We start from the raw sequence: 230,686 nt of genomic DNA, 5'->3' as shown, positions 1-230,686 counted from the left end.
TCTAGAAAAAAGTCTTGCTCAACTAACTTCTTGTTGGATAAATTGGCTAGAGTAAAGATCTGCATAGAAACCATGTAGAGCCATTAACTCGTCATGAGTTCCCATTTCAATTACGTCTCCATGATCCATCACAACAATATTATCTGCTTCACGGATAGTGGAGAGTCGGTGAGCCACGACAAAACTAGTTCTATTTTTCAGCAGTTTCCCCATGGCTTTTTGGATCAATACTTCAGTTCTCGTATCAACATTCGATGTTGCTTCATCTAAGATCAGAATTTCTGGATCAGCCAAAAAAGCCCGAGCAATCGTAATCAATTGCCTTTGACCAGATGAGATATTGCTTGCTTCTTCATTAAGAATGGTTTCATATCCATCTGGCAGTTTATGCACAAAATCATCCACATGAGCTGCCTTAGCTGAATTATAAATACGTTCCTCATTTTGACCATATTCAGCACTGCCGTAACGAATATTATCAAGAATGGTGCCATTAAATAACCATGTATCTTGCAGAACCATCGCAAAATGGGACCGCACTTCTTCTCTCGTAAAATCTCGTATATCAACTCCATCAATTTTAATACTTCCTCCGCTCACATCATAGAAGCGTTCCAACAAATTGATCAAAGTAGATTTCCCAGCCCCAGTCGGGCCAACAATAGCAACTATTTGACCTTCTTCAACGTTTAAATTAAGGTCTTTAATTACCAGCGACCCATCTTTCCCCTCATAGCCAAATTGAACATGTTCAAATTGGATTTTGTAAGGTGACTGTTTCACAGGTTGAATAGTAGAGGGTTCATTAGTCATTTCCACTTCGTCTAACACTTCAAAAACGCGTTCGGCTGAAGCAATCGTTGCTTGAATCATATTGATCAGATTTGCCATCTCGCGAATCGGCTGATTAAATTGATTTGTGTATTGCAGCATAGCTTGAACATTTCCCAATGTCACTATGCCATTGGCGACAAAAATCCCACCAACTGTAGCGACACCTAGATAGCCTAAGTTCCGAATAAAAATCATCAATGGCATAATAATCCCCGATAGGAATTGAGCTTTTCGTGAAGCTTGATAGAGTTGATCGTTTTTCTCCTCAAACTTTAAAATTTCCGTTTCTTCTTGATTGTAAGTTTTCACAACAATGTGTCCGGCATAGGTCTCTTCAACTTGATTATTTAATAGCCCTAACCTTTTTTGTTGAGCTGCAAATAATTTTTGCGATTTAGGAGCAATTAACGCAATTGCTAAAGCACTTATTGGAACAGTGATCAATGTAACTAAGGTCAGTATTGCATTTATGGTAATCATCATGTACAAGACAGCAAAGAAGGTCACTACACTGTTGATAAATTGCGTGAGTGTTTGCTGTAAGGAGTTAGCAATTTGATCCATGTCATTTACCGCGCGAGACATGACATCTCCGTTGGAATGCGTGTCATAATAATGCATCGGAACACGATTCATTTTATCTTTCAAATCATTTCGCAAATCATACACCGTTCTTTGGGCCACACGAGTCATCGTAAATTGTTGAAGGTAACTGAAAATGGCTGAAAGAATATAGAAGATTGCAACAGTGATTAAAATACTCGTGATCATCTCAAAATCAATTGGAAGCACCTCAACCTCTTGGCCAGCTTGTCGCAATTGCGCACCTTCCGTTACCCCTCTGAAAATTTCAGTTGTTGCCTCACCTAAGATTTTTGGTGTTTGAGTTTGCAAAACAATTGCAATAATAGCTAGTATGAAGACCATTATGATTGCCAATGAACGAGTAGCTATATAGCTAAGCAATCTGATTAGCGTCTTCAAGAAATTTTTAGGTTTGATTTCACGAATAGGTTTAGTTGAATCAGAACTATTTTTACTCATGACATCTCCTCCTCACTCATTTGAGATCTCATTATTTCTTGATACGTTTCATTAGTCTGTTTTAATTCCTCATGCGTTCCTTTGCCAACCAATTTCCCTTCTTCCAAGACAAGGATGGTATCAGCCTGTGTGACCGAACTAATTCTTTGGGCAATAATTAAAACAACTGAATTTCTCGTTTCTGGAAGCAATGCTTTCCTTAAAGCTGCATCCGTTTTAAAATCAAGTGCTGAGAAAGAATCGTCAAAGATCAATATCTCTGCTTTTGCAACCAATGCCCTTGCAATATTTAACCGTTGCTTTTGCCCACCAGAGAAATTCCCTCCACCTTGTTCGACGACTGCATCTAAGCCTTTAGGCAATTCAGATACAAAATTTGCTGCTTGAGCAATCTTTAATGCCTGCCACATTTCTTCATCTGTTGCAGTTGACTTTCCATACTGCAGATTTTCGCGAATCGTACCAGTGAATAATTGGGCTTTTTGCGGAGCATATCCTATAAAATTGCGTAAGTCTTTTTGCTTTATTTTTCGTATATCGATACCGTTAATTTTGATACTCCCTGCTTCAATGTCATAAAAGCGCGTGATCAGATTTGCAATCGTTGTTTTACCAGAACCTGTCCCTCCAATAATGGCAATCACATCACCTTTTCCACCTTCAAAATCGATTTCTTCTAATGCTAATTTTTCAGCTCCCGAATACCGGTAATTAACTTTTTCAAATGAGAGCAATTTTGTACCACGCTTTTGAACAGCACTTGGACTTTCAGGATCTTTTATCTTACTTTCCATCGTTAAAACTTCATTGATCCGTGCGGCTGAAACTTGTCCTCGTGGAACATAAATAAAAACCATTGCCAACATTATGACGCTTATCAAGATTTGCATTGCGTAGGCCATAAAAGTAACTAAATTCCCAATTTCCATGTCCCCAGTACTAATATATCCTCCACCAAACCAGATAATAGCAATATTTGTTGCACTGATAATTAAAGTCATCATTGGAAATAGCAAACTCAATATTGTTTGTACTTTAATAGACGTTTCAGCAAACGCTTTGTTGGCCTCATCAAAACGTTTTATTTCTGAATCGTTCCGGTTAAATGCGCGAATGACCCGAATCCCTGTTAGCCCTTCACGAAAAATAAGATTTAAGTGGTCTGTTTTTTTTTGCAGTGATTTGAAATAAGGAATTGAAAAATACATAATGAAGCCGATAAAAACAGCTAACACTGGAATAACATAAACGAAAATCCGAGCCAATTTTGGTTCACGACTATAGGCTAGCACACCTGCCCCGACCAACATGATGGGAGCCATGATCATAATTCTTAACATGATCATAGCAACCAATTGAATTTGTTCTACGTCATTCGTTGTCCTAGTTAGCAAGGAAGACGTTCCTAATTTATCTATTTCATCATTTGAAAAATAGGAAACTTTTCGGTAAAGCTCGCTTCGAAGTTTTTTTCCTAATAGTTGCGATTGTTGAGCAGCCAAATAGACATTTAAAATAGCAGCAAGAATACTGAGTAATGAAAAACCCAGCATTTTAATTCCTACTGAAATAATGTAATCGATATTTCCAGTGGATACACCATTATCAATAATATCTGCGGTTAAAGTTGGAAGATACAGGTCTCCAACAACTTGAATAATCATAAATACGACTGCTCCAAATACAGCCCAATTATTTAATTTATTTATTAATCTAAACATGTCTTTTCCTCCTTAATCTGTTGGCCGTTCTGAATTTTACTCGTTCATCTTTTCGCCAATTTTCAATTATTCACTTTTTATTTTCCCGTCCTTTTGGTTATCTTAACGATTAAAGTATAGCGGTCAACATATCTTTTGATAAGCTCTAAACGTTTCTCTCATTATATTCTCTTCCTTTTTAAAAATCAGCTCATTGCATTTCAATCACCACTTTTTATTTGATTTTGCTTCTTGCTGTTTAAGATCAACTTTAGTAAGATACTAAAGAGATGATAAAGAGAAGGTTCTCAAAAAAAGGTGAAAGAAGGATCTTATTATGACAAATTTATTAGTTATTCGTGCTCATCCGTTAGATAGCAAGGTCTCTCGTTCAATGCAAGTAACCGATGCTTTCGTAAAATCATATATTGAAAACCATCCTAAAGATTCCGTTGAAGATATCAATTTATATGATTTAGCTGTCCCCGATATTGATCGTGATTTATTACAAGCCTGGTCAGAACTTAGCAACGGAACTATCTTTACTGAATTATCTGAAGTTAAACAACAAAAAGTAACGTTATTTGAAGGATACACAAATGGCTTTTTGAATGCTGATAAGATTATTATTGCTAATCCTTTATGGAACTTAAACGTCCCTACTCGGTTAAAAGCGTGGGTCGATACAATCACTGTTACTGGAAAAACATTTAAATACAATGAAAAAGGTGAAGTTATCGGACTTGCCGGAGACAAAAAAGTCCTGCACATTCAAGCAAACGGAGGACTTTATGGCGGAAAAGACCCCGCTAATCAATATTTAAAAACTATTTCAACTTATATTGGTGTCACTGATTTCCAAGAACTATTTGTTGAAGGTTTGGATTATGACCCTGCTAAAACAGCAGCTATTATGGCTGAAGGAATAGCCAAAGCGACTGCTCTAGGGAAAGACTTTTAATTAGTTCATTTATTTTGTAAACCTAAAACAAATGATTTATGTCAGTCTTTCTTAAGAATTTTTTAGCAAAAACAATCATTTAAAAACAAAAAATCCAACACCGAATTTAGATCCGGTGCTGGATTTTTTAGTATCAAATCACTTTTTATTTTTTTTATTTACTACTAAAACGGGCGTAGGAGCCGGATTTTCATCACTAGCGTATAGTCCAGTATAGGCTTGATACCATCTGAAAAAATGGACAACAATAACTTTTAAGATGGCATATCCAGGAATCCCAAGAATAACACCTGGAACACCAAATATTTTTCCAGCAGATAGCAAGACGATAATGATCGTTAACGGATGAACTTCTAAATTATTCCCTAAAATTTGTGGTTGGATCACTCTTCCTTCAATTGTTTGCTCGATAGCAAATACGATCAGTACTTTGATCAACATACTTGGGGAATCTACCAAAGCAATCACAACAGCTGGAACTGTCGCAAGAAATGAACCTAGATAAGGAACCAAATTTAAAACTCCCGCTAGCACCCCTAATGTTACAGCATACTCTAACCCAATAATTGCAAATCCTGTCCAAAACATCAGCCCAACAAAAAAGGCTACCAATAATTGACCACGTATATATTGACTAATTTGTGTATTGATCTCTATCAACAATTGATACGTACCTTTTCTCATTTTTGAAGGAACCATTTTCATTACATGATAAGGCAAATTTTTCCCATCTTTTAATAAGTAAAAAAGAATAAATGGCATCGTAATGATTGCAATTACAACATTTGTCACTGCACCGACCACACTTCCAATACTAGCAAAAGTTGTATCTAACACGCCATTAGCTTGTTCTGAAACATTGGATAATAAATTATCATTGAAATTAGATAATTGTGATTGGAATTGAGAGAGCACGTCACTTCTTAATAAGCTATCTATTTGAGCAACAATATTTTCCCAATAAATAGGCCAATTTTCAATAATGCTAATTGTTTGCTCTTGAATAATCGGGATCACTGTTGTGATACCCCAAACTATTAGTGCTCCGATAACGATAAAAATCCAAGCTATTCCCAATACACGGGGAACTCTTTTTCGTTCCATCCAGTCTATCAATGGATTAACCAGGTAATAGAGAATCCCTGCAAGAATAACCGGCAAACCGATAACACTTAAAAAATCTCCTATTGGTGAAAATAGATAAGCAACTTTTGAAAATACAAATAGATTCAAGAAGATCAAAAGAGAAATGATTAAAATAGAGACAACCTTGTTGTTCAAAATCCATTTCCAAAACCAGGTTACTGTCTCTCTAGTTTTTCCTTTTAGTTTTTCTTCACCCATACCTACACCCCTCTAATCCTATTGAATTTGGCTATATAACAAATAGTGTTGCTACTTCAAAATGAAATGTTTTCTGGATTAAAGAAGCTATCATTACTAAAAATTATAGATTATAAAACTTACTCATGATCGTCGTAGTTTATTTTAGTCCCGACCACTACTTCTGGTAATTCGTATGGTGATAAGTAAATACTGCTCTCAATTTGATCTTCTTTTACCACTTCCGAAAAAGACAGTGTAACATGACCAATTGTATTTAAATTTTCATTCGCTAAACTTCCAACTGTTTGAATAGTGTATACTTTATCATCAAAAGAAATCGTGTGTCCTGGTTCTAATTTTATGGTTTCTGTTTCTTTTTTAAAAGATTGAATAATAGCTACAGTCCGAATATCTTTCGTAGCTTTTTCTCCAAATAAAATAATCATAGGATCTTTTTTACTAATAGCACTTTCTCCAATTGCCGTTACTGTTCCAATTAACATATTACTCATTCCTTTCTTATTTCAAATTCCTTTGCTCTTAGTTATTTTACCATATTCTTTCTTTTAAAGGGTATTAAATGCTAACCTGCTTTCGCTAACGATCAAAACTAAAAAAAGGCTGACTATTCCTTAAAAAAATACTTATACTATTTGCTACCTGTTGGATAGACTGGTATGATAAATTGAGGTAATTCATCCAATAATGGAGGTAGATTTTATGCATTCTACTAGTAATGAGCAAACTTTAAAAAAAGACCAAATTGAACAACAAATTGAAAAAATTCAGCATCCTTCATTTACGCTAAATAAACAAGATGATACTCTACTTATCACTGTAACTTTAACAAAAGATTTTTCAATTAAATTCAAAGAATTTTTTATTTTACATAGAGAAACTGGGAAAAAGTATCCATTTAAGGCAACTAAAGCCAATGGAGAGTATTCTTTTTCAATTAATATACGTTCCTTTATTAAAAAATATGCCCCAGCAGACCCTAAAGAACATTTCGAGTTTTATTTTACGCTCCGTTATTTAATAGATGGTCAAGAAATTAAAAGAGATGAACCCTTGTCACTTAACCGCTTCAATCATTATGAATCATACGGGTTGACAGAAGTTGAGGATAGCAGTTATCACTTATACCCTTACTTTAGCAGAAAGACTCAAGGGTTTTGTTTTACAATCAATATTCCCGTACGAAACGTCCGCTATATCCAAGATTCAAAGATAGATTCAGTTCAATTGAAAAAAAATAAGTTAACACTTAAAGGCACCATTATTACAAAAGCAAATCCAATAAATCGAATCGATACTATAATGGTCGGAAGAAAATTTGGCCATCGCCAAATCATTCATTCAGATCATCAATTAACCGCTTCAGAAGATGGAACTCATCTCAATTATTATGATTATCAAGTTAATTTAGATTTAGCCGAATATGCTCAGGAACTTTTTTCCAGTAATTCCAACGATGAAGATTTTGATTTATACTTTGAATTGTACTTAAATGGATTTTTTGAACCGACTATTATTCATGTTTCTAATCCAAATGATGCAAATGCCAAAAATAATTACCATTATTTTTCTTACTCATACGGAAAACGAACGATGCTGTTGGCTCCTAATTTTACGGATCAATCAAATAATTTTATTCTTTCAGTAACAAATTTTGAAAAAGAAAATTTTGAATATATGAAAGAGCTTTTTCATTTCGCTCCAATTTTACGTCCTTTTTATAGCAAACGAAATATTTGGATCATGGGCGAAACGCCTACGGAAGCTAAAAATAATAGTTGGGCCTTTTTCCGCTACATGAGACAACACCATCCGGAAAAAGAAATCTACTATGTTATTGATAGCAAATCACCAGATTATGCTAAAGCTGCTGCTTTAGACAAAGATTATCTGTTAATTTACAAATCAAAAAAATACATTTTGCTATTATTAATGGCTCAACTACTGCTCACAACGGAAGAACCTTATGCTATTATGCCTACACGCAACCCGCTATGGTTGGCTGAATTAGCTGCTAAAAAAGTTCTTTTGCCACGAAACGTTCTAGGATCACAAAATGTAAAAACAGCATTAGAGTATAATACCAAGCTTTTCAAAGCTGATTTATTTTTAATCAGTTCTAAAACAGAAAAGCGGTATGCCATTGAAACCTTAAACTTTCCAGAGGCTAAACTTTCTATTACAGGCTTGCCGCGTTTTGATGAACTTTTAAAAGATGAACCTGATTCAGCTATAAAGCAGCAATTGCTGCTTTTCCCAATGAATCACGATTCTGGATTACACTACCAATCTGATGTAATCGAACATATGGCGGCGTCTTTTATTTCATTGCTGAAGAATTCAGTTTTTTTAAACTTTGTCCATCAATATAACCTTGAAGTCATAACTGCTCTACCGGCATCAATGCTTCATTATATTGACGCATTTGCTGATACCGCTTGTACCTTAGTTCTCCAAAGTCAAGAAAACGTCCAACAACTAATAAAAGATAGTAAACTTTTGATAACAGACGCTGATCCAATTGCCTTTGATTTTAGTTTTCTTTTAAAACCGGTTTTGTTTTATCAACCAGACATTAAAGCACTTCCTTTAGAAGAACTTTTTCATTCCAATTTTACTTATCTAAATGAATTGCCAGGTGAACTAACAACTTCTGAAGAAGATTTGCTTCACTTGTTGCAACAAATAGGGATAAATCAATTTAAAATTACTCGTAAGAATAAACAAAAAGCAGACGCGCTACTTTATCATCATGATACACAATCCAATCAACGAATTTATGAAGCTATTTCAAGCCTTTTCCATTAATGCTAATACTAAAAAAAGACACTTTTTGGATAAAAAGTGTCTTTTACTTTAATTTTCCAATTGGTGAGTGCTATACTTTACAATGAAACCTGTTACAACATACTAAGGAGGCTTTACAATGAAAGAAACCCTGTATTTAGGAACATATACTAAAAAAAATAGCGAAGGTATTTATGAAATCGAATTAAATACTGAAACTAAGCGTTTAGAAGAAGCCAAGCTAGTAGCAAAAATTGGCAACCCTACTTATCTTGCATTATCCAACGGAAAAGATATTCTTTATGCTGTAAGCAAAACAGCAACTGGCGGCGGAATTGCTGCTTTTAAGAAAAAACCGGCTACAACTTATAAAAATACAACAACATTTTTTGAAAAAACAAGTGAACTAATTGTAGAAAATGCTGCACCTCCTTGTTATGTTGCCTATGATGCAGTCCGCTCTCTTGTCTACACGACCAGCTATCATGATGGATTTGTCTCTGTGTATAAAACAGACAGCAAAGGAAACTTAACTTTAACAGATGTTAAACAGCATGAAGGTTCAAGTGTTCATGAAAATCAGACAAAACCTCATGCGCATTACTTGGATCTAACACCAGATCATAATTACGTGGTTGCTTGTGATTTAGGAACAGACAGCATTTACACTTATAAAGTTTCCGAAGATGGAAAATTAGATTTGGCTACAACTTATAAAGCAAGTCCTGGTACTGGCCCTCGTCATTTAGTTTTCCATCCAAATGGTAAAATTGCCTACCTTGTTGGAGAATTATCTAGTGAGATCGTTGTGCTAGCTTACAATGCTACTGAGGGTTCATTTGAAACGATCCATACGGTTTCTTCTATTCCAGAGAATCATAAAACTTTTAATAGCGGTTCAGCTGTGCGTATTACTGACGATGGAAGGTTTTTATACTCTTCTAATCGTGGCCACAATTCGATTGCTGTATATGCTATTAATGAGTCAGGAGATTCAATTGAACGCATTCAGCTGATTGCGTCACAAGGAAATACTCCACGTGACTTTGCACTAGATCCGACTGAACAATTTATCGTAGTCGGTCATCAAGATTCCGATAAACTGACTTTATTTGAAAGGGACGCTAAAACGGGTCTTTTATCTTTACTTCAAAAAGATGTTTATGCTCCCGAATGTGTTTGCGTTACTTTTTAAAAAACGATTAGCAAAACTAATATGGCCTTGATATCAGGTTCGTATTAGTTTTTTTATTTTATTTCAAATTAAGTTATCTCTAATTAAACTTATTTATTGTAAGCTTTTTAAGGATGTGTTATAGTTGTTTTATAGCTTCTTATCTAGCAAAATTGGATTATCGAAAGGAGGATCGCTAAAGTGATCAAAGGTGTCCATCATATTTCGGCTTTCACCAAATCTGCTAAAAATAATGATTACTTCTATACAACTATTCTTGGTTTGCGTTTGGTTAAAAATTCAGTCAATCAAGAAAATACAGCTGTTCGTCATTTGTTTTATGGCGATTATCAAGGAAATCCCGGAACTCTGCTGACCTTTTTTGAATTAAAAGCTGCCGGTAGTGCTTATAATGAAAATAATTACTTTTCAACGGTCACACTAAAAATCCCTAAAGGCACTTTATTGTATTGGAAAACGCGTTTAGCGAGCTTTTCAATACAAACTACATTGGCTAAAGACCAGCGCCGTTTGGCATTTAAAGATCCGGATCATTTTGAACTTTCCTTGATAGAAGTTGATGATGTGATCCTTGCTGCAAATGCGACTAAGCATTCAGACATTTCAGCTGCGAACCAGATTATTGGTATCTTTGACAGTTTACTTAAAGTTGAAAGACCGAATGAAACACTCTCTTTTATGACTGATTTTTTAGGACTGAACTTAACCAGTAAACCGTTTCAAGTTCAAGACACTCAGCAAGGTATTTTTACAACAATTGATTTCAGCCAGAAGACAGAACCTTCTCGGATGGGCAGAGGGTCCATTGACCACATTGCCTACACTGTCGATTCGACTGAAGAGCTTGAGAAACTGTATCAAAAAGCTTTACATCAACAGCTGCCCGTTGAGCAATACGTTGAACGAGGCTATTTTAAAAGTTTGTACGTAAGAGAACCAAATGGATTAAGAATTGAAATAGCCACAGCAACACCTGGCTTGACTTTAGATGAATCGATTGAAGATTTAGGAAATACACTTGCACTACCCGATTTTTTAGAAACTAAACGAGCAGAAATTGAAGCTCAACTGGAGGATTTTTAACATGAACGGATTAAAAGGGATTCACCACGTAACAGCTATTACAAGTAGCGCAGAAAAAATTTATGACTTCTTTACAACGATTTTAAGTCTTCGCTTAGTTAAGAAAACAGTGAACCAAGATGATATTCAAACGTATCACCTCTTCTTTTCAGATGATAAAGGCAGTGCTGGGACAGATATGACGTTCTTTGATTTTCCCGGTATTCCAAAAGGATCAAAAGGCACAAATGATATTTCTAAAACATCTTTGCGTGTACCAAGCGATGCTGCTTTAGACTATTGGGTAAAACGTTTTGATAAATACAAGGTATCCCACAAAGGCATTTCAAAACAATTTGGTGTTAAAGTTCTAACATTCCATGATTTTGACGACCAACAGTATCAACTGATTTCGGATGAACACAATACTGGGATCGCTTCTGGTACTCCTTGGCATAAAGGACCAGTTCCAGATGAATTCGCCATTACTGGTCTAGGTCCTATCTTTTTACGTGTAAAAAACTTTGACGCTATGAAAGAAATATTAGAAAAAGTTCTCTTATTTAAAGAAATCGATAAAGAAAATCAGGTTCATCAATTTGAAGTTGGCGAAGGCGGAAATGGTGCGCAAGTGATTGTTGAACATAGTGAACTGCTTCCTGATGCTCAACAAGGATATGGAAATGTCCATCATGTTGCCTTTCGTGTAGAAAATCGTGCTGTTCTAGACGAATGGATCCAACGAATCAGTCAATTTGGCTTACCGAACTCTGGTTATGTAGATCGTTTTTATTTTGAATCCCTTTACGCTCGTGTAGCTCCAGGAATCTTATTTGAATTTGCTACCGACGGACCTGGTTTCATTGATGACGAAGAAAACTACGAAATATTAGGAGAAACATTAGCTTTGCCACCAAAATTTAGAAATCAACGTGCCGAAATCGAAAAATTGGTTCGTCCGATCGATACCGTTCGTAGCACAAAAGTAATGGAAAAAGAGTATTTAGACTAAACTAAAGCTACCGATTGTTTTATGATTTATTTTTAAAATTGATTTTTAGGAAGTGACTAATAATGTTTCACTACAAAGCAGAACAATTAAATAAAAAACAACAATACAAATTTGTCAGTGGGAGTGTGATCCCTCGTCCAATTGCTTGGGTCACCTCTTTATCAAAAGATGGTTCAGTTGTAAATGCAGCGCCATTCAGTTTTTTCAGCGCTGCTTCAAATGAACTGCCTTTACTGACGGTGGCAATTTTGAGAAAAGATGGCGTGATCAAAGACACCGCTCGCAATATCCTTGACCGAAAAGAAGCGGTCATTCATATTGTCGATCAAACTGTAGTGGAAGAAATGAATGAAACTTCTGCTCCTCTACCTTCTGATCAAAGCGAACTTGAGCAAACACAGTTGACGCTGATAGACAGTTCTAGCGTAAAAGTTCCTTCTATTGCAGAAGCTAAGATTCGTTTTGAAGGAGTCTTACATCAATATGTACCTATTAAAGATGAGCACGACGCTATTGTGACGGATTTCTTTTTTATCCGAGTAACAGATTTCTTTTTTGATGAAGCAGTTTTTGATCAAGAAAAAGAATATATTTTAACGGACAAATTAAATCCTGTCGCACGACTTGCTGGTAATCGATACGCTACATTAGCTGAAGAATTTACAATTGTTCGTCCTACTTAAACTAAAAGAGCGATTCAAGAATATTTCTTGAATCGCTCTTTTAGTTATTGTTTAATTGGACGATTGCATTCATGTAAATACAACAAAATGGTAAACATTAAAATGAATGCATTTACACTAAACGTCATTATGTTGATTGTTAGTGAAAAAACACCACTAATTGCTATTACCCCAGACACTAGAATAACAACCATCCCGCCTAACATTCCTATTAGACTCATCAAACTTTGCTTAACGAGTTGAGTCTCATCTCGCCAATCATAATAAGCCATCCGATTGCCAATAAAAATACCAGCTACTGCAGTAAATAATGAAAAGCTAATTGGCGTGACTATTAGCATGCTTGTTTCAATCCAATTCGTTTCCAAAGAGATACTAAACAATATTGAACAGATGATCGATGTTGGAATAGTAAAGGTAAGATTGGTCAATAAATAGCTATCATACAAGATTTTTGGAGAAATCGGCAGTGACTTGATCAACCAGACATTCTTGCCTTCTAATGCTAACGAGATAGCAGCCGTATTAGTCATAGAAACCATGGCTGCGACAACATAACCCGCAGCATTTTTTATGATTGGAAGATAGTCTACTAAATCAAGACTCTGTATTATTTTTTCTGGCCCAACAATTATCGTACTAATAGCTAATAGAATAGCGAGAACACAACCAACCAATAAATTCGTAGCACATACTGTGGACTTTAAGATTCGCATCATTGTTTTTTTATACAAAGCCATAAGCATCTCACTCTGGTGAAGCACACCAATTTTATAATTTTTTTTGCTCACATGTGACGTCAAAGCTGTATTAATTTGTTTGTATTTGGGAAATAAAAGCAGTAAAAAAATACTATATAAACCAATAGAAATCACGAAAAAAAATAGAAAAGAAAGAACATTCTCATCGACTATTGCTTCCTTGAAAAGTTTTGTTGGTAGATATAACTGGTTTAATTTATCAGAAATAAAAGGGACTAAAGTTGAAAATGCATCAACATTTATCGTTCCTGTTTGAGTATTCATTAATTCTCCAAGACCAATAGTTGACGTTGAAGCAGTCATGAAAAATAGCATAAGGATTACTAGTGATACTATGGAAAGAATGGTAGTTACTGCACTTGTGTATCTAAATTTAGATGAGATTCCGGTAACTACCGCTCCAAAAATTGCCGCAACAGTAGTGGGAATCAAGCTGACTAAAAAAATGCTTACAAGCCACATAAAATACGATGCAAAATCAGGTCTTTCAACGAAAAGGTAGATTATTCCCATTGGAAGCATAACAAGGAGAGCAATAAAGGTATTCCAAATGTACATATTCAAAAAGCGGCTATTAATAATAGTCCTAACCGGCAGTGGCAAAGACATAAGTAAATCATAATCACTAAAATCAAAAAATTCTCCATTTGATTTGAATAATGAGAACGATAAGGTAAATAAACTGCTGATGAAAAGAGCCATGCTCGGGATCAAATCTGTCATTCCTAGTTGAACGTACCCATAAGCAATTCCACCACAATAAAGCAGAATCATGATCAAAACAATACTAATAGCCGCCGTTACTGCAATTCTACTATTTCTTTTGTGTCTGTTTTTTTCATATCGAAAAGTATTGATACCAAGTTGTTCAATCAATCTATTTTTCGCAAGGAGCCAGCATAAATTTTTCCGCTTTATTGTTACTTCTTTCATATGCATAATTTAAAGCGCTCTCCTCTTTTTTGATTATTTTTGATCCAACATATCTATAAAAATTTCTTCTAAAGAACTGCCCTTTTTCTCTTGCAACATCTCTTCCATGGTTCCTGAAAAAATAAGTTTTCCCTGATTGATCATAGCTACTTTATTACAAAGTTTTTCTGCAGTATCTAGTACATGCGTTGAGAAAAAAACAGAACTGCCTTGTGTACAAAGCTCATGCATGATTTCTTTCAGTACAACTGCAGCTTTAGGATCTAGACCAACAAAAGGTTCATCTAAAACAAGCAATTTCGGATCATGGATAATAGCAGAAATAATGGCAAGTTTTTGTTTCATACCATGCGAATACGAAGAAATAAGATCTCCAAGATTTCCCGTAATTTCAAATAAAGCTGCATAATTTCTTATCTTTTCTTCTCGAACAGTTGAGGGGATAGCAAAAATATCAGCAATGAAATTCAAATACTGAATGCCCGACATATGTTCATACAAATCTGGATTATCTGGTATGTATGCCATAATTTGCTTGCATTTAAGCGGCTCTGTTTTCATTGAGTGACCGTTGATCAAAATTTCCCCATCTTCATAGTCAAGAATGCCAACTATCGATTTGATTGTTGTACTTTTACCTGCTCCATTATGACCAATGAAACCAAAAATATCACCTATCTCCACTTTCAGACTTATGTGGTCTACGGCTTTTTTGTCTCCTTTATAGGTCTTACTAAAACCATTGATTGTTAACATTGCATACTTCCTCTCTCATTTTAAGAGTCTGCGGTCCCTCATTCATTTAGACTTCTTGTGCTTCATTCTAGTTTTCATTTATTTTCAAATCATTTTCAGATCATTTTAAACCAATGTATCTATTAGTTATACTCATACTACGCTATTTAAGCCATACAAATACACCCCAAAAGCTAGATTTAATCTAACTTTCGGAGTGTAGGTCAAAAGCAGTTTCAATTTTCAAATCTTTATTACAATATAATTTATGGTTTTGCTGTAAGAGTTCCAATTTCTGCTGAAGCAGAGGCCTGTCCTTTAACGCTTAAAGAGAACTCTGCTACTTTATCCATATTTGTAAACACGACTACCATAGCATTATTTTTTCCAGCAGCTTCAAGAGCAGCTAGGTCAACGGTAGAAACAAGTGTTTCAGGCGTTACTTGATCTCCTTCGGCTACAGTAGTAGTGAAAGGGCCACCATTTAATTCAACTGTATCTAGACCCATGTGCAATAAAACTTCTACTCCATTTGAAAGTTCAATTCCGATTGCATGTTTAGTAGGGAAAACGCTGACAACTTTACCCGTTACTGGAGAATAAATTTTTCCATCTGTTGGAATGACTGCATATCCGTCTCCCATCATTTTTTGTGAAAAAACTGGATCTGCTACTTCTTCAATCGAAATAACGGTTCCATTTGCAGGTGAAGACAACTTTACTTCCATACTTTCTTCCTTCTTTGTTTCTTTTTTTAAAAAATCAAACATTCCCATTATAATTCCTACCTCCTATAATTTACAAACAGCTTCTTTCAAACGAATCATGAGAAGCTTACACTTAATGATACCATAAACAACCTTTTAATGAGAACTTAAAGGTTAATTTCTTAGTCATTTTTTGCATTTTTATTCACTTCTTTTAAAAGCTAAATAGACTGTATTTGTTTCCACTTCTTCACTATTTGGTCCGATCATTAACTCAAATTCGCCTGACTCAACGGATACAGAGAAGTCTTGATGTACGTATTCGAAGTCTTGCTCACTTAAACTAAAGGAAATAACAATTGATTCGCTAGGCTCTAGCGAAACTTTTTTAAATCTTTTCAGTTCTTTGATTGGACGGACTACTTTGCCCACCTTATCTCTAATATACAATTGGACCACTTCAGTACCTGCAAATTTCCCGCTGTTAGTAATCTTTAGTTTGATTTGAACTTCATCCGTTTGATTTTTTTTTGATTTGGTCAAAGTAACTTGCATTGGACTGTACTTAAAATACGTATAACTTAATCCATAACCAAAAGGAAAAAGCGGACTATTGTCAACATCCAGATACCTTGAGAGATACTTATCATCTTGATTTAAAGCTGTTAGTGGGCGCCCGGTGTTGTCTTGATTGTAGTAGAGAGGAACTTGCCCAACTGCTTTTGGAAAAGACATGGTCAATTTACCACTTGGATTTTTTTTACCATACAACACATTTGCCACTGCCGAGCCAGCTTCAGTTCCTGGAAACCAAGCTTCCAACATACTGTCTACATCTTGAACAATATCGGTTAGATCTAATGGCCTGCCATTGAAAAGCGTCACTACTAGCGGTTTATTTAAAGTACGCAGTTCTTTGATCAGTTGGATCTGTTCGGATGGCAACTTAATGTTGCTTCTGCTTGCACCTTCACCGCTCATATAAGAAGATTCGCCAATAGCAGCCACAATAACATCAACATCGGTCAGCCAGTCCTCATCAAGTTCTGTTTGCCCATTGACGAATGTTTTCAATACGATCGCTTCTTTTGGGATATGCTGCAATAGCCCTTCATATAGCGAAACACTTTCCTCTTGTTGACCTTTCCAAGACCACGCACCTAACACATCTTTTGCTTGCCCTTCATGTACGATCAAGGCGACTTTCTGATGGACAGTTAACGGTAGGACCTGTTCCTTATTTTTCAAAAGAACTATTGACTCTTCAGCTATTTCTCTAGCTTTTTCTCGATGCTCTGAGCTGAATACTATTGTCTTTTCCTCTGTACTATTTGCTCCACGATAGGGATTTTCAAATAAACCCAACTCATTTTTCAATGTTAGAATTCGGAATACAGCTTCATCAATCATTGATTCGGCGACTTTCCCTTCATCGACTAGCTCGCTTAAATAATTTAAATAAGCGCCTGTCATCATCTCAATGTCTACTCCAGCTTCAATCGCTAATTCACCGGCTTCTTTTAAATTCTCAGCAATGCCATGAGGGATCATTTCTCCAACTGATGCCCAATCAGAAATGAGCACACCTTCAAAGCCAAGTTCTTTTCGAAGCATCTCACGCATCAACGATTTATTTGCCGTAGCAGGTACACCGTCTAGTGAGTTAAAGGCCGTCATAACTAATTTACTGCCTTCATCGATCCCAGCTTGGTAGGCTGGCAGATACATGTCTCGTAACGTTCTTTCAGACAATTCTACGGTATTGTATTCTCGCCCAGCTACTGGTGCACCGTATCCAGCAAAATGTTTGATGCAAGCTGCAATGCGCAACGTATCGATTGCCAAATTTTTCCCTTGGTATCCTCTAACGAAAGCACGGGCATAAAGTTGATTCAGATAAGGGTCCTCACCTGTAGCTTCCATAACTCTTCCCCAACGAGCATCACGCACTAGATCAACCATTGGTGCAAAGGTTACATGTAAACCTGAAACGGCTGCTTCTTTTGCCGCAATTACAGCACTCTCTTCAATCAAATCAGGATTCCAAGTGCATGCCATGCCTAACGAGATTGGAAAAATAGTGCGGTATCCATGTATTACATCCGCCATAAATAATAGCGGTATACCTAAGCGACTTTTTGCCAAATGTTCTTTTTGGATTGTTATCAGTGTTTGGGCACCAGAGATTCCAAGTACTGATCCTATCGTCGTCATTTTTTCAGCTGACATGTTCATTTCATGCATTGGACCAGTATTTTCACTATCCTCTTCTTTATAAAACTCACCTGCTAATTGAACCATTTGACCAATTTTTTCTTCCCTTGTCATGTTGTTGAGCAATTGTTTAAGTTGAATTGAATTCAATATAATCCTCCTCATCGTATTTTTATTTTTTTGAACCATTTAACCGCTTTCTCAATTTAACTGTAGCATCATTTTTTTTGTTTCTCAAATGATACAAATGAAGAAATATGCTATAGTGGACAAATGTTACATAGAAAGGACGAAAAAACAAATGAAGAAAATTAGTAAGGGTCTATTTCTTTCCATTACCATCGCTCTAATTGCTACCTTTTTAGGAAACTTTTTCCCAATTATTGGCAGTGCTGTATTTGCTATTATTTTAGGATTAACCATAAACAACACTCTAAGGATTCCAGCTGATTTCCAGCCTGGTATTAAATTTTCTTCAAAGAAAATTTTACAAGCTTCAATTGTCTTGCTGGGATTTAGTTTATCCATTCAAGATATTAAATCAACTGGACTATCCTCATTAAGCGTCACGATCGTCACGATTGCGGTTGCTTTTATTAGTGCTCTTTTAATTGGAAAATGGTTAAAGATCCCAACCAATACGAAAGTCTTGGTTGGTGTAGGAACGGCTATTTGTGGCGGGTCAGCAATTGCCGCTGTTTCACCAATCATTGAAGCAGATGATGATGAAATTGCCTTATCGATTTCAACGATTTTTTTATTTAATATTGTCGCTGTCTTTCTCTTCCCCTTTTTGGGTCACTTGATGAATTTGTCTGATGCTGGATTTGGATTATGGGCTGGAACAGCAATCAATGATACTTCTTCTGTTGTTGCAGCTGGTTACAGTTACAGCGAAGCGGCTGGTGATTATGCAACTATTGTAAAATTGACAAGAGCAACTCTGATCATTCCAATTTCATTGATCATAGCCGGCATTCAAGTTTATAAAAAAAGGCGTCTTGCTGAGAAAGTTTCTTTGAAACAAATTTTCCCCTGGTTTATTTTATGGTTTTTGGTAGCTTCTTTAATCAGCAGCTCAGGCATTCTTCCTGAAACCTTTATAGCAATAGCTAAATGGCTCTCGCGTTTTATGATTGCAATGGCATTAGGCTCGATTGGCTTATCAGCTAACTTAAGAGCCTTATTAAAGACTGGAAAAAAACCAGTGCTGCTTGGTTTAGCTACTTGGTTCTTTGTTGCCGTTAGTAGTTTACTCGTCCAGTTTTTCCAGGGACAACTTTAATTTGCTATTAACAAGAATACATCGCTATTTTTAGCACAATCTAAAGAAACCCTTAATTTTCCCTAAATAGTGTAGGATAACCAGTATAATTTAGGTATACTTAGTTTTGTGCTTTTTAATATTTGCGTTTTTATTTGAGAGGAGAATAACATGATTTTTATTGAATTATTAAAAGCTGTATTTTTAGGCGTCGTTGAAGGAATTACTGAATGGCTGCCTATCAGTAGTACCGGACACATGATTTTAGTAGAGGAATTTATTCAATTAAATGCTTCTGCTGAATTTAAAGAAATGTTCTTTGTGGTTATCCAATTAGGTGCTATTTTGGCTGTTGTCTTACTTTATTTCAACAAATTAAATCCATTTTCACCAAAGAAATCCACTCAAGAAAAGAAAGATACCATGTCTATCTGGTACAAAGTAATCGTTGGGGTTCTTCCTGCAGCAGTACTAGGATTTCTTTTTGATGACTGGTTAAATGATCATTTATATAATTATTGGACAGTTGCTATTATGTTGATTGTTTATGGGATTTTATTTATTATTATTGAAAATCGCAACAAAGGAAAAGAAAGTTCTATCAATTCATTTAAAGATTTGACTTATAATACAGCCTTTTTAATCGGTATGTTCCAAGTTCTTTCATTGATTCCTGGTACGTCTCGTTCAGGAGCAACGATTTTGGGTGCTATTCTAATTGGTACATCTCGATTCGTTGCTACAGAGTATTCGTTCTTCTTGTCTATCCCAATCATGTTTGGCGCAAGTTTCCTTAAACTGGTTAAATTCGGTTTGGACTTTACAGGCATGGAAGTTGCGATTCTCTTAACCGGTATGCTGGTTGCGTTCGTTGTTTCCGTTATCGCAATCAAATTCTTGATGGGCTACCTTAAACATAATGACTTTAAAGTCTTTGGTTGGTACAGAATCATTTTAGGTATCCTTGTTATCGGTTATTTTATTCTTTTTGGTTAAAGCCATTAAATAAGATAGCTCAATTGTACAACTAGAAAACTCATTCCTATTTTGATGATTCAGTTCATCAAAAATGGGGATGAGTTTTTTAATTACTTAGTTTATTAGCTGATTACTTTAACTTGGTGTCACTCTTCCATGAAATGCTCTTTCACGAGAGCGTAGCACAATAAAAAACCTCACTCTTCCGCTGAATGGAAAAGTGAGGTTAAGGTTAATATGAGGCTAGACTTTATTCCAGCCTTTTTTTTGTCAAATAACTATATTCAACAAACCTTTTTTATTTCACAAAAAAAGCTTCATACAAGGCTTTTACCGCCAAGTCTTCGTATTTCGCTTGGATCCCAAATATGACACTAACTTCAGAGGCCCCTTGGTTGATCATATCAATATTGATATTATTTTCAGAAAGAGCGGTTGCTGCTTTAGACATCGTAAATATCTTTTCACTCATGCCTTCCCCAACAATCATGATCAAAGCAATATCGTGTTTAACTGTCACACTATCTGCACATAACTCTTCTTTTAATTGAACTAGCAAGGATTTTTCTTCTTCAGTTGTCATTTGATCCGTCTCTAAAAGAATCGTTAAATTATCGATTCCTGATGGCATATGTTCATAACTAATTCCTCTTGCTTCAAGTATTTCTAATACTTTACGTCCAAAACCAATTTCACGGTTCATTAAATACTTGTCAATGTAAATACTGCTAAAACCGCTTGAACTGGCAATTCCAATTACACCTTGATCCGTTATTTGACGTTCTTTCATAATACGCGTCCCCGGAGCAGATGGATTATTTGTATTTTTGATTTGAACTGGAATACCTAATTTAAATGCCGGTTGTAAAGCCTCATCATGTAGAACAGAAAAGCCGCCGTATGAAAGCTCGCGTATTTCACGGTAAGTCAGTTCCTTGATACCTATAGGATTTTCAACTACGTGAGGATTAGCAGCAAATATAGCATCTACGTCCGTAAAATTCTCATATAAATCTGCTTGGGTCCCATTCGCTAAAATAGATCCTGTAATATCTGAACCGCCTCTTGAAAAAGTACAAACTTTCCCGTCTTTTGTGTATCCAAAAAATCCAGGAAAAATAATAATTTCTTTACTATCACGTAATTTATATAATTGTTCATAACTTTCAGGCAGAACTTGAGTGTTTCCCGGTTCATTGGTTACCACTAATCCAGCCTCCTTAGGATCCATATACCGAGCTGGTATCCCCTCTTGGTTAAAGTATGCAGCAACCAATTTTGCGTTATTATCTTCACCGCTTGCTTTAAATGCATCTAAATAATAATCGGGTTCATCTTTGTTGCCTTTAACTAAGACAGCTAAATTACTTCTGATTTCATCAATAATTTCTGTACCCATTCCCAATTCCTCAGCAATACTTTGGTATCGATCAATGATTTTTTCTTGCACGGCACTAAAATCATGGCCAACAAGAGCTTTCATACCAAATCCAATCAACAGGTCTGTCACCTTCTCGTCCTCTGCTGAACGCTTACCAGGGGCTGATACAACTACAATTTTCCGTGCTGCATCTTCTTTTACAATTTGTACGACCTTTTTTAACTGATTTCCTGAAGCTAATGAGCTTCCACCAAATTTAATCACGTTCATCAAAGTAACACCCTTTATCATTTTTATTTAATTTCATAACTATACTAGAGAAAGTGACATATGTTTATATTTTGAACTGTTTCCCATTGATAATCAAGTCTTTCTATTCATTTAAAAAGAAAATATCGTACTATTTCATTTGTTTTGTCTAATATTGTTTTAGTAATCTATTTAACATCAATTTGACATCAAAATAAAACTTTAGTCCCTATTTAATTCAATAAATTAGGCATATAATATAGATGTTGTTAATTTTACAATTGTTAATTGGTATCGCACTTATTTTATTACTTATTATGGGAGAAATCAAATATGAAAACAAACAAATTGATCAATTTTCTTTTAGGATTTTCTATTATTGTTAGGTTACTTAAAAAAACTTTTTCCAAGAAAAAAATAGCACCTTCTAGAGTTTCCTCTCTGCAACAATCCTTATCTCCATTTGTTGGGACTTGGAGCAGTCAAGAAAATAAAACACACTGGCTCTTAAGAATAACTCAAGAAGGTGATTTTCATATTAATAATCATCTTCTTGTCGGAAGTCTCACATCTATCTCAAATCAGCAGTTGGTCTTCACTGATCACTATGGCTATAAATTGATTGCTGACCGTCATGAAAATGATACCTTATCTTTTTATGACGAAGCCGACGAAAAGAAGTATTTATTTGTTTTATCAGAGTAAAAGCGACCCATGATCTCAACTTCATGGATTGGTTTTGCTTTTTTTATTCACTTGGTGTTTCTATTGAAAAAAATGTAGTAGATATTATGGTACAATGAACTTTTAAATTATTCTCTACTGCTTAGAAAGGAGTGCTGTACTTGTTTCAATACCTTCTACTTGGATTGATTATCTTTTATGTGATGGGTAACTTATTGGCTTTACGTCATTTTGGCGCTTATGATTTTGAAAGTCAATTTGTCCGTATTTTTCTTGTAAACGATCGAAGGATCATAAAAAGAATCAAGGAAAAACCGACTGTTCCATTAATAAAAAAATTAAAAAAGATTTTCAGTCTTCAATTGATTGCAAAAATTGTTATTTATTCGCTGTTTGTCCATTTTTATCTTGGAAATAATACCTCGGTGAGTGTTTTTATTTTAGCCTCTTTATTCGTCTGCAATATCCTTTTTGATCTTCAAACAAATAAAATTGTTAATCAAGCAAGCCAGCATTAATAGGACTACTAATACAATAAAAAAGGAGCTCTAAATCAAAGATTATAAGAATCTTCGTTTAGAGCTCTTTTTATTTAATCTTCACCAAAATTCTTAGTGAGCTTCAATGTAAGCATCTTTGTAGCTGTACTTAGCTCCAACTTGGTAATTGTAAACATCTTTAACATAATCTTTTTGCAATGTTGCTGCTGCTCTTTGGAAAAGAGGAGCTACTCCAGCTTCTTCTAATAAGATTTTTTCTGCATCAAGTAAGTTTGTCCAACGTGCATCGACGTCTGTTGCATTTTCACCCTTAGACAAAGCTACTAATTCATCAAATTCTGCATTGCTGTAGCTTGAACGGTTGTATGGACTTTCTGATGTCATTAAATCAATAAAGTTTACTGGATCAGCAAAATCTGCTCCCCATCCGCCTAAAGCTAAATCGTAGTCTTGTTGTGTTTGTAATTCTAAACGAGCTTTAAATGGAACATTTTTCAATGTGATCTCCACACCGGGTAAATTAGTTTCAATTTGGTCTTTCATGTAAGCTCCGACTTTTTTATTTGTTTCATCATCGTCCCCAAGCAATTCTAATGTTACTGTATCTGTACCAAGTTCTTCTTTAGCCGATTCCCAATATTCATTAGCTGCATCTGCATCAAAAGCTAGGTAGTCTCCAGATTCTGAACGGAAATCATCTCCAGTTGTTGGATTTGCTGCTAATTCAGCAGGAACTAGACCACCTACTGTTTGTGAACCATTAGCTAAGATTTCACTGACCAACAATTCATGATTATAAGAAGAAGCAATAGCTTTACGTAAGTTTTCATTAGCTAATGGAGTTTCTTCGCCATTTTTTTCTTGGTTTAATTGAAGGTAAGACGTTCTTGCTTCTGTTTCAACAGTGTAATCTGCATTATCTTGATATTGTTTAGCAAATTCACCTGTTAAATTAACTCGGTCAATTTGACCAGAATCGTATAGATTTAAAGCAGTTGATGTTTCTTTAATAACTTCAACATTGATCTCTTCTAAAGCAACATTTTCAGCATCCCAATACTCTTCATTCTTTTCATATGTCCAATTTAAGTTTGTTCCATCCCAATTGCTAAATGTGAACGGTCCATTAAAGACCATTGTCTCTGCTGAAGTTCCATATTCAGCTCCTTGTTCTTCCACAAATGCTTGATTTTGAGGGAAGAATGTAGGGAACGCCATTAGAGAGATAAAGTAAGGTACGGGAGTTTCCATCGTAACTTTCAATTCATAATCACTTACAGCTTCTACACCCAATGTTTCAGGATCAGCTTCTCCAGATATGATAGCTTTGGCATTTTCAATTCCTTCAAATAAGTACGAATAAGAAGCGGCTGTTTCAGGATTAACGACTCTTTTCCAAGCATATACAAAATCGTTAGCTGTTACTGGATCACCATTTGACCAAGTTGTATCTTCACGCAATTTAAATGTATATTCTAACCCATCTTCGCTAACCGTTACTTCTTCTTCAGCCAAAGCAGGAATTGGCTGGCTGTCTTTGTCAAGACGGTATAAACCTTCATTTATGTTATTAAAAACGGTAAAACTCACGGTATCTGTAGCTAAGGCTGTATCCCCAGTAGGAAGTTCAGCAATTTCAATTAAGTTTAGTACTTGCTCTTCCGCTAGATCTCCTTCGCCAGAACTTGAACTATTTGTTTCGCTTCCCGCGTCATTTCCACAAGCTACTAATAAACCTGCCGTTAATAATACTGCACCTGATTTCCACCATTTCGTCTTTTCCATAATTAAATCCCCCTGTTTACTTACCTAATTTTAATCTAATTCCAATGAAATTAGAACTTGATAATAAATATACACATTTTTAATATTATTTGCAAGTTTTTTCTAAAGTTTTTTTCTTACTAACCACCTTTGATTGACAACTAACTATCTTTACCATTATGCTTATCATTAGTAAGCATAAATAAGGAGTGTTAAAAGATGAAAATAGCAGTATGGTCAGATTTTGTTTGTCCTTTTTGTTACATTGGCAAACGACATTTAGAAGCAGCCATTAAGGATCGCACAGATGTAGAAATTGAGTTTCATAGTTATGAATTAGATCCCACAGCTCCTGAGAAAGTTGACGGTAAAATGGAAGTTTATTTCGCCGAGCATAAAGGAATGAGCGTCGAACAAGCTCATTCTATGATTCAACAAGTTACTCAAATGGCTAACAATGTTGATTTAGCTTATAATTACGATGCTATTCAACATGGAAATACATTAAAACCGCATCGTTTGTTTCAATTTGCCAAAGAGCAAGGTAAAGGCAATGAATTTATGGAACTAGCCAAAAAGGCCTACTTCATTGAAGGTAAATGGCTAAATGACGACGACTTTTTAGTTCATTTGGCTACTTCCGTTGGTTTGGAAGAGAACCGTGTTAGAGATATTTTGACTTCTGAGGCTTATTTAGACGCTGTACGTTTGGACCAAGCCCAAGCAGCTGAAATTGGTATTCAAGGCGTTCCTTTCTTTGTTATTGATGGTCAATATGGTCTTAGCGGAGCTCAGCCTATTGAAATATTTGAACAGGTATTAGCAGATATCGACGCTAAGAAAATATAATCGTGTGAAAAAAATGGAGTTGGGAATCTTTTCCAACTCTTTTTTGTTCCAATATAAGGCTAAGTATTTCTTTTTAATCATTTAGAAAGATAGAATAGAATAAACCAGATAGGGGGAGCATTATGTACATATGGCTCAGTTTTTTCTGTGTATTAGGATTTGCATTGATTCACTTTTTTTCTAAATCAATCCACTTTGCGCACAAAGCGTCACGAAATAAATTTTTATCTTTTACAGCTGGAGTTGCCGTCTCTTATGTTTTTGTATTATTATTACCAGAATTAAATGATTATCAACAAAATTTATTGCTTAAACTAGAATATAGTCCTTGGAGATACTTAGAAAATCATATTTATATCATTGCTTTAGTAGGTTTGGTTTTATTTTACACCTTAGAGAATTTAGTCAAACTTTCTAAAGAAAGTCCTCGTTTTAAACACCCTGAAGATGCTAGTTCGGGTATATTTTGGATTCATATCTGTTCCTTTTTTGTTTATAATGCCATTATTGGTTATTTATTAATCCAGGAAGAATTTAAAAGTCCTTTAGGTTTGTTATTTTATTTTATCGCTCTGGGTGTTCATTTTGTGACCAATGACTGGAGTTTGCGCAGAGACCATAAAAAAATTTATGATCAATATGGCAGAATCCTTTTAACTCTAGCAATCTTTTTAGGGTGGCTTATTGGAGCATTGACTGAATTAAATGAATTGGTTATCTCAGTTTTACAAGCGTTCATAGCTGGCGGTGTGATTCTGAATGTTTTAAAAGAAGAACTGCCTCAAGAAAAAGAAAGCAGTATAACCAGTTTTTTACTAGGGGCTTTTGGCTACACGTTTCTTTTATCCTTTATTTAAAGATTTTATTTTAGGAAAAGAAAAACCCTCAAAAGTAGAATGAACTCTACTTTTGAGGGTTTGTTTATTACGCAGTATTCAAGTAAAAGAACTTTCTTCCTTTATTAAATGATTGCAATAGCAATCATTGTAAGCAAGAAAAGAAATGAGACTACATGCATGGCTTTTTTCACTTTAAAAAATTCGCCTTTTGCTAATTTAAAAATAGGGTAGGCTATAAAACCAAAGGCTAACCCATCAACGATACTTGACGTTAAAGGAATCATCACTATAATCAAAAAGGCCGGAAACCATTCGCTAAAATCATCAAAAGGAATGTGTTTTAAATTCTCCATCATGATTGCACCAGTAATAACAATAACAGGTGCTAATGCTGCATTAGGAATATAAGTTAACAGTGGTGTGAATAGTAATGAAAGTAAAAATAATACCCCCGCTGTCACAGCAGTAAGTCCTGTCTTCCCTCCAGCTTTTATACCAGATGCACTTTCAGCTGCTGCTACGGTTGGACTTGTTCCCAACAAACCAGATACCAAAGTCATTATCCCGCTAACTTTAAACGCACTTGTAAAACGAGTCTTATCTTCCAACATACCTTCAAAAAGACCAATTGCTTCAAAAATCAAAATCATCGTCAATGAGAACACCGCTAGTAAAAAAGGTATGCTAAAGAGCATTGAAAAATCAAAAGCCCCTATAAGTGCTGGAAATTCAGAAAGATTACTCAATGAGAATGAAGAAGCACTGGCTTTATGAATACCAGTTATCAATGAAATAATCGTAATAACTACAATTCCAATAAAAAAACTGCCAGGTATATTTCTTAAATAAAGCACACCCGATAGTAAAATCCCAATAACTGCTAATAATACAAGCGGCTGAGTTAAATCTCCTAACATGATAAATGAACTTGCTCCTCCATCAACAATAATGCCACCATTTTCTAGCCCAATCACAACTAAAAAAAGACCAATTCCGGCTGTTATTCCATGTTTCAAAGAATCTGGAATAGCCGCTGCTAATAATTTACTGATAGAAGTATAGGCAACACCAGTAAAAATCAATCCTGAGACAAAGATCACTGCTAATGCTTGCTGCCATGAAAGTCCTAATGAATCAACGATTGTATACGTAAAGAATGCGTTTATTCCCATACCTGGCACTAGAACTATAGGCGCTTTCCCCCACAATCCCATCACTATACTTCCGATAGCTGAAACAATAATCGTACTAAAAACACTTAGTTCGGCAGGAATGCCTGCATCTGCTAATATTAAAGGATTAACGACGATGATATAAGACAACGCGAAAAATGATGTAGCACCCGCTATCATCTCTTGTTTAACGCTTGTTTGTTTTTCTTTCAATTTAAAATAATTCAAATTATCTTCTCCTTTTCGATGTGTTTTTTAGACACAAGTAATCTGGAGACATGGGCTTGCACTCTTTATAAAGCTTGCATAGCAAAAAAGAAAGTTTTTTTCTTTACACGCCCCAACATTTAATTATACCATCTATGGTATCAAAAGTCATGGATTTCATACTCTCCTTGGTAGAATTAAAAGCAACACTTTTTATCAGGATTTTTGGGCTAAACGTTAAAGGTAGGGATAATAAAAAGACTATCGAACAAAAAAACGACCTAATGAATAAAATGATCCTCCATTTTGAAATCACTCTAATTAAGGCTCGTTGCAGCTACTCGAATGGAAAATCAACTTTGAGCTACTCGAACTAGCGCTTGTTGTGGCTACTCGAACTAGCGCTCGTTGTGGCTACTCGAATGAAAAATCAACTTTGAGCTACTCGAACTAGCGCTTGTTGTTGCTACTCGAATGAAAAATCAACTTTGAGTTACTCGAACTAGCGCTTGTTGCAGCTACTCGAACGGAAAATCAACTTTGAGTTACTCGAACTAACGCTCGTTGTGACTACTCGACTCTTAATTTCTGGCGGAATAGACTTGCTTATAGTCATGCATTGGATTCAAGCTCCAGGTGTTCTCATAGCTCTCCACAAGCAAAACCGTTATTCCAGAAGAAATTGTTTAGGATAATAAAACTTTTTGCTAAGCAACTTTATTTTCTTATGTACAACTTTTCTACTATTAAATAAAGTAAAATTAAAAAAAGCCAGAATGATAAATTCTGACTTTTTTGCTTTTTTGACACATTATAAATCGCTATTTTAATGTTGCTAGATTCGTTGCATTATTTATCTGATATCTGAAATTTCTTGAAGAATAACGTTTCTTGTAGCTTGAAAGAACTCATTGTAATCACTTAAAGTCCAAGTTACTCTATTTGAAACATCACATCATTTGATGTAGAACTAATTTTTCTAAATAGTACTGATTGTTATTTCTTGATTCGGCTCTTTTTTTAAAATAACAATGCCATCCCCTTCTATTTGAATATGATTTAGTTGATTTTCATTTAAAAAAGAGAAAACATCAAAATCATACTGTTCTGGAATAGCTGAAGTTTCTAACCGAGTTTTCTTATTAGCAGTATTGAAAAGAATTACTACAAAGTCTTCCTTACTTATCAATCTAATAATCCCCATTAGTTCACCTTGTGAAAAAGGGTAAAAATCACCCTCTTTTAAGCTAGCTTCTTTATTTCGGATAGCACTTATCTTTTTTACAAATAGTTGAATTTCCTTATTTTCTCTTCCCCATGGATACATCCTACGATTATCAGGATCTTCATTTCCTTCTACACCCACTTCATCGCCATAATAAAGACTCGGGACTCCAGGTAGGACAAATAATAAGGCCATCGCTTGTTTTAATTTTGATGTATTACGATCCAATTCCGTTAAAATCCGTTTGGTATCGTGTGTTCCTATATTATTGAAATTACTTTTGAATACTTCTGTCGGATAATTTTCTTTTAAATTCATCCATTGTTCAGCCGCTTCTTTTGGAGTGGTTTTGTTTTTGAGCAGACCTAAAATAATTTCACGAAAAGGGTAATTCATCGCTCCATGCAACATGCCGCCTTCACTATAATGTCGACGCTTATTGTACGCAATTTTATTCGAGACATCTTCCCATACTTCTCCAATTAATACAGAATTTGGCGCAGTTTCATCTAATACTGATCGGATGCCTTTTAATACCTTATCCGATAACTCATCTGCTACATCTAGACGCCATCCACCTATTCCTAACGTTGACCACTTTCGTATAACACTATTTTTACCTTCATAAATAAACGATTGGACCTCCGGGTGTTGAGTATCTAGCTTTGGCAAATCTTTGACGCCCCACCATGACTCAAAATGATCTGGAAACTTCTTAAATGTGTACCAATTAGCATAGACACTATCCCTAGATTGATAGGCACCTTTTCCCTCATACGTTTCAAATAAATTAAAATAACGGCTATCTGCACCAGAATGGTTAAATACGCCATCCAAAAGAATGTGCATACCAAGTTCCTTTGATTTTTGAATCAGTTCTTTAAATATCTCTTCATCCCCAAACATGAGATCGATTTTCATAAAATCACCTGTATCGTACTTGTGATTGCTGCGCGCTTCAAATATGGGACTCAGGTATAGAATGGTTATGCCCAGTGTATTTAGATAAGGCAACTTTTGAATGATTCCTTTTAAGTTTCCTCCATAGAATTCCCAACGAACGATTTCCCCATCTTTATTCTTGATATACATCGGCAAATCTTCTTGACTGCCATAAAGAAACGAATTCTTTTTAGGATTCGATACCGTTCCATCTGCATTCCCGTTATTAAAACGATCAACAAAAATATGATAAGCTATTCCTTCACGATACCATTTAGGTGAAGGGTCTTCATACAAATAACTGGTTAATTGATAAGACTTTACCTGATGTTCATTTTCGTAAACTTGCCCTTCTCCACCTTTAAATCGTTTATTATTTCCATAATAAACGATTTTAGTTTGATCTTCTTTTTTAAGTGCTAGCTTAAAATAATAATAATACAATCCTTGCCCTTCTGTTAATTGAATCGTTACTTGGTATTGATGATTTCCATCTGAGCGCATCTTGACTTCAAATGTATCTCCAAAATCTTTTTGTACGAACAAGCAAACTGGTTCAACAACCGGACATTCGCAAGTAAGGGTAAAGGTTACTTCTTCATTAACCGGTACTGCTCCAAACGGTTTTTTGTATTTTGTTAGCCAAGAATTATAATAAATTGCTTCAGTCATTTTGTTTCCTCAATTCTATTATAGTTACAACTTCTCTTTTAACTTTATAATGGTTGGTTTCCTTTTAAAAAAACTTTTTTATTAATTGTTCTTTCTTTAACATTCCATATTTCATCGGCATAGCGCATGATTGTAAAGTCGGCTGAAAATGGACCTGAACTTGCAATGTTGATTAATGCCTTTTGGTTCCATAATTCTTGATTTTGATACAACGTATCTGCTCTTTCTTGTGCTGCAACAAAACTTTCAAAATCTTGTAAGACATAGTATTCATCGTTGTACTGGACTAATGAATCATAGATCACTCTGCCTTCTTCGACAATATCTGGGACAGTCCCATCTACCAAACACTCCAACACCTTATTCAAACGCGGATTATTTTCTAAAACTGCTTTAGAAGAATAATGACCTTCTCTATTCATGCGGTTTACTTCATCATTCGTCAACCCAAATAAGAAAATATTGTCTTCTCCCACTAGATCCTTAATTTCAATATTGGCACCGTCTAAAGTTGCCATAGTTAAAGCACCATTCAGCATCAATTTCATATTGCTTGTTCCAGAAGCTTCTTTACCTGCTAATGATATCTGTTCACTGATATCTGCAGCTGGGATGATCAACTCTGCCAATGAAACACCGTAATTTTCGATAAAAACAACTTTCATTTTATCTCCTACATCTGGATCATTATTTACTAATTTAGCCAGTGCATTGATAAATTTTATGATTTGTTTTGCATAAATATAACTAGGTGCTGCTTTTGCGCCAAAAATAAAGACTCTTGGTTGCAAATCGAGTTTAGGATCATTTTTAATTTTCAAATACCGGTCCAAGATATGCAAGGCATTTAGCAATTGACGCTTATAAGCATGCAATCTTTTGATTTGTACATCAAACAAAGCTGTCGGATCAAGTTCAATAGAATGTTTTTCTTTCACATATGCTGCGAATCTTTTTTTATTTTCCAACTTGATGTCGGATAATTGTTTTAATGTTTTTTTGTCTTTTGAGTAAGCTTTAAACTGTCTAAGTTCTGCTGGATTTGTTTTCCATTCTTTTCCGATTTTATCGTCGATCAACTGTGTCAGCTTTTCATTAGCTAAATGCAACCAGCGTCGTTGGGTAATTCCATTTGTTTTATTATTGAATTTAGATGGATACATTTCATAAAAATCACGCAGGATTTCCTCTTTTAAGATATCTGTATGCAACTGAGCAACGCCATTTACACTGTGGCTCCCGATAATAGCTAAGTTAGCCATTTTAATATTACCGTCTGAAATAATAGTTGTTCTATAGGTTAATTCTTCTCCATACAAAGGAATTTTTTTATCTATATGCCTTTGATTGATGGCTTCAATAATTTGATAAATACGTGGAATTAATTCTTGCACCATATGAACCGGCCATTTTTCCATCGCTTCTTGCATAATGGTGTGATTAGTATAACTAATCGATTTCTTCGTTATGTCCCAAGCTTTTTCCCAACTCATTCCTTCTTCATCTAGTAAAATACGCATCAATTCAGGAACACATAAAGCCGGGTGTGTATCATTTACATGAATTGCAATTTTATTTGGAAACTCACTCCACGGCAGTTGTTGCCTTTTGAAAAAGCGGATAATACTTTGAATCCCTGCAGATGTAAAGAAATACTCTTGTCGCAATCGAAGAAGCTGTCCTTCATAATTAGAATCATCTGGATAAAGTACTTCCGTAATTTGGTTAACGACTGCTCGTTCAGCACTTGTTTTGAAGTTTATTTCTTCTTCAGGAGGAATTTCTGCTGACCATAAGCGCAAAGTATTGACAACGTCATTCTCGTAACCAATCATTCCTGTATCATAAGGTACAGCAAGTATATTTTGAGTATTCGAATAAATAGGACGCAGCTTATTTCCTCCGTCTTCTTTTAAGTAAACTTCACCGCCAAAGCGGACCATAACGGCTTTATTTTCTTTTCTAACTTCCCAAATATTGCCGTTACGCAACCAGTTATCCGGCAATTCAACTTGGTATCCGTCTACAAATTTTTGCTGAAATAATCCATAACGGTAGCGTATGCCATTTCCGTTTCCAGGAATACCAAGAGATGCTATTGAATCCATAAAACAAGAAGCTAACCGGCCTAAACCACCGTTTCCTAAAGCAGGATCTACTTCTGATTTTACGATTGCCTCAAAATCTAAACCCATTTCAGCGATTCCTGCTCGAACAATATCCAAAATACCTAGATTCAATAAATTGCTTTTCAGCATACGCCCGGGTAAAAATTCCATTGAAAAATAGTATACTTGCTTAAATTGCTCGTCTTTATACAACTGATTTGTTTGGTTCCAATTATCAGAAGAATAGACTTTTATAAAATTCGCTAAAGCAGTATATTGCTGCGCTGAAGAAGATTCTTTTATATTTGAAGCATGTAGTCCTTCAAAGGTCTTCTCGAATTCTTGTTTAAATAGTTTAGTTGTTAATGTCATGTTTTTCTCCCCGTCTTCTTTGATTTAGATTAAAAGCATTTACATCAATAAGATTAAAGAAACTCCAACAAACAAAATAAGAATAGTTGCCTATTATTATGTGCCCGTTGAAGTTCTCCATTACGCCTTAAGTACTGCTGTATAGATTTGTCTATATTCCTTAGTTGACTTCTTCCAGCTAAAATCTTGTGCCATAGCTTGCTTTATCAATGAACCCCATATTTTGGGTTCATCATAGTAAACAGTCAAAGCACGATCAATCGTCTCAACCATAACAGCTGAACGAAAATCATAAAAACTGAATCCTGTCCCTTTACCTGTAAGAGGATTGAACGGTTGTACTGTATCTTTTAATCCGCCTGTTTCATGAACGATTGGTAATGTACCATAGCGAAGCGAGTTCAATTGAGAAAGTCCGCAAGGTTCAAACACTGAAGGCATGATGAATAAATCACTTCCAGCATAAATGTGTTGCGCCAAAGCTACATCAAAATCAACAATTATTTTAAATTTTTCTGGGTATTTCCAATTAAAGTAATTGAAACTATCTTCGTATTCTTTTTCTCCTGTACCTAAAATCAGAATTTGAATGTTTCGGTGCATTAATTCTTCTAGTTGCTCTCTTAATAAATCGCAGCCCTTTTGAGTAGTTAAACGACTAACCATAGACATTAAAGCTATATCTTTATTTACAGGCAAGCCCACACGTTCTTGCAAAGCTATTTTGTTAAGTGTTTTTCCTGCTAATTTTTCAGCAGAAAAATGTGCTGGAATGACATCATCTGTTTCAGGATCAAAGACCTCATAATCGATTCCATTTAAAATACCTTTTAATTTATAGTTGTTGTATCGTAATACACCATCTAGATTTTCACCAAATTGAGGCGTCTGTATTTCTTGCGCATACGTTGGACTGACCGTAGTGATTTGATCTGCGTAAAAGATACCACCTTTCAAACAGTTGATCTGATCATAATATTTCAACCCATGTTCATGAAAGGTATTGTACCCAATGCCATATAAATCAGACAATACGACTTGATCATAGATTCCTTGAAATTGTAGATTATGGATCGTTAAAATTGTTTTGATTGATTGATAATTTTTTATCCATTGGTATTTATCTTTTAGCAAGACTGGAATAATGGAAGTATGCCAATCATTTACATGCAATACATCTGGAATAAAGGCTATTTTTTCTAGCATTTCACAAATGGCTTGTGAGAAAAAGGCAAACCGTTCGCCATCATCTTCAAAACCATAAATACTTGGACGATCAAAGTAATAAAGGTTATCAACAAAATAATAGACAACCTCATCTTTTTCCAATTTTTTAATGCCGCAATATTGGCTTCTCCAACCAACTTTTACTTCAAACTGAACGACATCTTCTAATTGATCTTTGTATTTTTGAGGCATCGTGCTATATAAAGGCAATACCACACGTACATCTATGCCTTGATTTTTCAGCTCTTTTGGCAACGCACCTGCGACATCACCTAATCCGCCGGTCTTAAAGAAAGGGGCACATTCCGCCGCAGCAAATAATACTTTCATTTTTCAAATCCCCTTTTCAACAGTGATTTCACGATTTTTTTCAACGACTAATGGATTTTCTTTAGTCCCCTTTAATTTAACTCCTGGACCAATTTTAACACCCTTATCTAAAATAACGTAATCTAATTCTGCTCCCTCAGCAATTTTACTGCCTTGCATAATCAAGGAATGTCTGACGATTGCTGTTTTCTCAATTGTAACTTTACGGAAAACAATGGAATCCTCAACTATGCCATCTATTACACAATCGCTGGCAAACTGTGAATTAGTAATGTCTGCTTCTTTTGAATAATACGTTGGTGCGCCATTTTTCACTTTTGTAATAACCGGCTGGCTACGATAAAATAATGCATTGTAATTATCTTCATCAAGTAGATCCATATTTGCTTCATAATAACTTGAAATGGTTTCAATATGTTTCAAATAGCCCGTATACTCATAGCCATGTACAATATTTTTTTTCAAACTGTGTTTAATTAAAACGTTAATATCCCCTTTTATTCTGTTATTTGCTGCTTCAGTTGTTAATTCGATAAATTTATCCTTTTTCATAATCGCAATGCCCATTCCGATAGCCACTTTTGTCGCTTCTTTTGGAAGTTCGCTTGCAGGAAGTAAATCAACTAATTTACTTTCTCCTTCTATTTCAAAGGATAAACAATTATCAATTGAATTCGGTAAGCAAAATTCTCTTGAAACATTTTTATAGACCACAGTAATATCCGCTTTGTTTGCGATATGGCTTCTTAAAACAGCCTTTATATCTACATTACAAAGCATTTTACTGCCCATAACAATGACATATCCTTTTTTAGACTGTTGAACAAAATCAATTTGATCTTGATAATAACTACTGATTTGGTCTGATTCTAATTTTTCTAAAGCTTCTTTGAATTCAGCTCCTGAGTGAATGAATAAACCACCACCAACAGTCGACTCCATTCCCCAAGGGTATCCGCTTCTTACATGATCCAGTAATGCTCTGGCACTACCTCTTACGAATAATGCAACTGAATTGACTTCTGCACTATACAAACTGGAAAGAGGAAAATCAATCAGCCTATACCGTGAGCCAAATGGCAATGCTGCAACTGCTCTTCTTTTTGTTAAGGGCATTAATTTTGATTCTGATTCATCTAGATTCACAACTGCGCATAACTGTTCATTAGTCTTCATCTTTTAACCCTCCTACCTCTTCTGCATAGCCGACAACCGTAATATTTTTTTCGTCTCCATTGAGTTGTGCTCCATCATGGATTCGTGCATTTTCGCCGATAATGGCACAATTGATAGTTACATTCTCTCCTATTATTACATTAGCCATAATCAAACTATCTTTGACCGTAGAATTTTTCCCGATTTTAACATTAGGTGATAAAATTGAATGGTTGACTTCACCTGCAATATAACAACCATCTGCAACCATCGAATCTGCAACTTTTGATGTTTTAGTCAAAAATTGTGGTGGAGCAGAAGAATTTCGTGTATAAATCCTCCATGAAGAGTCTCTTATATTCAAGGCATGATTTGGATCTAAAAATTCCATATTCGCTTCCCAAAGACTTTCAATCGTTCCAACGTCTTTCCAATAGTCTTTGAATGCATAAGCAAATACATTTTCACTATTTCGCAAATAAGCTGGAATAACATCTTTTCCGAAATCTTCCATTGTCCGATTTTTAGCATGGTTGTCAATAAGATAATTTTTCAGCATAGGCCAATCAAAAATGTAAATACCCATTGAAGCTAAATTACTTTTAGGTTCAGTTGGCTTTTCTTCAAATTCAATGATTCGATCTGTCTGATCTGTATTCATGATTCCAAAACGTGGAGCTTCTTCGATAGGAACTGGAATAACACCTACTGTTAAAGCCGCCTTTTTTTCTTTATGAAATTCAATCATATCTTGATAGTCCATTTTATAAATATGGTCTCCAGAAAGCACTAAAAGATACTCAGGATTATAACGACTAATAAAATCAATATTTTGATAAATCGCATGTGCTGTCCCATTAAACCATTTTTCACCATCGACGCTTGAATAAGGTTGGAGAATAGTCGCACCACCATCATGCGTATTTAACCCCCAGCTCTCTCCATTACCGACATGCGTATTTAATTCAAGTGGCTGATACTGAGTCACCACACCAACATTTTTGATACCAGAATTCGCACAATTACTTAAAGCAAAATCAATGATTCGATACTTTCCACCAAAGGGGACAGCTGGTTTAGCTATATCTCTGGTCAACTTTCCAAGCCTTGTTCCTTGTCCTCCTGCTAAAATCATAGCTAATGTCTCTGTTTTTTTCATTGTACTATCGGAAAGATATTCTTGCCATCCTTCCTCTACCCTCCTTTTTATCATTTAATTTTTTGGTACTCCAAAAATTCTTTTTGGCCTTAAAATCAAAACGCTCATTGCTGGTATAATTAACTCAATCGTGTGGTCTTGTTGGTCAGTGGTTTCTTTCACTGTCTTTAACGGACCTTGATCTTTCGTCCAGACCCCACCGTACTCACTCATCTCAGTGTTTAAACATTCTTCATATAGACCTTCAAAGGGCACTCCGACTTTATAATTTTTACGTTCAACTGGAACAAAATTACAAATGACGATCACAAAGTCACGCGGTTTTTTCCCCTTACGAATGAACGATAAAATGGTCTCATCATTATCAACAGCAAAAATTTGAATGCCCTCTGCTTGATGATCTATTTCCCATAAAGCTCGCTCCATTTTATATAATTGATTTAAAGACTCCATAAAGTGTAAGTGCTTGGCATTCATTTCATCATCCAAATTTTGCCATTCTAAGCCTTCATGGATACGCCATTCTAGAAATTGACCAAAATCGTTGCCCATGAAATTCAACTTCTTACCCGGATGAACCATCATGTAAGCTTCTAATGTCCGTAAACTTGCAAATTGGTTGTAGCGATCACCTGGCATTTTATGCATCAATGATTTCTTTCCATGAACAACTTCATCATGAGAAAAGGGCAAAATAAAATTTTCATTGAAGGTATACATAAATGAAAAGGTGATTAAGTTAAAATTATCTTTACGGAATAAGGGGTCCATTTCAAAAAATTTCAATGTGTCATTCATCCAACCCATATTCCATTTATAATTAAAGCCTAATCCGCCCATGTGAACAGGCTTTGTGACTTTTGACCATGCTGTACTTTCCTCAGCAATCATTAATAAGTTCGGATGCCGTTCAAATACCTTTTGGTTCAATTTTTTTATAAATTCAACGCCTACTTTGTTGTGATTACTTCCATCTTCATTAGGTATCCACTCACCAATATCATAATCTAGATATAGCATGCTTGATACAGCATCGACTCTTAAACCATCTAAATGGAATTGTTCGATCCAATAAAAAGCGTTAGAAATCAAAAAGCTTTGAACCTGATTTTTTCCTAAATCAAAGTTCATTGTGCCCCATCGATTATTTTCAGCTTTGTTCTTATCTAGATATTCATATTGTGGTGTTCCATCAAAATAAACCATACCATAATCATTGCGATTAAAATGACCTGGAACCCAGTCCATCAGCACTCCAATATTTGCAAGATGAGCAGCTTCTACAAAATTTTGAAACTCTTCCATCGTGCCAAATTTTGAAGATAACGCATAATAGCCTGTCAGTTGATATCCCCAAGACGCATCTAAGGGGTGTTCCATCAGGGGCATAAATTCAATATGTGTATAACCCATCTTTTTTACATAAGGAATCAATTCATTTTGTAGTTCAGGAATGGTGTACCATGTATCATCTTCATGATGTTTCCATGAACTGAGGTGTACTTCATAAATATTTAACGGTCGTTCATAGATAGAGAACCGTTTTTTATTTGCTGTCCATAAACCATCTTTCCATTTCTTTTCAGGCAGTTTTTTTACAATTGAAGCATCCTTTGGCCTCACTTCGAATTCAAGCGCATAAGGATCGATTTTCAATTTTACCGTCCCATCAGGTTGTTCTATCCGGTACTTATAGCATTGTCTTTCCATAGCCAGCTCACTAAAGACTGTCCAGCAACCTGTCTCACCTATTCTTTCCATTTCAATGCCTACATGCCAATCTGAAAAATCTCCTACTAAGCTAACACTTTTTGCATTAGGAGCCCACACAGTAAATCGAAAACCAACTTTTCCTTCATAATTCTCTTGTTTGCATCCCATAGTCAGGTAACTATCAAAATGTTCTCCTGTATTAAATAAATACAACTCTTTTTCAAGATTATTTTTTATTTCTTCGTCTACCGAATTATTCGTCACTTGAGTCACTCCCAACTAAAGTTATTCTTTTAAAAAAAAACTGTTATTTTATCATCTTATTCTCATTTTACATCGTAATCGTTTAATAATCGACCTAAATTTTTAGTTTTTTGAAATTTTTTACGTTAAGCTATTATATTTTCAGTATACCATCAAAGTGCGAAAACGTTTACTTGTATGCAGTGATATAGTCATAAAAATAAAAAATCCCAGATAAAAGTCATAGAATATTTACTTGGATTAAACTAAAAGATTGCCTATTTTTCATCAATTAAATTTCTTTGTTAGCTATTTCAATGCACTAAGCAATCAATATCACATTTGCTAAATCAAACTAAAACCAGCATAAATTGTTCGCTAGCTAAATTTCAGGACAACATTACTAGTAGGTTGACAAAAAAATTAGTACTTGCCTAATTGCTGACCAAATACTGTTCAATTCACAAAAAATTAGATAGATTCAGAACAATCAGTTTAAATTTATTTTTTTATGCATTCTAAATTTTTTGTTAAATTACTAAAAAAGCTAGTAATTTTCGACTTAGATGTGCGTATTGGTCTCATAAATGGTAAAATAGAGGTAGCTAAGATAAACTTATCCTTAGTTTATATAAACAAAGAAACTTATATTAAGGAGGTGAATATATTGGAAATTCTATTATTAACGGTTGGTTTTATTGGCATAGTGATAGCCGCACTAACGCCTCAATCTACTATTGGAGGACTTTTGGCATTAGCAAGTTTTGGAGGTTATTTTTATATGAACAGTCTCGAGAATTGGGTTCCAATTATTATTTTTGTTATAGGAATTTGTTTGCTCATTTTCGAAGTTTTTATACCAGACTTTGGCGTAGCAGGCATCATCGGTTTTTTCTTAATTATTGGTGGCGTTTATTTAACCAACAATGATTTTGCGTCAACATTGCGTGATCTAAGCATCGCCGTGGTGGCTTCTTCATTTTTGGTCATCATGTTAGTACGAAGAGGCTACTCGCTAGCTCATTTAGAAAAAATTGTCTTAAAAAATAATTTGGACAAAAAAAGTGGTTTTTCAAGCAACACTGATGCTTCTAGTTATTTAGGAAAAACTGGATCAACGACCACACCTCTTAGACCGTCTGGAAAAGTACGGTTTGAAGATTCAGAACTAGATGTTCTCAGCACTGGTGAACATATAGATACTAATGTTTTAGTGGTAGTAACAAAAGTAGAAGGATATAAAATTATTGTTAGGAGAGTGGATTAAATATGTTCCCAAATACTGAAAACACAACAGACTGGATAGGATTTCTATTCATAGCCATTATCGTTATCATTGTCATTAGCTTATTTTTCCGTTTTGTACCCGTTGGATTATGGGTAACAGCTTATTTCTCAGGTGTTAAAGTCAGCATAGGGACACTTGTTGGAATGCGACTAAGACGTGTAGCTCCACAAGATATCATCCGCCCGCTGATCAAAGCAACAAAAGCTGGTTTAGATATTGATATCAACGAATTAGAAGCCCATTATTTAGCCGGTGGTGACATCAATCAAGTTATTAATGCTTTGATTGCCGCACAACGTGCAAATATTGATTTAATTTTCAAACAAGCTGCTGCAATTGATTTAGCAGGAAGAAACGTTTTTGAAGCTGTTCAAGTCAGTGTTAACCCTAAAGTGATTGAAACACCTGTCATTGCTGCTATGGCAATGAATGGTATCGAAGTTAAAGCGCGTGCTAAAGTAACCGTTCGTGCAAATATCGAACGCTTAGTTGGTGGAGCTGGTGAAGAAACGATTATTGCTCGTGTTGGTGAAGGAATCGTAACAACTGTTGGTAGTGCAGCAAAACATACAGATGTGTTAGAAAATCCGGATTCTATCTCAAAAACGGTTTTAAGAAAAGGACTAGATTCTGGTACTGCATTTGAAATTCTTTCAATTGATATCGCTGATATCGATGTTGGCCGTAATATTGGTGCCAGCTTACAAATGGAGCAAGCTCAAGCAGACAAAAATATTGCACAAGCAAAAGCTGAAGAAAGACGCTCAATGGCGATTGCACAAGAACAAGAAATGATAGCTGAAGTTCAAAAAATGCGTGCTCGCGTTGTTGAAGCTGAAGCTGAAGTACCTTTAGCCTTAGCTGAAGCATTCAGATCTGGTAATATAGGTGTTATGGATTATTACAACATGAAAAATATTAATGCCGATACTAAAATGAGAAACTCTATTTCCGGTTCTACAGAGAGAGAAAGTGATCAATAATGGATTCAATATTAGGCCTTATTACTTTGTTCGCTGTAGGGACTACATTCTTTTCTATTGTCGCAGCTATTTATCGCTTCTTCCTTTCATTAGTTGTTAGTCCGTCTCCTTCAGTCAATAATCAAAGCCGATTTTCTCGAAGTTCGGATTCAAAAAGTGAAGATCCGGTTTCTTTAAAAGATGCTTTTTACGCTAATGAAAATACTAGACAAAGATCAGGAAAGAACTCAACTGTTGGTGCTTCACAAAAAAGAAATCAACAGACACGTTCAACTCAAACGTCCAGTCGTGTACAGCAAGAAGCTACAAATAAAAGAGCTGTAGAATTGCAGCAAGATCTAAAAAAACGATCAGATACTGCTCGCTCTTCTTCTTCAAGATCAACAAATTTTCGTGAAAATAATTTCAAACAGGATACCAGTCAAACATCCTTTGGACGAACCGATTTAACTACTTTAGTTCCAATTGAAAAAGTTACGTCTAAAAACAAAATGGCTGATCAGTCTAGGTCTAAAAAAAATCAAAACCAAAGAGATTTTGTAAAAGGGATGATTTACAAACAGATTTTAGATGAACCTCGTAGTTTGAAAAAATTTAGATAAACCAAAAAACCATCAAGAAAGTTCCTTAACTGGAACTTTCTTGATGGTTTTTATATACATATAAACTTTTTATTTTTTCTTCTCCTCTTCGTATTCTAGTGCCTCAAATCCTTGAACCCCAGAACTGACTCGAACAACATCTTCAACATTGTAAACAAAAATCTTTCCATCCCCAACTTTTCCAGTATACAAGGCTTTTCTAGCTGTTTCGATAACTAAAGAGACTGGAATTTTACTCACAACTATTTCTAATCGTATTTTTGGCAATAGATCGGCTTCTATTTCCACTCCTCTATAATAAGCGGTATGTCCCTTTTGCACGCCGTACCCTTGTACTTTTGTCACTGTCATGCCTGTGACGCCAATCGTATTTAAAGCTTTTTTCAAATCTTCAAATTTAGTCTCATTCGTTATAATATCTACTTTCATTAATGTGGTATCTTCTTTTCCTTTAATTGAATCAGATGACTTAGCATAAGCCGGTTGCTGTTGCACTTCAACCGTTTGATCGTTAATAGGAATAGCATCTATACCAGCAAAAGCTAAACTAGGTTCTTGATTGCCAAATTTAACCCCTTGGAATACAGGTTTTTGACCAAAAGGAACGGTAACAAAATCACCATAACTTGATTCTAAACCATGTTCGGAAATATCCATACCAACAATTTCTTCTTCTGGAGTTACCCGTAATCCAATCGTTTTATCAACCAGTTTAAAAGTAATAATCATAGTTACAGCTACCCAAGCGGCTACCGAACCCACGCCTAAAGCTTGAATTCCTAAGAGATTAAACCCACCACCATAAAGTAACCCTCCGTCAGTTGCAAAGACTCCGACTAAAATGGTTCCCAAAGCTCCAGAGATTCCATGAACCCCAAAGGCTCCAACAGGATCATCAATTTTAGCTTTCTTTTCAACAAATTCGATTCCATAAACTAAAGCAACAGCAGAAAGAGCTCCAATAGCTACGGCTCCAAATGGTGAAACAATTGCACAACCTGCAGTAATTCCAACTAAGCCAGCTAATGAGCCGTTTAGTGTCATCGAAATATCTGGTTTGCCATATTTCACCCACGTTATTATCATCGCCACCAATGTAGCCGTCGCTGCTGATAAATTCGTATTTAAAAGAATCGTTCCAATAAGAGTCAATGATTCATCTCCTGTTGCTGAAATCGTTGAGGCTCCATTAAATCCAAACCAAGCAAACCAAAGAATGAAAACCCCTAGTGCTCCTAAAGTTAAACTATGACCTGGGATTGCTTTTACTTTTCCTTCTTCATCGTATTTTCCAATTCTTGCTCCAACAATCTTCGCTCCAATTAGTGCCGTTACTCCTCCAACCATATGGACAGCTGTTGAACCAGCAAAATCGATAAAGCCTAATTGAGCTAACCATCCTCCGCCCCAAATCCAATGTCCAGAAATAGGATAAACGACAGTAGATATAATCAAGGTATAAACTAAGTACGCACTAAATTTTGTTCTTTCCGCCATTGCCCCAGAGACAATCGTTGCTGCCGTTGCTGCAAAAACCGTTTGGAACATCAAGAATACATATCCTGGAATAGTTGTATCGTAATTCCCTTGTACAAACAAATCAGGCGTTCCAATCAAACCTGCTATACTTGGACCAAACATGACCCCAAATCCAATGATCCAATACATTAAAGAACCGAGTACAAAGTCCATTAAATTCTTCATAATGATATTGCCTGCATTTTTTGCTCTAGTGAATCCTGTCTCGACCATTGCAAAACCAGCTTGCATAAAAAAGACTAAAACAGTTCCAACGATTACCCATAATGTATCTACTGATGAAAACATATTGTTGCCCCCTTTTTTTATTATGTTATAAAATCTAACATTAAAAAAAGAGTCAAACAAGTAATTTACTCAAAAAAGCAAAAATAAAACAAAAAACCTATCAATCCATGTTACATTTTCTGACATTGATTGGCAGGGCTTCTGTTTTATTCTTCATTTAGTTTGTAATTATACAATGCTCCAATGATATTTCCGTTGTTTCCAAATTTACTTTCCATAATAGTTGGTATTACAAAAACCCCTTCTCCTAATTCTTCTTCATATACTTTTTTTACATTCTCTTTGATTAGTTGAACCAATAATGGATTTCCGCTGATTCCACCACTAATAATCACTCTTTCTGAATCTAAAATCGTTTGCAGATTAAACAATTGAATGGCTAATGTGTAGCAATAATCATTTAAACAATTTGCAGCTTTTTTATTGCCTGCTTCAATTAATTCGTACATTTTGTACCCATCGACAGACTCTACCGGAATTTCACATTGAATAGCTAGTTTTTGAAACAACCTTTTTATTCCATTTTGAAATCCAAACATATAATCAGTATCCTTACTTTTAGCAACATTTGTTTTAATAAAAGAAAATTCTCCTGCTGAATAATGTTGTCCTTTAAGTAATTCTCCATTTACAACTATTCCTCCGCCAATGCCGGTTCCTAGATTGAGCATGATGCCATGTTGGATATTTCTTAAATTCCCTTTCCATAATTCGCCAAGCGTAGCAGCCTTTCCATCATTTTCTACATGAATAGTTGTTTGACATCTTGTTTCCAACATTTCGACCATATTCATTTTTTTAATGTACTTTAAAGATCCACCGTGGACCGCATAGCCTGTTTTGGAATGAATAATGCCAGGCATACTGATAGCCATCCCTTCTATCTGATGAGCATATTCATCATAGATATCTCCCATCATATCTAGAAAACATGTTAAAGACTCCATTGGTGTTTTTCTAGTTTTTATGGTCCCTAACTCGCCTTGATCATTAATCAATCCATAATTTGTTTCTGTTCCTCCAATATCAATACCTAAGTAAACCATTATTCTTCCCTCCCTCATATATAAAACCGTTTATTCATTAGACTTAGTTTACCACTATTGCTTAGTGAATAGAACGTTTACATTAACAGTTATCTAACAAAAAGTATTGCTCTAAAAAAACAGACTCGAAGTAAAAGTATGTGAGCCACCTGATTTAACCACACTAAAATACTAGACTGTCATTGACTCATTTGTTTCATCAAACAAAGGTTATGTAATACAAATCTTTCTTTTTGTCACACAACTAACATTATAAATGCTTCTTAACTATGATATACTTTTCAGGTAAGCAAAAAGCAAGGTAATTTTATGGGGGTAAACAATTGAAAAAGAAAATATTGACAGGAATTATGGCTACGATGATATTTGCTAGTCCGTTTTTACCAACTATCGCTCAAGCTGATACTTTGGAAGAAATGGAACAACAAAAAAACGAACTCGACTCACAGTCATCAGAGCTTAATAATAAAATTGAAGAACAAGATAGCACTTTAACTAATTTAGAATCAGAAAAAGAATCTCTAGAGGCCGATATTACTAGCCTACAATCGCAAATTGATGAAACAGTATTAAAATTACATGATCAAGAACAAAAATTAGAAGCGTCTAAAGCAAAAGTTGATCAATTAAAAAAAGAAATTGAAGATTTAAAAAAATTAATTGATCTACGAACAGGTAAGCTTGAAAATCAAGCTCGTTCTGTACAAACTGATGGCAGCACTTCTAATATGATAGGTCTTCTTATAGCTGCTGAAAGTTTTACAGACTTAGTAGGCCGCATAGGTATCGTCAACCAATTGGTTACTGCCAACAAAGATATTGTTACTGCACAAGCAGCTGATCAGGCTACGTTAAAAACTAATGAAGTAAAAGCGAACGCTGAAAAAGTTGCTATTGAAGAAACAAAAAATGCTATTGAACTATCAAAAAATAATTTAGTTGCTCAAAAAGCTGAAATGGATGATAAAATCGTTCAAGTTGCTATTCAATATGATATGACCGAAGATGAAAAAAATACATTTGTTAAAGAACAACAAGTAATTGCTACTCAAACAAGTACACTATCAGAAGATATGCAAATAGAACGTCAACGTATCATTGAAGAAGAACAAGCTAGACAATTAGCCATTCAACAAGCAGCCGAAGCTGCGGCTGAAGAAGCGGCTAAAGCTGCTGCAGCTGAAGAGGCTAGATTGGCTGCTATAGAATCTCAAGAAAAAGCTGAGCAAGAAGAACTCACTAAACAAGCAGCTGCTCAAGCAGCGACTGCTAAAAAATCAGCTGAAGAAGCGGCTGAACAAAAAGCGGCAATTGCCAGCGCCAGCTCTTCTGCTAAGAAATCAACCAGCTCTAACAAGTCTACTAGTTCATCAAGTAATTCTACAAGCTCTGCTAAACCAAGCAGTTCTGTTCCGGCAAAACAACCGGCAGCTACACCAAAACCAGAAGCTGCTCCATCATCTAGTTCTAATTTTATTCGACCTAGTGGTGGTTACATGACTTCAGAATACGGTTATCGTGTACATCCTATAACGGGCGTTTATAAACTACATGGCGGTACTGATTTTGGTGGCGGCGGACCAATCGTTGCTTCTAAGGGTGGCACAGTTGTCATTGCTGGATACCATTCATCATGGGGTTATTATGTGAAAATCGACCATGGCAATGGTATGCAAACACTTTATGCTCATATGGTTTCCGGAAGCTTACTTGTTTCTCCGGGACAACAAGTTTCTCAAGGACAACAAATCGGTACAATGGGAACAACTGGTTCTTCTACTGGCGTACACTTACACTTTGAAATGTACAAAAACGGAAGTCGCGTTAACCCTGCATCTTATTTATAAAATATAAAACGTAATCAAAAAAAACAGCTCATTCATTTAAAAGTGAATGAGCTGTTTTTTTAGGTTTATTCATAAATCTTTTGACAGATGAAATTAGGATGTGATTAAAATCAGAATCGAACAACGAGTGCAACCTAATGAATCAAATAAAATAGTCCACTATTTTGAGTTACTCAAATGCAAATTGGCATCTCAGTTGCTCGAACTAACCTTCGTTCCCACTACTCATATACACATCGAAGGCTCAGTTACTCGAACTAGCCCTCGTTCCCACTACTCATATGCAAATCGGGGTCTCAGTTACTTGAACTAGCCCTCGTTCGCGCTACTCATATGCAAATCGAAGGCTCAGTTGCTCGAACTAGTCTTCGTTCCCACTACTCATATGCAAATCGAAGGCTCAGTTACTCGAACTAGTCTTCGTTCGCGCTACTCATATTCAAATTGGGTTTTCATTTACTCGAACTAGCCCTCGTTCGCGCTACTCACATGCATATCGAAGTCTCAGTTGCTCGAACTAACCTTCGTTCCCACTACTCATATGCACATCGAAGTCTCAGTTACTCGAACTAGCCCTCGTTCAATTAATTTATCAAAACTAAAAATTATAGCTCCCATTTATCATAATACCTACTAATGAACTTTCTTAACAGAGGAAATAAAATTGGCGCTAATATCAGATAAAAACCAACATTTCCTGCTGCATGTAGTGTATCAAAAGGAATTCCCGAAGCATAATAAACCCAGAAATTGGCAATCCCAAAAAACGGAGCTTGGATCAGAGAAATTAAAAAGCCGTATAAATATCCTGTGAATCCAGCATATAAAAGCATAAAGCCAAAGGGAATTTTATTAAACAAGGGTTTGATGATCAATCCCGTAATTAAAATGACTCCCCAGAACGAAACAATTTGAGCAATCGTCCATACACCCATTCCGAGCGTTACATTAGACAGAATAATCGACAAGGTAGCTACAATCAACCCATCCATCATACCAAGGGTTAGCGTTAAGATAATTAAAATAACGGTCACAGGTTGGATGTTCGGTAAAAATTGCAGCAATTGACGACTGACTTGGCAAAGTGCTGTCATAAAGGCGAGCAAAGTTATTCTTTGGATGGATAATTTTCCAATCATTTTATTGCAAAGCATTTAGAAACCAGTTTACTTGATCTCCATCTTTCAATTCATAGTCAGCTGCGCCTACCGCTGCTTCTTCATTGTTTACTTCATACATCCAATATTTCCCTAGTTTTTCATCAATCTCCATCTCTTCAATAGAAACGACATAACCATCGTTTTCTATAACTTCATATTGTTCTTTTAACGAATCTAACACCGTAGTACCTTCTTCTACTTCTAGCTCTTTTGTTGTGTCCTCAACTTTCTCCCCATCTTGTTCTAACGAAATCACAATAGAGAGTGTTTCTTTTGTTTGACTTTCAACTGAGCTGCTGCTTATTGCTGAAGATGCTTCTTCTTGTGTACCTATATTTCCACAAGCTGCCAAGCTAAAAGTTGTAAATAAAATCAGTCCAAATTTAAAAATTTTCATTTTGTTTATTCCTCCATCTATTAATCTTTTTATGATCTTTGCTATTTCTATGTAAATAAAAATTGCACAAACATAATTTTCTAACTAAAAACTCTTATTCCTTAAACCACTATATACCAGTTCGTTTTGTTTTTCAACCACAACATGTTGTAGTGAAAATAAAAAAATTGAGTCAATTGACTCAATTCTATTTTTTGCTTATTCGACTATTTGGTCTACATCTTGCTCATGAGCTTGTTTATAATGGTGTGCCAAACATCTGGACGATATAAAGATTTTCCCCATTATAATGAACGCCAATACCCACTTCTTCAAAATCCTTATTCACCATATTTTCATAATGACCTGGACTCTCTTTTAATCCCTTAAACAACCATTCAGCCATTTCTTTTTCAGCTAGATAGTTAGTTCCCATGGCTAGGTTCTCTCCTACTAATTGATAGGAATACTCCACACCAGATTCTTCTAAAACTGTAAAAGTAGCTCTGCCATCCGGGCGAGTATGAGAAAAAGATTCTTCAGTTTCAATTGCTCGAATATTAGCTGCATTTCTTAATTGATCATTAGTAGTTACAGGTGAAACACCTACTTCTACTCTCAAATTATTTAATAGCTCTAAAACTCGATTTTCTACAACTGCAACATCAATTTCATATGTGTCCGTTGGATTATTCGCACTGGTACTTGCTGAGTTTGCACTTGTTGATTGTTCTTGTTCACTACTATTCGGAACTTCATTTACCATTACTATTTGGTTGCTTGGCAATTTATCCACGACTTGAGAAATCGTATCTCCGATTTTTGTTCCTTCTAGAATAGTTGAACTTCCAAGCCAGTAGCCAAAACCAATCAATATCAGCAACAGCAGACTATATGAGAAAAATTTTCTCATCCCATCAAACCTTTCTTGTATACTATCTGTCTTACTAAAGGTAGTATACCAAAAATTAGTGACCACACATATAAGCCAAGAAGAAAACAATTGTTCTATTTTTAATTTTCAGCTTGCTATTCCTTGTTTATTAGGTATAGTTAAGAAATTATTATTTTTTCTATAAAATAAGTCTTTAGAATCAAAACTGGTCAATTATCGTGTATAGTAATATCAGATACTATAAAAAAATTATAAGGAGACTTTTATGGAAGCTTGGATTCAAGGCATCATGGAACAATTTGGATATATAGGTGTATTCTTACTTATTATGGTAGAAAATCTATTTCCTCCTATTCCTTCAGAAATTATTTTAACCTTTGGTGGTTTTATGACGACCAGTACGAATTTAACTATTTGGGGTGTTATTTTAGCTTCAACCCTTGGTTCTATGATTGGGGCAATGATTCTTTACGGAATCGGTTTATTGTTAGATGTGAAACGTTTAGAAAAAATCGTTGATCGTTGGGGCCACATCTTAAGATTAACACGTGATGATATTCATAAAGCAGATAAATGGTTTGATAAATATGGCATATGGACTGTGTTCTTTTGTCGTTTTGTTCCTTTGATCAGAAGTTTGATTTCGCTGCCAGCGGGGATGTCAAATATGAATTTTGGCCTTTTCCTATTCTTTACAACCATTGGGTCTCTTATTTGGAACACCGTACTCATTTACCTAGGGGCTGCTGTTGGTTCGCAATGGGAAGTTATTGTTCATTACATGGATATATACTCTAATATTGCTTATGCTTTAATGGCTATTGCAATTGTTGTATTCATCTTTTGGTTTATTAAAAAAAGAAAAAAAAATAAAGCATAATTTTAACAAATCGATAAAAACCAAAAAAGACCTTTTCTTGATGAAAAGATCTTTTTTTGCTTTTGGATACTTATTTAAATTCTTCTATTATTTTGTCTAACGTTTTCTCCATTGATTTTCCTACCCACAACCAGTCAACTTTGATTATTCCGGCCGAGATGCCTGAAATGATTGTTGTCAGCCTTACTTGTTCATTTTCTAAAGGATAGATATGTAGAGTCAAACTTGTTATACTCTCATTTCTGTAAAAAATTTTTTCAAAAACGGTTAAATAGCCTGTTCCATACTCAACCTCAAATCCAAAAGTAGTCGATTGTTCATAATTTTCAAGGATTAACCTTTTTTTGATATGCTCTAGAATAGCAGAACTATTTCCGTTTAAAATAACTTGTTTTTCAATCACCTTTTCTCCCCCTATAATTCTATTCCACTTCACTTCATTGTGTTAAAACTTCTGTTTCAAAATAATGTATGAGACAGAAGCTTTTTCACTCTATCTCTTTTTCATACTTAACAATCAATTGTCTTGCAGCTTTCACTTCATCCAAGCGTCTTACCGTAGTTTTATATGGAGCGTTTAAAACCATTTCAGGTGTCTCTTCTACTTCCCTTGCTATCTGGATCAATGCATCAGCGAATGCGTCTAGCGTTTCTTTGGTCTCAGTTTCTGTTGGCTCGATCATGATTGCTTCATCAACGATCAACGGAAAATAAACCGTTGGAGCATAATAACCGAAATCTAGGATTCGTTTTGCAATAGCGGTTGTTGGGACACCTAATTTCTTCTGTCTTGAACCAGATAAAACAAACTCATGCTTACTGTATTGGGTATAAGGGGCAGTATAATACGGTTCTAATTTCTTACGTAGATAGTTGGCATGCAGTACCGCACTTTGGGATACTTGACGTAATCCTTTTGGACCCATCGTTCGTAAGTAAGTGTATGCCCGGACATTGACACCAAAGTTGCCATAATACCCTTTTACTCGGCCAATAGAATCAGGGTAGTCCGTATTTAAAACGTACTGATCTCCTTGTTTTTCAATTCGTGGAATGGGCAAATAAGGAATCAAAAATTCTTTAACACCTACTGGACCAGAACCGGGTCCTCCCCCACCGTGTGGGGTACTAAACGATTTGTGTAAATTTAAATGAACAATGTCAAAGCCCATCATTCCTGGTGTTGTTTGACCTAAAATAGCATTCAAATTTGCACCATCGTAATAAACGAGTCCGCCTGCTTGGTGAACGATCTCTGCTATTTCAATGATATCTTTTTCAAAAATACCTAGTGTATTCGGATTGGTCAACATCAATCCGGCAGTATCAGAGCCGACTCGTTTTTTCAATTCGACTAAGTCTACAGTCCCATTCGTATTAGAAGGTATCTCGACCACATCAAATCCAGCAGCATGAGCACTAGCTGGATTGGTTCCATGAGCAGAATCTGGCACTAAAACTTTTGTCCTAACCGCTTCATGACCATTTTTAGTGTGATAGGCTTTCATCATCATCAATCCTGTCCATTCTCCTTGAGCACCGGCAGCCGGCTGTAAGGTAATGGCATCCATTCCTGATATGACTTGCAGATTTTCTTGTAATTCATATAATAATTCAAAAGCTCCTTGAACTGTCTCGAGTGGTTGGAATGGATGAATCGCTGCAAATCCAGCATAACGAGCTACATCCTCGTTGATTTTCGGATTGTATTTCATCGTACATGACCCCAATGGATAAAAGCCATTGTCCACACCAAAATTCTTAGTTGATAGAGACGTATAATGACGCATCAACTGTGGTTCGGATACTTCTGGCAATTCAGTTGGTTCTTCACGAATCAACTGCTTTGGAAACTTAGTTGTTAATTCAATTGTAGGAACATCACTTTCAGGCAGACTAAAAGCTGTACGTCCGGGTTGACTTATTTCAAAAATCAATTCATTGTACTCCGTCATTTGTACATTTCCTCCAGTACGTCAATAAAGTCATCTATTTCTGCTTTTGTCCGTTGTTCTGTAACGGCTATTAGCATAGTGTTTTCCATGCCATAATCGGGCTCCATATCGAATCCCCCAATAAAGTTTTTTTGAAGCAGGTATTGATTGATGTCTTTTATCGGTCTATTAAGTTGCACAACAAATTCATTGAAAAACGGGGCTTTATTTTTTACTGAGAAACCCTTATTTTCCAATTGTCTCGCCATATAATCGGCTTTTTCAATATTGAGTTGCGCCATCTTTTTTATGCCTTCTTTACCTAAAGCAGACATGAAAACTGAGGAAGCTAATGCATTTAAAGCCTGATTAGAACTCATATAAGAAGTCGCTTTTTCGCGACGGATATGTTGTTCTCTGGCTTGAAGAGTCAAGACAAAACCTCGCTTACCTTCTGTATCCGTTGTCTGTCCAACGATACGCCCTGGAATTTTGCGCATGTATTTCTTCTTGACTGCAAAATAACCACAGTGCGGTCCGCCAAAGTTCATTGCCAATCCCATCGGTTGCATATCACCTACTACGATATCCGCTCCTAATTTTCCAGGTGCCTCTAGTAAAGCTAAAGCTAAAGGATTAGCCATCACAATCAGTAAAGCTTTATGAGTTGCAGCACGTTCTTTAATGGCTGTTAGATCCTCAACTGAACCCAAAAAATTAGGGTACTGGATAATAACAGCCGCTGTTTCATGATCTATCTGCTCTGCTAATAAGGTTAGATCCGTGATGTCATTTTTTAAATCCACCTCTTGAACTAGGTAGTCATGACCGTTCGCAACCGTTTGAAGTACTTGTCTTCCTTGGGGATGGACGGCTTTAGAAATCAGGATTTTAGCGCGTTTCGTTGCTCTAACAGCTAAAGTTGCTGCTTCTCCAAGCGAAGTAAAACCATCATATAGAGAAGAATTTGCTGCATCCATACCAGTCAGTTCACATACCATCGTTTGAAACTCGAATAATGCTTGAAGCTCTCCTTGACTAGCTTCAGCCTGATAAGGCGTGTAAGCTGTGTAAAATTCGGAACGCGAAATAACATGGTCAACCACGCTTGGAATATAATGGTCATACGTTCCTGCTCCTAAAAACAACGGATAGTTATGAGCTGTAGCATTTTTAGCTGCTAATCGTCTCATTTTTTTGGTTAAAGTTGATTCATCCATTGCTTGCGGGATCGACAACTCTTCTGTTAACCTGATTTCTGCTGGAATATCTGAAAATAATTTATCAATTGATCCAATCTCCAAAGTATCCAGCATCTCTTTTTGGTCTTGTTCAGTATCCGGAAGGTAGCTAAATTCGTTCAATCGCTTATTCCTCCTCTTCAGCTGCTAATTCAGCAATATAAGTGTTGTACTGCTCTTCCGTTAACAATCCTTGTAATTCAATCGGATTTTCTAATTGAATTTCAGTGAACCAGCCTTCTTCAAAAGGAGAGGCATTAACGAGTTCTGGCCCGTCTTCTAATTCTTCATTAACAGCTATAATAATTCCAGTAACAGGTGAAAAAACTTCCGAAGCTGATTTAATGGATTCAACAGTCCCCATTTCACTGCCGACAGAAACCTCTGTGTCTACTTCTGGTACTTCTACATATACAACATCTCCAAGTTGTTTAACGGCGTATTCAGTGATCCCTACACGAACTATGTTTTCCCCTAATGGCAATATCCATTCATGGTCTTTACTATATAATCTATCTTCTGTCATCGTCAAAACACTCCTCATCTTTAAGTATCTATTCTAGTTTTTTGTCATTTTTATTTTTTATAAAAGGGGGTTTGCACAACTAAAGCGTCTACTAACTTATTGCGTATCTCAATTTTTACTTTTGTGCCGACTTCGCTTTTGTTTGCAGTCAAAAGAGCTAATGCAATACTTTTACCTACTGTGGGCCCTTTTGTTCCTGAAGTGATCAAACCGATTTCTAAACCGGCTTCATCAAAAACTTTGTATCCGTGTCGCGCAATCCCTTTTCCAACTAGTTCAAGACCTTTTATTCTCTTATCTACTCCTTTTTCTAATTGAGCTGTTAAGGCAGCTTTCCCAATAAAATCAGCTTCTTTTTTAATTTTAACAGCAAAGCCAATACCTCCTTGAAGAGGTGAAATCTCATCTGAAAGCTCATTTCCGTATAACGAAAGACTCGCTTCCAAGCGCAATGTGTCACGTGCACCCAGTCCGCAAGGCTGTAAACCCTCATCTAAGCCTACCTCAAGCAGTAAATACCATAATTTTTCGGTTTCTTCCGCTTTCAGATACAATTCAAAACCATCTTCTCCAGTATATCCCGTACGAGAGATAAGTACCGGAGCAAGGCCTTTCAATTCAACATGTTGGATGAAATGAAAGGGTTTAAGTTTATTCAGGTCAACATTTGTTAACTTTTGTAAAATTTTTTCAGCATGAGGGCCTTGCAAAGCTAACAAGCCAATGTCTTCTGATCTATTTTCTAGCACAACATCTTCAGTTAAGTGTTTTCCCATCCATTGAAAGACTTTATCGCTATTTGAAGCGTTCGGTGTAACCAAATATTCCTTTTCATCTAGCTTAAAAATAATCAAATCATCAATTGTACCACCTTTTTCATTAACAAGGGCATTGTATTGCGCCTGACCAACTGTTATCTTTGAAACGTCATTTGTTAATATATAATCCAAAAACACTTCAGAATTTTTTCCTTTTACAAGAATCTCTCCCATGTGGGAAACATCAAATAGTCCAGCACATATACGGACACTTTTATGTTCATCTATAATACTCGAAAACTGAACGGGCAAAGCCCAGCCTCCAAAGTCCATTAACTTCACGTTGTTTTCTTTATAATACTTAAACAACGGCGTTTGTTTCAATTCTTTTGCCATTTTGTATCCCCCATTTATTCATGATATGGAACAACTAACTATTCAACTAGAAATTTTATCGGTTGTTTTAATGAGTTCAATTTAACATTTTTGTAAACTCTTTCATAGGCCAAAAGTTATTTTTGCTGAAAAAAGTATCGTTTGTTTGGCGCTTTTCTCCGATAAGCATTATAATTGCTTTTTAGAGTTGTTTCTTTTAAAATTTTCAATGAAAACGTTTGCTATCACTAGTGGATTATACTCTATTTAATGGCCTTGAAAAGGAGGGTTTCTCATGATTACGTTATATTCATCTGCGAGTTGTACTTCTTGTCGCAAAGCCAAAAGCTGGTTAGAAGAACATGACATCCCATTTACTGAAAAAAACGTATTTACTGAAAAAATATCCGATCAAGAACTGAAATCTATTTTGCAACTAACAGAAAACGGCACAAATGAAATTATCTCACAGCGCTCACAGGCTTTCAGAGACCTAAAAATCAATATAGACGATATGCCTTTAGGAAGAGTATTGAAACTGATTCAGCAGCATCCTGGAATCATCCGTCGTCCTATTCTTGTTGATGATAAAAGGTTATTGGTTGGTTATAATGAAGAAGATATTCGTTGCTTCTTACCAAGGGATATCCGCAAACTAGAGTTTTCAAAATTACACGATCAATTGCCAGTCAACTTCTAATGGTAACTCGATGTATAGTTAGATCCCATATATAAATAAAGACCCTTGTTTGCTTAACTAGCAAATAAAGGTCTTTTTTAGTGTTACATATCAAATAATGCATTAAAAATTTCCGACATAACAGGATGAGTCACGACTTGATCTCTAAGATAAGTGTAAGGAATTTGATTGTCCATGGCCATCTTGACTTGATTGACTAGTTCATGAGCTTGATCGCCGAAAAGGGTAACTCCTAAAATCTCATTTGTTTCCTTGTTGACAACCGCTTTATATAATCCTCTTGTATCATTGATAACATCTGAACGCGTTGTGCCACTTACAGGTGCAGTATTGGTTAGTACCTGATACCCTTGTTGTTTGGCTTCTGCTTCGGTTAATCCGACTCGAGCAAATGAAGGTTCAATATAAATAGCATAAGGGACATGTTGGCGCTCAGAAAGTTTGCGTTCTCTTTTTCCTAATACATGGTCCGCAATTAATTTAGCATCATTAATGGTGATATAGGTGAATTGGTAACCTCCTCTAATATCCCCTAAGGCGAAAACATGTTCAGCTGCCGTTTCAAAAAAATCATTGACTTTGATTCCGCCTTTTTCATCCAATACAATATCTGTATCATCTAAATTTAAATAAGCAGTATTTGGTTTGCGGCCAGTAGCTACCAAAACGGCATCAAATATAAACTCTTTTTCGTCCTCTGTTTCAAGTCTTACTTGTTCTTTTTCATTTGAAAATTTAGTTGTTCTTGCATTCAACTGAATCGTGATTCCTTTATCTTCAAAAACTTTTTGAACGGCTTCTGCTACTTCGCGTTCTTCTTTTGGCATAAACTGATTGCCCGTTTCAAAAAGGGTGACTTTTGATCCAAACATCGTATAGATCGAAGCAAATTCTAACCCAATATTTCCTGCACCAACAATACCTAAATTTTTAGGTATTTCAGGTATTGATTGGAGTTCTGTACTGTTATAGATTCCTTTCGTTTCTTTTAATCCTTCAATTGGTGGGTAGCTACTTTCTGAACCGGTATCAATAAAGATATACTCTGCTTCAAGTTCTTCCATTTTATCACCTAAATCGACCGTTATCACATGATTGGATTTAAATGAACCTGTTCCGGTATACAAGTCGACCCGTTCATTTTTTTGCATACTGGTAAACTCTGTATTTCGATTTCTTTGGGTAACGTCATTTTTGCGTCCCAATGCCTCAGCATAGCTTTTTTGTTCACGAGCATCGTGTTCTAAAATTTTGGTAGGGATACAACCGATATTTACGCAAGACCCGCCATACATCAACTCATTTTTTTCAATCAACGCCACTTTCCATTCTTCTGCTGTTAACTTAGTTGCCAAAGTTCGAGCACCTTGACCAAATCCAATAATAATCGCATCATACTTTTTCAAAATAACACCGTTCCCTTCTGAATTTAGTTAAACACGTTTCCCGAATATGGTTTTAGTATACCATTTAGATAATCTAAGCAGGTATAATCTGCTTGTACCCTTTTTCATATAATTTATTCTGTCAAAATAGCTTAGTTCACTAAAAAACCATTCAAAATTTCCCCTGATTTTATCAATTTGCCTTTTGTAAACTATTGTTATAAATGGTATCCTTTAAAAAAAGACTTAGAGGCAGGTTATATTACTTATGGCAAAAAATCTTGATCTTTCTAATCGCATCAATCAAAATTATTCACTCCTATCAAAAAAAGAAAAACAAGTGGCTACATTTATACTCGAACACAAACATGATATTGCGTCTTGGAATATTAAAGATCTTTCTCGCTTAACAGCAACCTCAAATGCTACTATTTCACGTTTTTGTGCAAAATTAAATTACCGGAACTTCAGTGAATTTAAATCGTTTGTCATTCAAGAACTAGGAGGCACTCCTGCTCCACTGCAAGTACCCGTAAAAATTGCGAGTTACTACACACAGTTGATTCATTCAGCATCTCAATTGATTGAAACAAAACAGATCAATGATTTTGTGGAGGCTATTCATCTTTCCAACAAAATTTTGATTTGCGGTGTTGGCAATTCGGGATTGAGCGCTATGGAACTGAAATATAGATTAGTCAGAATGGGATTAATCGTTGACGTAGTGACCGATCCACATATGATGTTAATGGATGCTATATTGTTAAAAAAATATGATTTGATGATTGCTATTTCAAATTATGGTAAAACACAAGCTATTATTGACGCCTGTACTATCGCAAAAAAAGAACAAGCTACCGTTTTTGTGATTACTAATCAAAATCATACTCCTCTTACAAACATTGCTGATCAAGTACTATTCGCTTCGGGTAGGACAGCCATTCCAGATGATCAATTTATTAACAGTCAATTGCCGATTCACTTTATTTTAGATGTATTGTGTTATGAATTATTAGAAAACAAATCATATAAACAAAACCGCAAAAAGACGTTATCTGCTTTAGATTCACATTTAAAATAATGTGACCATCTAAGAAAATGATTGAATGGATTTATTTCTATTTCAAATAAAAAAGTTAGTAAGGAGAGAAGTTAACCCCTCTTCTTTACTAACTTTTTTACAATTTTACTTTACTTCTTTCATTTTCCCAACAAATCCAGCTGTAATCAATTGAGGACGCGTGATTGCACTCCCTACTACGATTGAATGAACTCCAAGCTCCATACATCTTTTAGCCTTCTCGGGTGTATCAATATGACCTTCAGCAATAACAGGAACAGCAATGGATGCTAAAATTGTTTTTAACCTTTCAAAATCATTATCTGCAATATTTTCTCCTTTTGATTCTTTCGTATATCCCATCAAAGTAGTAGACACACAGTCAAAACCTAATCTTTCTGCTTCGATAGCTTCGTCAATTGTTGCTGTGTCCGCCATTAGTAAAATCGCAGGATATTTTGTACGAATGCTTTTTACAAATGACTCTAGCGTTTCTCCATTCGGTCTGACCCGATCAGTAGCATCTAGTGCTATCATTTCACATTTAGATTCAGCTAATTCATCAATTTCTTTCATCGTTGCTGTAATAAAAATTTCTGAATCGTCGTAGTCTCTTTTTACAATTCCAATAACCGGTAAATCAGTATTTTTCTTGATTTCAATGATATCTTCTTTTGAATTCGATCGGATTCCTTTTGCTCCACCTTCTTCAGCAGCCACAGCCATTTTTCCCATAATATAAGAACTATGCAATGGTTCGTTGTCTAACGCTTGGCAAGAAACAATTAATTCTGATTTCACTTTATCTAACATATTCATTTTATTCGTCTCCTAACATTTCTTCAATCTCGTTTTTTATAACAGATACTTGTGGACCATAAACAACTTGAATGCCATTTCCTCTTTTGATCAATCCTTGACTCCCTGTCTCTTTTAATAGAGCTTCATTTACTAAGGCTTCATCCTTTACAGTAACGCGTAATCTTGTTGCACAGTTGTCAACATCCACTAGATTTTCTTCGCCACCAAGACCATTAATAATATCTAGTGCACGGCCTTCTACTTTAGTTTTAATTCCGGCTACTTCTATTTTATCTGTTCTACCAGGTGTTTGGAAGTTGAATTTCTTAATCAGGAATGTGAATGTAAAGTAGTATAAGAAGAACCAAACTATTCCAATAACCAAAACCATAATCCAGTTTGTTCGTTCATTTCCTTGCAACACGCCGAATAAGATAAAGTCAATAAATCCCCCAGAAAACGTCTGACCAATCGTTATTTCAAAGATATGCGCTAACATGAATGCAAGACCGTCGAATACCGCATGTACCACATATAATGCAGGTGCTATAAATAAAAATGAAAATTCAAGCGGTTCTGTGATACCTGTTAAAAAGGAGGTCAATGCAGCTGATAACATCAGCCCTCCGACTACTTTTTTATTTTCTGGTTTTGCTGTTTTATAAATAGCAAGTGCAGCCCCGACTAATCCGAACATCATTGTGATAAAACGTCCTGACATAAAACGTGCTGTTCCACTAAAGAATTCTTGTGTTGCTGGATCAGCTAATTGTGCAAAGAAAATATTTTGTGTTCCTTGAACAAGTTCTCCGCCAATTTCCATTGTTCCTCCAACAGCTGTCTGCCAAAAAGGAAGATAAAATATATGATGCAATCCAACAGGTCCAAGCATGCGCAGGATAAATCCATATAAAAACGTTCCTAAGTAACCAGTAGCGTTAACCACATCTCCTACATTTGTAATTAGCCCTTGGAATAGAGGCCATACAAAGTACATAAACGCTCCTAAAATAATTGCCGAAAATGACGTAATGATTGGAACAAAACGCGAACCACCAAAGAATCCAAGATAGGTTGGCAATTCAATTTTATTAAAGCGATTGTGTAAATAACTGGCTAAGATTCCAACAATAATCCCACCAAATACTCCTGTTTCAAGAGTTTGAATACCTAATGTACTTCCTTGACCAACAGCGGCAAGATTATCTACAGCTAATGATCCATTAATAGTTAAAATAGCATTTATTGTCGAATGCATCACTAAGTAGCCTATCAACGCTGCTAATGCAGCTGTCCCTTTATCTGATTTTGCTAACCCAATCGCTACCCCTACCGCAAATATAACCGGTAAGTTACTAAAAACAATATTTCCAGCACTACTCATAATAGTAAAGATTGCTTGTAACCAAGCTACATCTAAAACAGGATAAGCACTAACCGTATTCGGATTAGATAGTGATCCTCCAATTCCTAAAAGTAATCCTGCAGCAGGTAGAATCGCGATTGGTAGCATAAATGATTTTCCGAATTGCTGTGCTTTTTCAAAAAACGTTTTCATTTTTTCATTCTCCTTTTTTCTTTTTGATTTACAGTTAGTGTATACTATGAAAACATTTCCGTCAATAACAAAATAAAGGAAATGTTTCCAAGATTAAGTAAAATATAATTGTCCTAAAAATTGAACACAAAAAAGTTGAACACTTTTTATTATTCCTATCAGCGTCCAACCTTGACCATTCTTATTCAATTTCTTTACTAAAGTTGATCTTCTTTTCTTCCTATCCTTGGTTATTATTTTTCGTGCAATCTTCTTCATTCGTATTCGTTATCTTCTTCTGATTCTTCAAGTTCATTTGCTTCTTGTTTTTTCTTTTCCGCTAATTTTAAATCATCATAAATAAAAACATTGTGAAAAAACTTTAAAATTGGCCGGGCAGTTAGAAAGAATGCACCTATTAAATAAAGGTAGGTACCATAAACATCTGGAATGGGCGTTAATGTTGCTAAACTTCCAATCATATAAAAGACACCTGTCAGGATATCATTGGTTAGCGAGATAAGGGCATAGCGATTTTGAAAATACAATCGAAACCTTCCAGTCTTGATTTCTATATCCTCTTCCTTGTCAGGAATAACGTCATGTTTTTTCCGTTCAATTTTTGGCATATTGATTTACCTCCACTTTTTAATGCCCATATAATAAATAGTATACAAAATCCCCTATTTACATTCAAAAAAAAGGTATCAGAGTGCTCTTTCATTAAAAAATAACTACTTTATTATTAGAATTTGCATGTTTTGTATTCTAGTATTAAAATTGATAAGCTGAGATGAGAAATCAATCACATAGAAAAAGTTAAGGGGAATTAGCATGTATAAAAAAAGAAAACTATTTAGTCTGGTATGTTTTGGTTTGGTGTTTCTATTAAGTTCTTGCGGATCAGAAGAAGCAGTAACAACCGAAAAGAACGAGACAACAGAAGGTGTTCTTGCTTCTGAACAAGTCATGCATTTAATTGTAGAAGGTGAGTTAGCAACAACTGATAGCGTTCTAGTAGCTGAAAACATTACATTTGCTAGTATCAATCAATTTATCGAAGGTCTCTATCGTTTAGACGAGAATAATGAGCCTGTTCCTGCTTTAGCTGAAAGTAAAACTATTTCAGAAGACGGGCTGACTTACACCTTTCATTTAAGAGACGACGCTACGTGGTCAAACGGCGATCCGGTTACCGCACATGATTTTGTATTTTCATGGCGTAAAAATGTTGATCCCACTTCTGGAGCAGCTTATGCCTATTTATTTGAAAATATAAAAAATGCTGCTGACATTATGGCAAAAGAGCTGCCAATTGAGGAACTCGGTGTCAGCGCTTTGGATGATACAACTTTAGAAGTTACACTTGAAACACCGATTGCTTACTTCCCTGCTCTTATGTCATTTGTTTCATTCTTTCCACAAAATGAGGCTTTTGTAACTGAGGCTGGTGATCAATATGGAACTAGCGTTGAAACGACTCTTTCAAATGGTCCTTTCGTATTGACTGATTGGAGTAGTGGAGTAGATGAAAAGTGGAATTACGAAAAAAATCCTACTTATTGGGATGCTGAAAACGTTCAGTTAACCAAGATTACGAATCAAGTCATCAAAGAAGTTGCGACTGGCGTAAACTTATTCGAGAAAGGCACTATAGACAATGCCTTATTATCTGGTGAATACGCCAAACAATTCCAAGATGATCCTAGTTACACAGTAGAATATTTTTCAAGAACTAATTACTTAGAGGTAAACCAAACAGATAATCCTTATTTGAAAAATGAATCGTTTAGAAAAGCTCTTGCCTTAGCTATTAATCGTGAAGAATTAACTTCTGTCATTTTGAATAATGGTTCTTTACCAATCACTGGATTGGTTCCAGATCACTTTGTTAAAAATCCTGAATCTGATACAGAATTTGCTGAAGAAGCTGGCGAATTTTATACGTATGATTTGCCAGAATCCAAGAAATTATTAGCAGAAGCTAAAGCTGAACTTGGGGTAGATACGATTGAACTTGAATTGCTTGGTGATGACGATGAAACAAGTAAACGCGTAATGGAATATCTACAAGGAGAAATACAAAATAATCTAACCGGTGTGAAAATCAACTTGTTGAATGTCCCATTCAGTGCACGTTTAAGTAAAGCTGCACTAGGTGATTTTGATTTGATTTCTTCTGGTTGGAGCGGATATGTATCGGACCCAATCATCATGCTAGATGTTCTGTACAGTACCTCTTCTTATAATAATGGAGGCTATTCTAATAGTGAAGTAGATCAATTAATTGATGATGCAAAAGGAATTCACGCAAATGATGCTCCCTTGCGTTGGAACGATATGTTAGCAGCTCATCAAATTGCAGTCGAAGAAGCTGCCATTATTCCGTTGTACCAAAAAGGAGAAGCCATGTTGCGCAATCCAAAAATTAAGAATATCAGCATCAATTCAGTTGGAGCTAGATACAGTTATAAAGATGCTTATATTCTTGAATAACGAGGCTTGAACAGCCATTTGAGAATAGCGAAAAGGGTCTGCTCATCATTTTCTTGATGAGCAGACCCTTTTTGTTCTATATCTATTAATTGTTTACTAAAGTTTTTCAAAAGAAACTTCCTTCTGGAAAAGCTACTTTTAGAAATACCTTTAGAATCTGTAGGTGGATAAGCAAAAATGGCTTGGACTTGTGTACCAGTTTCTTTTATTGTGGCAAATGATTCATGAAATTTTGAAAAGCAAAGCCTTCAACTTCTTTTACGGTAAATTTCTCGAGTAAAGCTTGGATAAAATTTTGCGTTTCTCCAGTATGTGACAACCCTTCAATATGTGTACTGATCCCATCAAAATCAGATCCAAATCCAATTGTTCGCACAGCATTCAACTCAACTAACCGTTCAACATGAGGAATCAAATCAGTTATAGTCACCTTTTTATCCTGTCCTTCTTCAACTGTAAATGTTGGGTTAAAGATGACATGGATCATAGCATCACGTTCAATCATCGCCTTGATCTGCTTGTCATTTAAATTTCGAACATGGCTACAAAGAGAAAGAACATTTGAATGAGTAGCAATGGGGTAGCTCGCGCATTTCATGACATCCCAAAAACCTTGAACACTTAAGTGAGAAACATCTGTAAAAACTTTGCGTTCATTTAATCGTTTGACAATTTCAAATCCAAAATCCGTTAATCCCCCACCTCTTGGTTCTCCAATTCCATCTGCTGCAAGGTTGGCTGGATTCCACGTTAGACCTACTGACAATACGCCTGCATCTAATAAGTACTCTAACTTGTTTAGATCATTCCCAATAGAAGAGACGCCTTCTAACGTTAAGAATGATCCTATCTCGCCTTCTTTTAAATCTTTGATCTCTGTCCATTTTTTTATTTGTTTCATTTCAGGATTTTTACCAAGAACATCCTTTTGATAATAGTCGATTTGTTCTAGAACAGCTGCAAATTGTTTGTCAGAAAGAAGCTCTGGCTCGATAAAAATAGCAAAAGCTTGGACTTTTACTTTTCCTTGCTTCAATCGTTCAAGATTTACATCTAGCTGGTCAGAATCTTTAAAATTCAACGTTCCTTGGCTTTTTTGCATCTTATAAAGGACATCACAATGCATATCAATACTATTCATATTCGTTCCTGCTTTCCGCTTCTACACACTTAATAGCTATTTTTCTCATCATACTGCAATCATTGTAGGAGTGCAACAGTAAAAAAAGAAACATATCCAGCTGCTTTAGCTGTCCATGTCCCTATGGTTTAATTCAATTTGTTTTCAAGAGTTGGTTCTTCAACAAAATACAGGACCGATCCACCTATAATAAAGAGGATAATCAAAGCAAATACGCCATTTAAAGAATTCCCGGTTATTTGAGAAATAATCCCGACTAAGAGAGGTCCAATAACAGCTGCAAATTTCCCGAAAATATTATAGAAACCAAAAAATTCATTTGCATGTTTCTTCGGGATCAATTGTCCAAATAGCGAACGGCTAAGCGCTTGTACTCCGCCTTGGGCTGTTCCAACAAGAACAGCCAATATAATGAAGGTCAGCAATGAATCTAACGTGAGTGCATAGATACAAATAAAGGTATACGTAACGATTCCAACATAAATCATTTTTTTGTTGCCAAATCGGCCAGCTAAAATCCCATATAAAATTGAGAAGGGAAAAGCTACAAACTGGCTCACCATCATCACTACGATTAAATCGTTAGCAACAAGTCCAATATCTGATCCAATAGCGGTCGCCATTTGAAAAATGGTACCTACGCCATCAATGTAAAAGAAATAGGCAATCAAAAATAAAAAGACATTACGGTATTGACGAACATTCTTAATTGTTTCCCATAACCTGGAAAAACTACGTTTAACAACATGCGATTGTCTTTCAATATACGTTTTTTGTTCGACATTTTTCCAGTATGGAATGCTAAAAACCAACCACCATAAAGCCGTTGCTACAAATCCACCTTTAATTAAGGCACTTTGCGAAATAGGAAGAATACCGGTTAATTGAAAAAAAATAAAAATAACAAACGGAATTGAACTGCCTATATATCCCCAGCCATAACCGGCACTGGATATACGATCCATTCGATCTAAGGTGGTAGAATCGACTAGTGAAGCATCATAAAAGATATTTGCTGCGCCGTAGCCAATTGAAGAGACTGCGTAAATAATCAACAGTAATAACCAATTTTCATCTGGAATAAATGCAAAACTAAGTGTGGCAATGATTCCAAGTCCCGTTGCTAAAGTAAACATTGGGTTGCGGTAGCCTTTATAATCAGCAACCGCTCCTAAAATAGGAGCCAATAATGAAACAACCAATGTTCCAATTGCATTCGCATACCCTAAATAAGCTGTTGAGTTTACGGCACTAACACCTGCACCTTCAGAAACTGCCTTGAAAAATAAAGGAAAAACAGCTGTCGTTATCATGATCGAGTAGGCTGAGTTAGCCCAATCTTGTAAAATCCAACTTTTTTCAGGTAATGTATACTTAAATTGTTCCTTTTGTATAGCCACTATTGACACCCCTTTACTTAAATAAAGTATTTAAAACTTTTCCATCAACCACATCGGGAAATTTTAGCCCAATCGCATGTAAGAATGTTGGCCCTTCATCGATCAATCGAGCAGCCGGTAAAACGGCAGCTGAATCGATCCCAGGACCTGAAATAAAGAGAGTCGTTTCATAATGATCTTTTTTAGGACTATAACCATGTGTACCTTTATGAAATGCGGTCTTGCCGTCCAAATTAATTTTTTCTAAAAAGGGGCCATCGCTGCCACTGATAAAGTAATAGCCTCGCTTAGCTTCCACTAAAAAACTACAGGTATCATTTGCACCTAGTTCAGCTGCTTCTGCTTGCGTGTAAATAGTCTCAATTTGTTCTGGATGCTTTTCTAAAAGCTTTTGTACATCAGCCAAGTTTATTCCGGATTTTGTATAGATGTAGCATGAACCATCTGCTCCTTTAGCCAATACATCCCATTCTTGGATCAGTCCGTCTTTGCCTTCTTTTAACCAGCCTTGCATTTTAAATAGTTGATTCAACCTCACAACTGTGTGGGCATCTAGTTGATAATGATCCCCAAATACTGCTAGTACGGTCTCTTCAAAGATTCCTTTTTCTTTCATAGCAGTGATAATTTGCTTTAAGTGTTCATCCATTCGTTCAATGGCTACCCTTGACTCTTTAGTATCTACACCAAATTGATGTCTCGTGCTGTCTAGATCAACTAAATGGATTGCCATTAAATCAGGATTTTTAGTATGGATCGTATCAACAATTCCAGCAGTTAAGAAATGGTCTAGTTCCGGTTGGTTGATTCCTTTACGGATTTTGCCGAATTTACGTTCTAAATCAAACACAAATTTTGGTGAGGAGGCCCATAATGAAATGAGTGCCTGTGATTGCCAAGGTCGATTAGCAAAAATCTCCGTAAAATTGTAAGTGATTGCTTTGTTTCGACCCATCACAGGCCACAGGAAAGAAGCAATCGTGTATCCTGCTTCATGAGCGACATCAAAAAGAGTGGGAACTTGGATATCTTTTGCATACCAGTGCCAATCAGGTGATTTTCTTTCGGGTTGTAGATATGTATTATTCGTAATACCGTGTTTCTTAGGGTGTACTCCCGTTACAATAGAAGTATGAGCTATATAGGTCAAAGATGGATAGACCGTTTCCACTTTTTCTACTAAAGCACTGCGATCCAACAAATATTTAAATGTTGGTAAGGTACGAGCATACGCCAAATCTTTTGCTCCAAAAGCATCTAAAGAAATCATATATAAGCGCTTTTTCTTCATTCATTTTTCTCCTTTTCTATTTATTATCTCATAAGTTTACTTTTGAAAAAGAGTATTTCTGTCATTTCAGGTAACTGATTTTATTGGCTCTAAGTCAAATAGTGTGGATGCTTTAAAATAAAATCCCTTCTGGAATAGGCGTGTTTGCTTGTGAAGCTTGAAAGTCGGTAAGCCTTTAGACTTACCGACTTTCAAGCTTCAAATAAACTGTAAACGCTGAAGCGTTAACGGTTTATAATTCTCATTGAATCCTGTGTATAGCTACAAGTAACTCTATTCCTCCAAAAATTTTGGGTGAGTCATTTAACTCATTTATTTATCCACACTAAAAATTATATAGCCCTTTTATTTATTTTTTTGTAAAAAAAAAACACTGATAAAATCAGTGTTTTTTCCGACAATATTTATTTACATAAATAGGTCCCATGAATTCCACAAAACAGAGGGGTCCAAACACCTGCATCTTGCAGTCGTACCTAAGTACAGTCGTGTCTTGTCTAAAGTTCCAACCACTTGTCGCCGCAGCGAAATGACCGAAGTCACCTGGTTGGAGGTCAACTCATCGCATGTATATACTTTAACATGTATATTCGTTAAACACAAGAAGATTCCTTTTCTTTTTTGTCATTATGCATAAACCATTTTTTATTTTCCATGCTTATCATTGGTACTAACTATTTAGCTGTTCTATAATGGGGTTGATTCAATAGAGGAGTTTCTTCTCTATATTAGGCAAGACTTTATTTTAAGGAGGCCTTTTTATGAAAGAGGAAGTTATTGTAAATTATTTAGATCGCCATGGATTAGAAGCAAAAACAGGCGCTACTATTTTAGTTGAAAGAAAAACACGTAATCGAAAATGGTATGCTACATTGTTTGGAAAAAACGAAACTGAAAAGATCTACTTAAATTTTGCTGAAAGAGAATTCGTTATTTTGCCAATTGTCCAAGATTCTCTAGCCCTTGTCGAAGGTGACTATGCTCAAGTCCCGTTACTAGAAGTTAAATCAATTTATTTCAAAAAACAACTTAATCATTATTCCTTAATGATCCAATACAAAAATGCTACCGCTGACGATGACCGTCTTAAAAAATACAAAGTACCTAAAGAAGTCGCTGATTTACCTTGGCATAAAGAAAATCTATACAATCTAATTGAACGCTTTGGTTTAAAAGAATAAAAGTAAAAAATAGATTAAAAAACGGTTTTTAGACAATATTGTCTGAAAACCGTTTTTTAATCTAAAGTTTTTGGTGTTACCAGACTAACTGCATGCAATTTATTTAAGACTGGCCGGATTTTCAAGAAACCATGTACCGCCTAAAACCTAAAGTAAAAAAGTTATCTTAATTTTGAATAACTTCGATTTTATAACCATCTGGATCAGTTACAAAAAAATAAGTAGCTGCACCATTTGGAAGAACTTTTACATCTGTAACTTCATAGCCACTAGCTTTATACTCTTTTTGAGTTGCATTTAAATCATCTACACCAATAGCAACATGACCATAACCATTACCAAGTGTATAGGCTTCTTCTTGATCATAATTATATGTTAATTCTAATTCGTAGTCGTCATTATCTAAAGCAAGATAAACTAGGGTGAATTTAAACTCCGGAAAGTCTAAACGACGAGCTTCTTTAAAACCTAGTATCGTTGTATAAAATTCCATTGATTTTTCTAAATCTTTCACTCGAACACAAGTATGCAACATTTTTTTTGCCATGTTTCAATCATCCTTTCATTTCATCACTTCATACTTCTCTATTCTAATACAATTCTATTTAGACTTCAAAGGTTAATCATTCATGTATTTCTAACGGCAAATCATCAGGATCTGTAAAAAAGGTGAATTTTCCACCTGTGTATTCGTCTATGCGCACTGGCTCAGTTTCAATTCCTTTTTGATTCAATAGCTGAATGGCTTCATCAAAATCCTCCACATAAAAACACAAGTGTCTTAGCCCTGCTGCTTCAGGTTGTGTAGGTCGTTTTGTTGGATTTGGGAAAGAAAATAATTCAATTTCACTCTCTCCCAATTTTAAATCCAGTTTGTAGGAATCTCGTTCTGATCGATAGTTTTCGCGTACGATTTCTAAACCTAAAATTTCAGTGTAAAATTCTTTTGATTTTTGATAGTCAGATGCAATAATTGCAACATGATGAATTTTTTTTATGTTTAACATACTTTTCCCCCAATTAGTTTAGATGTCGCGGATCATTTCAATACTTGTAAAATCCGAGTTTTCATTATCGACGATATCGTGAATAGTTTTAAATCCAAGGGCTTCATAAAACAAAAGATCCTCTTTATTCGATTTCAAGAAGCTGACCAATTGAGTGTTATTTCCTAATAACTGCTGCATTTGTGTTAAGTGATCAACTAAACGTTTTCCAATCCCTTTTCTTAAGTAATTGGAATCAACATATAAAACGAAAATTTTACCTACTTTTGAATCAACGGTGCCTCCACCGATTACGCCAATAATTCGTTCATCTAATCGAGCAACGATCCATCCGCTCCATTTAGCAGATACCTCTTCAATTTCTTTTAAGATTCTTTCAGGATGATAATACTCTTCAACCTTTTCTTGCACTTTTTCCTTATCTTTTACAATTGCTGCTGCATAAGCATATCCTTCGGTACAAATAGCAATGATTTGATCAATATCTTCTTTGGTAGCTAATTCAATACGAACCTTTTCAACATTCAGACTTTCTTTTACATTAACCTGTTTCATATTTTTCTCCTCTTATTAAATTGCTCAATAAAGCATTTAATTGTTTTCCATTTGCTTAACCATAATTATTTGGTTTCTTTAAATTAGCATTAAATGATCTATTTGTCACTAGCTTATCATTTAAGAGTAGAAATATTTTTTTGCAGTACTCACTTGATTTAAGCTATACTTCTTATAGTCTACTTTTATAAGGAAGGATGAACAAGATGAATATCAGTACAATCATTTTGCAACAGTTAAGCAGTATGTTCATCCTCATACTTTTCGGATACATACTTGTTAAAAATAATGTTTTAAATGCTTCTGGTACCAAGCAGATTGCTAAAATGTTAGCAAATTTCATCACCCCTGTGCTTTTATTTATGTCTTTCCAACAAGTTTTTGATTCCAATCAATTCAAATGGTTTCTTGCAACAATTGGAATTTCAATTTTATTGTTGGCGGTTCGCATTTTAGTGAACTATTTTTTCTTGCACAATGCCTCTCGAACAGATCGTTATGCCACAACCTTTACAAATGCAGGATTTATTGGGATTCCGTTAGTTTTAGCAGTCCTTGGTTACGAAGGTGTTTTTTTTGTAGCTGCTTATATTACTGTAACAAATATCCTACAACGAACTTATGGCATTTACATCATTTCAGGGGATAAAGCTATGATTACTCCTAAGAATGCCTTATTAAACCCGGCATCTCTAGGAGCTCTTATTGGATTGATTTTTTATTTACTGCGCATACAGCTACCGACTCTTTTCAGTGATTCACTTTACACAATTGCTGATTTAAATACACCACTAGCCATGATTTTACTAGGTAGTTATGTAGCAGAGTCTAAATTAATCGATCTTTTTAATCATCCTCGAGCTTACTGGACTATCTTTATATCTTTGATTTTATCTCCACTTGTCAGCATTGCTCTACTATGGCTATTGCCTTTAGATAATTACTTAGTCTTTTTTGTCTTAATCATTACAACTGCTGCTCCAATCGCTGTAAATACAGCTTTGTTTTCACAACTTTATGGTGGAGACTACGAATACGGTGCTCGCTTAGTTGTGTTATCGACATTGCTTTCTATCATCAGTATGCCTTTAATGATAGGAATCGCTGAATTTGCCTTCTCAATGAATTGATTTTCTACATTAAAATTCCAAAAAAATTTTTTGATGAATAGTAGTAGTGCTTCAAAGAAATTTCTTCTGGGATAAACGGGCTAGCTTGTAAAAACCGTGGTACCGACTTAAGCCTATTGTCTTAAGTCTTTCAAGCTTCAAACAGAGCATAATCGCTGAAGCGTTAACGCTCTGTAATTCTCATTGAATCCTTGGCACGGTTACAAGCACCCCTATCCCTCCAGAAATTTTATGTAACTTGCTTAACTAACTTACCAAAAGTAAAAAAATATTGATAGAAAAGAAGTTAGGCTTATGAGTGAACTCTAAGCCAGACTTCTTTTAAATTGAAAATATTATTAAAAATGTACAACGTAGAATAATTAATTCTTCAAGAAAAATTCAATTTGTTGGTACTTTAGTTGCCATCATTATAGCTAGAGCATCTGGAGCTATGGTAAAAAGGATACTGTTAAAAAAATAATATTTCTTGAAATGAGAAACTTTTAAAACAGCCTTCAATAATTGAAATCAGATAAAATTATAAATTATTTAAAATTATAAAGATCTAAAATAATCCAGACTATTAGTCACCTGGATTAAGCCTTACTATACTATTTTGCATTAGTTATTAAAATAAGTTGCAGTTTTTTCGATATACTCTGAAGTTTCTACTAAATCTCCTGTTATAACAATACGTTTGCTACCGGCTTGTGTACATGTATATAGGGTAATCATTTGACGACCATCAACATCATCTAAAATATCTACTCTTTCTGGTTCAACAGTTTCTATTGCTGTTACATTATAAACATACACATTTTCTTCATCTGTAACATACATTTTATCATCATAATCAACGTTAAATAGTGGTGAAAATAATAATGTTGGGTCTTTCATAGCATGACTTGATAAAACATAATTTCGTAAACCCATTTCTTGACCCTCTTTATTAGTAGCAGCACCTTTTTCCATAGGGTCACCATTTTCTTGACCTACACCTTTAATAATTGAAAGTTTTAAACTGACAGATGGTATAGCTAATTTACCAATAACAATTTGACGGCTATCCATATCGTAGTAGGTATCTACTGGCTTATTTAAGTCTGTTTGTTCTAAATCTTGTGCAATAACCTCATTTAATGGTTTAACCTCTTCTACAAGTGTTTTTTCAACAGAATACTCTATATATAAATTCATTAAAGGTTCATATGCTAAAACTAAAAGACCTAAAATGAAGACAACCATAGCAATTCTTTGTTTCAGTTTTCTTCTTCTAAATATTTTCAATTGTTTATGTTGATTTCTCATAGGTTTAACCCCTTTTTAAGTAAATGAAAAGGAATATCTTTAAAGATACTCCTTTTTCATTTTAGCATCAAATTAGGTTAATTTAATGTATTTTATAGCTTATTTTTTCTTTTTACGTGAAAGGAAAGAATAGATACCTGCTAACACTGTAGATGCTCCAACTCCTGCTGTACCTAAAGTGCTAAGGGTTGAAATATCTGTTTGTAATAGTTTTGTCGGTTTGTTATTTTTATCAACGTCTATAGCTTCTTTTGAAGTTTCAGTTGCAGTTGCTTCTTCAACGGCTGTAGCTTCTTTTGAAGCTTCAGTTGCAGTTGCTTCTTCTACGTTTGTAGCTTCTTCTGAAGTTTCAATTGCAGTTACTTCTTCTACGTTTGCAGCTTCTTCTGAAGTTTCAGTTGCAACTACAACTAAATTTTGCCCATTAGTCAATTGTTCTGAGCTTAAGTTGTTCCAGGCCATTAAGTTAGCAACTGTTACATCAAAGTCTTCAGCAATTTCGGATAATGTGTCGTCCAATACTACTGTGTAAATACCATTTACAGCTAAACGATTTGCTGATTCAGGAGTTTCAGTTTCTTCCTCTGTATCTTCTTCTACTGGTGTTTCAGTTTCTTCTGTTGTATCTTCTTCCCATTCTGGGTCATCTACTACTGGTGTTTCAGAGTCATCTTCTTCTACAGGAGCTTCTTCTTCTACTGGTGTTTCTTCTTCTACTGGTGTTTCTTCTTCTACTGGTGTTTCTTCTTCTACTGGTGTTTCTTCTTCTACAGGCACTTCTTCTTCAGGGATTTCTTCTTCAGGGATTTCTTCTTCCCATTCTGGGTCTTCTTCTTCTACTGGTGTTTCTTCTTCTACTGGTGTTTCTTCCTCAACAGGAGTTTCTTCTTCTACAGGAATTTCTTCCTCAGTTGTGTCTGGTGTAAGAGTAATATTTACTGTGTAATAACTTCCGTTTGCATCAACATCTGTAAGTTGGTATGTTCCTGACTCAGTAACGAATATTGAAGTTTCAGCAAGTGAACCATCTGGTGCGGCAAATGCTATAACAATAGTTAGTTCATTCATATCTGATTGGTAGTAAGCATAAACTGTACCTGAACCATCTGATGTTTTACTTACTTTAGCATTATCTTGACCTCGATAAAGGTCTTTAGATGCTTGTGATAAGTCCATTGTAACGTTAACAGAACCTTTTTGAGCGTTTGCTGCATGTACTTCTTGAATTCCTAATATGTTATTTGATAGTGGTAAAACTGTTGTTCCAGCTATTAACCCTAATAATGCTGTTGATACCAATAAACCTTTAACCGTCTTTTTCAAAAAATTACCCCCAATTTTTTATGTACGCTTTCTAAATGATTATAGACGTTATTTAAATCGATTACAATCTTATTTTGCAAGAATATGCAAATAAAATATATATGTTATTTCTAATTGGTCTACTTTTTTGAAATTATTTTTTTAGTAAAGGAACTATATAAATAGTTTGGATAAATCTTTTGTTTTTGCTGATTGTTTTTTTAGTCGTTGCTCCAAATTTGGGCATAGTTTTTAGTTACTTCAAGCGTGGAATGCCCTAAAAACCTGGACAAACTAAATACTTCCATTACTGGTAAAAAGAGTTCTTAGCACATGTTCTTCGGTACGTATATGGACTTATACGTTTCTCAAGTCCACAATTTTTACCTGCTGTGCTAAATACCTATTGATAAGTCTTTATTTTTAAAGGTTCATTATCAACATTTATAAAAAGAATATCCGTTTGAAGGTCTGTTCCTCTTATTTTAATATATTCATTTAAAAGTACTATGTAATTTAAAAACGGATACACAAGTCTTTCTTTACCATTTTTACTTAGCCGAATCAAAATACCATCCTCTTTTATATCCTTTATTTGTATATTTAAGCACTCTCCTATACGTATTCCTACATCTAAAATTAAGCTGAAAGTAACTAAATTACGATAACCTACAAAAGTTTTATTGTATTTAAAGCAGTTTATTAGTTCTTTTATTTCATTATCGTCATGTACATCTTTTATAATTTCTCTTTCCTTTAATTTTTTTATGTTGATTATTGGATTTACAATTAGATAATTGCGCTTATCAAGTTCTTTAAAAAAAGTTTTAAAACACGCAATCGTCCATTTATAGTTGCAATTGCAACCTCATTTTTCCAGAATAAAATTAAATTTTCAATACCTTTTTAGTTAAATTTACTAATTCCGTTTCCATTTCTAAAACTTTAAGGTCACGAGAAATTACATTAAAAACTTCTAAGTATTTCCCAATCGTTCTTTCGCTTACATTTTCTAATTGTTTAACTCTCAAAAATATTTGTATATCTTCTTCAGTACTCTTTTTGTTATCCATATTATAAAGTTCATTCTGATTATCCTTGTCTAACGTTTTTTTCTTCTTGACAAAATATTTACATTCCCTTCTTTTTTAAAACATGCTTTAAAAGAACGTATAAGCACGCAATATAACATCTTTTAAAATAGCTAAATTAAAACTTTCAAGTTACGTATTTTTTAAATTGAGATAGATTTTTAAAACTTATCTTTTTGCTAAAATTGGGAAATACACCAACCTCTCACGCCAGCCCACTTGCAAAAAAACAGCCATTTTCCTCATGCTCAAAAGAGCAAAGAAAATAGCTGTAACCATTGATATGAATGTATTATGCGGCCGAGAAGACTCGAACTTCCACGGGAGAACCTCCCACCAGCCCCTCAAGCTGACGCGTCTACCATTCCGCCACGGCCGCTTATTAACAACAACTATTATTATATCAATGCTGCAATCAATTGTAAAGGTTTGGTAGAATCTATTATTTTTAGTTAAAATCGTCAATATTTTAACTAAAAAATATATTGTCTGACAGGGTCAAATACATAAAAAAAACAGATTGTCCCTTTTGATTCTATTTGTGAAGCTGAGCATCTTGCTCATGGCTTAATTAATGTAAGTATATCTTCTACGCTTACTTTTTAAGCATTATTGTAATGATATACTAAATTTGTGAAATATTACTCACTAGAACAAAAACCATATATAAAAAGGAGAAAAAATGAAAAAGTTAAGTATGACTATAACTATGCTTACAGTATTATTCATTTTAACCAGTTGTGGTACTAGCAATGAAAAGGAAGAAGTGTCTTCACAATTTTCTATTGCAGAAAGCACCTCAAGTTCTATCGATTCTGTTGAACAGAATGATTCTTCAAGTTCGATTAGCTCTGAAGTGCCAGCAGAAAGTACTCCGAGGATATCAGAAAATGTCATCCATTCTGAAGAAGAAGCTTTTACTTTCATCAAGGAACAAACTGGCGTTGAAGCTGCTAACACCGATATTGTTTATGAAGTTTTAGAATCCAATGAAGATTCTTACGTTCTGAAATTAATAAGTAAATCCCTATTTGATCAAGGTGGTTCTGGAACTGTAGGTCTATATACAATTTATACAGATGGTACTTACGAAACAGGACAGAAATAATTTCATTTGTCAGTAAAAGGTATGAAAAAATAACCCTACCTCCATTAAGAGATAGGGTTTTATTAGGTTTATTTAGAACTCAAATCTTGTAAAATAGTCCATCCCTCATTTGATTCATCTTTTGTACTACAACTAATCATAATAATTCATTTCCACTTACACCATTATCTGAAATTAGTTTCGACAAGTTCTTGTTCTTCTTCCGCCGTCAATAACCTTTCAGCTTTACCAATGAATCCGCCCTGGTCTTTCCATATCTTATTATGTACTTCGACGCTATCAGAAAAGTCGCCTTCTTTCCATAAATTAAAAACTTCACGGTAGTAGTCTTCATCTGCGAAATTCGTTTCGTCTAAAATTGATAATAACGCGTTTATGTTTTGTTCGTTTAGTTCTACGGAACCCCATTTGTCTTCCGCATATACCTTTTGGTGGGTCATATCGTGAATATCTTGCATGAATTCTTCTTCGCCTTCTTCGAATGGTAGATAGTTCCCACGTACCGGGTGACTTAAACGTGATTCTTTTTCTACGATTACACTTTCTACGCTTTCAGAACTTTTGACCGCTTTGGTTTTTCCTATCTGATTTCGTGCTGTTTCTTCGATTAAATTAATCCTCGCTTTTTCAATATACGGAAATGTTATGAAGACCACCCCACCAATTGCGACTATACTTCCTAAAACTATCAAAAATTTTTTCACTCTTTATATCCCCTTTTTACCCATTTGATTCCTTGTTTTATGTTAATTCAAAAATATGCATTAAACAACCCGTGTTCGTTAATCTACATTCACCTAATTTTTGGACTCGCCTTTTAGCATATTAAAATTAGCTTTTCCTCGAATAATTCACAAATATTTTCTTCAGCTTTATCTAGTATTGCAATTATTTTTTGTCGATATTTTCAATTGCTTTCCCTTCAATTGCAGCACAATCTTTCATAAGATAGTCGAACATGGCTTTCAATTCGGTTTTTGGTGAGCATTTGTGGTCTGATATCGTGAAGGGTTTTGGCATTACTTCCGTGATAAGAATTTAGACTTTATTAAACAACAGTAAAACTTTCCCATATTTTAATTTTCCCACAAAATTTATTTGCCAAAACAGGTTTATCCTCCGAAAGTATTCTATTGCTTTATGCTTTATGGTATGATTAAAGACACCTACTATCCCCTTTTTAGAATACGATAAAGGGTTGAAGAAATTAAATTTAGTAATTGATTTTATAACTAACTTCTTTGATTTATTGACAGTACGAGGTATACAGGTTTAAAAAACGAGTTATAGAAAGGTGATAAATTTGAATTTTAAAGAGTTTGAAGAATATTTAAACGCTAATTTAGGAAGTAAAAGTATCTTTTTTGAAAAAGCTATGGAAGATCAAATCAGAAGAAACGCCAGAAGAGCTCCTGCAAAAAGATGGAACGAAGCAAAATTAGAACGAGCTGTTAATAAAATGTGGACGGATATGGCTACAAGCATTTACAATAAATTTAAAATATCAATCAAAACTACGTCAGCTGATCCATATCAAGATTGGATTGACTTTATTGAAAAGAATGAAGCTTTAGAAAACTTAGATGAAATGATGACGGAATTAGAATTTGGATAACCGTTCATAGTAGAATAACCACTTCTACGCAAAAAGAGTTCAGACAAATGTCTGAACTCTTTTTGTGTCATACTATTTGTTTTAAGTTGATGGACTTACATCATGCCGCCCATACCAGGATCCATTCCCATTCCGCCCATTGGAGCGTCAGGTTTTGGTTGGTTTGCAACAACAGCTTCAGTTGTTAGCAATAAGGCTGCAACACTTGCTGCATTTTGTAAAGCCGAACGTGTTACTTTAGTTGGATCAATAATACCAGCATCAATCATATTTACCCATTCATCGGTAGCTGCATTGTATCCTACGCCTAAATCAACACTTTTTAGTTTTTCAACAATTACTGAACCTTCAAGACCAGCATTTGTAACGATTTGACGAACCGGTTCTTCAAGAGCACGTAAAACAATTTTCACACCCGTTGCTTCATCGCCTGTTGCTTCAATTTCTGAAACTTTACGTTGAACATTGATCAAAGCAGTTCCACCACCTGAAACAATTCCTTCTTCAACCGCTGCACGAGCTGCATTTAGCGCATCTTCAATACGTAATTTACGTTCTTTCAATTCTGTTTCAGTAGCTGCTCCAACTTTAATAACAGCTACCCCACCAGAAAGTTTAGCTAAACGTTCTTGTAATTTTTCTTTGTCAAATTCTGAAGTGGTTTCAGCTGCTTGAGCTTTCAATAAAGCTACACGTTGTGCAATGGTTTCAGTTGAACCGGCACCTTCAACAATTGTAGTCGCATCTTTTGTCACAACTACTTTACTTGCATGGCCTAGTTGGTCAATAGATGTATCTTTCAATTCTAGACCTAGGTCTTCTGTGATAACTGTTCCGCCAGTTACAATCGCAATGTCTTCAAGCATCGCTTTACGACGATCTCCAAAACCTGGAGCTTTAACAGCTACAACATTAAATGTTCCACGTAATTTGTTTAAAACTAACGTAGGAAGAGCTTCTCCGTCAACATCATCCGCAATAACCAATAATGGACGTCCTTGTTGCAAAATTTGTTCTAATAGTGGAAGGATCTCTTGAATATTCGAGATTTTTTTATCCGTGATCAAAATGTAAGGATTTTCTAAGTTTGCTTCCATCTTATCGTTATCGGTTACCATGTATTGCGATAAGTATCCACGATCGAATTGCATTCCTTCAACCACACTTAGTTCTGTTTCGATCCCTTTAGATTCTTCAATTGTAATAACGCCATCTGTTCCAACGCGTTCCATTGCTTCTGCAACCAATTCTCCTGTTTCATTGCTTCCTGAAGAAATAGACGCAATTTGAGCAATTGATTCTTTTGAGTCTACTTGTTGAGAAATAGCAAGTAATTCTTCTACTGCAACTTTTGTCGCTCTTTCGATCCCACGACGAATCCCAACAGGATTTGCTCCAGCTGTCACATTTTTCAAACCTTCACGAACAATTGCTTGAGTTAAAACAGTAGCTGTTGTTGTTCCATCTCCCGCAATATCATTTGTTTTAGAAGCCACTTCTGAAACAAGTTGTGCTCCCATATTTTCAAAATGATCTTCTAGTTCGATTTCTTTTGCGATTGTAACGCCATCATTTGTGATCAATGGTGAACCAAATGATTTTTCTAAAACAACGTTTCTTCCTTTAGGTCCTAATGTTACTTTAACAATGTCTGCTAAAATATCTACGCCTCGTAACATTGATGCACGAGCGTCTTCAGAAAATTTAATGTCTTTTGCCATTCTTCCTTCACCTCATTAAGTTAGTTTGTTCAAGTTTTTGTTTATTGGTTTTAATCTATGACTGCCACGATATCGTGTTCTTTTACCACTAAATATTCTTTACCATCGTATTTCACTTCTGCTCCAGCATATTTTTCAAATAGGACAGTATCGCCTACTTTTACTGCTACTGCTACTGTTGAGCCGTTTTCTAAAACACGACCTCCACCAACAGCTATGACTGAACCTGTTTGAGGTTTTTCTTTAGCTGAACCCGGTAAAACAATCCCACTGATTGTTTTTTCCTCTTCCTTAGCAACTTCAATGATGACACGATCTCCTAATGGTTTTAACACGTAAATCCCTCCGTCTAAATTATTTCTTCCGTTTTAGCACTCAGACAACTCAAGTGCTAAACTACTTCTTTATAATAACAAATACAGAACAGAATGCAAGAATTTTAATCTCGACTCCGATTCCTTTTTAGCTAGACCCCTCTTTATTTCAAAAAATCTTTGTCTTCTATAGTGTTGTATTCTTTTTTTGTTCTTTTATGGTATACTAGAAAGCGAAGTTATTTTCAGTTTGTATAAAATTTTTGTTGGTTCTTGTTACTTTATCAGGGAGCTTTTCTCCTAAAGTTATTTTATAGCTCTATAAAATAAGAATCATTAATCTTGAAAAGAAGGGTTTGATTACAGTGAAAAAACTCGCTAGTCACACATCGATTTTAATTATACTCTTTTATCTACTTGCTCAATTTTTACCGGTAGTTATTCTTCTTGCAGCTCCGAAAGATTTCCAAACGGAAGCTTCGATTTATGGAACGATAGTTAGCTTTTCTATAGGAGCCATTGCTATGCTTCTACTTAATCGGAAGTCGACCATCCGAAATTCTCTAACCTTAAGTCCATCCGTACCTTTAAAAAGAGTCCTTTATTGGGGAATCATTGTTGGGATACCTCTAGTTCTTTTAACGCAATATATCGCAAATATTATTGAAATTCTACTATTGGGACTTCCAGTTGACTCTGCTAATACACAAAATATTCTTGTGATCGTAGAAAGTTATCCTATTTATATGATCATTGTTTCCATTATGGGACCAATCATGGAAGAATTCGTTTTTAGAAAAGTGATTTTTGGCTTCTTGTATGACCTTACAGGTGGTATAGGTGCAGCAGTGATTAGTTCGCTTATCTTTGCTTTTATGCATTTTGATGGACATATCTTACTTTACTCTGCTATGTCTTTTGTTTTTTGTTTCCTCTATAGTAAGACAAAAAATATTGCTACCCCAATTATTACCCACATTGCTATGAACACGTTAGTTATGTTAGTGGCCCTTTTATGGTGAATCACTGAATGTTAGAAAGGAATTTTCATTTGATAAAAAATCGTAATTTTATAATACAAATCATCCTTAGCTACTTGATGTCGGGAGTATTTATCTGGTTTGCTATTGATTCTGTAAACAACTCCGGTTGGACATTCTTTTCCATACTTTATGTCCTATTCTCTACAAGTTATTTTATTAGGGCTTCAAAAGTACTTGAAGTTTACTACAAACTAAAAAAAGGAAACAAACCTTAAACAGTTTGTTTCCTTTTTTATTCAATTATTCTTCTGTTGGTTTGTAATGATCAATGAAGTAAATCAATGTTTGTAGTTCATTTGTTAAATCAACATTTTGAACTCTGACACTGTCTGGTACAGAGATTCTAAAAGGCGTAAAGTTCAAGATCCCTCTTACATTCGCTTCAACTAATCGATCAGCTATCTCTTGCGCTACAGTTGAGGGGATAGTGATAATAACAATTTCAATTTGTTGAACCTTTAATTGTTCAATCATATCGTCCATATGGTAAATAGGGACCCCACTTAAAATAGTGCCTACGATTTCTTCTTTCACATCAAAAGCTGCACTGATCCGCATATTATTGCTTTGATGGAAATTGTAGTTTAGTAAAGCACGGCCTAAGTTCCCTACCCCAATCAATGCGACATTTGTTAACTGATCTTGCTTAAGTGTTTTGCTAAAGAAATTCATTAAATCTTCAACATCGTATCCGTATCCTCTTTTTCCTAGAGCACCAAAATAAGAGAAATCTCTTCGAATCGTTGCACTATCCACTTTGATAGCTTCACTCAATTCAGTTGAAGAGACACGCACTTTTCCGGAATCATGTAAGAATCGCAAATAGCGATAATAAATCGGCAGTCGCCTAGCCGTTGCATTGGGTATTTTCTTTTCTACCATTCTTTTTTTCCTCCATCAGCCATACAGCCATAAATTTAAATTTCTTCAATTGATCTGCTGTTTTTTTTCACAAACAAATCATCATAAATTTTATTTCACAATCTTTCCATAGTGAACGTTTTTATTATATCATTTTCCTATTATAATACTAGTATTTTTTTTAAAATCTCATATTTTCATGTATACTTACAATTAGTATATTACCAAAATTCACAAGAAGCTTTGTGAATCCGCTTCTTAAAAGTTAGCTTTTAGCGGATTATAATTTCCCTAGACCTAAATCTATGCTAAACTATTACTGAGAATGATGAAATGAGGACCAAGACTATGATTCTATTACAAGCACAACACGTCGCCCGTTATTTCGGAGCAGATGTATTGTTTGAAAATATTTATTTAGAAATCCAAGAAAGCTCCCGTATTGCTTTAGTTGGAAGAAATGGCACAGGAAAATCAACGCTTTTAAAAATGATTGCTAATATAGAGCAGCCTGATGCAGGAAAAATCGTTAAAGGAAAACAAGTTAGTATTGGCTATTTAGCTCAAAATACTGGTTTGGCTTCTGAAAGAACTATTTGGGATGAAATGTTAACGGTTTTTGAATCGGTCATTCAACTTGAACAAGACATGCACACAATTGAGAAGCAGCTTGGAGATCCCGATCTGCTGTCAAATGAAGAACTTTATCACGCAACTCTAAACCGCTATGATCATATTCAAAATCGCTTTCGCGAAGAAAATGGCTTCGGATATCAAGCTGAGGTCCGTTCTGTTTTACATGGTTTTCGTTTTTTCGAAGAAGATTATACTAAACTTATCAGTCAACTTTCAGGTGGTCAAAAAACGCGTTTAGCTTTAGCAAAACTACTACTCGAAAAGAAAGACTTATTGATTCTTGATGAGCCTACGAATCATTTGGATATCGAAACGTTAAGCTGGCTGGAGAACTATTTGCAGTCTTATGATGGAGCATTATTGATTGTTTCTCATGACCGTTACTTCCTAGACAAGGTTGTAAATGAGGTTTATGAAATCAGTCGTAAAAAAATCACTCATTATAAAGGAAACTATTCAAGATATTTGGATTTGAAAGCTACACAATTGGAACAAGAATGGAAAGAATTCGAAAAACAACAAGGCGAAATTGCTAAGTTAGAAGATTTCGTTAGCCGAAATTTAGTCCGTGCATCAACCACAAAACGTGCTCAAAGTAGACGCAAGCAGTTAGAAAAAATAGACCGAATCGGTAGGCCTCAAGGAGACGAAAAATCAGCCCGCTTCTCTTTTGAAGCAGAAAAAGAAAGTGGCAATGCCGTTTTAAACTTGTCTAACGGTGCGATTGGATATGACGACACTATTTTATCTAGTCCTGTTAATATAGATGTTCGAAAATATGATTCGATTGCATTAGTCGGACCTAACGGAATTGGAAAATCAACTTTATTGAAGTCACTTATTGGACAACTTCCATTGATTCAAGGTGAAAAACAAAGCGGTACGAATGTTTTATTGGGATACTATGACCAAGAACAATCAGATTTGAATTCGACTAAATCGGTTTTAGCAGAACTTTGGGACGCGCATCAAACGACTCCTGAAAAAGACATTCGTTCTATTTTAGGCAGTTTCTTGTTCTCTGGCGAAGATGTAGAAAAAGCTGTTTCTTCACTGAGTGGTGGCGAAAAAGCACGTTTGGCTTTAGCTAAGTTAGCAATGAATAAAGATAATTTTCTGATGCTAGATGAGCCTACGAATCATTTGGATATCGATAGTAAAGAAGTTTTAGAAAATGCCTTAATTGATTTTGACGGGACACTGTTGTTTGTTTCCCATGACCGCTACTTTATTAACCGGATCGCGACAACCGTTATTGAGCTCTCTGAGAATGGCAGTACCCTTTATTTAGGGGATTACGACTATTATATTGAAAAAAAGGCTGAACAAGAAGAGTTGCGCTTACTAGCTGAGGCTGAAACTACTAAGAAAACTAAAATTGAATCTGTTCCAACAGTCAAAGCGAATCGAGAAAACAATAAAGCTGAACAAAAAATACTTCGTCAACTTACACGTCGCATTGAAACGATTGAAATAGAAATGGATAATCTTGAAACGGTTATTACCAATTGTGAAAAACAATTGATTGATCCAGAGGTATTTGGGGATCACCTACGTGTACAAGAACTGAACGAAGAAATGACTGCTGCTCAAGAGAAACTAGATACTCTAGTGAGTGAGTGGGAAGAGAAAAGTTTGAAACTTGAAGAATTAAACCAATAAATAGAAAAAGGAAATTGGATGATTAATCCAATTTCCTTTTTGTTTTTAATTAAAGGTTAAGCCAGGTCTAGCATTCAATGCATAATTTGAGAATTGATTTTTTTGATACTGAACGAATGCGGCTGCTCCAATCATAGCTGCATTATCCCCGCACAGCGACAATGGTGGAATAACTAATGCTACATCTGGCAATTCTTCAGCCATAACTTTCGTAAGGGCATCACGTAAGCCTTTGTTTGCAGCTACCCCACCTGCTAAAAGTAACTGTTTCACTTCAAATTCTTTAGTCGCTCTCAGTGTTTTAGAAACTAAGACGTCGATAACGCTTGCTTGAAAACTAGTTGCTAAATTGATGTCATTTAATGGTTCGCCTTTTTGATTGGCATTATGAACGGTGTTGATAAAAGAACTTTTTAAGCCACTGAAACTAAAATCATAATTAGGTTCTTTCATCATAGCTCTTGGAAAATGATATGTATCTTCTCCAAGCTGAGCCATCTCATCAATTTTCTTTCCACCTGGATAAGCTAATCCTAATACTCGTCCAACTTTATCGTATGCTTCTCCTGCCGCGTCGTCTCTTGTTTCTCCAATAATCGTATAGTCGCCATCTTCTTTCATGTAAACCAACTCAGTATGTCCTCCACTAACAACCAATGCTAGAAGCGGAAAAACAAGCGGTTTAACCAATCGATTAGCATAAATATGACCCGCCATGTGATCAACAGCAATCAAGGGTAACTGATGGGCATAGGCAACAGCTTTAGCTGCATTGACCCCAATCAAAAGGGCACCTACTAATCCAGGTCCTTGAGTAACAGCTACTGCTGAAAGGTCTTGATAGGCAACTTCAGCTTCCAGTAGAGCTTCTTCAATACATTGGGTGATCTGTTCAACATGATGCCGACTGGCGATTTCAGGTACTACGCCCCCAAAACGCATATGGCTTTTTATTTGTGATGCAATGATATTTGAATGAACAATAGTACCATCTTCAACCACAGCTACACTGGTTTCATCACAACTAGATTCAACCGCTAAAATTAAATTTCTTTTTATAGACATGGTTTCACTCTTTCTTTAATAGACTCTTTTTACATATTCAATTGCATCATCAAGGCATGTTCTATCGGATCATGGTAATAGTTTTTGCGAACAGCAATCGTTTTAAAACCTAATTTTTCATATATGGCAATAGCCGATTTATTCTGCTCTCGAACTTCTAAAAACACTACTTTTATTTCTTCACCTTCTAAAAACGCTAGAAGTGATTGTAAAAATAATTGACCGATTCCTTGATTATTAAATGGTTTTAAAATGCCAAATGTTGTTATTTCTGCTTCATCAAAAAGCTGTGTGTATCCAATAAAGCCAACTTTTTTCCCTTGTTTCAGAGCAATTCCATATTCATTATACGTTCCGGTCAATTCACTTTTATACGCTTTAATAGACCAAGGGCTTCCATTCGGATAACTACCTTCAGCCAAATGGAATAATTCATGTTCAGTTAAATTTGTGCTTTGATTGAACAAAAAAACAATTTCTTCATTTGTAGGATCGTTATCCACCAGTTGATTCCTCATAAAAACTTACTCATTTCCAGCGCATCTTCGCGATCACCAGTATAGTAGTCCTTTTTTATTTTCCCATTTTGAAACCCTAGTCTGTTATATAGTCGTTGAGCCTTTCCATTTGAAACACGAACTTCTAAACTAATCTTATTCATACCTTCATACTGCGAAATTTTTTGTAATTCAGTAATCAAGAACGTAGCAATACCTCGCTTTTGGTAGTTTGGAATGACTGCTACGTTTGTAATATGAGTTTCCTCTTCTACTAACCAAGCACTAACGAATCCAACTGCTTTATTCGACTCTCGAACAATCAGGTAAATAGCGTTAGTATTATGCTTGATTTCTTGTTCTAACGCTTTTTTATTCCACGGAGCTTTACCATTGTAGCAAAGAGTTTCTATTTCTAGAATATCGGGAATATCTAGTACGGATCCAATTGATACTTTTAAGAAAGAACCATCACTCAACTGAACGGTTTCTTTTGCTAGTCTTGAGCGCTTAGCCAAATTCTTACTATGGATTATTTGACTAAATTCATCTATTTCTTCATTACTAAACCATTGCTTAAATTTTTTCAACATAAACTTCCTCCAGTTGATCTGGGTGTTCTTTGCGCCAATTTTCCTCCGCTTCTGCCAATTTCAAGTAATCAGGCGTAAACGTGTGAGCATCAACAGGCTCTCCTGTTAAACCTAATAACCCTAATACACTCGCTTTAGGAAGATGGTCTTTTAGTGGCGCTTCATACACCCGGTTCGTTAGATAACGTTCAAATATGTCTTTGTATAAGAAACGGTCTTCTCCAATCAATTCGAATGTTCCTTCTTTTCCACTTAAATATTTAGCCCATTGTTCTGCTGCAATATGCTTATCTGCTTCGATTTGAATCAATTTCCCATTCTGCCATTGATATAAACCTGTATAAATATTGCTTCGACGAGCATCAAATAAAGGGACAAGATAGTGTGATGAAGCTTCACAATTTCCAGCTAACATTTCCAGACTCGAAATTCCTACTAACTCGATTCCTAGAGTCCACGCTAACGTTTTGGCAATCGTTACACCAATTCGTAATCCTGTATAGGAACCAGGTCCTTTAGCTACTACTATTCGGTCTAGTTCACTAGGTTGCCATTGTACATCTTTCATCAAGTCATCAATAGCTGGCATTAAGCGTTCGCTATGATTGCGTTTGATATTTGTTGTGATTTCTCCGATAACTTTTTGATCCTCTAATACTGCAATACTCATTGCTTGATTAGAAGTGTCTATTGCCAATAACTTCATGAAAAGCTCCTTTTTTTATACGACTAGTCCATTATGATAATTTTATTTTAGCACATATCTCGTGAAAACTTAACTGTCTAATTTCGAATGTTCTTTTGAAAGCGTATCAGTTGATTTTTAATTTCCAACAAGTTATGCTTTATTTGTAAGACGATTCCTATTTCATTTCCAGATAGTTATTGTAATGATGTACTATTTGGACAGGAAAATGACCACTGTAAAAAAATTTAGTTTCATAGGAGGAAATACACATGGACAAAGATAACGGAATGAAAGATAAAGCTAAAGGTATTAAAGATAAGATTGTTGGCGAAGCTAAAGATTCTTATGGTGATGCTACAAACGATCATAGCAAACAAGCCGAAGGTAAAGCTCAAAAAGCTAAAGGCGAAGTTGAAAAAACAGTCGGTAAAACAAAAGAGAAATTAAACGACAAAGACGACAAATAATCATTAACTTTGTTTTCCCCTTAAGAGTACTGCTAACGTGGTACTCTTTTTTCACTTAACTGACTTTAATTTGAAGTAGCAACACTATTTATTATACATTCACTTTACTAAGGAGGACATAATATGGCTAGAATTTTGATTACTGGAGCGAAAGGAAGAATTGGCAAAGTACTAACGACTCATTTAAAAAAGAAACATCATTTGACATTAGTTGATGTTGCATTTTCTGATTCTGATAAAGAATTTGTAAAAGATACCCAAACAAAAGAATTAGATCTATCTGTTTTAGATAATTGGCATGGTTTATTGGATGGGATTGAATATGTCATTCAATTAGCTGGAGATCCTAGCCCAGAAGCAGAATTTTATGCTAGTCTTTTACCGTTAAATTATCAACTTCCACATAATCTTTACCTTGAGGCTTCAAAAACTGATTCCGTCAAGCGGATCATTTTTGCCAGTTCGATTCATGCTGTTGACGCTTATCCTCAAAATGTACAGATTGCTACAAATGATCCCGTTCGGCCTGCTGATCTATATGGTGTATCCAAAGTATATTTAGAAGGATTAGCTAGTCATTATGCTTTTACAACTGGGTTAGAATCCATTGGTCTTCGAATTGGTGACTTTAAAAATGACGATTTGCCTGCGATGAATACACCCGAAGCAATGGCGAATTACTTATCAGGGAGAGATATGTGCCATCTTATTGACTGTTGTTTATCCGCGACTTTAAAAGAACCTTTCTTACTAGTCAATGGACTTTCAAATAACACTTTTCCGCGTTTAGATATCGATCAAGCTAGAGTAGATATTGGCTATCAACCTAAAGATGATGGCTTTAAGCTGCATGGTTATTTTAATGAAGACTAATATTTATTGGTAAAAAGTCTTCTGGGATGAATGGATTTTATTTTTGGTATAAAAAATTGGTGTGACTGAATTTCTTCATCCACACCAAATATTGTACAGTTAGAGAAACAATGTCATCTTTTTGATGATCCTATTCATTCAGATCACTTTCTCGAATCATTTTCACTTCATAAACAGCCTTTATAACAATTGCTGCCGCTGCTCCTACTAATGCTCCTAGGGGTCCAAAAATAAGCATGCATACAGCCGTTACAATAAATGTATAAAGAGGCCTTACCCCAATTTCTCTTCCAGTAACAAACGGCTCAGCGATTTGGCGAATCACAGTGATCACGATATACACTAGGCCTATTTGCCAAGCAATAGTTGTATTCCCCATCAAAAAGTGGATAAGTGCCCACGGAATCATGATAATACCACTTCCTACTATCGGGATAATGTCCACTATAGCAATGCCTAATGCTTTGATTCCCCAATAATCGATTCCTATAATATAAAATCCGATACATAGCAGAACAAAAGTCAGTGTAGCCAATTTTAATTCTGCTTTAAAATAACCTTTGATTCCTTTGATTGATTTATCTAATATCTCTTTTAAATCATCCATTTCTATTCCCTACTTTCCGTTCATTTTATTTATTGTACAAGAAGTTTCAAATTTTGCAATCCAACTTGAGAAGTATTTTCTAAATCATAAAGAATAGGCTGTATAATTTCTGGTATGGCTAAATAAATGAATTAAATAACTCGTTCCAAAATTACTGGAGGAATAGGGGTTGCTTGTAGCCGTGAACTGGATTCAATAAGAATTACAAAACGTTTGCGCTTTAGCGCGATTACGATTTGTTTGAAGAGAGTGTGACTAAAAGCGTTCAGACCCGAAATCTTCTAACTCATACCTTATCTCTAATGTGGCTAAAGCCACAAGAGCTAGGGCAACTGGAACGAATAAGCGCAGGATGGTCACCGACCACCTTGCGAAAGCATGTAGGCTACGCCTAAGTGTATCATGCCTGTACGTAGCTGAAGCAACTACAGTCATGACAAAGTGCACGTTGGGTCTGCTTGGAACACGTTTTAGAATGACACTTACAGACGTTCCCATGGCTTTCCACAAGCAAACCCGTACATTCCAGAAAAATTTTATCTTGAAGCAGCCACATCATTTGACTCGTAGTCTTTATAAATCAACAAAAAAACACCTTGACCAATTCAGGTTCCCCTACTTAGATCAAGATGATTTTTACATAGCTGACTATTTAGTTTATACTGTATTCCAAAAGCAGATCTAAATCTTTTTCTGTCATACTTCTTTTAAATGAAAGCCATGATTATGAAATTAAGAACAAACAATCCTGTTGATACCCATAAAACGGGGTGAATATCTTTTATTTTTCCTTTAGCTACCTTAACGATCACATAGAAGATAAATCCAGCAGCAATACCATATGAAATGCTATATGATAGCCCCATAAAAATTGAAGCAAAAAATGCTGGGATAGCTTCTTCAAGATTTTCCCAATTGATTTCTAAAAACGATGACATCATCATCACACCTACTAAGATTAAAGAAGCAGAGGTTGCTTGAGTTGGCACAAGAGCTACAAATGGTGAGAATAGGCTTGTCAATAAAAACAATACAGCTACCACTACACTTGTTAAACCTGTTCTTCCACCAGCAGCGATACCAGCTGCACTTTCAACATAAGTCGTTGTATTAGATGTTCCAAAAAGAGCTCCTGCAGAAGTTGCGATTGCATCTGCAAATAATGCTTTGTCCATTTTTGTTTTGAATCCAGTACTGTTATCTAGCGCAAGTTCATCTTCTGCACTAAAGATACCTGTTTTTCGACCAGTTCCAATGAAAGTTCCAATCGTGTCAAATATATCAGATAAACTAAAAGCAAAAACCGTCATGATGACTAATGGTAAGCGTGCTACATCTGTAAATAATGAAATCATTCCTTCATTACCGAATGCAGCACCAAAAGTTGTTCCTAACTCAGAAAAAGCGTTTCCTAATGAATTAGCCGGATTAGATACGACCGATACGTCAACAACGCCCATTGGAATTCCAATAATGGTTGTAACGATGATCCCAATCAAAATAGCTCCTTTAACATTTCTTATTAGTAAAATCGTAGTAATGATTAAACCTATCAAGGCTAATAAAGCTCCTGGACTTGTAAAACTAACTAGTGCAGGAACAATTCCTCCACCCGTTATAACACTTGAAATACCTTCAGCGTAAGAACCTGTTGCATCAAAAGGTGCATTATTGATGGCTTGGATATTTCCAGGTTCAGAAGTAAACTGAAGAAAACCAGCATTTTTGATTCCAATATAAGCAACAAAAACACCGATTCCAGCACTAATAGCATGTTGTAGACTTTCTGGAATGGAATGAATAATTGATTTACGTATTTTTGTTACTGTAATTAGAACATTAACTATTCCACAGATAAAGACCATTGCTAAAGCTTCTTGCCATGAAAAACCTAATGCAAAAACAACTGTATACGTGAAGAATGCATTTAATCCCATACCTGGAGCTTGCGCATAAGGTACATTTGCAAATAACCCCATTACTAACGTACCAACAGTAGCCGCTATGATAGTAGATAAGAAAACGGCTTGCGTAGGCATACCTGTTAAAGAAAGAATTGCTGGGTTAACAAAAATAATATAAGACATTGCGAAGAAAGTTGTCAGCCCTGCCATGATTTCAGTAGTTACTGTCGTTCCATTTTCTTTCAGTTTGAAAAAATTTTCCATTTTATTAGTTCCCCACTTTTTTATATTACAAAGTGAACCGTTATACTTAAATCAATCGAGTTTCAGTTTTTCTACCTAACTGCTTATTGAGCTATGATTGCAAAAAAATCAATATAAAAAATCACAGTTATTCTAAATGCTTCTAATGTATCTCTAAATAAACCAAAAACAAGTTTATTTAAAACCAATAGTCTGAACATTTACGGTGTCCGGTAGAAACTTAAAGCCCATATCGCTTAATTATATTCGGTTCTAAACATTGCTAGTTTATTATAAAAGATATTTTTCTGAAAAACAACAAAAAAATGATATTACAACAATTTATTCGTTAGATAGTTCGTGTTTTCTATTGAGAAAGCAGATATATCTAGCATTATCGAGTAATTTAGCTGTATATTCTCTTATTTGTTTTTAATTGTTAAACGCTCTCTTTTTATACAAGTACTCTCTTACTCATTACAGCAGTCATGAAAAATGGGGTTACGCGTAATTTTTGTGAAGCTACCTTATCAATATCGTATTAGTGAAAACAAAGGATCTTGAGTCACTTTTTTTTATTTTATTTTTGATTGATAGTATAATTAGGAAATAAGAGATACGTCATTAGGAGGGATTGTTATGTTATCACAATTAACTCAAGTCAAAGGCTATTCCGATTTAGATGAAGAACAATTACAGGTTCTTAGTTTAGTTTACGCTCGTCACATGGAAACATTACAGAATCCACCTGAGTATGCGGTCGATAATATTATTGAGATCGATGACGATTCTAAACAAAATTTTGTTTCTATCACTTTCAAAAATGGGACGATCTTTCACTATACACCTGATGGTTCTTGGTACTGATTTGTTTCAGTGCTTTAAAACTTACTTTCTTAAAAAATGCTATTAGATAAATGCTCTTTAGAAAACGCACGCTGATTTGATGAGGTAAATCATCATAATCAGAGTGCGTTTTCTTTGTTTTGACTAATTTTCCTGGCTTTTTTGATTACTTGAGGTGCCACTCTTCCATGAAACGACTTTTGACGAACAAGTAGAACCAAAAGAGAGACTCACTTCACCGTCAAATCAACTTTGACGAACAAGCGAAGCAAAAAAAACTTACTCTTCCATGATGGAAAAGTAAGTTTCAAAAAAGGAATTATTTCTAACTTAATTAAGTCATTGTAACGAATTCTTCAGCTCCAGTAGGATGGATAGCTACCGTGTTATCAAAATCAGCTTTAGTCGCGCCCATTTTAATGGCTACAGCGAAACCTTGAAGCATTTCATCCATTCCTGCTCCCATTCCGTGGAGGCCAACAACTTTTTCTTCTGGTCCATAACAAACTAATTTCATATAAGTCTTTTGTCTATTTTCTGTAATAGAACTGTGCATAGCAGTAAATCTTGACTCATATGTTTTTATGTGCAATTTACCAAACTTATCAACGGCTTGTTCTTCAGTCATACCTACTGTCCCAATTGGTGGGTGAGTAAAAACAACTGTTGGTATATTATCATAATCTAAATGCTCTAATGGTTTACAATTGAATAAACGCTCTGAAAGGCGTCTTCCTGCTGCAATCGCAACTGGTGTTAATTCAATACGGCCGGTTACATCTCCGATGGCATATATACCTGTTGCTGTTGTATTTTGTAATTCATCAACAACAATATATCCGCCATCATTAACTTTAACATCCGTCACTTCTAAATTTAAATTTTCTGTGTTTGGCTTACGGCCGATTGCCCAAATGAGTGTATCTGTTTCGTGAGTTGTTCCATCTTCTAAATAAAGAGTCAGGCTACCATCATCATTCTTTTCTACTTTTTTAGGAGTCGCATACGTATGAAGAGTAGCTCCTTCTCGTTCCATTGTTTCGAGTATTCCCTCAACGATGATCGAATCAAAATTTCTTAATGGTGCATGTTGGCGAACAAATAGATGCGTATCGGATCCTAATCCATGTAATACGCCTGCTAATTCTACTGCAATGTAACCTGCTCCTACGATAGCTGTTCGTTTTGGCAATTCTGTTAGTTCAAAAAAGCCATCCGAATCTATGCCGTATTCAGCTCCTGGAATGGTTGGAAATTCAGGTCGTCCACCTGTTGCAATTAAAATGTGATCTGCCGTATATTGTTCCCCATTTACTTCAACAGTATTATTATCAATAAACTTCGCATAGCCGTCTATTAAATCAACGGCATTACTAGCTAAACCATTCTTGTAACTACCGTGTAATCGTTCAATAAAAGTTTCTCTGTTTTTAACTAACTTGGAAAAGTTCAAATTTTTAGAAGGTATGTCAATTCCATAACCAGGAGCATATAAGTTCATTTCTTCCATCATTTGTGCACCGTGCCACATGATTTTTTTAGGTACACAGCCTACATTGACACATGTTCCACCGATAACATTGCTTTCTATTAACGCGCCTTTAGCCCCGTGCTTTCCTGCACGATTGATAGAAGCTATTCCACCACTTCCGCCACCGATAGCAATATAATCATATTTCTCGACCATTTTATCTCCTACTTTCTTTCATATGCTTACTTAAGTATAGCAATTTATTAGTTACAAAGAAAGAAGAAGGTTTTGCAAGTTTCTTTTGTTAGTGTACTTATTCTTTAAGGTACTTAACTTATTTTTTAAAATGTATTTAATAGTTAGTTAAGTATTTAAATGTCAGCCTTTGCTACGGGTTCAGCTGGCATAATAATATTCAAAACCAAAGCCACTAAACAAGCTATCACAATAGCTGACTCTCCAAATAAAATTGCTACCAAATCTGGTAAACCAGCCATAGCTTCAGGAACTTGGGTCAATCCTAATCCAAATACTAAAGAAAGACCAATAATCACTTTTGAGCGATCCGTTAAAGGCTCTGCAGTTAGTATACTAATTCCTGTTAGTGTAATTTGGGAAAAGATGACAATGGAAGCCCCACCGATAACAGCTTGAGGTAAAGTAGAAATCATTGCCCCAAATTTAGGCACCAACCCAGCAGCTATTAAAAAGACAGATCCAACTGCTACAATATACCGACTCATCATCTTAGTAAAAGAAATCATCCCTACATTTTGACTGAAAGAGGTGTTCGGTAAAGAATTAAACATAGATGCTAAAGTAGAAGTCACTCCGTTCGCTATGATAGATCCAGATAGTTCTTTATCTGTTGGCTCTCTATCTGATCCACCCATCGTTATTGCGGTAACATCTCCAACTGTTTCTACTGCTGTAACGACAAACATAATTAACATAGGTGCGATTGCTCCCCAGTGAAACGTCAACGGGAAATAAAAAGGTTGAGGCAATGAAAACCACGAAGCTTCTCTAATAGGGCCAAACTCTACCATGTTAAGAGCAACTGCCACGATATAACCTATCACGATAGCAATTAAAATTGATGATGTTTTAGCCATACCTTTACCAAATTGATTTAAAAGTAAAACTACAAACATAACAAACAAAGATACTGACCAATTTTTCATTGAACCAAATGTTTCAGACCCATTTCCACCAGCCATAGCCTGAATACCAGTTGGAAGTAAGGATAAACCAATCGTCAACACGACTGTTCCCGTAACCACTTTTGGAAAAAAACGTCTCAAGGGTTTTAAAATAAATCCTAATCCAGCACAAAAGAGCCCTCCGACGAATGTAGCTCCTAATAAACCAGAGATTCCGTATCCACTAGCGATTGAAATATTCGTTGGTAAGAAACCAAAACTGGTTCCCATTACAACAGGAAGTTTAGCTCCCACTCTCCAGATGGGATAACACTGTATTAACGTTGCTACTCCAGCCATAACCATTGCACTTTGGACTAGCACGGTTAAGTCATTACCAGAAATCCCAACTACTTTTGCTACAATTATCGGAACAGCTATATTGCCTAAAAACATGGCGAAAATGTGTTGCAACCCTAGTGGAACAGCTTCTCTCAAGGGGGGAATACCATCTACATCAAACTTGCTTCTATTAACGGGTTCATTTCTTTTCATCGAAGAAAGAAAATTCATTCTAATCAGCTCCTAATTTATAATCATAGCGCACGCTTACCGCTTAGTTTTGTCAGATCACTCCAACATTTTATCCATTTAAATGTTTTTTATTAATTGTTTAACTGCAAAATCTGGTCCTCTATCTTGAGAAATTTTGCTCCAGTACGCTATTTCTTTATTATCTTGATTGTTTATTTTTAAAAGAGCTTCCAGTAATTCTTCTTCTGTGAACGTGTTCGGATCAAGTATTTCAGCTAACTGTCTTTTTTCACAATCATAGGCAATATTAAATTGATCGCTTGAAAAGGGTAAAATAATCATTGGTTTGCCATAATACAGTGCCTCTGTAAAGGTATTGCAACCTCCGTGGAAAATAACATTATTCATATAAGGCATTAGAGCTTTTTGTGGAATAAATTCTTCAATGATAACAGAATCAGAGCGGTATTCGCTTAATTTTTCAGCATTGCTTCCTGCTGAAACAATCAAAAGTGAATCTGGATAAGCTTTCATTGAGCCGCTTATTAATTTTTCAAGTACATCTACTCGATTGGATAAGAATGTTCCTAAAGTGATTAATATTTTATTCTGTTTACCATTTATCTTGTTTAGCCATTCATTATTTAATGACTCTTCTTCAAAACAATTGCCCATAAAGATTTTATTGGGTAGCTGGTTAGTATCCTCAATCGAATCAAAATCAAAATAATTGTAAAGGATTGCTTTATCTGAAACTAAACTAAACGCATTTTCAATTTGTTTACGATCACTCGAACTTTCTTCTATCATGGTATTAAAAATTGTTGTAAATTCGTTTTGAGTGTCTTTCGAAACTTGTTTTAACTCCGCTAATTTTTTTTGATCCACGGGTATAGCAGTAGGCCAATTCTTAGGCACACCATAGTTCTCATTCTTTAATGGAATCGTTCGTGGATGCGGTGGGCAAAATGTTACAAAAGGAAGGTCTAAAGTATACAATCCTAAAGTGACTCCATAAGATAAAATATCCACCACATATAAATCGACCTCTAAAGAATCAGCTATTTTCTTGATTTTCGAAACAAGTTCTTCTGGCTTATACAGCATATCTTTTTTCCTATGCTTAGACTGTGTAATGAGCGTTTCAATAGCTCCTTTTCTTGTTGATTCAAAAAATTCATCTAATCTATCTTTTTCTGAATCAGGCTGTTTCGTGATTTCAGCTTTGCCAACATTTTTATTTTTACTGATATCAATCTCATAAAAAGATAAATTTGCTTGTTCGACTTGCTCCCTGAACTCACTGCTACATCCAAATGTCACTTCTTTTCCAAGTTTTTTAAAACTCTTTGCAAGAACTAAAAGAGGAGTGAAATGAGAATAAAACGGAGGACTTATAAAAAACAGATGTTTAGTACTCATTTACTTCTTTCCTTTCTAAAGATACATAAAATAATAAAAACTCTTTAGCTATTTCTTTCATAGAAAAACGGTCTTTAACTGTTTTCTCTCCAGCATTTTGTATCTTTTCAAAAGCTATCGGATTATTTTTAAATTGCTGAATAATTATTTCTGTTTCTTCAGCAATAGTTTGCCAATTAGAGGTATCAATTAGAAATCCATTGATATCATTTTCCAAATAACTTTTTACGCCGCCTCTTTCTGGTCCCAATACTAAGAACTTTTGTGATAGGGCTTCTAAAATAGCTATCCCAAACTCTTCTTTTTTACTTGAACAAAGATAAATTTGTGGGTAATTTCCTTGATGCTTCATGATTTCCTTTTCAATGATTCTTATTTTTTCATTTGATAAAGCACCCACATGCTGAAATCTATCTCTTAGATGTGGCTGTTCAGTAAGGTATTCTTCAAACGAATGAATCATCTTCATTTCGTCTTTACTAGGATTTTCTAAATCGCCACCAATCAACAGTAAATTGTACACATCTGAAATACTCGAATTCCCCCATGCCTTTAACAACTCATCTTGCGATTTCAATTGTTCTAATCTACCCACATTTAGAATGATAGGTCTGTCAAAGAATTTCTTTTTTAAATTGATTCCTTTTAATTCTTTGTAGCGATCTAATTGCTCATCCACCTTTTCTAAATTTTCATCTGCCTTTATTCCTTCACTAATCATCCACAGTGTTTCTTTTTTATCTTCTTTAAGTAATTGTGGGAAATAAGATTCTAATTCTTTTCCCACTGCATGATTCCCTATTCCAACTATTTGATCACTTTCAGAAATTAATTCGTCACCTATTTTTATTTTATTTAGCTTTTGAAAAAATTCATTAGCATCAAAAATTTTTAACGTTCCATCAGCGTTGGTCATATTCCGATGTGGATCCGGTGTTAAAGTAAAAACTAATTTTTTATCTAATTGCTTACTTAAAAGCGCTACTGCTTTAGACGCATTATCTAAATAGCGCACATGAAAAATGTCCGGTTCAATCTCTAATTTTTTTAGGAATCTACCAATAGCTCGTTTAATAAGTTGTTCTTTTTTCAAAAAAGGATCTTTATTTGTTGCATCGATATAAATAGGAGCTCTCAAAAACAAATGATCATCAGAGTAATAATTCATAAGGGATTGATTCGGTGCCCATTCATTTGTGATCGTTAATGTTACGACTAGCGAGACTTCATCTGCATTAGATAATTCATTGCCTAGCGACTTCAAAAATACCGCCATTCCTCCATTGTTGCCTTTTCCACTGTTTTCAAAATCACCATAAAACATTGATTGTAAAATCGTCAGCCCATTATGTTTAACGAGCTGTTCCTTGTTGAGAATAGCCATATAGTCACTAAATAATTTTTTGTTTGCTTGAAAAGGAAGTAAATTTTCAATATTTTCCTGCTTTAGTTTTTCGAATGAATAAAGTTCTACCAATAAATCTATCAGTTGTATCTTAATATTAATTGGAAATTCTTCTTTCAGCCACTCGTATATAGCTGACTCGAATCCTGCTACTTTAAAATGATACAGATAGTCTATTATTATCGAGAAAACATCCAACTGCTTTATGTGGTATTTCAATAAATTATCCAACATTTCTTTAGTCAATATATCCCTATCGCATTCAATGCAACTATCCACTAAAGCGTAAACGATGGCTTCACCTGTTTTTTCTTTAGACAAATGCTCAATCACTGCTTTATCAAAACCTTCTTTGGTAAGAAGAAGATGGTTCTCCACAACTAACTTTACTATATACCGATCCAAGTAATCATTTTGGCCTAAATAAGCAAGACTTTTAACAATTTCGCTCTCTGTTATCTCTTTTTTTGTAGCGAATTGCATAATTTCTTTAAACTGATTTAAAACTGTTTCTGATTTTAACATATCCACAAGATTCTCTTTTTGATATTTTTTCAAAAAATATAAAGGGAATGAAGAATCCTGTTCTTTGGCAAAATAATTATTTCTTAATTCAATAAACTTATTCATGGTTTACCACCTTTCTAAAAGAAATCGCACTCATTTTATTCATTCAAATATTTATATTTTTCGATGTTATGTTTCAAAAAATAGTTTAAAACAAACTCGTAGACAATATTTTAGCACATAGCAAGTGTTAAAAAACTGTCATTTTTTATTCAGTTAGTGTTTGCTTAACTCTAGCCTAATGAATCTAACAAAAAAACTTAAGAAACGACAATAAATTAATATCGCAATTCCCTTAAGTTTTTGAAATCTGCTCTATTACTCACTCGATTTTTTTTCTGTCCATATCTCCATTGGACTTTCTTGACCTTGCTCTAAAGGCATTTGCTTTAAATAAAGTTTACGTGCGGCTTTATCTTTTTTCAAATCTTCGTAAATAACTTTAGAATCACCTAATCCAATTTCTGCTGCTACATCAACTGATTCACAATAGTAGCCTTGTTTTATTCCAGATAAGTACATAACAGACAAGCACATCGGACAAGGTTCACCACTGGCGTACATGGTGTAATCCGATAAATCAAGCGTCTTAAGTTTTGCTTGAGCTTTACGTATCGCCAACATTTCTGCATGCCCACTACTATCAAATATGTGGTGCAATTCGTTGACTCCTTCAGAAATTATTTCTTTATTTTTAACAAGCACTGCTCCAAAAGGTGTTCCACCGTCACGAACATTTTCTATCGCAAGTTTAACTGCTCTTTGCATAAACTGATCCATTTAGTCCTTCCTTTCTTTTCTTACTGAATTGACTGATTTACTTACTTCAGAACTCATTTAACTATAGCAATTTAACTTGGTTTATCCAAAAGATACGTTCCCATTTGCACTGACTGTTCTCTATTTAGTTGATAGCTTTCTTCTTAAATTTCATTATTTCTTCTAAATTAGCTGCTGCAGTAACTGAACCCCCTACAATGATCAGTGCATAAATAATGCTTCTCAGCGATACTTCTTCGTTCAAGATAATTGCTCCAAAAACGATTGACCAAGCAGAATACGTTATGTTTAAAGCCATGGCTTTAGAAGCGCCAATTTTATTAATAGCTTTATAATAAAATAAATACGAAGCAGTCCCGAATAGTGCAGCCAACAAAATAATAGCTGCTGTTTTTGTTGGTAGCATAGCTATAGTGAATGACCAACCTCCAACAAATGGTATGATAATTGCTCCATAAAAGACTGTTGATGTTAATTGTCTTATCTGAAGAGCTAGCCGATCACTAATTTCTTGCGTCCTTAGTCCATAAGCGATAATAACTGCTTCGGACGCCCATCCAATAACACACATAAGGGCAAATAAGAAACCTAAAAGCATATTCGTTGATTCATTACCGCCTGGTGAATAGCCTAAAGCAATAACGCCCAAAATACTAACCGTTAAGCCAACTAGTTGATAACCTTTCATTTTTTCCTTTAAAAAGATGTAAGATAAAAGTGCACCAACTCCTGGAAATAAAGCAGATATAATGGCTGTGTACGCTGCTCCAATATAACTGATTGATAAAACGTAACCCGTCATCCCAATTGGACCGCCCATTACAGCTGCCAGAACAATTACTTTTCCACTTCTGGTTTTTAAAGCAGCAACTATTTTTTTTGATTCCTTTTTGATACCCATATAACCTAACATCCATAGGGACGAGCAAAAATCGTGGATAAAAGTACTAATAAATGGGGCTAATAAAATTGCCTGCTCAGTTGATAAAAATGGTGACATAACTAAAGCAATTCCCAATATAACTGTGTCTAGCCCCCAAAAGAAACCTGCTAATAAGCCATATGCCATATCTCATTCTCCTAGTTATCTTTTTCAAGATTTGTGTATTAATAACTCTTTTGTTTCATAAAAATAGGAATAATTAGCATCTTTTATAAAACAATCAAAACCAATCGTTTCGCCATTCCCTATTATCGAAGAGAGACGTGTAATATCACTTTCGTTACAATTCAACTGCTCGCAAATAGATTGTAAAATTATGGAGCCTGTAGAATCAATATAATGAGGATCAAATGCTCGCAACTCATCCAATGTATCAAATTCAAAGATGATTTCTTTAGAGTATTCACGAATATATAGCTCTAACTCGTCAATATGATTTGCATAAATACTTTCCCATAAAAGATTCTTTGTTTCAGGATTTTCATAGACATCTTCTAAAATTCCTACAAATTTCTTTGAAAAATCACGAGAGAAAAATACATGTCCCAACATAACCCACTTATCTTTTCCACCTATTTTTAAATCCGTTATTAGACCCGTTTCATCCGTTTCGATGCACCACTCATTTGTTTCTCCTTCTTCATAAACAGATGAATAGTAAGCTTTATTAACATAAGTCTCAAATACGTTTTGGGTAAAGTAGTTATCTGCTGAACAAATATACGTATTTCCAAGTTTTTCTCTTACAACATAGATCGATGAATGATTGTTGCGGCTAACATAATCGGGGTTTTCAACTAACTTCACCTGAAATTGATCTATTAGATAGTAAAATAGTTCTTTTTTATACCCCACAACGATTGTAATATCATCGATACCAGCTTCTTTTAATTGCAGAATCTGTCTTTCTATTAAAATTTGTCCTTTGACTTTTACTAAAGACTTTGGATATTCGTAAGAAATTGGCGCGAATCGAGAAGAAAATCCTGCAGCCATAATAATCGCATTCTCGACTTTAAGTAATGGTTCTTCTTTTACATTCATTTCGTTTATCCCTCATTTTTCTAGCTTATCTTATTTTATTGTTTTAAATCACTATTTGCCTTTGGTAAAAATTCGTCTACAACAATAGCGTAATACTCTTTAGCAAATTCATATTGTTTTAAAGCATATTCCCCAAAATCTACACCTAAAGAACTCTTGTACTCACACCAGTTGCTCCAAAGCAATCCCCCTACTGCCATATAACTATAAATTTTCATACTTGTTTCAATCGTACAGCTGCCAGAAAAATAACAATCAATCAAAAAATCAGTTTGTTCTCTGTTGTAAAGTGAGTAAATAGCAAACATTGCTACATCGAAGTGAGGATCTTGCATCGCAGCGTATTCCCAATCGATGATGAATACCTCATCAGCTACAAATAAAAAATTATCTGAAACAGAATCTACATGAGCTAAGACAAGTTCTTTAGGGAATTGATCGATTAGTTTTTCTAAAGACATAATGCGTTTTTTCACTTTGACATAGTCTTCAAAGACTGATGGCTTGCCCTTCCATAAACTTTCGTAAAATTCAATTTCTGCAAAAGGATCAAAAGAATGCGAAACTTTTAAGTCGCTAGTATGAAATTCTTTTAATTTGTTCATACATCGCACTACATCCTCTTTATTAAAAGGATCGCTCACTCTTGCCGTTTCCCAAAATTCCGTTATTTTGATACCGCTGTCATTTGAGATGTAAACAATGTGGTCACTTATATTCTTCCCCTTTAATACGCCATATACATTGTATTCATTTGACCTATTGATCAGTTGGTCCGTACCTGCACCTGGAAAGCGAATAATATAGCTCTTGTCTTTAACATCAAATTTAAAAGAATTATTTGTCATTCCTTTTTTTAAGTACGTGATATTCTTTACCTCGTCAGGTTCAATGGCCATTGCTTTAGTGATGACTGCTACAATTTCTGGATTTAAAACTTTCTCTTTTAATGCTTCATCTTGATTTCCCATAGTTTTCTTCCCTTCTTGTTGTGCGATAAAGCTCGCACAACTTTTTTATTCTTTTGTATTGAAATTAATTTCAATAACTCCGTGATGAGGCTCTTGTTCTTTTAAAGGTGGCATTTTCATATAGTTGCCATAATTTTTTGTTAAAATTTCATCATATGCTCGTGGCACAGGAAATTTGTGTCCTTCAAAATCCCACTCAATCGAATCATAAAAGAACTCTTTTTTTAAAACAAATGATTCATATGTCTGTTTACCTGTTGAAACACTCAATTCCCCTACATATTTTTCCTCTTTATGGTTAAATGTACAGACAAGCTTTGTAATCAAACGATCTATTTTATTTTTTGGAATTACTTTTAATAAATAATAAGTAGCTTTTTTAGCCGTTCTTAAACTTTTCTTCTTTTCAGTATCATTTACCCTCATAACTCTACAGTAATTGATTATTTTTAATTGGTCTATCGCAATTCGTTGAGCTCTACCTTTGAACGTCTGAGGCCTTACATGATCATAGGGAAATACATCTATAAAAATCCCTTGGTGCATGTCTACATCTTGAACGAGATCTTCAACATAGCGTGTATTATTTTTTTTGATTTTTGAATACTGAGATTGAAATTTTTTATCTGTGTGGTAATTTTGTACGAAATAATTTTCACTTAACTCTTTTTTACTAGCTTCCAAAAATTGATCGTACTCTTCTCTTAACATACAAACATCAATATCATCGTCCCAAGGGATAAAACCGTTATGTCTGATTGCTCCAATCAGTGTTCCTGAGAACAGTTGATATTGGATGTTATTTTTTTTACATAATCGATCAAACTCTAATAGAATTTCTAACTGTACATTTTGTGCCTCTTTAATACGGACATTTAATCCTGGGAATGTGAATTCATTTTTTTGCATCAATATACCGCCTTAACCGTTGATTTTAATTTTATCGTCTTTTTTACTATTTAAGTGACTCAAGCTAGAGGTTGTTTCTTATTATTCAGTATTCTCAATTTTTTTGCAAATTTATTTCAAATTGGATAAGATATAATAAGGATAACTAATTTTTTAGGAGGGATTTATTGGAAAAAGATGCAACATTTTATCGAACTTTATTTTTATCGACGTTTACTTTGAGTACCTTTACTTTCGGAGGAGGATACGTGATTGTTCCTCTAATGCAAAAACGTTTTGTGAACGAACTGAAATGGATCGATGAAGAAGAAATGCTTGATTTGGTAGCCATTGCTCAATCAGCTCCAGGGCCTATTGCTGTCAATGCTTCAATTATCATAGGATACCGGATGGCTGGTATTCGAGGAGCTCTTTTATCTGTGCTCGGCACTTCTTTACCCCCATTGATTATTATTACTATTGTGTCCTATTTTTATTTAACGTTTCGCGATAATCCAGTTATAAACGCTGTGTTATTCGGCATGCAAGCTGGTGTCGCTGCTGTAATCGTAAATGTTGTCATCAATATGGTAAGTGGCATAACAAAAGACAAAAAGATTTTACCTATTATCGTTATGGTACTTTCTTTCCTTGCAGCTGCTTTTACTTCAATCAATATTGTCGTCATTTTGTTTATTTGTGGAGCAATAGGGGCTTATACGACCTATAAAGAAGCACAAAAAATGAAAGGAGGACTAAAGTAAATGATTTATTTGCAATTATTTTGGAGTTTTTTCCAAGTCGGCGCTTTAAGCTTTGGTGGCGGTTATGCTGCATTGCCATTGATCCAGGAGCAAGTGATTGAGAAAAACAATTGGTTGACGAGTACTGAATACATTGACGTTTTGACGATCTCACAGATGACACCTGGCCCAATTGCTTTGAATGCTTCTACCTTTGTTGGTACGAAAGTAGCTGGAATACCCGGCTCGATTTTTGCTACCCTGGGATGTATCACGCCTTCTGTTATTATTGTTTTAATATTAGCCGTTTTTTATTACAAATACAAAGGTTTATCTTTAGTACAAGGGGTTATTAAAGGTTTACGTCCTGCTGTTGTGGCTTTGATTGCTTCTGCTGGGTTATCCATTTTGCTGACTGCTTTATTTAATAAAGATGCTCTTCCAATTGAGTGGGCTGAATTGGATCTCGTTTCTTTGGGTTTGTTCGTTATTGGTTTAATTATACTAAGAAAAACAAAAATAGGTCCTATCATTGTTATGCTAGCAGCTGGAATAGTTCGAGTGATTCTTTACGGAGTTACAATACTTTGATTTGCCCAGCTATTTTTTCTAACAGACTTGATTTATTCAGAGATGGATGAGTTGTGAATCTTTTTATTTTCTTTATACTGAGAAAGAAGATTTTATTTTACATCGTTCTTCCAGAAAGTAGGGGTTACATGTTTGAATTGGCATATAGTGAGATTATTCTTCGCTTAATCCTAGCTGTTTTGTTTGGAAGTGCAATTGGATACGAGCGTGAAATTAAAGGCCATGATGCGGGTTTACGGACACATATATTAGTATGTGTCGGTGCTTGTATTATTACTCTAGTTCAACTGCAAGTAACCTATAGCACGATTGAAATGGCATTAAGTGAGCCAGATCTAACTCAAGTTTTAAATACCGATATGACACGAATACCAGCTCAAATCATTAGTGGTATTGGCTTTTTAGGAGCAGGTACGATTATTGTAACTAAAAAAAGTGTCACCGGATTAACTACAGCAGCTTCTATTTGGGCAATTGCTGGTCTAGGGATCGCCGTTGGAATGGGAAGTTACTTTTTAGCTTTGATAGGTTGTTTGATTATTCTTCTTGTTTTACGTGTTATTAAAAAACTATTTCGTGTTCAAAGTTCCAAAAGAATTGAAATTTATTATATTAATCACGAAGAAACTAAACAGTTTTTGAACTCTTACTTTACTAAAATGAAAATCAATATCCTTGGATTGGATTACAGTGTTGATACAAAGAGCGCGGAAAAAAATAGTTACATCAATCTTTATACACTTAGTTTACCAGATACGAAATCTATCGCTTCTGTAGTGGAAGATCTTTCTGAATTTAAAAACATTCAGCGTATCCAAACGTTAAGAGAAAACTAAAAGAACAAAAGTGAAAACTACTCACTTTTGTTCTTTTTTTGTTCTACGTAAAATAGTGACGCTTTTAGTCACACTCCCTTCAAATATAACGTAATCGCTGAAGCGCCAACGTTTTGTAATTCTCATTGGATCTTGCACATGGCTACAAGCAACTCTATTCCTCCAGAACTTTCAGAAAAGTAGTTAACTTAAATTTATCGACACTAAAAATTATAGAGCCCTTTTTCAGTCTCTTTTAATGTCTATTCCAAAATACGTAATTTAATGCTAATGCGGCTAGTCCTGCAAAAGAAAGCCAAGCTCCCATGATCAAAAATGGTGGTTGATACATAAACGTGACTGCTGAAGTTCCAGCTTCTAATGGAAGTCCTATAAATCCTTCATTAACCAGAATCGTTTCAACCTCTTCCCCATTCACTTCTGCTTTCCATCCCTGGGTATAGGGAATTGTGGTGGATAAGATAGCAGATTCAGTCATTGTGATTGAGCCGCTAACTATTTTATTAGTAAATTGTTCTATATTTAATTGATTGGTTCTTTTTTCTGCCACTCTAGTTGAATAATCTTCATCTAGCGGAACGACAAATACCGTAATGTCTTCCAATGCATATTCTCCTACTTCAGAAAATTGAAGCGAAATTGTTTCTTCTTCGCTATTTTCATCTTGGTAACCCATGTTAAACAACATTTCTGAACGTTTGATATAAGAACTGAAACTTAAAATGTCTGATTGGCGAATGGCTTTTTTTCGTTCCCCTAATGCAACTTGAGCAGTAAAACTAGTCGGTGTTCTTGTCAAAGGATCACTGACACTTGGCGTGAAATCTAATCCTTCTAAATAAACGTAGACCTCAGCATTTTGTAGAGCAGTTGAGTCATCTAGTACCAGTTCAACTTTCCCATTAGGCTCGTTGATTATTATACCCTCTTCTTCAACGCTAGCTTTACTTGAATCGTTTGAAACCAATTGATAGTCTTCACTTTTGACCTCTAATGCTTGATCAAATAACGTTAAGTCCGTCGTGTCTACTTCTTCTGATGATACAACGACTCCATATGATAAGAACTGTTCTTTCTCAATGGGATTCAGTTGTCTAAATGATTCATATGTTAAATAAGTCGTGTTAGCATAAGCAAAAGGAAAGTAATTTTTTGTTTCCGCTACAACAAAGGAAGAACTCTTATCAGAAAGATCATCCATTACTTCGTACCCGTATGGAAGATAAGCTTCATTTTCTTTTTCTGTCAGAATGTAACGAATGCCTAAGAAATTATTGGCGATTTGGCGGTCGTCAAAACCGTTCCTTAAAGGCTGAATAAGTTGAAATTGCCCTGATTCTAATTGTTTGGCAAAATTTGAGATATATCCATTTGAAACCGATAAATATGAATTCAAGCCCATTTTTTCTAAGGTAATCATCTGATTTTTCACTTGATTATCTTTACTCGTTACCCCAATGCGAGAAATATCTTGATTTTGTGGCAGTTCTTGCTCTAGCCCGTCAAAGGTTGATAAGTAATTTTCATCTACCGTTCCATAATCTAATGATAATTCTATACTATTTTGTCCCCATGGGTAATAGTAATCCATCGCACTAAAACCTAAATCCACCATAATGATCACCAGTAAAGCGGCCGAATAGATCCACTTAGAACGCCTGGTTAACGGCTTTTTAGTTTGCTGTTTATTTGCTAAGACTAACAACAGCCACATCACAGCTGCAAAAATCAAGGGAGTGACATACGCTGCTTTAAAGCCGACAACTTGCATGATCAAAATAATTGCTCCACTGTACAGTAAAAGCACCCAACCCATTGCAGAATACTCTTTTTTCGTTAAGTTGAATCGACTGTTGAAAAGCAATGCGGCTCCCAATGAAATAAATAAAGGAATAGCAAAGGTCCAACGGTTATACGGACCTGCAAAGCCATTCATTATGGAACCAAAAGCTGGCAATAACAATATTACTGCAAACAACCCTAGGCTAATAGAAATATAACCAAATTTTTTGCGTTTCATCCATAGCAGCGGCAGCAAAAACAACGCAAAAGAAGAAAAGCCAAATACTGTCCATAAATACCGCTCAGAAACAAAAATATTTAAAATTAAAGACCAATAATACTTAACAGGGTAAACAAGCAGTCCGCTGGCAAATTTTCCAGGCTCTCTTGACGATTGTAAGAATCCCCCAACGATTGGGACGAATAATACGCTTGAGAGCAATAATCCAATCAAGTAAGAATAAATGGATACCCAAACATACGTCAGAAAATGTCTAATGGTTTTTTTGCCGTAAAGATGAAAATACCGTATAACAGCATAAATGAAAATCAATACACTCAGCATATAAAAAAAGTAAAAATTGCTGCACGCACTAAGAAAAATAATGATTATAAATACTGTATTTGATTCATTGTGTAAGATTTTTTCGATCCCAATACACAATAATGGGAAAAATAGCATTGGCATAAGAAAAAAAGGATGGCGCGTAACATTTAAAATGACATAAAAAGTAAAGGTGTACATCATTGAACCCGCTAAAGCACCCGAACTGCCAACTTGCATCTCGCGACAATAAAATAAAAAGGCGATACCTATAAAGTAAAGACGTAATATTATCAAAATATGAAAAGCAAGTTCAGTCATACTCGCAGGAAATAGTAATCCAAGATAGACAAACGGATCACCGATAACATAATACCCATAGGCACTTAGCAGGTCTGCTCCCATCCCATTTGTCCAGTCCCAAAAGGGTAACCCCACAGAAGGATCTGCAAAATAGTCTTTGATTGAAGTAAGATAATCTTTAAAAATTAGATAATGCTGTGAAAAACCGTCTCCTTCCCAGATAAACGATTTTTGCACCACTACAAAGTAGCTATAGATTCCAAGAATCATAATTAAGAACAACCCGGTGAAGAGAGCAAATGTTTGTTTGGTGATTTTTTTTTCTTCAAATAAATTTTCGCCAAGGTCTTTTAACAACTGATTCACTCTCCTTGTTTAAAAATAAAGAATTTACTGAATGCATAATTCAGTACCACGACAATAAATTGTGTGATGATTTTTGCCCAGTTTGCATCAAAATCCAATCCATCAACTAACAGCCACATACTTCCCATGTCAAAGACAGCTGATAGTAAACGAAAAGAGACAAACAAACTAAATTCTTTCAGCCACAATTGAAAAGTCGGGGTTGATGATTTAAATACATATTTTTTATTAGTAAAAAAAGCAAATAAAATTGAAACAATAATAGCCAGCGCATTTGCAACTAAGTAATGCACCCCAAGAATAGAATCAAATAAATAAAAAACAATAATATTTACAACGGTTGTTAAACCGCCAAAAATCAAATACCCAATTACCTCATCGTATTTACTAATGAGCTCTTTTATCTTTGTCATTTCTTACATCCATCTCTTTCTCTTCTTCTTTTCGTTCACGAGGAGTTACTTCGTCTTTTTCAGTTTTTCCTTCTGAATATTCTTGAATGAAGTAAACTGGTCGTTCCTTTGTTTCGATAAACACGCGACCCAAATACTCGCCAATAATGCCAAGTGAAATGAGTTGGATGCCACCTAAAAATAAAATACCGGCAATTAAAGAAGGGTATCCGTCCACATTTGTTCCAAATAATGTTGTTCGAATAATTTCAACAGCCAGATAGATAAAAGAAAATATTGAGATGCTGATGCCAATAATTGACCAAATCTTTAAAGGTATCGTGCTATAAGAGGTGATACCATTTAATGCTAAATTCATCAAATCTGAGATATTCCATTTGGTTTCTCCACCAGCCCTAGCTTCAGCTATATAAGCAATCTCTTTCTTTTTAAAACCTATCCAGCCATACATTCCTTTTGTGTAACGCTCATGTTCTCTAAGTTGAGTTAAGGCTGTCACACATTTTTTATCCAATAATCTAAAATCACCTGCTTGAGGGTAAACTTTTACTTTAGCAACTTTTTGTAATACTCTGTAATACATGTCAGAGGTCCATTTCTTTAACCATGTTTCCCCTTCGCGTTCTTTGCGAACAGCATAGACATCATCGTAACCTTCTTCCCACCAATGGATCATTTCAGAAAATATTTCTGGCGGTTGCTGCAGATCGGCATCTATAATAATCAATGCATCGCCCTTAGCATAATCAAATCCAGCTAACATTGCTGGCTCTTTTCCAAAATTACGAGATAAATCCACATACTGCACACGTGGATCATTTTGTTTAAAAGCTTTTATCTGTTCAAGGGTTCTATCTGTACTTCCATCATTCACAAATAGAAATTCAAACGCATACTGAGATAAACCTCCACAGACGCTATCTAATTTTTCGTACATTTTGTCAATTACGTCTTCTTCATTATAAGCAGGGATCAATATGGTAATAGTCTTCATTTTTTTATCTTACCTTTCATTTAATGCATCGTACTCATTGTTATACGAGTTCGTTTCTTAACTAGTATATCCTACCGAAAAATTGCCGTCTATTTTTGTTGCTTTTAAATGAGAAAATTCTCTTAAATTGATTCGAGTATCCGATTTCATTGTATGAAAACAAAAAACGGAGTAGATAACCTACTCCGAATAAAGTTGATTCATTTTTATAAACACCTTATTTCTAAGTGTTTTTTCTTATCCTTCTCCTTTTTCAAATGAAGGATATAAAGTCATTCCACCATCAACGAATAGCGTAATACCAGTTACGTAACTCGATTCATCCGAAGCTAGCCAAGCCGCTGCCGCTGCGACTTCTTCTGGCTTACCAATATAATCCAATGGAATCATTTTTAAAGTTGCTGCTTTTTGTTCTTCATCTTCAAATTTTTCAGCATTGATAGGGGTATTGATTGCTCCAGGAGCAATGCTATTTACTCGAATCCCTTTATGAGCATATTCTAGTGCAATTGTTTCATTAAATAGTTTCACTCCGCCTTTACTCGCTGAATAATGAGCAAATGTCGGCCAAGGGATTCGTTCATGGACAGAAGACATATTGATAATGTTTCCTTTTTTATTCTTTTCTAGGAAATGATTCAATGCTGCTTTGGATCCTAGGAAGACACCTGTTAAGTTTACATTGATGACCTTATCCCAGTCCTCTAACGTTAACTCATGAGTTGGGACTTTATTTTCCATTCCAGCATTATTGATCCATAAATCTAAATCACCAAAATTTGAAATAGCCGCATCTAACAAAGCCTTTACACCGGCTTCGCTGCTTACATCAGCTTGCACTGCAATTGCTTCGCCACCAATTTGTTTCAAATCTTCTACTGTTTTTTCAGCGCCTTCTTTGTCGCTATGGTAATTGATCACGACTTTCATTTTTTCTTCAGACAACCGTCTAGCAATCGCATTTCCGATACCTTTAGAACCACCTGTAACGACCGCAACTTTTCCTTCTAACTCTTTGTACATCTAATCCCTCCAAATATCTTTTCTAGCGAATAGCCACTTATATTCAGTATAGCTCAATAAAAAAAAAGCGTCTATTTTCAAACCTCGACACTTCATCTTTTATTTTCCAAGAGGTATCTTATTAATAGCTTTTACAAAAAACAAGAGTAAAATTATGGTAAAGCTTGCGTTCGATTACAAAAAAGGTGGTGGATGAATTGAAATTAATTTTTGTGCGACATGGTTTAAGCGAATGGAATAAATTAAATCAATTTACCGGGTGGATGGATGCTGATTTAAGTGAACAAGGGTATGACGAAGCACATAAAGCTGGACAAAAAATTAAAAATGCCGGAATTAATTTTGATTTCGCTTTTACATCTGTCTTAAAAAGAGCCATCAAGACTTGCCATATTATTTTAGAAGAATCAGATCAATTATGGGTTCCGGAAACCAAATCTTGGCGCTTAAATGAACGTCATTATGGAGCCTTGCAAGGGTTGAATAAACAAGCGACTATTGAAGAATTTGGGCCCGAACAAGTTCAAATCTGGCGTCGTTCGTATGACACTTTGCCACCACTATTAAAACCAAACGATTTAAATTCTGCGTTGAATGATCGTCGTTATGCCAATCTTCAAAAAAGGACCATCCCAATGGGTGAAAGTCTAAAAGTAACTTTAGAACGAGTGATACCTTTTTGGGAAGATCATATTGCACCAGCAATTCTAGATAATAAAACTGTATTGATTGCTGCACATGGGAATTCGATTCGGGCATTGATCAAATACCTAGAAGAACTATCGGATGAAGAAATCATGGCTATCGATATTCCGACTGGTCAGCCACTTGTTTATGAATTAAATGAAGAATTGATGGTGACTAAAAAATATTATTTAGAATAGTCAAAAAATCCTTAGCGCTTTTAGTTTCATTTCATTAAGTGTTCTCTTCTTTCTACCCTAAAGAAACAGAACATGTTAAACTCTTATTAAGGGTATTTCTAGGAGGATGATTAGCAATGACAGAAAAAACACTTGTATTGATTAAGCCAGATGCGGTAGAACGAAACTTAATTGGAAGTATTTTAGTTGAATACGAAAGAAATGGTTTGAAAGTTATTGAACTGAAATTAATCAATGCTTCTACAGAAATGGCAGAACAACATTATGCAGAACATAATGGAAAACCTTTCTTTAACCGATTAGTTACTTATCTTACAAGAAGTCCATTAGTTGCTCTTGTTTTAGAAGGTGAAGATGTAGTCAGTCGCGTTCGAACATTGAATGGGACTACAGATCCTGAAGATTCCCAAGACAATACGATTCGTGCCTTGTATGGTCTTAGCATGGCTGAAAATACTGTTCACGCTTCTGATTCACTAGAAAGTGCAATCAGAGAACGTTCCATTTGGTTTAACTAAAAGTTAATCTCCATTAAAAATACCTACCAAAATTAGCTTGGTAGGTATTTTTAAGTTATGTGGCAAATAGTGTTGATTTTTAAAATAAAATTTCTTCTAGAACATTTCAAGTTCTAGTTCAAACGATGTGGATGATTCAAAATAAGATTTCTGCTGGAATGGACGGGTTTGCTTGTGAAACCATGGCACCGCTTGAAGCCTAAAAGAAGTCTTCCAGCTTTCAAGCTTCAAACACAGCGTAATCGCTAAAGCGCCAACGTTGTGTAATTCTCATTGAATACTTAACATGGTTACAAGCCACCCTATTCCGCCAGAAATTTAGGATGAGTGCATGGATTAAATCTATTCGTACTAAAAATTATAAACCTATTCTTGGTGTTGAAAAAAAATACGAATTTTTTTCTATAAGGAGTTAAAAAATGAAAAAGTTTATCTTAGTTTTGATGAGTTTTATATTTTTGAGTGCCTGTACGGCAACTAATACATTACATACATTTTCAATCGACGCTAGAACAAAAGATGTTGCTCTCGAAAACTTAGTAATTGTATCAAATGAGGACGAATTATATATTCAACCAACCTATCAATTATTCGCTATTGAACACACAGACAGCGATATTGAAGATTTAGTTCAACAAGCTAATATGAATTTTTATGATAAAAATAATACTCTTTTTTACTCAGTCAGCACTGGTGCAAATCAAGAAGGAATTCTTGATACGCGTACAACTCTATTAGAAGGCGACCTGGTTGGCTTTATTATACCCACTAAGAATATTGATTTTGAAGAAAATTTATTTATCGAATTTATTTATGAAAAAAATGATCAAGAAGTGATTGAAAAAGTAAAAGTAGTTCTTCAAGAAAACAACTAATTCTTACTTGTTTATTTGCTATATTCATATGACTCATAGGGAGAAAAAAGCAAGTCGACATTCTTTTATCTATTTAGCCATAAAAAATGACCCCCAAACGTTAGATTTTGATCTAACATTTGGGGGTCATTATATTTTTTGTTGGTTTTTTAGCCTTTAGTTCTAACAGTGTGGGTGATTCAAAATAAAATTTCTGCTGGAATGGACCGGTTTGCCTAGATTAAATCTAGCACCATTAAAAATTATAAGGTGCATTTACATTTCAACAAATCCAGTATAGTCCTGACTGGTAATCTGAACATCTTTTCCATTTTTTTGATCATTATTGATTCGTTCTTCTCCCCAAACAGACATGGCGATCAAAACTTCTCTTAATGACTTTCCCTCTTTTGTTAAAGAATAAATAACTTTAGGAGGTACTTGATTAAACACTTCTCTAGCTATAATGCTGTCTTCTTCAAGTTCTCTTAATTGTTGCGTCAACATTTTTTGTGTAATTGCTGGAATTCTTCTTCTCATTTCTCCTGTTCGTAACGCTCCATGACCTAATTGGCACAAGATAATGGGTTTCCATTTTCCACCAATCACTTCAAGTGTAGCTTCCACACCAAGATTATAAATTTTTCCCAACTTATTTTCCCCCTTATTTTTCTGATAGGCACTTTTAAGTACCTATAGCACTTTAAAGTGCGTACTTATCTTTTTCGTTTATAGTAAGTATACTAACATATATAAGAAATGATTTAAAGACATCGTCTTCTTAAATAACTAGTTGGAGGAACACTAATGACTAAATATGATTTTTTAGATAGTTTTGAATTTAAAAATGGACAAAAATTAAAAAACAAAATCGTGATGGCGCCAATGACAACTATGTCTAGCTTTCATAACGGAATGATTACTACAGATGAAATAAATTACTATGGAGCGCGAGCTGGAGGTCCCGGAATGATCATCACTGGAGTTGCTTACGTAAGCGACAATGGTAAGGGATTTGAAGGTGAATTATCTGTTGCAGATGACTCAATGATTCCAGGTCTTGAAAAATTAGCTACGGCCATTAAACAAAAAGGCACAAAAGCTGTTCTGCAAATTTTCCATGTTGGTAGAAAAACTTACTCAAGGATATTAAAAGGCGATCAACCTGTAAGTGCGAGTGCTATTGCAGCTCCTTACCCAACAGATTCTGAAATGCCAAAAGAATTAACGAATGATGAAATCGAACAAATCATCGTTGATTTCGGAGAAGCTACACGTAGAGCAATAGTCGCTGGTTTTGACGGCGTTGAATTGCATGGTGCTAACACCTACCTTCTACAACAATTTTACTCAGAACATTCAAATAGAAGAACAGACAAATGGGGCGGATCAAGAGACAAGAGACTTACTTTCCCTCTAGCAGTTATTGACCACGCTGCTGATATTATTAAACAATACGCTGATCGCCCATTTATTTTAGGCTATAGAATGTCTCCAGAAGAAATTGAAACTCCTGGAATTCGTTTAGCAGATTCTCTTTATTTTGCAGATGCAATTAAAGGAAAAATTGATTATCTTCATTTATCGATTGCAAGTTATAAACGTACATCATTAAATGATAAAACTGATATCACTCCGATCTTAAACCAATTTGTTAAAGTAACAGAAAATAATGTTCCTTTAATCGGAGTCGGTTCAGCTGAAAATCCTAAAGATGCAGATGACATTTTAGCGAATGGCGCTAACTTGGTTGCATTAGGAAGAGAATTGATTCGTGAACCTCAATGGGTACAAAAAGTAGCTTCAAATGATGAAAGTAGTATCCGGAAAGAAATTAGCCTACTGGATATGGATGAATTAGCTATCCCTCCTGTAATGCAAGTTTATCTAGTTGAATCGTTTAGTTCTGTTATGCACTTCTCAACAGATTCAGCTAATGTGAACGATGATTACTCAGGACAATTTGCTCCAATGGAAGGCTACGAGAAAAAACTTTAAAAATAAGTTTAATTGGATTAATTATTTCATATTGAAGGCTAGTTGACAGACAGTATTGATACTTCATAATAAATTTTTTCTGGAATAGACAGGTTTACTTGTGGAGCCAATGGACCGTCTTAAGCCTAAAAGAAGTTTTCCGGCATTCAAGCTTCAAAAATTATGGATAAGGAATTGGATTAAACCAATCAACACTAAAAAATAGCGACCAAAAAGGACATTCTTTTAGATAAGAATGTCCTTTTTTTGGTTTTATTCTGTTCTATTCTTGCACGAATCTCGTTCAATAATCTTATGCGACAAGATAACTTTCATCGGTATTGTTTGTCTGCCTTCAATAAATTCAACCAACTTCTCAACTACCTGACTGCTCAAGTAATTAATGTGGATATCAATTGAAGTTAACGCTGGTTGGGTCATTTTAGCAAAAATCGAATTATTGAAACTGATAATTGAAACATCATTTGGCACAGATAAGCCAATATCCTTTAACAAATTGCTCAAACTCATAGCTACTATATCATCACTCGCCACTACTGCTGTGGGGTGTTTATCAGCAAGAAATAATGCTATTAATCGTTGCTTATACTCTGCTCCTTTAAAGTCTTCTGCTACAACATAAGTTGGATCAATGGCAATATTCGCTGTAGCCATGGCCTGTTGGTAACCTGATAAACGTTCAGCTGTAACCATTTCGTCCATATCGTTGCATATATAAGCAATCTTTTGATGGTTTAAACCAATCATATAATTTGTTGCATCTTTTCCGGCTAATTGGTTATCGTTATCGACATATAAGATTTCATTTTCATGCTGATAAGGTTTTCCAATAATGGCATAATTCAACTTCTCTTGATGCAAATAATCAATCACTTGATCTTCTTTTTTAGAATACAAGACGATAAAACCGTCTGCTCGACCACCCTTTGCCATCATTTGAATACTTTCCAGTAATTCTTCTTCCGTTGTCCCTGAAGCAATTGCCACCATGTATTTTTTCTCATTACAAGTCTTACTGATGCCGCGAATCATTTCTAAGAAGAAAGGATTTTGAAAGACTCCCCCGTCCGATACAGGCAAAATGATTCCAATCGTCCGAGTATTTTGATTTACTAATCCTCGCGCCGCCAAGTTAGGTTGATAACCGAGTTCTTTCATTATCAAACGGACTTTTTTCTTCGTTTTTTCGCTGATACTGGAATGATCTTGAATCGTTCGAGAAACAGTTGAGGTCGCCACACCTGCTTTTTTTGCAACATCTTTAATCGTGATCGCCATCTGTTCACTCCCTCAACCTGTATTATTTTTGTTTCTTTCCCTTATCATAAGTTAGAAACTAACGATTAGCAAGATTTGTCAAGCAGAAAAACGATAGGTTGTTTGTGAAAAATACTTCTCTCCCGGTTTTAAAATGATGGATTGGAAATGGGGATGATGGACAGCATCTGGCAGCTCTTGCGTTTCTAGAGCAATCCCTAGGTGACTGCACATTTTTTTGCCCATCACTACATACTCTTCATCCATTCCGGTCGTCGAAAAAACGACGACTGCTTCTCGAGTCGTACGAATCGCTAATTGCCGACCACTTTCTGGTTCACTAAGCAACACGTTTCCAGTAGTTAATTTAAAAGGTGTGTCATAGCCAGCAGGCTGTTTTGCCAATGCTTCGCTCATAAAAATAGGCGTTCGAAAATCATAAGGTGTTCCATCAACTGGGCATAACCTTCCCGTTGGACATTTATCAGCTCCAACTTCAGCATAAGCAGCGCTGGCAATTTGCAATTTATGGTTTAGAATGGTCCGTTTGACCGATCCGCTCAAATTGAAATACGTATGGTTCGTCGGATTGAACAAGGTTGTTGCATCCGTCTCTGCTCGAATATCCATAGTCCAAACAGCCTTTTCGGTCCATCGATAAACCACTTTTACCGTTAAGTTTCCTGGATATCCGTTGTCTCCAGCTGGACTTATATGCGTGAAGATAATATCGATAAAATCAACAGCTTTATTCACTTCAGTGTCCCATACGATTTGACTGAAATTAGCTTGTCCGCCATGGATGTGGTGTAACCCTTCATTTTGAGTCAATTTATGCGTATCCCATATTCCATTTTTGATCCGTCCAGCTACTCGTCCAACTACCGCACCAAAATAAGGCGAATCCTCAATGTACTCTTCAAGAGTATCAAAACCCAACACCACATTTTCACAGTCCCCATTTTTATCAGGTACTTCAATACTGGACACGATCGCTCCGTAATTTAAGCACTTAAAAACAGCACCTTGTTTAGTGGTCAGTTGGTATTCTATTATCTCTTGATCGGCTATCCAACCGAATCGTCGTTTAGTGAACTCCAACAGACTCTGCCCAAACAGCGGTCAATAAATCTGCAGTCAACTCATTGGTCGAGGCAACAACTTTAGCAGCTGCTCTCAATGTGGTCTCGTCTCCAACGGCTACTGCTGCCATGCCGGCGCTATTGATCGATTGAACTCCTGCTGCTGCATCTTCGATCCCGATGCACTCTTGAACAGACACGTTCAATTGCTTAGCTCCTGTTTCAAAAATTTCTGGGTGAGGTTTTCCTGCAGCTAATTTAGCTGGGTCGACGATCGTATCAAAGAAGTCTTCCAAGCCTAATTTTCCTAAAATATTGGGTCCGTTTTGACTTGCTGAAGCCAGTCCCAATAGAATACCTTTTGCTTTTAGGTCGATCAATAAGGTTTTGATTCCAGGCAATATATCCTCAGCAGACATTTGCTCAATCATTTTTTTGTAGACATCATTTTTCTTAGTTGCTAAGGCCTCTTTTTCTACAATTGTAAACTTTTCTTCTAAGCCGTCTTTAGCTAAGATCAAAGCTAAAGAATCCGTTCGGCTGACGCCTTTCAATTGTTCATTGAATGCCTCGTCTATTTCAACTCCTAATTCCGCACCTAACGCCTTCCATGCTTGATAATGGTAATTAGCTGTGTCTGTCAGAATTCCGTCTAAATCAAATAATACAGCTTTCATTTTGTCTCCACCTTCCTATTTTACTACTGCTGTTGCAGCATTTGTTGCACAAGTATATTGATTTTCTAATATAATAACTTTTTCGTAGACTTTCATTTCTAACGGTTCACCGGACACTAATTCAATCGTTGTAGCCGTTTGAGATACAGTGATTTTCAATAAGCGTCCGCGATAATTGATATGGAATTCATAATGAGTCCAGTTTGTCGGTAATAATGGCGCAAAAGCCAATATTTCATTTGCTGTACGCATACCAGCAAAACCTTCTACGATCGTTAACCAGCTACCCGTCATCGATGTAATATGCAGCCCATCTTGTGTATCGTTATTGTAATTGTCTAGATCTAATCGAGCTGAACGGCCATATAATTCAACTGCCTTATCCATTCGGTGTAGATCTGCTGCCAAAATTGCATGAATACTTGGTGAAAGACTTGATTCATGAACAGTCATTGGTTCATAGAAATCAAAATTACGCTGTTTCTCTTCTTTCGTAAACTCTTCTTTAAAGAAATAAATACCTTGCAAGACATCCGCTTGCTTAATGAAAGGCGAACGCAAAATTTTATCCCATGACCAATTCTGACTCAACGGCAAATCACTTGGGGCTAATTCAGTAACCGGACGCAAATCTTTATCCATAAAGGTATCGTGTTGGATGAATACGCCTTTTTCAGTATCATATGGGTAATACATTTTTGAACTAATCGCTTTCCATTCATTTAATTCCGTTTCCGTTACGGTCAACGCCGTTTTTTTGTTTGGAGCTTTTTCTAAAGCCGCCAACGTATAGTTCAATGTCCAAACTGCCATCGTATTTGTATACCAATTGTTGTTAACATTATTTTCATATTCATTCGGACCTGTGACACCATGCATCATATATTGATCTTTTCCTTGGTTATAGTGAATACGGTCTGCCCAGAAACGGCTGATTCCCACTAAAACATCCAATCCTTTATCTACTAAGTAACTTTCATCACCGGTATAATTCGTATAATTGTAAATAGCATACGCCATTGCCCCATTACGGTGAATTTCTTCAAATGTGATTTCCCATTCATTGTGGCATTCAACCCCAGTGAACGTTACCATTGGGTAAAGTGCTCCTTTTAATCCTTGTTGACGCGCATTGTGTTCAGCTTGCGGCAATTGATTGTGTCGATAAGTCAGTAAATTTTTTGCCACTTTTTGATCAGCCAAAGCTAAGTACAATGGAACGGCATACGCTTCTGTGTCCCAGTATGTTGCTCCACCGTATTTTTCACCCGTAAAGCCTTTTGGTCCAATATTTAAACGCTCATCTTCACCATAATAAGTTGAGAATAGTTGAAATAAATTGTAGCGGATCCCTTGTTGTGCAGCACTATCGCCTCCGATGACCACATCCGCTTTCGCCCAACGCTCTTCCCATAACTCAGCGTGTTGTTTTCTTAATTCTGCAAAAGAGACAGGTATTAAGTCCGCACTCAATGCTTGACTGCGTGTCCCTACTTCTTCTTTTGAACTGTCTCGCGAAGTTGTTAAAATAACTAACTTTTCAATAGATGCTTGTTCACCTGCTGCTAGTTTCCCAACAAACTCCTCATTGACGCACATATCTGATACGGTATCACAGATTTTCTCAACGCCGAACGTGCGGTTCAACATCGTAGCAGCTACTGTAAATTGTTCGATTCCAAAATCATTTGGTTTCGTTTCGACAATCAATGTGTCTTTAGCCGCCATAACCGGAAGCCAGAATTTTTCTTCATAATTTGAATCTTCATTCGTGACATTACTGTCTAAACCTGGAACAAAACGGATATCAACGGCTTCATTCAAGCTGGTCACGTTCATTCGAATCGCACACAATTCTTTTTGAGCTAGGCTAACAAATCGTTCAACTTCTACTAGTACTTGCTTATTCTTCTTCTCAACGATATAGCGGCGCGATAAAATCCCCGTCTGCATATCCAACTCCATTTCAAATTCACGGATGGTATCGGTATATAGATCTACTGGCTCTCCATCTATAAACAAGTCTAATTGGATAAAATTCATCGAATTGATCACTTTACCAAAGTAATCGGGGTAACCATTTTTCCACCAGCCGACACGCGTTTTATCCGGATACCACACACCTGCTAAATAACTTCCTTGATGATGATCGCCTGAATAGCGTTCTTCAAAATTTCCACGCATGCCCATATACCCATTTCCAATACTGGTCAAGCTTTCTTGTAATCGTCTTTGTTTTTTATCTAATGTTTGCGTTGCGATTTTCCATTCATCTAATTCAAATAATCGTTTATTTCCCATTTTTCTTCCTCCTCTACCTGCTTCATTTATGTATCTTAAACTATACAGCAGACTTTTTAATGTTCTACCGCAATCATAAACGCAAACGATTGCGTTGTCAATTTCATTTCTTCATAAACTCTATCACTATTCATTATAATGTACTATAGATAAGAATTTCTAAAATGGCGGTTTAATGAAATATTCTGTTACCGTTAACAACATCTCATTTTCGTTTACTTATCTAGAAATCGCTTGCAAGTTAAATTTTTAATAGGTATAATCAAAGCAATCGTTTGCATTGATTATACCTATTTGAGGAGATGAACAAAAATGAAAAAAATGTTTTCATTTGATTTTTGGCAAAAACTTGGGAAGGCTCTAATGGTCGTTATTGCTGTTATGCCTGCTGCAGGTTTAATGATTAGTATCGGAAAAATGATCGTCATGTTTGGAGGCGATGTTCAATTACTAGCCGTCATAGGAAATGTGATGGAAAGCTTAGGTTGGGGTGTCATTGGGAATTTACATATTCTTTTTGCTGCTGCTATTGGGGGCTCATGGGCTAAAGAACGAGCTGGTGGAGCTTTTGCTGCATTGTTAGCCTTTATTTTAATGAATGTTACTACCGGTGCTATTTTTGGTGTATCAGCTGACATGTTGGTTACTGAAGGTGCTACAACAAAAACCTTATTTGGTTCAGAAATTTTAGTTAACGGATACTTCACATCTGTCCTTGGTGCTCCTGCCTTAAACATGGGTGTTTTCATTGGAATCATTTCAGGTTTTGTTGGAGCAATCGTTTTTAACAAATATTACAACTACCGGAAATTACCAGAGGCTCTTTCCTTCTTTAACGGAAAACGCTTTGTTCCTTTCGTAGTCATCTTATGGTCTGTGATTGTTTCTGTCGGCTTGGCAATTTTTTGGCCAATCGTTCAAACGGGAATCAACAATTTTGGTCAATGGATCGCAACATCTGGTGATACGGCTCCTGTTCTAGCACCATTCATTTACGGAACACTAGAACGTCTCTTATTGCCTTTTGGATTGCATCATATGTTGACCATCCCAGTAAACTACACAGCACTTGGCGGAACTTACACGGTCTTGACGGGTGCAAATGTAGGCACTCAAGTGTTTGGTCAAGACCCATTGTGGTTAGCTTGGGTAAGCGATCTAGTAAACTTGAAAAATAGCGGCGATACGGCAGCTTATAATGATTTATTAACATCTATCACTCCTGCTCGTTTCAAAGTTGGTCAAATGATTGGAGCTACCGGAACCTTATTGGGTGTAGCTTTAGCGATGTATCGTCGAACAGATGCTGATAAACGCAAAAAATATAAATCTATCTTTTTCTCAGCAGCTATTGCGGTCTTCTTAACAGGAGTTACCGAACCACTTGAATTTATGTTTATGTTTGCAGCACCTTTCTTATATGTTATTTATGCAGTACTTCAAGGACTCTCATTTGCTTTAGCTGATCTTATTCCATTACGCGTTCATTCTTTTGGAAACTTAGAATTTCTAACGCGGATTCCAATGTCCGTAAATGCCGGTTTAATGTGGGATGTCATTAACTTTGTCCTTAGTAGCATCGTTTTCTTTGGACTTGCCTATTTTATTTCTTATTACTTGATCGGTCGTTTCAACATTGCAACACCTGGTCGTTTAGGCAACTATATTGATGAAGCTTCTATTGAAGACACCGATTCAGTTACTGCCTCAACAGGAGAAACTGTTTCAGCAGCAAGCGCACAAGTTCAAAATATTATCGCACTTTTAGGTGGCCCAACAAATATCGCTGATGTTGATGCTTGTATGACTCGTTTACGAGTTACTGTAAAAGATCCCGCAATCGTCGGCGATGAACCTGCCTGGAAAAAACTAGGCGCTTTAGGATTGATTAAAAAAAATAATGGCATCCAAGCTGTCTATGGTCCAAAAGCAGACGTCTTAAAGTCAGATATCCTGGATGCTTTAGGAGAATAATAGTTGAAGTTATTAACATTAAATACTCACAGTTGGTTAGAAGAACAGCCGTATGATAAATTGGATACGCTTATCGAAACCATTTTGGTAAATCAGTTCGATGTGATTGCTTTCCAAGAAATAAACCAATCCATCGATGAATCTGTTCTCGATCTGTCAAATCACTTCGCTTATCAAGCGGCTGACCCTACTGTCCAAATCAAGCGAAATAATTTTGCTTTTCTTGTACAGCAAAAATTAGAACAAGCTGGTCTACGATATATTTGGACTTGGCAGCCAGCCCACATTGGCTATGATATTTATGATGAAGGTTTAGCATTTTTGAGCCTTCATCCGATCCAGGAAATCAAAACCTTTTATGCTTCTAAAAGCAGAGCGTTTGATAATTATAAAACGCGTCCTGTATTAGGCGTTCAAATCGAAGACAGCTGGTACTTTAATCTTCATTTAGGTTGGTGGAATGATGAAGACGATTCTTTTAAAGAGCAATGGGCAGTGTGTTCAGCTTTTTTCAAAACGTTGATCGGACCAATTTACTTGATGGGTGATTTTAATAATCCAGCACAAAAAATCAATGAAGGTTATGAATTAGTGACCAGAGACTGGTTTGATACTTTCCATCTGGCAGATAAACGGGATAAAGGGTATACCGTAGAAAAAAACATTGACGGTTGGGCTGAAAATAATGAAAAGTTAAGAATCGATTTCATTTTTACAAATCACCCCTTTGAAGTTGATGCCTCAAAAGTCTTTTTCAATGGCAGAAATAATCCAATTGTTTCGGACCATTATGGTGTCAGCATCAACCTTGCAACTGCAGAAGAACAAACCACCGTTTGATTCAACAAAAAATTCTCGACTCACAATCTTTTTGGATTGTAGGTCGGGAGCTTTTTTTGTCTTTCTTTTTGATCTAATACTCCATCTTCATATATTATTTTTCAAATTAGTTTTAGAGTCTAATTCAAAAACAAAACAAGATTCTATCTAATTTCATGTATCCATAGATACTTCCACCTACAGTCTCTATAATCAGACGAAAAGAGAAATAGTAGAAAAAAAGGGCTATCATGCTAGAAACACTTCCGTTTAGACGTTTTTATTTCATTTGCTCATTTTTCAATTGGTATTATTCCATTTAGATTTAGTATTATTGTACAGATAACTGAATTCTTTATTTTAGCTTGAGACAAATAGAAGTTTGACATATTAAAACACATGTTGTATTATGGTATGTTTAGGTTATTTAATACATAAAAACCTGCATAAAATAAAAAAGGTGATGAATTATAATGGCAAAAAACATATCAGAATCAGGGGTATATGAAATAATAGTTAATAATTTAAAGAAAGAAGTTCAAATTCTTGTTGAAGGATCAATGATGCCTACTCAAGCGGAAGAATTTATTGCAGAATATAAGAAGACTGTTGGTCCACTAGAAGCAAAGGATTTAATTTTACGTCTTGACTGTCGAGATTTGAAATTAGTAACTCCAGAATTGGAACCATCGTTATCATTTTGTTACGATATGTACAAATCATCTGGTTTTAAACAAGTTATTTTTGAGATTATTGAAGCACCCTACTTGAAAATGCAATTAGGACGTTTAGCGCGTAAGGCTAAACTGACAAATGCGGAAGTAGTAATAGTAGACTAACAAGAAGTAAATCGAGCTGAAATCTGTGATATAACCGACTAATAATAATGGAAAAGGTTCTATTTATCGTTTTTCTGATAAATGGAACCTTTCGTTTTGCTAAAGTATGTGAACGAGTAAAAAGGAGAGTTTCAATAAATGACAAGCATTAGAATTAAGAGTATTGCTATTCATCATCCAGCAAACAAAGTTGAAAATGATTTTTATATCGACCATTTTAAAAATCTTACCGGTAAGGACCATACAAAATTTTTAAAAGATGTTTTAGGTCGAGATTCGCGACACATTATCGACAATGATGATGAAAATACAGTAACAATGGCTATTGAAGCTTCTAATAAAGTATTAAAAAAGTCAGGCGTTTTAGCTAAAGACTTAGATATGATTATGTTTACAACACAAGTCCCTGAATATATTTTCCCTACTAATGCTTCTATGCTGCACCGTGGACTTCAAGCAAGTTCAAACACCGGTATTTTAGATTTAAATGCTAATTGTTCAGGTATGACTGTTGCTTTAGACCAAGCGTCTAGATATTTAATGTCTAATCCTAGAATGAACAAATTGTTACTTGTAGGTTCAGACCATGCATCCTTAATTATGAACCCAACAGATAGTCTTACATATCCAGCATTCGGTGATATAGCTGTTGCACTTATTTTAGAACGTGTAGAAGAAGAAAATACTGGTTTAATTGATTCTATTTATCATACAACTTCAAGTCATTCTGATATGGTTACTTTCCCAAAAAATGGTTTATCTAAAGCACTTAAAAGTCAAGAGGGTGTCAAATACGTACAATGGTTACCTTTTGACGGCGGAATTGCTATGCCTCCTGCATACAAGATCATCGACGAACTGCTAGAACGTAATAATTTAACACCTAATGAAATAAAAGCTTACTGTTTATCACAATTTTCAATTGCAAATGTTAATAGAATGCAAGAACACTATGGTTTAGAAAAAGAAAAAATGATTTATATAGGTGACAAATATGGGTATTCCGGAACTTCAAGTCCCTTATTGGCTTTCTACGAAGGAATTGAACAAGGCACAATTAAACGTGGAGATAAAGTATTATTATGGACTGTTGGTGTAGGTTATAACTTAATTGCTGTTCTTTACCAGTATTAAAAAAACAATTAAGGTATAGTAACACTACTTTACAAGTTTTATGTCCTATAGAACTTAAACACTTGTAAAGTGGCTGGGACAGAAGTATTAAAAACAAAAAAGCGCATAAAATCAAACTGAGAAACGTTGATTTTATGCGCTTTTTTTCTATTTGGCTAATTCACAAAAAAATTCACTGTTTTATCCCCACCTTGGAGATATGATTCTATCCAATATCATATATATATTTGTTAATTCACAGAATTTATTTTAAAAACTGACTGGTTCATTTTCATGCTGCAACAGCTTTACATTATCGAGCCAAATTTTTCAAAATATTTTGCCACCCTTGGCGTTGAAGGTCCAAAGTATTTTGCTGTTCTACCTCAAAGCGTTCTTCTATCAAGCAACCATAAGGTTTCTCAAAGATGTTGATACGCACATTGCGCCCATCACCCAACACAAAACACAATCTTTTAGCAGGTTCAATTTCCGTATAGGTACCCCAAAAATCAAAAGACGAACTGCCATCCTTAGCAGCCATTTCGTAGTGAAATTCGCCTCCAATCTCTAAATTACTTTTAGCGCTTGGACAATACCAATCATCGCTAGCATAATTCCAAGACATTACTTTTTCAGGCGTGACAAGCTTTTCCCAAATCACCTCAGGACGATTGTGTGATCTTTCGCGAAGGGTTATCACCTTCCCAACGTTTGCACTAGTTTCAAGTAGAATCGCCATACGGTCAAAAGATTTTTCCCAGTTAACCTTAAACTCTTCGGCTTGTTCCTCTGGCAAATCTTGCTCTACTGCAAAGATACACCTACCATCTTCCTTCGGGATAAATCTATAATTCTCGAAGGCTGGTGCCCATTCATGAGCCAAAGGGGATTCATAGTCATTGACACCATTTACCACCAAGCCTAGATGCCTGATTGATATAAACTCTGGCCATTGACTTTCTACAATTTCCGATACCATGCCACTCTCTATTCCATGTTCATCTTCAGCCACAAAACGAATAGTACTACCCTTAGTCCAATCTCCATCAAAGTCTGAGCCTTCAGAGAAAGTTTCTGTCCAAAAATGATAATGATCCGGATCAACCACAAGTTCCCAAAGCAGTTCTGGACCGACATTAAAAGCCCTTTCAATTTGAATTCTAATCATAATTTTCTCCTTTCTTTTTCGTAATGATTGCACTCGTGAACATTGCCATCTAGCTGTTTTTATACTTGAATATAGGTTTATTCTTTATAAGCTCATGATAATATAGAAGTTATCAAAAATCAAAATATCTCTACTGTTTGTTTTATGTAACCAATTTAAAACAAGAATCTATTGCTTTTTAAGCATTAAATTCTTGTTCTAGTTCAACACATGATTCTATTCAAGCTCATAAATTAGTAAAAGTTTCTATCTAATTTTTAATTTCGTATTAAAAAACTTTGAGTTTATTAATTAAACTAATCATGCAGATATAAAGTTACCATTACCATATCTCCACCACTTTTTCCTATTGCATCTCTAATTTCCTTATTAATTGAGATGATTTTGTCTTCATTTTTTCTTGGAGCTAAAAAAATGTTATTTACTTCAAAATCATCAATTGTACCAGAAACTTTTAGGTGTCCCCATCTTCCTTTAATACAAGCTGTTCCTGGGAGTCTAAGATGGTGTGTCCATGTTCCAAATCCTTCTTTGTATTGTAACTCGAGTTCCTGATTGTCAATTATTTTGATCATTTTAAATACCCCACCCTCACTTAGTCTAATCATTATTTATTAAGTGAATAATATTATTTCTATTTTTATAACCAACTAGTTGACTAAAAATACTTGGCTTTAATTCCTTTATGATTTCTAAAGGTTCCCAAGCAATGTTCTGATTATTTTTATCTACGCCATAATAATTTCGCTGTACTTTTATTTTCCCTTTGTACACAAAAAGAAATTCATGATAATCTTTTTTAGATTGTTTTTCAAAGAAAAAATTTTCAATTATTGAAAATAATTCTATTTCGTAAAAAACTTCTCCTGTTTCTTCAAAAACTTCACGTTTTATTGCCTCTATGGTAGTCTCAGAAAATTTCACTCTGCCACCAGGTAAAGAAATTATTCCTCCAGGAAATTTTGAAACTAATATCCTGTTCTGACTTTCTAACCATGCCGCTACTCTGATGTTTAGCTTTCCCAAATTTGTATCTAAAGTTAAATCCATATTGAATTACTCCTCAATGCTTATTTAAAAGAATGACTGTAAGTTGAAAATATGACTTGTCTTGAAAAGGTTCTTTATACACAACTTTATCTAATTTCGTGTATTCATTAAGTATTATAAAATGCGTGTTATATTATATTAATTTTTCTTTAACATTAGGCTTTTGGTAACGATTACTATTGTAATAAATATGATTTATTGGTTCAATATAATTGTAAGAAAAAAATAGAAAAGGTGGTTTTTAATAATGGCTCATTTCTTTAGTTCTTATTGGTGGATGTTTTCAGGAATATTTATTATGGCTAGTATTTTAATTACTTTGAATTTAATAAAAGTAATTAGTTTTAAGAAAGACCTCTCTTTTAATTTAAAACTAGTTGATTTAGTAATATCCTTAGGAATATTATTTTTATTAGTTTCTGCTAATTTATTTTCAGGAGTACTGTATGATCAATTTAACTTAGCAACAGATAACCTGTTACTTATACTAACATTTTATTCAGGAATTTTGTTTTTAATACAAATTTTTTATACCTTTAAGAAAACTAAAAAAGTAATTATTCATTATTAAAAAAAACTCAAATTGGTTTATTTCCTTCTTAATTTTTTCTTGAGAAATAAAAAAAGTCCCGATAAAAAGGAACTTTTTTATTTTTGTACTTATTCTTGGCGGACGTTAATTATTATAGATTTTAAATACATAAAAAGTTGAATTATTGGTTCAGTGATAATCATATAAAAAATGAAATGGAGAGCTTATATTTGATTAAAAAACAAAAACGTTTTTCAACATTAAGCACCACCTTTATATCAATTTATATTATCCTATTTTTATCAACTGGTTTAGATAAGATAGGGACATATAACATATGGTTTGCATTTTCATTATCTGTTTTTCTATCTGTTGGAGGATTTATTCTATCAATTTTGTCCATTAGTGGAAAAGGAAAACGAGAAGTTCCTTACTTACTAATACTATTCTCTTTTTTATTAATTCTCTTTACAGTTCTTATATTTCTTTTACCTGAAGCCGGAATACCACCTTATATACAACTATTTTCAAATTAATTAATAGCTATTTTGTAGAAAGACTACGCTGTACTTCTGCAGATACAGCAGATTTTTGGATTCGCAAACTGCTTATATAGTGGTTAATAGATAAGAATCAACATGCTCCAATAAAATTATTTACACACACTTTTATGGAAAATTACAAATAGCCCCATATATGTCTAAGTATGGCAAAAATAATTAGCGCCCAAATAGTCCATTTTCTATTTGTATAATTAGTTTTCATTCTTATCTTTAATTTGTTTAATTTAGATTTCATTAACTAAACTCCTTATCAAACCTATAATAAATACAATGTTAATTATATTCCCTTAAGAAAATTTTTAGCAGTGTTAAAATAATTATGTAGTGAAGTGTTTTCTAAATTTGACAATAAGGAGAAATGTCCAATGTTAAATTATATAGTCATTAGCGGAATTGCTATTAGTATTCTGTTCATTTTATCAGAAGTTGGGATCAACGTACTTGGAAATATGATAAAAACTAAGAGAGCAGTAGGAATTCCAATAAAAATTCAATTAGTTCATGCATTGAAAAATAAATTCTTCTCAAAATAGTCTTATAAATTAACGTTTTCTCCCTACCATTCTTTTCAAAGGTTGTGTATTTTAATAGCACTTATGTACTTATTTTCTTACGCATAAATATATTTTACTGATACTAGTTACTGTTTTTCTTTAAGGAAAGCTAGTATTTCACAAGAATACCTCGTATTAATAAGCTTCTTAGTACGCATCTTTAGACAATTTCATTTACTCTTATTAGCTAAATTTTTTAGCCGATAACTATTAAAAAAAAGAAACTACCAATAATTATGATGAACCCCAAAATAAGCAGAGTCATATATATTGCAAATGTAAGTGACGTTAAAGACGCGCTAAGATTCATTATAGGCCCAAAAGCAAGTAGAGAATAATAAAGGATATAGCCCGACTTCGTCGACGTGATCTCAACTGTATCGCCATCTTTGACGTTTATTTCATTACTTTTAGAACCAAAGTGAGTTGCCTGCAAATATGATTCATCATTTTGAATAGTAAGTTCTATTTTTTGAGAATCTGCAATCTTTAATACTTTTTCTCCATTCATTTTCAGTGAGATTTTTGAACCCATACCCAACCAACCAGTATTTCGTTTTATTGTAACTGCCATCTCTTCATTCCTTTCCTGAAAACACTTTGATCTTATTCTCTAAACATAATATTGAAAACTAACTACTTATATTCTGCAGTTTTCACTTGTAGAATAGCGGAAATTTCATCTATAAATCGCTCTTTTATTAGAAAAGAAATCTTGAATAGCATCTTTATGTTGTTTATTAGCAATTTCCGGAAGATTTTTTTGAGAAAAAAATTTCAACTCTAAAGTCTCTTCTATATCTCCAGCAACTAATTCTCCTCTAATTACTTTGAAGATAAACATTGTTGTGATAGTCTGTGCTTTATCTCCGTTAGGATAAGTATCAAAGTAAGCTGAATAAATGCCTAATAGAGAATCAACTTCGACCTGTAATCCAGTTTCTTCAGTTACCTCTCTTTTAGCTGCTTGCTCCACACTTTCCCCTTTTTCAACTGCTCCACCAGGTAAACCCCATAACTGCTTATCAGCTCTTAATTGCAATAGAACTTCATTTTTTTCATTGGTAACTATGCCACCTGAAAAATTTAAAATTATTTCTTTATGCCCCACATAATTTCTAATCCATTTAATATAATTCATTATTTCAATCCTCTTCAAACTTACTTAATTCTATAATACTAAATTTTACTTAACGATAAACTCTAGACAATTTACAGATTCATATAGAAAGAATATTAATTAAGTAGGAGCAATTGAGCAATTATTTCAGAACTACCCGGTAGTAGCATAATTAACGAGATGACAATAAACAAAACCCCTATAATAAGCGACATACTTACAATTTTAACTGAACGTGAAACGTCTTTGTTTAGCATACCTGCTACAAGAAGAGCAACACCTATAAAGAGGATTAAAAAATACCAAAAACCCATTCTATCTCCTACTTTCTTTTATCTTTATTTCTGAATGAAGTATACCTTTTAATCTTATATAATTATTGTTATGTTTATATTAAGATTTAAATGACACTATTTATTAGGTTGATATGTAAGACATTTATTTTCTATATTCATTTCTATTTTTCTTGTGATTTTTTTGCAAATTCTTTTCAAAAAGTATCCAGCACCTCTTTTGACAAGGTGTTGGATACGTGGCTTAAGTAACTTCTGTATTACTCTATTTGATTGTTGCTTTTCACATTTTCATATAAATGAACACATTGATTTTTCTTTACTGGCATTTCTAAATAATCAAATAATATGATTATTTGTTCAATAGTTTGAGCGTCGCTTTTTTTTGTATCAATTATACCTATTAATTCTTTAAAGAAAGACAGCATAACTTTTTCATACATTTTATTGTTAGTTTCAGACATACTTTTCTTTAATTCCTTGTAAAAATAAGTGCTTTTTTCAATATCATTTTTAGTTATAAAGACCACTAAAATATTTGTAAGTAATGAAAATACCTCATTGCTATATCTTCTTAATTGAGAAAAGTACTCTAACTTTTCTTTTGCTTTTTTATGCAACAATAAAAGCAACTCTTCTGGAAAAAAATCTAACGAATTAGTAAATAATACTAGCTCATAGTATGTCCATTCGTCGCATTCAAGAAGATAATCTTTTAATATTTTTAAACTTTCTATATTATTTTTTTCTTTCAAAATATAACTAATTGTAAGGTCCGTTAGCGAGGAATAGTGTAAATGTTTTATTTTATTAGTACTTTTATATGCTTCAATAGCAGTGTTTCTTAGTAATTTTAGACTTTCTAAATCATTTAAATAAAAAGAATGAGTATACTCATTATAGAAATTGTAGTCATTATCCATATTATTCTTTTTATTATAAATATAATAGAATTCATCTAAAGACACATTTAAATTACTTATTATTTTGAATAATTTTACAGTTGTAGTATCGCTCAAACCTTTTTCAAATCTAGATATTGCTGGCCGACTTAAAATACCAGTATAGACATTTCCTGATTTTATTTTTTTAGATAGCCGAATGTATTTAACCACTTCTCCAGTTTTTATATTATCACCTTCTCTTGTTACTTATTGTTAACATTTTACCATGTAAATCAATTGAAATGGTATTATTAAGAATGGTATTACTACTTTTAAAATACACAAAGGCTAAATTGAACATAGTATGTATGGCATGGCCGCTCCAATTCTTTGCTTGCAGAGCTAGTTCATTTAAGAAAAACCATTAAGTAAGCATATCTTACTTAATAAACTAGGAGGATGAATCATGGAGTTAGCTGAAAGATTAAAACATGAACGTGAAGAAAGAAAAATGTCCCAGTCTTTTGTTGCGAAAGAACTAAATATTCCTATACAATTATTATCTAGCTGGGAGTTAGGTAAAAGTAATCCTGATTTGGAGATGATTCAACTACTGAGTGAATTTTATAATTTTTCTATAGACGAATTACTTAATAACACTCCACCAAAAAAAGCAACTGCACTTTTTTTAGACTCTATTTCTAAAATGGCTTCAGAAGATATAATTGAACTGCTTATTTTAGGAATTGGTCTACCAATTATTATTTTTGCTATCTTCTTCTAACCCAGTAGTAAATAAGATAAAATGATTTTTATATAATTGAATTTTTACAGGAATAATTTATGAGAAGTACCGATAAGAACAAGAGACTATCTTTTTTTAGCAATACGTAATTTCATATATACTTTTCTGTTTTAAATCTAATTCCTTTGTTCCCTTGGAAAATAATCCATTTAAAAAATGTGAATCATTTAAGATCCCTCATTAAATTTAGCAAAAAAAAAAACTGTATGACCTAGTATAAAAGGCAGACAGTTTAGTTTAGATTAATTAGTCATTTTCAACAGATAAAAGTTCGCCAGTTTCAGCATTTAAATGAACATCTACTTCGTTCATTCCTTCTTTAAATTCTCCTGTGAACAAAGGTGTATTTGTGTCTTCATCTGCTTCTAAATTCCATGAAGTAAGTACCGCATTTGGAGCTTCTTCCTCAGATTTCGTAATCAATTCATCAATAGTCATTAAAGCATCTACCATTAATTCTTGCTCATCATTGTCTGAATCTTTCATTTCCGTTTTGTTTTTTGTTTCTTCTCCGTTTTCAGCATTTATTTCCCATTCAATTTCTTGAGTATCATCGAATCCACTAATTTCAAAAGTATATTCGCCAAAATCTTTGTCAAAATCAATTGAAGAAATAACTGCTGTTGGATATGCTTCTTGAAAATCAGCAATAGCTTGTTCATATGTAACTGAAAAGCTCTTCCCTTCAAAGTTTTCTGACACAGAACTAGAAGAATCTGTTCCTGTCGTAGTTGAACTTGTTGAATTATTAGTAGGGGCTTCTGTGCTGCCACATGCTGCTAAAAGTATTAGCGCACTCCCGCTGACCAATCCTATTTTTACTGTCGATAACATCGTATCATCTCCTCTTATTGAACTTCTATCATACCAAATTAATTAAAAACTTACTACCTTTTAATTAATTTGGTATGATAGAAGTATTTTAAGTACTGTTATTTGGAAACAACAAAAAATTTCGATTTATTCATAAAAGAGAATAGGAACAGGAAGAACAAATAAAACCTTATTAAAAAACGGCAGCTCCTCCAAGATAACGATAAACTAAAATTTTTAATGAATTGGCGGCAGCTCTAGAAACGGCCATAAAGACACCTAATATGGCGTTAGCGCCCAGTCGTTGTTTATTAGGTCGTTCCATCTACTGTTGTTAATATTACTTATCCTTTTAGTCTGTCCCCACCATCCTAAATTCAACTGCTCCTTTTTCCCCAGTAGAGGAACCTGAAGAGACAACTGCTTTAATCAATTGGATAGTTGCTGACATACTGTTTTCTCCTTTAATTTTAACAACAAAAATGACATCTACCTAAATAAACGCAGGAAATTACGTTTATTTAGGCAAGTGTCATTAATCCTATCTACTATTTATGATAGTTAAAAGGGGTTTATAATTTTTAGTGTTGATAGATTTAATCTAATCACATACTTGAAAATTCTGGAGGAATAGGATTTGCTTGTAGCCGTGCATTGGATTCAATGCGAATAACAGAGCGTTAATGCTTCAGCGATTACGATCTGTTGAGGCTTGAAAGCCTTAAGACTATGGTTTTCAGGCTTAAGGTGGTCCCATGGCTATACAAGCAAAAACGTCTATTCCATAAGAAATTTCTTTTTGAAGTATAAACATTATTTATCCTAAACCCACTTTTGGTAAAACTCATCCACACCATTTGACCTAGAGCCGTTAAAGGCGAACAGTAAATAAGTTTAAATCAATCAATAAGCCTTTGCACGCATTTAAGTTCATTTATTTTAAAAGATAGACTTTTGTCCTTTATAAATCGAATGATTGCCATTAAAAACATAAGAAATACAAACAGTTAAAAGAAAATAAGGCAAATAATTGAAGCCAAAAACTTCTGCTCCGATTAGTGCGGGTGCAATAAGCGTATTTGTAGCAGAAGAAAATACACTTGCATACCCGAGTGCAGCTACAAACTCTATAGGCAAACCGAATAAGGGAGCAATCCAAACGCCTAAACTAGCACCAATTGAAAAGATAGGTGTTACTTCTCCACCTTGAAAACCTGCTGCCAATGTTAGGATCGTTAAAAGAAGTTTTATGACCCAATCATATCCATAAATACTTTCTCCACTAAAACTAGCCTCAATTAAATTAGTTCCTAGACCTGAATATCTGCCCAAATGGAAAATTAAAAGCAACAAACTAGTTAAAATCCCGACAAAGAAAATCCGCTTACTTAGATCAGGGATTTTTCTTCCTATAAATTGTTTTGTGTGACCCAAAATATAAGCAAAAAACCCACCCACGACGCCAAATATTATACCTAAGAGGATCATTTTAAAAATGGTTTGACCATCCATATCTACAGCAACATCTAAATTGATTGCAAATTTCTCTAAGCCTAAAAAGTGAGATACATAACTGGCCACAAAAGCTGCAATTAGAGCAGGAAACAAAGCTAAATACTCTAATTTACCGACCACTAATACCTCTAATGCAAAAAATGTAGCAGCAAATGGTGTTTCAAATAATCCACCAAATCCTGCTGCCATTCCTGTGATCAACATTATTTTTGAAGCATTTTTATAAGGTAATTTCCGACCGATCGCATGTGAAAAGGTTGCACCAATTTGAACTGCAACGCCTTCACGACCGGCGCTACCGCCAAATAAGTGCGTTATCCATGTGCCGATAATCGTTAAAGGAATCATTCGTTTAGGGATTTCTTGCAATTCTTCGTTACCTGCTGCAAAAATTAAACTCATGCCTTTATTCGTATTTTTCCCTACTCTTTTGTACATATATACGATAATCAAACCTGCTAAAGGAAGAAGAGGAATCAAGTACTCAGAATAACTATCTCTAAAACTACCGATAAGAATAAGAACTTCCCCAAATAAAGCATCTAGCATTCCAACAACCAATCCAATAAATACCGCAATTGCTGCGTATAGTCCAATTTCTTTATACTCTACTATATATTTGCTCATGCCTTTGTTCCCTTCTTAGATAATAAGAACTCATTATACTTTCCCTATATTCACTTATCATTTAGTGAGAGACCGTTTATGACCTTACTTTTCTAACAGTTTTCTGTAGGAAAGGTCTATAAATGTTGCCCCTAGTGGAGCTGTTATGATGATAGCGAGGACGGCGACAGTTAGAATAAGACTACCTGCTGGCACTCCCATTGCAAGCGGAAGAGAACCAATTGCAGCTTGCACTGTGGCTTTTGGCGTATATGCGCCTGCTGTAAATAATTTTTCTTTGAAGGTTAACTTTGTCCCAGCTACACTTATAAATACTGCTATCATACGGAAAATCAAAGAAATCAAGATTAAGAAAACAACAGCCACTCCTGCTTCACTAAGCGCGGTTATATCCGTTACTGATCCTACCAAAACAAATAAAAACACTTCTGCGCCTAACCAGACCTTTGAAAACTTAGTATTTATCCGTTTAGCTAAAATGGGGTACAGCTTCAATATGATTCCTCCTAAAGCCATAACACCTAATAAGCCTGAGATAGGAAAAGATCCTTTTAAGCTTTCTTCTAAAGCAACCATTAAGAAACAAATACTTAATATTAAGAACACTTTTACGGTATCACGAATATGGAGATATTTGAATAGTTTAACCATGATATAGCCTACTAGCACTCCTAACAAAAGACCAAAGAAAATTGCTACAGGTACAGAGAGCAATGAAAAGAAATCAAACCCACTGCCTTGAAACATCCCTAAAAATGACGTGAATAAAACGATGACAAAAACATCATCTACAGAAGCTCCTGCTAAAATCATCTGGGGAATCCCTTTAGCTTTTCCATAACCATTTTCAATAAGTCCTATCATTCGTGGAACCACAATTGCTGGCGAAACAGCGCCTAAAACAGCCCCTAGAATAGCAGCTTCTAAAATACTAATGCCAAATAATAACGGGGCTAGTATCGTTACGGTTATGATTTCAAATGTAGCCGGCAAGAAAGTCATTAAAATAGCCGGACGACCATTCTTTTTCAAATCGCTAATATTCATCGTCAATCCTGCTCTAAATAAAATAACAATCAATGCAATTTGACGGATATCAGCTGATATAGCCAATATCTTCGGATCTAGAAGATCTAAACCATAGGGACCTAGAATAATCCCTGTTAAAATGAGACCCAGTAAACCTGGTAAACGTAACCGACTAAAAATTGAACTAAATATAAAACCAACAATCAATATTAAAGCTATACTTAAAAGCATTCTTTTTCCTACCTCCAGTTTAATAAAAAAACACTTAATTATTTACCACAAAAAAAGCTGAAGACAGACTGCGGCCTATGCGCAGAAGTCATCAGCTTTAACAAGCGGTTCAAGCAATTTGCTTAGGGAGACACTCATTCCCAAATATATTACAATGATACTATATATTTTTTTATCATACAAGTCAAAAAAACACATAGTCATTTACTGTTGTGGATACATGATTCCAAGGAATTTTATGTATTCATAATCCCACTACATGCTACTGGTAATAGCGGTTATTATTACAAATGATATTACTAAAACAATAGAGACAATAGCTAAGATAAATATTCCAAATATTACTAACCTACTTTTTTTATCCATTGGAATATTTGACATTGAAAAGGCAACGATGAACAAACCAATACAACTCATGAGCAACCAGACTGCTCCTGTTAGCTTATTATAATCAGTCGGTCTGATTATAAAATACCCAATCATACAAATTTGGACAACTAAAAAACTTATTTTTGTAGTTTTTAAATGTTTCAATAAAAAGATTCCTCCTTGATCTATTTTTCATGTGCTTTCTCAAAAATTCCATGTGAAAACGGCTTGCTGTCTTTTTAATTTCCCTAGATGACCTTATCTAACTGCTTGGTCCTTAATCATTTTTATCTTTTTTCAGAGTAGATTTGTTTCGAGTTAGTACACCTAGAGAAATACCGATTGCGGCAATACTTGTCATCGTTACAATTTGTTCTAGATCGATACTTTGGTAACTTATATATTGGACAATGATCATTATGAGCAAAACTAGTATGACTAATCCTACTATTTTCTTAATTTTTGCACCCATTTGGAACACCTCACTTTGTGTTTAGCATATGTTATTAGGAGGGATTTGGTAACCCTATTTTTCATTGAAGAGAGTAAAAAGATTAAGAATACTTGGTTTTAACTATTTTTCTGCTCCACGATTCTACGGAGTTTCAGATAATCATAAGTGAATGAATCATGATTTATTTTTTATAAAGTATGTTAGAAAAAATAATACCAAACCAATCATCAGTATGATAAATTCAGTTCCTAAAGTACCCGTTTTAATGTATTGGTAGATTGATAAAATCAGTAACGAAGCTATGTAAAACAGGTTAGACCATTTTGCAGATAATTCTCCTGTTGATTTATCTATTTTATTTTCTTTTTTCATAGTTGCTAACCCCTCTATTATTTTTAGTATTTCAAAGATGAACAGACTTAGTTGTTTTAAAGAAACTAGCAACAGCATCAAAAAAAGAACCTTGCTCTATCAAGGTTCTGGATACATGTCAAGAAATTCAATGTATTTCAGTCTGATAAATATCTTTGAGTCTTTTTTCCATTTCTAGCTGGCCGTTTTCTCTAAGCTTATCGTATCGGTTTACTTCATTATTAAAAAGCACCACATCGGCGTTGAACATATTTTCATCATTGGTAATCTCTTCACTGACTATCTCTTCATTTTTTTCTACCTCAAACACGTCAGCGTAAAAATCGGCTACCTCATAAACGTTTACATCAATACTCATACCTGTTTCGATGGACATTTTCATCACTCCCTTAACGGTATCATTTATTACTATTCTTCGTAATATAAGTCTATTTTAGACTCATCATTTGCAGTTGAGAAAACATATAATAAAGAATACTTTTTTCCGTCAACTTTTATTTCATCTTTTTGATTCATTTTATCAGCTTTATTTTCGGTTGCTTTGTAAAAGCCTGTTCCATAAATAAAGGTATCTTCATCAACATAAATTTTTTGACCTTCTGGAACGATCTTAACGACTGTCCCATCTTCTGCTATAGTAGTGTTGCTCTCTTCTGAAGAGCTATTCGCTTCATTTTGACATCCCAAAAGTAATAAGCTTGAACATATTAAAAGTATAGAGATATTTATTTTCATAAAAACTCCCCCTCTTTTTATACTCATTAAACCGCTATCACTTATAGTATACACCTTTATTTGTTGTAATAAACAAAAGAAAGGGTCGATATGAAAAATTGAAATAGAAGCTTTACCTAAAAATGTAAAAGCTCCTAAATCAATTTGCCAACGCTAGCCGTTATGGATAGCTTGACAGCATCTAGCTTGCTTACAAAGACTATTCCATCTCTACTCTAACGAAGCCATCTTTTTTCAATTCATACACATAATCGCAAACTTCTTTTAAAAACATCCGATCATGTGAAATAGTAATGATTGAACCTGCGAAATTTTTAAATAATGTTCTAAGTTCTGGTTGAGATAGCGGTGAAAAATTCCGTGTAGGCTCATCTAGCAGCAACACGTTCTGTCCTGCTAAATCTATTTTTAACAACAACAATTTGGCTTGTTGCCCTCCTGATAAGGATTGGATTGCGTGATGCATTTCATCTGTGGTAAACCGCATGCTGCCTAAATAAGTCATCACTTGCGTTCGTTCCTCACTGTCGCCAGTCACACTAAGGAATTCAACCGGTGTTTCGTCCATTCGCAAATAATCCGCATAGTTTTGTGGCATATAGCCAGCCACAATATCTGTCCGTTGGCTTAATTCTGCCCACATTTTTTTTAATAGGGTACTTTTGCCTACCCCATTTTGTCCGATGATTCCTATTTTTTGTGGAGTTCTAACCAACAAATTCAGTGAGTGCGCTAGAATTTCATCTCCCAGTTTCACACGCTCATCTTCCAAATGGAGAATCACTTTGTTTGCAGGAAGGGGTTTAGTGTTTGAGAATTTCACTAAGATCGCATCTGCTTTTAGTGGAATCTCTTCGAAATTTTCTTTTTCGCGCTCAAAACGTCTCCCCATCGATTTTACTGCATGCATTTTCTTTTTGAGTAAGCGTGCTCCCGCTGGATCTTGTCTTGAAATAGCCCCTTGTGCATGGTGGACACTGCTCTCAACTTGTCGGTATTTTTCCATTTGCTTTTGGTGCTCTTCACGCTGTTTGTTGCCGACTTGAGATTGGTGTTCATATCTAGCTTCTTTTTGCTCGATATATGCTTTATACGGTAAATTAGATACTGTAGCGACTGGTAGCGTCTTATGTTGTAACAGCTCTATCTGAATGACCTTAGTCGCTGTCGCTGTAAGCAACGCTTCGTCATGCGAGATAAAAATGATGGTTAGTGGCGTCGTTTTGATGAAGTGCTCTAGCCATTTGACCGTATCGAGATCCAAGTCGTTGGAAGGCTCATCAAGCAATAGCAAATCAGGATCTGTCGAAAGTGCTTTTAAAAGTTGAACTTTGATTTTTTCACCACCAGATAGACTGCCTACCTGTTGTGAGCTTGTTAACCGGTCTGCATCAAATCCCAATTGCCCCACTAATTGATAAAGCTTTTGGTAATCAATATCCATAACATCTTCTTGACCGAAGAAATACTGATCAACCGTGCACTCCAGATATTTTTGCGGCAAGGATTGCGGCAAATAAACGGTGCGGCTAAACTGATTGATTAATTCTCCTTCCGCTTGAATATAAGATTCAATACTTTTATCTCTTAGGATCCATTTCAATAATGTTGACTTACCATTTCCCTCTTCACCGATGATGGCTACTTTTTCTCCAGGATTAATTGTAAAACTCAAATCCTTAATGATTTCTTTCAAATCCCCTAAATGATGCAAGGTTAAATTTTTCACTTGTAACATACTGATTCCTCCTGTCTACTCCATAAAAAATGACCGCCAGCAAGTTTCTGCAGACGGTCCGTTAGTTTCAATTAAACAGATAGAACGATGATGGTCTATTTCTAACAATAGCGCCATTTCCGATTCGAAAGTTGTTTAAATGATTTATCTAAAAAACCGTTACAAAGAAACCCACCTTAATAGCAGAAAAAAATTTCTTCTTCAATTCCGATTTGTTTAGATAGTGTCCATTTAGGCACAACCTTTCGATTTGTTAGGTACAGTGTAGCAAATATTGTTAGCAGACGCAATGAAATAGAGTATCAAATTAGTAGCGAAATATTGGCTCAATATGGTGAATAACTTATATGCAGTAAATTATCTTTTAACTTTTCGCTATACTTTTTAACTTTTAAAACCACTATCCGCCAGCTTCAGTATAACCTAATCTAAGTACTCGACGCCTTCTTGAACGTCCAATTTAATGAACTCGTTGACTTCAGCAAGATCAGTTTTAGAAATTTCACCAGCTTCGTATAAAAATTGGTAAAGTTTTTTCAAAGATGAGCCACATTGCTTAAGTGAAGCACTTGAACTTGCTAAATTTTTCTCTACAAAAAAATTACTAAGAAAATTCCCTGCCGACTCAGTAGAGTTTATAGGAGTTGCTTGTTCATACTCTATTAAATAAATGTTTAAATAATAATCTAGGTTTTCAATATGGCGTTCTATCGTTTTTTCACTTAAACCTTTTACAGCTATCGTATACTCTTTAAAAGCTGCTAACAATTTTTCATTATTTTTAATTGACGCTTCTATATGTGTCTCCCATTGCTACGAAGAAAATTTTGAAGTATCTACTTGAGAAAACTTGCTGTAATCCCAGGTCTTTTCAATCAAATACGGCTCCGTTTCAACACTTTCTAACACTTCAAGCGATTTATTTAACGCCTCTCGCAACGCTTCTGCACTACTAAAGTACCCTTGTTTAGTCAATTTACTATGAATATAATTGCTGAAATAGGTCATCACTTCTCTATTTATCGTCTGATTGATATTTAATCTAAAATCACTTAATTCTTCTGCCACTAAATTGACGCTTCCTAATACTGAACGATTAGAGGTAATGGTCACTTGGATATCTCCAGCAAGTTTTAAATATTCGTCAGTTTTTTTAGATGAGATTCCTGCAATCTCAAATGCAATCCGAATAGCTTCAGGTATTAACTTTGACAACTGCTTTTTCTTTTGTGCATTAATATCTTGCAGGATAATCGGCGTTAACGTCTGATCATTGAGCAGAATGATTACTTTTTTTCGGTTTACATTAATGTAATTTGCGTGCCATGAAAATAACGGATTAATTTGTGCAAACTGTTGTCCATATTCTTTATCCTCTATACTTGGTAAGGCTGAAAATAAAGGTTGTGCTTTTTTAGTAGCTCCGATGATCATTAGTATCCCCCTTTGACTCGTTTATTTATTGAGTATAACAATAATTTTATCATCCTACTATTTTTTGTGGTTCTACAGCAAATGGTGTGGATGCTTCCAAAAAAATTTCTTCTGGAATGGACGGGTTTGCTTGTGGAGAGCCAAGGGAACGCCTGAAGCCTAAAAGAAAGTCTTCCGGCTTTCAAGCTTCAAACACACCGTAATCGCTGAAGCGCCAACGTTATGTAATTCTCATTGAATCCTCTACATGGCTACAAGCAATCCTATTCCTCCATAAATTTTGGGTAAGTAATGTAATTAAGTCTATCAACACCAAAAATTATACAGCCTTTTTTGTTCGTCATAATGTATTTCATTTTATCGTAGTGCTATAATCTTGGTAACGATAAAGCCAGATGGGAGAAACCTATGAACTCTAAACTGATAATCATAAGAGGTAATTCTGGAAGTGGAAAAACGACGATTGCGCAATTGCTGCGAAATCATTTTGAACGTGGACAAGTTATGCTTATCGCACAAGACACCCTTAGATTAGAAATTTTAAATACGAAAGACCGCATGGGTAATCCAACTGTTGATCTAGTAAAAATGATTGCTACATTTGGCAAAGACAAATATGACTATATCATTATTGAAGGTATTTTTAATTCAAAAATATATAAAGAACTTTTTTTCGAATTAGCCGATAGTTTTGACTATCATATTCATACTTATTACTACGATATTCCATTTGAAGAAACCGTCTTACGTCATTCTACCAGGGACAAGGCAAATGATTTCGGCCCTGATAAAATGAAAGAGTGGTGGCTAGAGAAAGACTACCTCCATCTTGAAAACGAGAAAATACTTGATAAAACACTAAGCCAAGAAAATGTACTGAATAGGATACTAAATGATCTATCTATCTAATTTGTTTAAACATCTTTATAAGCATATTTAATTTGGGAGTTAGATCCTTGCCTGACCCTCTCTTGTTGTTCTTATTAATAATAAACCGCTAGTTATTAAATAATGATAGCGTTATTTTTTTAAAAGTATATAATTAAATTAATCGTTATTGGTTATTGATATCGATTAATAACTGTAACATTAAATAAAAAAGTCCTGGCTACTTAGGGTAAAAGTAACTAGAAGTAGTAATATTAGTATAATTATATTATATCATGCTGAAATTTATCGTGAAGTGGACTCGCGATAATAATTTCATAAAATGGAGGAGTATATATGTTTAATAAAATTTTAGCTACTATGCGATCCTTGTTTTTTAATAAAAAATCACACCAATTTGAAGAACAGGATAAAGATATTACCGCCAAGAATAACTTGGAATACAATTCAGAAAAAATAAAGAAAAATACAATAAAAGACCAGATAAAATATAGTGTATCAATTGAAGCGCCAAATTTCCAGAAAAAAGTTAGTCAGAAAAAGAAACTTAAGAAATATGATTACACTAAAGCAAGAAAACTAAGTGATAATGTAACAGTTATTGATTTTGAAACTACGGGATTCGATCCAATAAAAAACGAAATTATCCAAGTTGGGGCAATTAAATACATAAACGGAATTGAATCTGAACGGTTTATTAAATATGTCAAACCTAGCGAATCTATTTCATCAAGAATATCAAAGTTAACAGGAATCTCAGATGAAACTGTTAAAACCGCTCCTCCTATAGTAAAAACCCTAAAAGAATTTGTTCTCTTTTTAGAAAAAGAAACAATTGTCGCCCATAATGCTTCTTTTGATATGAAATTTCTTCTAGAAAACTTAAATAAATTTGATATCCTTCATGAGAAATATAGGGTCATTGATACACTAAGTCTAGCTAGAAGACATATTACAGAAATAGAAAATCATAAACTACCTACTCTTAAAAAATATTTAGAAATAGAAGCTAATTCTCATGATGCAATAGAAGATTGTTTTGTAACTGGAAAATTATATTATCACTGTAAAGCACTTGAAGAGAATACTATTTAAATAAAAGCAGTGACAAAATGAAATTTGGTATGAGGAAACCTAGTATAAAAAAATCTTTTTCAGCACGAACTACTGGTAAAGCTAAAAGAGCAGTTAAAAAAGCTGTAGTTCCTGGTTACGGTAAAAAAGGGATGGAATATGTAAAGAATCCTAAAAGAGCTATTTATAATAAAGTTTACAAAAAAACTTCTTTTTCAATATTTAATTGGTTTAAAAAATAAAAAAGAACATCCATACCCTTACCAAAATAAGCAAAAGAGATGGCAGATAAAAATAGATTTATTAAACAAACGGAATTAAAACATAAAAAAAAGCCTGTAAGTATTGTTTCCAATACTTACAGGCTTTTCGTTTGTTATTCCCACTCAATCAAGTAAATGTTTCTTCTATTATATTACGTTGATTTTAAAGCGTTTTGCTATTCTTATTATACACATTATTTATTAAAAATAAGCTTTCTTGAAATTATCTGTACGGAAAATGTACGTTTATTTCAATTTCATTCCAATATATTCATAGAATTTTTTAGGACTAATATGATAAGAATAGCGACCAATCATCTTTACAGCATAACCAAACTCAAACACTCCTTGCTGTAAGCCGACTCTTATGAATTGTTTAGATTTACCCATTAATTTAGCAGCTGTCTCTATGGGCACATTTCCATACTCATAGGGCATTGATTCGGATTCTTCTAAAAAATCTGCTTCTACCTCCAGTGCATTCATCAATATTTTTTTATTTCTTTCAGATGGTTCATTTTTACCTGAAATGTACTGACTAATTGAGGACTTACCTAGTCCAGTCAAATCAGCTAATTGTTTTTGAGTAATTTCTTTACGATCCATTAATTTTTTGAGTTCTTGATTATAGCTCATTTTTTATCCCCTAGCACCATTCTATATTTGTAACTAGTATAACTACTAAACATCAAAAAAAGAAGCCTCAAGGGCTTCTTTTTAGCTGTACCGATATTATTTCACTTGAAGGCCATTAGTCATGCACCCCTTCCGCTGATTTCATCATAGCATCTTGTAAACCACCAACAATATAATCTACGACACCATCTAAATCTTGTTCTTTACTTACTGTATTATTTACTCCACCTAAATTAACATTATATTCTTGGTTAACAGTATTGCGATTAACGATATTTCTTGCGGCTAAATCTCTTAAATATTTTAGATCTTCTTGAGACATATCAAGTGCATCTTTCATATCACCTGTATTATCTGCTATTTCATCTAACGCATCCCCAGCAGAGTCGCTACCACTTCCAGCTCCACCAGTTTTATCAGCCGCGGAACCACCTAAATCTCCAGCTCCACCACCATCTTCTGCTCCAGGTATCCCTCCCATTTCTTCTAAAGTTGGGATATTGCCAGAACCTAGTTGCTCCAATACATCAGCGTAATCGGCTTCAGTTGGAATGTCAGGCATATCGAAACCGAGCATATCCATCAAGTCAAAGTCTTTTGCACTGTCAACTAGATTTTCACCCCAGTCATAACCGGCATCAAATGCATCTGTCATGTCTGCATATTCGAATTTGTCATATTTCGTTACTTCAGGCATTTTAGGAAGTTCAATACTAGAAACAAGGTCTTTTGTAAGACTTGGTGTATCAAACATAACTGATTCTGGTACTTTTGGAATATTAATCGTATCCAAGAAACCACTCACCATACTTGAACGATCAAACGAAACTGTTTCTGGTCTGGAAGGTGTTTGTACTGAGTTTGAATATTGTCCTGCTAAATTTGACCGTTGAAGTGATACGTTTTGTGCCCTAGTTGGTCCGGAAAGTCCTGAACCGATATTATCAACGAAACTCTGGACACCTGAACCAACACTTAAATCGACTGTACCAACAGTTCCAATATTAACTCCTGGAATGTTATTGGCCATACCAATTAATTTATTCAATCCATTTGCTGCGCCATTAATCAAAGCAGAAATCCCACTCAAAATGGAATTTACAACTCCAATGGCCCCTTGACCTAATGTCTGCATAACTTTTGCACCAAATACTTGCATTTGATAAAAAGCCGTTTGTACTCCAAAAACTCCAGAATTCCAAGCGTTAGCAAATGATTCAGCTGTACTTATACCACCGTTTAAAATGGCATCCAAAATGGTCAAAACAAAGGTGTTAAATAATATGAATCCCATCTGAATGGCCCAAATACTCAAGTTCCAAGCATTCGCGAAAAATTCAGCGGTTGAAATCCCCATATTCAAAATGGCATCAAGAATGAGCAATACTAAAGTTGCTAAAATGATGAATGCCATTTGAATCAACCAAACACCCAAATTCCATGCATTCACAAAGAAAGCAGCAACTGATATTCCGATTGACAAAATGACATCCATCACTACTGCCACAATGACGGCCAATCCAATAAATACTAATTGTAAAGCCCAAATACCAAAGTTCCATGCATTAACGATCCATTCAATTACGGCAATCCCGATATTCGCAACTAAAATAAGGATGTTCCAAATCAGAACACCTAACCATGCAAATGCTCCAGCTATCAATCCAGTGGCACTTATTGACGTACCCGCAAAATGATTGATTGCTCCAACTACCGCATAGAGTACAGCGATAATTGCGATAATTCCTAAAATCACCCAAGTAATTGGGCTTGCCAATAGTGCAGCATTCAATCCATATTGTGCAGCGGTCGCCGCCCATGTATTCCCCGCTTGCAAGAAACTTGCTGCTGCATGAACTCCTTTAATTGCCGCCGATACAGCTTCGATTCCGGTGGTAATAGCCAAAGCGGTTCGATATACTGCTAATACTCCTAAGTAAAATCCAAGTGCTGCGGCTATACCGTAAATAATTGGCGAAATTGTACCCCAATTATCCGCTACAAATTGACCGACATTTACCATTCCTTGAAATGCTGCCATTACGACAGATGCGAGTACTGCAACAGCTTGAATTCCATTGTTAACGAAATTTTGAAAAGCGGGTGTATTTGCCAATTGATTCAATTGTTGCAAAACGGGTTGAAAAGCCATCAATGCATGATTTTTAAAACTTTGCCAAATCTGACCGAAAGTCATAGGCATTTTTTCAAGATTAGCATTAATGGCATCCGTTGCCGAAAGCATTGCATTTTTTACAATTTCAGCAGTGATTTGTCCTTCACTAGCCATTTCTCGAATCTTTCCAATAGGAACATCAATGTAGTCTGCAATGGTCTGAATAATATTTGGTGCAGCGTCAAATACCGCATTTAATTCTTCACCGCGTAATACTCCAGCTCCTAAGCCTTGCGTAAGCTGTAAAGTAGCAGAACCCACCTCTTCTGCATTTGCCCCTGCAACTACAAAAGCTTTATTTAAGTTCTCTGCAAAAGCAATAGTTTCATCATTATTTGAAAATATATCACCGGCGCGTTGTCCCAATGATGCAACCGTTCCAATCATATCAAGATAAGATCCTCGTGAACGTTCTGCAGCTGCAAAAATCTTATTTTGTAATTCTTCAGTTGTTTGAAGATTATCATTCATTAAGTTTAATCTCGCGGTTGATTGAGTTAATTCATCTGACAAGTTGATGATACTGCCCATAGATTGAATAGAGACATAGGTCGCTGCAACTCGTCCTAGTGTCCTACCTAAATTACTAGCTTCACTGGTCCCTGCTCTTATCTCTTTATTGAATTGGTCTTGTGTATCGATATTATCTCTTAAGTAGCGTTCTGTACCACTTATAGTAGTATTCAACTTCTTGTAAGCCGAATTAGCATTTATCACATCCATTCGTTGCATTGCTTCATTCAATTCATTCTGTTGCATTTCAGCTTGTTGCAATGAACGTCTTAATGTTTCCAATTGATTATTTACCGAATCTACGTCTAAATCTACAGGATTTTGTTCTAACTGTTGGATTTGAGTTCTTATATCACCTATTCTATTACTCATCATGCCTAAGTCGTTCACTGCATTGTATGGAAGGATATCCATTGTTGCTGCTCGACTAGCTATATCTGACTGCGTATTTGCTAACTTCCCTAACATTGAATTGGCTGATCCAACTTCTTGTTGAAATCGATCAATACCGCTCGTTTTAAACACATCTATTTCATCCACTTGCCAATTTATCGGTATGATAACTGGTTCTGGTTCTGGAAGTTTTAATTTATCAATTGGTTCCAATTCTGTTGGAATCGTAATTGGTGGTATATCATTTGAAAGATCTCCACGCATTTTTGCAAATGTTTTAGATACATTATCCAATTCACTTCTAAGATTGTCGTAACTGGAAGTATCAAATTGTGTATTTGCTGAATTTTGCATCTCTTCAAAAGCACTAACCGCCGTATATAGTGAACCTGTGATACTTTGAAGTGGTCCGGTCATTTGGTCATATAATTCTAGTGTTGTTCCTATGTGGGCCATGTTTTTCACCTACCTTTTTTGTAATTTATTATTTTGGTAATTCTTTACTAATCTTCTTCTTTTTAATTCAAAAGTGCATAAATGATTAAAAACACATTCCGCAACTTGATGGTTATTTTCAATAATGAGTTCCTTCCAGAAAGAAGGATATTTAATATTTTCGTGTTCTGGATAATAGTTCTTTAAAAAAATGTGAAACATATATTTATTATCAAAAGCCTGTTTTGGTTGTAGCATCAAATGTTTCATAATACTTACACTTCCAACAAAGCTTTTATCTTTATTATTAATAAATACCGTTCCATTCGATTCCAAATAATAAAAAGTTTCTTTCTTTTCTTCAGGTATAGTATCTAATTCGTCAAAATTAGCCACATAAAGCTGTTTCAATATCTTTTGCAAGTTATACTTCACCCTTTCCTATTGAAAAGCTTTCTAACGAATGATTTTGGACTGTTTTTATACTCTTTTTTTACTTTTCGTCTAGTTTGCTCAAGCACGGAAATTTCATTGAACATTTTTAATGCTGCTTCTAAATGATGGTAACCAATATAGGTATCCATTAGTTTTTCATCCCAGTTTGCTATTTTAGGATTACTTTCGGCTAAAAATGATTTAAAAGCTTGGTTTTCCTTTAAACGTTTATCATCAAGGTTCATCACGTAACTGAAAATTGGAACTAGTTCAGAACCTTCTTTGTAGCCCTTGTCTAATATCAAGGTTCCTTCTTTGGTAATGATTTTATAATCAGTGTGATTTCTACTTACATCTTTCAACTCAGGAATATATCCTTGATCAATATAGTGAAAATTAACCAACCATAGATTTTCATTTATCACTTCAATATTTTGATTCACATTAATTACCTTCTTTTTCTTGACGTAATATTTTCCCGAATTCTATCAACGCATGTTCTTCTTTTCTCGACATTTGTTTTCCACTTAATCCCACAATGCGACCAATTTCATCCCAAGATTTATTCATACTGTATCTACCTCTCAAAATGATTCTATCAATGGGATATTTCACTTTAGATAGACATTCTACACACTCAGTTAAAACTTCGATTCTATCTCGTGTTGTATCTCCGCCCAAAATAATTTTATTAAGGGGAGATTTTACCGTCCACGGATATTTTTCCAATTCAGTTAGCACTTTAATTCTGTCTTGTAAAGTAGCAGCTCTCAAAATTTGAAATCTAAGTAAGTAGAATTTAGCTTCACTCATTAACTCTTCAGTTAATATTCTTTCTTTCTCTTCTTTGTCTTTAATAGCTTTTGTCATTTTATCCAAAATAGCTGTATGTTTTTTTCTAAATTCCGTAAGAGAAATAGAATGATTTTTAGTTAAGTCTTCATGCGTTGTTCTTTCTAAATAATAAATATTCCATACTAAATCTCTTTCATTTTTAGCTAAAGTTTTTAATCCAGCAAAAAGTATTTTTAAATTTTCTTCGTCCTCATCATCCATTCGTTCAGAATACAGCTTCCAATTTCCAAGCAAGTTAATCGCATACGAGTATTTTTTATTCAACACTGATCAACTCCATCATCTTTTTAAAATACTCTTGTGGATCTTCATCTAGTATGTTTGAATCCACTTTTTCCTCTTCAATAGTTGATTCAAATCGAAAGTGAACCGCTGTTTCAATTTCAGATACTTCATCCATAATTTCATTATCTAACTCATCATTGATAACATTTTCATTGTATTTATATCGTTGAACTAAGTAGTATCTTTTATTACTGGATAACTTGTCCAGGTAACGCATAAAGTGTTCATACTTGAATTTCAATAACAAAAGATGTTCTTCTGCACTCACTACTGTGGAAAGGTAACTGATTACTTGATTTTCAATATCGAATGCGTTTGTTATCAATTTCCCGTCTCTTTCCTGAATAGATGTATAAAGATTTTTACTCCAAAAATTATTTTCATACCACTGCATTCTTTTCTTGGTTGTTTCAATTCTTTTGTGTAAATAAAAGTATTGTGAAATCAAATCTTCGTCTGAGATCAACTAATCACCACCTTCAATAAAATCAATATAATAAGTTTAGTTATCTTCATGCACTAGATTCTCTACAATTTCAGCCAAATTCAACAAGTTTATTGGACCCGCAAGATCTTCATATCCTCCCATATATTTGGAAATAAATTCTTGGCCACTTAGGATAGATGAATTTTGTTTTGTTAATGGACGAATGAATAAATTTTTAGCGGTTGACTCCATTTGTTCAAAAGTATTTAAAAGTGCTTCTTTTTCAGGTTCTTCACCAAATGTTTTCTTGAAGCTAGTAATCCGGTATGCATTCATTGGCTTAAGTTGTTTTTCGATGACATTTTTAAATAAATGAATTGTCTCATCATCACCCATGAAATCTTTCAGAATTAAGAAAGCTTTTTCATCAGTAATAGTTTCACCTTCTATTTCTAAAAACTTCAATGCATTGCTAACTTGCATAGTATAGTCAGTGGTCTTTGTTTTCTTCTGTTCGAAATATTTGCTTTTTTCATTTTTAATGGTTTCTTTTACTTTAAAATTCAATGATTCTACGTGTGTTTGAAACTCACTTTTCAAGCCATCTACTTGACCCCTTAAAACTTGAACAAAACCTTCATCCGTATAAATACTTCCTGTTTCAACCATGTTATTGATTGCTGCATTTGAATCAGCATTTAGTTTTTCAAGAAAAGCTTGATACACCTCAATATTTTTCTTTAAAGTTTCTACAAATTCACCCATTTTATTACTCTCCTTTTTTATAAGTCTGTAATCCATTTGATTCCAGATCTTTATTTAAATCCTTATAGATTGTTTTGGCTGCTTCATCATAATTTCGATTAATAGCAGTAACTGCTTCTTGTATTTCTTCTTGCGTTTTTAATCGCCGAAAAGTTAACCATGGTTTGATAGGATATACAGCTTCTTTTAATTCCTTATTACGATATTTCTGAATCAAAGCCAACTTTTTAAAATTTTCATTGATGGAATCATCCATATTATTTAGCCAATAAGATACTTAAGGCATTTCTTTCATCAATACTCAACACTGAATCCTTATAAACATTTCTTAATCCTAAAGCATTATCAAACCCTGTAAATAAACTTTTTTGTTCCTTCAATAATCTATCTCCTTCATTCTTTATTGGAAGAACATCATGTAATTTTTCATCAAATTCATTTCGAGTAGTATTAATTTTTTCAGCATAATATATTCTTACTAGTCTACTTAGTTCATCAAAACGTTCGCGATCAATAACTACCAGTGTTTCATTATTTGCCAATAGACGTTCCATTACTTTATCCAAAATACTAATTTCATTTTCCAAAGCTTTAATCTCATTACCTTTTGTAATAGCTATTTCAGTATTTGCATCATCTAAAGCATCATTTGATTCTTGTATTAGCGTTGCAACAGATTTTCCTAAATAATTCTTTTGATTTTTCAATCCATTCAATTTAAGCTTTAAATTTTGATTTATTGCTTTATTTCTTTCCGTTCCAATATAATTTTTAAATTCTTTTTCTCCTAAAGCTAAAATCTCTTCATTTGTCATTTTATATTTCCTTCTTTCTATTGGTATTTTTACTCTAATCTCCATATTACTCTGCATCACTTTGCGTTGCGTTTTGTTGCATTCATTCTTTTACAAACTACTGATAAGATACTCTTTCAGTCGTTTGATCTCTTCTCTAACCTTATCATTTGCAAGCAATCTACTACCACGTTTAGCAAGGGTTTATAGCTATTTCAAATACCATGATTTACCATAAGCACATGAGCATTTGATTTCGGCTCTAAGGTTAGGTTTTGTTAGGCTCTTAGCATTTCTATTCTTCAATTTCATCATCTCCAGTAATAAATACTACTTCACCAAAGATATCAACTTTATCGGTCCACATTCCGTAACGCTTACCTAATAGTTCTGCTGCTTTGATGCGGTCTTTTGCTCCTACTTCAATATCAATGAGTTGTTGGTATCCCTCACCCATACCGCGTAAAATTTGTTCTGTTTGTTCACCGCGCATAATTGATGTTAGATATTGCAAAATCTCTTCTTGTTTGGCGATTTTCTCATCTCCGAGTTCCTTCAATCGTTCATCTATATAGGTTTTGATTTTAGTATTTTTTAGTAATTTATCTGCATTCTGACCAGCATATTTTTTACTATATCCGGCAACAATAGCCGAGTCCGTTGCGTTTCCTGTAATAAGATATTCATCTACAAAACGTTGCTGCTTTAAAGTCAATTTAACCATGGTTTCACCTCTCTTTCTCGTTCAATCATTAATATTTCATACCTTAATTATATCAATAACCTCACTTTAAATGTTGATTTAACAAGGTTCCTCGGATTTTATAAACATTTTCCGACTAAAAAAAGAACCCTCATTTCAAGGATTCTTTTTTTGTTTTCGTACACTCTTTTATGATTCTAATAACCGTATCTCGTTGTAAACCTACCTCATTTGCAATGAATTCGTACCCTCTTCCACTCATAAAGGCCTTAAATATCCATTCATTACGTTCATTAGTAGTGTTGAATGGATTCCTTTTCTTTGGGAAATAGAGAGTATGACCAGCGTATTTCTCACATAGTTCGTTAAATTTATCTTCACCAATAACTTCAATAACATAGTCGTGAGCAATAGAAACCAAATTCATTCACCTCGTTTTTCTCTTAAAAGGTGGCGAGCATAATTGATTGTTGATGAAATAGTACTTCCAGCTGTCACACCATTACCGTGTATGCTCATCATTAGCGAGTCATGACCTGTCAACTGACGAATACACCTATTCACCAACATAACAATGGCTACGTAATTCATTTCCCGTTTTTCAAATGGAAGTGTTGGGTTCGGATAATCTAATGTGAGTTGTTTGTCATCAATCGTAAATATAACACTCATCCCATTTTCACCTTTACTTAAATCGTATTCATCTGTAACTAGCCATTCAATATTTTTAATCTCTTCAATTTGATCATAAAATTCTAAGAATTCTTTTCCGTTCATTTCATTCACTCCTTATTTGTTTTTATATATCAAGTGCACTGCTTAATCGAAATACATCACTCGAACTTTGGTAGGAGAGAGTGGTGTATTTTTTTTGTCGTTTATAAACTATTGAAAAAATTAAGCTGTCACACCCTGAAAACTCACTCATATCAATGATTCAAAGTACTTTTATTTATTAAGTGTTACAGCTGAGCCGGCTTTTCCCTATTCTTATATTATTTAGTATATATAAGTAATAAATAGGATATTTATCTTATCTTTTAATTAAGAACTCATATTGAGCCGTGTCAGTCGTTTCACCATCTTGAACACTTGATATAGTAATGTTTGAAGAGTGAAACAGCTTCTTAATTAAGTCGTTTCAGTTGTATCAATCGGTATGAAAATCCGTTTTTGTTTGCCGCCGTAATCAGCCATTCGCTTCTGGATTGTCGTTATATTCAAATGTTTTTGAATTTGTTTTGAGAATTCATTTCTTGATAGTGTTCCATAATTCCCATCACTGCAATAAATCGTGTACCTGAGGTAAACATCATCCAGTACTTCATGAATGATATTCATTTCTTCATCTTCACAATGTTGTATGAATCCTAATAACGGGTCATTACTCAACTCATATTCTCGCACTTCTTTATTAATTCGCTTTGAGGTCGTAAATTTATTATTATCTAGGACCCGTTTTAATCCTTCGATTGCAATTTTGATTAAGTATTCCATTGCTCGTTGTGTAATTAACTTATCCTTGATGTAAGGGTCAAAATCGGAATCATCAGAACTGAATTTTGCATCAAATGGAATAATAACTAATCTTCTTGCGATTGCTGCAGTGTCTTTACCACCACCAAGCCTGGGAATGTTATTAGCACTGAAAATCATTTTAGAATAATTGTTAAAATCGAATGGATCTTGTCCTTTTCTTTCTGCATTCAATCGCTCACCTGTCACTAGTTTCTTAAATATGCCCGTGTTCTTTATAAATTCTGATTCAATATCATCACCAATGTTAGCAAGTTTTCCGTAAAGTTCAGCCGTTTTGAACCGCTCACCTAATTCATTCAAGTCCAATGAAACAGTATTTTTTTCACCAAGCATATTTTTCAAAACATCAATAAAAGTTGATTTCCCATTTGATTTTTCACCAGTTAAAATGAAGGCTTTACCCAATTCATTTCTTCTATATAAAGTATATCCTGCTAACTCCTCTAATAAGTAGCGAATAGCCGGATCGTTACAGGCCATTTTATTCAATGTCTGATCTGTTATTTCGTCATAAGCATTTGGGTTGTAATCCCATGGTACTTGATTCGTTATGATATATTCTGGGCTAAAAGCAGTCAGTTCACTCGTTTGAATATTCAAAACACCATTTCTGAATAGAATATATTCGGGTGAACTTACCTTTTCATTTTCTGGATTGATAATTTCTAAGTAGCTCATAACTTCCTTTCTTTTGGCATTTGCCAAAATAGGAATGTGTTTTACCATCTCACCTTCAATTCTTGCACGGTTTTGAGTATAAATACCATCCTGGTATATATGAAGTTGATCACTAATTCGTTTTACATGTGCATTGTTTTTAAGGAACACTGCAAATTTATCAAACAAAAACTGATTCTTCTTAAAAAATAGTTCTTTTTGAAAGGCACCATCTCTTAAAATGACTTCCAACTCACTTTCATCAAGTGGTTGTGATATAATATACTTATTAATAAGGTTAATTGTTTCTTTGGATTCTTCTTTGGTAAATCCTTCACTTTGAAGCGTTAAAATGTAGTTGAATAGAGTTTGATTTCTCCCATCACCTTCACCAAGTGAAAAGAAATCGGACTCTTTTTGCATTGGAAACATCCATTTTGGAGCTACTTCAGATTCTTCATAATCAAACAAATCATAAATGATTTCTCTTCCAATTCCGTTATGTTTTAATACCTCATAACTATTTTTGGAACCCAATTTAATATCCGCTTTTATCCCTACTGCTAACGTTGCATCAGTTCGATTATGTTCAATCTCATCTGGTTTTTTAAAAAGAAAATGTTTCCCTCTTGTTGTTTCATAAACTCGACAACGTAGCTGCTTATTTTCAACAATATCCATCAATATTTCTGATTGTTCATAATTATCAACATCAATTAGAATCGTTTCATTTGCCAATATTCCAGCATAATCAGGTAGAGATTGAACTTGTTCAAAGGTTTTGAACTCGTCTCTCCCTTTTATTTTTTCTATTGACTTTTTATTTTTTATTATGATGTACCCCTTATAAAACAATTAGCTTCACCCTTTTCCGATTGCATTTGATATGTTAAGATTTACTACTATCATCTTCATGTCCGCGTAGCATTGTATTGAGCTGTTCAGTTTGACGTTTCAGTTTATCTACCTTTTCCCTCAGCATATTGCGAATTACACTTAAGTGAAATGCTTTAAAATTTGTACTAAAATCTTCTTCTTCCAAAACTCTTACCAATACATCAATTTCAGTTTGTGTTTGTTCAATTTCTTCCGTAAGCTTCATAATTTTTTTCATTTTCATTCTCCCTTTTTATAAATAAACTTTTTCTTCAAAGTATTTGCGTGAAATTTTACCGGCAATTACAATTTTTCCATTTTTTGAAAGTTCAGTATTTAACTCTTTGATTACTTTATATGCTTTTGCTTTTGAAACTCCTAAAATCTCAGCAACATCTTCAGCAGCATAAAAACGATTACTCGGAATCGTGTATTGTACTTCCCCCATCCATCATCATTCCTTTCTTATTTTTCGGTTCCCAAATTTCTTGAATTAGTTTTCTGTTTTCCCAACTAGTAACGACAAATCCATCAGGGAAGATTATTCTATAAGTTATTGAATTAATTTCTTCCACCGTCAAACCATTATTCTCATCATTATTTCGTTTATTCTTTATGACACTTGCAGCATCTAAAACATCAACATTAATTTGAATGATATTTTTTTCAATCATGATGTGATCTTTAAACATTTTCATCATCCTTTCAACAAAAGTTGCTTATTTGGTATCTTCAATCATTTATTTACGCCTTCAAAAAATAGTTCTTGCACAGAACAACCAAGTTCTTTCGCCAACCTAATCATCAAATCATTACTTGGATTATTCGAAACTCCATTTTCAATTTGTGATAGATATTTATTTGTTACACCTACTTTTTTTGCGAGGTCCTTTTGTGTAAGATTTTTCTTTACTCTTGCAACTTTAAGATTGATATTCATTTTTTCACCTCTTATACCATTAATAATGGTCGTTTATTCCTTCAACACGTTTATATTACCACTAGCAGTGGAATTAGTCAAATAATAATGGTACTTTTAAGTGTTAATGTTGTATTTATACCATTTATAGTGGTACTATATATTCATATAGGAGGTGTGATATGTATTTTCGTGAAAATTTGAAGCGTATCAGAAAAGAGAAAAAAATAAACCAACGTGAGTTGGCCGAATTAACTGGTTTAAGTTTTAGTATGATAAGTAAATTGGAGTCTGGTGAACAATCTAATCCAACACTGGAAACTATAAACAAGATTGCAGATGGTTTAAAAGTTGATCCAGGTGAACTAGTTTACAAATTGGCTATTGAGGTCAAAAAATATGAACAGTTTGACCATTACTTTAATTCCGATGTTGGATTATTGATGAAATTTATTGTGAGTCAGTTAAAATCAGATAATCATACCTTACTGTTTGACGGGGAAGCCTTAGATGATGAAAAAAAGGAATTATTAAGGAGTTCATTGAATGTTACTTATGAAATGGTAAAACTGATAAATAAAAAAAAGAAAGGAAGTTAACCTTAGTGGGATTATTTGGTAGCGGAAAATCAAAAGAAAAACTTGAAGAAAAGAAAAACCAGAAAAAACTTGATAATCAATTCAATGAGTTAACAAAAGGCGCTTCGACCTATGTGATCCAAATTTCAGAAGATTTATTTAATAAAGCGAATCATTCTATAATGACAATGAATATTCATTCAGATGGAAGAACCTACTTAAGATATTCGCAACCTGGTAGCTTAACTAAGCACACAAACGAAATGGAAGCCTACAACATGATTGAATTCGAATGGTTGGAAAATATTCAAGTTAAAGGTAAAAAGGTTTTAAGTCGCTCTATTATTGGTTTGGGGTTAGCTGGACCATCTGGAATGATTGTTGGAGGTCTGTCTGGTAAAAATAAAACCAAAGATAAATCTACTGCCATTCTAATAATGCAAAATACAGAAACTAAAGAAGTTAGAACGTTCAGTTTTAAATGTGATAAAAAACAAATGAGAAAATACAAGATGATTCCCACCGTTCCCTTGATGGAAAATTCGAATAGTATTTCTTTCAATTCTTCTCCTACCGAACAATTGAAAGAATATAAAGAATTATTGGATCTGGAAATTATCAATCAAAAAGAATTCGATATGAAAAAAGCTGAATTACTTAGCATGTAAGACAAAAAAAGCCCTCTGTGCTACCAACACAAAGGACTTTGAAAATGAACTACACCGTATGATATAGTCCACCCATCAGTGAAATTATATCATACTTCTGTTCATAAATAGAATAAGAAGGGATATGATTTAATGCCTGTTTATAAAAATAAAACAAAAGGAAATTGGTTCACGAAATTTAATTACAAAGATTGGCAAGGTGAAACCAAACAAAAGAAAAAAGAAGGATTCAAAACTCAACGTGAAGCAAAAGAATTTGAACGGAAATTTTTGAACAAAGTTAAAGCGGATGTGGATATATCATTTTCTAATTTAATAGAATATTACTATGAGGATTCAAAAACTAGATTAAAACCTACAACTTTCAATAATAAACAATATATCATCAACAATAAAATCCTTCCATATTTCGGAAAAATGCCATTGAATACGATATCTGTAACTACAGTTAGAACATGGCAAAATAAGTTGATAGATGACGAGAATAATTATAGTCAAACGTATTTGAAAACGATTCACAATCAACTGTCTGCTATTTTCAATTATGCAGTAAAATATTATAATCTAACTGAAAATCCAGCTGCAAAGTGTGGAAGTATGGGTAAAAAGAATGCTGATTCAATGCAATTTTGGACTGTTGATGAATTTGAAAGATTTATAGCTATTGTAGAAAGTAAGCCTACATCCAAAGTTATTTTTGAATTACTCTTCTGGACTGGTATGCGTTCAGGTGAATTATTAGCATTAACTCTAAATGATTTCATTTTAGAAGGTGAGGTAAAATCTGTTTCAGTTAATAAAAATTTTTCCAGATTGAATGGTGAAGATTTGGTATTGGAACCAAAAACCCCAAAAAGCAAACGGATTATTAATATACCAGATTTTCTTGCTGAAATTATAAAAAACTATGTTGGTAAATTATACGATTATGAACCTAACCAGCGCTTATTTCCAACAACTAAATATTATTTATGGCATGAAATGAAACGTGGATGTAAACATTCAGGAGTTAAAAAAATACGCGTCCACGATTTAAGACATTCACATGCATCTTATTTAATTGAATTGGGCTTTTCACCTTTATTAATTGCAGAAAGACTTGGACATGAAAAAGTAGAAACTACCCTTTCTGTTTATTCTCATCTATATCCAAACAAACAAAATGAAGTGGCTTCAAAACTTGAAGAATTACACAAAAAATAGAAAGTGTACGTTTTATGTACTTAATAAAAATAAAAAGACTAAGAAAAGCCTTTATATAGGCACTTCTTAGTCTTTTAGCAATTATTCCCACTCAATAGTTGATGGTGGCTTGCTGGTAATGTCATACACGATTCGGTTAACGTGTTTTACTTCATTTACGATACGGACAGAGATTTTTTGCAAGACATCCCAAGGAATGCGGGCAAAGTCACTTGTCATACCATCAATAGATGTAACGGCACGAATTCCAATAGTGTAGTCATACGTACGGCCATCTCCCATTACTCCGACGCTGCGGAAACCAGGAAGAACGGTGAAATATTGCCAGATGTCACGGTCAAGACCGGCAGCTGCAATTTCTTCTCTTAGAATAAAGTCGCTATCGCGCACGATTTCTAATTTTTCTTCTGTTATTTCGCCAATAACACGAATTCCTAGACCAGGGCCTGGGAATGGTTGACGCCAGACAAGGCTTTCAGGCATTCCTAATTGGATTCCTAATTCACGAACTTCATCTTTAAATAACGTATTTAACGGTTCAATCAATTTGAATTGCATGTCATCAGGAAGTCCACCGACATTGTGGTGTGATTTGATCATTTGAGCAGTGTCTGTTCCACTTTCAATCACATCAGTGTAAAGGGTTCCTTGTGCTAAGAAATCAACGCCTTTAAGCTTCGTTGCTTCATCATCAAAGAGATAGACAAATTCATTACCAATGATTTTCCGTTTTTGCTCTGGATCACTAACGCCACTTAATTTAGCCATAAAACGTTCTTTTGCATCGACACGAATAATATTCAAGCCAAACTTACCAACTAGGCTTTCCATTACTTGTTCGCTTTCGCCTTTACGCAATAGACCATGGTCGACAAAGATACACGTCAATTGATCGCCGATAGCTTTTTGTAAAAGCACACCTACGACACTTGAGTCTACTCCGCCTGATAAGCCAAGCAATACTCTTCTATCGCCAACTGTTTCACGGATTTTTGCTGTTTCTGAATCGATAAAATCAGCAATACTCCAGTTTCCTTCACATTCACAGACATCAAAGGTAAAGTTTTTTAGCATTTCATTTCCATGTTCTGAATGACGTACTTCAGGGTGAAATTGAACGGCATGGAAATTCTTTTGTGGATTAAACATTGACGCAATCGGACAATGTGGACTCGTTGCAGAAACCACAAAACCTTCTGGCACTTGTGTAACTAAATCTCCATGGCTCATCCAAACCGTTTCATCTTTAGCTAATGAATTAAATAAAGGTGCTTTTTGATCATTGATCGTAATGCTAGCTTTACCATATTCTCTATTTTCACTGCCTGCGACTTTTCCGCCTAATGCAGTTGTCATTAGTTGCATTCCGTAACAAATACCTAAAATAGGAATCCCCATGTTAAAAATTTCAGGATCGACAGAAAAAGAGCCTTCATCATAGACGCTCATCGGACCACCAGAAAAGATGATTCCTTTAACGTTCATTGCTTTTAATTCTTCAGCTGTTACTTTATGAGAAAGCAATTCAGAGTACACTCCGAATTCACGGATACGTCTTGTAATGAGTTGGTTGTATTGACTTCCAAAATCTAATACCACCATTTTTTCAACATTTGCTAAATCTGTAATCATAAACGTAGTCCACCCCATATTATTATTTTCAAATCTATTGACATCTATTTTTAAGTTTAACGGCTATTCTACCATTAATCAACCGCATTATTGATGTATCCCTTTTCTACTTTAATATTTCTTTAATAAAAGCTGATCAATGTAATGATTCTCTGTTTTATGAATAATTAATTCTGCTCTATTTTTAGTCGGCGAAATATATTCTTTCAAATTTTTCAGATTCACATTTTCCCATACGCCACGAGCCATTTCAAATGCATCTTCTCGATTGCCTTGTGCATAAGAATAATAATAATTTCCTGGTTCTTTAAACGCCGTTCCTAATAGTAGGCCAAATCGTTCTAGGTACCATTTTTCTATTAATTTTGCTTCAGCATCTACAAAAATAGAAAAATCAAAAAAATCACTGATATAGATCTGCTGATTGGCAGGAAGTTGCAACACATTGATACCTTCAACGATCAAAATATCTGGTTGTTTTAAGACATGTTCTTCACCTTGAATAATGTCATAGTATTCATGAGAATAGACCGGAGAAACCACTGCTGGTTTCCCGTTTTTGACATCCCCTAGAAAAGCGATCAAGCGGTTCATGTCATAACTTTCTGGGAATCCTTTACGGTTCATGATTCCTTTTTTCTGCAATATTTTATTGGGGTACAAGAACCCGTCTGTTGTGATCATTTCAACCGATTTATCTTTGTACACTCTTGAAAGCATCGTTTGTAATAACCGCGCTGTCGTGCTTTTTCCAACAGCCACACTTCCGGCGATCCCGATAATATAAGTATTCTGACTGGTTTCATTCTTTAAAAATTTATTTTTCTTAACTTGTAATTGCTCATAATTTTTTAAGTATACGTCCAACACATGAACGATTGGTATATAAATTTCTTCAACATCCGTAATGGAAATCTGGTCATTTAATCCTTTTAACTCATCTAATTCTTTTGAAGACAATGGCGCAATGCCTTCACTATTTAATTTTTTCCATTCTTCACGTTCAATGATATGAAATGTAGCAGACTCTTTCATATTATTATAAGACCCCCGAGTTCCTAGACTTCCGAACTATTGTACCAAATTTCCTCCCCTTTTTATAGTTTTTTATTAGTCATTTCGAGAGAAAACACCTGTCTTAAAAGAAACTTAACTAGCCATATCTCTTATTTATAGTGTAAAATATTACCTGGTATAGAACTATCTAGTTTAAAGTTGACTATAAATGAAAAAAAACGGTAAAGGAGAACGGTATGAAAAAGGATAAACAAGAAAAGATTGAAATTTGGGGAGACGTCGTTGACCTAAAAGATTTGATCATTGCGGTCCTTCTGTCTAGCAGTTGTACGATGGGAGCCTATTTTTTAGCCCCAAGTGATGACAAAACAAAACAACTATTCTTTGGTCTAGCTGGTGCAGTTATTGGTTTTACTCTTTCTACTATCTTCATTAAGCCCAAAAGAGTTATTACGATTGAAGACGAACAAAAGTAAGAATTAGCATTGGAGAGAACAAAAAAATATGGAAATGTTATTGTTGGTTCAAATGGTTATAGCTGCCCTTGCAGCCATTGTTTTATATACTTTTATAGGTTTCATCCCTGGTACCGATGAAACATCTGTTTTGATGCCCGTTACGTTAGCTGTCATTTTGGCAGGAACAGAACCGGTTGTTGTGTTAACCTTTTTTATAGCAGCAATTGTTACGCTAAATCTAACAAATTCAATGCCAACTGCTTTAGTTGGACTTCCGGGTGGCGTTCTTTCTAGCCCAATGATTGGACATGCGTTATACTTAAAAAATCGTGGCATGTCTGAGATCACGATTAAAAAAATGACCTCTGGATCTTTAATAGGAACACTGATATCCGTTCCTACTGCTTTATTGCTAGCTGAGCTGTTAACACCTTTTGCTGAAATCATTCAGCCCTATTCTTCTCTATTATTCGTAATTGGGGCTATTTTTCTTTCTTTATTAGGAAAGAATAAAATTTTATCTTTAGTTAGCATCCTTCCTTTGGCAATCCTTTTCCAAGGATTGCGTCATTTATATTGGGGAATGGGTGTCGTGCCGGAAGATGTTAATATTACAACTTCATTCTTTTTAGGCATAACGATCGGTCCTTTGATCATCTCGATCCTCTCATTGTTTAATAAAGCCAGTCGTGAAAAAATGCTGACCGATGAGTTCAAAAAAATTACATTGCCAAAAAGTCCAACGGCCCATCAAACAATCAATCCTTTTAAACTACTGTCTAAAAGCGAACTAAAAGCAGCCTCTCTTTCAGCCCTGATTTCAAATTTCATTTTTGTATTAAGTCCGGTTGGATTGATTATTCTATTTGGTGAATTTGTAGCAAATAAAATAAAAGATCCCGTTAAAAAGGCTTCTACAGCTATTATTACCATGAGTGCTTTAGCACAATCAACTTACCTTTCCGGGATAATTATTCCTTTAGTGGCTTTAGGGATTCCTTTATCGCCAACGTCTATTGGACCTGGAAGCCCTTTGTTCAATGCTCCGCCAGTTTTTACCATCGAACATAACTTGCATCATATACTGAGTAAGAGTGAATTCACTTTTGCTATTCTAATTGGTTCAATTCTTGCAGCTTTTACTAGCTACATCGTGATCAATCGATACGCTGGGATAATTTCACGATTTGTTTTACAAAAAATTCCGCATGAAGCTATTCTAGGATTATTTATTTCCTTTATTTTACTGTTAGCTTATATGGATGCTGGGTTGCTTAATATCTTTGGGGTTTTGTTGATTGGTATTACGAGTGGAACGTTAAATAAATTGGGCATGAATTATGGTATTCAGTTTATGACGTTATACGCTGCTCCTTGGTTAGTTGAAAAGATCGCTCAATTCTAACTGATAGCAAATTGAATCAAATAAAAATTTCCTATGGAATAAAGGAGTTACAACATGTTGAATATAAGTCAAAGTACAACCGGAACTGCCAATGGAAAAATCATTTTAATGGGGGAACATTCTGTGGTTTATGGAGAACCTGCCATAGCCATTCCTTTTCCTGCCACACACATTCAAGTGACCATTACAGCAGTTGAAGGTCCAGTTCAATTAGACTGTGTTTATTATCAAGGAAATTTAGCTTCCGCACCTACACACTTAGAAAACCTGATGGCTGTTGTAGAATCAACGATGAGTGAATTGAAGCAAGAATTAAAGGATTTCAAATTAACCATCAAAAGTACGATTCCTGTTGAGAGGGGCATGGGTTCAAGCGCTGCAGTAGCCATTGCAATGGTCCGTGCTTTGTTCGCCTATTTTTCAACTCCCCTCCCAGACAACCAACTGTTAGCGTTAGCAAATGTGTCTGAAACGATTGCTCATGGAAATCCAAGCGGTTTGGATGCAGCTATGACAAGCGGTAGACACCCGCTTTACTATATAAAAGGCAAACCTTTTGTACCCTTTCATTTGTCGCTGTCTGCTTATTTGATAGTGGCGGATACTGGTTTAAAAGGCCAAACAAGAGATGCCGTTGCTAGTATTGCTCAATTAAATCGCGAAAATCAAGATAAAACGATGAACGCTATCCATCAATTAGGGGATTTAGCCAAACAAGCCAAACTTGCAATTGAATCCAATCTTCCTGTACTATTAGGGTCAGTTATGGATACAGCTCATGAAACACTTTCCTTTTTAGGGGTAAGCAATGAGACATTAAATCATTTAGTGCGCACAGCACGACTAAATGGAGCTCTAGGAGCAAAACTAACAGGCGGTGGACGCGGAGGCTGTATGATTGCTTTAGCCGCTGACAAAGACACTGCCGCACGGATTTCAGCCGCTTTATCAGATGCTGGTGCCGTAAATACATGGACACACCCATTAGGAGATGACAAAGTTGAGTAATGCAAGAAAAGTACGTGCCTATACAAATATTGCCTTGATTAAGTATTGGGGAAAGCGAGACGACGCTCTTATCTTGCCTACAAGTAGCAGTTTATCGCTCACTTTAGATGCGTTTTACACAGAAACTGCCGTATCTTTTGATGAATCTGTTGAAAAAGATACGTTTTATTTAAATGACAAAATCCAAGATGAAGCTGCTACTTTAAAAGTTAGCCGCTTCTTAAATTTGTTCAGAGACACAGCGGGTTTAAAAACACCCGCAATCATCAGAAGTACCAATTATGTGCCAACAGCTGCTGGCCTAGCTTCTTCTGCCTCTGGGATGGCAGCCTTAGCCGGAGCCGCTAATTTAGCAACTGGCTTGAATCTTTCTCCGCAGGAACTTTCTATTTTTGCCAGACAAGGTTCTGGGTCAGCTACCCGCAGTATTTATGGCGGATTTGTAGAATGGCAAAAAGGAACTTCTTCAGCAGATTCTTACGCTGTCAAAGTAGATGAAGCAGCTTGGGATATCGGCATGGTCGTCGTCGTCGTGAACAAAAACCAAAAAGAACTTTCCAGCCGTGAAGGAATGAAACAAACCGTCGCAACCTCCCCTTTTTATTCAGGATGGGTTGAAAGTACAGCTATCGATTTGATTAATATCAAGAAAGCTATCCGCCAACAGGATTTTGAACAGGTTGGAGAGCTTACAGAGAGCAATGGCATGAAAATGCATGCTACAATGTTAGGAGCTAATCCGCCGATTTCTTATTGGGAACCCGATAGTGTGTTGGCGATGCAACTGGTAAGACAATTACGGAAAAACGGGATTCCTTGTTATTTCACAATGGATGCCGGTCCAAATGTTAAAGTGCTCTGCCGCTTATCTGATAGCGAGAAAATCAAAACAGCGTTCTCTCATTACTTTAAAGAAGAACAGCTCATTATTTCTGGTCCCGGAAGTGACTTAAAAGAAATAACGTTCTAAAATTTTTGAAACTGTTTTTTATTATTTAGGAGGAATGACACTATGATTGAAGCTTCTGCACCAGGTAAATTATATATTGCAGGCGAGTACGCTGTTGTTGAACCAGGTTATCCAGCTATTTTAGTAGCGGTTGATCAATTTATTACCGTATCACTTGAAACATCTGAACACATTGGAAGCATCACCTCTTTTCAGTATGGGAATCTTCCTATTTTATGGAAACGCGAAAATGACCGCTTAGTATTAGACAAACGGGAAAATCCTTTTCATTATATTTTAGCAGCTATTCGATTAACCGAAGAATACGCAAAAGAACAAGGAAAAGAACTGTCTTTCTATCACTTAACGGTGGATAGCGAATTGGACAGCTCCAAAGGGAAAAAATATGGTCTAGGTTCAAGTGCAGCTGTCACAGTCGCTACCGTAACAGCCTTATGCCGTTTTTATGAACTTACCGACAGCAAAAATGTTATATTCAAGCTAGCTGCTTTGGCTCATTTATCCGTTAAAAGCAATGGATCTTGTGGCGATGTAGCCGCAAGCGTTTATGGTGGCTGGTTGGCCTTTACAACATTTGACCCTCAGTGGGTGCTAGAACAAAATGAACACACTACCGTAAAAGAACTGCTCGAAATGGAGTGGCCGCATCTATCATTTACGCCACTAACTCCGCCAAAAGACTTACGTCTCGTTATCGGATGGACAGGTTCACCCGCATCTACTTCCCATTTAGTAGATGAAGTCATCAATAAACGTAGCCAAGATGCCATGGCTTATGAAACCTTCCTAGAAAAAAGCAAACAATGTGTCAATGCAATGATTGCTGCTTTTCAAGCAGGAAATGTCACCGAGATTCAACGTCAAATTCGAAAAAATCGTCAACTTTTACTACAAATGAGTCAGGACACATCTGTTACGATCGAGACACCGGCTTTAACCAAGCTGTGTGGCATGGCAGAAGCTTTCAATGGAGCTGCTAAATCATCAGGTGCTGGTGGTGGCGATTGTGGAATTGTCATTTTCAATCGAAAAGAAGGTTTATTGTCACTTATTACAGATTGGGAAAAAGAAGGCATCATTAATTTACCCTTACATGTCTACAAAAAAACAACTCTTTAGTCACTCGTTCTTGACAGATAAAAAAGTTTGGAGGATCACATTATGAAACCAACGAATAATCGAAAAAACGAACATGTTTCATTAGCCGAAAAGTTTGCTAAAGAGACCAGAAAGTCTGATTTTGATTCTTTCCGTTTTGTCCATCATTCTTTTCCAGAAATGAGTGTAGCGGATGCAAGTATTTCTACTTCTTTTGCTACATTAGATATGGACTCCCCTTTTTACATTAATGCCATGACCGGCGGAAGTACTTGGACAAAAAAGGTGAATGAAAAACTGGCTTTGATTGCTCGCGAAACGGGTATCGCTATGGCCACTGGTTCCATCAGTGCTGCTCTTAAAGATCCTTCTGTTAAAGACAGTTTTACCATCATTCGAGAAACCAATCCTACTGGTAAACTTTTTGCCAATCTTGGTGCCGGTCAAACTTTGGAAAATGCCAAAAAAGCAATTGATTTGATCCAAGCAGACGCCTTACAGATCCATATCAACTCGCCTCAAGAAATCATCATGCCCGAAGGCGACCGTGATTTTTCAAACTGGTTAGCAGATTTAGAAAAAATCGTTCAACAAGTAGCTGTGCCGGTCATTGTTAAAGAAGTGGGATTTGGCATGAGTCGCGAAACAATCCAACAATTAACTTCCATTGGGGTAAAAACGATTGATATTAGTGGCCAAGGTGGCACAAACTTTGCTCAAATTGAAAACTATCGTCGCACTAGTGCAAAATTTGATTACTTAGAAGATTGGGGTCAATCGACCGTTATTTCATTAGTAGAAGCGCAGCCTTTCATCGATAAAGTTGAAATACTTGCTTCAGGCGGTATACGTAACCCTTTAGATATTGTTAAGTCTTTAGCTTTAGGAGCACGTGCAGTAGGGATCTCAGGACTCTTCTTGCACATGGCTTTAAGAGATGGCGTAGAAGCTACGATTTTAGAAGTAATGGCTTGGAAAGAACAAATTGCATCAATCATGACTTTACTTGGGAAAAAAACGGTCAATGACTTAAACCAAACTGATGTGATTCTGTTAGGCGAAGTAAAAGATTGGTGTGACGCCCGTAATATCGATGCGTCGCTTTTTGCTAATCGTTCTTCACAAAATCGTTAAATTTACTTATTTAGGCTCTAGGTCAAATGGTGTGGATGCTTCAAGATAAAATTCCTTCTGGAATAGACGGGTTTACTTGTGGAGTCATGGAAGCGCCTGAAGCCTGAAAAGAAGTCTTCAGGCTTTCAAGCTTCAAACACAGCCTAATCGCTAAAGCGCTAATGCTGTGTAATTCACATTGAATTCTTTACATGACTACAAGCAACTCTATTCCTCCAGTAATTTTTGGATGAGTCATTTAATTAATTTATTTATCCACACTAAAAATTATACAGTCTTTATTTGTAGCATATAAAAAAGAAGGCTAGAAATTCATTCGCGAATTTCTAACCTTCTTTTTCGTTTCTATTTTATTGATTTTCAAGCTATTCATTACTTGTTAGCATGATCCATTTTTTTGTGTCCTCAAAGCCTAATTTTTGAAACACTCTTCCTACATTTGGATCGGAATAGAATAAACAGGCCTTTTTATTTTTTTTAATACAATAATTCACTAACGAAGCTACTATAGCTGTAGCATACCCTTCATTGCGGTAATTTTCAATTGTACCAACAGCCACTATCATCGCTGAATCCTTTGTTTCAACAGCAATTCTCCCTGTTGAAATGATTTTACCCGTTTCATCTTTGATGATTTGAATCGTATTTAGATTAAGATCCAATTCATTGGTGATTTCTTCCATTGTTTGTTGCTTCTTCATCCCAATTTCTTTTAAACAATCAAGGTATGATGCAATATCGTCTTTTTCTAAAGGCAGCACCTGTTTGATCAGTGGAACTTCCATTTTCAGCTCATGGCATTCAGCTAAACAAGACTCTTCTTTTTCAAATGCTTCAAATTCTGCTTCGTATTGAACAATCGCTTCTTCACTTCCCGATATGTATAAAGGGGTTAAACTTTGGATCAAAGGTAAAAATGTGTCAAATCCTTCAAATTCTTCGCCATGAATAGGCATGATATTCTCTTTATAACGTACCAATGCACCAACGATTTCAGCCCTGCCATTTACATAAGCCCAAACATCTAAATCAAAATGTTCAAATCCATAGGTTTCAATATCTCCAATAGCAAATAAATTCACGATTGGTTCTTGATATAAAAAATTCAGCAACTCTTCACGATTATTTTCATCACATTTATAAATCATTTAGCTCGTCCTCTCAAGTAACAACCTGTATCTCTTTATTATACTATTTTCGAAAAATAATTGTACCATTTTACATCTGATTTAAATAGCAAATTTTTAGCATTAACTCAAATAGACCATTAATGTAATGGCTGCAATTCCAATTGCCATAGACCATAAAAGATTTTTTGTTTTATAAGCTACAAAAAACACAAGAATAGAAGGTACTAGTTTTATATTCACGAGTGGATTTACATTGAATTGGCTTTCCCAAAAGAAAATATTTGAAAAAATCAGAGCTGAAAATATAGATACCGGAATAAACGACATCCATTTTGAAACTTTTGTTGGAATAGAGCGATTGCTTAAAACAAGTAGCGGCAACACGCGAGGCAGATAAGTGACCACCGCCATACCTAAGATCAGCAGCAATTGTTGACTAGTCATATTTCATCTCCTCATTTCGTGTTTGCTCTTTTCTGCTCAGCAAGTATTCATCAGTAAAGTATCCGATAAAAGAAGCTACAATCGCAGCTAGAACTAATGCAATCGTATGTTGCAACAGGATCGTAAAGGCTACTGCTAGTACGCCTGCAGTTAATCCAACAAAAACATACAACTTAGATACAAATTGACTGATCAATAAACTAATAAACATAGCAATCAAAACATAATTTACAATGGTGGTATCAATTTCCCAAGAACTTCCGATCAACCCACCAGCAACTGTACTTAATGCCCAAGTCAAATAAGCTAAGAGATTGACCGACAGCGCTTTGTTAGCGGTCCATTTATGATTGTTGAATTGATTATAATTTATAGCAAATGATTCATCCGCGAGGGTATGACTAAAAAACAATACAAAAGGTAAAGATGGCTTTTTAATAAACCCAGACATACTAGAACTCATTAATAAATGACGTAGATTCAAAAAGAACGTCATCGTTATAATGGCTGAAATAGAAGCACCCATACTGACCATTGAAGCAGCCATAAATTGAGCGGCCCCTCCAAATACGAGTAAACTCATCGCTAAAATACTTGGAGCATTAAATCCCGCATCATATAAAACCATACCTCCAGCTAGACCTAATGGTACATAACTAATAAGCACTGGATAAATTACTTTTAAGCCAGTCAGCCAATCTTGTTTTTGCATTTTTCTCCCTCCTAACGGATATATAACCGCTATTATATCATAACGCTAAATCTTTTTTTCTTTTAAATTGCTCTATAAAAAGTCATTTTTTAACTCAAATTAGATTGTAACTCGTCCTTACTTTTGCTAATGTAGACCTATTGAACAGATAATGAGAGGGGTTGATGTATGTGTTAAAAAGAATTTCTTTCAGCTCTTTTTTTATTAGCATTCTTTATTTTTTGATCTACTTTTTTGTGCCAGCACTTAAAAATGCGGTTTATAGTGGCGGATTCTGGGCGATCTTACACGCCTTAATGGGCGTCATTTTGATTGTCGGTGTTTTTGGAATTGTTCTTTTCACACTTCACTACTTATTTTCAGATCCAACCAAAAAATAAGACAAAAAGAGTATTGAGAAAAATCTCAATACTCTTTTTATCCGTTGATTTAATCTCAGTCAATGATCACTTCATGAATAAGTGGGATTGGTGTAGCTGAATCCGCAATGGTTATACCTTCCCAGATTTTTTTCTCAACATCTGGAATTTCTTCTTTATTTGTATGGATCGTTAAGAGTGCTTCCCCTTTTTTAACAGGATCGCCAACTTTTTTAAGCAAGACGATTCCCACGGCTAAATCAATTTTGCTTTCTTTTGTAGCTCGTCCAGCTCCTAGCATCATTGCAGCAATTCCTAGTTCATCAGCAATGATTTCAGATACGAATCCATCTTTATTAGCCAAGACATCGATTTGGTGATCTGATTTTGGCAATAATTCTGGGTCATCAATAACTCTTACATCTCCACCTTGAGAAGCAACAAACGTTTTGAACTTTTCTAACGCTTTTCCGCTCTCGATGGCTTCTTCTAACAGCCCTCTTGCTTCATCTAAATCTTTTCCAATACCAGCTAAATGAACCATTTGGCTACCTAAAGTTAAGCATAAATCTAATAAATCAGCTGGACCTTTGCCTTTTAGCGTATCGATAGCTTCTTTAACTTCTAGAGCATTCCCGATTGCAAAACCTAAAGGCTGGCTCATATCAGAAATAACAGCCATCGTATTACGGCCGACGCTATTTCCAATTTGTACCATAGCATGCGCCAGTAGTCGAGCATCTTCAGTTGTTTTCATGAAAGCTCCTGCTCCAGTTTTCACATCTAAAACAATGGCATCTGCACCAGCTGCGATTTTTTTACTCATAATTGAACTTGCGATCAGCGGAATCGATTCGACAGTACTGGTCACATCTCTTAAGGCATACAATTTTTTGTCAGCTGGTGTTAAATTGCCCGATTGTCCGACAACAGCTACTTTGTTCTTATTCACTAATTCAATAAACTTTTCTTGTGTCAACTCTACGTTAAAACCTGGAATCGATTCTAGCTTATCGATTGTTCCACCAGTATGCCCTAGACCACGTCCACTCATCTTAGCAATTGGAACTCCCAAACTTGCAACTAAAGGCGCTAGAACAAGTGTTGTCGTATCGCCTACTCCACCTGTTGAATGTTTGTCTACCTTGACTCCCTTAATGGCTGATAAATCAATTTCTTCTCCAGAATGGACAATACTCATGGTTAAATCACTTTTTTCGCGATCATCCATGTCTTTAAAGTAGATGGCCATCATCATTGCACTCATTTGGTAATCCGGAATCTTACCTTCTGTGTATTCTGCAATCATAGTATTGATTTCTTCGGTTGTTAAAGCTTTCCCATGTTGTTTTTTTGTAATTAAATCAACCATTCTCATTTATCTGATACCCCTTATTCACATTAGATTTTTTTTCTGACGTTTCTCTTATTAATAAAACTCTTTTAGTCTAGCAAATAATCAACGAGCTTCTATGATTTCTAGCCCTTCTTTACGCCCTACAATAATAGTGTTCACTCGGTCTAAGAATAAGCCGTGTTCCATAACTCCGGTCAAACCATCTAACCATGTTGCTAATGAGTGAGGATCTTCTATTTTAGCCATGTGCAAATCAATAATGTAATGCCCACCATCTGTTAGAAAGTTCTCCCCATCAGCCTTCTTTCTCATAGTTGGATGGAAACCTTTTTCTTCAAAAATACGTACTAACTGTTGGCTGCCATACGTCATAACTTCTACTGGCAAAGGAAATGAACCGAGTGTCTCGACCATTTTACTTTCATCAACGATCCATATTACTTTTTTTGAATAATCTGCAACAATCTTTTCGAATAAAAGAGCGCCACCGCCACCTTTGACGCCTTGATAATTGGCATCAATCTCATCTGCACCATCTATCGTTAAATCCACTGTTTCAACTTCATCAATGGTTTTTAATGGAATGCCCAGGTGATCCGCTTGTTCCTTTGTTTGAGTTGAAGTCGTCACTCCGGTAATAGATAATCCCTCTTTAACACGCTTTCCTAAAGCTTCAACCAAGTAATAAGCCGTTGATCCAGTTCCCAGACCTACAACCATGCCTTCTTTTACATATTCTGCAGCTTTTTCTCCAACAAGTTGTTTTAGATTCATTATTTTACTCCTCCTACTTTATGCCTGTATTCTCTATTAGTATAGCATAATGCCAAATATATAGAGCGCTAACATTCAAAAAAATACAATAAAAGCTGGAACAGCTTACCTATTCCAGCTTTTACTAACAAATTACTTAACGGGACAAACTAGTGCTAAATTGCTTGCTGCTTGTCCACTTATCAGCTTTACGAGACAAACTAGCGTTAAATCACCTGTTGCTTGTCCACTTATCAGCTTTACGAGACAAACTAGCGTTAAATCACCTGTTGCTTGTCCACTAATTTTTCTTTGTTTTTCTTTCGAGCCTATACGTCGAACTCCGCATCCTTATTAGTTGAGCTACGAGACCCAGACACTTTGTAAAAAAGATGGAACATCTTCTTTGTGATTTCCTGTTTTTACTGCGTGTCTTTCGGGGTCTCTTCGCATCCTTATTTTCTGTGCATTTTGAATTCTAGGAAGTAGTCATTATAGATATTGATGTATTCAGGTCCGAGGTCTTCGTAGACTTCTAGATTTTCCATTGTTTCATCATTTGGATAAAATTGTTCATCTTCTGTTATCTCAGCTGGTAAAAGTTTCATGGCCTCTTGGTTAGGAGTAGAATAGCCGACGTATTCCGCATTTTGAGCTGCATTTTCTGCTTCCAGCATAAAGTTTATAAAGGCGTATGCTGCATCAAAGTTTTTAGCTGTTTTTGGGATAACAAAATTATCGAACCATAAGTTTGAGCCTTCACTTGGAATCACGTAATGCAGATTTTCATTTTCCCACAACATTTCAGAGGCTTCTCCAGAAAAAGTAACCGCAACTGAAGCTTCTTCTTGGATCATATACATTTTGATTTCATCCGCAACAATAGCTTTTACGTTGGGTGTTAAACTTTCTAATTTTACAGCTGCTGCAGCTAATTGGTCATCCTCTTTTGAATTCAAAGAATGGCCTTCACTATCTAATGCCAATCCGATAACTTCACGTGCTCCATCGATCAACATCAGTTCATTTGTTAATTCTTCACTCCATAAGTCATCCCAATGCTGGATAACATCTTCTTCTACAAATTTATCATTATAAATAATTCCCAAAGTCCCCCAAAAGTAAGGAATGGAGTATTGGTTGTTTGGATCAAACTGTTGATCTAAAAATTGAGCATCAATATTATTAAGACCGCTTAGCTTTGAGTGATCCAATTCAATCAGCAAGTTTTCATCGATCATTCGTTCAATCATGTATTCACTAGGAACGGCTAAATCATAATTCGTTCCCCCTTGTTCAATTTTTGTATACATTGCTTCATTAGAGTCGAAGGTTTCATAGGTTACTCGATAACCGGTTTCCTCTTCAAATTTAGTGATCAATTCTGGATCAATGTAATCTCCCCAGTTATACAAATTCAAACTATTTTCTCCAGTAATTCCTTGGGACTTTTCTAACTGATTAGCTCCAAGATATAACCCTCCACAGACTACTAGAATAGCTAAAACAATGAATCCTAATTTTTTCATCGGATGCCCACCGCCTCAGCATGTTGATTTTTTTTATTTTTCTGTTTTTTTGTCATATTGTGTTGTTGGATAAAGTAATAACCAATCACAAGGATCAAGGCAAAAATGAACATCAAAGCACTTAACGCATTGATTTCTAAACTAACTCCTTGTCGTGCTCTGGAGTAGATTTCAACTGCTAACGTTGTAAACCCATTTCCGGTCACGAAAAAAGTCACCGCAAAATCATCCAGTGAGTAAGTGAAAGCCATGAAATAGCCGGCTAAAATACCAGGAGTGATACTTGGGAAAATTATTTTTAGTAATACTTGCCAAGTATTTGCACCTAGATCTCGAGCTGCTTTGATCATCGTGTCATTCATTTCTTGTAATTTTGGCAAAACCATTAAGACGACGATTGGAATACTGAAGGCCACATGAGCTAATAACACCGACATAAAACCTAAGCTAAACCCGATAAAGGTAAACAAGATCAAAAAACTTGCCCCAATAATAACATCAGGTGAAACCAGTAAAATGTTATTAAAACTTAATACGGCATTTCTTGTTTTCCTTTTCTTCAAGAAATAGATCCCAATCGCTCCAAATGTCCCAATAATCGTAGCCAGCAAAGCAGACAGTAGCGCTATGAGAAGCGTGTCTAAAACGATCCCAATCAAGCGGGTATCTTCAAATACGGCTATATAATTGTCTAATGTGAAACCTGTAAAACTGTTCATTGTCCCACCATCATTAAATGAATAGAAAATCAAGAAGGCGATTGGGGCATATAAAACGCCAAAGACAGAAATAAGGTAGAGATTAGACCATTTAAATTGCTTTTTTTTCATTTACGAACGGCCCCTTTCTTTTTCTTTTCTCCTGTAAAGAGCATGATGAGGATCATGGCAATAATCAATACAACACCAATCGTTGAACCCATCCCCCAATTTTGGGTGACTAAGAAATGTTGTTCAATAGCTGTACCTAGTGTGATAACGCGATTTCCTCCGATTAAGCGTGTCAGCATAAAGAGGGATAAAGAAGGAATAAAGACCGCTTGGACACCACTTTTAACGCCATTTAAAGTTAGCGGAAATACCACTCGTTTAAATGTTTCCAAGTTATTCGCACCTAAATCGCGACTAGCTCTGATAAATGAAGGATTCATTTCTTCAAGCGCATTGAAAATAGGTAAAATCATAAATGGAATTTGAATGTATGTCGCAACAGCTAAGAAACTAACATCAGTAAATAAAATTTGCTGTCTTCCGATTCCCACAAAAGAAAGGAAGTCATTTACTGTTCCATTTGCACTAAAAATCCCAATAAAAGCATACGCTTTTAATAGTAAATTGATCCAGGTGGGCAGAATAATCAGTAACAGCCACAATTGTTTATGCTTTGTCTTGTTTAATAAATACGCCGTTGGGTAACTAATGATCAAGGTGAATAAAGTGATAAGGAACGCGTACCAAAATGAATTCAGGGTCATTCTAAGGTATGTACCTGATTGAAAATACGTTTGGTAATTTCCTAAAGTAAATTGCCCCTCAACGGTGAAAAATGATTGATAGACAATTAAAATCAAGGGAGCAACAACAAATAAGAGCAACCAAAAGGTGTACGGTATAAAATAGAACACATTAGATTTTTTTGTCATTTTTCTCCCCCTATTCTTCTTCGTAACTTTCAAGACGTGCATCAAAATCTTGTTCTGTTTCATTAAATCGCATAACGTGGATATTTTCAGGTTCAAAGTACAAACCGACTTCCTCTCCAACGATTGCTTTTTTAGTTGAATGGACCATCCATTCATTGTTATCTCGGTCATATCCAATGATTTCATAGTGCACACCACGAAACAATTGCGTATCTACTTTAACCGTTAATTTGCCTTTTTCGACCGTTGTTAAGACTAAATCTTCTGGACGTAAAACAATTTCAACTTTTTCGTTAGGCTTCATTCCTGCATCGACACACTCAAAGGTATGCCCCACAAAAGATACTTCATAATCTTGAACCATCGTGCCTTTAATGATGTTGCTCTCTCCGATAAAATCGGCGACATAGCGATTGATTGGTTCATCGTAAATATCTACTGGTGTGCCACTTTGAATAATTTCGCCATTTTTCATTACAAAAATCTCATCACTCATAGCCAAAGCTTCTTCTTGATCGTGCGTGACAAATACGAATGTGATGCCCAGACGTTGTTGCAATTCACGCAGCTCATACTGCATTTCAGTTCGCAATTTTAAATCAAGTGCCGATAAAGGCTCATCTAATAACAAAACTTCTGGTTCATTTACTAATGCACGTGCAATGGCTACTCTCTGACGTTGTCCACCAGACATTTCGCTGATTGCACGATCTTCATAGCCCGATAATTGAACCATTTTCAACACATCTTCTACTTTATCTTTGATGACTTTTTTATCTAATTTTTTGATTCGTAAACCAAAAGCTACATTTTCAAAAACATTCATATGTGGAAACAATGCATAATCTTGAAAAACCGTGTTTACTTTACGTTTGTTTGCAGGAGTATCATTCACTTTTTTTCCTTTTAAAGTAATGGTCCCTTCAGTGGCTTCAGTAAAGCCAGCAATCAAATTTAAGATAGTCGTTTTTCCACAACCGGATGGTCCAAGTAAGGTATAAAATTTTCCTCGTTCGATTTCAAAATTGATATCTCTTAATACCGGTTCATCATCATCGTATTGTTTTTTTACTTTTTCAAAGGTAATTATCCTATTATTTGTCATTTCTTTTGCTCCCTTATATGAATTTTCACTTCTTTACCAGCTATCTTTAATAAAAATTTAGTGTCCAAATTGATCAAAGGTATGAATCGGTCACTACTACTAATAATAAACTCTCACCGCTATACTGATTAATAATACGATGACTTTGTGTAGCATGAAAATAAATGGATTCTCCCTTTTTAGCAAAATACCGTTTCAGACCTATCTCGATACAAATTTCTCCTTCTAATACATAACCAAAGGTTTCAGCTAACGAAGGACTAAATTCTTTAAATTGGCCTTTCTCGGTCAATTTCAGGAAAATAGGTTCCATTTCATTCTCATTGGATTCAGGAACAAGCCATTTGATCTCATATCCTCTTTCGTTGTCTTCATAGATAGTCATCTCATCTTTTGTGTAAACGACGCGCTGTTCTTCTTGCTTTTCATCAAAAAAGTCTTTTGGACTGCATCCTAAAACTTCCAAAATATCAAAAAAGACTTCCATTGATGGAACACTTAAATCTCTTTCGACTTGAGAAATATAGCCTTTACTTACATTTGTCCGTTCTGCTAATTCTTCTTGCGTCAAATTTTTTTGAATTCTTAAATTTTTAATTTGATTCCCAATTTCCATGAAAACTCTCCTTCGAGCGTCTTAGCTTACTGTTAGTAAACTAAGAACCACTAATGTTTACCTTTAGTAAACTCGATGTTTACTACAACCTTTTATATTATAAATCCTTTTAACTAAAAAGCAAACAAAAAAATCGTATCCATTAGAAACTGAATACGATTTTTAACTGCTTTATTAAGTTGTTTTTTGTACGAATCGCTCTTCTCCGATAATTCTTACTTCAGCTTCTAACCTAACGCTATTCTTTTCAAAAATAACCGTTTGGATATGGTGGATCAATTCGATGTAGTCTGTCGCTGTTGCATGATTAATGTTTACAATAAATCCTGCATGCTTCATCGAAACTTGAGCTCCACCCCATATCTTCCCTTGTAATCCAGCTTCTTGAATCAATTTCCCAGTAAAATAACCTGTTGGTCGTTTGAAAACACTGCCACATGAAGGGTATTCTAAAGGCTGCTTTGATTCCCTTAAAAGAGTCAATTCATCCATTCTTTCCTTTATATCCGCAGAATGTCCTTTTTTCAATTGGAAAACAACTTCTAAGACGATGTCTTGAATTTCTTGTATTCGGCTATGGCGGTAACTAAATTCTAAATCTTGGTTATCAAATGTTTTTAATTCACCTTCACGTGTCAATACAGTGACCGATTCAATGATTTCACTCACTTCGCCATCATAAGCGCCTGCATTCATATAAACGGCTCCTCCGATACTTCCAGGGATCCCACATGCAAATTCCAATCCGGTCAATTCGCTTTCATAAGCTGCATAAGATGCATCAATCAAACGTGCTCCACTCTGAACACTCATTTTTTTATTTTCAACTTTAATTTGTTTCATTTCTGTCAATATCATAACAACGCCATTTATTCCACCGTCTTTAACGATTAGATTACTGGCCTTGCCTATAACCGTTAACGGCAAGTCTTCTTCTTTCACCCACATCACAACATCTTTAACTTCTTCTGCTGTTTTTGGAAAAACTAAAATATCAGCTGGCCCACCGGTTTTTGTATAAGTATAAAAAGACAAAGATTCATTTTCTTTTATCATTAGATTTGGGAACTGTTTCTTAATTTCTTTGATTAACATAGTATTTAGTACCCTTTCGCATGAGTTGAGCCTGCTGCTCAACTTTTTTGATAGATTGAATAGCTAAGGGGTTATCCTTAACATTCTTAGTTTACCATGCAATGTTTCTTTTTTGTAGTTTGGAACGTCTTTCTCTTAAAATATTTAGTAATTTCTTAACATAACTTTCGTTCTAAAAAAAGGTTTGGGATAATTATCCCAAACCTTTTTGCCTATTAAAATGCTTATTTGACAACTAGCTTTCTTATTTTAATTTATTCAAGTAATCATAGCGTTCAAATACTTCTGATTCAGCTATTCCAACCAGGATCGTTCCTTCTTCTATAAGATAATCTGGGCTAAAAGAAACGTCCATCCGTTTTTGACCCGCTTTTCTGATTCCAATAATGTTGATCTCATATTTTTGACGTAAATTTAATGCATCGAATGTTTTTCCAATCCAACGAACGGGCGGTTTAAATTCAATAACTGCATAATCTTCATCTAAATCAACAATATCAGTGATGTGTTTTCTTAGAAAATTTTTAGCTACCCGTGCTCCCGCTTCTTTTTCAGGGCGTATGACTTTGGTTGCTCCGATTTCATAAAGAACTTCCATAAAAGATTTATTTTTTGCTTTTGCAATAATAGAAGCTATTCCTAGTTTTTTACAGTTCATGATAGCTAGAACACTAGCTTCTAGACTCGTACCTGTTGCAACGACTACTACATCACAATTTTCTAATCCAATACCTCTTAAAAAATTCAAATCTGTAATATTTCCTTGAACCGCCTGGGTTACATAAGGTTCTATGCGTTCAATATTGTCTAAATCGATATCGACCGCAATAATTTCACAATTAAATTCACTTAATTCTTTGGCAATTGATGATCCAAAGACTCCAAGTCCTAATACACCGATTGTTTTTACTGGCATTTCACTATTCTCCTATCCAATTAAAATGGTTGTTTTTGCATATAATTGATCTGCTGTTTTTCTACTTTTGCGACTCAAACTTAACAATATGGTAATGGGTCCGATTCTGCCGATAAACATCAACATCATTAATACGACTTGACTGATGTGTGATAATTCTGGTGTTAAATTCATACTGACTCCTACTGTTCCTAACGCAGACACAGCTTCAAACAGCAAATTTATGAATGGCTGATCTTCCACTAACATTAATGCGCCTACGCCAGCTAATAGGAAGCAAGTAAAGGTTACCACAATAACAATCGCGCGACGAATAGTTTCAAATGGAATCGTGTGACGAGCATAATTGACATGTTTTTGTCCCTTTATTTCGCTTACGATCAATAACGCTATTAATGCAAACGTTGTCGTCTTGATTCCCCCCGCTGCTCCACCGGGAGATCCACCGATAAACATCGTACCAATAAAAAATAATAATGAAAAAGGTTCTACTAATTCATAATCAAGTGTAGCAAAACCTGCTGTTCTCATAGTTACCGTTTGGAAAAATGAAGCTAATAATTTTTCTCCAAAAGTGAAATTCCCAATTGAATTAGGATTGTTCCATTCAACGATTAGAAAGACAAGTGTTCCAACCACAATCAAAATTACGGTCATATTGATAGCCAATCGAGTATGAATTTTCAACATGCGATATGATTGTTTCCATCCTTTTCTAAATTTATTTTTTAGAATGGATTGAACATTATGAGTCACATCAAACCAAACGGAGAAACCGATACCTCCTAGAATAATTAAAGACGTAATCACCAGATTCACCAAAGGATCATGAACATACTCTTGTAGGCTATAAGCACCTATATTATCGAATCCTGCATTACAAAATGCAGAAACGGCTAAAAATAAAGCAACAAATAGACCACTAGCGAACCCAAATTCCGGTACAAATCTAAAAGCCAATAAAAACATACCTGTTCCTTCGATAATAAAAGTATATTTAAGAATGGAAACTAAATACATTTTAAAATCACCTAATTCACTACGGTTAAGGGCTTCTCTAACCGCAATAGTGCTTGAATAATGCATTTTTTTTCCCATTCTCATAATCAACGTTGCCAGAATAGTCATTAAGCCAAGTCCGCCTATTTGCATGAGAATGATACAGATGATTTGACCAAAAACAGTATACGACGTTGCTACAGGTAATGTGAACAGCCCAGTTACACAAACCATGGAAACTGCCGTAAATAAATTATCAAAGTACGTTGTTTCTGAAATTTCAAGATTACTTATAGGCAATGATAATAAAAGCGATCCTATAACGATTACACTTATAAAACTAACGGCTATTTTTACAGCCGGAGGAATACTTCTAAGCTTTTTCGAGAACATTCTTTTCTCCTCTTTCTTTCATTTTCATATACGAATGTATTATATTCTTTAGTACGTAAAAGTAAAGCCTTATTTTGGTTATAAAAAAATTTTCAAACTTATTTATTATTACTGCTTTTTTCATACTCGTCCACCATCAGTTGGCATATGCGATGGCTTTCTAAAGAAGATTCCATACTGACAGGATTTTCTTTACTTTGGAATCCAGCTATTGTTGAACGAATCAAAGGCGCAAAACCTCTTTTTTCAAGTGTTTGTTCCCAGTCCCCAAATGAAAAGACTTGTTTTTGTTCAACGGTTTCAACTTCATAATCGGTTAGGTTTCTTACACGATGAGTCCCTGTCAAAGACTGAACTTCAATAGATTCAGTATTTGCCCCAGAAACGTAATTCATTGTGGCGATACAATCCGTATGTTCTGTCGTCAGGTGTAATACGCACGTTTTCAAATCGCCATTTTCTTCTTTTATATTAAAAGAAGTTTTGATAATCGGTTCATCTAATAAAAATAGCGCTGTATCAACAACATGAATAAATAAATCATAAATGGCATACTTTACGCTGCCTAAACTATTCGGTTTCGTTTTTTGAACCAAGATCATATTTTTATCGGAAACGTTCTTCAGTTTTTGAATCATTGGAGCAAAACGACGATTAAAACCGGTGATTAGTAAAACGTTTCTTTCTTGCGCTAAGCCCATTAGTGATTTTACTTCATCAATATTTTCGCTGATTGGTTTATCTACATAGACATGGATCCCTTTTTCAATGCATTGTCTGATGAGAGCTTCATGAGTGTGAGTAGCAGTATGTATAAAAACAGCTTCGATACCACTGATGAGTAATTCTTCTATAGAAGCATATAGATTTTTTATGCGGTATTTTTTACCAATAGTCGTCAATTTTTCTTGATTTCGTGTGAATAAATGCCAGTCTATTTCCTCATCCATGGCCATCATTACTGGAAGATAAGCTTTTTGAGAAATATTTCCTAACCCAATGATTCCTATTTTCATTATTTGGACCTTCTTTCTTCTCATTTTCATTTTCACCTCATATCCTATCATATTTAATATCTTTTTACTCTGTTTATATGCATGAGAGTTTACTATTCTTTTTAGTTTTGTACAATAAGGTTAAACAGTTAATTTAGGAGGAATCAATTGATGAAATTTATCTCATGGAACGTCAACGGTTTGCGAGCTATTATTAAAAAAGGATTCATGGAAATTTTCGAAGATTTAGATGCTGACTTCTTCTGTTTACAAGAAACTAAACTCCAAGAAGGTCAAATTGAACTGGAATTACCAGGATACTATGCTTACTGGAATTATGCAGAAAAAAAAGGCTATTCAGGAACAGCTATTTTCACAAAACACAAACCTTTATCTGTAACTTACGGTATCGGCAAACCAGAACACGATCAAGAAGGACGTGTCCTCACTTTAAGCTATCCTAATTACTATATTGTCACCTGTTACACACCTAATGCTCAAAGCGAATTGGAGCGTCTGGATTACAGAATGCAATGGGAAGATGACTTTCTATCTTATTTAAAAATATTAGATTCCGAAAAACCTGTCATTCTTTGCGGTGATTTAAATGTAGCTCATGAAAATATCGATTTAAAAAATTGGAAAACAAATCAGCTAAGTGCTGGTTTTAGCAATGAAGAGCGCCTAAAATTTTCCATCTTATTAGACAATGGATTTATTGACACTTTCCGGTACTTTTACCCTGATTTAACAGGTGCTTATACTTGGTGGAACTATCGCTTTAACGCTCGTAAAACGAATGCTGGCTGGCGAATTGATTACTTTTGTGTTTCTGAGCGTCTGCAAGATCAATTACAAGATGCTAAAATCCTTGATGACATAGTTGGATCAGATCATTGTCCAGTAGAACTGACTCTAAAAGATTTAGTTTAAACCCTTTTTCACTTTAAAATTATCAGTTAGCCTAGATGTAAGAGAATATTGTTGCAAAATTATTTTATAAATTATATACTATCAAAGATGAAATCAATAGTTTTCCATAAGGGAGTAACTGGCAGCAATAGCTGTGGCAACATCACCAACAAGTAGATTTGCAACAATCTTCTGGTGTTGTCTTAAATAGTGAGACTTATGCACATTGTCCTCTATAAGGACAATTTTGCATACGTCTCTTTTTTTATCAAATTTACTAATATCAATTAAAGGAGGCTATTAGACGAACAAAAACAAGCTTAGTTAATGATTTTTGTTGTTCTCTATACTGATCATTTCTAGTCAATAAAACTTGTTTGATGCAAGTGTATATGCTACTATTTTTGGTAAATGTATTATTTCTTCTTAACAACCGATTTTACAAACAAATACTTATTTGTGAGTAAGGCGGCTAATTTTTTTATGAAAGGGTGTATCAGTTGGAAAATTATCAAAAAGATCAAGAAACATTATTAAAAGAATTACAAACTTCACCTGAAGGATTACAGGAATCCGAAGTCAAAAAGCGCCAAGAACGTGATGGTTTAAATGAATTAAAACAAAAAGCAAAAGATTCCGTGCTTAAGTTATTTTTAGCAACTTTTAAAGATGCTATGGTTATTGTATTGTTAATTGTGGCGGTCATACAAATGGCCCTAGGTTCAGTGGTCGAATCATTGATCATTTTCGCCGTCTTAATGATCAACTCTGTCATCAGTGTTATTCAAACAAAGAAAGCTGAAAGCTCTCTCGATGCTTTGTCCAGTCTTTCAGCCCCCGAATCAAAAGTAATTCGGAACGGGATTAAAATAACGATTCCCGCAAAGGAACTAGTTGTGGGAGACATCGTGATTTTAGATGCTGGAGACTATGTTCCAGCTGATGGACGACTGTTAGAAGCTGGATCGCTTCAAATCAATGAAGGAATGCTCACTGGTGAATCTGTTCCTGCAGATAAAGACATTGCTATTGTTGAAAAAGAAGTACCCATTGGTGACCGTTCAAATATGGTTCATAGTGGAACTTTAGTAACATATGGTCGCGGATTAGTCATTATTACAGGTACTGGTAATAACACTGAAATTGGTAAAGTTGCTGATTTGATTGATAGTGCCGTGGCTAAACAAACTCCATTACAAAGAAAACTAGATGATTTTAGTAAAAAATTAGGTTTTGGTATTCTTATTCTTTCCATTCTTATCTTTGCTATTCAAGCAGCTCGCATTTTCTTTGGTGGTGCAACAGATGTGAATACAGAATTATTAAATGCCTTTATGTTCGCCGTTGCGGTTGCAGTAGCTGCTATTCCTGAAGCTTTACAATCAATCGTTACAATCGTTCTTTCTACAGGAACAAATAAAATGGCTAAAAAACATGCTATTATCCGTAAACTTCCAGCTGTTGAAACTTTAGGTTCGACAAGTGTTATTTGTACAGATAAAACCGGTACATTAACACAAAATAAAATGACGATCGTTGATTACTTTTTGCCAAATAAACAAACTGGCGAATTTAATTCTGCTCCTGAAACTTGGACAAAAGACGAAGCTCGTTTAATGCAGATCGCTGTTTTAGCAAATGACTCAAATATTAATGAAGAAGGACAAGAACTTGGTGACCCTACTGAGGTTGCTATGATTGCTTTCAGTAACAAAGTAAACAAACCTTACCACGAATTGCGTAATGCTTACCCTAGATTAGCTGAGTTGCCATTTGACTCAGATCGTAAGTTAATGTCTACTGTTCATGAGATTGACGGCGAAAACCTTATGTTAACCAAAGGTGGTCCAGATGTCGTTTTTGGTCGCAGTTCAAAAATATTTATTGATGGAGAAGTTGTTCCTTTAACAGATGAAAGATTAAAAACTTTATCCGATCAAAATGAAATTTTTTCAGATCGTGCTCTACGTGTATTGGCTTTCGCATATAAACCAGTTTCTGAAGGACAAATCATTGAATTTGAAGATGAAAATGATTTGATTTTAGTTGGTTTAGTGGCTATGATCGATCCACCTCGTGAAGCTGTTTATGGCGCTGTAGAAGAAGCTAAAAAAGCCGGAATCAAGACGGTCATGATCACAGGAGACCATAAGACAACTGCACGTGCAATTGCTCGTGATATTGGAATCTCAGAACCAGATGATATAGCTTTGACTGGTCAAGAATTAGATGCTCTAAGTGAAGAAGAATTAAATGCTAAATTAGAAAAAATTTCTGTTTATGCTCGTGTTTCTCCTGAAAATAAAATTAGAATCGTCCGTGCTTGGCAAAATAAAGGCAAGGTTTCTGCTATGACCGGAGACGGCGTTAACGATGCTCCAGCCTTAAAACAAGCAGATATCGGAATTGCAATGGGTAGTGGGACTGACGTTGCTAAAGATGCAGCGGCTATGGTTTTGACTGACGATAACTTTGTTTCAATCATCAGTGCCGTTGAAGTTGGACGTAACGTATTTGATAACATCAAGAAAGCAATTGCTTACCTATTCGCTGGTAACCTTGGGGCTATTATCGCAATCATAGCTGCTTTGATTATGAATTGGGTAAATCCTTTTACAGCTTTACAATTACTATTTATTAACTTAGTAAATGATTCTGTTCCTGCTATTGCATTAGGAATGGAAAAAGGTGAGCCAAACGTGATGGAACGTGACCCTAGAGATCCAAATGAGGGCATCTTTGCAGGTGACACTTTAAGATCTGTTCTTTATCGTGGTACGTTAATTGGTATTGCGGTTATTATTTCACAATATATTGGATTAGGTTATTCAAATCAAATGAGTGTTGCTATGGCCTTTACAACACTTATCTTAGCTCGTACATTACAAACATTCCCAGCACGTTCAAATACGCAAACAGCTATTGGAGCAGGTTTCTTCTCTAATATCTATGCTATTTACGCAGTTCTATTCTGTTCTGTTTTGTATGGTATCACAGTTCTTCCAGGTGTCCGTTCGGTCTTTAATATTCCGGCTTCATTTGGTTGGGAACAATGGGGAATTGCTGCAGGTTTAGCTGTAGTTGCCGTTATCCTAATGGAATTAGCTAAATTTATCCCTCATAAAAAAGAAGCTTAAAACTAGCTGATTTATTATGAAAACATGTGGCTAGTCTATAACTAGCCAAGCATATAAAAAGATCTGTTTATCAGGAAATTGATAAACAGATCTTTTTTGTACTATACATCTCGATTATTTAAAGATAAGGCTTAAATTTAGGTCTCTATTTCTTTTTATTGGAAAATTACTAGTAACTTCTACTTAATTCCTTTATACTATTAAGCGAATACTCGTTCGAGGAGGGAAAAGATGAATTTTGTTGCATTAGATTTTGAAACGGCTAATCATCAACGCCATAGTGCCTGTTCAGTTGCACTGACCGTTGTTCGAAAAAGCCAGATTGTTGATCATTATTACTCACTGATTAAACCAGAAACCGAATTTTTTTGGCGTAATGTACAAGTTCATGGCATTACCGAAAAGGATGTACAAAATGCTCCTTCATTTCCAGAAGTTTGGGGGAAAATCATGCCTTACTTCACAGAAAAAAAATTGATTGTCGCACATAATCTACCTTTTGATCGTGGTGTTTTACAAGGTTGTCTTGATTACTATGACTTGCAACAACCACACTTTCAAACCTTGTGTACTGTTCAAAGTAGTCGAAAATTAATCACAGAAATTCCTAATCATAAATTAAATACCGTCTGTGATCACTTAGGCATCCGTCTAGATAATCATCACAATGCCCTCGAAGATAGTAATGCTTGTGCAGCTATTCTGCTTTATCTTGAAGAGCATTTTGGAACTGATCCTCTAAAAAAACTAGTTAAACATGTCTAATTAAAGAATAAGAAAAAAGACTTTACAAAAGATAACTTTTGTAAAGTCTTTTTAAATTTCACCAATCATCATACTCATCAAACAAACATCTAGGTAATCACCTTCGTCTTTGACTCCTCTAGGCATGATTGCTTCAAGTTTGAAACCCATTTTTTCATAAAGGTGTCGCGCGCGCTCATTACGAGCTTGAACGGTTAATTCTAATCTTTTCAACTGACTTGTTGGACCATTTGCCCATTCAATCAATCGTTCCATCATCGTTGTGCCTAATCTTATTCCCCAATAGTCTTTTGCGATAGAAATACTGATATCCCCTATATGTTTCAGTTTTGGACTTTCATTCCCATGAATTTCAGCAATTCCAATAATTTCCTTTTCATCCAGAGCAACTAACAAAACGGTCACATCAGACTCAAGAATAGACTCGAGTTCTTTTTGTTTGGCTTCAACAGTTTTGCCTGGTCCCTCAGCCCCCATCGTCATAAAACCTGTTTCAACAGCGATTTTTTGTAAATGATTCAATAGATTTTCCGCATCACTAGGAATGGCTTCTCGTATTTGTATCGTACCTATCATTTATTTTCACCTAACTTATCTTCAAATTTTCGCATCAATTCTTCATACCTTTCCCCAATAGGATAAAAATTCAACTCACGTTCCGTTAAATCATCTCCAATAGGGACAAGTTTGATTTGTAAATACTCTTGCGGTAAGTCTTCCGGAATAAACGTTGCCCACTCGACGATTGATACTCCATCTCCCTCAAAATATTCCTCTAAGCCTAGATCCATTGCTCCAGTCTCTTCTAGTCGGTAAACATCCATATGATACAAAGGCAATCTTCCTTCTAGGTATTCTCTGATGATCGTATAAGTAGGGCTTTTAATGACTTTGCTGATCCCAAGTCCTTCAGCTAAACCTTTTGTGAAAGTTGTTTTCCCAGCCCCTAGATTCCCTTCTAAAAGAATAAGATCTCCAGGTTCAAGAAATTTTGCTAGCTTGGCAGCCACTGTTTTTGTTTCTTCTTCATTTTTTGCTCTAATGTGTTTCATGTCATACTCCTCTACTCATTTATGTTTTATTGTAATTCAAGTATTTAAAAATAGCCAAACAAAATTCTATGAAGTACGACAAAAACAGTTTGGCCCGAATCCCTTTAGGGCTTCGAGCCTTTTATGGAGCATATCCTAAAACATTATTTTGAGTGTAGCTAAAATAATTGTTTTAACTTTAACATTCTTTTTTCTAACTCTTTATTCACTGCATATCGTTATCCGTTGATTAATGAATTGCTGATTTTCAATCTCATCAACCAGCGCAAGAGCAAAATCAGCATAGCTCACTTCGCTTTCTCCCTTACTATTGGTTAACAACTGATCTTGGCCTACTTGATACTTTCCAGTTCTTGATCCTTTAAAATTAAAAAAAGCAGATGGGCTAATATAAGTCCAATTGGTATCTTCAACCAATTTTAAGCGATCAAGCGCTTTTCCCATGTTAAAGGCTGTCGGTTTAGCTTCTTCAGGGAAATTTGGAGTATCCATCAACTGTGTTGTCATTGCATCATCTACGTATAAACTTCCTGCTCCACCAACAACGATTAAACGCGGTGTTTCATGGCCTTGCACTAAAGATACAATATAGTCCAAACTCGTTTGATGTAATTCTTCTTTTCCAACTGGAGCGTTAAATGCATCGACTACTACATCTAAATTTTCTATATCTTTATATGTTAAATCATATAAATCTTTTTCAATATAAAAAATATCCTCATTGTCTGGTAGTTTGGCAGCATTTCGAACCAAAGGAACAACTTCATGCCCTCTGATTAATGCCTCTGCTGAAATTTTTGAACCTGATTTACCTGTTGCTCCGATAATTCCGATTTTCATTAGATTACCTCCTTTTATTCATTATAATGAGAATGCATTCAATTGAGCAACTATTCTATCTCTATCTAAAAAAGAATAGGCCATAGATCTAATCCTCATTGCCTATTCAACTATTGGTTTTAAAGGGAATCATCTATAAGAAATGAGACTGTAATTAGCTATCAAACCTTTAACTCTTTTTATTAAAAATCTACATGCATATAAATGTACTCTTCAATTTATGATTCAGAGATATAGGGTCTATAAATTTTAGTATCAATAAGTTAGTTTAAATCACTTATTTGAGATTTCTGGCTGAATAAGGGTTGCTTGCAGCCTGAAATGAAGCACTGTGGGCAAATAATGCCCAAGTGTATCATGTTTGTAAGCTGTTAAAGCAACAACCATGACAACTTCCTTTTAGGCTTCCGATGCTTCCAGGGTTCTCCACAAGCAAAGCCGTTATGCCAGAAGAAATTTCTTTTTAAATTATTCAAATTATTTGACTAAATACCTTTTTAAAATAATGGATAGGTAGAAAATAAAAAAGGATCTTCTCATCAGTTTCCTGATAAAAAGATCCTTCTTCTTATGTTCAGCTAGTTATATCCTAGTCATTTTTTGGATATTTTTAGTCCATTAATGTTTGATTAGCTGTAATGATTGCTAATTTGTAGACATCTTCTTCATTACATCCACGTGATAAATCAGAAATCGGTTTGTTTAATCCTTGCAAAATTGGTCCAATAGCTTCAAAGTTACCAAAACGTTGAGCAATTTTGTAGCCAATATTTCCTGATTGCAATTCAGGGAAAACAAATACACTTGCTTGTCCAGCAACTTTTGAACCTGGTGCTTTTTGTTCAGCAACAGAAGCTACAAATGCAGCATCAAATTGCATTTCGCCATCAATTTCGTATTGAGGAGCTAATTCTTGTGCAATTTTAGTTGCTTCTGCAACTTTAGTAGCTTCTTCAGCAACCGCAGATCCTCTAGTTGAAAAGCTTAACATAGCAACTTTTGGTTCAATGCCAAACATTTCTGCTGTTTTAGCACTTTCTACAGCAATTTCAGCTAATTCTTGAGCATTTGGATTTACATTGATTGCACAATCTGAGAATAAGTATCTTTCTTTTCCACGGCCACGCATCATGATAAATGCACCACTTGTACGGCTAATGCCCGGTTTTGTTTTAATGATTTGCAATGCAGGACGAACTGTTTCTCCTGTTGAGTGGACCGATCCACTTACCAAACCATCAACTAATCCCATATAAGTTAACATTGTACCAAAATAATTTTCATCTTTTAATAATTCAATGGCTTTTTCTTCTGTTACTTTTCCTTTGCGACGTTCTACAAAAGAAGCAACCATTTCATCTAATTTATCATAGTTAGCTGGATCAATAATTTCAATATTTTCCACGTTAACTACCTCCACAAATTTTGTTTTTTTTATATCCTTTCCCATCATACTATTATTTGCTTAGAAATGACAGTCTTTTGGACCCATCGCCTATAAGGGCTTATTAAACAGAATCTGGCAATTTCCAGTCAATGGGGGTTTCTCCAAACTGGGTCAACGCCTCATTCGCCCTAGAAAATGGTTTTGACCCAAAGAAGCCGCGATAAGCTGATATAGGACTTTAATAAATCAATATTAGAAATATGCTTATTTATATATATCATTCTTCTTTTTTCGTCTAAAGCTGTCGTCGCTCAGACTGATTCAAATCATCTATAACTTCTGTGTCAATGAGTGGCTCAATCATTTTTTTATTTTCTCGTTCCTTTTTGTGAAAATGGAACACTTCTAGTAAGGGTACTAAGATTGCTGCAATGAATCCCCCTGAGAAACCATTATTATATAGATTCATTCCAGCATGTAAATTGGTAATATTTGCAGCCATTGCCATATGGAGACCACCTGCCAAGATACCAGCAAAAGTTCCATAGTAACCACTAATAGGGGCTAATGTTGTTCCAAAAAGAGCGGTTAAAAGAAAAGCTGTGGATGAGAGTTCGACTGACGTAAATGAGCCAACTATAAAAATACCCACTAAAATTGGTGGAACATTTTTTATATGTTTTCCATACGCTCCAAAACCTACAACAGTAAATAGACCTCCAAGGACAGGTCCATTTAATTCTCCTCCAACTAAAAGAGAAAAACTAGTAGAGATCAATCCTAAAAGAGCCATATTGATGAGAGTCAATCCAAATCCATACTTCTTTATAAAGTCGGTACCTCCAATACCAGTTTCATCTAAAAACTTCCTATACCCTTTGAAACTGCCATTATTGAAATAGACTCCAAGAAAAAACATAAAAGAGAATAGAGGATAAAGAAAAAAGGAAAAGTTTTTATTGTTCCCATTGGAAATCAAATTTACTACATTGACTTCAATTCCATAAGCTCTTAAAACAGCTATAAAAGCCATCCCAATAATACCAGCTGTGAACCCAATATTGTACAAGCTAAACCCTTTATGGAAACTAATAAAATGACGAGATAAAGGTGGAAGAATAAATCCGATGAATAGTCCCGACAAGCAACCTAAAACCATCCCTAGGGGTAGAGTTAACCCTACATTAAAAGAAACTTCACTCACTAATGGAGCTAGTGCAGTCCCAAATAAAGCTGAAAGCAAGTAATTTTTAAAAGGTGTTTGAGTAACTTTTGCGTACAAAAGAACCCCTAAAATGATTGGAATTGAATTATATAAATTTTTACCAAATAAAGAAAAGCCAACGATGGTAAATAGAGCTGCAACTATTGGTCCCGAAAGAGATAATCGAGACCTTCGAATGATAAATAAACTTTTCAAAGTCATTAATGAAGCATTGACTAGGGCAGCTCCTACATTAGCTAAAGCAAAATAATCTGTCACTAAATTAGCAGGAGAAAAAAGAATTTTAATGCTACCATCTCGAATTTCTTTTGGTGTATTGAACAAAAAAGCGCTACCAAACATTGAGATTGTAAAAAACAAGATAAAGAGATATTTCGTACGTTCTGTTACGATTCTTTTTTGATCTCTTTTAGCATAACCTGTTGTTTCCATCGTTTTCAACACACTTTCTTAGAAGATAGTTAGGTAAAATAATATTTATCGCTTATTTTGCTAAACTGTCTTAATAAAGCAGATCTTTACTTTAGTTTTGTTGGATTTTTTAGCTCAGTTTATAAAGTTTGCAATCTGATACTTGATGGCAACATAAAAAGCTTATTACAAGAAAAAAAGAGAGAAAGCGACTGTTATAAGAATTAACTAAATCAGTCTGCTTTCTCTTTTCTAAACGTGAAACAAGAAGCTAAAAATTGTTGACTTTTCTAAGTTGGTTACTTCGATTCAATCCTTTTTTTGTTTATTTTTATCTATTAACCTCTACATTGTTACCGCAACAGTTTGTACTGGGATATCATAAAACGGATCCTTACGTTTCTTTAAATAAGTTTCTGCTAGTTGTGGAAATAAAGCATACATTAGAACATCTTCGGTCGATTCAGCTAAATCACCTAATTCTTCACGATATTTTTCCATTTCTGGTTTAATTAAATCAGCTGGACGTCCAGATAGAGTTTTTTCCTCACCAATTATTTTGTGTCTGATCTCTTCTGCTATAGGAACAGGCGATTGACCGTATGATCCTTTGACGTAATCTTTAATTTCTTTCGGAATCATTTTATACCGTTCGCCATTTAAAACATTCATAAAGGCTTGTGTTCCGACCATTTGAGACATAGGTGTTACCAAAGGGGGATAACCCAAATCAGCTCTGACTCTTGGCACTTCTCTAAGGACTTCTTCATATTTGTCTTCTGCATGCGCTTCTTTCATCTGTGACAACAAATTAGATAACATTCCACCCGGAACTTGGTACAAAAGTGTATTAGGCTCAGTAGCTAACACCTTAGGATTAAGCACTTCGTTTTGCAAATATTTGTCTTTGATTGGTCTAAAGTAATCCGCGATTTCTTTTAGTTTTTCAATGTTCAATCCTGTTTCATAACCTATTCCCTCTAAAGCAATGGACATAGATTCAGTAGACGGTTGGCTTGTTCCTCCAGCAAATGGGGAAATAGCAGTATCAATAATATCTGCCCCTGCTTCTACCGATTTCAAATAAGTCATTTCTGAAATCCCACTTGTTGCATGAGTATGCACTTCTATCGGCAATGCCGTAATGTCTTTTAGAGCTTTAATGAGTTCATAGGCATTATTTGGTGTTAAAATACCCGCCATATCTTTAATACAAATGGATTGGGCTCCTAACTCCTCCATTTCTTTTACTAAATTAACGTAATAGCTAACCGTATGAACTTCACTTGTCGTATAACAAATCGCTGCTTGACAATGTCCACCAAATTTCCTAATTGATTTTATCGCTGTTTCCAGGTTTCTAATATCATTTAATGCATCAAAAACTCTGATAGTGTCAATCCCATTTGCTAATGCTTTTTCGATGAAAGCTTCTACTACATCATCTGCATAATGTTTATAACCTAATAAGTTTTGACCTCTTAGTAACATTTGTAACTTCGTATTTTTAACTTCTTTGCGAATAGCTCTTAATCTTTCCCATGGATCTTCGTTTAAGTAACGTAAGCTAGCATCAAAGGTTGCACCCCCCCAGACCTCTAAGGATTCATAACCGGCTTCATCTAGCGTTTTTAAAATTGGTAACATTTCTTCTGTAGACATTCTTGTAGCAATTAAACTTTGATGTGCATCTCGAAGAATGGTTTCCATAAATTTTACTTTTTTGGTCACAGCTTTTCACATCCCTATCTCTTCATTTACAATTTCCGTTAGCTTAAGCTGCAAGTCTAAAACGCTGTGGGTTCTATTTCGACTACAATCTTTAGCTTCGGTAGCGCAAATAAAACATTTTCTTACTGGAATTTCAAGTTCTGTACGTTGAATAGATACCGCTTGACCACCGTTATTGCGTAAAATATCGATATCATAAATACGTCCCAATCCTTTTTCTTCTAATGCTACTGCCATTTTTTTCAAACTAAAGGCATCTTCTATTTTACCTTGTACACAAAAATACTCTGGCCCAGTATTTAAATCTAATTTTTTTTCATATAAAATGGGCTTATTCAGCTTTTTCAATTCTTCTTGCAGTTGGTTACAACCTTCTTCAAAAATGCGTTTGATAGTAGCATTATTTTTAACTGGGCCGGGAATGTTTAGCTTAAAAGCAATAAGAGGCATAGCAAATTTCTTTACAAGCTGTTGTTCAAGTTTTGCTCGATTTTCACGAGTTTGTAAAACTTCTTCAAGGGAAGGTACAGATCCTTCTAGAAATAAATTTTCATTCATCATACTTCTCCTCTGTTCATAGGTCATTCTATTCTTTAATTTTACGAACTACATCAATAATACTACCATCACGGTATTCAACGACTACCACAACATCTTCTTCGTATTCAATGTCTTCAGGTTTACCAGCGATTACATATGCTTTTTCTTTTAATTCCTCTATCGTAAATTGAGGAATTGACAAATTTTTAAACTGTTCAATTAAATCTTGTCGCAATGGATTTATGCAAATACCAATTTCCGTAACAACGACATCAATACTTTCTCCTGGAGTAATGACCGTGTTTACTTTATCAACAACAGTTGTAATTCTTCCACGAATAAGAGGGGCGACGATGATACTTAGTTTTGAACCTGCTGCCGTATCACAATGTCCACCAGATGCTCCTCGGATCATACCATCAGAACCTGTCAATACATTTACATTGAAATCTGTATCGATTTCCAGAGCAGAAAGAATAGCGACATCAATATTGTTAACAAAAGCTGACTTCGAAGATGGAGAGGCATACATCGAAGCATCAATTTCATAATGGTTTGCATTATTTTTTAGTGAAACACCGGATCCTTTATCGAAACTTTGCACATCGATAATTTTTCCAACTAAACCTTCTTCTAGTAATTCCACCATTTGTTGTGTAATTCCACCCAAAACGTAACTAGCTTTGATACTTTTTTTTATCATGCTTTCTTTTAGATAGCTAGCAACTGCTAGTGAAGATCCGCCTGTTCCCGTTTGGAATGAAAAGCCTTCTTTGAAATAAGGCGAATTAATGATGACCTTACTTGCATATTCTGCAATTAATAATTCTTTTGGATTTTTAGTAAATCGGGTTGCTCCTTTAGCAATCCCCTCTGGATCTCCAATAGCTTCTACTTCTACTACAATATCAACATCTGTTTGTGGGATACTGATTGGAGTATTTGGATAAGGAACCAAAGAATCTGTGATCACAACAACTTTATCCGCATATTTTGCGTCTACTTTTGCATATCCTAGAGAACCGCAAGTCGCTTTTCCGTGAGAACCGTTTACGTTCCCGTATTCATCCGAACTTGGTGCTCCGATGAAAGCAACATCAATATGAATATCGCCCGTTTCTATAGCTCTTGCACGGCCGCCATGTGAACGAATAATCACAGGTTTTTTCATTATTCCTTTTGAAATTTCTGCGCCTAATTTATCTCTTAAACCACTGGATGTGATAGCTGTCACTACTCCATTTTTAATGTGCTTAATCAATGGTTCATGAACATTTGCAATCGAACTTGGTGCGATAGAAAGATCCTTGATGCCCATCTCTGCGATTTCATCCATAATCATGTTCATGACATAATCGCCTTCTCTAAAATGATGATGGAAAGAAATAGTCATGCCAGATTTCAAACCACTTTTTTCAATAGCTTCACGAACAGAAGAAACCATTTTTTTAGCTCCTATTTGTCCAGCAGTTACTTTTGCTGCAGCCCTTTGATAAGATAGTTTTCTAGCCTGGGCACCTTCAAATACACCATATTGATCAACGAATTCTTTTGGTATTTCTCTTCCAACTTTATTCTCAACCATGTTATTTGTCTCCCTTTCTGTATAAACCAGCAGCTTCTGCTAACATCAAGACTCTTTGAGCTCTTTCTACAACTGGTTTATCAATCATTTTTCCATTTAAAGCAATAACTCCGGAGCCTTTACTTTCAGCTTCTTCAATTGCATAAAGCACATTTTTTGCATTTTCAATTTCTTTATTTGTCGGTGAAAATACCGCATCTACGATTGGAATTTGACGAGGATTGATCACTGATTTTCCATCGAACCCTAATTGTTTGATCAATTCAACTTCATTACGTAAGCCTTCTTCATTTTCAACATCTGAATAGACTGTATCAATAGCTGCAATTCCAGCATTTCGGGCTGCATGAAGAATCATGCTTCTTGCAAAATGTAGTTCATGACCATCTGGATAGCGTTTTGTGTGCATATTTGTTACATAATCTTCGGCACCCAACGCAATTCCAATCAATCTTTTACTTGAGAGAGCAATAGCTGGAGCATTCAAAACCCCTGTGGCACTCTCTATGGCAGCCATCATTTTAGTGGAGCCAATTTTTCGATTGCATTGTCTTTCTGCTTCTTCGATTACTTTTTCAACATCAATAATATCTTGAGCAGTTTCTGTCTTAGGCAAACGAATAACATCTATTCCAGCACGAATTAACGCGTGAATATCATCTTTTCCGCCTGCATCTAGAGCATTAATTCTTACTACTGTCTCTGTTCCCTCAAAATCTAATGTTTTAACGGCTTGGTAAACAAGAAAACGTGAAGTATCTTTTTCTTTAAGTGAAATAGCATCTTCTAAATCGAACATAATTGAATCCGCACCATAGATATTAGCATCTTTCAACATTCCAGCATTACTTGCAGGGACGAACATCATTGTTCTTCTTAAACGTTCCATTTTTCAATTCCCTCCCAGTCATAATTTTCTGTTATACCAGAAGAGCGATGAACTACTGCAATTGTTCGAGCGATGACAGTACAATCCAAGGACCCTCTATCTTCAACAACTAATTTAGCCTCTGTTATGCCTAAATTTGCTAACGTTTCTTTAATTACTGCTTCAATTTGTTTGCCATATTGTTTCTTGACACTGCTATTTAGTTCAATATCAATACCATTGCCAACATTTTGATCAATAATAATTTGAAGATCTGAAGATTCTAACGTTCCGGCAATAGCCTGTTTTGAAATTTGTAAAGTCATAAAAAATCACTCCTTTTCTTTATTTTTTCCTGTATTTTTTTGCCTTCTTCTGATACTAGATAATTAAAAGTACTTTTTGGAACGAGTTTTTCAATTGCTTTCAGGTTGTCTTCCACCAGTAATCGTCTTACTCTCGATGCACTGATCACTTCATCTTCTATCTTTTTTCGCGGTAAAATAATAAGTTTTATTTTATCCGCAAAGACTTCTCTCATCGCTTCATTATAAAGATTAGTTGCCACAGAAAAAGGCTCCTCTCCCGCATAGCGATAATGGATATTTAGCATTGGAGCAATCGAATCTTTGAAGATAATGGCATCTAAGGTTGCTTGTATTTTTGTGACAGAACTTTTTTCTTTTAAAAAATATGAAGGGAAAGTTGCAGCCGACACCATATAGTTTCCAGTTTCCTGGACAAAAACATTTTCCAAATGTACTACACCCTCTTGAACAAGTTTTATTCGAACTGGGGTTGGAAAATCCGAAATATTCTCTGATAAGACAAACAAGTGAACCACATCATTCTCTTGTGCGGCCTTCTCAATTAAATACAAATGCCCCTTCGTAAAAGGGTTAGCGTTCATTACGATGCCGGCTATCCTTTTCCCTTCTCTTTTTTGGCTTTGCAACTTCAACAAATAATCTTGAAAACCAAAAACAGCTTTTTCCATAAATACTAATTCATCAGGAACACGTGCTAACTCTTTAAAACCTAAATATTCAAAGGATTGTTTAGACTCTGGCTTAGTGTAGACATAACAAGTTGATTCGCCATTTTCAAAAATAACATTTATCAAATGTGAAACCATTTGATTAATAACTCCACCACCTGTATATTTTTTACAAATGGCGATGCATTTTAAAACATTTTTTGCTGTTGATCCAGTTGCAATCAATTCATCTCCATCAAATAACCCAACTGTGTAATCGACATTCTTTTCTGGACGAATATCTGCATGAATAAGGAAATTTCCCCATTTTTCGTAATCTTTTTCATTACGTTTGATAAGCAATTGCCTTACTTGATAGGACATTATCACTTGCCTACTTTCTAGCATAAAAGAACTATTCATTTTAAATCTTATTTTTTAGCTGGAAATATTTTTAATAATAACAGACTGGCCAAATACAATATGAATAAAACAAAGAAGGTTCCACCCATACCAAAAGCCATAACTTCAAATGCTTGCACAATTAGGGGATTATCGAATAACATAACTTTCAAACCTCTTTTCTTTTGGTAAATACCATTTTTTTCTCTTATTTACCATTTGTCTATTTATCCAAAGAAAGATAAAATAAGTCCTCCAGCAACAACAGATGCTATTTGACCTGATACATTTGCTCCAACAGAGTACATCAAGATAAAGTTTTGTGGATCTTCTTGTGTTGCCATTTTTTGAACTACGCGACTTGACATTGGAAATGCGGAAATTCCCGCACCACCAATCATTGGATTAATTTTTTCTTTTCTAAATACATTTAATAATTTTGCGAATAATACTCCTCCAATCGTATCCATCACAAATGCTACTAGTCCAAATGCAATAATCATTAGCGTTTGGATATTTAAAAACTGATCAGCAGTCATTTTTGATGCAATTGTTAAACCTAATAGAATAGAAACTAGATTTACTAATTCATTTTGTGCGGTTTGACTTAATCGATTTAATACGCCACATTCTCTAAGAAGATTCCCAAACATTAGAAATCCAACTAAAGGTAAGGATACTGGAGCAATCAAACCTGATATTACTATTACTACTAATGGAAAGACTATTTTCGTCATTCTTGATACACTTTCAGCTTTATATTCCATTCGTATTTGTCGTTCTTTTTTTGTGGTCACTGCTTTAATAGCTATAGGTTGAATGATTGGAACTAAAGCCATGTAAGAATAGGCAGCAATCGTAATAGGGCCAATTAAATCCGGTGCTAGTTGGTTTGCAACAAAGATAGATGTTGGACCATCCGCAGCACCGATAACACCAATAGATGCAGCTTGTTCTAAATTAAATCCAAATAAAACAGCTACTATAATAGTGAAGAAGATACCGAATTGTGCTGCAGCACCAAATAAAAACATAAATGGTTTTTGTAAAAGCGGACCAAAATCAATCATTGCTCCAATTCCAATAAAAATTAGTAAGGGAAACAGTTCAGTTGAGATACCGAAATCAAATAGTAAGTCTAGTACTCCTTCTGTCTCTATTCCATTTGAAACCTGAGTAACTAATCCAGATCCAGGGAAATTTACTAAGATTGCTCCTAATCCCATTGGGACTAAAAGAGTTGGCTCATATTCTTTTCTTATTCCTAAGTACATCAGTAGACCACCAATGGCCATCATAACGATTTGTCCAAATGTAATAGATGTAATACCTGCTAATAACGTGTCCATTTTATCGCTCCTCTATTAAACAATTGTTATCATAGGGTTTCCTACATCAATTGCTTCTCCTTTTATTACATGTAAAGCTGCAACGGTTCCGCTCTTTGTTGCCACAATTTCATTTTCCATTTTCATAGCTTCTAACACTAGTAATACTTGATTTTCTACGATTTGATCTCCAACTTTTACTCGTATATCAATAATTGTTCCTGGCATTGGAGCTAGGGTAGGCTCTCCTTCTCCAAAATTTGTAGAAGTTGGTGCTAATGTAGCTACTGCTGAGCTTGCTGGCATAGTGTTAATTTGTGGCGCTGATGCTGTATCTAAATTTTGTTGCGGAGTTCCCATTTCTTCCATTTCTACATCATAAGATTTATCGTTAATGTTTATTTTAAATTTTCTCAACATTTATGTAGCCTCATTTCTTATTATTTAGTTTTTATTATTTTCTTAATTGTAAATTCACTATCTTTATAATTTTTTGCTGCACCTGCTGAACAAATGACAGCTACTATTTCTTTTTCTTTTTTTGACATTGGTAGTCCAGTATATTCTGCAACTTCATTATTTCTTACATTAATTGAATTAGCATTTGCTTCTTCTGGCTGCTTGTCAAACATTTTTTTGATGCTACTTAGGAATCCCATCCCTACCCTCCTACTCTATTACTTAATACATTCATTGTATTATGTTTTCGTACCTGCTACGTTTTTTTTACTGTTTATACTGTTTTTTTCATGTTTATTTTATTAAAGGAACTGCACTTGTAACACCAGATACGACGATAAAGATAACGAAGATGCCAATTGCCCACTTAGCTGATTCTTTTTGCCATCCTCCCATTTCTAATCCAGTTAAATTAAGTAGTAAGTATATAAAGGCTACCAGCGGACTTAGTAAATGGAATGCTTGTCCTAGAAGTGAAGCTACTCCTATTTCTTGCACTGTAAATCCATATTTCGCTCCTGCTTCAGCTAGAATAGGTAGTACACCGAAGTAAAAAGCATCATTTGATAAGAAGAAGGTCCCCGGAGCTGAGATAACAGCAACAATCAATCCCCAATAATTCCCCCAGCTTTCTGGAATAATGGTAGCTAAATTATATGCCAAGGCATCTGCCATTCCAGTACCTGTAAAGATACCCATGAAGATACCAGCTGCCAATACTAAAATAACTACTTGAACTGCATCACCAGCATTTACTTGAATCCGTTGTTTTTGTTCTTTTAAACTTCTATAGTTAATTACTAGCGCTAAAACTGTTCCTACTAAAAACAACACTGCAGAAGGGAACGTTCCAGCCATTAGCATAGCAATAAGTACAAATGTCAGAATAGCATTGATCCAAATTTTATCTGGACGCTTCAATGCTTCTTCTTCAGGAGTAGATGTTGTAGTTAGAGCTAATAATTCTGTTTCTGACATTACTTGAATACCTAATCGTTTTCGTTCCTTAAGTCCCATATAGTAAGCAACGCCGATCATATAAATGATTGCGGCGATCATTCCAGGCATAAGGGCTCTTAAAATACCTTGTTCATTAATTCCTAGTACAGCAATTACACGTGCAGTAGGACCTCCCCAAGGAAGAAGATTCATGATAGTATTCATCAAAATAACAATTACAGCAAAATTCATAATTTTTAAATTTAGTTTTTTGTAAATTGGAAGGAAGGCCGTACAAGTTATTAAAGTAGTCGTTGTTCCATCACCATTTAGTGATACCATTGCAGCAACAATTGCAGTCCCTATAAGTATCTTTACGGGATCTCCTTTAGAAACTCGGATAACAAAATTTGTCACTGGATCAAACAACCCAGTATTTAACATAATTGAAAAATATAAAATGGCAAATAACAACATAATTCCGGTTGTTGAAGTATCTTGAATACCTTGTAATGCCATATCTCCAATTGATTTAGGGAAAATACCAAAAATAGCTCCTACAGCTCCAAAAATAACTGGCACCAAAACTAATGCTGAAAATGGTGTTAATTTCTTTCTAATGATTAAAAACATAAAAACAACTATCATAGCGTAAGAAAAAAATGTTATCATCCTTATACACTCCTTTAATTTTTATACGTGATCACATTAAAAGTATAGTATAATTAACCGCTTTCAACAATCCGTTTTAGCCTATACACACAAGAAAAAACAGAAACACAGCATAAATAATCAATACACACGAAAAGAAATACAAGTACATTGAAAGTCCTCAATTTTTCTTTTAATCTTAAATAAGATAGTGTATAATTATTAACTCATACTGAAATTCAGCATATAAAAGCCTCATTAAAATGATGAATGAATTTAGAAATTCATCATTTTAATGAGGCTTTTAAATTATACTTAAAACTCCTTGTTAATCTTACTAGATGATACCCTCTAATTTCCCAAGAAATAATGTTACGCTAAGTAAATCTGCACTTCCGCCTGGGCTGATCTGTTTACTAACAAATTGTTTGTTCATTTTTCTAACTCTTTCAAATGCTTTAATCTGTTTCATAGACCCATCTTTTATAAATTTTTCAGCTTCTTGCTGTACATACTCTAATCCTTCTATTCCAGCACGATGTAAAATATTTGAGTCTTCTGAGAAGGCCATCAGCTGATATAAGACATCTAATAAGCGTACTTGTGTAGATTCTTCACACTTAGTTTTTCTTAATTGAGGTAAAGCAAGCCTTCTTACTACGGGATACCCATTCTCTGCTTCTCCTCGAATTCCTGTTATTCCATATTCCACATACAATTTCTCTCCATTTGTCAATTTTTTTTTGGCTTTTATAGTTTTAAAATCATTCGAAACTAGTCCCACTGTCATTCTTAAAATCTCTTTAAAAATCTTATCTGTATCTTGTTCTGAAAACCTTCCTAATTTATCAGTCTTTTTTTTTGATTCCTGATAAACTTTTCCTGCTGCAGCTAAAAATAAGCCCATTGAAAAAATGATTCCTTTATGTGTATTGATTCCATTTGTTTCTTCAAACATTTGCTTTTCAGCTTCTACTCCAACAGGACGTATCGCTTTTAATAATTCTTTTGATGTGCTTTTCCAAGAAAGTCCGATTTGAGCAAACTGGACAAATCCTTTAAAAAGACTAGAAGAACTATCTAAAAAAGTATAAATAGTCATATCTGTGTGTGACCCATTATCTACTGCATCAACTAGACCTGGCTTTGGAGAAAGGACCGCTTCATAAAGTATTGCTTGCTGAGCATACTTTGCTAGTTGAATTGCTATCTGATTTAATTCTATATTGTTTGAAATAGAGGCATCCATTTGTATTTTTTCCATTTTATTGTTTTTCCATTTCTTTTATAATAAATTTTTCAGAATAGCTTAAATGTTCTTTAATAATCATATTGACCTGTGTTTCATCTTGGTTACACATAGCGCGATAAATCATCCAATGTTCACTAAGAGCTTTTTTTCTACGTTCTTCTCCCCTTAAAGAAATATCCCTAAATCGCATTAAATATTCTCTCAACTTAGTTACCATATTCGTTAGCCTTGGCATGTGACTATATTGATAAATTTTTCCATTGAATTCGGAAAACAATTTAATGACTACATCAAGATCTTCATTCTGTTCATTTAATTTTTCTGTTTCTTCTAAAAGATTTCTTAATTCTTCAAATTGTTTTTTTGTCATTAATTTCATTGCATTCTTAGTTGCAAGAATATCTAATGCTTTACGGATTTGATAGATTTCTTTAGCATCATCAATTGTAATTTTTTTTACGATAACTCCATAATGCGGGATACATTCAACGAGTCCTTCTTTTTCTAATCGATTTAAGGCTTCTCTAATAGGTGTCCTACTAATATTCATGCGTTCAGCATATTCTTTTTCATTAATTCTTTCCCCAATTGGAAGAATGCCTTTAATAATAGCCTTCCGTATACCTTCAAAAACAATTTCATTTAAAGTCTTATGTTGTTTCATATCTGTAAATCTTATAATTTCTCCAATATAATCCTCCATGGTACTCCCCCAAATGCTTTAATTTCCCTTATTTTTAAAACGGTTACTTCCTTTTATTATAAAGCACCACAAAATTATATTCTATCTTTAATTGAAACCTTTAAATGCAAATTAAAAAGATAAATACAAATTAAGAAAATTACTTTGCATTTATCTTTTTCAATTTACTTATACTTGCAGGATTACTTTTTACAGAAAAGATCCTATTTGATCTTATTTATTAAACAGAATCTGGCAATTTCCAGTCAATGGGGGTTTCTCCAAACTGGGTCAACGCCTCATTCGCCCTAGAAAATGGTTTTGACCCAAAGAAGCCGCGATAAGCTGATAAAGGACTTGGATGAACAGAAGTCAGCACAACATGTTTGGTTTCATCGATCAATATTCTTTTCTTTATCGAAGGGGTCCCCCACAAAATAAATACCATCGGTTGGTCTCGATCGCTCAATTTTTTAATAACGGCATCCGTCAGCACTTCCCATCCCTTCCCTTTATGTGAGTGAGCTTGTCCTTTTTGAACCGTTAAAACAGTATTTAACAACAATACACCTTGTTTAGCCCAAGCTTCCAAATAGCCATGGTTTGCAGGAGGTATCCCTAAATCACTCTCTAATTCTTTATATATATTAACTAATGAGGGTGGAATTTTCACATTTGGTAAAACAGAAAAACTCAATCCATGAGCTTGATGCGGTCCATGATAAGGATCTTGTCCTAAAATCACTACTTTCACTTCATGATAAGGAGTCCATTCAAAGGCTTGCCAAATATGATGCATTTCTGGATAAACCACCGTTTCTTGATACTCATGTGCCAGGAATTGTTTCAATGACTGATAAGAGGATGTAAGCATTTGTTCTTGCAAAATTGGTAGCCAATCATTTTCTACAGGTAAGGTCACTACACTTTCCTCCTTGTCTTTTTAACAGACTTTATTTCTATCCTACAAGAATTCCCACTTTCTAACAAGTGCTATCTTTTGGTTTGATTTCTAACTTTCTATAGCTTCTTAATTTTGAAAAATCATAATAAAAAAGGCTTTATGCGTTTATTTTCTTACTATTAATGGTAAAATTAGTAATACAAACAAATCTTGGGAGGAACAAAAATGATAGAGCTTATTGTATCTGATATGGATGGAACATTATTAAACGAGAAGATGAAAGTTTCTGAAACAAATACCAAAGCCATTAAAGAAGCTATGAAACAAGGCATTCATTTTATGGTGGCTACAGGACGAGGGTTTACAGAAGCACAACCGTTACTTAAAGAAGTAGGTATAAATTGTTCATTTATCACTCTTAATGGGGCTCAGGTTTACAATGAAGAAGGTCAAGTTATTCAAAATATTGGCATTGACAAAAAAACGGTACACGAAATCGTATCCGAAATCAAAGAAAGAAATCTTTATTGTGAAATGACCACATCGAACGGAATCTATTCAGACAATAAATCGAAACGTATCGAATCCGTTGCTTCTTTATTGTATGAAACGAATCCAGATACTACTTACAAAATGGCAGTAGTTTTAGCAGCAGCTCGTTTAGAAATCATGAATATCAATTATGTTGAGGATTATGACCAACTTGTCCACGATGAATCTATTGAAATTTTAAAAATTATCGCGTTTAGTGATGATGGTCGTAAAGTACTTGGACCACTTTCAACAGAACTTGAAAAATCAGGAAATCTTGCTATTACAGCTTCCTTTGTCAATAACATTGAAATCAATAATATTAATGCCCAAAAAGGGATTGCTCTTGAAGCAGCTGCAAAAAAGTTGAATATCCCGCTTGAAAATATTATGACATTAGGGGATAACTTCAATGATGTATCAATGCTAAAAGTAGCAGGATACAGTTTTGCCATGGAAAATGCTGAAGAAGAAGTCAAAACATATGCTAAGTACCGCACGACCAGCAACAATAATCATGGGGTAGCACACGCAATCCAACTTGCATTAGATGATAAGCTGGATTCAGCTAAAGCTCCCGAAATTATAAAAAGTAATGATTAAAAAATCAATAGCTCAACCAGTTTTGGAGTAACACTTCTTCTTTCTTTTTCGTTGTTACTAGTAGGCTAACAATTCGGTTACCCTATCTAATACATGAAAGGAGAGTGCAACATGGATGCAAGTACACAGTGGCTATCTACTGTAACAGAAATTATTGGTAATGTTGGTTTTCCCATCTTTATCGCATTGTTTCTGCTTCAGCGTATGGAAACAAAACTTGATGACGTGGTTAAAGCTCTGCACGAGCTAGGTCAAGCCATTAAATCAGCTATATGAAAAAAAGCCCTCCTGTTTAAGGTGGGTTTTTTCCAATTATTTTTCATTTCGCTTTGCATTAATCTTTGGTATAATTAAGAAAAAATGTATCCGCTTAATTCACTTTTGGAGGGGCGTTTGTTATGGTACTTCTATATATGAAACAAGACTATGTTTCCAAGCACGAGAAGATACTCGTTAAAAATGAACTTGGTAAAGATCTATACCTTATTTCGGGAAAATGGGGTAGAGTTGGTGATACGTTATCTTTATATAGCATAGACGGAACAATGCTTGTAAAAGTAAAACAAACCGTATTATCCTTACTTCCTAAATTTGATATTTATATTCAAGGTAAACGAGCTGGCTCAATCACTAAACACCGTAACTTAAAAAATGTTTATTTTAAAGTTGCGCCGCTAGATTGGATGGTAACCGGAGATTTTTACAACCATGCCTACACTGTACGCTGTAAAGGGCAATTAATAATGGAGATGAACAAATCTTACACTTCATTTGGAGATTACTATACGTTGCTCATCCCAGAAGCTCAGCATGCTCCGATTTGCATATGTCTTGCTTTAATTGTAGATGATCTCACTTTAACGCGCTTACCAGATGTCGCAAGGAAAAGATTCATCCGTGCAATTCGGCCGCTTTATTCGATACGTAAAGCATTGATCTGATTTTATAATCGATCAATGTTTTTTTAATGGACTTCCCACTGCATATGATCATATAAATGATGGCCAATTTTACACTCCCAAACTTTTTTGAAGCCGATATTAAGGTATAGTTGCTGTGCTTTTTTATTTTGTTGGTCACAATTCAGACCAATGATTTCTTCATTTTCTGACTTAGCAATAGCCGGTATGGTTTTTAACAATTCAGTTGCTACGCCTTGACCTCTAAAGTTTACATCTGTCACCAGTGAATCCAAGTACCACTCCCCTGAAACAGTTTCAGCATCCTGAAATAATGGTTCTTTTATCCCAATTGATTCTAATTTTTCATTAAAAGCTTTATCAATTGTAGGCTCCAACTTACCTCTATAACCAAAACAGACACCTGCTCTTTTTCCTTCACGGATACTGATAAGCGCACGATGATAACTATAGCGATAATTTTTATCTTCCATAGCTTGTTTCATCATGTCTTTCAATATAATTGGATCTGCTTTTTTCAATAATGTTAGCTCCATATCTTCTAAAATGATCCAGACCCATTCCACTAGTTGATCAATATCTGAAATTTCAGCTTTACGTATCATTTTTATCACCCACTTAATTAGACTTTATCTTCTATTACCATCATAACGAACAAAAGATAGCTAATCAACTGTTTAAAAAAACCAACAAAACAAGCTCATGTTAGAATATCTCACATAATTAGATTACATTATTGTTGCATTTGGTTTAAACTTAAATTAAAATAATAACTTATACAAGGAGGGTTTTTATGAATTTACAGAAACGATCAATTTTCACACTTACAACAACTCTATTACTTACAGTAATCTTCGCTATCTTATTACCTAGCACCGTTTCCGCACAAGAAACAGCCAAAACTTATATTATTGGAACCGATGTTACTTTTGCTCCCTTTGAATTCAAAGATGCTAATGGTGAATATCAAGGAATAGATGTTGACTTGTTAGATGCAATTGCCATAGACCAAGGTTTCAATTATGAACTACGCCCTTTGGGATTTAGTGCTGCTTTACAAGCTTTAGAAACAAATCAAGTAGATGGTATGATTGCCGGAATGAGCATCACACCCGAACGTCAAGAGTCATTCGATTTTTCTGAACCATACTTTGAGAGTGGTGTAGTTATGGCCATCTCAGCAGATAACAATGAAATCACTTCTTATGAAGACTTAGAAGGTAAAACAGTTGCTATCAAAGTTGGAACAACTGGTGCTGCTTTTGCTGAGTCTATTCAAGAGGAGTACGGCTTTGAAGTAAATACATTTGAAGATTCTGCAAATATGTACGAGGATGTTCAAACCGGAAACTCAGACGCCGCTTTTGAAGATTATCCCGTAATGGCTTATGCTATTCAATCAGGATTAGCCTTACAAATACCTACAGCCCCTGAACCAGGGGACAATTACGGATTTGCAGTAAATAAAGATCAAAATGCTGAATTGTTAGAAATGTTTAATAATGGATTGATCAATATTCGTGCAAACGGAACTTATGATGAAATTCTGAATAATTATCTTGGAGAAACAGCTCAAGAAGAAACTTCTAATCTTGGTTTCTTTGGTCTAATCCAACAGAATGGTGGAGAATTACTAAAAGGTGTTGGTAGAACGCTCTTATTAACTATTACAGCTTTTATTATTGCTACAATCCTGGGTGTTGTATTTGGTTTATTTAGCGCTTCTCCCAACAAAACATTAAATTGGATAGCTATGATTTACGTAGATATTTTACGTGGTATTCCTTTGATTGTTTTGGCCTTTTTCATCTACTTCTCTATCCCACAATTTTTAAATATTCAAATACCAGCTTATGTTGCTGGTGTGATCACATTGAGTTTAAATACAGCAGCTTACATTGCTGAATTGGTTCGTGGGGGTATCCAAGCAGTAGATACTGGCCAATTAGAGGCTTCAAGAAGTTTAGGCCTGACTTACAATACGTCTATGCGTAAAGTTGTTTTGCCGCAAGCTTTTAAAATTATGATTCCATCATTTATCAATCAATTTGTTATTACACTTAAAGATACTTCAATTCTATCGGTTATTGGAATCGTTGAATTGACTCAAACCGGAAAAATTATTATTGCACGTACCTACTCTTCTGGAAATATGTGGTTGATCGTTGGATTGATGTATATCATTATTATCACGATCCTGACGAAATTTTCAAATTATCTTGAAAGGAGATTATCAAATGACTAAACTAAAAGTTGAACATTTAAAGAAGAGTTTTGGGAAATTAGAAGTTTTAAAAGACCTGAATGTCGAAGTTCAAGAAGGTGAAGTAGTTTGTATCATTGGCCCTTCAGGTTCTGGTAAAAGTACCTTTCTTCGCTGTATGAATGCTTTAGAAGATATTACTGGCGGAAAAGTGATCATCGATGACTTTGACTTAACCGATCCAAAACAAGACATCAATAAAGTGCGGGAAAATGTTGGAATGGTTTTTCAACAATTCAATTTATTTCCTCATCTAACGGTTTTAGAAAATATTACGTTAGCACCTAAAGAACTTAAAATAGATTCCAAAGAAGCGATAACAAAACACGGCTTGGAACTGTTAGAAACAGTTGGACTTTCTGAAAAAGCCAATGACTACCCTAAATCATTATCTGGTGGTCAAAAACAGCGTGTAGCTATTGCACGTGCATTGGCAATGAATCCGGATATTATGCTGTTTGACGAACCAACCAGTGCCCTTGACCCAGAAATGGTTGGAGACGTGCTTGCGGTAATGCAAAAATTAGCAGATCAAGGTATGACTATGCTAGTTGTAACTCATGAAATGGGCTTTGCTAAAGAAGTAGCTGACCGCGTTATCTTTATGGATGGCGGCTACATCGTTGAAGAAGGCAAGCCTGAACAAATCTTTAATAGTCCACAACACGAACGGACTAAAAACTTTTTAGAAAAAGTTTTAGTCTAAAAAAAGGTTCTTCACTACATAAATCGTAGTGGAGAACCTTTTTTATTTACAGTTTTATCTATCTTGTACCTCAGCTAACACTTTTATTTCTTCTGTATCATTTTCTTTAACTCTAACGCTCTTTTTTTGTAGAGTATACATCGTTAGCATCAGCAAGCCATTAAAAACCAAAATTATACTGATCATAATAAAAATCGTTCTCCAATAAATAGCATCACCTAAACCATTGCTGATAGCTTGCCTAAATCCATAAACAGAATACGACATCGGCAAAAATAAATGAATGGTTTGAAAAAAAGAATTCGTTAACGGTATTGGGAATGTCCCACCCGAACCGCCTAGCTGCACAACAAGTAATACCATTGCCAAAAAGCGGCCTACATTGTCGAATGCGACAACGAGCATTAATACAATCGACATAAAGGCTAGTGAAGTAAGAATAGCCAATAGGAAAAATTTCCCAACAAATAAGACTTCTAAACCAAGCATTAACAAGATTCCACATTCAAGAACAGCCATCAAACTCGCAACGAGCATAGCTACCGAAGTTTTACTTTGCCACCAAGCCAAACTTGATTTCCCTTCAAGTGCTCTCTTGCGTACAGGGTAGATCGTCGTGAAGACAACTGCTCCAATATACAAAGCCATCGACATAATATAAGGTGCTAATGCTGCTCCATAATTTGGTACTTCACTATATTTTTCCTGTTTTAATGCTATTGGACTTGCAAACATATCAGTTGTTTCATTCGTAGCATTTACATCATTGACCTCTGATGCACCTGCTAACAAACTCGTTGCCAACTGATTGGTTCCATTTTTCAAAGTATCGATTCCACTTCCAAGTGTTTTAGATCCTTCACTCAACGCTTGAGAGCCTTCACTGATTTTTGTTGATCCATCAGCTAAACTAGTTGCTCCATTGTTTAGACGAGCTGAATTAGCATTTAGACGAGCCGTTCCTTCGATTAATTGTGTTGACCCATTGCCTAATTGAGTGATTCCTTCAATTAGATTTGGCAATTGTGACGTCAATTCCCCTAACCCATTACTCAAGTTTTCAGAACCCGCATTAAGTGCGGTTGAATTTGCATCTAAATCAGCCGTTCCGGATCGCAACATGTTTACACCATTAGTATAACTTGTTACCCCAGCTACTAAACCATTCTGTCCAGATAAACCGCTTTGAATCGCGACTAAACCTTGATTTAATTCGGTCATTCCTTGGATGATTCCTTTATTTGAATCATTTCCTTGTTGTTCTAAGACTAACTGTACATTTGCTAGACCATCCATAAGCTCACCCATTGCTTGATTTGTTGCTGGCAATAACCGTGCTGAACTTTGAGCTAATGTAGCTATTTGTGTTTTTAGACTCGTTAACTGATCAGTTAATCCACTGATCGTTGTTAATTCCGTTTGCAAATTGGTTAACGAACTGCCTGCTTCAGCAGTATCTGATGCCGTTTGGGCTACAGTTTGACTTGTATTGTCTAGTTGATCTTTTATTAGCGTTAATTCAGTTAATTCACTAGTATTTTGATTAGTTGCTGTTGTTTCTAAAGTATTCAGCAATTCAGTTTGCTGTTCAGAAGACAAACTCTTGAATGCATCTGTACCAGATAATGCTGAAGTGGTAGTTCCCTTATTTTCTTGAATCTTTTCCTCAAGCGTTTTAACGGTAGCTGTTACTTTAGTTAAGCTCTCTCCCGTTTTCCCGGTATCTTGAGCAACTTCAGTTAAACTTGAGCCTGCTTGCTGTAAATTCGTTTGGATACCGCTAAAGTCAGCTCCACTCGTTTGTTCATTGAGAAAAGAATTTAATTTTTGAATTCCCTCATCCATTGAACTTAAGTTTTCCATTAGAAATTGCAGCTGCTCCGTATTTTCTGTTGTTAAACTTTTGTCTAACTCTGTTGACAGCTGATTCAAACCCGTTAATAACTGGTCGCTACCTGTTTTAACTTGATTTACACCATTATTGAGTTCAATTGTCCCATTTCGTAATGCTGCAGAATTTTCATTCAAGGTCTTAGTCCCATCAACTAATTGTGAAACACCATCAGTGTAAGCCTTAATTCCATTGGTCAACTTAGTTGATCCATTCTCTAAAAGTAATCCACCTTTTTCTAGTGGGTCTACTTTTGAGGACAATGTATTGATTCCATTGTCTAACTGGGTCACGCCATCATTAACTTGGGCTACTCCATCTGTATAATCCGTTAGTCCAATTTCGAGTGTTTCCGTTCCTTCTTTAAAAGCCAACGTACTTGAAGATAATGTCTCCAAATTTTTGGTTAATTGGAGACTGCCATCTGCCAATTTCCCTGTTCCATCATCTATTTCCTCGGCACCCTCAGACGCTTTTGAAAAACCTGTTCCAATCGTGCTAATCTGTTCAAAAACTGTTTCTGTGTAAGCTTTTGTTACATTTGAAGATACTTCTGCTTTAATATCTTTAGCAGCTGCCTTACTGATAACTTCTCCAATATAATTCAATGACCCATTTGTTTCGTATTCAATGGTCATTTTTTCTGGATTCGTCTCCATCAATGTTGAAGCGTCTGTTGAAAAATCTGCTGGTAAAGTCATTACCATATAATATTCACGATTCTTCAACCCGTCTTGAGCTTCCTCTTGAGACACAAAATGCCAATCCAGTGCATCATTTTCCTTAAGTTTTTGGATTACGTCAGAACCGATATCCAGTTTTTTACCTTGATAATCAACTGATTGATCTAAATTAACAACAGCTACAGACAATTTATCTGTATTTCCATATGGATCCCAATTTGATTTCAAAAAGAAACCTGCATACATGATTGGAATAAATAAAATGACGATACAAGAAATCAGCATCATTTTATTAGAGACTAATTGCTTCCATTCTTTCTTTAACATTTCCATCAACCTTTACATCCCTTTCAATTGATTAATTCTTATTTCTTATTCCAATCCATGACCGGTAATCCATTATTTCCTAGTGTAGACTGGATTAGCTGATCTAAAGTTTGCTGCTTGAGGAATGCTGTGTATTGTCTATCTGCTGCTTCAAAGGTTCTTGTTAAAATTTTTTCACCATTGATAGCTGTTTTACTGATATCTGAAAAAACTTGGTTGATCATCCCAGAATTTGGATAAGTAACGATTTTCCCTTCAAGTGCTTCAACGATTTCTAATAAATTAATTTTTTCAGGTCTTTTTGCTAATGTAAAACCGCCATTACTTCCTGGAATTGAGGTTGCCAATCCACTAACTACTAGTTTTCGGATGATTTTTCGAATATAAGAATGAGAAGTTCCTTTTAACCGATTATTCAATACATGCGAAGTCAGCGGGATCAGGTTATCTTGTGTAGAAAGCATAGCTAAGATACAGATTGCTTGTTCCAGACCTTTAGTTAACTTCATTATTTTCCTTCTTTCTTGTTTATAGACTATAAATAAGGACTTTTAATGTAGACTTTTAATGTCCACGACGAATAATATACCTCTTTATTTATCAAATTGCAACTATTTTATTCCTTTATTTTATATAGCTCAGCTGGACAAATTGATTTGTTAGAGCTATCATAGTCCTAACATTTAAAAGGAGGTTGTTTACGTGTTTTTAACCATAACTGAAAGTGCTCAACAAAAAATTAACCGTGTGAGCTCTTCCCATAAAGGTCAACTCGTTTTCTATTATGAATCTAGAATGGGCTGTACTTGTGGAAATAATGGAATCTTTTTATTAAAAATTACAGAGCAAAATGATCCTGAACTCGATTCAACTCTACCGACATCATTAGGCGACTTGCCCGTTCAAGGTTGGAGCCTATCTTTTTTAGATGAACAGATAAAACTAGACTTTAATAAATCAAAAAATGCTCTGATTTTAAGCAGTGACAGTGGTCTTATTAACGATAATGTCTTAATTCTTAACGATGACAATCAGTCTATTTATTAAGACGCTTAGTTTGAATGGTCCCTGCCTGTTTGGTGAGATTATCGGTCTACTTCTACTAAAACTATTTACAAGTTTCGTGAAATCTTAAATGAAGCTTGCTTTAGGTAAACTTACTAAGTTTAGTTCATTTATCTCAACATAAAAAGCCTAGCTAAAGGAAAGAATAATCCTTTAGCTAGGCTTTTTATGTTATTATTCGAGGGATTTTTTTATTTTTTCAGCTGTTTTCAGAGGTATCCCTAACCCGTTTATTTCTTCAATACTTGCTTCCTTAACTTTTTTCATTGATTTAAAATGCCGTAATACTTTTGTACGTGTCTTTGGCCCAACCCCTTCAATGCGATCTAATTGAGAGGATAAGCTATTCTTCCCACGTAACTGGCGGTGAAAGGTAATCGCAAAGCGATGGACTTCATCTTGAATACGTTGAACAAGATAGAAAGCTTGGCTGGTAGGTTTAAGCGTTACTTTTTGCAAGTCTTCTCCAAAAATAAGCGAAGAAGTTCGATGTTTATCATCCTTCACCATACCTGCTACCGGGATGGATAACCCTAGCTCATTTTCAAGAATATTGATGGCTCCATTAACTTGAATTTTTCCACCATCCATTAAAATTAAATCTGGCAGAGGTTTGCCTTCTTTCAAAAGTCGTTCGTATCGTCTTCGAATAACTTCTTCCGTTGTTGCCAATTCGTTGCTTCCAGAAACGTTTTTTATTTTATATTTCCGGTAATTACTTTTATCAGGACGTCCATCTAGAAAAGATACCATCGCTGAGACTGGATTTGTTCCTTGAATATTCGAGTGATCAAAGGCTTCGATGCGACTAACTAGAGGCAAGTGCAAGGCCTCTGATAGCTCTTTTATGGCTCCAATTGTTTTACGGTCATCCATTTCAATGAGTTGGAATTTTTCATTTAACGAAATTTCGCTATTTTTTGTTGCAAGATCCAACATATCCTTTTTACGACCTTGAAGTGGAACTTTCACTGGTATTTCTAGCACTTCTGATAATATTTTGGTATCTACACCACTTGGAACTAATATTTCCTTAGGTGGCAAATGATTCTCTTCTTGATAAAATTGAACAATATATGAAGCTAATTCTTCTTGAGGGGTATCGTAACATGGAACAATAGTTGCTTCACGCTTGATCAATGTCGCATGACGAATAAAGAACACTTGGATTGAGATCCACCCTTTGTTCATATAATAACTGAAGACATCTCTTGTCGTAAAATCATTGGTGATAATATTTTGTCTTTCGACTGTTGTTTCAATATATTGAATCTGGTTACGGTATTCTGCGGCTTTTTCAAAAGCCATATTATCAGCCGCTTCCATCATTTTGCTTTTTAGTACTTTTTTAATTTCTTTTACATCGCCATTTAAAAACTGTCTGATTTTTTCGATTTGAGCATCGTATTCTTCTTTAGGTATCTCATGGTCGCAAGGGCCAATGCACTGGCCTAGATGATAATACAAACAAGCTCTTTTTTGATAGCCATTGCATTTTCTTAGTGGGTATACTTTTTGAATAAACTGTTGGGTTTCACTCGCTGCGTAAACATTAGGATAAGGTCCAAAATAGTATCCGCCATCTCTTTTCACTTCAGATGTAATAACAAGTTGCGGGTCCTTCTCATTTGTAATTTTTAAATATGGGTAACTGGTTCCTTGTTTTAATTTAATATTGTATTTCGGCATATGTTTTTTGATCAATGTAATTTCGAGCAATAAACACTCTTTATCGGTTGAGGTGATGATCGTTTCAAAGTCTACGATTTCATCAACGAGCAATTGCGTTTTTCCTTCATGTGTTCCTCTAAAATAAGAACGGACCCTCTTCTTTAAATTTTTAGCTTTTCCAATATATATGATTTCATTTTCTTCGTTTTTCATTAAGTAGCATCCCGGAAAATCAGGAAGCAACGTCAGTTTATTATTAATATTCATACTAACCATATTCATGATTCCCCTTATTGTGATTGATTACTTTTATTGTTCGCTGTTATTCTGAGCCTCTAATTTTTAGTATCTACACCACTTGACGTAGAACTTTATGTTCAACTAGTTTACCATTAAATAGTAAAATAAAACAACGACAGAGATCATTCTCTGCCGTTGTCTTTACTGATTTTATAGTCTTTTAGTAGCGCTAAATAAAAACCAATTATTAAATGTACTGTAATCAGAGTAGCCTACTTTAACCTCTTTATATGAGAATGATTTGCCAAGTTGGTGTTCACCAGCTTGATATTTTGATTCAATATCTTTTGCAATTTCCTGGTACAACTCTTCTAGTTGTTCTTCATTGAGTTCGCCATACTTGTTTTCCCATGCTTCTAAAAAAGTGATTTCATCACTATCTAAATAAAATTCTATCTCTACTTGCTCTGCCATTCGACTCACCTTTTCTAATGAACTCTTAATTTAAAATATTGATTGTCATTGTTTTTCTACCAAAATTAATGGCTTGTTGAACTGTAGAAAAGTGAATATCGATTCTATTACCTTTAATCGCTCCACCAGTATCACCGGCTATGAACGTTCCATATCCTGGTATTTCAACTGTGGAACCTAAAGGAATAACACGTGGATCTACTGCAATGACCATTGGGTTACTTATTAGATTGATTCCCGTTGCTGTATAAGTACTTAAACCAGCTTGTTTGGTTGAATATCCTGTTGCAGATACAACAAATGATTTTCCTTTTGAAGCTACTTCAGTACTTTCAACTGATTTAGTTGCTTCAACTGTTTCAGCTTTGACCGTTACTTCTTGTTCTATATTTTTCACTTCATCATTTAAAGCCGTAGTTGTTGTTGCTTTTACGGTTGCAGCGTCTTCTTCAATCTTTGTTTCAAGTGCTGCGACCGTTGCTTTTCTTTCTTTTTCAGTCGCTTTTGCCACTTTTGCGGCTTCTTCAGCTTCTTCTTCAGCAATTCTTGTTTCTTCAGCGGTACGTTTTTCATCTAATTCATTTAAAATTTCTTGATTTTCATCCATCGTTTTTTGAAGACTTGCTATTTGTGCATCCATTTCAACTTTTTGCTCTTTAGCTTCTACTGTTTGACTTTCTAATAAAGCTAAATCAGCTTCAAGTTCACTTTTTAATATGTCTAATTCTTCTTGTTCTTCTTCAGCAAGATCCAATTGATCATTTCCAGCTGATTGCAATGTAGCGAGAACATAAGCACGATTAAATAAATCTGAAACACTTTCAGATTTAAATAATGATTCTACCACGTTTTGGTTTACTTCAGTAGTCTGCATTGATAAGATCCGCTCTTTAGCTTGATCCAATCGTTCTTTGACAACTTCTTCTTGCTCATTGACCGTTTCACTGGTTACTTGAACCGTTTCCTTTAAAATGTCAATTTGTGTTGTTAATCTTTCTAGCTCACTATTTTTTTTGTTTACCCTTGTTAGTGCTCTATTAATTTCACTATCAATTTCTGCCATTTCTTTTTCTTTTGTATTTTGTTGCGATTCAATCTCATTTAATGTCGCTGCAAAACTTGTTACAGGAATGACGTTAACTAATACTAAAGCCAACATAAGGCTGGAAACTAGTTTTTTTATACTCACAAACCGACAACACCCTTCTTCATCTACTTTATTGCTCTTCAATGATTATAACGAAAAAGATGCTTTGTTATATTTCTTTACGGTTACTTTTTATTACAATATCTTTTTATAGTATACTAAGATTGTAATAATCGTATTAGGAGGAAGAAAATGTTAAAGAAAATCTATTTTGCTAGTCCACTTTTTTCAGAAATGGAAAGATTCTATAATGAAAAACTTGTGTTGAGTATTCGCGATGCTTATCCTGGAATCGAAGTGTATGTTCCCCAAGAACAAGGAGAAATAAACGATAAAAACGCTTATGCAGACTCCATGGCTATTGCTAAATATGACACGGATGCCTTGTTAGAAAGCCAGTTGATGGTTGCTGTTTTAGATGGAGCTACTATTGATGTTGGAGTAGCTACCGAGATTGGTGTTGCGTATCAAGCTGGCATTCCTATTATTGGACTATACTCAGATTCACGTCAACAAGGTGCTGAAAACAAACAAAAATTAGCTGCTTTACAGGAAATTGCAGAATCGCAATTTTCTTATATCAATCTTTACACCGTTGGTCTGATAAAAATGAATGGTGCCATTTATAACACTTCGGAGAATTTTATTACAGCTATCAACGGTTATTTGTAATATTTCAAAAAAAGCATTAGAAACTAAAATAGTTTCTAATGCTTTTTTGCTTTTTAAATTGAGACTTTAGTTAATTCTACACGACACGTGGATGTGGTTTTGTCACTAGACTGATCACAATGCCAACCGCAAATCCAATTGAAGCTGGCAAGAGCCATCCCATTCCAATTGTAAACAAAGGAAGATACTCACTACAAAAAGCTAAGAAACCTTGGACACCATTCAAACCGCGAATGCTTTCAGGCAAAGCGTTTAATAGATCTGCGATACTCACAACTAATGTAAAAATTGTCGTACTAACATAGACTACTTGACGATTTTTGAAAAAGGGAGATAATAATGCTAATAAAATCAGTGTTATAGCTAACGGATATAAGAACATCAATACCGGTAATGAGTACGTAATAATATTTGCTAAACCAATATTAGCTACTGCAGTTGTTAGTACACTAAAAACAACTACGTAAGATTTATAGCTGATAGAGTTAGGAAACATTTCTTTAAACGTTTCTGCACAAGCTGTAATTAAACCAATAGCCGTTTTCAAACATGCGACGGTTACAATCACCGCTAGCAACACACTGCCTAATGATCCAAAATAGAATTGCGAGATTTGTGCTAAAGCGATTCCACCATTTTCTGAAATTGGAAATTGCCCAACACTCATTGTTCCTAAATAAGATAGGCTAGTATAGATGATACCCATTAAAATGATGCTGATCAAGCCAGACTTAATGGTATCTTTTGCAATTTCACTCGGTTTTGTTACACCAAGGTTTTTAATGGTTTGAACAACTACGATCCCGAAAGCAAGAGAAGCCAATGCATCCATTGTGTTGTAGCCTTCAAGAAAACCACTTACAAACGGTTGATCGATGTAGTTTCCAGTAATGGGTACTTCAGCGACGCCTCCCATTGGACGAATAAACGCCGTTAAAATTAAAATACCTAAAAAGACTAAGAAAATAGGGTTTAATACTTTCCCAACATAGACTAAAATCTTTGTGGGTTTTAAAGAAAGAAATAGTGCTAATCCATAAAATAAGATAGAAAAAATGGCTAACCCAATTGTTTGATAAGCTGGATTGATATAAGGTGTCAATCCAATTTCATACGAAACGGTGCTTAATCTTGGAAGTGCAAAAAATGGTCCAATCGTTAAATACAATGCGACTGTCATAAAATAACCATATAATGGATGAATACGACTAGCTAAATCAAATAACCCGTTACTTTTAGAAAGCCCAATCGCTATTACCCCTAAAAATGGCAATCCGATACCTGTTACTAAAAAACCTATTGTAGCCCAATTTACATTAGCCCCTGCTACTTGCCCCATGTGAACGGGAAATATTAAATTACCTGCTCCAAAGAATAGCCCAAATAACATTGATCCTATATAAAGATAGGAAGATAGTGTTAATCCTTTTTTCATAAAACCGCCCTTTCTAACGCATCTATGTAACACGTAACTTAAATAATAGCTTTTTTAGCTTTCCCCTTCAAGCAAATTCCCTGTTTATTTGATGTTTTTCTATAAAAAAATCCTCATTTGCCAAATTACGACAAGTAAGGATAGTTTGAACACTATTTTTCTGCTATTCTTTTGGAACTCATGATACAAACACAAGCAATCTAAACATACTTTATCAAATAACAGCTATTCTATCCAGCTCAGTTTATATAGAGGGATGTTTTCTTTTCTAGATAACGCTGAAAAATCGTGAATACACTACAAATAGCCCAATAGATTAAAGCCACTAGAATGTACATTGTCATGTAATCAAATTCTCGTCCTCCAACAATCTTAGCCTGCTGGAAAATTTCCGGCACCGTAATCATGGCTGCCAAAGATGTCCCCTTAATAAGATCTAGCATAACGTTACTCAGTGGTGGTATTGCAAGCCTCATTGCCTGAGGTATAATTACTTTCCGCATGGTAAATGACCATTTTAATCCAAGTGCGTAAGCAGCTTCCCATTGTCCGTGGTCAACAGAATGTAAAGCTGCACGGATGATTTCTGCACTATATGCAGCAGAATTCAGACTAAAACCTATTATAGCTGCATTGACAGCTTCAAATTGGATTCCAATAAATGGAAAACCAAAATACAAAATAAATAAAAAAACTAAAATAGGCGTCCCACGCATAAATGAAATATATGTACGGGCAATAATACTTAAGCTTTTACTATCCGACATGCGCATAATTGCTAATAAGAATCCCAAGATTGTTCCAAAAACCATACTGAATAATGAAATTCCTAAAGTATACCCTAACCCTTTTAAAATATAACTAAAACTGTCAATAGCTAACGCAGGATCAAAAATATATTGCCATTGAATTTCAGACATATCCTGTCACCTACTTTCTATTAGCCTTCTACTAATTCAATTTCTGGGAAATCATAATCAATTTGTTCAGATACATCATCACCATCGTAGAACTGTCCAGATAATTCTGTCAAAGTCCCATCAGCTTTCATTTCTTCTAAGGCTGTATCAATTTTCTCGGTTAATATATCATTTCCTTTTTTAATGGCAAAATTTGTTTCACTAGGGTTATAAAAAATATCGTGTACTTTTACTGGGATTTCCGGTAAAGCAGCCACAGCCATTTTTTGTGAATAAAAATCATTCAGTATTACATCTGTGCGACCATTAGCTACGTCTTGAAGGTATTGGTCATTAGTTGCATTATCATAGATTACTTCTTCGGCTCCGTAATGTCTCGCAACTTTCATATAACTTGTCGTAGCTGCACCGGCTGCCTTTTTTCCTGCCAAATCTTCCAATTTTTCAATATCAGAATTATCTGATTCACGTACAACCATTGCTCCAAAAGAATATTTATAGGGAGTCGTATAATTGTATTTATCTGCATTTTCACCATTACGATCTATTCCCATTGCAGCAACATCGATTGCACCACTGTTAACTGAAGTTAACATTCCGTCTACACCCATTTCTGTAAATTCGATAGTTAATGCTAATCGATTTGCGACTTCTCTAATAACTTCTACTTCATATCCAGTTAAATCATCGGTATCCGCTTGATGGAAAGAACTTGGATAGAGTGTTCCAGATGTGGCTACGTTTAAAGTACCTTTTTCTTTAATATCATTCCAGGCTGTATCTGGAACAGTTGCTGATGAATCATTAGACACTTCATTCGATCCACATGCTGCCAAATTCAATGATATAAATGTTAACAACCCAAAACTTATAATTTTCCCCAATATATTTGCATCCCCTTTTAGTCTTTTTCAACTTCCTCAACAAGAGTAACAGTGCCTCTTTTTATAGTCAATTCCACTTTTAAAAAAACCGTTTATTTTCAATTTTTTAGAAGCACAAACTTCAAAATAGTGTTTAAACAATGTTTTCCTTTGTTTAAACAAACACAATAATGTTTTTTTAATTATGACTATTTCAAAAAAAAAACACCTCTTTAATCAAAATGAGGTGTTTACCTGAATTCAAATTTAAAAAAAATTTTAGTACTGTTGATTGTAATCAATTAAATTAATGGGCAATGTTTCTCTAGCTAGGTAAGCTTTTAGATTTTCCTCAAAGATAGCAAATAATCTTTTTTTGAATTGTTCTGCAGTCCCAGCAATATGAGGAGTAATCAACACATCTTCTCTCGTCCATAACTCGTTTGCTTCTGGTAAGGGCTCGGTTTCAAAAACATCTAACCCCGCAAATGAAATTTTCCCATCATCAAGAGCTTCTATTAGATCATCTGTTTTAACCGTTGGCCCTCTCCCAACATTGACAAAGAGAGTTCCCTCTTTCATTTGCGAGAAAACTTCTTGATTGAAGAAATAGTGCGTTTGATCCGTAAGCGGTAAAATATTTACTACGATATCCGCTTGTTTCACTTGTTCTTTTAAGTTTGGTTGCTTAATCAAATGGTCCATATAATCAACGCTTCCCCCACTACGATTCACACCAATTGTTTTCATATTAAAAGCTTTAGCTAAACGCCCAACCTCGATACCGATTTTTCCAGTTCCAACAATCATGATTGTTTTACCATGCAATTCCATTAAACTATCTACTTGTTCCCATTTATTTATTTGTTGATTTTTCACAGCTTTTTGAATGCCCCGAGTATAGGCCAATAGCATACCAAAGATGGATTCTGCAATTGGAATGCTATGTATTCCGCTTGCATTAGTCAGCAATACACCATTTTTTTCAAGCTTTTTCAAATCAAGGAAATCGACACCAGCTGCTTTGCCTTGTACCCATTTCAAGTTATGCTTATCCTCCGATAACAGCTCTTCTGATTGTTGTCCTGTCCATCCATATATAATTTCAACAGACTCCAAAGAGAAATTTTTTTCATCGGTCTCCCATCCATTGATCAATTCATATTCCGGAGCTAGTTCTTTTAAGATCTGAAGTTGTTCTTTGGTCGTTTCTTGTACTAGCCATATACTTTTTTTAGTCATTTCACCATCACCTTTCCATCGTTTCCTTATATTATCTCATTCAAAAAAAAGATAGCAAAGAATTTCTCTTGTCTATTTTCATTTCCTATTAATCTTAGTCAGTAAAATGGTACAATAGATGAAAGATTCAGGTTTAGAACGGGGTGTTTGAATGGATAAAGAGCATTTACTAACAACAAAATTAATCATTGATGGCCATTTTCATGATTTTCAACTCTATAGTGGAAAATTTTATTTGTGGACTTCCCAAAAAGAATTAAACGTCTACGACTGGAATAAATGGATGAGACAACTCGCTGATATTGATCGTCCCATTTACCTTGAACCGCAACCCACTGAGCAATTATATGTAACGCTTGAAGAGTTAACTCCTTTTTTAGAACGTACTATTTCTTTTAATGAACCAATTTATGATTGTGCAATATTCAATCATATTTTGTATTTTTCTGACTATAGCGGTTTTTATTGTTATCCTTTAACGAAAAAAGATGCACAAAAAGTGCAAATCTGGGATCAGCCGATTTATGCTATTTCACTCTCTACTAAAGGGAGAATGGCCCTATCTGCAGGAGAAGATGGTCTTTTTGAATACTTACTTTCTTCTCATTACCATTATGACCAACTTGACCAACAAAAAATAGCGCGTGTGTATCAGTTAAATCCCTATTTTGCTTCTCAAGCGGTATGGAACCAGCATGATCTTATCCAATATGGCAAACATCGAACTAATCCAACTTACTTGACTCAGTTCAATGAACATAAAGGGAAATTGTACCTTAGTGATATTCTTCCAATAAATCAATTAAATGAAACGTTACCGAATCATGTAAAAGAATACTTATTGCCATTATCATTAAATCCACCTTCTATGAAGGATGGTCTGCTCTTTTCTTTTGAAATGGATCGCCAAAAAGTAAAAAAAGATTCTCTGTATCGTTCTAAATCCATTCGATTGATTGTTAAACCGCCAGCTTTTCTTGAGCATCAACAAGATTTAACAGATTTTTTGATTGTTGTTCCTGATTCATCATTTTTTAAAGTTATTTTACAAAATGACTGTTTATTAGAGATTCCAACTGAAGATATTAAGAAGTTCAGAATTTATGACCGAACCAGACATTACCGCAATCAGCTGCACATCTTACAAAAAGATTCCTTGATTTTATATCTTTTCACAGAAATTAATCGTTAAAAGCATGCTTAAATCAAAATCTAAGCGCGCTTTTTTTTTATTTTTACGAATGAGTTCAATAAATGAATACTACTTCTTGACTTTTTACAATAAAATGTTATCAATTTGATAAGAAATAAATCCCTAGCATCGCATTTAATGATTTTTTGTGCTAAAATAGTCAAGATATATATACAAAGAATAGGGGTAAATAAATTAAATGATTACAGTAACTAATGTAAGTTTACAATTTTCAGATAGAAAATTGTTCGATGACGTAAATATAAAATTCATTCCAGGCAATTGTTATGGTCTTATTGGTGCAAATGGTGCAGGTAAGTCAACTTTCTTGAAAATATTAGCTGGCGAAATTCAACCTTCAACCGGTAATGTTTCGATGGGTCCCGATGAACGTTTGACAACCTTAAGTCAAAATCACTATGGTTTTGAAGATTTCACCGTTTTAGAAACAGTTATCATGGGCCACAAACGTTTATACGAAATCATGAAAGAAAAAGATGCTGTTTATATGAAAGAAGATTTCACTGATGCTGATGGTATCTTAGCAGCTGAATTAGAAGGCGAATTTGCTGAATTAGATGGTTGGGAAGCTGAACCTCAAGCAGCTGTTATGTTGCAAGGATTAGGTATTACAGAAGATGTTTATGACAAAAAAATGAGCGAGTTACCAGAAGGATTAAAAGTAAAAGTATTGCTAGCACAAGCTTTATTTGGTAAACCTGATGTCCTTTTACTGGATGAACCGACCAATGGTTTAGATACTCAATCCATTGAATGGTTAGAAGAATTCTTGATTGATTTCCCTAATACCGTTATCGTTGTTTCGCATGACCGTCACTTCTTGAACAAAGTCTGTACGCATATGGCTGACGTTGATTTTAGTAAAATCAAGTTATATGTTGGGAATTATGATTTCTGGTTGGAATCAAGCCAATTAGCTGCCAAGTTACAAGGCAATGTAAATGCTAAAAAAGAAGAAAAAATTAAAGAACTACAAGCCTTTGTTGCTCGATTTAGTGCAAATGCATCTAAATCAAAACAAGCGACTTCTCGTAAAAAAACGCTAGAAAAAATTACGTTAGATGACATTCAGCCTTCTTCTCGTCGTTACCCATTCGTTGGATTTACTCCTGATCGTGAAATTGGAAATGACTTGTTGCGTGTTGAAAATATTTCTAAAACAATTGATGGAAAAAAAATATTAGATAATATTACTTTTACAATGGGCAAAGATGACAAAGTTGCCTTTACCAGTAAAAATGATATTGCCATTACTGTTTTATTTAAAATATTGATGGGCGAAATGGAACCTGATGCAGGTACATTCAAATGGGGAGTAACAACTTCTCAATCTTATTTGCCAAAAGACACTACTGACGAATTTACTAATGAAAAGTTGACTGTTGTTGATTGGTTACGCCAATTCGCTGCTGCTGAAGAAAATGACAATACCTTCTTACGTAGTTTCTTAGGGCGTATGTTATTTTCTGGAGAAGATGTTTTAAAAGAAGTATCTGTCCTTTCCGGTGGAGAAAAAGTTCGTTGTATGTTATCTAAAATGATGTTGAGTAAATCAAATGTTTTAGTAATGGATGACCCAACAAATCACTTGGATTTAGAATCTATTACAGCTCTAAATGACGGTTTGATTGCTTTTAAAGGCTCAATCTTGTTTGGATCACATGACCACCAATTCATCCAAACAATTGCAAACCGTATTATCGAAATTTCTCCAAATGGAGTAGTTGATCGTGCTGAAACAACTTATGATGATTTCTTAGATAATAAGTCTGTTAAAGAACAAATTGCTGCTTTGTATACTGTTTAATATTCTTTTTAATATAAGACGAGAATGTCCCAACTTAAAATAGTTTAGGCTGCTAGTGATTCCATTAATTTGGATTTTAGCAGCCTATTTTTTTAAATTGTTTATACTATAAAAAAAACGGTACCTAACAAGTGAGCTTGTTAGGTACCGTTTTGCGATAGATTATTGGCCAAGATATTTAGAGCATAGGACAATCTGACAGTTTGAAATGTAACCAGCCTCAGTTCGTACAGCTCAAAGTCATTTTCTGTTTGAGTTCATCAAACAAGCCTCAGTTCGTGCAACTCAAAGTCATTTTTCGTTTGAGTTCATCAAACAAGTGTCAGTTCATGCAACTCAAATTCGTTTTCCGTTTGAGTTCATCAAACAAGTGCCAGTTCATACAACTCAAATTCGTTTTCCGTTTGAGTTCATCAATCGAGCTCCAGTTCATACAACTCAAAGTCTTTTTCCGTTTGAGTTCATCAATCGAGCTCCAGTTCGTATAGCTCACACTAGAGGACCAATTGCCTTCACACATATCTTACTCGTTTTCTAACATCTTACCGATTACTTTATTTCTACCTTGATTTTTCGCCATATACAAACAGCGATCTGCTAGGCGGAATAATTTTTTCATGTCTTTATTTTTAACAGATGCTGCAAAACCAATTGAAATCGTTATTTGAATACTATTGCCGTTTTCTAATAGAAATGATTGCTCTGCTACACTCATTCTAATTTTTTCAGCCAATTGTTGTTGTTTAACAAAAGGAAAGTTATTTAGAATCAAACAAAACTCTTCTCCACCTATCCGATAGACTAACTCACTATCAGGCGCCTCAACCTTTAGAATAGTAGCTAATTGTCGCAAAATAAAATTCCCATCAGCATGGCCATAATTATCATTAATCCATTTAAAATAATCGATATCGATCATCATTAATGCAGTAGTTTCGATTTTTTTATCTAACTGAATGATTTGCCATTTTTTATTGAATTTTCTCATGTTGTATAGACCCGTCAAATAATCCATTTGTGCATGCTCTTGCTCATTTAAATAAAGAGAACGGGTTTTTAATAAATCTTCAATAAATGCTGTTACCATGATTACTACAAAGCTGGAAAGAATTAAAAAAGGAATATAAATAAAAATAATCAACAATAAATCATAATATAAAAAATATAAATGCACTGCAACAACGGATACGCAAATGCCATTAAGAATTACTAAGACACGGTACTCATTATTTACATATTTGATTAGTTTATTGCGTATAATTGGCAAAAATAAGCCTAATAAGAGGTACACGATTGCTGTTCGAATCGAAACATGATTAACTCCAATTAAAAATCGAAGCATTGACATTAGTAGTACTAATGGAAGTGTGAATTTATTACCAAAATAATAAATCCACAAAATTAAAATAATGTGTCTCAAATCTAACAGTACTTTATCGGGCAAATCAATTGCAAAAAGCATTAACATAAAACTTGTCAAACCGGCAATTCCAATCATTAGTAGCAGCTCTTTTATAGTCAGCTCGAAACTCTTTTTCTTTGGTATCAGTTTAACAAATATGTAAGATGCTGTAGTAAGAACTGAAATATTCGCAATAATGTCTAATATAACTGATTTCAACATGTTATATACCTCCACTCAGTTAATTATAGTAAATTAAAAAATCTACTGTCCTTCTTTATTATTTTACACTCTTTAAAAAGGTTTCTAGGTGCTGCCTGTCTAATAAGTGTTCCTTTTTTCCATATAAAAAAACCTTCGATCTTTAATACTGACTTTCAGTACACTAGCTCGAAGGTATCTATATCCATTGGTTTGTGAAGGGCTTGATTATTTTCTAGCTTTACGTACTTTCAATGTTTTACCTTTAATCGTGCGGCTTTGCATTTCATCAATCACTAATGGACCTTTTCCATTTAGAATATCAATGTAAGTGACATTTTCTTGAATCGTGATGATCCCAATGTCCTCTGCATCGATGCCTGGAATTTTAGCAATGGTTCCAACAAAATCAACTGCCCGCATTTTTTTCTTTTTCCCGCCATTAAAATAAACTTTAGTAATGTCGCGATTCAGTTCTTTTGAGCGAACTTGTTTCAAAGGTGGACGTTCTTGCAATTTTTTCTCGAAAGCAGATTTGTGACTTTGAACAACACGAGTAGTTGGCAAAGAAATTTCAATAACTGTTTGACCAGCATAATCTTTGACTTCTTTCCACCATCTTTCTTCTCTAGGTGTAACAAGTGTCAAGGCCATTCCTGTTTTTCCGGCTCTTCCTGTACGACCAGTACGGTGCACAAAACTTTCTTTTTCTACCGGTACGTCAAAGTTGACTACGTGTGTAATATTTTCAATATCGATTCCCCTTGCAGCAACATCTGTAGCTACTAAATAACGGAATCTGCCTTGTCTAAAATCTTCCATTACAGAAAATCGATCTTCTTGAACCATGCCACCATGAATTTTATCAATTGGTAAACCAGCTTTATTTAAAAATGTGTATAAATTGTTCACGGCTTCTTGCGTATTACAAAAAATGATACACGAATCGGCATTTTCTACCGTTAATAGATCAAGCAATTGTTGCTCTTTTTGGTCTTCTTTTACCTTAACACTTGATTGAATGATTTTTGGTTTTGATAATTCATTTGTCTCAATGACGACGGATTGTTTATCTGCCTTCATGTAAAAACTTGCTATGCGTTCAATTTCTTTAGGCATAGTTGCTGAGAAAAGTAGGGTTTGACGTTCTGTAGGTAAAAAAGTGATAATCGATTCTACTTGATCTGCAAATCCCATATTTAACATTTCATCCGCTTCATCCAAGACTAAACATTGTATTTCTTCTACTTTAAATGTTCCTTTTTGCAAATGATCTAAAACTCGACCGGGTGTTCCTACAACGATATGACTTTTTTGTTTTAATTCAGATTTTTGAGTATCAAATGAAGCTTTGCCATATACTGCAGTAGCTTTCACTCTCTTAAGACGACCGATATTCATTAGGTCTTCTTTTACTTGAATGGCTAATTCTCTTGTTGGTACTAAAACTAGTACTTGAGGTTTGTTTTCTTCCCAATCGACCATTTCACATAGCGGTACTCCATAACTAACTGTTTTTCCGCTTCCTGTTTGCGATTCTACAATAACATCTTTTCCTTCTAGTGCTAATGGAATGACTTCTTCTTGAACTTTAGTGGGATGAAAGTAACGCAAACTTGTTAACGCTGTAACAATTTCATCACTGATAGCAAATTCTTCAAATGTTTTCTTTTTATTCATAATAACCTCTTCCAATTGTTCATTTTCTTTTAGTATAACAGCATATTCACAAAAATACCGCCCTTTGAAAGGATATTTTAATAAAAACACATAAATAACAGCAATCCGTCAAAAAACGACTAATTTCCAACTTCATTCGTCGCGTATTGGAATGCAATAAAAACGTGGTATACTACTAAACGAAATGAAAATAACCCGTTTCTTATTTATTTTTATTCTTGTATTGGAGGAATTATAATGAAAACTATTCTTGTATTGCATACCGGTGGAACTATTTCGATGAGTGAGGACCAAACAACTGGAAAAGTTTCACCTAATTCAGAAAATCCGTTAAACAAACGCAGTCATTTGTTTGATAACGTAGCTCATCTGATTGTAGAGAATTTTTTGCACTTGCCTTCTCCACACATAACACCCAAAGAAATGTTCCTGTTAAAAAATCGTATTGAAAAAGCAATCGTTACTCATGAAGCAGATGCCATTGTGATCACTCATGGGACAGATACATTGGAAGAAACAGCTTATTTCCTAGATTTGACCGTTAAAACATCGATTCCAATCGTGCTTACTGGAGCCATGCGTTCAATCAATGAAATTGGTTCAGATGGGCTATATAATTTCCAAAGCGCAATTTGGGTAGCTTTAGCTGAAGATGCTAAAGAAAAAGGTGTGCTAGTTGTAATGAATGATGAAATTCATACAGCTCGTTATGTTACTAAAACACATACAAGTAATGTTGCTACTTTTCAGACACCTACATTTGGTCCAATTGGGCTGATTTCAAAAAATGAAGTTTTATTTTTCCAAAAATTAATTGAGGAAGAGATTTATACTATTAATAATGTCGCTAAAAAGGTCTATTTGCTTAAAATTTATGCGGGTATGGATGGAACGTTGTTTGACGCTATTAATCAACCAACTACTGATGGACTTGTTATCGAAGCGCTAGGTGCTGGAAATTTGCCACCTGCTGCCTTGCCTGCTCTTAGAAGGCTACTTGCCAAGGCCATTCCTGTGGTGCTTGTTTCACGTTCATTTAACGGCATTGCACAAGATGTCTATGATTATGTTGGTGGCGGCAAAAGGCTAAAAGAAGATGGTGTTATCTTCACAAATGGATTATCTGGTCCAAAAGCACGGATTAAATTACAAGTTGTACTGAGTCAGACTGCTTTAAATCGTTCACTAGAAGACTATTTTTAAAAACAATCAAAAAACCGTTCATTTTTTATGAACGGTTTTTTATTTTTCACCAAATTCAGTTAGACTGTTGCTTTCCAAACAATACTTGCTTCAAAATTTGTAACATCTTCTGTTGAGATGCGATGAGCCGTAATAGTCGCTTCATCTTGATTTTTCATAGAACTTATTTCACTGTGGATCAATTGACCATAATGAACTTCTTTTTCAAACTTGATCGTCATCGTTTCTATTTCATGAGTTGTCAGAAATTCAAGATCTAATGTATCCATTGCCCATTCAATGTATTTAGAATTATTCACATGACGATTGCTATCGATATCGAGATACCTAACTTGATAATCTTTAGATGTTTTTTTTTCTTCATTTACTTTTTCAGGTTTTGGAGTACGGATCAACTTTTTAGAAAAGTCTGTTTCATAAGGCGCAACTATTTCAGCTGGTACTCGGACCATTTTCCGTTCTTGTACATCCATTAAGGCAAATGTACTATTGACGGTCACGCATAAATTGCCTTGGGTATCGTATACTTTAAAAGATCGGTAGCAAAACAACTTATTGTAAGAAGTTGCTTGGGTAGTGATCTTGATCGACTCATAAAAAACCGGCATTCGCTCAATTTTCACTTCGTATTGAAGAATGATCCAGGTTAACCCTTTCTCGGCTAAAACCCGATCTCCTACTCCTAATAAATAGCTTTGTTCACCAGATACGTGAAGCATAACATTTAATAACATAGAAATCGTCATTTTCTGAGTTGTATCACACTCGTAATATTTTATTTGATGCTCTTTTTCATATATTTTACCACTCATTCAAAATCCTCATTTCTTTGTAAACATTTCGCCTTAAGGATAGCATAATTTCATGAAAAATACCTGGAAAATAAAAATCATCTTAGTCATTCTAAACATATAAAAAGATCTAAAACGCTTGAAATAAGGCTATTTGTCAAATAGTGTGGATACCTCAAAATAAAATCCATTCTGGAATGCACGGCTACAACCACCCTATTCCGCCATAAATTTTTGGTGAGCCATTTCATTTATTTATCCATACAAAAAAAATAAATAAAATGACCCAAAAAGGCTAGCTTTCCGCTTTGTCCTTTTGGGTCATTTTAGCTTTTTCTTAAATCTTATTTTACATTTTTTTTAACAATTTAGCTTGTGTCGAATACAATTGATAATACAGGCCTTTTTGAGCCATTAATTCATCATGGCTGCCAGATTCTTTGATTTTTTTATCTGCAATATAAAAAATACGCGAACTATTTTTAATCGTAGATAGTCTATGGGCAATAATAAAAGCAGTCCTACCTTCTAGTAATCGGTCCAATCCTTCTTGTAATAACATTTCTGTTTGCGTATCGATGCTAGACGTTGCTTCATCCAATATCAATACTTTGGGATCAGCTAGTAGGGTACGGGCAAATGAAATCAATTGTCGCTGACCAGCAGATAATGTACTTCCACGTTCTTTAACAACCGTACGATAGCCATCTTTTAATTTTATGATAAAGTCATGCGCTCGTACGATTTTTGCAGCTTGTACGATTTCTTCTTCCGTAGCATCCAATTTACCTAAACGAATATTTTCGATAATGGTTCCTGAAAAAATGAATGTATCTTGTAGCATGATCCCAATCTCATTTCTTAAGGAATTCAATGTAACTTTTCGAATATCGATCCCATCAACTAAAATTTCACCATCATTTACATCGTAAAAACGAGTCATCAAATTAATGATCGTTGATTTACCTGTACCAGTGGGACCTACTAAGGCAATCGTTTCACCTGAACGAACCTGGAAAGAAAGATCTTCAAAGATAGTCTGGTCTTTTTTATACCCAAAGGTGACATGATTAAAAACGACGTAACCTTGTATCGGAGGCATTTCAAAAGCATCAGGTGCATCTTGAATTTCCGGTTCAATATCCATCACTTCAAAAATACGTTCCAAATAAACCATGCCGGTCACCAAACTGTTATAGAAATTCCCGATATTGATCATTGGGTTCCAAAAATTATTAACATAACCGATAAAAGCTATCAAAACACCAGTAGAAACATCAATACCAAAACCAAAATTACTTAGACCAACAAAATAAATAATTGAAATAGTGATTGTCGCAATATTTTGGATGAATGGAGCCAATAAAAATTGGATTTTTACTGCATGCATCCAAGAAGTTCGTTGGTCTTCACTAACTTCCGCAAAGATATCTTTATTAACACTTTCTCTTGTGAACGACTGGGTAACTTTTATTCCCGCCACACTTTCATGAATATAGGCATTTAAACCGGCTTGTTTACTGCTAACTACTTCATATGCTTTACGCTGTTCATTTTGAATCACAACTGTCACAATAAATAAGATGGGCAATAAAATAAAACTGTAAAGCGTTAATTGAACATTCAAAGCAAGCATGATGGCTAGCGTAACAACTAAACTCATTACGTCAGATAATACGTTGATCAAGCCATTTGACAGTAGATCACTTAATGCATTAATGTAATTCACAACTCGTGTAACGATTTTCCCATGCGGGCGACTATCAAAAAACGCGAAGGGTAGTTTCTGTAAATGAACAAAGATGTCTGTCCGCATATCTCTCAGTACATTTTGCCCTAATAAGGTAATATTTTTTATACGGTAACTTGAAGACCAACCTCCAAATAACTGTGCCAGTGAAAATAAAACAATGATCCATGTTAGTTGTGTTGTATCTCTATTTGGAATACTTTCGTCAATGATCACACTCGTAAAGTAAGGTCCAAGAACCAGCACAAAGTTGGAAACTAAAATCGCAAAAAAGAGTTTTAAAAATCCGCTTTTGTATGGAACTAAATACAGCATTACTCTTCTTAACAGATGCGTATTTTTATGATTCTGTTTTTCTTCATTTGCAGCATTAGTCTGTTCCATTTGTCCCCACCTCCTCTTCATCAGACTGTCCTAATTGTTCCTGATAAATTCTATAGTAGTTACCTTTCTTGTCTAATAAGGAAGCGTGATTTCCTCTTTCAATTATTTTCCCTTTTGAGAGGATAATAATTTCATCCGCTGTTTTTACAGAAGATATTCTATTGGCAATAATAAAAGTTGTTTTTCCTTTCATTAATTCGCCTAATCCTTCTTGAATTTTTACTTCCGTTTCCATATCCACTGCAGAAGTCGTATCATCTAAAATAAGAATAGATGGATCTTTCATTAACCCTCTGGCTAAGGATATCCTTTGTCGTTGTCCGCCAGACAATCCACTGCCTCGCTCTCCTAAATACGTATTGTATTGATCAGGCATAAGTTGGATAAATGGATCTGCATCTGCCACCCGTGCACTTTTTTGAACTCTTTCAAGGTCGGCTTCAGGAGTTCCAAATGAAATATTTTTTTTGATTGAATCTGAAAATAG

Annotated in this window: 224 protein-coding genes, 1 tRNA gene, 3 pseudogenes and 2 riboswitches (1 of these 230 cut by a window edge); of the genes and pseudogenes, 71 read left to right on the top strand and 157 right to left on the bottom strand. The window is 34.9% G+C overall.

Translation table 11 applies throughout. The features are described 5' to 3' along the window. Nucleotides 1-18: 18 nt before the first annotated feature. Together BP17_RS04045 and BP17_RS04040 are read right to left on the bottom strand one after the other, a co-directional pair. Nucleotides 19-1,878 carry an ABC transporter ATP-binding protein gene (locus tag BP17_RS04045; RefSeq protein ID WP_035051914.1) on the bottom strand — a complete coding sequence of 620 codons (1,860 nt, stop codon included), beginning with the start codon at nt 1,876-1,878 and terminating at the stop codon, nt 19-21. Then, on the bottom strand, nt 1,875-3,599 hold the full coding sequence (locus tag BP17_RS04040; protein WP_035051912.1) for an ABC transporter ATP-binding protein: 1,725 nt from the start codon (nt 3,597-3,599) through the stop codon (nt 1,875-1,877). Before BP17_RS04040 ends, BP17_RS04045 begins: the two co-directional genes overlap by 4 nt. A 316-nt stretch (nt 3,600-3,915) precedes the next feature. On the opposite strand from BP17_RS04040, the gene BP17_RS04035 reads away from it, so the two are divergent. After that, a complete protein-coding gene (locus tag BP17_RS04035) occupies nt 3,916-4,539 on the top strand; it encodes an NAD(P)H-dependent oxidoreductase (RefSeq protein WP_035051909.1) in 624 nt (207 codons plus the stop codon). Nucleotides 4,540-4,677: 138 nt separating this feature from the next. On the opposite strand, the gene BP17_RS04030 is transcribed toward BP17_RS04035, so the two are convergent. Beyond that, complete coding sequence (locus BP17_RS04030; RefSeq protein WP_035051906.1) at nt 4,678-5,883, bottom strand: AI-2E family transporter; 1,206 nt, start codon at nt 5,881-5,883, stop codon at nt 4,678-4,680. A 119-nt stretch (nt 5,884-6,002) separates the two neighbouring features. Further along, nucleotides 6,003-6,368, bottom strand: coding sequence for a PTS glucitol/sorbitol transporter subunit IIA (locus BP17_RS04025; RefSeq protein WP_035051902.1), 366 nt, complete (start codon nt 6,366-6,368; stop codon nt 6,003-6,005). 217 nt (nt 6,369-6,585) lie between these two features. Between BP17_RS04025 and BP17_RS04020 the strand changes: the two genes are divergently transcribed. From BP17_RS04020 to BP17_RS04000, 5 genes are all read left to right on the top strand, one after another. Further along, nucleotides 6,586-8,691, top strand: a complete 2,106-nt coding sequence (locus BP17_RS04020; protein WP_035051900.1) for a CDP-glycerol--glycerophosphate glycerophosphotransferase — start codon at nt 6,586-6,588, stop codon at nt 8,689-8,691. A gap of 118 nt (nt 8,692-8,809) precedes the next feature. Continuing rightward, complete coding sequence (locus BP17_RS04015; RefSeq protein ID WP_035051898.1) at nt 8,810-9,865, top strand: lactonase family protein; 1,056 nt, start codon at nt 8,810-8,812, stop codon at nt 9,863-9,865. A 180-nt stretch (nt 9,866-10,045) separates the two neighbouring features. Next, nucleotides 10,046-10,948 carry a VOC family protein gene (locus tag BP17_RS04010; protein WP_035051896.1) on the top strand — a complete coding sequence of 301 codons (903 nt, stop codon included), beginning with the start codon at nt 10,046-10,048 and terminating at the stop codon, nt 10,946-10,948. A 1-nt stretch (nt 10,949) separates the two neighbouring features. After that, the gene (locus tag BP17_RS04005; RefSeq protein ID WP_035051894.1) at nt 10,950-11,939 is read left to right on the top strand and encodes a ring-cleaving dioxygenase; all 990 of its coding nucleotides are present in this window, start codon (nt 10,950-10,952) and stop codon (nt 11,937-11,939) included. A gap of 62 nt (nt 11,940-12,001) precedes the next feature. Then, nucleotides 12,002-12,622: a flavin reductase family protein gene (locus BP17_RS04000; protein WP_035051892.1), complete on the top strand. Its 621-nt coding sequence runs from the start codon at nt 12,002-12,004 to the stop codon at nt 12,620-12,622. Nucleotides 12,623-12,666: 44 nt separating this feature from the next. Here BP17_RS04000 and BP17_RS03995 read toward each other — a convergent pair whose 3' ends face one another. The 4 genes from BP17_RS03995 to BP17_RS03980 form a co-directional block, all read right to left on the bottom strand. Beyond that, nucleotides 12,667-14,322: an ABC transporter permease gene (locus BP17_RS03995; RefSeq protein WP_035051890.1), complete on the bottom strand. Its 1,656-nt coding sequence runs from the start codon at nt 14,320-14,322 to the stop codon at nt 12,667-12,669. Nucleotides 14,323-14,349: 27 nt separating this feature from the next. Further along, entirely contained in the window at nt 14,350-15,072 is a 723-nt protein-coding gene (locus BP17_RS03990; protein WP_035051888.1) for an ABC transporter ATP-binding protein, read from the bottom strand. Between the two features lie 245 nt (nt 15,073-15,317). Then, nucleotides 15,318-15,821, bottom strand: coding sequence for a PTS sugar transporter subunit IIA (locus BP17_RS03985; protein WP_035055097.1), 504 nt, complete (start codon nt 15,819-15,821; stop codon nt 15,318-15,320). A gap of 138 nt (nt 15,822-15,959) precedes the next feature. Then, the gene (locus BP17_RS03980; protein ID WP_408605793.1) at nt 15,960-18,086 is read right to left on the bottom strand and encodes a glycoside hydrolase family 3 N-terminal domain-containing protein; all 2,127 of its coding nucleotides are present in this window, start codon (nt 18,084-18,086) and stop codon (nt 15,960-15,962) included. Nucleotides 18,087-18,273: 187 nt separating this feature from the next. Between BP17_RS03980 and BP17_RS03975 the strand changes: the two genes are divergently transcribed. Continuing rightward, nucleotides 18,274-19,257, top strand: coding sequence for a YeiH family protein (locus tag BP17_RS03975; protein ID WP_035051883.1), 984 nt, complete (start codon nt 18,274-18,276; stop codon nt 19,255-19,257). A gap of 150 nt (nt 19,258-19,407) precedes the next feature. After that, the gene (locus BP17_RS03970; protein WP_035051880.1) at nt 19,408-20,232 is read left to right on the top strand and encodes an undecaprenyl-diphosphate phosphatase; all 825 of its coding nucleotides are present in this window, start codon (nt 19,408-19,410) and stop codon (nt 20,230-20,232) included. Between the two features lie 280 nt (nt 20,233-20,512). On the opposite strand, the gene BP17_RS03965 is transcribed toward BP17_RS03970, so the two are convergent. Beyond that, nucleotides 20,513-21,865: an aspartate kinase gene (locus BP17_RS03965; RefSeq protein WP_035051878.1), complete on the bottom strand. Its 1,353-nt coding sequence runs from the start codon at nt 21,863-21,865 to the stop codon at nt 20,513-20,515. 312 nt (nt 21,866-22,177) lie between these two features. On the opposite strand from BP17_RS03965, the gene BP17_RS03960 reads away from it, so the two are divergent. After that, nucleotides 22,178-22,549, top strand: coding sequence for a DUF4828 domain-containing protein (locus BP17_RS03960; RefSeq protein ID WP_035051875.1), 372 nt, complete (start codon nt 22,178-22,180; stop codon nt 22,547-22,549). Between the two features lie 140 nt (nt 22,550-22,689). Next, nucleotides 22,690-23,046 (top strand): hypothetical protein, encoded by a 357-nt coding sequence (locus BP17_RS03955; protein WP_035051873.1) that lies wholly within the window; start codon nt 22,690-22,692, stop codon nt 23,044-23,046. Nucleotides 23,047-23,139: 93 nt separating this feature from the next. Here the strand turns inward: BP17_RS03955 and BP17_RS03950 are convergent, their stop codons facing one another. Beyond that, nucleotides 23,140-24,813 (bottom strand): peptide ABC transporter substrate-binding protein, encoded by a 1,674-nt coding sequence (locus BP17_RS03950; protein WP_035051871.1) that lies wholly within the window; start codon nt 24,811-24,813, stop codon nt 23,140-23,142. A 198-nt stretch (nt 24,814-25,011) separates the two neighbouring features. Between BP17_RS03950 and BP17_RS03945 the strand changes: the two genes are divergently transcribed. Together BP17_RS03945 and BP17_RS03940 are read left to right on the top strand one after the other, a co-directional pair. Next, complete coding sequence (locus BP17_RS03945) at nt 25,012-25,641, top strand: DsbA family oxidoreductase (protein ID WP_035051870.1); 630 nt, start codon at nt 25,012-25,014, stop codon at nt 25,639-25,641. Between the two features lie 122 nt (nt 25,642-25,763). Then, nucleotides 25,764-26,498, top strand: coding sequence for a hypothetical protein (locus BP17_RS03940; RefSeq protein ID WP_035051869.1), 735 nt, complete (start codon nt 25,764-25,766; stop codon nt 26,496-26,498). A gap of 104 nt (nt 26,499-26,602) precedes the next feature. On the opposite strand, the gene BP17_RS03935 is transcribed toward BP17_RS03940, so the two are convergent. From BP17_RS03935 to glgB, 7 genes are all read right to left on the bottom strand, one after another. Then, nucleotides 26,603-27,880: an NCS2 family permease gene (locus BP17_RS03935; protein ID WP_035051867.1), complete on the bottom strand. Its 1,278-nt coding sequence runs from the start codon at nt 27,878-27,880 to the stop codon at nt 26,603-26,605. Between the two features lie 958 nt (nt 27,881-28,838). Continuing rightward, the gene (locus BP17_RS03930; RefSeq protein ID WP_035051865.1) at nt 28,839-30,698 is read right to left on the bottom strand and encodes a glycoside hydrolase family 13 protein; all 1,860 of its coding nucleotides are present in this window, start codon (nt 30,696-30,698) and stop codon (nt 28,839-28,841) included. 44 nt (nt 30,699-30,742) lie between these two features. After that, nucleotides 30,743-33,178 carry a glycogen/starch/alpha-glucan phosphorylase gene (locus BP17_RS03925; protein WP_035051863.1) on the bottom strand — a complete coding sequence of 812 codons (2,436 nt, stop codon included), beginning with the start codon at nt 33,176-33,178 and terminating at the stop codon, nt 30,743-30,745. A gap of 120 nt (nt 33,179-33,298) precedes the next feature. Continuing rightward, nucleotides 33,299-34,735: a glycogen synthase GlgA gene (glgA, locus tag BP17_RS03920; RefSeq protein WP_035051862.1), complete on the bottom strand. Its 1,437-nt coding sequence runs from the start codon at nt 34,733-34,735 to the stop codon at nt 33,299-33,301. 3 nt (nt 34,736-34,738) lie between these two features. After that, complete coding sequence (gene glgD, locus BP17_RS03915) at nt 34,739-35,911, bottom strand: glucose-1-phosphate adenylyltransferase subunit GlgD (RefSeq protein ID WP_035051860.1); 1,173 nt, start codon at nt 35,909-35,911, stop codon at nt 34,739-34,741. After that, nucleotides 35,901-37,049: a glucose-1-phosphate adenylyltransferase gene (locus tag BP17_RS03910; protein ID WP_035055094.1), complete on the bottom strand. Its 1,149-nt coding sequence runs from the start codon at nt 37,047-37,049 to the stop codon at nt 35,901-35,903. Before BP17_RS03910 ends, glgD begins: the two co-directional genes overlap by 11 nt. Nucleotides 37,050-37,103: 54 nt before the next feature. Continuing rightward, nucleotides 37,104-39,026: a 1,4-alpha-glucan branching protein GlgB gene (gene glgB / locus BP17_RS03905; protein WP_051910442.1), complete on the bottom strand. Its 1,923-nt coding sequence runs from the start codon at nt 39,024-39,026 to the stop codon at nt 37,104-37,106. A 637-nt stretch (nt 39,027-39,663) separates the two neighbouring features. On the opposite strand from glgB, the gene BP17_RS03900 reads away from it, so the two are divergent. Genes BP17_RS03900 through BP17_RS03890 form a run of 3 tightly spaced genes read left to right on the top strand, consistent with a single transcriptional unit; the run spans nt 39,664 to nt 41,878 of the window. Continuing rightward, nucleotides 39,664-40,272, top strand: a complete 609-nt coding sequence (locus tag BP17_RS03900; protein WP_232219595.1) for an NfeD family protein — start codon at nt 39,664-39,666, stop codon at nt 40,270-40,272. A gap of 2 nt (nt 40,273-40,274) precedes the next feature. Then, nucleotides 40,275-41,276, top strand: a complete 1,002-nt coding sequence (floA, locus tag BP17_RS03895) for a flotillin-like protein FloA (protein ID WP_035051855.1) — start codon at nt 40,275-40,277, stop codon at nt 41,274-41,276. Then, nucleotides 41,276-41,878 carry a hypothetical protein gene (locus BP17_RS03890; RefSeq protein WP_035051853.1) on the top strand — a complete coding sequence of 201 codons (603 nt, stop codon included), beginning with the start codon at nt 41,276-41,278 and terminating at the stop codon, nt 41,876-41,878. The genes floA and BP17_RS03890 overlap by 1 nt, the downstream gene beginning before the upstream one ends. A 69-nt stretch (nt 41,879-41,947) precedes the next feature. Here the strand turns inward: BP17_RS03890 and BP17_RS13730 are convergent, their stop codons facing one another. Together BP17_RS13730 and BP17_RS03880 are read right to left on the bottom strand one after the other, a co-directional pair. After that, complete coding sequence (locus BP17_RS13730; protein WP_035051851.1) at nt 41,948-43,705, bottom strand: ammonium transporter; 1,758 nt, start codon at nt 43,703-43,705, stop codon at nt 41,948-41,950. A 146-nt stretch (nt 43,706-43,851) separates the two neighbouring features. Continuing rightward, on the bottom strand, nt 43,852-44,751 hold the full coding sequence (locus BP17_RS03880) for an ROK family protein (RefSeq protein ID WP_035051849.1): 900 nt from the start codon (nt 44,749-44,751) through the stop codon (nt 43,852-43,854). Between the two features lie 323 nt (nt 44,752-45,074). On the opposite strand from BP17_RS03880, the gene BP17_RS03875 reads away from it, so the two are divergent. Next, a complete protein-coding gene (locus tag BP17_RS03875; RefSeq protein WP_035051847.1) occupies nt 45,075-46,598 on the top strand; it encodes a M23 family metallopeptidase in 1,524 nt (507 codons plus the stop codon). A 605-nt stretch (nt 46,599-47,203) separates the two neighbouring features. On the opposite strand, the gene BP17_RS03870 is transcribed toward BP17_RS03875, so the two are convergent. The 3 genes from BP17_RS03870 to BP17_RS03860 form a co-directional block, all read right to left on the bottom strand. Next, nucleotides 47,204-47,752, bottom strand: a complete 549-nt coding sequence (locus BP17_RS03870) for a metal ABC transporter permease (RefSeq protein WP_051910441.1) — start codon at nt 47,750-47,752, stop codon at nt 47,204-47,206. Beyond that, nucleotides 47,739-48,155, bottom strand: coding sequence for a DUF4430 domain-containing protein (locus tag BP17_RS03865; protein ID WP_035051844.1), 417 nt, complete (start codon nt 48,153-48,155; stop codon nt 47,739-47,741). The genes BP17_RS03870 and BP17_RS03865 overlap by 14 nt, the downstream gene beginning before the upstream one ends. A 238-nt stretch (nt 48,156-48,393) precedes the next feature. Continuing rightward, a complete protein-coding gene (locus BP17_RS03860) occupies nt 48,394-49,047 on the bottom strand; it encodes a CAP domain-containing protein (RefSeq protein ID WP_035051841.1) in 654 nt (217 codons plus the stop codon). Nucleotides 49,048-49,294: 247 nt separating this feature from the next. On the opposite strand from BP17_RS03860, the gene BP17_RS03855 reads away from it, so the two are divergent. After that, nucleotides 49,295-49,909 carry a DedA family protein gene (locus BP17_RS03855; RefSeq protein ID WP_035051838.1) on the top strand — a complete coding sequence of 205 codons (615 nt, stop codon included), beginning with the start codon at nt 49,295-49,297 and terminating at the stop codon, nt 49,907-49,909. 70 nt (nt 49,910-49,979) lie between these two features. Here the strand turns inward: BP17_RS03855 and BP17_RS03850 are convergent, their stop codons facing one another. The 5 genes from BP17_RS03850 to gcvT all read right to left on the bottom strand — a co-directional run bounded on the left by BP17_RS03850 (nt 49,980) and on the right by gcvT (nt 54,764). Further along, nucleotides 49,980-50,312, bottom strand: coding sequence for a DUF6054 family protein (locus BP17_RS03850; protein WP_156955996.1), 333 nt, complete (start codon nt 50,310-50,312; stop codon nt 49,980-49,982). Between the two features lie 85 nt (nt 50,313-50,397). Further along, nucleotides 50,398-51,864, bottom strand: a complete 1,467-nt coding sequence (gene gcvPB, locus BP17_RS03845) for an aminomethyl-transferring glycine dehydrogenase subunit GcvPB (protein WP_035051835.1) — start codon at nt 51,862-51,864, stop codon at nt 50,398-50,400. Continuing rightward, nucleotides 51,861-53,207, bottom strand: coding sequence for an aminomethyl-transferring glycine dehydrogenase subunit GcvPA (gene gcvPA / locus BP17_RS03840; protein WP_035051833.1), 1,347 nt, complete (start codon nt 53,205-53,207; stop codon nt 51,861-51,863). The genes gcvPB and gcvPA overlap by 4 nt, the downstream gene beginning before the upstream one ends. 4 nt (nt 53,208-53,211) lie before the next feature. Then, a complete protein-coding gene (gene gcvH, locus BP17_RS03835) occupies nt 53,212-53,610 on the bottom strand; it encodes a glycine cleavage system protein GcvH (protein ID WP_084676261.1) in 399 nt (132 codons plus the stop codon). Nucleotides 53,611-53,660: 50 nt separating this feature from the next. Next, nucleotides 53,661-54,764, bottom strand: a complete 1,104-nt coding sequence (gcvT, locus tag BP17_RS03830; RefSeq protein ID WP_035051828.1) for a glycine cleavage system aminomethyltransferase GcvT — start codon at nt 54,762-54,764, stop codon at nt 53,661-53,663. Nucleotides 54,765-55,038: 274 nt separating this feature from the next. Between gcvT and spx the strand changes: the two genes are divergently transcribed. Beyond that, nucleotides 55,039-55,443 (top strand): transcriptional regulator Spx, encoded by a 405-nt coding sequence (gene spx / locus BP17_RS03825; protein WP_035051825.1) that lies wholly within the window; start codon nt 55,039-55,041, stop codon nt 55,441-55,443. 83 nt (nt 55,444-55,526) lie between these two features. On the opposite strand, the gene BP17_RS03820 is transcribed toward spx, so the two are convergent. After that, nucleotides 55,527-56,849 carry an FAD-dependent oxidoreductase gene (locus tag BP17_RS03820; RefSeq protein ID WP_035051823.1) on the bottom strand — a complete coding sequence of 441 codons (1,323 nt, stop codon included), beginning with the start codon at nt 56,847-56,849 and terminating at the stop codon, nt 55,527-55,529. Between the two features lie 247 nt (nt 56,850-57,096). Between BP17_RS03820 and BP17_RS03815 the strand changes: the two genes are divergently transcribed. Beyond that, entirely contained in the window at nt 57,097-57,909 is an 813-nt protein-coding gene (locus BP17_RS03815; RefSeq protein ID WP_035051821.1) for a MurR/RpiR family transcriptional regulator, read from the top strand. Between the two features lie 105 nt (nt 57,910-58,014). On the opposite strand, the gene BP17_RS03810 is transcribed toward BP17_RS03815, so the two are convergent. From BP17_RS03810 to BP17_RS03800, 3 genes are all read right to left on the bottom strand, one after another. After that, nucleotides 58,015-58,707 (bottom strand): N-acetylmannosamine-6-phosphate 2-epimerase, encoded by a 693-nt coding sequence (locus BP17_RS03810; RefSeq protein WP_198022503.1) that lies wholly within the window; start codon nt 58,705-58,707, stop codon nt 58,015-58,017. A 1-nt stretch (nt 58,708) separates the two neighbouring features. Continuing rightward, on the bottom strand, nt 58,709-60,247 hold the full coding sequence (gene ptsG / locus BP17_RS03805; RefSeq protein WP_035051819.1) for a glucose-specific PTS transporter subunit IIBC: 1,539 nt from the start codon (nt 60,245-60,247) through the stop codon (nt 58,709-58,711). Between the two features lie 254 nt (nt 60,248-60,501). Beyond that, nucleotides 60,502-60,855 (bottom strand): YrhK family protein, encoded by a 354-nt coding sequence (locus BP17_RS03800; RefSeq protein ID WP_035051817.1) that lies wholly within the window; start codon nt 60,853-60,855, stop codon nt 60,502-60,504. 205 nt (nt 60,856-61,060) lie between these two features. Here BP17_RS03800 and BP17_RS03795 point away from each other — a divergent pair, with 205 nt between their 5' ends. Further along, nucleotides 61,061-62,722 carry a peptide ABC transporter substrate-binding protein gene (locus tag BP17_RS03795; protein WP_035051816.1) on the top strand — a complete coding sequence of 554 codons (1,662 nt, stop codon included), beginning with the start codon at nt 61,061-61,063 and terminating at the stop codon, nt 62,720-62,722. 205 nt (nt 62,723-62,927) lie between these two features. On the opposite strand, the gene BP17_RS03790 is transcribed toward BP17_RS03795, so the two are convergent. The 3 genes from BP17_RS03790 to BP17_RS03780 all read right to left on the bottom strand — a co-directional run bounded on the left by BP17_RS03790 (nt 62,928) and on the right by BP17_RS03780 (nt 66,554). Further along, nucleotides 62,928-63,863 (bottom strand): dipeptidase, encoded by a 936-nt coding sequence (locus BP17_RS03790; RefSeq protein WP_035051813.1) that lies wholly within the window; start codon nt 63,861-63,863, stop codon nt 62,928-62,930. A 128-nt stretch (nt 63,864-63,991) separates the two neighbouring features. Continuing rightward, nucleotides 63,992-65,266, bottom strand: coding sequence for an MFS transporter (locus BP17_RS03785; protein WP_035055080.1), 1,275 nt, complete (start codon nt 65,264-65,266; stop codon nt 63,992-63,994). Nucleotides 65,267-65,276: 10 nt separating this feature from the next. After that, nucleotides 65,277-66,554, bottom strand: coding sequence for an alkaline phosphatase family protein (locus BP17_RS03780; RefSeq protein WP_035051810.1), 1,278 nt, complete (start codon nt 66,552-66,554; stop codon nt 65,277-65,279). A 761-nt stretch (nt 66,555-67,315) separates the two neighbouring features. Between BP17_RS03780 and BP17_RS03775 the strand changes: the two genes are divergently transcribed. Continuing rightward, nucleotides 67,316-67,735: a hypothetical protein gene (locus tag BP17_RS03775; RefSeq protein WP_035051808.1), complete on the top strand. Its 420-nt coding sequence runs from the start codon at nt 67,316-67,318 to the stop codon at nt 67,733-67,735. 166 nt (nt 67,736-67,901) lie between these two features. Here the strand turns inward: BP17_RS03775 and gloA are convergent, their stop codons facing one another. The 3 genes from gloA to BP17_RS03760 all read right to left on the bottom strand — a co-directional run bounded on the left by gloA (nt 67,902) and on the right by BP17_RS03760 (nt 69,297). Further along, nucleotides 67,902-68,282, bottom strand: coding sequence for a lactoylglutathione lyase (gloA, locus tag BP17_RS03770; protein WP_035051806.1), 381 nt, complete (start codon nt 68,280-68,282; stop codon nt 67,902-67,904). Between the two features lie 76 nt (nt 68,283-68,358). Continuing rightward, the gene (gene gloA2, locus BP17_RS03765; protein WP_035051804.1) at nt 68,359-68,742 is read right to left on the bottom strand and encodes an SMU1112c/YaeR family gloxylase I-like metalloprotein; all 384 of its coding nucleotides are present in this window, start codon (nt 68,740-68,742) and stop codon (nt 68,359-68,361) included. A gap of 18 nt (nt 68,743-68,760) precedes the next feature. Further along, nucleotides 68,761-69,297: a GNAT family N-acetyltransferase gene (locus BP17_RS03760; protein WP_035051802.1), complete on the bottom strand. Its 537-nt coding sequence runs from the start codon at nt 69,295-69,297 to the stop codon at nt 68,761-68,763. Between the two features lie 206 nt (nt 69,298-69,503). Here BP17_RS03760 and BP17_RS03755 point away from each other — a divergent pair, with 206 nt between their 5' ends. Further along, nucleotides 69,504-70,427 (top strand): AEC family transporter, encoded by a 924-nt coding sequence (locus tag BP17_RS03755; RefSeq protein ID WP_035051800.1) that lies wholly within the window; start codon nt 69,504-69,506, stop codon nt 70,425-70,427. A gap of 603 nt (nt 70,428-71,030) precedes the next feature. Here BP17_RS03755 and BP17_RS13035 read toward each other — a convergent pair. The 5 genes from BP17_RS13035 to BP17_RS03735 form a co-directional block, all read right to left on the bottom strand. Then, nucleotides 71,031-71,717, bottom strand: a complete 687-nt coding sequence (locus BP17_RS13035; RefSeq protein WP_051910439.1) for a class A sortase — start codon at nt 71,715-71,717, stop codon at nt 71,031-71,033. Nucleotides 71,718-71,816: 99 nt separating this feature from the next. Continuing rightward, entirely contained in the window at nt 71,817-73,040 is a 1,224-nt protein-coding gene (locus BP17_RS13030; protein WP_051910438.1) for a LysM peptidoglycan-binding domain-containing protein, read from the bottom strand. 382 nt (nt 73,041-73,422) lie between these two features. Further along, nucleotides 73,423-73,734 (bottom strand): tyrosine-type recombinase/integrase, encoded by a 312-nt coding sequence (locus BP17_RS13830; RefSeq protein WP_408605792.1) that lies wholly within the window; start codon nt 73,732-73,734, stop codon nt 73,423-73,425. 172 nt (nt 73,735-73,906) lie between these two features. After that, a complete protein-coding gene (locus tag BP17_RS03740; RefSeq protein ID WP_035051797.1) occupies nt 73,907-74,092 on the bottom strand; it encodes a hypothetical protein in 186 nt (61 codons plus the stop codon). A 313-nt stretch (nt 74,093-74,405) separates the two neighbouring features. Beyond that, a tRNA-Leu gene (locus BP17_RS03735) sits at nt 74,406-74,489 on the bottom strand. 303 nt (nt 74,490-74,792) lie between these two features. Between BP17_RS03735 and BP17_RS03730 the strand changes: the two genes are divergently transcribed. Then, the gene (locus BP17_RS03730; protein ID WP_035051795.1) at nt 74,793-75,218 is read left to right on the top strand and encodes a hypothetical protein; all 426 of its coding nucleotides are present in this window, start codon (nt 74,793-74,795) and stop codon (nt 75,216-75,218) included. Between the two features lie 164 nt (nt 75,219-75,382). Here the strand turns inward: BP17_RS03730 and BP17_RS03725 are convergent, their stop codons facing one another. After that, entirely contained in the window at nt 75,383-75,922 is a 540-nt protein-coding gene (locus BP17_RS03725; protein WP_035051793.1) for a DUF6241 domain-containing protein, read from the bottom strand. A gap of 599 nt (nt 75,923-76,521) precedes the next feature. Between BP17_RS03725 and BP17_RS03720 the strand changes: the two genes are divergently transcribed. Then, nucleotides 76,522-76,833: a hypothetical protein gene (locus tag BP17_RS03720; protein WP_035051790.1), complete on the top strand. Its 312-nt coding sequence runs from the start codon at nt 76,522-76,524 to the stop codon at nt 76,831-76,833. Nucleotides 76,834-76,928: 95 nt separating this feature from the next. Here the strand turns inward: BP17_RS03720 and groL are convergent, their stop codons facing one another. Continuing rightward, entirely contained in the window at nt 76,929-78,554 is a 1,626-nt protein-coding gene (gene groL, locus BP17_RS03715) for a chaperonin GroEL (protein WP_035051788.1), read from the bottom strand. 50 nt (nt 78,555-78,604) lie between these two features. After that, complete coding sequence (gene groES / locus BP17_RS03710) at nt 78,605-78,889, bottom strand: co-chaperone GroES (protein WP_035051785.1); 285 nt, start codon at nt 78,887-78,889, stop codon at nt 78,605-78,607. A 344-nt stretch (nt 78,890-79,233) separates the two neighbouring features. On the opposite strand from groES, the gene BP17_RS03705 reads away from it, so the two are divergent. Beyond that, a complete protein-coding gene (locus BP17_RS03705; RefSeq protein WP_035051782.1) occupies nt 79,234-79,890 on the top strand; it encodes a CPBP family intramembrane glutamic endopeptidase in 657 nt (218 codons plus the stop codon). Nucleotides 79,891-79,898: 8 nt separating this feature from the next. After that, nucleotides 79,899-80,126: a DUF4305 domain-containing protein gene (locus tag BP17_RS13255; protein ID WP_084676255.1), complete on the top strand. Its 228-nt coding sequence runs from the start codon at nt 79,899-79,901 to the stop codon at nt 80,124-80,126. A 25-nt stretch (nt 80,127-80,151) separates the two neighbouring features. Here the strand turns inward: BP17_RS13255 and BP17_RS03700 are convergent, their stop codons facing one another. Beyond that, nucleotides 80,152-80,793 (bottom strand): redox-sensing transcriptional repressor Rex, encoded by a 642-nt coding sequence (locus tag BP17_RS03700; protein ID WP_035051780.1) that lies wholly within the window; start codon nt 80,791-80,793, stop codon nt 80,152-80,154. Nucleotides 80,794-81,120: 327 nt separating this feature from the next. On the opposite strand from BP17_RS03700, the gene BP17_RS03695 reads away from it, so the two are divergent. Further along, nucleotides 81,121-83,070 (top strand): ABC-F family ATP-binding cassette domain-containing protein, encoded by a 1,950-nt coding sequence (locus BP17_RS03695; RefSeq protein ID WP_035051778.1) that lies wholly within the window; start codon nt 81,121-81,123, stop codon nt 83,068-83,070. A gap of 45 nt (nt 83,071-83,115) precedes the next feature. Here the strand turns inward: BP17_RS03695 and tsaD are convergent, their stop codons facing one another. From tsaD to tsaB, 4 genes are read right to left on the bottom strand one after another with little or no spacing between them, the layout of a single operon-like run. After that, nucleotides 83,116-84,135 carry a tRNA (adenosine(37)-N6)-threonylcarbamoyltransferase complex transferase subunit TsaD gene (gene tsaD / locus BP17_RS03690; RefSeq protein ID WP_035051775.1) on the bottom strand — a complete coding sequence of 340 codons (1,020 nt, stop codon included), beginning with the start codon at nt 84,133-84,135 and terminating at the stop codon, nt 83,116-83,118. A gap of 29 nt (nt 84,136-84,164) precedes the next feature. Then, a complete protein-coding gene (gene rimI / locus BP17_RS03685) occupies nt 84,165-84,653 on the bottom strand; it encodes a ribosomal protein S18-alanine N-acetyltransferase (protein WP_051910437.1) in 489 nt (162 codons plus the stop codon). Further along, the gene (gene rimI / locus BP17_RS03680) at nt 84,650-85,225 is read right to left on the bottom strand and encodes a ribosomal protein S18-alanine N-acetyltransferase (RefSeq protein WP_051910436.1); all 576 of its coding nucleotides are present in this window, start codon (nt 85,223-85,225) and stop codon (nt 84,650-84,652) included. The genes rimI (BP17_RS03685) and rimI (BP17_RS03680) overlap by 4 nt, the downstream gene beginning before the upstream one ends. Beyond that, the gene (gene tsaB / locus BP17_RS03675; RefSeq protein WP_035051773.1) at nt 85,209-85,931 is read right to left on the bottom strand and encodes a tRNA (adenosine(37)-N6)-threonylcarbamoyltransferase complex dimerization subunit type 1 TsaB; all 723 of its coding nucleotides are present in this window, start codon (nt 85,929-85,931) and stop codon (nt 85,209-85,211) included. The genes rimI (BP17_RS03680) and tsaB overlap by 17 nt, the downstream gene beginning before the upstream one ends. 251 nt (nt 85,932-86,182) lie before the next feature. Here tsaB and BP17_RS03670 point away from each other — a divergent pair, with 251 nt between their 5' ends. Continuing rightward, nucleotides 86,183-86,380 carry a CsbD family protein gene (locus tag BP17_RS03670; protein ID WP_035051771.1) on the top strand — a complete coding sequence of 66 codons (198 nt, stop codon included), beginning with the start codon at nt 86,183-86,185 and terminating at the stop codon, nt 86,378-86,380. A 123-nt stretch (nt 86,381-86,503) separates the two neighbouring features. Beyond that, nucleotides 86,504-87,253, top strand: coding sequence for an NAD-dependent epimerase/dehydratase family protein (locus BP17_RS03665; protein WP_035051770.1), 750 nt, complete (start codon nt 86,504-86,506; stop codon nt 87,251-87,253). 130 nt (nt 87,254-87,383) lie between these two features. On the opposite strand, the gene BP17_RS03660 is transcribed toward BP17_RS03665, so the two are convergent. Together BP17_RS03660 and BP17_RS03655 are read right to left on the bottom strand one after the other, a co-directional pair. Continuing rightward, on the bottom strand, nt 87,384-87,860 hold the full coding sequence (locus tag BP17_RS03660; RefSeq protein ID WP_035051768.1) for an AI-2E family transporter: 477 nt from the start codon (nt 87,858-87,860) through the stop codon (nt 87,384-87,386). A 707-nt stretch (nt 87,861-88,567) separates the two neighbouring features. After that, nucleotides 88,568-90,028 (bottom strand): NCS2 family permease, encoded by a 1,461-nt coding sequence (locus BP17_RS03655; protein ID WP_035051766.1) that lies wholly within the window; start codon nt 90,026-90,028, stop codon nt 88,568-88,570. 168 nt (nt 90,029-90,196) lie between these two features. Beyond that, a riboswitch (purine riboswitch) is annotated at nt 90,197-90,297 on the bottom strand. Between the two features lie 349 nt (nt 90,298-90,646). On the opposite strand from BP17_RS03655, the gene BP17_RS03650 reads away from it, so the two are divergent. Next, a complete protein-coding gene (locus BP17_RS03650; RefSeq protein WP_035051763.1) occupies nt 90,647-90,874 on the top strand; it encodes a hypothetical protein in 228 nt (75 codons plus the stop codon). A gap of 313 nt (nt 90,875-91,187) precedes the next feature. Here BP17_RS03650 and gorA read toward each other — a convergent pair whose 3' ends face one another. From gorA to BP17_RS03605, 9 genes are all read right to left on the bottom strand, one after another. Then, nucleotides 91,188-92,540 (bottom strand): glutathione-disulfide reductase, encoded by a 1,353-nt coding sequence (gorA, locus tag BP17_RS03645; RefSeq protein WP_035051760.1) that lies wholly within the window; start codon nt 92,538-92,540, stop codon nt 91,188-91,190. Nucleotides 92,541-92,695: 155 nt separating this feature from the next. Beyond that, nucleotides 92,696-94,039 (bottom strand): uracil-xanthine permease family protein, encoded by a 1,344-nt coding sequence (locus BP17_RS03640; protein ID WP_084676253.1) that lies wholly within the window; start codon nt 94,037-94,039, stop codon nt 92,696-92,698. Nucleotides 94,040-94,117: 78 nt separating this feature from the next. Beyond that, on the bottom strand, nt 94,118-95,422 hold the full coding sequence (locus BP17_RS03635) for a glycosyltransferase (RefSeq protein ID WP_035051757.1): 1,305 nt from the start codon (nt 95,420-95,422) through the stop codon (nt 94,118-94,120). Further along, entirely contained in the window at nt 95,412-97,457 is a 2,046-nt protein-coding gene (locus BP17_RS03630) for a glycosyltransferase family 4 protein (RefSeq protein ID WP_035051754.1), read from the bottom strand. The genes BP17_RS03635 and BP17_RS03630 overlap by 11 nt, the downstream gene beginning before the upstream one ends. Before the next feature lie 255 nt (nt 97,458-97,712). Beyond that, nucleotides 97,713-98,174 carry a nucleoside deaminase gene (locus BP17_RS03625; protein WP_035051751.1) on the bottom strand — a complete coding sequence of 154 codons (462 nt, stop codon included), beginning with the start codon at nt 98,172-98,174 and terminating at the stop codon, nt 97,713-97,715. A 124-nt stretch (nt 98,175-98,298) separates the two neighbouring features. Then, on the bottom strand, nt 98,299-99,243 hold the full coding sequence (locus BP17_RS03620; RefSeq protein ID WP_035051749.1) for a DMT family transporter: 945 nt from the start codon (nt 99,241-99,243) through the stop codon (nt 98,299-98,301). Between the two features lie 24 nt (nt 99,244-99,267). After that, a complete protein-coding gene (locus tag BP17_RS03615; protein ID WP_035051744.1) occupies nt 99,268-100,161 on the bottom strand; it encodes an NTP transferase domain-containing protein in 894 nt (297 codons plus the stop codon). 35 nt (nt 100,162-100,196) lie between these two features. Then, nucleotides 100,197-101,132 carry a choline/ethanolamine kinase family protein gene (locus tag BP17_RS03610; protein WP_051910435.1) on the bottom strand — a complete coding sequence of 312 codons (936 nt, stop codon included), beginning with the start codon at nt 101,130-101,132 and terminating at the stop codon, nt 100,197-100,199. A 45-nt stretch (nt 101,133-101,177) separates the two neighbouring features. After that, complete coding sequence (locus BP17_RS03605) at nt 101,178-102,041, bottom strand: LicD family protein (RefSeq protein WP_035051741.1); 864 nt, start codon at nt 102,039-102,041, stop codon at nt 101,178-101,180. 167 nt (nt 102,042-102,208) lie between these two features. On the opposite strand from BP17_RS03605, the gene BP17_RS03600 reads away from it, so the two are divergent. The 3 genes from BP17_RS03600 to BP17_RS03590 all read left to right on the top strand — a co-directional run bounded on the left by BP17_RS03600 (nt 102,209) and on the right by BP17_RS03590 (nt 104,190). Next, entirely contained in the window at nt 102,209-102,784 is a 576-nt protein-coding gene (locus tag BP17_RS03600) for a chromate transporter (RefSeq protein ID WP_035051737.1), read from the top strand. Next, the gene (locus BP17_RS03595) at nt 102,785-103,354 is read left to right on the top strand and encodes a chromate transporter (RefSeq protein WP_035051735.1); all 570 of its coding nucleotides are present in this window, start codon (nt 102,785-102,787) and stop codon (nt 103,352-103,354) included. 128 nt (nt 103,355-103,482) lie between these two features. Beyond that, the gene (locus BP17_RS03590) at nt 103,483-104,190 is read left to right on the top strand and encodes an MgtC/SapB family protein (RefSeq protein WP_035051733.1); all 708 of its coding nucleotides are present in this window, start codon (nt 103,483-103,485) and stop codon (nt 104,188-104,190) included. A 235-nt stretch (nt 104,191-104,425) separates the two neighbouring features. On the opposite strand, the gene BP17_RS03585 is transcribed toward BP17_RS03590, so the two are convergent. The 4 genes from BP17_RS03585 to BP17_RS03570 all read right to left on the bottom strand — a co-directional run bounded on the left by BP17_RS03585 (nt 104,426) and on the right by BP17_RS03570 (nt 109,615). Continuing rightward, entirely contained in the window at nt 104,426-107,185 is a 2,760-nt protein-coding gene (locus BP17_RS03585; protein ID WP_232219594.1) for a YfhO family protein, read from the bottom strand. Next, entirely contained in the window at nt 107,182-107,589 is a 408-nt protein-coding gene (locus BP17_RS03580; protein WP_198022546.1) for a GtrA family protein, read from the bottom strand. The genes BP17_RS03585 and BP17_RS03580 overlap by 4 nt, the downstream gene beginning before the upstream one ends. Further along, on the bottom strand, nt 107,573-108,592 hold the full coding sequence (locus tag BP17_RS03575) for a glycosyltransferase family 2 protein (RefSeq protein ID WP_035051725.1): 1,020 nt from the start codon (nt 108,590-108,592) through the stop codon (nt 107,573-107,575). The genes BP17_RS03580 and BP17_RS03575 overlap by 17 nt, the downstream gene beginning before the upstream one ends. 237 nt (nt 108,593-108,829) lie before the next feature. Next, nucleotides 108,830-109,615, bottom strand: coding sequence for a glucose-1-dehydrogenase (locus tag BP17_RS03570; RefSeq protein WP_035051722.1), 786 nt, complete (start codon nt 109,613-109,615; stop codon nt 108,830-108,832). 197 nt (nt 109,616-109,812) lie between these two features. Here BP17_RS03570 and gpmA point away from each other — a divergent pair, with 197 nt between their 5' ends. From gpmA to BP17_RS03555, 3 genes are all read left to right on the top strand, one after another. Further along, nucleotides 109,813-110,499: a 2,3-diphosphoglycerate-dependent phosphoglycerate mutase gene (gene gpmA / locus BP17_RS03565; RefSeq protein WP_035051719.1), complete on the top strand. Its 687-nt coding sequence runs from the start codon at nt 109,813-109,815 to the stop codon at nt 110,497-110,499. Between the two features lie 116 nt (nt 110,500-110,615). Further along, entirely contained in the window at nt 110,616-111,017 is a 402-nt protein-coding gene (gene ndk / locus BP17_RS03560; RefSeq protein ID WP_035051716.1) for a nucleoside-diphosphate kinase, read from the top strand. Nucleotides 111,018-111,436: 419 nt separating this feature from the next. Continuing rightward, nucleotides 111,437-111,892 carry a hypothetical protein gene (locus BP17_RS03555; RefSeq protein WP_035051713.1) on the top strand — a complete coding sequence of 152 codons (456 nt, stop codon included), beginning with the start codon at nt 111,437-111,439 and terminating at the stop codon, nt 111,890-111,892. 255 nt (nt 111,893-112,147) lie between these two features. Here BP17_RS03555 and BP17_RS03550 read toward each other — a convergent pair whose 3' ends face one another. Continuing rightward, nucleotides 112,148-112,522 carry a winged helix-turn-helix transcriptional regulator gene (locus BP17_RS03550; RefSeq protein WP_035051711.1) on the bottom strand — a complete coding sequence of 125 codons (375 nt, stop codon included), beginning with the start codon at nt 112,520-112,522 and terminating at the stop codon, nt 112,148-112,150. Between the two features lie 156 nt (nt 112,523-112,678). Here BP17_RS03550 and BP17_RS03545 point away from each other — a divergent pair, with 156 nt between their 5' ends. Continuing rightward, complete coding sequence (locus BP17_RS03545) at nt 112,679-113,869, top strand: NADH-dependent flavin oxidoreductase (RefSeq protein ID WP_035051709.1); 1,191 nt, start codon at nt 112,679-112,681, stop codon at nt 113,867-113,869. 252 nt (nt 113,870-114,121) lie between these two features. Here BP17_RS03545 and BP17_RS03540 read toward each other — a convergent pair whose 3' ends face one another. The 4 genes from BP17_RS03540 to BP17_RS03525 form a co-directional block, all read right to left on the bottom strand. Beyond that, nucleotides 114,122-115,147 (bottom strand): LacI family DNA-binding transcriptional regulator, encoded by a 1,026-nt coding sequence (locus tag BP17_RS03540; RefSeq protein WP_035051707.1) that lies wholly within the window; start codon nt 115,145-115,147, stop codon nt 114,122-114,124. Nucleotides 115,148-115,225: 78 nt separating this feature from the next. Next, nucleotides 115,226-116,227, bottom strand: a complete 1,002-nt coding sequence (locus tag BP17_RS03535; RefSeq protein WP_035051705.1) for an aldose epimerase family protein — start codon at nt 116,225-116,227, stop codon at nt 115,226-115,228. Beyond that, nucleotides 116,214-116,885, bottom strand: coding sequence for a beta-phosphoglucomutase (gene pgmB / locus BP17_RS03530; protein ID WP_035051702.1), 672 nt, complete (start codon nt 116,883-116,885; stop codon nt 116,214-116,216). Before pgmB ends, BP17_RS03535 begins: the two co-directional genes overlap by 14 nt. A gap of 15 nt (nt 116,886-116,900) precedes the next feature. Beyond that, complete coding sequence (locus tag BP17_RS03525) at nt 116,901-119,186, bottom strand: glycoside hydrolase family 65 protein (RefSeq protein WP_035051700.1); 2,286 nt, start codon at nt 119,184-119,186, stop codon at nt 116,901-116,903. Between the two features lie 312 nt (nt 119,187-119,498). On the opposite strand from BP17_RS03525, the pseudogene BP17_RS03520 reads away from it, so the two are divergent. From BP17_RS03520 to BP17_RS03505, 4 genes and pseudogenes are all read left to right on the top strand, one after another. Further along, nucleotides 119,499-121,151: pseudogene (locus BP17_RS03520) on the top strand (PTS transporter subunit IIBC); the annotation flags it as partial. Between the two features lie 12 nt (nt 121,152-121,163). Next, on the top strand, nt 121,164-122,000 hold the full coding sequence (locus tag BP17_RS03515) for an endonuclease/exonuclease/phosphatase family protein (protein WP_035051696.1): 837 nt from the start codon (nt 121,164-121,166) through the stop codon (nt 121,998-122,000). Between the two features lie 452 nt (nt 122,001-122,452). Continuing rightward, nucleotides 122,453-122,818, top strand: a complete 366-nt coding sequence (locus BP17_RS03510; RefSeq protein WP_035051694.1) for a hypothetical protein — start codon at nt 122,453-122,455, stop codon at nt 122,816-122,818. A gap of 138 nt (nt 122,819-122,956) precedes the next feature. After that, nucleotides 122,957-123,952 carry a ketoacyl-ACP synthase III gene (locus BP17_RS03505; RefSeq protein WP_035051691.1) on the top strand — a complete coding sequence of 332 codons (996 nt, stop codon included), beginning with the start codon at nt 122,957-122,959 and terminating at the stop codon, nt 123,950-123,952. Nucleotides 123,953-124,244: 292 nt separating this feature from the next. On the opposite strand, the gene BP17_RS13250 is transcribed toward BP17_RS03505, so the two are convergent. From BP17_RS13250 to BP17_RS03490, 3 genes are all read right to left on the bottom strand, one after another. Continuing rightward, the gene (locus tag BP17_RS13250; RefSeq protein WP_084676252.1) at nt 124,245-125,102 is read right to left on the bottom strand and encodes an SRPBCC family protein; all 858 of its coding nucleotides are present in this window, start codon (nt 125,100-125,102) and stop codon (nt 124,245-124,247) included. A gap of 296 nt (nt 125,103-125,398) precedes the next feature. Then, nucleotides 125,399-125,677, bottom strand: coding sequence for a DUF1905 domain-containing protein (locus BP17_RS03495; protein WP_035051689.1), 279 nt, complete (start codon nt 125,675-125,677; stop codon nt 125,399-125,401). Between the two features lie 25 nt (nt 125,678-125,702). Further along, entirely contained in the window at nt 125,703-126,152 is a 450-nt protein-coding gene (locus BP17_RS03490; protein WP_035051687.1) for an NUDIX domain-containing protein, read from the bottom strand. A gap of 247 nt (nt 126,153-126,399) precedes the next feature. On the opposite strand from BP17_RS03490, the gene BP17_RS03485 reads away from it, so the two are divergent. The 3 genes from BP17_RS03485 (at nt 126,400) to BP17_RS13355 (ending at nt 127,780) form a co-directional block, all read left to right on the top strand. Then, on the top strand, nt 126,400-126,723 hold the full coding sequence (locus tag BP17_RS03485) for a hypothetical protein (protein ID WP_035051685.1): 324 nt from the start codon (nt 126,400-126,402) through the stop codon (nt 126,721-126,723). Nucleotides 126,724-126,914: 191 nt separating this feature from the next. Continuing rightward, the gene (locus BP17_RS03480) at nt 126,915-127,220 is read left to right on the top strand and encodes a hypothetical protein (RefSeq protein ID WP_035051683.1); all 306 of its coding nucleotides are present in this window, start codon (nt 126,915-126,917) and stop codon (nt 127,218-127,220) included. 392 nt (nt 127,221-127,612) lie between these two features. After that, nucleotides 127,613-127,780 (top strand): hypothetical protein, encoded by a 168-nt coding sequence (locus tag BP17_RS13355; RefSeq protein ID WP_156955994.1) that lies wholly within the window; start codon nt 127,613-127,615, stop codon nt 127,778-127,780. Nucleotides 127,781-127,997: 217 nt separating this feature from the next. Here the strand turns inward: BP17_RS13355 and BP17_RS03475 are convergent, their stop codons facing one another. From BP17_RS03475 to BP17_RS03460, 4 genes are all read right to left on the bottom strand, one after another. Further along, nucleotides 127,998-128,375, bottom strand: a complete 378-nt coding sequence (locus tag BP17_RS03475; protein WP_035051681.1) for a hypothetical protein — start codon at nt 128,373-128,375, stop codon at nt 127,998-128,000. 105 nt (nt 128,376-128,480) lie between these two features. After that, a complete protein-coding gene (locus BP17_RS03470) occupies nt 128,481-128,942 on the bottom strand; it encodes an NUDIX hydrolase (protein ID WP_084676250.1) in 462 nt (153 codons plus the stop codon). A 95-nt stretch (nt 128,943-129,037) separates the two neighbouring features. Next, a complete protein-coding gene (locus BP17_RS03465) occupies nt 129,038-129,235 on the bottom strand; it encodes a hypothetical protein (RefSeq protein WP_035051679.1) in 198 nt (65 codons plus the stop codon). A gap of 239 nt (nt 129,236-129,474) precedes the next feature. Further along, the gene (locus tag BP17_RS03460; protein ID WP_035051677.1) at nt 129,475-130,329 is read right to left on the bottom strand and encodes an Rgg/GadR/MutR family transcriptional regulator; all 855 of its coding nucleotides are present in this window, start codon (nt 130,327-130,329) and stop codon (nt 129,475-129,477) included. A 235-nt stretch (nt 130,330-130,564) separates the two neighbouring features. Between BP17_RS03460 and BP17_RS13025 the strand changes: the two genes are divergently transcribed. Beyond that, entirely contained in the window at nt 130,565-130,882 is a 318-nt protein-coding gene (locus BP17_RS13025) for a helix-turn-helix domain-containing protein (RefSeq protein ID WP_051910434.1), read from the top strand. Nucleotides 130,883-131,149: 267 nt separating this feature from the next. Here the strand turns inward: BP17_RS13025 and BP17_RS03450 are convergent, their stop codons facing one another. The 12 genes and pseudogenes from BP17_RS03450 to BP17_RS03400 all read right to left on the bottom strand — a co-directional run bounded on the left by BP17_RS03450 (nt 131,150) and on the right by BP17_RS03400 (nt 140,220). Further along, nucleotides 131,150-131,737, bottom strand: a complete 588-nt coding sequence (locus tag BP17_RS03450) for a PepSY domain-containing protein (protein ID WP_035051675.1) — start codon at nt 131,735-131,737, stop codon at nt 131,150-131,152. 187 nt (nt 131,738-131,924) lie between these two features. Further along, a pseudogene (locus BP17_RS13725) lies at nt 131,925-132,029 on the bottom strand (hypothetical protein); the annotation flags it as partial. 626 nt (nt 132,030-132,655) lie between these two features. Further along, a complete protein-coding gene (locus tag BP17_RS03445; RefSeq protein WP_035051673.1) occupies nt 132,656-133,858 on the bottom strand; it encodes a chloride channel protein in 1,203 nt (400 codons plus the stop codon). A gap of 84 nt (nt 133,859-133,942) precedes the next feature. After that, the gene (locus BP17_RS03440; RefSeq protein WP_035051670.1) at nt 133,943-135,118 is read right to left on the bottom strand and encodes a cation:proton antiporter; all 1,176 of its coding nucleotides are present in this window, start codon (nt 135,116-135,118) and stop codon (nt 133,943-133,945) included. A 75-nt stretch (nt 135,119-135,193) separates the two neighbouring features. Then, nucleotides 135,194-135,269: riboswitch (Fluoride riboswitch) on the bottom strand. Between the two features lie 104 nt (nt 135,270-135,373). Further along, nucleotides 135,374-135,652 (bottom strand): hypothetical protein, encoded by a 279-nt coding sequence (locus tag BP17_RS03435; protein WP_035051669.1) that lies wholly within the window; start codon nt 135,650-135,652, stop codon nt 135,374-135,376. Nucleotides 135,653-135,764: 112 nt separating this feature from the next. Beyond that, the gene (locus BP17_RS03430; RefSeq protein ID WP_035051666.1) at nt 135,765-135,959 is read right to left on the bottom strand and encodes a hypothetical protein; all 195 of its coding nucleotides are present in this window, start codon (nt 135,957-135,959) and stop codon (nt 135,765-135,767) included. A gap of 156 nt (nt 135,960-136,115) precedes the next feature. Further along, nucleotides 136,116-136,313 (bottom strand): hypothetical protein, encoded by a 198-nt coding sequence (locus BP17_RS03425; protein WP_035051664.1) that lies wholly within the window; start codon nt 136,311-136,313, stop codon nt 136,116-136,118. A gap of 127 nt (nt 136,314-136,440) precedes the next feature. Next, entirely contained in the window at nt 136,441-136,689 is a 249-nt protein-coding gene (locus BP17_RS03420) for a hypothetical protein (RefSeq protein ID WP_035051663.1), read from the bottom strand. Nucleotides 136,690-136,721: 32 nt separating this feature from the next. Then, entirely contained in the window at nt 136,722-137,048 is a 327-nt protein-coding gene (locus BP17_RS03415; RefSeq protein ID WP_035051662.1) for a hypothetical protein, read from the bottom strand. Between the two features lie 199 nt (nt 137,049-137,247). Next, nucleotides 137,248-138,786, bottom strand: coding sequence for an ATP-binding cassette domain-containing protein (locus BP17_RS03410; protein ID WP_035051661.1), 1,539 nt, complete (start codon nt 138,784-138,786; stop codon nt 137,248-137,250). 423 nt (nt 138,787-139,209) lie between these two features. Then, nucleotides 139,210-139,554 (bottom strand): site-specific integrase, encoded by a 345-nt coding sequence (locus BP17_RS03405; protein WP_051910433.1) that lies wholly within the window; start codon nt 139,552-139,554, stop codon nt 139,210-139,212. Between the two features lie 45 nt (nt 139,555-139,599). Further along, complete coding sequence (locus BP17_RS03400) at nt 139,600-140,220, bottom strand: DUF6933 domain-containing protein (protein WP_035051660.1); 621 nt, start codon at nt 140,218-140,220, stop codon at nt 139,600-139,602. A gap of 408 nt (nt 140,221-140,628) precedes the next feature. On the opposite strand from BP17_RS03400, the gene BP17_RS03395 reads away from it, so the two are divergent. The 3 genes from BP17_RS03395 (at nt 140,629) to BP17_RS03385 (ending at nt 142,424) form a co-directional block, all read left to right on the top strand. Then, on the top strand, nt 140,629-141,129 hold the full coding sequence (locus BP17_RS03395; RefSeq protein ID WP_035051659.1) for an AAA family ATPase: 501 nt from the start codon (nt 140,629-140,631) through the stop codon (nt 141,127-141,129). Nucleotides 141,130-141,444: 315 nt separating this feature from the next. Next, nucleotides 141,445-142,203, top strand: coding sequence for a 3'-5' exonuclease (locus BP17_RS03390; RefSeq protein WP_051910432.1), 759 nt, complete (start codon nt 141,445-141,447; stop codon nt 142,201-142,203). A 17-nt stretch (nt 142,204-142,220) separates the two neighbouring features. Then, on the top strand, nt 142,221-142,424 hold the full coding sequence (locus BP17_RS03385; protein ID WP_035051657.1) for a hypothetical protein: 204 nt from the start codon (nt 142,221-142,223) through the stop codon (nt 142,422-142,424). Between the two features lie 267 nt (nt 142,425-142,691). Here BP17_RS03385 and BP17_RS13240 read toward each other — a convergent pair whose 3' ends face one another. The 17 genes from BP17_RS13240 to BP17_RS03300 all read right to left on the bottom strand — a co-directional run bounded on the left by BP17_RS13240 (nt 142,692) and on the right by BP17_RS03300 (nt 154,874). Further along, nucleotides 142,692-143,081, bottom strand: a complete 390-nt coding sequence (locus BP17_RS13240) for a helix-turn-helix domain-containing protein (RefSeq protein WP_084676246.1) — start codon at nt 143,079-143,081, stop codon at nt 142,692-142,694. A gap of 115 nt (nt 143,082-143,196) precedes the next feature. Beyond that, complete coding sequence (locus BP17_RS13020; RefSeq protein WP_051910431.1) at nt 143,197-146,619, bottom strand: tape measure protein; 3,423 nt, start codon at nt 146,617-146,619, stop codon at nt 143,197-143,199. Nucleotides 146,620-146,628: 9 nt separating this feature from the next. Continuing rightward, a complete protein-coding gene (locus BP17_RS03370) occupies nt 146,629-147,021 on the bottom strand; it encodes a hypothetical protein (RefSeq protein ID WP_035051655.1) in 393 nt (130 codons plus the stop codon). Nucleotides 147,022-147,029: 8 nt separating this feature from the next. Next, nucleotides 147,030-147,476: a hypothetical protein gene (locus BP17_RS03365; RefSeq protein ID WP_035051654.1), complete on the bottom strand. Its 447-nt coding sequence runs from the start codon at nt 147,474-147,476 to the stop codon at nt 147,030-147,032. Nucleotide 147,477: 1 nt separating this feature from the next. Beyond that, nucleotides 147,478-148,155 (bottom strand): hypothetical protein, encoded by a 678-nt coding sequence (locus tag BP17_RS03360; RefSeq protein WP_156955992.1) that lies wholly within the window; start codon nt 148,153-148,155, stop codon nt 147,478-147,480. Then, nucleotides 148,145-148,639, bottom strand: coding sequence for a hypothetical protein (locus BP17_RS03355; RefSeq protein ID WP_035051650.1), 495 nt, complete (start codon nt 148,637-148,639; stop codon nt 148,145-148,147). The genes BP17_RS03360 and BP17_RS03355 overlap by 11 nt, the downstream gene beginning before the upstream one ends. 36 nt (nt 148,640-148,675) lie before the next feature. Beyond that, nucleotides 148,676-149,365, bottom strand: a complete 690-nt coding sequence (locus BP17_RS03350) for a hypothetical protein (RefSeq protein WP_035051648.1) — start codon at nt 149,363-149,365, stop codon at nt 148,676-148,678. 4 nt (nt 149,366-149,369) lie between these two features. Continuing rightward, nucleotides 149,370-149,621, bottom strand: coding sequence for a hypothetical protein (locus BP17_RS03345; protein WP_035051645.1), 252 nt, complete (start codon nt 149,619-149,621; stop codon nt 149,370-149,372). Nucleotide 149,622: 1 nt separating this feature from the next. Next, nucleotides 149,623-150,180 (bottom strand): hypothetical protein, encoded by a 558-nt coding sequence (locus tag BP17_RS03340; protein ID WP_035051643.1) that lies wholly within the window; start codon nt 150,178-150,180, stop codon nt 149,623-149,625. Nucleotides 150,181-150,454: 274 nt separating this feature from the next. Beyond that, nucleotides 150,455-150,883: a terminase small subunit gene (locus BP17_RS03335; RefSeq protein ID WP_035051640.1), complete on the bottom strand. Its 429-nt coding sequence runs from the start codon at nt 150,881-150,883 to the stop codon at nt 150,455-150,457. A 130-nt stretch (nt 150,884-151,013) separates the two neighbouring features. Beyond that, nucleotides 151,014-151,289, bottom strand: a complete 276-nt coding sequence (locus BP17_RS03330; RefSeq protein ID WP_035051637.1) for a Mor transcription activator family protein — start codon at nt 151,287-151,289, stop codon at nt 151,014-151,016. Then, complete coding sequence (locus BP17_RS03325; RefSeq protein ID WP_035051635.1) at nt 151,286-151,639, bottom strand: hypothetical protein; 354 nt, start codon at nt 151,637-151,639, stop codon at nt 151,286-151,288. The genes BP17_RS03330 and BP17_RS03325 overlap by 4 nt, the downstream gene beginning before the upstream one ends. A 354-nt stretch (nt 151,640-151,993) precedes the next feature. Then, nucleotides 151,994-153,913, bottom strand: a complete 1,920-nt coding sequence (locus tag BP17_RS03320) for a DNA primase family protein (protein WP_035051632.1) — start codon at nt 153,911-153,913, stop codon at nt 151,994-151,996. 34 nt (nt 153,914-153,947) lie between these two features. Beyond that, nucleotides 153,948-154,172, bottom strand: coding sequence for a hypothetical protein (locus BP17_RS03315; protein WP_035051630.1), 225 nt, complete (start codon nt 154,170-154,172; stop codon nt 153,948-153,950). A gap of 15 nt (nt 154,173-154,187) precedes the next feature. Continuing rightward, nucleotides 154,188-154,382, bottom strand: a complete 195-nt coding sequence (locus tag BP17_RS03310) for a MerR family transcriptional regulator (protein WP_051910430.1) — start codon at nt 154,380-154,382, stop codon at nt 154,188-154,190. Beyond that, nucleotides 154,351-154,626: a hypothetical protein gene (locus BP17_RS03305; RefSeq protein ID WP_035051627.1), complete on the bottom strand. Its 276-nt coding sequence runs from the start codon at nt 154,624-154,626 to the stop codon at nt 154,351-154,353. Before BP17_RS03305 ends, BP17_RS03310 begins: the two co-directional genes overlap by 32 nt. Before the next feature lie 44 nt (nt 154,627-154,670). After that, the gene (locus BP17_RS03300) at nt 154,671-154,874 is read right to left on the bottom strand and encodes a helix-turn-helix transcriptional regulator (protein ID WP_035051625.1); all 204 of its coding nucleotides are present in this window, start codon (nt 154,872-154,874) and stop codon (nt 154,671-154,673) included. 161 nt (nt 154,875-155,035) lie between these two features. On the opposite strand from BP17_RS03300, the gene BP17_RS13015 reads away from it, so the two are divergent. The 3 genes from BP17_RS13015 (at nt 155,036) to BP17_RS03285 (ending at nt 157,302) form a co-directional block, all read left to right on the top strand. Further along, nucleotides 155,036-155,452, top strand: a complete 417-nt coding sequence (locus tag BP17_RS13015; protein WP_051910429.1) for a helix-turn-helix domain-containing protein — start codon at nt 155,036-155,038, stop codon at nt 155,450-155,452. A 5-nt stretch (nt 155,453-155,457) separates the two neighbouring features. Next, nucleotides 155,458-156,099: an SHOCT domain-containing protein gene (locus tag BP17_RS03290; protein ID WP_035051623.1), complete on the top strand. Its 642-nt coding sequence runs from the start codon at nt 155,458-155,460 to the stop codon at nt 156,097-156,099. Between the two features lie 132 nt (nt 156,100-156,231). Beyond that, complete coding sequence (locus tag BP17_RS03285) at nt 156,232-157,302, top strand: site-specific integrase (protein ID WP_035051621.1); 1,071 nt, start codon at nt 156,232-156,234, stop codon at nt 157,300-157,302. 81 nt (nt 157,303-157,383) lie between these two features. On the opposite strand, the gene guaA is transcribed toward BP17_RS03285, so the two are convergent. Further along, nucleotides 157,384-158,934, bottom strand: a complete 1,551-nt coding sequence (guaA, locus tag BP17_RS03280) for a glutamine-hydrolyzing GMP synthase (RefSeq protein ID WP_035051619.1) — start codon at nt 158,932-158,934, stop codon at nt 157,384-157,386. Between the two features lie 111 nt (nt 158,935-159,045). Then, nucleotides 159,046-159,969, bottom strand: coding sequence for a type I pantothenate kinase (coaA, locus tag BP17_RS03275; protein WP_035051617.1), 924 nt, complete (start codon nt 159,967-159,969; stop codon nt 159,046-159,048). Between the two features lie 218 nt (nt 159,970-160,187). Here coaA and BP17_RS03270 point away from each other — a divergent pair, with 218 nt between their 5' ends. The 6 genes from BP17_RS03270 to fni are packed head-to-tail and all read left to right on the top strand — an operon-like array spanning nt 160,188 to nt 166,024. Next, a complete protein-coding gene (locus tag BP17_RS03270; RefSeq protein WP_035051615.1) occupies nt 160,188-160,427 on the top strand; it encodes a hypothetical protein in 240 nt (79 codons plus the stop codon). A 28-nt stretch (nt 160,428-160,455) separates the two neighbouring features. Further along, nucleotides 160,456-161,814: a tripartite tricarboxylate transporter permease gene (locus BP17_RS03265; protein WP_035051613.1), complete on the top strand. Its 1,359-nt coding sequence runs from the start codon at nt 160,456-160,458 to the stop codon at nt 161,812-161,814. Between the two features lie 54 nt (nt 161,815-161,868). After that, a complete protein-coding gene (mvk, locus tag BP17_RS03260) occupies nt 161,869-162,822 on the top strand; it encodes a mevalonate kinase (RefSeq protein ID WP_035051611.1) in 954 nt (317 codons plus the stop codon). Continuing rightward, complete coding sequence (gene mvaD, locus BP17_RS03255) at nt 162,806-163,792, top strand: diphosphomevalonate decarboxylase (protein ID WP_198022502.1); 987 nt, start codon at nt 162,806-162,808, stop codon at nt 163,790-163,792. Before mvk ends, mvaD begins: the two co-directional genes overlap by 17 nt. Nucleotides 163,793-163,834: 42 nt before the next feature. Beyond that, nucleotides 163,835-164,911 (top strand): phosphomevalonate kinase, encoded by a 1,077-nt coding sequence (locus tag BP17_RS03250; RefSeq protein ID WP_035051606.1) that lies wholly within the window; start codon nt 163,835-163,837, stop codon nt 164,909-164,911. Between the two features lie 42 nt (nt 164,912-164,953). Beyond that, complete coding sequence (gene fni / locus BP17_RS03245; RefSeq protein ID WP_035051603.1) at nt 164,954-166,024, top strand: type 2 isopentenyl-diphosphate Delta-isomerase; 1,071 nt, start codon at nt 164,954-164,956, stop codon at nt 166,022-166,024. A 365-nt stretch (nt 166,025-166,389) separates the two neighbouring features. On the opposite strand, the gene BP17_RS03240 is transcribed toward fni, so the two are convergent. From BP17_RS03240 to BP17_RS03230, 3 genes are all read right to left on the bottom strand, one after another. Further along, a complete protein-coding gene (locus tag BP17_RS03240) occupies nt 166,390-167,172 on the bottom strand; it encodes a GNAT family N-acetyltransferase (RefSeq protein WP_035051601.1) in 783 nt (260 codons plus the stop codon). A 102-nt stretch (nt 167,173-167,274) separates the two neighbouring features. Further along, the gene (locus tag BP17_RS03235; protein WP_035051599.1) at nt 167,275-167,598 is read right to left on the bottom strand and encodes an AzlD domain-containing protein; all 324 of its coding nucleotides are present in this window, start codon (nt 167,596-167,598) and stop codon (nt 167,275-167,277) included. Further along, nucleotides 167,591-168,310 (bottom strand): AzlC family ABC transporter permease, encoded by a 720-nt coding sequence (locus BP17_RS03230; protein ID WP_035051597.1) that lies wholly within the window; start codon nt 168,308-168,310, stop codon nt 167,591-167,593. Before BP17_RS03230 ends, BP17_RS03235 begins: the two co-directional genes overlap by 8 nt. Nucleotides 168,311-168,480: 170 nt before the next feature. On the opposite strand from BP17_RS03230, the gene BP17_RS03225 reads away from it, so the two are divergent. Further along, complete coding sequence (locus BP17_RS03225; protein ID WP_035051595.1) at nt 168,481-168,690, top strand: hypothetical protein; 210 nt, start codon at nt 168,481-168,483, stop codon at nt 168,688-168,690. Nucleotides 168,691-168,745: 55 nt separating this feature from the next. Here the strand turns inward: BP17_RS03225 and BP17_RS03220 are convergent, their stop codons facing one another. The 11 genes from BP17_RS03220 to BP17_RS03170 form a co-directional block, all read right to left on the bottom strand. After that, nucleotides 168,746-170,047 carry a pyrimidine-nucleoside phosphorylase gene (locus BP17_RS03220; RefSeq protein ID WP_035051593.1) on the bottom strand — a complete coding sequence of 434 codons (1,302 nt, stop codon included), beginning with the start codon at nt 170,045-170,047 and terminating at the stop codon, nt 168,746-168,748. A gap of 81 nt (nt 170,048-170,128) precedes the next feature. Next, nucleotides 170,129-170,800 (bottom strand): ribose-5-phosphate isomerase RpiA, encoded by a 672-nt coding sequence (rpiA, locus tag BP17_RS03215; protein ID WP_035051592.1) that lies wholly within the window; start codon nt 170,798-170,800, stop codon nt 170,129-170,131. 434 nt (nt 170,801-171,234) lie between these two features. After that, the gene (locus BP17_RS03210; protein WP_035051590.1) at nt 171,235-172,308 is read right to left on the bottom strand and encodes an ABC transporter substrate-binding protein; all 1,074 of its coding nucleotides are present in this window, start codon (nt 172,306-172,308) and stop codon (nt 171,235-171,237) included. After that, nucleotides 172,305-173,138, bottom strand: a complete 834-nt coding sequence (locus BP17_RS03205) for an ABC transporter permease (protein WP_035051588.1) — start codon at nt 173,136-173,138, stop codon at nt 172,305-172,307. The genes BP17_RS03210 and BP17_RS03205 overlap by 4 nt, the downstream gene beginning before the upstream one ends. Then, nucleotides 173,135-173,950 (bottom strand): ABC transporter permease, encoded by an 816-nt coding sequence (locus tag BP17_RS03200; RefSeq protein WP_035051585.1) that lies wholly within the window; start codon nt 173,948-173,950, stop codon nt 173,135-173,137. Before BP17_RS03200 ends, BP17_RS03205 begins: the two co-directional genes overlap by 4 nt. 10 nt (nt 173,951-173,960) lie before the next feature. Further along, nucleotides 173,961-175,055, bottom strand: coding sequence for an ABC transporter ATP-binding protein (locus BP17_RS03195; protein ID WP_035051582.1), 1,095 nt, complete (start codon nt 175,053-175,055; stop codon nt 173,961-173,963). A gap of 73 nt (nt 175,056-175,128) precedes the next feature. Next, nucleotides 175,129-175,671 (bottom strand): helix-turn-helix domain-containing protein, encoded by a 543-nt coding sequence (locus tag BP17_RS03190; protein ID WP_035051580.1) that lies wholly within the window; start codon nt 175,669-175,671, stop codon nt 175,129-175,131. A gap of 174 nt (nt 175,672-175,845) precedes the next feature. Next, a complete protein-coding gene (gene murB / locus BP17_RS03185; RefSeq protein ID WP_035051578.1) occupies nt 175,846-176,766 on the bottom strand; it encodes a UDP-N-acetylmuramate dehydrogenase in 921 nt (306 codons plus the stop codon). Nucleotides 176,767-177,010: 244 nt separating this feature from the next. Then, nucleotides 177,011-177,682 carry a potassium channel family protein gene (locus BP17_RS03180; RefSeq protein WP_035051576.1) on the bottom strand — a complete coding sequence of 224 codons (672 nt, stop codon included), beginning with the start codon at nt 177,680-177,682 and terminating at the stop codon, nt 177,011-177,013. A gap of 12 nt (nt 177,683-177,694) precedes the next feature. Continuing rightward, complete coding sequence (locus BP17_RS03175; RefSeq protein ID WP_051910428.1) at nt 177,695-179,074, bottom strand: TrkH family potassium uptake protein; 1,380 nt, start codon at nt 179,072-179,074, stop codon at nt 177,695-177,697. Nucleotides 179,075-179,172: 98 nt separating this feature from the next. Then, on the bottom strand, nt 179,173-180,090 hold the full coding sequence (locus BP17_RS03170; protein ID WP_035051574.1) for a Gfo/Idh/MocA family protein: 918 nt from the start codon (nt 180,088-180,090) through the stop codon (nt 179,173-179,175). A gap of 150 nt (nt 180,091-180,240) precedes the next feature. On the opposite strand from BP17_RS03170, the gene BP17_RS03165 reads away from it, so the two are divergent. The 3 genes from BP17_RS03165 to BP17_RS03155 all read left to right on the top strand — a co-directional run bounded on the left by BP17_RS03165 (nt 180,241) and on the right by BP17_RS03155 (nt 184,883). Beyond that, a complete protein-coding gene (locus BP17_RS03165; protein ID WP_035051572.1) occupies nt 180,241-181,002 on the top strand; it encodes an exodeoxyribonuclease III in 762 nt (253 codons plus the stop codon). 479 nt (nt 181,003-181,481) lie between these two features. After that, nucleotides 181,482-184,118 (top strand): cation-translocating P-type ATPase, encoded by a 2,637-nt coding sequence (locus BP17_RS03160; RefSeq protein ID WP_035051569.1) that lies wholly within the window; start codon nt 181,482-181,484, stop codon nt 184,116-184,118. Between the two features lie 231 nt (nt 184,119-184,349). Beyond that, the gene (locus BP17_RS03155) at nt 184,350-184,883 is read left to right on the top strand and encodes a 3'-5' exonuclease (RefSeq protein WP_035051566.1); all 534 of its coding nucleotides are present in this window, start codon (nt 184,350-184,352) and stop codon (nt 184,881-184,883) included. A 51-nt stretch (nt 184,884-184,934) separates the two neighbouring features. On the opposite strand, the gene BP17_RS03150 is transcribed toward BP17_RS03155, so the two are convergent. From BP17_RS03150 to BP17_RS03065, 20 genes and pseudogenes are all read right to left on the bottom strand, one after another. Further along, complete coding sequence (locus BP17_RS03150) at nt 184,935-185,459, bottom strand: GNAT family N-acetyltransferase (protein ID WP_035051563.1); 525 nt, start codon at nt 185,457-185,459, stop codon at nt 184,935-184,937. Further along, nucleotides 185,456-185,935 (bottom strand): tRNA (adenosine(37)-N6)-threonylcarbamoyltransferase complex ATPase subunit type 1 TsaE, encoded by a 480-nt coding sequence (gene tsaE / locus BP17_RS03145; protein ID WP_035051561.1) that lies wholly within the window; start codon nt 185,933-185,935, stop codon nt 185,456-185,458. Before tsaE ends, BP17_RS03150 begins: the two co-directional genes overlap by 4 nt. Nucleotides 185,936-186,136: 201 nt before the next feature. Beyond that, nucleotides 186,137-186,775 carry an NAD(P)-dependent oxidoreductase gene (locus tag BP17_RS03140; protein WP_035051559.1) on the bottom strand — a complete coding sequence of 213 codons (639 nt, stop codon included), beginning with the start codon at nt 186,773-186,775 and terminating at the stop codon, nt 186,137-186,139. Nucleotides 186,776-187,385: 610 nt separating this feature from the next. Then, on the bottom strand, nt 187,386-188,228 hold the full coding sequence (pta, locus tag BP17_RS03135) for a phosphate acetyltransferase (protein ID WP_035051556.1): 843 nt from the start codon (nt 188,226-188,228) through the stop codon (nt 187,386-187,388). A gap of 55 nt (nt 188,229-188,283) precedes the next feature. Further along, a pseudogene (locus BP17_RS13235) lies at nt 188,284-188,400 on the bottom strand (uracil-DNA glycosylase); the annotation flags it as partial. Between the two features lie 57 nt (nt 188,401-188,457). Next, nucleotides 188,458-189,819, bottom strand: a complete 1,362-nt coding sequence (locus tag BP17_RS03130; protein WP_035051554.1) for a DUF1576 domain-containing protein — start codon at nt 189,817-189,819, stop codon at nt 188,458-188,460. Between the two features lie 324 nt (nt 189,820-190,143). After that, complete coding sequence (locus BP17_RS03125) at nt 190,144-191,529, bottom strand: oxaloacetate decarboxylase subunit alpha (RefSeq protein ID WP_035051552.1); 1,386 nt, start codon at nt 191,527-191,529, stop codon at nt 190,144-190,146. Nucleotides 191,530-191,535: 6 nt separating this feature from the next. Further along, the gene (gene citX / locus BP17_RS03120) at nt 191,536-192,090 is read right to left on the bottom strand and encodes a citrate lyase holo-[acyl-carrier protein] synthase (protein ID WP_035051549.1); all 555 of its coding nucleotides are present in this window, start codon (nt 192,088-192,090) and stop codon (nt 191,536-191,538) included. A 25-nt stretch (nt 192,091-192,115) separates the two neighbouring features. Then, nucleotides 192,116-193,654, bottom strand: coding sequence for a citrate lyase subunit alpha (citF, locus tag BP17_RS03115; RefSeq protein ID WP_035051545.1), 1,539 nt, complete (start codon nt 193,652-193,654; stop codon nt 192,116-192,118). Between the two features lies 1 nt (nt 193,655). Further along, nucleotides 193,656-194,543 (bottom strand): citrate (pro-3S)-lyase subunit beta, encoded by an 888-nt coding sequence (gene citE, locus BP17_RS03110; protein WP_035051543.1) that lies wholly within the window; start codon nt 194,541-194,543, stop codon nt 193,656-193,658. After that, on the bottom strand, nt 194,531-194,848 hold the full coding sequence (gene citD, locus BP17_RS03105) for a citrate lyase acyl carrier protein (protein WP_035051541.1): 318 nt from the start codon (nt 194,846-194,848) through the stop codon (nt 194,531-194,533). The genes citE and citD overlap by 13 nt, the downstream gene beginning before the upstream one ends. Beyond that, nucleotides 194,845-195,882: a [citrate (pro-3S)-lyase] ligase gene (gene citC, locus BP17_RS03100; RefSeq protein ID WP_035051539.1), complete on the bottom strand. Its 1,038-nt coding sequence runs from the start codon at nt 195,880-195,882 to the stop codon at nt 194,845-194,847. The genes citD and citC overlap by 4 nt, the downstream gene beginning before the upstream one ends. Before the next feature lie 47 nt (nt 195,883-195,929). Beyond that, nucleotides 195,930-196,064 carry an OadG-related small transporter subunit gene (locus BP17_RS13720; protein WP_051910426.1) on the bottom strand — a complete coding sequence of 45 codons (135 nt, stop codon included), beginning with the start codon at nt 196,062-196,064 and terminating at the stop codon, nt 195,930-195,932. A gap of 63 nt (nt 196,065-196,127) precedes the next feature. Next, nucleotides 196,128-197,249 (bottom strand): sodium ion-translocating decarboxylase subunit beta, encoded by a 1,122-nt coding sequence (locus BP17_RS03095; RefSeq protein ID WP_035051537.1) that lies wholly within the window; start codon nt 197,247-197,249, stop codon nt 196,128-196,130. Between the two features lie 15 nt (nt 197,250-197,264). Further along, nucleotides 197,265-197,648 (bottom strand): biotin/lipoyl-containing protein, encoded by a 384-nt coding sequence (locus BP17_RS03090; RefSeq protein WP_035051534.1) that lies wholly within the window; start codon nt 197,646-197,648, stop codon nt 197,265-197,267. 20 nt (nt 197,649-197,668) lie between these two features. Beyond that, nucleotides 197,669-197,887, bottom strand: coding sequence for a hypothetical protein (locus BP17_RS03085; protein WP_035051532.1), 219 nt, complete (start codon nt 197,885-197,887; stop codon nt 197,669-197,671). Nucleotides 197,888-197,981: 94 nt separating this feature from the next. Beyond that, nucleotides 197,982-199,298, bottom strand: coding sequence for a CitMHS family transporter (locus tag BP17_RS03080; RefSeq protein ID WP_035051530.1), 1,317 nt, complete (start codon nt 199,296-199,298; stop codon nt 197,982-197,984). Between the two features lie 316 nt (nt 199,299-199,614). Further along, the gene (citG, locus tag BP17_RS03075) at nt 199,615-200,541 is read right to left on the bottom strand and encodes a triphosphoribosyl-dephospho-CoA synthase CitG (protein WP_051910425.1); all 927 of its coding nucleotides are present in this window, start codon (nt 200,539-200,541) and stop codon (nt 199,615-199,617) included. 1 nt (nt 200,542) lies between these two features. Continuing rightward, nucleotides 200,543-201,232 carry a GntR family transcriptional regulator gene (locus tag BP17_RS03070; RefSeq protein ID WP_035051528.1) on the bottom strand — a complete coding sequence of 230 codons (690 nt, stop codon included), beginning with the start codon at nt 201,230-201,232 and terminating at the stop codon, nt 200,543-200,545. Between the two features lie 220 nt (nt 201,233-201,452). After that, nucleotides 201,453-202,133: a uracil-DNA glycosylase gene (locus BP17_RS03065; protein ID WP_035051527.1), complete on the bottom strand. Its 681-nt coding sequence runs from the start codon at nt 202,131-202,133 to the stop codon at nt 201,453-201,455. A 207-nt stretch (nt 202,134-202,340) separates the two neighbouring features. Between BP17_RS03065 and BP17_RS03060 the strand changes: the two genes are divergently transcribed. The 3 genes from BP17_RS03060 to BP17_RS03050 all read left to right on the top strand — a co-directional run bounded on the left by BP17_RS03060 (nt 202,341) and on the right by BP17_RS03050 (nt 204,190). Continuing rightward, on the top strand, nt 202,341-203,249 hold the full coding sequence (locus BP17_RS03060; RefSeq protein ID WP_035051524.1) for a Cof-type HAD-IIB family hydrolase: 909 nt from the start codon (nt 202,341-202,343) through the stop codon (nt 203,247-203,249). 111 nt (nt 203,250-203,360) lie between these two features. Then, a complete protein-coding gene (locus tag BP17_RS03055; RefSeq protein ID WP_231549456.1) occupies nt 203,361-203,525 on the top strand; it encodes a YvrJ family protein in 165 nt (54 codons plus the stop codon). 122 nt (nt 203,526-203,647) lie between these two features. Further along, nucleotides 203,648-204,190 carry an LURP-one-related/scramblase family protein gene (locus BP17_RS03050; protein ID WP_035051519.1) on the top strand — a complete coding sequence of 181 codons (543 nt, stop codon included), beginning with the start codon at nt 203,648-203,650 and terminating at the stop codon, nt 204,188-204,190. Between the two features lie 23 nt (nt 204,191-204,213). Here the strand turns inward: BP17_RS03050 and BP17_RS03045 are convergent, their stop codons facing one another. After that, nucleotides 204,214-204,774 carry a GNAT family N-acetyltransferase gene (locus BP17_RS03045; protein WP_035051517.1) on the bottom strand — a complete coding sequence of 187 codons (561 nt, stop codon included), beginning with the start codon at nt 204,772-204,774 and terminating at the stop codon, nt 204,214-204,216. Nucleotides 204,775-204,962: 188 nt separating this feature from the next. On the opposite strand from BP17_RS03045, the gene BP17_RS03040 reads away from it, so the two are divergent. Beyond that, nucleotides 204,963-206,414, top strand: a complete 1,452-nt coding sequence (locus BP17_RS03040; protein ID WP_035051515.1) for an amino acid ABC transporter substrate-binding protein/permease — start codon at nt 204,963-204,965, stop codon at nt 206,412-206,414. Then, complete coding sequence (locus BP17_RS03035; RefSeq protein WP_035051513.1) at nt 206,407-207,138, top strand: amino acid ABC transporter ATP-binding protein; 732 nt, start codon at nt 206,407-206,409, stop codon at nt 207,136-207,138. The genes BP17_RS03040 and BP17_RS03035 overlap by 8 nt, the downstream gene beginning before the upstream one ends. A gap of 54 nt (nt 207,139-207,192) precedes the next feature. On the opposite strand, the gene BP17_RS03030 is transcribed toward BP17_RS03035, so the two are convergent. Together BP17_RS03030 and BP17_RS03025 are read right to left on the bottom strand one after the other, a co-directional pair. Further along, complete coding sequence (locus BP17_RS03030; RefSeq protein WP_035051511.1) at nt 207,193-210,045, bottom strand: YhgE/Pip domain-containing protein; 2,853 nt, start codon at nt 210,043-210,045, stop codon at nt 207,193-207,195. Nucleotides 210,046-210,077: 32 nt separating this feature from the next. Continuing rightward, nucleotides 210,078-210,548, bottom strand: coding sequence for an Rrf2 family transcriptional regulator (locus BP17_RS03025; RefSeq protein ID WP_035051509.1), 471 nt, complete (start codon nt 210,546-210,548; stop codon nt 210,078-210,080). A gap of 193 nt (nt 210,549-210,741) precedes the next feature. On the opposite strand from BP17_RS03025, the gene BP17_RS03020 reads away from it, so the two are divergent. Continuing rightward, nucleotides 210,742-211,086 (top strand): iron-sulfur cluster biosynthesis family protein, encoded by a 345-nt coding sequence (locus tag BP17_RS03020; protein WP_035051507.1) that lies wholly within the window; start codon nt 210,742-210,744, stop codon nt 211,084-211,086. A gap of 192 nt (nt 211,087-211,278) precedes the next feature. On the opposite strand, the gene uvrC is transcribed toward BP17_RS03020, so the two are convergent. From uvrC to BP17_RS03005, 3 genes are all read right to left on the bottom strand, one after another. Next, nucleotides 211,279-213,051 carry an excinuclease ABC subunit UvrC gene (gene uvrC, locus BP17_RS03015; RefSeq protein ID WP_035051505.1) on the bottom strand — a complete coding sequence of 591 codons (1,773 nt, stop codon included), beginning with the start codon at nt 213,049-213,051 and terminating at the stop codon, nt 211,279-211,281. A gap of 174 nt (nt 213,052-213,225) precedes the next feature. Then, entirely contained in the window at nt 213,226-213,489 is a 264-nt protein-coding gene (locus BP17_RS03010) for a hypothetical protein (protein WP_035051503.1), read from the bottom strand. 25 nt (nt 213,490-213,514) lie between these two features. Then, on the bottom strand, nt 213,515-214,678 hold the full coding sequence (locus tag BP17_RS03005; RefSeq protein ID WP_232219593.1) for a 3D domain-containing protein: 1,164 nt from the start codon (nt 214,676-214,678) through the stop codon (nt 213,515-213,517). Nucleotides 214,679-214,828: 150 nt separating this feature from the next. Between BP17_RS03005 and BP17_RS03000 the strand changes: the two genes are divergently transcribed. Further along, on the top strand, nt 214,829-215,308 hold the full coding sequence (locus tag BP17_RS03000) for a nucleoside 2-deoxyribosyltransferase (RefSeq protein ID WP_035051501.1): 480 nt from the start codon (nt 214,829-214,831) through the stop codon (nt 215,306-215,308). A gap of 76 nt (nt 215,309-215,384) precedes the next feature. Here BP17_RS03000 and brnQ read toward each other — a convergent pair whose 3' ends face one another. The 4 genes from brnQ to BP17_RS02980 all read right to left on the bottom strand — a co-directional run bounded on the left by brnQ (nt 215,385) and on the right by BP17_RS02980 (nt 219,768). Continuing rightward, nucleotides 215,385-216,743 (bottom strand): branched-chain amino acid transport system II carrier protein, encoded by a 1,359-nt coding sequence (brnQ, locus tag BP17_RS02995; protein ID WP_035051499.1) that lies wholly within the window; start codon nt 216,741-216,743, stop codon nt 215,385-215,387. A 239-nt stretch (nt 216,744-216,982) separates the two neighbouring features. Then, nucleotides 216,983-217,663 (bottom strand): amino acid ABC transporter permease, encoded by a 681-nt coding sequence (locus BP17_RS02990; RefSeq protein WP_035051497.1) that lies wholly within the window; start codon nt 217,661-217,663, stop codon nt 216,983-216,985. A 20-nt stretch (nt 217,664-217,683) separates the two neighbouring features. Next, nucleotides 217,684-218,547, bottom strand: coding sequence for a transporter substrate-binding domain-containing protein (locus tag BP17_RS02985; RefSeq protein ID WP_035051495.1), 864 nt, complete (start codon nt 218,545-218,547; stop codon nt 217,684-217,686). 258 nt (nt 218,548-218,805) lie between these two features. After that, the gene (locus BP17_RS02980; protein WP_035051493.1) at nt 218,806-219,768 is read right to left on the bottom strand and encodes a phosphoglycerate dehydrogenase; all 963 of its coding nucleotides are present in this window, start codon (nt 219,766-219,768) and stop codon (nt 218,806-218,808) included. A gap of 151 nt (nt 219,769-219,919) precedes the next feature. Between BP17_RS02980 and BP17_RS02975 the strand changes: the two genes are divergently transcribed. Together BP17_RS02975 and BP17_RS02970 are read left to right on the top strand one after the other, a co-directional pair. After that, nucleotides 219,920-220,960 (top strand): hypothetical protein, encoded by a 1,041-nt coding sequence (locus BP17_RS02975; protein ID WP_035051492.1) that lies wholly within the window; start codon nt 219,920-219,922, stop codon nt 220,958-220,960. A gap of 199 nt (nt 220,961-221,159) precedes the next feature. Then, nucleotides 221,160-222,788, top strand: coding sequence for an ABC-F family ATP-binding cassette domain-containing protein (locus BP17_RS02970; RefSeq protein WP_035051491.1), 1,629 nt, complete (start codon nt 221,160-221,162; stop codon nt 222,786-222,788). Between the two features lie 523 nt (nt 222,789-223,311). Here the strand turns inward: BP17_RS02970 and BP17_RS02965 are convergent. Beyond that, complete coding sequence (locus BP17_RS02965; protein WP_035051490.1) at nt 223,312-224,412, bottom strand: GGDEF domain-containing protein; 1,101 nt, start codon at nt 224,410-224,412, stop codon at nt 223,312-223,314. A gap of 207 nt (nt 224,413-224,619) precedes the next feature. After that, nucleotides 224,620-226,071, bottom strand: coding sequence for a DEAD/DEAH box helicase (locus BP17_RS02960; protein ID WP_035051488.1), 1,452 nt, complete (start codon nt 226,069-226,071; stop codon nt 224,620-224,622). 237 nt (nt 226,072-226,308) lie between these two features. Here BP17_RS02960 and BP17_RS02955 point away from each other — a divergent pair, with 237 nt between their 5' ends. Then, nucleotides 226,309-227,274: an asparaginase gene (locus tag BP17_RS02955; RefSeq protein ID WP_035051486.1), complete on the top strand. Its 966-nt coding sequence runs from the start codon at nt 226,309-226,311 to the stop codon at nt 227,272-227,274. A gap of 59 nt (nt 227,275-227,333) precedes the next feature. Here BP17_RS02955 and BP17_RS02950 read toward each other — a convergent pair whose 3' ends face one another. The 3 genes from BP17_RS02950 to BP17_RS02940 form a co-directional block, all read right to left on the bottom strand. Continuing rightward, a complete protein-coding gene (locus BP17_RS02950) occupies nt 227,334-228,086 on the bottom strand; it encodes an acyl-[acyl-carrier-protein] thioesterase (protein ID WP_035051483.1) in 753 nt (250 codons plus the stop codon). A gap of 328 nt (nt 228,087-228,414) precedes the next feature. Further along, on the bottom strand, nt 228,415-230,199 hold the full coding sequence (locus BP17_RS02945; RefSeq protein ID WP_035051480.1) for an ABC transporter ATP-binding protein: 1,785 nt from the start codon (nt 230,197-230,199) through the stop codon (nt 228,415-228,417). Next, nucleotides 230,186-230,686, bottom strand: partial view of an ABC transporter ATP-binding protein gene (locus BP17_RS02940; protein WP_035051478.1) — the 3' end only. It continues 1,260 nt past the right edge of the window; only the last 501 of its 1,761 coding nucleotides appear in the window; its start codon lies off the right edge, out of view; its stop codon occupies nt 230,186-230,188. The genes BP17_RS02945 and BP17_RS02940 overlap by 14 nt, the downstream gene beginning before the upstream one ends.

Origin of the sequence: Carnobacterium pleistocenium FTR1 (genome assembly GCF_000744285.1) — a bacterium.
In the GTDB taxonomy this organism is placed as follows: Bacteria; Bacillota; Bacilli; order Lactobacillales; family Carnobacteriaceae; genus Carnobacterium_B; species Carnobacterium_B pleistocenium.
The sequence above is the reverse complement of the archived record's forward strand: the minus strand, read 5'-3'. Positions and strand labels throughout refer to the sequence as shown.

Excerpts from the sequence above, each read along its gene's own strand:
- BP17_RS04045 (WP_035051914.1), bottom strand. The coding sequence starts at position 1,878 with ATGAGTAAAAATAGTTCTGATTCAACTAAACCTATTCGTGAAATCAAA.
- BP17_RS04040 (WP_035051912.1), bottom strand. The coding sequence starts at position 3,599 with ATGTTTAGATTAATAAATAAATTAAATAATTGGGCTGTATTTGGAGCA.
- BP17_RS04035 (WP_035051909.1), top strand. The coding sequence starts at position 3,916 with ATGACAAATTTATTAGTTATTCGTGCTCATCCGTTAGATAGCAAGGTC.
- BP17_RS04030 (WP_035051906.1), bottom strand. The coding sequence starts at position 5,883 with ATGGGTGAAGAAAAACTAAAAGGAAAAACTAGAGAGACAGTAACCTGG.
- BP17_RS04025 (WP_035051902.1), bottom strand. The coding sequence starts at position 6,368 with ATGTTAATTGGAACAGTAACGGCAATTGGAGAAAGTGCTATTAGTAAA.
- BP17_RS04020 (WP_035051900.1), top strand. The coding sequence starts at position 6,586 with ATGCATTCTACTAGTAATGAGCAAACTTTAAAAAAAGACCAAATTGAA.
- BP17_RS04015 (WP_035051898.1), top strand. The coding sequence starts at position 8,810 with ATGAAAGAAACCCTGTATTTAGGAACATATACTAAAAAAAATAGCGAA.
- BP17_RS04005 (WP_035051894.1), top strand. The coding sequence starts at position 10,950 with ATGAACGGATTAAAAGGGATTCACCACGTAACAGCTATTACAAGTAGC.
- BP17_RS04000 (WP_035051892.1), top strand. The coding sequence starts at position 12,002 with ATGTTTCACTACAAAGCAGAACAATTAAATAAAAAACAACAATACAAA.
- BP17_RS03995 (WP_035051890.1), bottom strand. The coding sequence starts at position 14,322 with ATGCATATGAAAGAAGTAACAATAAAGCGGAAAAATTTATGCTGGCTC.
- BP17_RS03990 (WP_035051888.1), bottom strand. The coding sequence starts at position 15,072 with ATGTTAACAATCAATGGTTTTAGTAAGACCTATAAAGGAGACAAAAAA.
- BP17_RS03985 (WP_035055097.1), bottom strand. The coding sequence starts at position 15,821 with ATGTTTGATTTTTTAAAAAAAGAAACAAAGAAGGAAGAAAGTATGGAA.
- BP17_RS03980 (WP_408605793.1), bottom strand. The coding sequence starts at position 18,086 with ATGACAAGGGAAGAAAAAATTGGTCAAATGGTTCAATTAGCAGGTGAG.
- BP17_RS03975 (WP_035051883.1), top strand. The coding sequence starts at position 18,274 with ATGAAGAAAATTAGTAAGGGTCTATTTCTTTCCATTACCATCGCTCTA.
- BP17_RS03970 (WP_035051880.1), top strand. The coding sequence starts at position 19,408 with ATGATTTTTATTGAATTATTAAAAGCTGTATTTTTAGGCGTCGTTGAA.
- BP17_RS03965 (WP_035051878.1), bottom strand. The coding sequence starts at position 21,865 with ATGAACGTGATTAAATTTGGTGGAAGCTCATTAGCTTCAGGAAATCAG.
- BP17_RS03960 (WP_035051875.1), top strand. The coding sequence starts at position 22,178 with ATGAAAACAAACAAATTGATCAATTTTCTTTTAGGATTTTCTATTATT.
- BP17_RS03950 (WP_035051871.1), bottom strand. The coding sequence starts at position 24,813 with ATGGAAAAGACGAAATGGTGGAAATCAGGTGCAGTATTATTAACGGCA.
- BP17_RS03945 (WP_035051870.1), top strand. The coding sequence starts at position 25,012 with ATGAAAATAGCAGTATGGTCAGATTTTGTTTGTCCTTTTTGTTACATT.
- BP17_RS03940 (WP_035051869.1), top strand. The coding sequence starts at position 25,764 with ATGTACATATGGCTCAGTTTTTTCTGTGTATTAGGATTTGCATTGATT.
- BP17_RS03930 (WP_035051865.1), bottom strand. The coding sequence starts at position 30,698 with ATGACTGAAGCAATTTATTATAATTCTTGGCTAACAAAATACAAAAAA.
- BP17_RS03925 (WP_035051863.1), bottom strand. The coding sequence starts at position 33,178 with ATGACATTAACAACTAAACTATTTAAACAAGAATTCGAGAAGACCTTT.
- glgA (WP_035051862.1), bottom strand. The coding sequence starts at position 34,735 with ATGAAAGTATTATTTGCTGCGGCGGAATGTGCCCCTTTCTTTAAGACC.
- glgD (WP_035051860.1), bottom strand. The coding sequence starts at position 35,911 with ATGAAGACTAATGAACAGTTATGCGCAGTTGTGAATCTAGATGAATCA.
- BP17_RS03910 (WP_035055094.1), bottom strand. The coding sequence starts at position 37,049 with ATGAAAAAAACAGAGACATTAGCTATGATTTTAGCAGGAGGACAAGGA.
- floA (WP_035051855.1), top strand. The coding sequence starts at position 40,275 with ATGTTCCCAAATACTGAAAACACAACAGACTGGATAGGATTTCTATTC.
- BP17_RS03890 (WP_035051853.1), top strand. The coding sequence starts at position 41,276 with ATGGATTCAATATTAGGCCTTATTACTTTGTTCGCTGTAGGGACTACA.
- BP17_RS13730 (WP_035051851.1), bottom strand. The coding sequence starts at position 43,705 with ATGTTTTCATCAGTAGATACATTATGGGTAATCGTTGGAACTGTTTTA.
- BP17_RS03880 (WP_035051849.1), bottom strand. The coding sequence starts at position 44,751 with ATGGTTTACTTAGGTATTGATATTGGAGGAACAGAAACAAATTATGGA.
- BP17_RS03870 (WP_051910441.1), bottom strand. The coding sequence starts at position 47,752 with ATGCTTTGCAATAAAATGATTGGAAAATTATCCATCCAAAGAATAACT.
- BP17_RS03865 (WP_035051844.1), bottom strand. The coding sequence starts at position 48,155 with ATGAAAATTTTTAAATTTGGACTGATTTTATTTACAACTTTTAGCTTG.
- BP17_RS03860 (WP_035051841.1), bottom strand. The coding sequence starts at position 49,047 with ATGAGAAAATTTTTCTCATATAGTCTGCTGTTGCTGATATTGATTGGT.
- BP17_RS03855 (WP_035051838.1), top strand. The coding sequence starts at position 49,295 with ATGGAAGCTTGGATTCAAGGCATCATGGAACAATTTGGATATATAGGT.
- gcvPB (WP_035051835.1), bottom strand. The coding sequence starts at position 51,864 with ATGACGGAGTACAATGAATTGATTTTTGAAATAAGTCAACCCGGACGT.
- gcvH (WP_084676261.1), bottom strand. The coding sequence starts at position 53,610 with ATGACAGAAGATAGATTATATAGTAAAGACCATGAATGGATATTGCCA.
- gcvT (WP_035051828.1), bottom strand. The coding sequence starts at position 54,764 with ATGGCAAAAGAATTGAAACAAACGCCGTTGTTTAAGTATTATAAAGAA.
- spx (WP_035051825.1), top strand. The coding sequence starts at position 55,039 with ATGATTACGTTATATTCATCTGCGAGTTGTACTTCTTGTCGCAAAGCC.
- BP17_RS03815 (WP_035051821.1), top strand. The coding sequence starts at position 57,097 with ATGGCAAAAAATCTTGATCTTTCTAATCGCATCAATCAAAATTATTCA.
- BP17_RS03810 (WP_198022503.1), bottom strand. The coding sequence starts at position 58,707 with ATGAATATGTTAGATAAAGTGAAATCAGAATTAATTGTTTCTTGCCAA.
- ptsG (WP_035051819.1), bottom strand. The coding sequence starts at position 60,247 with ATGAAAACGTTTTTTGAAAAAGCACAGCAATTCGGAAAATCATTTATG.
- BP17_RS03800 (WP_035051817.1), bottom strand. The coding sequence starts at position 60,855 with ATGCCAAAAATTGAACGGAAAAAACATGACGTTATTCCTGACAAGGAA.
- BP17_RS03795 (WP_035051816.1), top strand. The coding sequence starts at position 61,061 with ATGTATAAAAAAAGAAAACTATTTAGTCTGGTATGTTTTGGTTTGGTG.
- BP17_RS03790 (WP_035051813.1), bottom strand. The coding sequence starts at position 63,863 with ATGAATAGTATTGATATGCATTGTGATGTCCTTTATAAGATGCAAAAA.
- BP17_RS03780 (WP_035051810.1), bottom strand. The coding sequence starts at position 66,554 with ATGAAGAAAAAGCGCTTATATATGATTTCTTTAGATGCTTTTGGAGCA.
- BP17_RS03775 (WP_035051808.1), top strand. The coding sequence starts at position 67,316 with ATGAAAGAGGAAGTTATTGTAAATTATTTAGATCGCCATGGATTAGAA.
- gloA (WP_035051806.1), bottom strand. The coding sequence starts at position 68,282 with ATGGCAAAAAAAATGTTGCATACTTGTGTTCGAGTGAAAGATTTAGAA.
- gloA2 (WP_035051804.1), bottom strand. The coding sequence starts at position 68,742 with ATGTTAAACATAAAAAAAATTCATCATGTTGCAATTATTGCATCTGAC.
- BP17_RS03760 (WP_035051802.1), bottom strand. The coding sequence starts at position 69,297 with ATGAAACAGGTTAATGTAAAAGAAAGTCTGAATGTTGAAAAGGTTCGT.
- BP17_RS03755 (WP_035051800.1), top strand. The coding sequence starts at position 69,504 with ATGAATATCAGTACAATCATTTTGCAACAGTTAAGCAGTATGTTCATC.
- BP17_RS13035 (WP_051910439.1), bottom strand. The coding sequence starts at position 71,717 with ATGAGAAATCAACATAAACAATTGAAAATATTTAGAAGAAGAAAACTG.
- BP17_RS03740 (WP_035051797.1), bottom strand. The coding sequence starts at position 74,092 with ATGGATAACAAAAAGAGTACTGAAGAAGATATACAAATATTTTTGAGA.
- BP17_RS03730 (WP_035051795.1), top strand. The coding sequence starts at position 74,793 with ATGAAAAAGTTAAGTATGACTATAACTATGCTTACAGTATTATTCATT.
- groL (WP_035051788.1), bottom strand. The coding sequence starts at position 78,554 with ATGGCAAAAGACATTAAATTTTCTGAAGACGCTCGTGCATCAATGTTA.
- BP17_RS13255 (WP_084676255.1), top strand. The coding sequence starts at position 79,899 with ATGTTAGAAAGGAATTTTCATTTGATAAAAAATCGTAATTTTATAATA.
- BP17_RS03700 (WP_035051780.1), bottom strand. The coding sequence starts at position 80,793 with ATGGTAGAAAAGAAAATACCCAATGCAACGGCTAGGCGACTGCCGATT.
- BP17_RS03695 (WP_035051778.1), top strand. The coding sequence starts at position 81,121 with ATGATTCTATTACAAGCACAACACGTCGCCCGTTATTTCGGAGCAGAT.
- tsaD (WP_035051775.1), bottom strand. The coding sequence starts at position 84,135 with ATGTCTATAAAAAGAAATTTAATTTTAGCGGTTGAATCTAGTTGTGAT.
- rimI (WP_051910437.1), bottom strand. The coding sequence starts at position 84,653 with ATGAGGAATCAACTGGTGGATAACGATCCTACAAATGAAGAAATTGTT.
- rimI (WP_051910436.1), bottom strand. The coding sequence starts at position 85,225 with ATGTTGAAAAAATTTAAGCAATGGTTTAGTAATGAAGAAATAGATGAA.
- tsaB (WP_035051773.1), bottom strand. The coding sequence starts at position 85,931 with ATGAAGTTATTGGCAATAGACACTTCTAATCAAGCAATGAGTATTGCA.
- BP17_RS03670 (WP_035051771.1), top strand. The coding sequence starts at position 86,183 with ATGGACAAAGATAACGGAATGAAAGATAAAGCTAAAGGTATTAAAGAT.
- BP17_RS03665 (WP_035051770.1), top strand. The coding sequence starts at position 86,504 with ATGGCTAGAATTTTGATTACTGGAGCGAAAGGAAGAATTGGCAAAGTA.
- BP17_RS03660 (WP_035051768.1), bottom strand. The coding sequence starts at position 87,860 with ATGGATGATTTAAAAGAGATATTAGATAAATCAATCAAAGGAATCAAA.
- BP17_RS03655 (WP_035051766.1), bottom strand. The coding sequence starts at position 90,028 with ATGGAAAATTTTTTCAAACTGAAAGAAAATGGAACGACAGTAACTACT.
- BP17_RS03650 (WP_035051763.1), top strand. The coding sequence starts at position 90,647 with ATGTTATCACAATTAACTCAAGTCAAAGGCTATTCCGATTTAGATGAA.
- gorA (WP_035051760.1), bottom strand. The coding sequence starts at position 92,540 with ATGGTCGAGAAATATGATTATATTGCTATCGGTGGCGGAAGTGGTGGA.
- BP17_RS03640 (WP_084676253.1), bottom strand. The coding sequence starts at position 94,039 with ATGAATTTTCTTTCTTCGATGAAAAGAAATGAACCCGTTAATAGAAGC.
- BP17_RS03635 (WP_035051757.1), bottom strand. The coding sequence starts at position 95,422 with ATGAGTACTAAACATCTGTTTTTTATAAGTCCTCCGTTTTATTCTCAT.
- BP17_RS03630 (WP_035051754.1), bottom strand. The coding sequence starts at position 97,457 with ATGAATAAGTTTATTGAATTAAGAAATAATTATTTTGCCAAAGAACAG.
- BP17_RS03625 (WP_035051751.1), bottom strand. The coding sequence starts at position 98,174 with ATGGATCAGTTTATGCAAAGAGCAGTTAAACTTGCGATAGAAAATGTT.
- BP17_RS03620 (WP_035051749.1), bottom strand. The coding sequence starts at position 99,243 with ATGGCATATGGCTTATTAGCAGGTTTCTTTTGGGGGCTAGACACAGTT.
- BP17_RS03615 (WP_035051744.1), bottom strand. The coding sequence starts at position 100,161 with ATGAATGTAAAAGAAGAACCATTACTTAAAGTCGAGAATGCGATTATT.
- BP17_RS03610 (WP_051910435.1), bottom strand. The coding sequence starts at position 101,132 with ATGGGAAATCAAGATGAAGCATTAAAAGAGAAAGTTTTAAATCCAGAA.
- BP17_RS03605 (WP_035051741.1), bottom strand. The coding sequence starts at position 102,041 with ATGCAAAAAAATGAATTCACATTCCCAGGATTAAATGTCCGTATTAAA.
- BP17_RS03595 (WP_035051735.1), top strand. The coding sequence starts at position 102,785 with ATGATTTATTTGCAATTATTTTGGAGTTTTTTCCAAGTCGGCGCTTTA.
- BP17_RS03590 (WP_035051733.1), top strand. The coding sequence starts at position 103,483 with ATGTTTGAATTGGCATATAGTGAGATTATTCTTCGCTTAATCCTAGCT.
- BP17_RS03575 (WP_035051725.1), bottom strand. The coding sequence starts at position 108,592 with ATGAAGACTATTACCATATTGATCCCTGCTTATAATGAAGAAGACGTA.
- BP17_RS03570 (WP_035051722.1), bottom strand. The coding sequence starts at position 109,615 with ATGTACAAAGAGTTAGAAGGAAAAGTTGCGGTCGTTACAGGTGGTTCT.
- ndk (WP_035051716.1), top strand. The coding sequence starts at position 110,616 with ATGACAGAAAAAACACTTGTATTGATTAAGCCAGATGCGGTAGAACGA.
- BP17_RS03555 (WP_035051713.1), top strand. The coding sequence starts at position 111,437 with ATGAAAAAGTTTATCTTAGTTTTGATGAGTTTTATATTTTTGAGTGCC.
- BP17_RS03545 (WP_035051709.1), top strand. The coding sequence starts at position 112,679 with ATGACTAAATATGATTTTTTAGATAGTTTTGAATTTAAAAATGGACAA.
- BP17_RS03540 (WP_035051707.1), bottom strand. The coding sequence starts at position 115,147 with ATGGCGATCACGATTAAAGATGTTGCAAAAAAAGCAGGTGTGGCGACC.
- pgmB (WP_035051702.1), bottom strand. The coding sequence starts at position 116,885 with ATGAAAGCTGTATTATTTGATTTAGACGGAATTCTGACAGACACAGCT.
- BP17_RS03525 (WP_035051700.1), bottom strand. The coding sequence starts at position 119,186 with ATGGGAAATAAACGATTATTTGAATTAGATGAATGGAAAATCGCAACG.
- BP17_RS03510 (WP_035051694.1), top strand. The coding sequence starts at position 122,453 with ATGGCAAAAAACATATCAGAATCAGGGGTATATGAAATAATAGTTAAT.
- BP17_RS03505 (WP_035051691.1), top strand. The coding sequence starts at position 122,957 with ATGACAAGCATTAGAATTAAGAGTATTGCTATTCATCATCCAGCAAAC.
- BP17_RS13250 (WP_084676252.1), bottom strand. The coding sequence starts at position 125,102 with ATGATTAGAATTCAAATTGAAAGGGCTTTTAATGTCGGTCCAGAACTG.
- BP17_RS03495 (WP_035051689.1), bottom strand. The coding sequence starts at position 125,677 with ATGATCAAAATAATTGACAATCAGGAACTCGAGTTACAATACAAAGAA.
- BP17_RS03490 (WP_035051687.1), bottom strand. The coding sequence starts at position 126,152 with ATGGATTTAACTTTAGATACAAATTTGGGAAAGCTAAACATCAGAGTA.
- BP17_RS03485 (WP_035051685.1), top strand. The coding sequence starts at position 126,400 with ATGGCTCATTTCTTTAGTTCTTATTGGTGGATGTTTTCAGGAATATTT.
- BP17_RS13355 (WP_156955994.1), top strand. The coding sequence starts at position 127,613 with ATGTTAAATTATATAGTCATTAGCGGAATTGCTATTAGTATTCTGTTC.
- BP17_RS03475 (WP_035051681.1), bottom strand. The coding sequence starts at position 128,375 with ATGGCAGTTACAATAAAACGAAATACTGGTTGGTTGGGTATGGGTTCA.
- BP17_RS03470 (WP_084676250.1), bottom strand. The coding sequence starts at position 128,942 with ATGAATTATATTAAATGGATTAGAAATTATGTGGGGCATAAAGAAATA.
- BP17_RS03465 (WP_035051679.1), bottom strand. The coding sequence starts at position 129,235 with ATGGGTTTTTGGTATTTTTTAATCCTCTTTATAGGTGTTGCTCTTCTT.
- BP17_RS13025 (WP_051910434.1), top strand. The coding sequence starts at position 130,565 with ATGGAGTTAGCTGAAAGATTAAAACATGAACGTGAAGAAAGAAAAATG.
- BP17_RS03450 (WP_035051675.1), bottom strand. The coding sequence starts at position 131,737 with ATGTTATCGACAGTAAAAATAGGATTGGTCAGCGGGAGTGCGCTAATA.
- BP17_RS03445 (WP_035051673.1), bottom strand. The coding sequence starts at position 133,858 with ATGAGCAAATATATAGTAGAGTATAAAGAAATTGGACTATACGCAGCA.
- BP17_RS03440 (WP_035051670.1), bottom strand. The coding sequence starts at position 135,118 with ATGCTTTTAAGTATAGCTTTAATATTGATTGTTGGTTTTATATTTAGT.
- BP17_RS03430 (WP_035051666.1), bottom strand. The coding sequence starts at position 135,959 with ATGGGTGCAAAAATTAAGAAAATAGTAGGATTAGTCATACTAGTTTTG.
- BP17_RS03425 (WP_035051664.1), bottom strand. The coding sequence starts at position 136,313 with ATGAAAAAAGAAAATAAAATAGATAAATCAACAGGAGAATTATCTGCA.
- BP17_RS03420 (WP_035051663.1), bottom strand. The coding sequence starts at position 136,689 with ATGTCCATCGAAACAGGTATGAGTATTGATGTAAACGTTTATGAGGTA.
- BP17_RS03415 (WP_035051662.1), bottom strand. The coding sequence starts at position 137,048 with ATGAAAATAAATATCTCTATACTTTTAATATGTTCAAGCTTATTACTT.
- BP17_RS03410 (WP_035051661.1), bottom strand. The coding sequence starts at position 138,786 with ATGTTACAAGTGAAAAATTTAACCTTGCATCATTTAGGGGATTTGAAA.
- BP17_RS03400 (WP_035051660.1), bottom strand. The coding sequence starts at position 140,220 with ATGATCATCGGAGCTACTAAAAAAGCACAACCTTTATTTTCAGCCTTA.
- BP17_RS03395 (WP_035051659.1), top strand. The coding sequence starts at position 140,629 with ATGAACTCTAAACTGATAATCATAAGAGGTAATTCTGGAAGTGGAAAA.
- BP17_RS03390 (WP_051910432.1), top strand. The coding sequence starts at position 141,445 with ATGTTTAATAAAATTTTAGCTACTATGCGATCCTTGTTTTTTAATAAA.
- BP17_RS03385 (WP_035051657.1), top strand. The coding sequence starts at position 142,221 with ATGAAATTTGGTATGAGGAAACCTAGTATAAAAAAATCTTTTTCAGCA.
- BP17_RS13240 (WP_084676246.1), bottom strand. The coding sequence starts at position 143,081 with ATGAGCTATAATCAAGAACTCAAAAAATTAATGGATCGTAAAGAAATT.
- BP17_RS13020 (WP_051910431.1), bottom strand. The coding sequence starts at position 146,619 with ATGGCCCACATAGGAACAACACTAGAATTATATGACCAAATGACCGGA.
- BP17_RS03350 (WP_035051648.1), bottom strand. The coding sequence starts at position 149,365 with ATGGGTGAATTTGTAGAAACTTTAAAGAAAAATATTGAGGTGTATCAA.
- BP17_RS03345 (WP_035051645.1), bottom strand. The coding sequence starts at position 149,621 with ATGGATGATTCCATCAATGAAAATTTTAAAAAGTTGGCTTTGATTCAG.
- BP17_RS03340 (WP_035051643.1), bottom strand. The coding sequence starts at position 150,180 with ATGACAAATGAAGAGATTTTAGCTTTAGGAGAAAAAGAATTTAAAAAT.
- BP17_RS03335 (WP_035051640.1), bottom strand. The coding sequence starts at position 150,883 with ATGGTTAAATTGACTTTAAAGCAGCAACGTTTTGTAGATGAATATCTT.
- BP17_RS03330 (WP_035051637.1), bottom strand. The coding sequence starts at position 151,289 with ATGAATTTGGTTTCTATTGCTCACGACTATGTTATTGAAGTTATTGGT.
- BP17_RS03325 (WP_035051635.1), bottom strand. The coding sequence starts at position 151,639 with ATGAACGGAAAAGAATTCTTAGAATTTTATGATCAAATTGAAGAGATT.
- BP17_RS03315 (WP_035051630.1), bottom strand. The coding sequence starts at position 154,172 with ATGAAAAAAATTATGAAGCTTACGGAAGAAATTGAACAAACACAAACT.
- BP17_RS03310 (WP_051910430.1), bottom strand. The coding sequence starts at position 154,382 with ATGGGGGAAGTACAATACACGATTCCGAGTAATCGTTTTTATGCTGCT.
- BP17_RS03305 (WP_035051627.1), bottom strand. The coding sequence starts at position 154,626 with ATGTTTAAAGATCACATCATGATTGAAAAAAATATCATTCAAATTAAT.
- BP17_RS03300 (WP_035051625.1), bottom strand. The coding sequence starts at position 154,874 with ATGAATATCAATCTTAAAGTTGCAAGAGTAAAGAAAAATCTTACACAA.
- BP17_RS13015 (WP_051910429.1), top strand. The coding sequence starts at position 155,036 with ATGTATTTTCGTGAAAATTTGAAGCGTATCAGAAAAGAGAAAAAAATA.
- BP17_RS03285 (WP_035051621.1), top strand. The coding sequence starts at position 156,232 with ATGCCTGTTTATAAAAATAAAACAAAAGGAAATTGGTTCACGAAATTT.
- guaA (WP_035051619.1), bottom strand. The coding sequence starts at position 158,934 with ATGATTACAGATTTAGCAAATGTTGAAAAAATGGTGGTATTAGATTTT.
- coaA (WP_035051617.1), bottom strand. The coding sequence starts at position 159,969 with ATGAAAGAGTCTGCTACATTTCATATCATTGAACGTGAAGAATGGAAA.
- BP17_RS03270 (WP_035051615.1), top strand. The coding sequence starts at position 160,188 with ATGAAAAAGGATAAACAAGAAAAGATTGAAATTTGGGGAGACGTCGTT.
- BP17_RS03265 (WP_035051613.1), top strand. The coding sequence starts at position 160,456 with ATGGAAATGTTATTGTTGGTTCAAATGGTTATAGCTGCCCTTGCAGCC.
- mvk (WP_035051611.1), top strand. The coding sequence starts at position 161,869 with ATGTTGAATATAAGTCAAAGTACAACCGGAACTGCCAATGGAAAAATC.
- mvaD (WP_198022502.1), top strand. The coding sequence starts at position 162,806 with ATGACAAAGTTGAGTAATGCAAGAAAAGTACGTGCCTATACAAATATT.
- BP17_RS03250 (WP_035051606.1), top strand. The coding sequence starts at position 163,835 with ATGATTGAAGCTTCTGCACCAGGTAAATTATATATTGCAGGCGAGTAC.
- fni (WP_035051603.1), top strand. The coding sequence starts at position 164,954 with ATGAAACCAACGAATAATCGAAAAAACGAACATGTTTCATTAGCCGAA.
- BP17_RS03240 (WP_035051601.1), bottom strand. The coding sequence starts at position 167,172 with ATGATTTATAAATGTGATGAAAATAATCGTGAAGAGTTGCTGAATTTT.
- BP17_RS03235 (WP_035051599.1), bottom strand. The coding sequence starts at position 167,598 with ATGACTAGTCAACAATTGCTGCTGATCTTAGGTATGGCGGTGGTCACT.
- BP17_RS03230 (WP_035051597.1), bottom strand. The coding sequence starts at position 168,310 with ATGCAAAAACAAGATTGGCTGACTGGCTTAAAAGTAATTTATCCAGTG.
- BP17_RS03220 (WP_035051593.1), bottom strand. The coding sequence starts at position 170,047 with ATGAGAATGGTTGATTTAATTACAAAAAAACAACATGGGAAAGCTTTA.
- rpiA (WP_035051592.1), bottom strand. The coding sequence starts at position 170,800 with ATGAATCTAAAACAACTTGTTGGAGAAAAAGCTGCAGAATATGTAAAA.
- BP17_RS03210 (WP_035051590.1), bottom strand. The coding sequence starts at position 172,308 with ATGAAAAAATTAGGATTCATTGTTTTAGCTATTCTAGTAGTCTGTGGA.
- BP17_RS03205 (WP_035051588.1), bottom strand. The coding sequence starts at position 173,138 with ATGAAAAAAAAGCAATTTAAATGGTCTAATCTCTACCTTATTTCTGTC.
- BP17_RS03200 (WP_035051585.1), bottom strand. The coding sequence starts at position 173,950 with ATGACAAAAAAATCTAATGTGTTCTATTTTATACCGTACACCTTTTGG.
- BP17_RS03195 (WP_035051582.1), bottom strand. The coding sequence starts at position 175,055 with ATGACAAATAATAGGATAATTACCTTTGAAAAAGTAAAAAAACAATAC.
- BP17_RS03190 (WP_035051580.1), bottom strand. The coding sequence starts at position 175,671 with ATGGAAATTGGGAATCAAATTAAAAATTTAAGAATTCAAAAAAATTTG.
- murB (WP_035051578.1), bottom strand. The coding sequence starts at position 176,766 with ATGTTAATCAAAGAAATTAAGAAACAGTTCCCAAATCTAATGATAAAA.
- BP17_RS03180 (WP_035051576.1), bottom strand. The coding sequence starts at position 177,682 with ATGCCAGTAAAAACAATCGGTGTATTAGGACTTGGAGTCTTTGGATCA.
- BP17_RS03175 (WP_051910428.1), bottom strand. The coding sequence starts at position 179,074 with ATGTTCTCGAAAAAGCTTAGAAGTATTCCTCCGGCTGTAAAAATAGCC.
- BP17_RS03170 (WP_035051574.1), bottom strand. The coding sequence starts at position 180,090 with ATGAAAATAGGAATCATTGGGTTAGGAAATATTTCTCAAAAAGCTTAT.
- BP17_RS03165 (WP_035051572.1), top strand. The coding sequence starts at position 180,241 with ATGAAATTTATCTCATGGAACGTCAACGGTTTGCGAGCTATTATTAAA.
- BP17_RS03155 (WP_035051566.1), top strand. The coding sequence starts at position 184,350 with ATGAATTTTGTTGCATTAGATTTTGAAACGGCTAATCATCAACGCCAT.
- BP17_RS03150 (WP_035051563.1), bottom strand. The coding sequence starts at position 185,459 with ATGATAGGTACGATACAAATACGAGAAGCCATTCCTAGTGATGCGGAA.
- tsaE (WP_035051561.1), bottom strand. The coding sequence starts at position 185,935 with ATGAAACACATTAGAGCAAAAAATGAAGAAGAAACAAAAACAGTGGCT.
- BP17_RS03140 (WP_035051559.1), bottom strand. The coding sequence starts at position 186,775 with ATGAAAATCGGAATTATCGGAGCAACAGGTAAATCAGGTTCAAAAATT.
- pta (WP_035051556.1), bottom strand. The coding sequence starts at position 188,228 with ATGATGGGAAAGGATATAAAAAAAACAAAATTTGTGGAGGTAGTTAAC.
- BP17_RS03130 (WP_035051554.1), bottom strand. The coding sequence starts at position 189,819 with ATGGAAACAACAGGTTATGCTAAAAGAGATCAAAAAAGAATCGTAACA.
- citX (WP_035051549.1), bottom strand. The coding sequence starts at position 192,090 with ATGATGAATGAAAATTTATTTCTAGAAGGATCTGTACCTTCCCTTGAA.
- citF (WP_035051545.1), bottom strand. The coding sequence starts at position 193,654 with ATGGTTGAGAATAAAGTTGGAAGAGAAATACCAAAAGAATTCGTTGAT.
- citE (WP_035051543.1), bottom strand. The coding sequence starts at position 194,543 with ATGGAACGTTTAAGAAGAACAATGATGTTCGTCCCTGCAAGTAATGCT.
- citD (WP_035051541.1), bottom strand. The coding sequence starts at position 194,848 with ATGACTTTACAAATTTCAAAACAGGCTATTGCCGGAACGTTAGAATCT.
- citC (WP_035051539.1), bottom strand. The coding sequence starts at position 195,882 with ATGTCCTATCAAGTAAGGCAATTGCTTATCAAACGTAATGAAAAAGAT.
- BP17_RS13720 (WP_051910426.1), bottom strand. The coding sequence starts at position 196,064 with ATGTTATTCGATAATCCCCTAATTGTGCAAGCATTTGAAGTTATGGCT.
- BP17_RS03095 (WP_035051537.1), bottom strand. The coding sequence starts at position 197,249 with ATGGACACGTTATTAGCAGGTATTACATCTATTACATTTGGACAAATC.
- BP17_RS03090 (WP_035051534.1), bottom strand. The coding sequence starts at position 197,648 with ATGTTGAGAAAATTTAAAATAAACATTAACGATAAATCTTATGATGTA.
- BP17_RS03085 (WP_035051532.1), bottom strand. The coding sequence starts at position 197,887 with ATGGGATTCCTAAGTAGCATCAAAAAAATGTTTGACAAGCAGCCAGAA.
- BP17_RS03080 (WP_035051530.1), bottom strand. The coding sequence starts at position 199,298 with ATGATAACATTTTTTTCTTACGCTATGATAGTTGTTTTTATGTTTTTA.
- citG (WP_051910425.1), bottom strand. The coding sequence starts at position 200,541 with ATGGAAAAAATACAAATGGATGCCTCTATTTCAAACAATATAGAATTA.
- BP17_RS03070 (WP_035051528.1), bottom strand. The coding sequence starts at position 201,232 with ATGGAGGATTATATTGGAGAAATTATAAGATTTACAGATATGAAACAA.
- BP17_RS03060 (WP_035051524.1), top strand. The coding sequence starts at position 202,341 with ATGATAGAGCTTATTGTATCTGATATGGATGGAACATTATTAAACGAG.
- BP17_RS03055 (WP_231549456.1), top strand. The coding sequence starts at position 203,361 with ATGGATGCAAGTACACAGTGGCTATCTACTGTAACAGAAATTATTGGT.
- BP17_RS03050 (WP_035051519.1), top strand. The coding sequence starts at position 203,648 with ATGGTACTTCTATATATGAAACAAGACTATGTTTCCAAGCACGAGAAG.
- BP17_RS03045 (WP_035051517.1), bottom strand. The coding sequence starts at position 204,774 with ATGATACGTAAAGCTGAAATTTCAGATATTGATCAACTAGTGGAATGG.
- BP17_RS03040 (WP_035051515.1), top strand. The coding sequence starts at position 204,963 with ATGAATTTACAGAAACGATCAATTTTCACACTTACAACAACTCTATTA.
- BP17_RS03035 (WP_035051513.1), top strand. The coding sequence starts at position 206,407 with ATGACTAAACTAAAAGTTGAACATTTAAAGAAGAGTTTTGGGAAATTA.
- BP17_RS03030 (WP_035051511.1), bottom strand. The coding sequence starts at position 210,045 with ATGGAAATGTTAAAGAAAGAATGGAAGCAATTAGTCTCTAATAAAATG.
- BP17_RS03025 (WP_035051509.1), bottom strand. The coding sequence starts at position 210,548 with ATGAAGTTAACTAAAGGTCTGGAACAAGCAATCTGTATCTTAGCTATG.
- uvrC (WP_035051505.1), bottom strand. The coding sequence starts at position 213,051 with ATGGTTAGTATGAATATTAATAATAAACTGACGTTGCTTCCTGATTTT.
- BP17_RS03010 (WP_035051503.1), bottom strand. The coding sequence starts at position 213,489 with ATGGCAGAGCAAGTAGAGATAGAATTTTATTTAGATAGTGATGAAATC.
- BP17_RS03000 (WP_035051501.1), top strand. The coding sequence starts at position 214,829 with ATGTTAAAGAAAATCTATTTTGCTAGTCCACTTTTTTCAGAAATGGAA.
- brnQ (WP_035051499.1), bottom strand. The coding sequence starts at position 216,743 with ATGAAAAAAGGATTAACACTATCTTCCTATCTTTATATAGGATCAATG.
- BP17_RS02990 (WP_035051497.1), bottom strand. The coding sequence starts at position 217,663 with ATGTCTGAAATTCAATGGCAATATATTTTTGATCCTGCGTTAGCTATT.
- BP17_RS02980 (WP_035051493.1), bottom strand. The coding sequence starts at position 219,768 with ATGACTAAAAAAAGTATATGGCTAGTACAAGAAACGACCAAAGAACAA.
- BP17_RS02975 (WP_035051492.1), top strand. The coding sequence starts at position 219,920 with ATGGATAAAGAGCATTTACTAACAACAAAATTAATCATTGATGGCCAT.
- BP17_RS02970 (WP_035051491.1), top strand. The coding sequence starts at position 221,160 with ATGATTACAGTAACTAATGTAAGTTTACAATTTTCAGATAGAAAATTG.
- BP17_RS02965 (WP_035051490.1), bottom strand. The coding sequence starts at position 224,412 with ATGTTGAAATCAGTTATATTAGACATTATTGCGAATATTTCAGTTCTT.
- BP17_RS02960 (WP_035051488.1), bottom strand. The coding sequence starts at position 226,071 with ATGAATAAAAAGAAAACATTTGAAGAATTTGCTATCAGTGATGAAATT.
- BP17_RS02955 (WP_035051486.1), top strand. The coding sequence starts at position 226,309 with ATGAAAACTATTCTTGTATTGCATACCGGTGGAACTATTTCGATGAGT.
- BP17_RS02950 (WP_035051483.1), bottom strand. The coding sequence starts at position 228,086 with ATGAGTGGTAAAATATATGAAAAAGAGCATCAAATAAAATATTACGAG.
- BP17_RS02945 (WP_035051480.1), bottom strand. The coding sequence starts at position 230,199 with ATGGAACAGACTAATGCTGCAAATGAAGAAAAACAGAATCATAAAAAT.